Raw genomic sequence first — 175,224 nt, 5'->3', positions numbered from 1 at the left:
AATGGCTTTAGGACACAACTTAAGAAAGAAAATTGCAGCATAAGGGCAATTTTTTTCCTTCCCTTAAAATCAAAACATTAAAAGCCAAAATGGGCAACAAATAAAAAACCGCCTCAAATTTTGTTTTGAGACGGCTTCTTTTTTTTAATTTGAATTAATCAACCTTTACTAAGTAATTATATTCCAAAAAATTAAATCTTGTTTATTAGGCGAGACTAAGTTAGAATAATGCCGCCTAAGATGGAAATTTAGTCGATGAAAGTAAATTTAAATCGGTTAAAGTGCATTAAGTTTAGATTTAGAGCAAAAAAAAGCCCCATTACTGGGACTTTTTAAAATTTATGCTTGTCCTGCCGGACCAAAATTAAGCGGAATTGGTGCTTGTTCAGTGTCCTTGATTTCGCCATGAGCGACTTCAAAACGATGAATATTTTCACCAATTGCTTTTAATAATCTTTTAGCATGTTGTGGTGTCAGGACAATTCTTGACTTTACCTTGGCTTTAGGAATACCTGGCATAATGCTCACAAAATCTAAAACAAACTCTGATGATGAGTGGTTGATAATTGCAAGATTAGAATAAATTCCTTCTGCAATAGTTTCATCCAACTCGATATTAATTTGCTCTTGTTGTTGTTTCGGATTACTCATAGTTTCCTAATTAATAAATATATTCTTCTTTATTAGCCATCATTTCATTGTAATCGTCTTTAGAACCTACGATAGTATTATCGTATTCTCTCATACCAGTTCCCGCAGGAATTCTGTGACCAACAATTACATTTTCTTTTAATCCTTCCAAATCATCTACTTTACCAGCTACTGCAGCTTCGTTAAGTACTTTTGTTGTTTCCTGGAAAGAAGCAGCAGAGATGAATGATTTAGTTTGTAGCGAAGCTCTTGTAATACCTTGTAAAACTGGCGTTGCAGTTGCAGTAATTACATCTCTGGCTACAACTAGATTCTTATCATTTCGTTTCAGCAATGAGTTTTCATCACGTAGATCACGAGGAGAAATAATCTGACCTGGTTTCAATACAGCAGAATCTCCAGCGTCTTCAACTACTTTCATACCGTATAATTTATCGTTTTGAACGATAAAATCTTTAGTGTGAATTAATTGATCTTCTAGGAATAATGTATCTCCTGGATCCTGAACTCTTACTTTACGCATCATTTGACGAATAACTACCTCAAAGTGTTTGTCATTAATTTTTACCCCTTGTAAACGGTATACCTCTTGAATTTCATTTACCAAATACTGTTGAACAGCAGCCGGTCCTTGAATTCTTAAAATATCATCTGGTGTAATTGCACCGTCAGACAATGGCACTCCTGCTCTTACGAAGTCATTTTCTTGTACTAAGATTTGGCTGGAAAGTTTAACTAAATACTTTTTAATCTCACCAAATTTAGATTCGATAACAATTTCACGGTTACCTCTTTTGATTTTTCCAAAAGAAACAACACCGTCAATTTCAGAAACAACTGCTGGGTTTGAAGGGTTACGAGCCTCAAGCAACTCAGTAATTCTTGGTAAACCTCCTGTAATATCTCCTGCTTTAGAAGAACGACGTGGAATTTTAACCAATACTTTACCTGCTTTAATTTTCTCACCGTTCTCAACCATAAGGTGTGCTCCTACTGGTAAGTTATACGAACGAATCAATTCACCTTCTTTACCGTAAACCAATAAAGTTGGAATTAATTTTTTATTTCTGGCTTCAGAAATTACTTTTTCCTGGAATCCTGTTTGCTCATCGATTTCAACCATGAACGATTGTCCTTGCTCTAAATCCTCGTAAGCAATTTTACCAGTAAATTCAGAAACAATTACACCATTATATGGATCCCACTTACAGATCACAGATCCTTTGGTAACTACTTCACCATCCTTAACGAAAATACTAGATCCGTAAGGAATATTGTGTGTATTTAAAACGATTCCAGTTTTCTCATCAACTAATTTTAATTCAGTTGAACGTGATACTACGATATCAGTCGCATTACCTTCACTATCCTCACCTTTAACAGTTTTTAAATCTTCAATCTCAAGTCTACCGTTAAATCTTGTAACAATACTAGATTCTTCAGATATACCTCCAGCAACCCCTCCAACGTGGAACGTACGAAGTGTTAACTGTGTACCTGGTTCTCCAATAGATTGAGCTGCAATAACTCCGACAGCTTCACCTCTTTGTGTCATTTTTCCGGTAGCTAAGTTTCTACCGTAACATTTAGCACAAATACCTTTTAAAGCCTCACAAGTTAATGGAGATCTAACCTCTACTTTTTCAATTGGAGAAGCTTCGATAGTTCTCATAATTGCCTCAGTAATTTGGTGTCCAGATTGAACCATTACTTCGTTAGTAAGTGGATTTATAACATCTTGCAATGCAACACGTCCTAAAATTCTTTCTCCTAACGATTCAACGATTTCCTCATTTTTCTTCAAAGCAGAAACTTCAACACCTCTTAAAGTTCCACAATCTTCGATATTAACAATAACATCTTGCGAAACGTCATGAAGTCTTCTTGTCAAGTATCCGGCATCGGCAGTTTTAAGAGCCGTATCCGCAAGTCCTTTACGAGCACCGTGAGTAGAAATGAAATACTCAAGAATCGAAAGACCTTCCTTAAAGTTAGAAAGAATCGGGTTTTCAATAATCTCACCACCACCAGCAGTAGATTTTTTAGGCTTAGCCATCAAACCACGCATACCAGTTAACTGACGAATCTGTTCTTTAGAACCCCTCGCCCCAGAGTCAAGCATCATATATACAGAGTTGAAACCTTGTTGGTCTTCTCTAATATTTTTCATTGCTAACTCAGTTAATTGAGCATTTGCTGAAGTCCATACGTCAATAACCTGGTTGTAACGCTCGTTATTCGTAATAAGACCCATGTTATAATTCACAGAAATACCTTCAACTTGTTCTCTGGCATCTGCAATTAATTTTGTTTTTTGTTCTGGAATTCTAATATCCCCAAGAGAGAATGATAAACCTCCTCTAAATGCGAATTTATAACCCATATCTTTCATATTATCCAAGAAAGCCGCCGTTGTAGGTACATCAGTCACACTTAAAATGTGTCCGATAATATCTCTAAGGTTTTTCTTAGTCAATACATCATTGATATATCCAGCTTTTTCAGGTACTACTTCGTTAAATAATACACGTCCAGCAGTTGTCTGAATAATTTTGAACACTAATTCTCCAGCTTCATTAAAATCTTTAGCTCTGATTCTTACACGAGCATTCAATTCTAATCTTCCTTCGTTTAATGCAATATTTACTTCTTCAGCAGAATAGAAAGTTAAGTCTTGACCTAAAATTACATGTTCTGGTGTTGAGATACGTTCTTTGGTCATATAATATAGACCCAAGACCATATCCTGAGAAGGTACAGTAATTGGAGCACCATTTGCAGGATTAAGAATATTGTGAGAAGCCAACATTAATAATTGTGCCTCTAAAATAGCCTCTGGTCCTAATGGCAAGTGAACTGCCATCTGATCCCCATCAAAATCGGCGTTGAAAGCCGTACATACTAATGGGTGCAATTGGATCGCTTTTCCTTCAATTAATTTTGGTTGGAAAGCTTGAATACCAAGTCTGTGTAATGTAGGAGCACGGTTAAGTAATACTGGATGTCCTTTAATTACATTTTCAAGGATATCCCAAACTACAGGCTCTTTTTTGTCTATGATTTTCTTAGCAGATTTTACTGTTTTAACAATACCTCTTTCAATCAATTTACGGATTACGAAAGGTTTGTATAATTCAGATGCCATATCTTTTGGCAAACCGCATTCGAATAATTTTAATTCAGGACCAACAACAATTACCGAACGAGCAGAATAATCCACACGTTTTCCAAGTAAGTTTTGACGGAAACGTCCTTGCTTACCTTTTAATGAATCCGATAATGATTTTAATGGTCTGTTAGATTCTGTTTTAACAGCAGAAGCTTTACGAGTGTTATCGAATAATGAATCTACAGATTCCTGCAACATACGTTTTTCGTTTCTTAAGATAACTTCTGGAGCTTTAATCTCCATTAATCTTTTTAAACGGTTGTTACGAATAATTACACGACGGTATAAGTCATTTAAATCTGAAGTTGCAAAACGACCTCCATCAAGTGGCACAAGCGGACGTAATTCTGGTGGGATAACAGGAACCACTTTCATAATCATCCACTCAGGACGATTTTCGCGGTTTAAGTTAGACTCACGGAAAGACTCAACAACTTGTAATCTTTTTAAAGCTTCAGTTTTACGTTGTTTAGATGTCTCGTTGTTAGCGCTGTGTCTTAATTCATAAGATAAAGCATCTAAGTCAATACGAGCCAATAAATCCATAATACACTCTGCTCCCATTTTGGCAACAAATTTATTAGGATCCATATCATCTAAATATTGGTTTTCTTGCGGAAGAGTATCTAAAATATTCAAATATTCTTCTTCAGTTAAGAAATCTAATCTTTGTAATGATTCTCCATCTGCATTTTTAGCAATACCAGCTTGAATTACCACGTATCTTTCGTAGTAAATGATCATATCTAATTTCTTAGATGGAAGACCAAGGATATAACCAATTTTGTTTGGAAGAGAACGGAAATACCAAATGTGAGCAATAGGCACAACAAGATTGATGTGTCCTACTCTGTCACGACGTACTTTTTTCTCAGTAACTTCAACACCACAACGGTCACAGATAATACCTTTGTAACGAATTCTTTTATATTTACCACAAGCACACTCAAAATCCTTAACAGGTCCGAAGATTCTTTCGCAGAAAAGTCCGTCACGTTCTGGTTTGTGAGTTCTGTAGTTGATAGTTTCTGGTTTCAAAACCTCTCCTCTTGATTCTTTCAAGATAGATTCTGGTGAAGCCAATCCAATTGAGATTTTATTAAATCTTTTAACTGGATTTTTATCCTTATTATTATTTCTATTATTCATCATAGTTTTTACTATTGATTTATTTGCAATTAAAAAATTGATTCTTGTTTAAGTCGAAAGTTTGAAAGTCGAAAGTCGAAAGTCGGTTAAGACTTTATAAACTTTAAGACATTTGACTTTTGACTATAACTACCTCGAGTTACTTCTCTAAACTTCAAATCTTTATTATTCTGAAGTGCTAATTATAAAACGCTTAGGGTTTATATAAAAAATCGGAACGGGTTACGGGTATAAATCCTAAAAACTTCTATAAATGAGTAATCAGCCCCGATAAAAATCGGGACTGAAAACTACCTAATACTTATTATTCTTCTAAACGAATGTCAAGTCCAAGACCTTTTAATTCATGCATTAATACATTGAATGATTCAGGTAATCCTGGTTCTGGCATAGATTCTCCCTTAACGATAGCTTCGTAAGTTTTAGCTCTACCAATAACGTCATCCGATTTAACTGTCAAGATTTCACGAAGAGTACTTGATGCTCCATAAGCTTCAAGTGCCCAAACCTCCATCTCTCCAAAACGCTGACCTCCAAATTGAGCTTTACCTCCAAGTGGCTGTTGAGTGATCAACGAGTATGGTCCGATAGAACGTGCGTGCATCTTATCATCAACCATGTGTCCTAATTTAAGCATGTAAATTACACCCACGGTCGCTGCTTGATGGAAACGCTCTCCAGTACCACCATCATAAAGATGTGTATGTCCGAAACGTGGTACTCCAGCTTCATCAGTTAATTCATTAATTTGATCTAAAGTAGCACCATCAAAAATTGGAGTAGCAAATTTTCTACCTAAATTTTGTCCAGCCCATCCAAGAACAGTTTCATAAATCTGACCAATGTTCATACGTGAAGGCACCCCAAGTGGATTCAATACGATATCTACAGGTGTTCCGTCTTCAAGGAAAGGCATATCTTCATGACGAACGATTCTTGCAACAATACCTTTGTTACCGTGACGTCCTGCCATTTTATCCCCTACTTTCAGTTTACGTTTTTTAGCGATATAAATTTTCGCTAATTTCAAGATTCCAGATGGTAATTCATCTCCAACTGTAATAGTGAATTTTTCTCTTCTTAAAGATCCTTGTAAGTCGTTCAGCTTAATTTTATAGTTATGAATTAAATCATTAACCATTTTATTTGTAGCATCATCAGCAACCCATTGACCTTTGCTTAAGTGAGCAAAATCTTCTACTGCGTAAAGCATTTTTTGAGTATATTTTTTACCTTTTGGTAAAACTTCTTCGCCCAAATCATTCATTACACCTTGAGATGTTTTTCCGTTCACGATCAGGAATAATTTCTCAACCAATCTGTCTTTTAATTCAACAAATTTAGTTTCGAATTCCATTTCTAAAGCGCCTAAAGCATCTTTATCCTGAGTACGTTTACGTTTATCTTTTACGGCTCTTGCAAATAATTTTTTGTCAAGAACTACACCATGTAAAGATGGAGACGCTTTTAATGAAGCATCTTTTACATCACCTGCCTTATCCCCGAAGATTGCACGAAGCAATTTCTCCTCTGGAGTAGGATCTGATTCTCCTTTCGGTGTAATTTTTCCGATCAAAATGTCGCCAGGTTTAACCTCTGCTCCAATTCTGATCATACCGTTTTCATCTAAATCTTTAGTAGCTTCTTCAGAAACGTTAGGAATATCGTTTGTTAATTCCTCATTTCCTAACTTAGTATCTCTAACCTCTAATGAATAATCATCAACGTGGATAGAAGTAAAAATATCATCACGAACTACTTTTTCAGAAATTACAATCGCATCCTCAAAGTTGTATCCTTTCCATGGCATGAACGCAACTTTTAAGTTTCTACCTAAAGCTAATTCTCCATTTTGAGTAGCATACCCTTCTGATAATACTTGACCAAGAACAACTCTGTCACCTTTTCTTACGATTGGTTTCAAGTTGATACTTGTACCTTGATTGGTTTTTCTAAATTTAATTAAGTTGTACGTTTTTTCATCAGTATCAAAACTTACCATTCTCTCATCTTCAGTACGGTCGTATTTGATAGTAATGATATTAGCATCAACATATTCTACAGTTCCATCTCCCTCAGCATTAATCAATACTCTGGAATCTGAAGCCACTTGACGCTCTAAACCTGTACCAACAATCGGTGCTTCGGGACGGATCAAAGGAACCGCCTGACGCATCATGTTAGATCCCATCAAGGCTCTATTCGCATCATCATGCTCCAGAAAAGGAATCAATGAAGCCGAAATCGAAGCAATCTGGTTAGGAGCAACGTCTGTATAATGTACTGCTGATGGTTCAACAACCGGGAAGTCACCCTCCTCACGAGCAATAACATTGCTAGCTGTAATTTTACCTGAAGCATCCATTTCAATGTTTGCCTGAGCAATCATTTTTCCTTCTTCTTCTTCAGCACTTAAGTAAATAGGCGTACTTTCTAAATCAACTACACCATTAGTTACTTTACGGTAAGGAGTTTCGATGAAACCCATTCCGTTTACTTTTGCATAAACACCAAGAGAGGATATCAAACCAATGTTTGGTCCCTCAGGAGTTTCAATCGGACATAAACGACCATAGTGTGTATAGTGAACGTCACGAACCTCAAAACCAGCTCTCTCTCTCGAAAGTCCACCAGGTCCAAGTGCAGATAATCTTCTTTTGTGTGTAATCTCAGCTAATGGATTTGTTTGATCCATAAATTGAGATAACTGGTTAGTACCAAAGAAAGAGTTGATAACTGATGATAATGTTTTAGCATTAATCAAATCAATTGGTGTAAACACCTCGTTATCTCTAACGTTCATTCTCTCACGAATAGTTCTGGCCATACGTGCTAAACCAACACCGAATTGTTGAGACAATTGTTCTCCAACTGTTCTTACACGACGGTTTGATAAGTGATCAATATCATCAATCTCAGCTTTAGAGTTGATTAATTCGATCAAATATTTTACAATGGTAATGATATCTTCTTTGGTAAGCACTTGCTTTTCCATTGGGATATCTAAACCAAGTTTTTTGTTCATTCTGTAACGACCAACTTCACCTAGGTTATAACGTTGATCAGAGAAGAACAATTTATCTATAATACCACGAGCAGTTTCCTCATCAGGCGGTTCAGCGTTACGCAACTGACGGTAAATGTGCTCTACAGCTTCTTTTTCAGAGTTTGTTGGATCTTTTTGTAACGTATTGTGGATAATAGCATAATCTGCCTGATTGTTATCCTCTTTGTGTAACAAAATAGATTTAACGTTAGAATCGATGATCTCTTCAACATTATCTTTATCGATAATAGTATCTCTATCAAGGATGATTTCGTTACGTTCGATAGAAACTACCTCTCCGGTATCTTCATCAACGAAATCCTCGTGCCAAGTGTTCAATACACGTGCAGCAAGTCTTCTTCCAATATATTTTTTAATACCTGTTTTAGAAACTTTAATTTCTTCAGCTAAGTCAAAAATTTCAAGGATATCCTTGTCTCTTTCGAATCCAATTGCACGGAATAAAGTTGTAACCGGTAATTTTTTCTTTCTATCGATATACGCATACATAACGCTGTTGATATCTGTAGAAAATTCTATCCAGGAACCTTTAAAAGGAATTACTCTGGCAGAATAAAGTTTTGTTCCATTTGCGTGGAATGATTGACCAAAGAAAACCCCAGGAGAACGGTGTAGTTGAGATACTACTACACGCTCAGCACCATTGATAACAAAAGTACCGCTTGGAGTCATATAAGGTATTGTTCCAAGATAAACATCTTGTACAATAGTTTCAAAATCTTCGTGTTCTGGATCAGTACAATATAGTTTTAACCTGGCTTTTAAAGGCACACTATAAGTAAGACCTCTCTCTATACATTCTTGAATTGTATAACGTGGCGGATCTACAAAGTAATCTAGGAACTCCAATACAAAGTTGTTTCTTGTATCTGTGATTGGAAAATTTTCCATGAAGGTGTTGTACAATCCTTCGTTGCCTCTTTCGTCAGATTTCGTTTCTAATTGAAAGAAATCTTTAAAAGATTTAACCTGAACATCTAGGAAATCCGGATAGTCAGGGATATTTTTTGTAGAGGCAAAATTCAATCTTTCAGTCTGATTTGTTATCATCAATGGACAAAATTTTGATTAAAAAAAAGTAGTTTTTTGTGTAAACACACACTGTTTAATCTATACTTTCTTATTATAATCAATACATCTTTAAAAATAAACCGGTAAAATTCAGTTCAATTTTTTTTCTTCGTATTGATCAAAAACTTTTTCGTATTTTAAACTATTTGATAATAAAATTGGATATATTTTATTATACGAAAAATGGTTTAGGCCATTGAGTGTTCACTCAAGACCTAAACCTAGTTCTTAAAACCGAGTAAACTTATTTAAGTTCAACTACAGCTCCAGCTTCTTCTAATGATTTTTTAAGACCTTCAGCCTCTTCTTTAGAAACACCTTCTTTAACGTTACTTGGAGCACCGTCAACTACATCTTTAGCTTCTTTAAGACCTAAACCTGTAAGTTCTTTAACTAATTTTACAACTGCTAATTTAGAAGCACCAGCTTCTTTCAATACAACTGTAAATTCAGTTTGTGCTTCTTCAGCAGCACCTTCTCCACCACCAGCAGCAACTACTACAGCTGCAGCAGCAGGCTCGATACCATACTCGTCTTTTAATATTGTTGCTAATTCGTTAACTTCTTTAACTGTTAAGTTAACTAATTGTTCTGCGAATTGTTTCAAATCTGCCATTTTTTCTATCGTTTAAAATGATTTGTAAAATATAATTTATTTATTGTGCGCTAATTAAGCTACAAGGAAATAGAATTCCTTGCATGAATTATTATGCTTCAGCTTCTTCTTCGCTACCAGCGAATTTGTTTTGTAAAGCAGAAATAATTCTTTGTGCTGGTGATTGCAATAATCCAATAAGTTCTCCAAGAAGTTCTTCTTTAGATTTAATAGTTGCTAATGCATCTAATTGATCATCTCCAATATAAATTTCAGAATTAATATAAGCCCCTTTTAATACAGGTTTTGCTGATTTTTTTCTGAAATCTTTAATTATTTTTCCAGGTGCATTTGCAACATCTGAAATAAATATAGCGCTGTTACCAGTCAATACTGAAGGTAAGTCACCATAGTCATTAGCAGAAGCTTCCATTGCTTTTGCAAGCAAAGTGTTTTTTACAACCTCTAATTTTATACCTGCTTTAAAGCAAGCTCTTCTCAAGCTTGAAGTAGTTTCTGCATTTAATCCAGAAATATCAGATACATAAATAATATTTGTACCAGCTAACTGTGCAGTTAAATCTTCAATCGCGATTGATTTTTCTTCTCTAGTCATACTAAAAATTATTAACTACCAATTATACTGCTTTAGGGTCCAATGCAATTGCAGGACTCATAGTGCTTGTAAGGTGAATACCTTTAATGTAGGTACCTTTAGCAGCAGTTGGTTTAAGTTTGATTAATGTTTGAATAATTTCGTGTGCATTGTCATAAATTTGCTCAGCTCCAAAAGAAACTTTACCAATTCCTGCATGTACGATACCAGTTTTATCAACTTTAAAATCGATTTTACCAGCTTTAACCTCTGCAACAGCTTTAGCAACATCCATAGTTACTGTACCTGTTTTAGGGTTAGGCATTAAACCTCTAGGTCCTAAAATACGACCTAATGGACCTAATTTACCCATAACAGCTGGCATTGTGATAATTACATCAACATCTGTCCAACCATCTTTAATTTTTTGTAAATAATCATCAAGACCTACATAGTCTGCTCCGGCTTCTTTAGCTTCCGCTTCTTTATCTGGAGTAACCAATGCTAATACTTTAACGTCTTTACCTGTTCCGTGAGGTAATGTAACTACACCTCTAACCATTTGATTCGCTTTTCTTGGATCTACACCCAAACGAACTGCGATATCAACAGACTCATCAAATTTTGCAGAAGCTATAACTTTAATTAATGCAGCTGCATCTTTTAAAGAGTATAGTTTGTTCTTTTCAATTTTTGAAGCAGCCTCTTTTTGCTTTTTTGTTAATTTTGCCATTTCTTTCTCTTAATTAAAAAGGAGCATCTCCTGATACAGTTATACCCATAGATCTAGCAGTTCCAGCGATCATGCTCATTGCAGATTCGATTGTGAATGCATTTAAATCTACCATTTTATCTTCAGCAATTGCTTTGATAACGTCCCAAGTAACACTAGCTACTTTTTTACGATTTGGTTCACCTGATCCAGACTTTAGCTTTGCAGCTTCCAATAATTGGACAGCAGCTGGAGGAGTCTTAACAACAAAATCAAATGATTTGTCTTTATACACAGTAATTTGTACTGGGCATATTTTGCCAGGTTTATCTTGTGTTCTAGCATTGAACTGCTTACAGAACTCCATGATATTAACCCCAGCAGCTCCTAAAGCAGGTCCAACCGGTGGCGACGGATTCGCAGCACCTCCCTTAACTTGTAGTTTAACTACCTTACTAATTTCTTTAGCCATTTTTTAAAAAATTTAACACCACAATTATTGGAAGCAATTGTAGTGGTTATTATAGATGTAACAAAAATTATACTTTTTCAACTTGCATAAAACTCAATTCTAATGGTGTTTTTCTTCCGAAAATCTTAACCATTACTTCAAGTTTACGCTTTTCTTCATTGATTTTTTCAACCGTTCCGTTAAATCCGTTGAAAGGACCATCGATCACTTTAACAGTTTCTCCTAAGTTGAAAGGAATAGCACGAGTATCTGTATTCACAGCTAACTCATCTACTTTACCTAACATTCTATTTACTTCAGAAAGTCTTAAAGGAACAGGTTCCCCTCCTTTAATCTCACCTAAAAATCCAATTACACTTGTAATAGACTTAATAATATGAGGTATCTCACCAACTAAATTGGCTTCGATCATAACATATCCAGGGAAGTAAACTTTATCCTTAGACATTTTCTTTCCTTCTTTTACAGTAACCACTTTTTCAGTAGGCACTAAAACTTGGGAAACATAATCACCCATACCTAGTCTGGCAATCTCAGTTTCGATATAAGCTTTGACTTTGTTTTCTTGTCCGCTTACAGCTCTAACCACATACCATTTTTTCACATTATTATCTGCCATCACAAAAAAATTATCCTTTTAACCAGTTAAAAAATCCAGCCAAAGCTTTTGCAAAAAATTCGTCTACTCCCCAAGTTGCCAAAGCGAATAGAATCGAAAATACAGCCACAACAATTGTCAATTTTTGAACCTCAGCCCAAGCAGGCCAAGTAACATTTGACTTTAACTCCTCGAAAGCCTCTGATAAATAATTCGTAACTTTTGTCATTTGATATATTTTATATTGCACGGGCGGAGGGATTCGAACCCCCATCAACGGTTTTGGAGACCGCTATTCTACCCTTGAACTACGCCCGTAATTAAAAGCCAGTGATTTCAGTTAAGAAAATCAACTGGCTTTTTAAATATTTATAGGATTATCCTACGATTTCAGTCACCTGACCTGCTCCTACTGTTCTACCACCTTCACGGATAGCGAAACGTAAACCTACGCTCATAGCGATTGGGCTTAATAAAGAAACATTGATAGTCAAGTTGTCTCCTGGCATTACCATCTCTACTCCTTCTGGTAAAGTAATAACTCCTGTTACGTCAGTTGTACGTACGTAGAACTGTGGACGGTAGTTATTATGGAATGGAGTATGACGTCCACCTTCTTCTTTTTTCAAGATATAAACCTCAGCTTTGAAAGTAGCGTGTGGTTTTACTGATCCTGGCTTAATGATAACCATTCCTCTTTTGATAGATTCTTTATCAACACCTCTTAACAATAAACCTACGTTATCTCCAGCTTCTCCTCTGTCAAGGATTTTACGGAACATCTCAACTCCTGTAATAGTAGAAGTTAATTTATCAGCTCCCATACCAATGATCTCAACAGCATCTCCTGTATTAGCAATTCCAGTTTCGATACGACCTGTAGCAACAGTTCCACGACCAGTAATTGTAAATACATCCTCAACTGGCATCAAGAATGGTTTTGCAGTATCACGAATTGGCTCTTCGATCCAAGAATCTACAGCTTCCATCAATTCAATAATTTTAGGAACCCAAGCAGGATCATTATTCAATCCTCCTAAAGCAGAACCTTGAACAACAGGACCATTATCTCCATCATATTCGTAGAAAGATAACAAATCTCTGATTTCCATTTCAACAAGCTCTAATAACTCAGCGTCATCAACCATGTCTACTTTGTTCATGAAAACTACCATTCTAGGAATACCAACCTGGCGACCTAAAAGGATGTGCTCACGAGTTTGTGGCATTGGACCATCTGTAGCAGCAACTACTAAGATAGCTCCGTCCATTTGAGCAGCACCAGTAACCATGTTCTTTACGTAATCCGCGTGACCTGGACAGTCAACGTGAGCGTAGTGACGGTTAGCTGTTTCATACTCTACGTGTGATGTATTAATAGTAATACCTCTTTCTTTCTCCTCTGGAGCGTTATCGATTTGATCAAACGATTTTGCTTGACAGTAACCAGCATCAGACAATACTTTTGTAATTGCTGCAGTTAATGTAGTTTTTCCGTGATCCACGTGTCCAATTGTACCTATGTTTAAGTGCGGTTTGGAACGATTAAAATTCTCCTTTGCCATTTTACTTAATTTTTAATCTTAGTTATATATTAATTTTCAATTTCCTACTTACTTGAGCCAATGTCGGGAATTGAACCCGAGACCTCTTCCTTACCAAGGAAGCACTCTACCCCTGAGCTACACCGGCAGAGAGTTCTGATTTTAGATTTTTGAATTTAGATTTCAGATATTCAATCTAAAATCTACAATCCAAAATCTTAACTTCTTTTTTTGTGGGGAGAGCAGGATTCGAACCTGCGAAGTTCACACAGCAGATTTACAGTCTGCCCTCGTTGGCCGCTTGAGTATCTCCCCTTTTTTTATCAACAATTGCATGAACAATTTCAAATCGCATTTGAAATATTTAGAGCCGGCGGAGGGACTCGAACCCACGACCTGCTGATTACAAATCAGCTGCTCTAGCCAACTGAGCTACGCTGGCAATATCAATAAAAAAGTCCGCTATTTCTAACGGACTGCAAATGTAGCTATTTTATCTTTGTATCAAAACATTTTTTGAAAAAATTTTTCAATTATATGTGTGCTCTTATTTTTTCTTTCCTTTTTACCAGTACACGTTCTAAAGATTCTGCCGAAAGTTCGACTGCTTCCTCAAATGTCTTACACTGCTTTTTAACCAAAAAATCATCTCCCGGAACATTAATCTTTATCTCAACAGCTTTATTCTCCTTATCACTTGTTCTTTCAACTTTTAAAAAAACATCAGCCGAGACAACTCGATCGTAATATTTTTCCAACTTATCCATTCTCTCTTGAATAAAATCTACCAATTTTCGGTCAACAGTAAAGTTAACTGCATGAACATCTACCTTCATAATATTAATTTTAGGGTTAAACATTTCAGAAGCATTATTTATTTCTAGGATGAGCATCTCCATATACTTTTTTAAGCTCCGCTAAACTATTATGAGTATAAACTTGCGTAGATGCCAAACTAGAATGTCCTAATAACTCCTTAACTGAATTTAAATCTGCCCCGTTATTCAGTAAATGAGTCGCAAAAGTATGACGAAGCACATGCGGACTCTTTTTTACCTTTTCAGAGACCCTACTAAAGTAAGAATTTATTAATCGATACACAAAAGATTCACTCAATTTTAACCCTTTTTTCGAAATAAAAAAATAATCAGCATCTGTGATATTTTCAACAGAATCACGCTCATCAAGATAAGACTTAAACTGATCAGCAACAATAGGCAAAATCGGAATAATACGTTCCTTATTACGCTTACCCAGAACCTTTATTACATTTGACATCAAATCAACATTATATAGCATCAAATGTATTAATTCCGCACGCCTCATTCCAGTTGTATAAAACATATCCACGATAAGCTTGTCACGAATTTCTTCAAAACCAACAGGACTACCTACCTGATTCATTAAATCAGAAAGTTCTTTTTCAGAAAATGGAATTTGAATAATTTTCGGAGTCTTCAAAGCCTTATGCTTCAACATAGGATTCACCTCTAGCTGTTTTGTTTTCAAAAGAAACTTATAAAAAGCTTTCAATGAGGCCATTTTTCTATTGACAGAAACATTTGAAATATTTTGATCCACTAAAGAAACAATCCAACTTCTAATTTGACCATAATTTACTTTCTCAATATTGTCCTGCTCAAAATGCTCTTTATTAAAAACTTCAAAAAAGACAATATCATTCAAATAAGCATTGACCGTATGTGCTGAATATTTTTTTTCTAACTGAAGATAATCACGAAATGCATCTTTATTTGACTTCATTACAATATTTTTTTACTCCAAGATTATACCTATATATATTATCTCAAAATTAAGCATAAAAAAACCGTTAGTATCAAAATTTTGATAACTAACGGTAATTATTTGCGAAAAGCTAATACTAACTTTCTAAACCATCTCTCATGTTCTGAATGTAAGCCGCTTTTTGAATTTGAGCTCTTTTGATAACAGAAGGCTTAATAAAAGCAGTACGTGCTCTTAGTTGACGAACAGTTCCTGTTTTATCAAATTTTCTTTTATAGCGCTTTAATGCTCTATCGATATTTTCTCCGTCTTTAATTGGTATAATTAACATAATATAGACACCTCCTCTCGTTAAGGCTGCAAAAGTATATATTAATTTTGAATTATGAGTTATGAATTTTGAATTATTTTAAAATTAAGAGAAAAGAGAATAGAAAAAAGAAAATAGACTTTATCAAACTGCATTTATGATGATTAAAATTTCTTTATTCTTTATTCTTTATTCTTTATTCTTTATTCTTTATTCTTTATTCTTTATTCTTTATTCTTTATTCTTTCAACAGATTCCTCGATATAACTAATTTCTGAATTTCTGTCGTTCCTTCTCCAATTGTACATAATTTAGAATCACGGTAGAATTTCTCTACAGGAAAATCTTTTGTATATCCATAACCACCATGGATTTGAACTGCTTCATTAGCAATTTTCACGCAGGCTTCCGACGCGTACATTTTTGCCATTGCACCAAGCGTTGTCACTGGTTTGTGTTGTTGTTTCAAGAAAGCTGCTTTATGAAGCAACAATTCTGAAGCTTCTATTTCTGTTGCCATATCAGCAAGTTTAAAAGATATTCCCTGAAAACTACTAATTGGCTGGCCAAACTGATATCTTTCTTTAGAATATTTTAAAGCCGCTTCATAAGCGCCTTTAGCGATCCCTAAAGACAAAGCTCCGATAGAAATTCGTCCTCCATCTAATATTTTCATGGCCTGAACAAATCCCTGACCGACCTCACCCAATCTATTTGCATCGGGTACTCGGCAATTATCAAAAACCAATTCAGCAGTTTCACTGGCACGCATTCCTAATTTATTCTCTTTTTTCCCTGAAGAAAATCCTGGCATTCCTTTTTCAAAAACAAATGCTGTCATTCCTTTGGAATCTCCTTTCTCTCCTGTACGAACTATAACCACAGCGACATCACCAGAAATTGCATGCGTGATAAAGTTTTTAGCACCATTCACAATCCATGAGTCACCATCTTTAACAGCAGTAGTATTCATACCTCCTGCATCAGAACCTGTATTATGTTCTGTTAATCCCCAGGCACCAATATATTCAGCTGTTGCTAATTTAGGCAACCACTTTTTCTTTTGTTCTTCGTTACCAAAAGTCAGAATATGATTTGTACATAATGAATTATGTGCCGCAACTGACAAACCAATCGAAGGATCCACTTTTGAAATTTCTTCGACAACAGTAATATATTCATGGTATCCTAAACCAGATCCACCGTATTCTTCAGGCACTAAAACTCCCATAAATCCCATTTCTCCCAATTTTTTAAAAAGAGGAATTGGAAAAATCTGCGCTTCATCCCACTCCATTATATTAGGTCTAATGTTTTTCTCTGCAAAATCTTTAATAGATTGCGCGATCATTGACTGCGTTTCGTTATAATCAAAATTCATTGTTGGCTGTTTTTTTTTAGAACTCCAAATATAAACTAATTATTTTTGCTTTTTCAACAGGAAAACCTTTAATTTTTGACAAATCCTCAATATTTTTAAAATTTCCATTCATACTTCTATACGTTACAATTTGTTTAGACAATGCATATCGGAAATATGAAAATTGAGATAATTCCTTTAAAGACGCGTCATTTATTGCTATTTTTTTAAAACTCCCAGACAATATCACTTTAAAATGAGAATTCAATTCTGCAACAACTTCAGGCGAAAGCCCCCAGATCTCATTCATTTGATCCATAGAAACAAAATTTCCCAATATTTCTCTCTGCCTTAATATTCGTAAAGACAAAGCTTCGCCGATACCATATATTTTAATCAAATCCTCATGAGTTGCCTCATTAATATTTAAAACTACAATCTTTTCCTTTTTTAAATCATCTTTGTGAGTAAATTCTTTTTTCTCTGCTTTAAAATTATTCTTTTTTTGAATCCAGTCCGGAAATTTAAAGAAAGGAGAAATAATTTTTAGTAGGGAATCTGAAACTTTCGTGACCTGTTGAAATTCTTCAGCAAAATTTACATATTTATTTTCTTTTCGAAATGCCAGCAATCGATCGATTTCCTGTGTAGACATTCCGAGTTTATATCCTTTATAGTCAGAAATAAAATTTGGATTATAAAGATAAACCTTTCGCTTCTCATTATATTTTATCAATTTCAGAGAATCAATTTCACTCTGCAAAGAGATCCATTCCTCTTTTTCGGGGAAGGCTTTTTCGGGCGGATAAAAATCACTATAAAAATAAACCAATTGCAACACTATAATAATTACAAAAAGTAAAAAAATCCCTGTACGTTGCTGACCTGTAAATTTGAAAAATACTGCAATCTCTTTAAAATTCATTATTCAATACATTTATAATTTTATTTGAAACTATAAAATTAAAAGAAATTATATTAATTTATTAGGAAAAATAATATAATTTTATCAGCCTTACATAATGTCTATTCTATTATTAATTGGAATTATTTTTATGAATAACGGTGCTTTACAGAGGTTTATTGGTGGTTTTAGTAATTATTTAAATATTTTATAACTTAAAAGAAGATAATTGTTTTTATTTTTTACAAAAAACGATACATTTGGAGCTTAATAACAATAAACCAATATAATTATATGTCAATTTGGAAAAGAAAACCATTAGCACAGCTTTTAGCAGAAGCTGCAGATTCTGAAAAAGGATTAAAAAGAACTCTAACCGCTTGGTCGTTAGTAGCTTTAGGTATTGGCGCCATCATTGGTGCAGGATTATTTGTTAGAACTGCTACCGCTGCCGCACAAAATGCTGGTCCATCTGTAACTATAGCTTTTATTATAGCAGCAATTGGCTGCGCATTAGCTGGTTTATGCTATGCAGAGCTTTCATCATCAATTCCAATTTCAGGTAGTGCTTATACTTACACTTATGCTACAATGGGTGAATTTTTAGCATGGATAATTGGCTGGGATTTAATACTAGAATATGCCGTAGGTGCTGCAACAGTAGGAATTGCCTGGAGCGAATACCTCAATAATCTTCTGGTCAATGTCTTTCATATCAGTCCCATTCCATTTGAATATTCGCATTCTCCTTTTCAAAAAATAATTGATCCGGCAACAAATGAAGTAACTCACGGTATTATCAATTTACCGGCATTATTTATTGTTAGTGTTATTAGTTTATTACTGATTAAAGGTATACAAGAATCTGCTTTTGTTAATGGAATTATTGTAATCGTTAAGGTTGCCATTGTAATTTTAATCATTGTAATTGGATGGAACTTTGTAAATCCAGCAAATCATACCCCTTATATCCCGCCATCCTCAATTTTTACAGATGAGCATGGAGTTGGACATAGCTACGGTGGTATTATGGGTATTTTAGGAGCGGCAGGAACTGTTTTCTTTGCTTTTATTGGTTTCGACGCTGTAAGTACAGCTGCTCAGGAAACAAAAAATCCTAAAACAGCAATGCCAATTGGTATCTTAGGTTCATTAGCTGTATGTACCCTTTTATACATTCTTTTTGCACACGTATTAACAGGTGTTGCAACTGTTGAAGATTTTAGAACAGGTGGTAAAGAAGCTTCTGTAGCCTTTGCAATCAATAAGTATATGATAGGGTACGAGTGGCTTGGTCAATTAGTAACTGTTGCTATCCTTGCAGGTTTTTCTTCTGTAATTTTAGTGATGTTATTAGGACAATCCAGAGTGTTTTATGCTATGGGTAAAGATGGTTTGTTACCAAAAGCATTTAGCGATGTTCATCCAAAATACAAAACTCCATATAAAGCAAATCTTGCTATTTTAGTAATTGTGGGTGCATTTGCCGCTTTTATTCCAGGTGACATTGTAGGGGATATGACAAGTATTGGAACATTATTCGCTTTCGTCCTGGTATGTATTTCAGTTATTATTTTAAGAAAAAAAGAACCAAATATGGTTCGCGAATTCAAAACACCATTTGTTCCTTTAGTACCTATCTTAGGAGTTCTTGTTTGTTGCGCTATGATGTACGGTCTGGGCTGGACAAACTGGTTAAGGCTTTTTGCATGGATGGCTTTAGGAATAATTTTCTATTTTACTTACGGTAAGAAAAACAGTAAATTAAACAACCCGGAATAATATTTCCGATTATAATAAACTAAAAAGGATCATAAGTTTAAACTTTATGATCCTTTTTTTTATGCCTAAATTATTTTTACAAATCAAACACTGAAGTACGTTTAGCCCGAATTAAATCTTTTAGACGAATCCAGAATGCTAATGTTAGATAGATTCCAAAACCCAAACCAGCAGTTACAAAGGAAATATAGATAAAAAATAATCGTACACTTGTAACACGCATTCCAAGTTTATCAGCTAATCGCGATGAAACATGAAATCCATATTTTTCAAAGAAAAATTTAAGTTTTAAAATAGCTGACATTTCTTATTTTAGATTTTACCCGATACTTATCGGGATAGATTTTAGGTAAAAATACAAAAATTATCTAATTGCCCCATTTTCTAATTATCTAATTACTCTTAAGTAATTCGACTCCAATCGCACACCTTAAACAGGCCTTGTTATTACAATATTCATTTTTAAGTTCCAGTAAAGTTTGAGTGTCAAAAGCATTCTTTACCAGAATCCCAAAACTCTTAAATTTATCTATTACCGCATTTTTCTCCGGAGGCACTTCATTCATAAATGCAATAAGGTCTTCAGTATTAGATTCTCCTGTTCTATTTGAATACGCAAATTGTAACGGAATAATAGTATTTACGATCAACAGGTCTATGAATGATCTTGATAAAGGTTTTGATTTCTTTGGGCTTTCTTTATCAAACTGATAATGATTTTCCCAATATAAACTTGCCGTAACGTTTAATAGTTCATAAACATCCTTAGTGGACTTTAGCATAATCACTTGAGAAAATAAATTCTGATGCTTATTGTATAAGCTTGCTAATTGAGATAGCCTTATAGTTGGAAAATTATCAGGGCGGTGTTTAAAAAATTGCAATGGATCAGTATAAGCCTTATCTAGTTGATATTTATGCAAAAGATAAAAGTATCTAATTTTCAAACCATTAAAGTACAAATCCTCTTTTACCGCATCTAACAAACCTGAAGTTCCAAAAAGTAATGCTTCAAGATTTTCGATTTCAAAACTTTCTTTTCGAACAATCGAAAAGGGAATAGATTTAGCAATCTGCAAAAAGGTATTTCCATTTGTATTCAATCCAAAATTTTTCGCTAATAAAGAGAATAGAACAAACTCCCAGTCACCATTTGTTTCTTCTAACAAATCATAAATAAATTTTGATTTTCTTTCAAGCCGATCAAAAAACAACCTTTCCTGCCAATTTTTAAAAACAAACTCATCAATTTCAGCAATTTGTTTTTCACATGAGATCCAGGATTTCGGTGACAATAAAGCATTATAATTATTTATTACTTCCAATGGAACATATTCTTTCAAGGCTAAAACAGGAATTTCTACATTATTTTTACTGAAGATCTCTGTATCATGTTCCCAAACTACATGCAAAATTACATTTTCGTAAGCGGGATCTTTTTCATGATGATGAACATACCAATCCGATGACTTTAAATGGATTTCAACATTTCCCGCCCATTTCTGATTTCCAATTTTAATCTGAGCATTGAAAAAATCAGGGCCAGAAAGTTCTAAATAGTCGCCTGTTTTAATAATTACAATTTGATCATTTTGGGTAGTTCGTAAATTCAGAGTTTCAAACTTCTTGAATTTCCAGAGATAATGAAGAAAATCTTCTCTCATTTTTTTAGCTTTTATTTTAAATTACAAAAGCTTAAAAATAACAAAAAGAACTATTAATCTTACAAAATTATTCTACTTTAACATATATAATTTGGCGCATGCACGAGCATCGGATAAGGCTTCATGATGATTTAACTGAATTTTCATTTCACGACAACAATCGCTTAGTTTGGTTGGCTTTAATCCTTTTGCTTTGTAAATTTTAACCGTACATTCCCAACGTGTTGCAATATTTAAATCTTCATATTGCAAACCATAAAGTGCCATTGATTTCATCAACACATTACGGTCAAAACTTTCATTGTGCGCTACAACAACTCTGTTTTTCAATCTTCTTTCAATTTCAGGAAAGACCTGAGCAAACGATTTTGCGTTAACTGTATCACGTGGATAAATACCATGAACCTGAATCGTAAAAGGATTATATATATTATTTGGAGGTTTAATTAAAGAAACAAACTCATCAACAATAATTCCGTTTTGGACAGTAACTATTCCAACAGAGCAAGGATGATATCCTGTTGCGGTTTCAAAATCTATGGCAGTAAAATTCATTTTTAAAATATTTCAGCTAAAAAAATCCATAAATCAAGTATTCAAAACTTCGATTTATGGATTCGTAATGTTATTAAAAAATTATCTTATTTTATAGATCCGATAATATCATACTTGGTAATAATATGATGTTTCCCATTTTCAAGATCCACCAAAACAGCATCATTTTCTTTAGTAAATAACTTAGAAACTTCTTCAATTGTAGTTCCTAATTTTACAATCGGAAAAGGTTTTCCCATTACTTCCTTAATTGGTTTTTCGGCAACATTTTTATCCGCAACATAACTTCTAAACAAATCTGTTTCGTCTACAGAACCCACAAATCCGTTTATATCAACTACCGGAATTTGAGAGATTTTATACTTACGCATACGTTCGATAGCGTGTGACACTAATTCTTCGGTACGAACAACAATCAATTCTTTATCTATATGATCTTTAATTACATCTTCGGCTTTCGTTACATTTTCTTCTAAAAATCCGCGTTCGCGCATCCAGTCATCATTAAACATTTTACCGACATAACGGCTTCCTGAATCATGAAAAAGAACTACAACAACATCTTCAGGTTTGAAATGTTCTTTAAGCTGTAAAAGCCCCTTAATACAAGCACCGGCAGAGTTTCCAACAAAAATTGCTTCTTCCATAGCTATTTTTCTTGTATAAACGGCAGCATCTTTATCTGTTACTTTTGTAAAACCATCGATTAAAGAAAAATCAACATTTTTTGGTAAAATATCTTCTCCAATTCCTTCTGTAATATAAGAATAAATTTCATTTTCATCAAAAACTCCGGTTTCATGGTATTTTTTAAAAACAGAACCGTAAGTATCAATTCCCCAAATTTTAATATTCGGGTTTTTCTCTTTTAAGTATTTTCCAACTCCAGAAATAGTTCCTCCAGTTCCTACACCAACCACAAAGTGTGTAATTTTTCCATCCGTTTGTTTCCAGATTTCTGGTCCGGTTTGCTCATAATGTGCTAATGAATTTGATAAATTATCATATTGGTTTACATACCAGGAATTTGGCGTTTCTTCAGCCAATCGTTTTGAAACTGAATAATAAGAACGTGGATCCGTTGGCTCAACATCAGTTGGGCAAACAACAACTTTGGCACCAACAGCACGCAAAATATCCATTTTTTCTTTAGACTGCTTGTCTGATATTACACAAATCAATTTATATCCTTTGATGATCGCTACAAGTGCTAATCCCATTCCAGTATTTCCGGAAGTTCCTTCAATAATGGTTCCACCCGGTTTCAATCTGCCATCTGCCTCTGCGTCTTCAATCATTTTTACGGCCATTCTGTCTTTTACAGAATTTCCCGGATTAAAAGTTTCGACTTTTGCCAACACTAACGCATCGATTTCAGCAACAATTTTGTTGAGTTTTACTAAAGGTGTATTACCAATTGTTTCTAAAATATTTTTTGAAAAGTCCATTTTATGTTTATTTAATATTTGGTTTTAAAAATCTAAATAGCCCTAATTTTATTGGAAGAAGTTCCAAACTAAACCAAATCGGATAACAAAATCACGATAAGGATTATTAGGTGCTGAATAATAATCGCTTTTTGAAAATAAAGCATTAATATGTTCTGCTTTAAAATAAAATCGAGTCTGGCGAATTCTGGCGTTTACAAAAAGATCGAATAATGGATAACCTCCTATTTTCTTCGCATCCTGAACAAAAAACTCACCAATAACAGGATTATAATCATTTCCATAATACTTGGTAAAATAATTAAATACAACTCCTGTCTGCATATATAATGCTTTTTTGAAAAAGTAACTCGAATAATAAAACGTATTTCTTGTTACAAAATCAGGCACATTTAAAATCAAATCGGACTGATCTACTTTTTGATATAAAAGCGTATTGTCTAAACCAAAAGGACCAAACTTAAACTCCTTATTAGCTTTTATAGACAAATAATTAATTACGTTTCCATATTGTGCAGGTTTGATAATTTGAGTATATACTAAATCATCTGCAGCACTGGAATCATCTTTAAAATACAAATGGTCTTTTAAAACAGAATATTGAACTTCAGCATTTAACCAAGGTGTAAAAATAGTAGCGCCCAGCTGATTTATTTTTTCATTCTTAAAATTATTAGACCAATTATATTCAACGTAACTGCTTTGATATAAATTATAGTTATTATTAGGTAACTTATTTAAATTTCTATATCTAAAATCAAATTGAATTTTCTCATTCAGATTGTATCTCAATTTTGCATCTAAATCTGACAGAGACTGATTTGTAATTGATCTGGTATATAAAAAACGACCAATCCATTTATTTTTCTGATATTCATATTGTCCTCCAACATTATTAATCTGCAAAAATAAATTATCAGGAATAGAAGTACCATCACTATTTATGATAATCCTGTCGTATTTATAATTTGATCTGTAATCATCTACAAAAAAATTAAATTTTCCTAAAAGTGAATTTTCGTATGCAAGCCCAACTTTATTATATAATCTCTCAAAACGAGTCTCATCGTTTATATTACTGGTAACATAAGATTCCCCAAAACGTTCCACCTGCTGACTTGGTCCAGATGTTGGCGTTACAGTCGAAAGAACAGTTGGCTGTTTGTATTGAAAATATTTATACTCATAATTAAATTGATGGGTTACATACAAATTATTATTTCCATCATTTGGATTTATTCTGAATGCATGATCAAAAAAGAAACGTCTTCCTTTTAATAATGATTGCGCGTCAGTCAAAAATACTTGCAATCGTTGACGATTTTTAAAATCCGGATCATCACTTTCGAAATTTTCAGGTGTTGTGATTCCACCATTTTCTTCATTTGTAATATCCTGAAATGTAGCATGAGCGTTTAGAACATATCTTTTATTGGTCGTAAAATAACTTGTCGTAAATCTAAAATTTCCGGCACTTATTAACTGATTTATATAATCTCCTTCAGAACGTAATCCACGATATGCTGCAGAAAAATTTAAATTCTTTGAAGTATTAAGTGTTATAAACGAATCTACATTTTGTCCTTTGTTTATTGTGGTGTTAAAAAACAATTCGGTTAATGGAGTTGCAACAGAATAATAACGAATATCACCAACTTCCATATAATCAAAATGTTTGCCTTTGAAACCAATTTCCGGATAGGGAGAAAAATCAGTTAAACTGTATTGTAACGTATTATATGTTTGCCCTATATTAGAAAATTGCAAAAGTCCAAAATTATCTTTTCTTAAATAGTTTTGTCTGTAGGCACTTTTTAAGGTTAGCGACGTATCGGCATATATTGTGTCGTGCTCTAACGTATAAATCTTATACTGATCGATCTTTGCTACTAAAGCCTTTTTCTTTTTAACCGTATCCGTTATACTAGAATACTTTGTATTCATATCTAAACTGTTTTTAGAACTAGTTTTTTCCTGAGAAAACAATAATGTGGGTACAATTAATAGATATAGAAAAAAGAGTATTCTCATTTGATAGCTTTATATGTAATTATTTCGGCAAAATTTGTCAGGCAAAGGTAAAAGATAAAAACGTATAAAAAAACAAATCATTATGATTGAGAAGTTTTTATATCGAACTAAAATTGAATAAAAAAACCCTCAATCAAAAATGATTGAGGGTTTTGGAAAAATCTAAATATTTATTTTTACCAACCAGGATTATTTTTTCCTTCTAAACCTGGATTAGTGTTTATTTCAGTCTGTGGTATTGGCCACAGGAATTTAAAATCAGCACTTGGAATTGCAGCAACAGGAGTAGTGATAACATAACTATTTCCTAATACATATGCAGCTACAGCAGGAGTAGCATTAGCAACTTTTGCAGGAATTCCATCAATAGGAGCTAAATCATCACCTTGTAATCTGTGAATATCAGCCCATCTACGACCTTCTTGTAAAAATTCAATTCTTCTTTCTTTAAGTATAGCATCAACCATAAGTTTTTGTGTACCAAGACCAGCAATTGTATAAGCCTGAGTTGCTGGACTAGCCAATGATCTATTTCTAACAGAGTTCAACAAGGTTAAAGCAGTTGGCAAATTTGCAACAGATAAACGAGCCTGAGCTTCTGCCATATTCAATACTACTTCAGCATATCTAATAACTGGAGCAGCATCTGTCATATTTGTAACATCTGTATATTTGTTTGTATATTTTATACCAGCTGAAGTATAAATCATTTTACCATCTTCTCTACGTTTGTCATCAGCCAACCATTGTGGATCTCTCCAAAGAATTGGGCTAATTGCAACTAAAGCTCTGTTTTTTAATATACTTGCTAAAGCAGCATTAGTCTGAGGATTCATTGTTGCAGAATGAGCAATAGAGAATATAGATTCTGTATTACTTAAATTATTTGCAAGTATAAAAGGAGTAGCCGGATCAGCTGTTAATGTATAAAGACCATTTAATTTAGTTCCTTCAGCAATTACATTTGCCCAGTCTCTTTTTTGAAGATAAACTCTGGTTTTGAATGCTATTGCAGCAGATTTTGTTGCTTTAGAAACTACTCTACCACCAGCAAAACCATTTGACGTAATCAATTTTTCAGCATCATCTAAATCTGCCAAAACTTTTGCATAACATTCAGCAACAGTATTTCTTGGTTTAACTTGTTCTGATGCTACTTCAGCAGCTGTATTTACACCTACTTCTCTGTATATAATTCCAGGGTGTGTTGCACCAGCTGTAAAATTATACGGTCTTGCAAAATTTGTTAAAATTTCAAAATGAGTAATTGCTCTTAAAAACTTAGCTTGTCCGATATAGTTATCACCAACTGCTTTTGTTATAATACCTTTAGCAACTGCATCAGTAGTTCCCTCAATCATAAGATTACATCTACCGATTAATCTATAACCGTCAACCCAGTAATATACATTATTAGCAGTTGTTGGATCGTAAGTTGCAGTGTAAGTTAATTGGTAAAAAGTAGCCATATTAACAATATCTTCTCCTCTGGCTTCTCCTTGTTCAACAAAAGCAGCTCCCCAGATATAACCTCGACCACCATTTGGGCTGGTTGATGCAGCATTATATTGTCCAATCGCAGCAGCATTATAAACACCATTCATATAAGACTCTATTAATGAAGGAGTTGTAAAAGCGTCTTTATCCGAAATATTGTTTATTGGAGTTAAATCCAATATTTTTTCTTCTGTACATGAGCTCATCCCGAGTACAACTACAGAAAGTAAAATTGTTTTAATTATATTTTTCATATGATTTTTTTATAAACTTACATTTATTCCAACTGATATTACCTTAGAACGTGGCGTACCATTAATGTCTACTCCATTTGTTTCCATTTCAGGGTTAATACCTTTATAGTCTGAAATTAACCAGATGTTTTGTGCCTGAGCAAAAACTCTAAAATTATCAACTCCAATTTTATCCATTAACATCTTAGGCAATGTATAACCTAAACTAATATTATCAAGTGAGATAAAATCACCATCTTCAACGAAACGCGTACTAGCACTTCCTGAAAGGTTTGTAAATGTATTTGAACTTGCGTATAATCTTGGTGTCCATCCGTCTCCAGGATTATCAACACTTTGCCATCTTCCTAAAATCTCTGTTCCGTTGTTGTTAAAGTTTTGATTCATCAACTCTCTTCTTGTAGCGTTAAAAATCTTATTTCCTCCACTAAATCTAATCATGAAACCAAGGTCAAGATTCTTGTATTTCATACTAGATGTAAACGAACCGTAATATGTTGGCAAAGTATTTCCTAAAATAGCTTTATCAGTAGCAGCTAATGTTGCAGCTGCTCCAGTTGTTCCAGGATTAGCAGGATCAAAAACAGTATAAGTAGTAGTCGCCAGGTTTCCTTGTACTAAACTACCATCAGCTTTATAGTAAACCGGGTTACCATTTGCTTTATTTACACCCCAATATTTGAATCCGTATAAAGAGTTAATTGATTCACCCTGTCTAATAATGATATTCGGTGCAATGTTAACTATATCCTGAGATGTACCAAAAGATGAAGAACCTCCTGTTATATCTTGTCCATTAACTAAACCAGTAACTACGTTTTTACTAAGAGTCAAATTAGAAGACACATCCCATGTAAAGTTAGCATTGTTTATTGCTTTGAAACTTACAGCAAATTCATATCCTTGATTATACATTTTACCAACGTTAGAGTTGATAATACTGTTAGGAACACCTAAAGAGCCTGCAACAGGAGCTGCTAATACTAAACCGTCAATATCATTCTTATAATAGTCAAATGCAACAGTCAAACGATTATTGAATAATCCTAAATCTACACCAAAATCAATTTTATTACTAGTTTCCCATTGTAATTGATCATTACCAAATTGATAGTAACCAATCCCATTTAAAGAACCATATGGAGAACCAATCATAAGTCCTTTTGAAGGGTAAGCCATACCACCTAATACATCAACGTTACCAACTTCAGAGTAAGAACCTCTAAATTTCAAATCAGAAACAGTACTACTAATTCCTTCCATGAAACTTTCCTTAGAAACTGTCCAACCTGCAGAAACTCCAGGAAAATTATGGTATCTAACATCTTTCTCAAATTGAGAAATTCCATCACGTCTAAGAGAAGCTTGTACAAAATATTTCTCTTTATAGTTGTATGTTAAACGACCTAAGTACGATATAATTCCTTTTTCAGAAGCACTACCACCAGAATCTTTAGTCGCATAAGTACCTGTTACTAAATTTTGATCGTAAAAATCACTTAAAATATCACTTCCTGAACCCCATAATACTTTAGTACGTGATTTTTGATACTCAGCAACACCTGTTAAACCTAAGTTATGATCTTCAGCAAAAGTATGCTTGTAATTCAAAATATTTTGCCAGTTCCATCTCAATAGATTAGTGTTGTCCTGATACAAAGATCCATTAACTCCACGACCGTCTCCATGTACTGGGTTCCAATATTGGTAACCATCTGTTGAAGCATTATCTCCACTTACCTGTAATTTATAACTTAAGTCAGAAGTAATTTTTGCATTTGCAAATGCACTTACTAAAATTCTTGTAGTTGTAGATTTATATTTATTATGATCAAGAACATAAATAATATTTGTAATGTTATCTCCTGCTGGGTCTGTATTATTCCATTGACCAACGTTATTACCATTTGGTGAAATGTTATAACCAGTAGGGTCAGCTGCATCATAAATTGGCGTATTAGGCAACTGTCTGGTAGCATTAAAAATATTACCTGATAAACCATTTGCGTTAATATTTAACCCATTATACTCTGTTCTACTTACAGCTACATTGGTACCAACACTTAACCATTTATTAATATCCTGATCAATATTAGCTCTAACAGAATATTTTTTCATATCATTAGCTAAATTGATACCATCTAAATCTGTTAATCCTAAAGACAAATAATACTTTGTTTTTTCTGAACCTCCACTAAAATTAAGATTATGTGTAGTTTGAGGTGCATTTCTTAAAACTGCACCTTGCCAGTCTGTATTATATGCGTTACCAATAGCCCATGGAGTTTGTCCTCTGTTTGTTCTTTTTTCATTAGAAATAACTAAGAAATCAGGAGTTTGTAACAAATCATATGTTTTAGCGGCACTAGCAACACCAAAAACACTTGAGTAAGTTACTTTTAAAGTACCTTTTTTTCCACTTTTGGTAGTAATCAAGATTACACCATTAGCCGCTCTGGAACCGTAAATAGCAGTTGCAGCACCATCTTTTAACACATCAAAAGATTCGATATCTTCTGGGTTAATATCCGCTAAACCATTTGTAGCAGAAACACCACCAATATCACCAGAATAAATAGGCACACCATCAACAACAATTAATGGCTCAGTACTTCCAGAAATAGATCCAACACCTCTAATTCTAATTTTTGGAGCACCTCCAATAATACCACTATTAGTTAATACCTGAACCCCTGTCGCTCTACCAGCTAAAACACCCTCGAAAGAAGGAGTAACCAAGTTAGCGATGTCTTTTCCTGCAATTTTAGAAATAGAACCTGTTACTTCTTTTCTTTTCTGAACACCGTAACCAACAACTACAACTTCATTCATAAGTTGTGCTTCTGATTCTAGTTCAACGTTTACTGTGTTTGAAGATCCCACAGTAATTTGTTTGTTATTCATACCTACATATGAAAACACTAATACATCTCCTGTTTTTGCTTTTACAGAATAACTTCCGTCAAAGTCAGTTTGAGTACTTGCTTTACTACCTTTTACAGCAACATTTACTCCTGGAATTACTCCTGTCTTATCTGAAACTTTTCCAGATACAGTTCTCTCTTGAGCAAAAGAAAACTGCATAGACAACGCTATTAAAAGCGTACAAATCCATTGTAATTTTAATTTCATTTTAATTTATTTTGAATTAGTATGGGGCAAACATCTTAATTATTTCTTAAAATAACAAACTATTCAATTTAAATTTTTTCAATATTATTAACAATACCTTAATATTTTCCCGAAAAATATAACTGAATTTGAAAATTAGTAATTTAATTCCTATGAAATTTATTAAAAAACAGCAAATTTGAATCAAAAATTGTTAACATATTTTAACAATTCAAAAATTTAAATATCAAACCCAAAAAAAACATGAATAATTTTTATTAAGATCGTGATTTTTACAACTAATTTTGAGGTTTTGATAATTCCAAGCTTTTTTTACATCATAATGTAATTTATTTAAAAGGATTGTTGTGATTTCTTTCAAAATAATTCAAAAAAAGCAGCATCAGTAAAAAATAATAGGTAAAAATTTAATAAAAAACATAGCAATACTACATATCAGTTACCGATAATAAAGATTAATTAGATGGAAAATCCCAAAACAATTCTCTATTCAAATTTTAGGAGAATTTTTTAGAATCATTTTTTAGAAAAATTTATATTTGCTATTCAAAATAAAAACATGCTTCAACTTAATTATTCAGGACATATATTAGAAACCGGAACGGATGAAGCTGGCCGAGGATGTCTGGCTGGACCGGTTACTGCTGCTGCAGTGATTTTGCCTGTCGATTTTGAAAATCAATTTTTAAACGACAGTAAACAATTGTCTGAAAAAGAGAGATTTGTTTTAAAACCAATTATAGAACAACATGCAGTCTGTTATTCTGTGACACATTTATTTCCGGATGAAATTGATGAAATAAATATTCTAAATGCGTCAATGAAAGGAATGCAGGAATGCATCTTAAAATTAAACCAAAAGCCGGATTTTATTATTGTAGATGGCAATCGGGCCCTGAATGCAAAATTAGGCTTAAGAAATACTTTTGGAAAACAATTTTCTATTGAAGAAATAGAATTACTAAAATCAATTCCGAATCAGAGTATCATAAAAGGTGATGCAAAATTTTTAAGTATTGCTGCGGCATCAATATTGGCTAAAACGTATCGCGACCTATATATGGAGCAAATTCATGAAGAGTTCCCGATGTACAACTGGAAACAAAACAAAGGTTATCCAACCAAAGAACATCGTGACGCCATTCGTGAACATGGTACTACAAAATATCATAGAATGAGTTTCAGACTTTTGCCAGATCAATTAGAATTGGACTTTTTTGAAATATAAAAGGCTTATCACAAATCGATAAACCTTTTTTTATAATTTTAAAATATAATTTACTTTTTACTTCTTAAAAATTCTGCAAATTGTTTGGTATCAAAATAAAAAGACCGGATTGCTGTAATTTTTCCATTCTTCACATCAAAATGTTCTGAAATTGGCATCGAAAGAGTTTTGCCTGATTTTTTTGCTTTGCATTTTATAGTGAAATAAATAATCACTTCATTTTTGGTAGCATCGCTAAAATAAACCGGTTCTTTTTCTATTTCCAGATCAAAAAACTCACTTGATTTTGCATACATTTTTGTCCATTCATTAAAACCTACATAAGTTCCGCCATACGGCAAACCTTCTGCCTGACTATAGATTGCTCCTTCTTCAATTATGGTCGCCATAACGTTAAAGTCTCTTGTTTTAAAAAGACATTCGTAATATTTAGCTACAACTTTAAAATTATCCGTTTCAAGGTTTTTTAGAATTTCAGACTCCGACAAGGTAACTCCCTGATCCCAAAAGCCAATAATTTTGCTTACCTGACCTTTTCCGTTTAATCGGGCAAAATCCCGGCCCGCCATGATCAGCTTATTTTTTGAATCCAGAATTTTCCAATCCCAGGTTACATAATTGTCTTTTACTACTTTTGAACCTGAAGTCAATATAGCATCGGGAAATTTTTTGTAAAATTCATTAATGACATTGTTCAATGCAACTGCGCCTTTTATAGACGCAGAAGGATCTTCAAAAGTACTGTCGTCTAACCAAATTGTTTTTATCAATTTCAGTCGGACATCACTGTTATGTTCCTGCCACACTTTTTCATAAACAGCAATGGGATTTAATTTATCCTTCTTTTGAGCAAAAACATTGTTTAAGAAAAAAAGGAAACAAAGAAAGTAGATTTTTCTCATAAGCTCAAAATTAGATTGGTTAAGATTCTCCCTAAAAAGTATTAATCCAAATTTACCACAAAAACATTAGAAAATCACCTGTACTTTCATAATTTGCGATCCATTCAAAATCCTGGCTTTTACAAATGCATTTTTACATTTTTTGCAATATTCTCTTTTATAATAAATTTCTATTCAAAAGCAACTGGCTCATTACTGGATTTAAAAACAGTTATAATCTCATTTTTCCATTCTAAAATGCTTTCTGCGGAAGCTCTATCCGCTTTATCAAAATAAAAATGTTGCTGAATTTTTAAACCGCAATAATTAAAAATTCCAGTATCAGAAGTTAAGGCTAAAGCTTTATCCAATCCGCTTTCTGCATATTCTGCATTCGATTTCCCATGCGAATTGATAATGATAGTACTTTTGCCTGATAACAATCCTTTTTGAACACCCTGATCGTATCGGTAAGCAAATCCGTAACTGAAAACACGGTCAATATAACCTTTCATAATGGCCGGCATTCCCGTCCACCAAATTGGATAAATAAAAATAATACGATCTGCCCAAGTAATAAAATCCTGTTCTGTTTGGACATCTTCAGTAACTTTTCCCATTCTTTGTCCGTTCATATCTTCTAAAGAGAGAACCGGATTAAAATTGATTTCATTTAAATCACGAAGAATGATTTCTTCCCCGAATTTTTCCAAACTTTCAAGAACAGTTTGTTTGAAGAAATGATTTAAACTAGCTGGATTTGGATGCGTATAAATAATTAAATTTTTCATGTTTTCTATTTTTTAAGATTGAACATGACAAATGTAAAACGCAAGCTTGGGCTACAATTGTAAGAAAACGAAATTGCTTTATTCTATTTTTGAACTGCAGATATCGTTTTGAAATTTTAAATATTTTGTTGGAGAAATATTCATATAAAATTTAAAGTCATGAATGAGCTGACTTTGGTCATAATAACCGCATTCATTAACGATGGTTAACCAATCTGTTTTAGAATGACTTTCAATGTTTTTTTCGATTTCGGTAATCGCTTTTAAAAACCTTTCGTAGCGATTAGCTTCTTTAATGGTGTAGCCAAAAACCTTTTTCTGATTCAGCTGAATGTTTCTTTCTGTCTGATTTACCTGTGTAGCAATTGTTTTTATCGGATTTAGATTTTCTTCTTTAAAATCGGTCAAAAGTGTGGTTATTTTGCTTTGTTCTCTGATATAGGGTTTGCAGAAATCTAAAATATAAGCCACTCTTTGCGTAGGGTCAGGAATACTTTGAAGTTCTTCCCATAATAGGCTGAAACAATTTTCCTGAATTAAAGCATCCGGATGAATTGGCAAAGCATCAAATAGTGCATTTCCGAAGAATCTATAAAAAGCATCTTCTTTAAAATTAGCAACTAAAATTTCTGAATTTGGCTCTAATGTATAATCGAAAGCCTGTTTTATTGGACCTAAAACAATACATTTTTCGACTTCAAGAATAGTATTTTGATTTGATCTTAAAACCGATTTTGTACCGAAATTAAAAACTAAAATGGTTTGAAAACTCGGCAATAAGGTTTTTGTGATGGGAAAATCGGTTTTATTTTCTGCGAAATAAAAATGAGAAAAAACAGTTTTAAATGCTGAAGGAACAGCAATTCTATAATTGTTATTTTCTTCAGCATTTTTCATACTATTTTATATTTTAAAAGCTATTTTCTAAACAAATTCGGCTTCAAACAATTGAGTCAAATGTTTGATTATTTTGGCTTTTACTTCGTCTTCATCTACTTTTTCAACGCCAAGTTCTACTTGTAAGGATGTAACACCTTTTCCACGAATTCCACACGGAATAATATTATCAAAATAACCTAAATCGACATTTACATTTAAAGCAAATCCGTGCATGGTTACCCAGCGTGAGGCACGAACACCAAGCGCACATATTTTGCGCGCAAACGGAGTTCCAACATCTAGCCAAACTCCTGTCTCACCTTCGCTTCTTCCGCATTTTAAACCGTATTCTTCTAAAGTCAGAATAATCGATTCTTCCAGAAAACGTAAATATTTATGGATATCGGTAAAGAAATTTTCTAAATCCAAAATTGGATAGCCTACAATTTGTCCTGGACCATGATAGGTGATATCGCCGCCACGATTGATTTTATAGAAAGTCGCTCCTTTGGCTTCGAGTTGTTTTTCGTTTAATAATAAGTTCTCTAAATCACCGCTTTTACCTAAAGTATAAACGTGTGGATGTTCGACGAAAAGTAAATAGTTGGGTGTCTCTAATTCTAGTTCTTCTCTTCTGTTTTTGATTTTTAAGTCGACTATATCTTTGAAAAGTTCTTCCTGATATTCCCAGGTCGATTTATAATCTTTACTTCCTAAATCTTGAAGTTGGATTTTTTTATTCATTTTTATTATTTTTCAAACTCGACATCAAAGTTGAGTTTGTCAGGATTCTCCATATAATCCGTGAAAGGGTATTGAATTGTAATTGTTTTTCTATCCTCGCTAAACAATGCATTTGCGTTGGACACCTTTTTTACAGGTTTAGGAAAATGATATTTAATAATATAGTTTGACGAAGCAAACATCATTTTAGACATATCTGCTGTAGAATCAGCGACTTTCTCAGTAATTTTTTGCTTGTCTATGATTGCTTCACGCGTAAATTTCTTTCCGTCGTATGTATAGCTCAATTTACTTTTATTATCTCCTAAGCCTCCAAACGGAGTTGAAGGAGCATTTCCGCCTTCCAGTTTTTGAAGAGCGCTCATAGATTGTAATATATCCTGCAATTCATTTACACTTTTAAAATCAGTTGCAATGTTCATTAAAAACTGTTTTTGCTCTCCGTTCATCTTTATATTGAACACAAAATTTTCTAATTTTTTAATTTCCTTTTGAGCTTCAGGTGATAATTTTGAAATACTATCTTGTTTTTCAGCAATTAATTGTTTGAAGGTAAAAGTAGAATCGACATTTTTTTTAGCATCAGCTCCCATTTGATTTCCGAGTTGATCGCCTGCCATTTCCATTAAAGCCGAACCGTCTATGTCTACAGAGAATTTTCCGGCTCCGTTATCATTGATATACATGTTTTCAGTAAAAGTGCAACTTGTTAGTGTTGCCAATAAAAAAGAAAAACTAAGTAATTTATATAATTTCATCATGGTTAATTTTTTATCAAAGATACGAACTCTATTTTATTTTTAAAGGCTCTGAGGTTCTGAGTTTTTATTGAATGACCTTACATCTCTTTTACTATTATTTTTAATTACTACTTGGCTCCAAAATTACTTCTAAATTCGTCATTTCAGGATTTTGCAAACAATCTGAAAGTTGAAATTCTAATATTAATGATTTTTTATCAGGACTAAGAATTGCTTTTTCATTCGAAACTGATTTTATTTTTCCAGGAAAATGATATTTTAAAGTATAGGATTGTACTAGTTTATGTTTAGCGTACGTTTTTTTTCTTTCTTCAAGCATTTTTTTATTGCGATCAAACTCTTCCTGATCAACAATAACTAAATTCCTTTTAAAAGTAAGCCCATCGAAAGTATATTTTATTTTAAAAAATTCCTTTGAAACCGGATAATTCTCTTTTAAAGAATTTGCCAAACTAAGGCTTTCATAAACATTCGGTAATTCTTCTATTTTTTTAAAGTCAGAAGAAATTACATTAAAATTTTCCATTTGAATGGGATCTAGTTTTACATGCATTTTAACGTTGGCATGTGCCCGAAACAGCGCCTGATCCGCTTTATTAAATTTCACAAATGTTGCTGCATATTTTGTGATATAATCCTGAAAAACAAATAGTGTATCTGTAAATTTTTCCGAGCCTGAAAGAGGACGTCCTAATTGTAAATAACTGTTTTCGTCTCGTAATTGAAAAACTTCAATACTTCCGCTTCCATCTGGATTGATGTTTATAGTTTCGGTGATTTGGCAGCTTGAGACCAAGAGTAAGAGTAAAAGGGCTTTTATATAGTTCATTTTTTTGAAGGTTCTGAGGTTCTGAGATGCTAAGATACTGAGGTTTTTTTGTTTGTCATTGCGAGGAACGAAGCAATCTCATTTGATTGTCTATTTCTATTTTATTCTAATTTGATTTAGATCGTGTGATTGCTTCGTTCCTCGCAATGACAAATACTCCAACTAAAACTTCTTTTGAAAACTAAAACTTCTAATCTAGCCCCGATAGAAGCGGTATCCTTTTTTGCTTTTTCTGCAAAAAAGATACAAGCGGATAGCGGGACTGAAGGTGATTGAAATACTATAATTTTCTGCTTCAAAAAATCTAAAAACTGCATTCTGAAATGTACATTCTTTTCTTTATCTTTGCAGACTTAAAAAAAGAGCACAAAATGGCATTATCAGAACAAGAAATCATTAGAAGAGAAAAACTTCAAAACTTACGCAACTTAGGAATCAATCCTTATCCTGCTAATCTTTTTCCAGTAAATCATACTTCAAAGCAAGTGAAGGAGTCTTTTGAAGAAGGTAAGAAGGTGATCGTTGCGGGACGTTTGATGAGTGTTCGTGATCAGGGAAAAGCATGTTTCGCTGAATTGCAGGATAGCGAAGGTCGTTTGCAATTGTACGTGAATCGCGATGTTTTGTGCGTTGGAGAGGATAAAACATTGTACAATACGGTTTTTAAAAAATTAACTGATTTAGGGGATTTTATTGGTATTGAAGGAGAATTGTTTACCACGAAAGTGGGTGCACAATGTATTCGTGTTGACGGATTTACTTTTTTAAGTAAAACACTTCGTCCGCTTCCTTTGCCAAAAACGGATGAAGACGGAAATGTTCACGATGCGTTTAATGATCCTGAATTGCGTTACAGAATGCGTTATGTAGATTTAACTGTGAATCAACACGTTAAAGACACTTTCATCAAACGTACGAAGTTGTTTAGCGCTATGCGTGGTTATTTTAACGATGCTGGGTATCTTGAGGTTGAAACTCCGGTTTTACAGCCTATCCCGGGTGGTGCTGCGGCGCGTCCGTTTACTACGCACCATAATTCGCTTGATATTCCGCTTTACATGCGTATTGCAAATGAATTGTATTTGAAAAGATTAATTGTTGGTGGTTTTGAAGGTGTTTATGAGTTCTCTAAAAACTTTAGAAATGAAGGAATGGACAGAACGCATAATCCTGAATTTACCGCTATGGAAATATATGTAGCCTACAAAGACTACAACTGGATGATGGAATTTGCTGAAGGTTTGCTTGAGCATTGCGCGATTGCCGTAAACGGTACCAGCGAAGTTACTTTTGGCGAGCACAAAATCAATTTTAAAGCGCCTTACGCCCGTGTTACCATGACGGATTCTATCAAACATTTTACTGGTTTTGATATCTCAGGAAAAAGCGAAGACGAATTGTTTGAAGCTGCGAGAGGAATGGGAATTGACGTTGATAAAACAATGGGGAAAGGAAAATTGATTGATGAAATTTTTGGCGCTAAATGTGAAGGAAATTATATTCAGCCAACTTTCATTACGGATTATCCTAAAGAAATGTCGCCTTTATGTAAAGAACACCGAGACAATCCAGAACTTACAGAGCGTTTTGAATTGATGGTTTGTGGTAAGGAAATTGCAAATGCTTATTCTGAACTGAATGACCCAATTGATCAACGTGAGCGTTTTGAAGACCAAATGCGTTTGTCTGAAAAAGGTGATGATGAAGCAAACGGAATTATTGATGAAGACTTTTTAAGAGCTTTAGAATACGGTATGCCTCCAACATCTGGAATGGGAATTGGTATGGATCGTTTGATTATGTATTTAACAAACAATGCATCAATTCAGGAAGTTTTATTGTTTCCGCAAATGCGTCCGGAAAAAAAACAAGCTTCGATTGAATTGTCTGATGAAGAGAAATTTATCGTGGATTTATTGAAAGGAAATGAAAATAAAATGGATCTTCAGCAATTAAAAATTACTGCGAATTTAAGTGGTAAAAAATGGGATGCGTCCATGAAAAATTTATCTAAACATGGCTTGACTAAAGTTGCTATTGAAGGTGAGTTTAAGACAGTTGAATTGGTGGAATAGTTTTTTAATCTTATTTTATCATAATATAGCCCGACAGGTTTTAAAACTTGTCGGGCTTTTTATTAAATTTACATAACTTTTGAACACTCAAAATCGTATAATTATGAGCACTTTAGAAATAAAACTAGAAATATTTGACAGGTTAAAAAACATTGAGGATGTAAGCTTACTTGAAAAAATTAGAAATCTCTTAAAAAATGCAGATACTTCTGAAGTTTATCAATTTGAACAATATGAATTAGATATGCTGAAGGAAAGTGAAGAAGACATTAAATACGGCAGAGTTATTTCTCAGGAAGATTTAGATAAAGAAGATTTAGAATGGCTATCAAAATAATCTGGACTAATACTGCTGTTTTACAAAGAAGAAAAATATTAAGTTACTGGAAAAAAAGAAATAAATCACCTACTTATTCAAAAAAGTTAATTGTTGAAATAATGGAAAGAGTTCGGTTTTTATCTCTTAATCCGGAAATTTATATTAAAACAGATTTTCCTAATATTCGAACTTCTACACTAGGACATTATAATATCTTTTACAAAATAACTACGAATGAATTAATCGTTGTAGCATTTTGGGACAATCGCAGAAATCCTAAAGTACTTTATAAAATATTAAATAAGTAGTCTACATAAAAAATCTGTCGGGTTTTTTATGTTTTATCTAAAACGAATACTTCTCCAATTTCTTAGAATAAATATCCAAAACAACAGGAGATTCCTTAGGAATATCGCCTTTCCATTTTTCCTGAACCGATGGATTTGATGGGTATTTTCTGTTTATCATTTTTAGGTAATGCAATGTATTTCCACTTTTTACAATAAGATCCTTAAATTTTTCGGAAGAAGTATTTGCTACAAAAAAAGGAAAGTCAGTTACTGTAAAAGAATTGATTACACTTCCGTCGTTATTTAAAATATATCCTGAACAGCCTCCGCTTCCGCAGAAATAAGGATTAGAGAAACCAACAAAATATTCGTTTTTCTTATCGTTATTTAAATCGTAAGCTTCATAATAAAAATATCGATCGTCTTTTGTCATAGCCGGTAAATCTTTCTTCAGCAATACTAAAAGCTGTTTTCTGATCGTCTCAACTGCTTTATCATCTCTGGGAGGGGCTTCGCTTAAATCTGCGGTACCGGCCGCTGTTTTCGATAACGTATCTTCTGCAATGGTTTTGATGATATTTTTTGATGTTGGTTTTTCTTTATTCTGACAGGAAATCATCACCATGATTCCCAGGAAAATTAAAAATTTACTTTTCATAATTTCTTTTCTTTAAGATTCTTACTATTACGTTTTGAAACCCGACAGTCCCAAAGCCTCGGGATTAAAAACCTGTCGGGTTTAATAATATGATTTGAATTTAGACCCGTAACGACGCTTTGTTTTCAATATCATTTTCATTGATCAATGCTTTAATATTATTAAAAGTAACCAAAGCAATCTGGGTCAAAGCTTCATTGGTAAAAAATGCCTGATGTGCTGTTACCAAAACATTCGGAAAACTCATTAGACGCTGAATTGCATCATCCTGAATAATATCTGCAGAAAGATCTCTGAAAAACAATTTTTCTTCCTGTTCGTAAACGTCAATTCCCAAATAACCTATTTTACCTTCCTTCAAACCTTCAATAACACAGGCTGTTTCTATTAATCCGCCACGGCTGGTATTGATAATCATAACGCTGTCTTTCATTTCATCAATAGACCTTTTATTGATTACGTGTTTCGTTTGTTCGTTTAATGGGCAATGCAACGAAATAATATCGCTAGTTTTGAAAATGTTTTCTAAAGAGACAAATTCAACTCCGTCTTTTTCCATTTCAGGATTTGTGACGATATCATAAGCCAGAACTTTGCATCCAAAACCTAAAGCTATTTTCGCAAATGCTTTTCCGATGTTTCCGGTTCCGATAATTCCGATTGTTTTTCCGAATAAATCAAAACCCAATAATCCGTTTAGAGAGAAGTTTTGCTCCCGGACTCTATTATAAGCTTTATGTGTTTTTCGGTTTAAAGTCAAAATCATCGCCATAGCGTGTTCTGCAACAGCTTGCGGAGAGTAAGCAGGAACTCGGCATACTTTTAAATTGAATTTTTTGGCAGCTTCTAAATCGACATTATTAAAACCGGCACAGCGTAAGGCAATAATTTTTACATTCTTTTCTGCCAATTGTTTAATCACTGCTTCGTTCACAATATCATTTACAAAAACACAAACGATTGCTGCATTTTCGATTAAAATTACGGTTTGAGGGTTCAATTGTGTTTCAAAGAAATCCAAGTCAAAACCAAAATCTTTATTGTATTTATTAAAGAACGTTTTATCGTAAGGCTGCGTCGAGAAAAACGCAATTTTATTATTGTTTGATGGAGATTCTATATTCATAATAAGTTCTTAGCTTGTTTGTAGCTTAAAAATACGCAATTAAATCTGTAATTTTATCCTTATGAAAGCGTTTTTAATGAATTAATTTCCAATTTGTTAAATAAAATATAATTCTGAGAATCAAATTAAACCTAATGAATTTGCTAAAGTCTAAACGATATAAACAATTAAAAAACTTACATCATGAAAAAATTATTTATCGCAGCTTTGTTATTCGTTGGAGTAGCAAGTTTTGCACAAGACACGGATAATAATCCAACTCAGGATCATAAAGAGCACAAAGAAAGAATGACTCCGGAACAGCGTAATGAGAAACAGTTGAAAAAATTAACAACTGAATTAAATTTAGATGCTAATCAACAAGCGCAGGTAAAACAATTATTAGCCGAAAGAAGTGCAAAAGCTGAAAAATTCAGAGAAGCCCGTCAAGCGAAAAAAGACAGCGATGTAAAACCAACAGCTGAAGAAAGAGACGCTTTCAAAAAAGAAATGATGGCAGAAAAAGACGCTAACGATGCTAAAATGAAAGGTATTCTGACTGCTGACCAATACACAAAATGGAAAACCATTCAGGAGCAAAACAAAGACAAGGCTAGAGAGAAAATGAAAGAATACAAAAAAGAGAAAATCTAACTTTTTGTCCCAAAACAAAAAAAGAGGCTTAATTTAAGCCTCTTTTTTTATTTCTATAAATCTATTTAATCGGATTTAATATCAAATCAATTCTTTTGATGCAATCCTCATAATGGTATTTTGTTTCTGTACTTACGCCCAAAGCTTTTGCTGCTGCAAGTGATTTTTTCAGAACATTTAATTCACCACGAACCAAAGCTCTTAAATCAGACTGAGATACATTGTAATACACCGTTGATCTGTCTGCTGGCTTAATTTCCTCGGTCATTAAATAGGCCATTCTGTCAATATAAGCTCTTTGCAGATTTCTACGGTAAATGGTAACATTAGTTGCTGTACCCGCTTCTTTCCAAATTCCTTTTCGGGTATCTTTAAATAAATCAAGTGCTTTATACGTATCAGCGCCCAGAATTTCATTATCCATTAATCTTCCAATTCGACCAAGACTCAACAAATTATTTAAATGTCTAACCTGTAGATTTCTAAATGTTTCTGTGTAACCTGCAAAATTGGTGTTTTTTAATGTATTGACATTTACAATCCAGGTTGGAGATGCAAAAGCATTTGTCTGTAACCAATTCATCGCTTCAATTTGTTTTGCTTTCGGAACTACTTCATAAACATTTCCTGCCTGATTTGGGTTTTTAGTATTTTCATAAACTCCTCCAACATTGGTTACAACATGACCTACATAACGACTCCAAACATCTAACATTTCTTTGTATAATTCATCTAAATCTCCGTAATCATTGGTTACATTGCTCGTCCATTCGCTTAAATGATTAGCAACATATTCCAGATTTTTCATACCATACGTACTTGCTTTCATCGAATTATTCCCGATATCTTCAGTTTGTGAAGAAGGATCAAATGCACTGCTTTGTTTTCCGAATTTATAAATCGGATTTCCGGCTTTATCTAAAATCCATTTGTCTAAAGTTGCTTTTTCATCCTGAGGAGATTTAGCATTTGGAATCACTCTGTATCCCCAGTTTAAAGCATAATGATCGTACGCTCCCATTTTACGAATAAATCGAATATTTTGATCTCCCGGCTGTGCAATATAATTGTATCGGGCATAATCCATTATACTGGCTGAAATTCCGTTTTCTTGTGTAAAAATTCCGTTTCTGTAACTTTCGCAATCATACGAAGAGCTCGCGCCCATATTGTGAGGAAAACCTAATGCGTGACCCACTTCGTGAGCGATTACCATACGCATCATTTCGCCCATTTCTTCATCACTGGTTTGCAAAGTTCTTGCTTTTGGATTTGCAGCTCCGGTTTCTAACAAATAACGGTTTCTGTACGAACGCAAATGATTGTGATACCAAATAACATCACTTTCGATAATTTCTCCAGTACGTGGATCTGAAACGCTTGGCCCAACTGCATTTCTGGTTGTGCTTGCCACATAACGAATTACAGAATAACGAATATCTTCCGGACTAAAATCAGGATCTTCCTGCTTTGTTGGAGCATCTTTTGCAATAATCGCATTTTTAAATCCGGCCGTTTCAAAAGGTTTTTGCCACTCTTCAATTCCTTGTTTAATATATTTTCTCAATTTTTCAGGAGTCGCAGGATCTAAGTAATAGACAATTGGTTTTATTGGTTCAACCAATTCTCCTCTTGCATAAGCTTCAGGATCTTTCGGTTCTAATCTCCAACGGCGAATATAGGTTTTAAGATCTGACTTTAATTCATTGCTTCCATAATCATATTGACTAACTGTAAACCAACCCACACGCGGATCTGCCAGTCTAGGTTTCATTGGCACTTCCGGCAATAAAACCATCGATTGATTCATTTGAATACTAATCGATTCACTTTCTTCTAACATGGATGGTTTTGAAGCATTATACGTCATATCCTGGATTACTTCGATATTCATCGGAAAACTTTTGATTGTATTGATAAAACTTCTTGAATCATCCAATGCTTTTACTTTATATACTTCTCGCATTTCTGCTGATATTCCGCTGATTGCCTTTACATCTGTGCTGTAAAATTTCGTCACATCAATTACGGTATTTGCCGAATCTTTGCTAAAAGCTACAATGTCAAAAGCAAATAAGGTTGGCTCATAATTATTTGATTTTACCGAAATACTAATCGGCAAAGTATCGTTTGCGACAGCGTTATATGATTTAGATTTGATGAGGATTTTATCCTGAAAACGCTGCCAAACAATTAATTGTTCGTTGGTTTCAGAACCGGCATTTACATATCCTCCACCTAAATTAGAAGGAAGTTTAGACAATCTGCTTACCAACAGCATGTCTTTGTCTAAATATTTATTTGGGATTTCGAAATAGTACTTTTTATCTACTTTATGAACTGTAAAAAGTCCTTCATCAGAAACAGCATCTTTCGTAATTACTTTACTGTATTCTTTAATAGTTGACTCTGATTTTTTTTCTGGCGGAGGAGTTGCAGTTTCTTCCTTTTTGGACTTCTTCTTTTTAGATTGGGCAAATTGGTTAACAGGAAATAGCATCAAAGCTGCTATAGTAGATAAAATGAAAAATTTCTTCATTTATTTTTGGTTTAATGGTTATTTGACAAACAAAAATAATTTTTGATTGCAATAATCCAAGAAAACATCTACTCATTAACTTTTTATTAACTAATAAAAAAGGTTCAACTTTTGAGAAAGCTGAACCTTAAATTTATTTATGTTTTGATTTTAAAACTAAAATGTTTTCGAAACCTTATCAATTGCATTAATAGTAAAATCTAAATCTTCGTATGTTAATGCATCTGTAATAAACCAGGTTTCGTATGCTGATGGCGCAATATAAATGCCCTCGTTTAACAATCCGTGAAAGAATTTCTTAAACGTTTCATTATCTCCTTTGGCAGCCGTTTGAAAATCAACAACCGGGTTTGCATCAAAGTGAACAGAAATCATGGAACCTACTCTATTGATTGTAAAAACAACATTATTTGCTTTTAAAACGCTATCAATTCCTGCTTCTAAATAAGCTGTTTTTTCTTCTAAACGAGTAAAAATAGCACGGTCATTATCCAAAGATTGTAACATTGCTAATCCCGCAGCCATTGCTAACGGATTTCCTGATAAGGTTCCTGCCTGATAAACCGGACCAAGAGGTGCTAAATAATTCATGATTTCAGCACGTGCAGCAAAAGCTCCAACTGGCAAACCTCCTCCAATTACTTTTCCGAAAGTTACAATATCAGCATTGATATTATACAATTCCTGAACTCCTCCACGAGCCAAACGGAAACCTGTCATTACCTCATCAAAAATCAATAAAATTCCGTTGGCTGTACACAAATCTCTCAAACCCTGCAAGAAACCTTCCTGAGGCGGAATACAACCCATATTTCCGGCAACGGGCTCAATAATAATGGCTGCAATTTCATTTTTATTGGCTTCGATTAACGTTTTTACATTCTCTAAATCATTGTATTTTGCCAATAAAGTATCTTTTGCAGTTCCTTCTGTAACACCTGGGCTATTCGGAGATCCAAAAGTTACCGCTCCACTTCCGGCCTGAATCAAAAATGAATCTGAATGTCCGTGGTAACAACCTGCAAATTTTATTATTTTATCTCTTTTTGTAAATCCGCGAGCTAGACGAATGGCACTCATACACGCTTCTGTTCCTGAATTTACAAATCTGATTTTATCAATATTCGGAACCATAGAAACAGCCAAAGCAGCAATTTGAGTTTCCAATTCTGTCGGCATTCCAAATGAAGTTCCTAATTTTGCTTTTTCGATCACAGCATCAACAACAGGCTGATAAGCATGACCTAAAACCATCGGCCCCCATGAATTGATATAATCAATTAATTTATTTCCGTCTTCGTCATACAAATAAGCACCTTTGGCACTTTTTACAAAAATTGGAGTTCCTCCTACTGCTTTAAAAGCACGAACTGGCGAATTTACTCCTCCCGGAATTACTTTTTCTGCTTCAGCAAAAAGCTGACTACTTCTTTTATAGATCATTATTTATTTTAGATTTTAGAGTTCTGATTTTAGATTTATCGGCTTAAGCCTTGATTTCTTACAAACTCATTAAAGTATTTTTGTTCAATTTGATTTTCTTCTGAAAGTTCTTCGATTTTATTATCTGACATTCCTAAAGGAGAATAAAATGTCCATTTCCAACATGGACGATATTTTATAAAAAAATGTTTTTCCGCAAATTCATCATGTATATAAATCCCGCAAAAAAGTCTAATTGTCAAAATAATGGCAAAAATAAAAATTCCAATCGAGATTATCTTTTTCATTAATAATTGATAATTAACAATTGATAATTATTTCACTTTAAGCTTCTGTCCGATGGAAAGCGCATTATCTGAAAGATTGTTTTTCTGTTTTATATCATCAACTAGTATGTTGAATTTTTTTGAAATCGAATATAAAGTATCTCCCTTTTGAACTTCATATAAACTCGGATCATTTGAGTTCATATTTATCTTTGGATCCGAAGCCACATCATATGATGGTTTTCTTGTTGGAGCTGATTTATTAATTGCAACATACGTTTTTCCAGTAATCTGACAATCGTATTGATGTAGGTTATAACGCTCGATATAACTAATTAATTTATCCGGATAATTAGGATCTGTCGCGTAACCACAAGCTCTTAATCCTTTTGCCCAGGCTTTGTAATCGTCTTTTTCGTAAGTGAATAAAGAAGCATACCTATTTTTTCCGACTAAAAACAGAGCATGATCACGATAGGATTCTGAAGCTTCTCTGTATTTTCTGAAACATTCCTGAGCCGAATCATCGTCATGACGAACGCTTTCTCCGAGCCAGTCTTTATGGCATTTTATTCCGAAGTGATTATTGGCTTCAATAGCTAAATCCCCTTTTCCTGCACCCGATTCCAATATTCCCTGCGCCAAAATAATACTGGCAGGAATGCCATATTTCTGCATATTTCCCATTGCAATATCTTTGTATTGCAAAACATAATCGTTGATTGAGCTGCTGGTAACGGTAGTTTTTGAAGTCGACTGAATAACTTCAGTCGTATTATTTGTAGAAGGGTAATTTTTGCCAATTGGCTTAACAGGAGTTTGCTTTTTAGCTGCCACTGTCCGGGGCCTCTGAACTGCTGCCTGTTTTTTGGTCGTCGCGATAGCCGGTTTGCTGGATGAACAGCTTGCCAGAACTGCAACTATAAAGAACAATAGGATCTTTTTAATCATTGTTTTTGAGTATTGGTAATTTTTTCTGCTTCAATTTGATATTCATTCCTTCAATTCCCTGTAATCCGCCGGTGTGAATGAGTAAAATTTTTGAATTAGCAGGAAAATAATTTTTGCTGATTAAATCTATAACGCCAAAAACCATCTTTCCTGTATAAATTGGATCTAAGGGCACTTTATTTGTCTCCAAAAAAGCATTAATAAATTCGATTAATTCTAAATTTACCTTGCCATAACCTCCAAAATGATAGTCAGAAATTAAATTCCAGTTATCTTTTTTTGCAAAAATACGAATTTCATCGTTTAAAAAGTCACCTTTTAGTGCCGGAAACCCTAAAATTTTCTGATTTGGCAATGCACTATTAATCAAACCAGAAATCGTGCCACCCGTTCCAACTGCACAACACACATAATTAAAAACGGAATCCTCTTCTGTCAAAATCTCTTCACAGCCTTTTACTGCGAGTTCATTTGTTCCGCCTTCAGGCACTAAATAAAAGTCTCCAAATTTCTCTTTTAGCTTTTCTAAAAAAGAAATTTCACTTTTAAGACGATATTCTTCTCTTGAAACAAATTCAAATATCATTCCGTTTTCCTGAGCAAATTTTAAGGTTGGATTTTCTTCGACTTTATCAAAAAGTTCATCACCTCTAATAATTCCAATCGTTTTAAAACCCTGTTCTTTTCCTGCATAAGCAACGGCCGCAATATGATTGGAGAAAGCACCGCCAAAAGTTAATAAAGTTGTTTTATTTTCGGCTTTCGCCTGAAGTAAATTGTATTTTAGTTTTCTAAATTTATTTCCGGAAACAAACGGATGAATCAAGTCTTCACGTTTTATTGCCAAAGAAATATTGTTCGGAAAATTGATATGAATTTGTTGGTTCAAAATCGGTTTTATTTTAATGTGATATATTTTAAAAACTGAAAAAAAGATCGATTTTTTAGATAATTATGATCCGCTTCATTTGAATAAGCCTCTCTTTCAAAACTAATATTTCGGTACGCCAAATCTTTGTTTTTATATTGAATCAACCGAATCAAATATTCTAAAAAGTACCAAATAAAAAAAGGCAGAATCAGCATTTCTAACTGCTGTCTTAAATGTATTTTTTCATGGTTGACAAAAGTCCCGTTCGTTTTATCAAAACCATATTTTACCACAACAAAAGGAAATACAGCCATTCCGCGATATCCTTTCGGAATTAAATATTTAGCAACAATCAGAAACATTGGCTGTAAAATTTATAAATTTGTAGACATAAAATTGTTTGATTTCATTAAAATCACAATCAATTATTTATTTTTGATTTTTTAAAGAAATGAAACACGACCGAAAGCAGATTTATGAAAGAGCAAAGTAATGAAAATAAATTAATCGAAGGCGAAGATTTTTACTATACGCCCGAAGGTTATAAATGCTTTACTGAAAAACACCATCTAAAACGTGGTTATTGCTGTAAAAGCGGTTGCCGTCATTGTCCGTATGGGTTTGATAAAAAAACCGGACGAATCAGGAAGTCTAATTAGATAATGTGTCAATTAGATAATTCAATAAATCTGAAATCAACAATCTAAAATCTAAAATTATAAAATGGATATTCGCTCACGAAAATTTAGGATTAAAATCCACAAATCCTATCACAGGTCGGATATTCGTTATCCCTAGCTTTTAATTAGAAAATGTGTCAATTAGAAAATGAGATAATTATTTCAGATCGAATTTTCATTGATAAACATTTCGCTTCTATGAAGCTTTTGTAACGGATCGATTTTATTTTCTATAAACATGGCGCCTTTCCAAGGCTACAGAAAACTCCACAGAAGTTCAATATTTATAGATTTATATTTATTTTCTATAAACACAATACCCTTCCAAGGCTGAAAATAACTCCGTAGGAGTGCAATGTTTATAGCATTACAATTATCAATCAGAATTTTAGCTCCAGTGGAGCGACATAATTAAATACAATAATTTAGATGTTGGATTTTACGTTTTACAAAAATCTAAAATCAACAATCTAAATTCTAAAAATAAAACTAATGACTTTCAAAGAAGAAATACAACAAGGAATTCCCTCCATATTACCTCCAAAAAAACAATACGATTTAGCGATTAATCACGCGCCAAAACGAAAAGAAATTCTTTCGGCTGAAGAAAAAAAACTGGCTTTAAAAAATGCCTTGCGTTATTTTGAGTCTCAACATCACGCCGAGTTAATTCAGGAGTTTTCAGAAGAATTAGAAAAATACGGTCGTATTTATATGTATCGTTTGCGTCCTGATTACAGAATGTACGCCAGACCAATTGATGAATATCCGGGAAAATCTTTGCAGGCAAAAGCGATTATGCATATGATTCAGAACAATCTGGATTATGCTGTGGCACAACATCCACACGAATTGATTACGTATGGCGGTAACGGAGCTGTTTTTCAGAACTGGGCACAGTATTTATTAACGATGCAATATTTGTCTGAAATGACAGACGAGCAGACTTTAACCATGTATTCAGGACATCCGATGGGATTGTTTCCTTCGCATTCTGAAGCGCCGAGAGTTGTCGTTACAAACGGAATGGTTATCCCAAATTATTCTAAACCGGACGATTGGGAAAAAATGAACGCTTTAGGTGTTTCGCAATACGGGCAAATGACAGCTGGAAGTTATATGTATATTGGACCACAGGGAATCGTACACGGAACTACGATTACGGTTTTGAATGGTTTCAGAAAAATAAAATTAAATCCGGAAGGGAATTTATTTGTGACGTCTGGATTGGGCGGAATGTCGGGTGCGCAACCAAAAGCGGGAAATATCGCAGGTTGTATTACGGTCTGCGCCGAAGTAAATCCGAAGATTACGAAAATTCGTCACGAACAGGGCTGGATTAATGAAATTGTAACTTCTACTGAAGAATTGGTGCAGCGCGTAAATTCGGCGAAGGCCAATAAAGAGGTCGTATCGATTGCCTATTTAGGAAATGTGGTTGATGTGTGGGAATGTTTCGACAAGGAAAACATTAAAATTGATCTAGGTTCTGATCAGACTTCGCTTCATAATCCTTGGGCCGGAGGTTATTATCCGGTTGGGATTTCATTTGAAGAAGCCAACGAAATGATGGCTAATAATCCTGAATTATTCAAAGAAAAAGTGCAGGAATCTTTGCGCAGACAAGCAAAAGCAATCAATAAACACACCGCAAAAGGAACTTACTTTTTCGATTATGGAAACGCCTTTTTATTAGAAGCCTCACGCGCGGGAGCTGATGTTATGGCCGAAAATAATATCGATTTCAAATATCCAAGTTATGTTCAGGATATTATGGGACCCATGTGTTTTGATTATGGTTTTGGACCTTTTAGATGGGTTTGCACTTCAGGAAAACCGGAAGATTTACAAAAAACAGATACTATTGCAAGTCAGGTTTTAGAAGAAATGGTGAAAACAGCTCCAAATGAAATTCAGCAACAAATGCAGGATAACATCAAATGGATCAAAGGTGCGCAGGAAAACAAATTGGTTGTAGGTTCTCAGGCCAGAATTCTTTATGCTGATGCAGAAGGAAGAATCAAAATTGCCGAAGCTTTTAACCAGGCAATTGCAAAAGGTGAAATAGGGACTGTAGTTTTAGGGCGCGATCATCATGACGTTTCCGGAACCGATTCTCCTTATCGTGAGACTTCAAATATCTATGACGGATCCCGCTTTACTGCCGATATGGCGATTCAAAATGTCATTGGAGACAGTTTTAGGGGAGCGACCTGGGTATCGATTCATAACGGTGGAGGTGTTGGCTGGGGAGAGGTAATTAATGGTGGCTTTGGTATGGTTCTTGATGGTTCTAAAGAGGCTTCAAAACGTTTAGCATCAATGCTTTTTTGGGATGTTAACAACGGAATTTCAAGACGAAGCTGGGCCCGAAACGACGAAGCTATTTTTGCCATAAAAAGAGCAATGGAAGTTCAGCCTTTACTAAAAGTAACTTTGCCTAATATAGTTGACGAGACTCTATTTTAGTTTAAAGTTTTCTTATTCAATTTAAAATGAAAACATTAAATTTTTAAATATATGAAAACATTCAAATTAGTACCCGTTTTTCTGCTTTTAATATTAGCCTCATGTAGTTCAGTCAATGTTTATTCTGATTATGATAAAAACGTAGATTTTGCACCTTATAAAACCTATGCTTTCTTTAAGCCCGGTATTGATAAAGTCGAAATTTCTGATTTGGATAAAAGAAGAATTTTACACGCGATAGATACCGAAATGCAGGCCAAAGGTTTTACTAAAAGCGAAAATCCTGATTTATTAGTAAATATTTTTACTAAATCAAGAGAACAAGTAAGCGTAAACCAATTTAATGCCGGTTGGGGCTACGGTTGGGGTTGGGGATGGAATCCTTATATGATGTATGGAGGACAAACTACCGTTTCGTCTTCTACAGAAGGGACTTTATTTATCGATTTGATTGATGCCAAAAAGAAAGAGATGATCTGGCAAGGCGAAGGTGTTGCGACCTTAACTAAAAATGTCGATAAAAAAGATGCAAAAGTGGCTGAGATCGTAAACAAAGTTTTAGCGCAATATCCGCCGGTTAAAAAATAGTTTTCAGTGCTCCCGATAGCTATCGGGATCAGTTTTTCAGAAAAAACTAAAAACAGTTATTGAATTCTTCTCAAAATAATTAATACATTTGTTTTTCAAAGAACAAGAAATGACAAACTTAAATAACATTATTATCGTTATCAACATTATTGCAATTCAGCAATAGTGCGAGGTGTTATATAAATTAAGTAATCAAAATAATTTATTAAACCTCCCAAACCGGGAGGTTTTTTATTTAATAACCACAAATTACACAAATTTCCACAAATCATTTTTCAATTTTAGAAAATAAAAATTAGGGCTAATTCGTGCAATTCGTGGCAAAAAACAAAAAACATGAATCTATTTAATGAAGTACTTGCTGCAAAAAAACAGCTTGAAAATGTAGTTGCTGCTACTCCACTGACACAGAATTTAAATCTCTCCGAAGAATTCAAATCAACTATTTTATTAAAAAGAGAAGATTTGCAAATTGTCCGGTCGTATAAAATCAGGGGTGCTTACAACAAAATTTCGTCGTTGAATGAGACTGAAAAAGCAATTGGAATTGTATGCGCCAGTGCCGGAAACCATGCGCAGGGCGTTGCTTATTCTTGTCATCTTCTGCAGATAAAAGGCAAAATTTATATGCCCAAAACAACTCCAAAACAAAAGGTAAAGCAGGTTCAATTATTTGGAAAATCATTTGTAGAAATTGTTCTTACCGGAGATACTTTTGATGATGCCTACGCTTCAGCAACCGCAGATGCCATCAAAAATTATAAAATTTTTATTCATCCATTTGACGATGAAAAAGTGATTGCAGGGCAAGGAACTGTTGGATTAGAAATTCTAGAAAGTTATAAAGAACCAATTGATTATGTTTTTGTTCCGATTGGCGGCGGCGGACTAGCTTCTGGTCTATCTGAAGTTTTTAAACATCTCAGTCCGAATACAAAAATAATTGGTGTTGAGCCAAAAGGAGCCCCTTCGATGAAAACTTCTATAACAGAAAACAAAAACACAGCCTTAAAAACCATTGACAAATTTGTTGACGGTGCCGCTGTAAAACAAGTAGGCGATATGACTTTTGAAATCTGCAAGGAAAATTTAGAAGATATAATTTTGGTTCCGGAAGGAAAAGTCTGCACCACCATTTTGCGTTTGTACAATGAAGAAGCAATGGTTGTCGAACCAGCCGGAGCATTGACTATTGCTGCCTTGGATTTTTACAAAGACAAAATAAAAGGTAAAACTGTTGTTTGTGTTGTCAGCGGAAGCAATAATGATATTGAAAGAACAGCCGAAATAAAAGAGCGTTCTTTATTATATGAAGGTTTGATGCATTATTTTATGATTCAGTTTCCGCAACGTCCGGGCGCTCTGAAAGAATTTGTAAATAATATTTTAGGTCCGGATGATGACATCACTTATTTTCAATTTCACAAAAAAAACAATCGCGAAGTGGGATCTGTAGTGGTTGGATTGGAATTGAAAAACAAAAAAGACATTATGGATATTAAACTCAATATGACTAAAAATGGTTTTGAGTTTCAATATTTAAATGATAATCAAGATTTGTTTACACAATTAATTGGCTAAAAAACAAAAGGCTGTCTAAAATTTTTAGACAGCCTTTTCAAATCAAAATATAAATTACTAATTGAACTCTAAATTGTAGTTATTGTTTCAGCACTTTTTTAGAGTACGATCCTTCACTATCGTTGATCCTTACTACATAAACACCTTTTGGTAATCTTGAAATTTCAATTTCAGATTGGCTTCCTTTTACAAAACTCAGGGTTTTCTTTAAAACACTTTGTCCTGCGATTGAAAATATCTCTACATCTCCGTTTCCTTCATGATTGGTATCAATTTTTAAATAATCATTTGTAGAATTAATGAAAATTGCCATATCATTCGGGCTTTCATTTTCTGTTATTGTCAAAGCTTTTTTGGCTGTAGATTCAACCTGTACTAATTGCCATTGCTGATTTAGTCCGCCGGTATAAGTCCACACCTGAATATTGGCACCATTTGCAGTCGAAACATTTTCAACGTCTAATGATTTTCCACTATTTACATTGATAATTTTATAGTAACCTCCACCAAGAATTGTTACCGTCCATTTAAATTCGTTGGATGCCGAAAATGTCTTTTGCTGCACTTTTAATCCATCAGCTGTTCCGTTGTTTTCTGGGGCAAGGTACATTCCTGTCGATTTTACAATAATGTAGTAATTGCCACTTCCGTCAGAAACAAATTTCCAGCGTTGGTTATTTCCTCCTCCATTTGTAATGTCATATTGCTGAATGCGGCTTCCGTTTGTTGTCGCATTATCCGCTACATCCAAACCTTTATTGCTGTTTCTGGAAATGATATTGTAATATCCCGGAAGATTTGTAGCAGGTGGTGTTCCTGTACCCCAATTAAAAGTAACTGCCGATGAAGCCGGAACCGAATAATTAAATGCTGATGATCCTGAAACAACTTTGATTGTATTGGCTGATCCCGAGTTATACACGACAAGCGCAATTGATCCATCAGGATTTTTAAACCCAGCTGAAAAAATGCTTCCACTAGAACTTGAAGAAGAAATTCTTAAAGCTCCCGGTTTTACAAATTTTGAGATTTGACCAATAATATAATACGCCACATTTTTGGTATAACTCGTACTATTGTTCACCGTAATGGCGCCTAAACAAGTATTACATCCGCCAGGCGTACGTGGCCCTAAGCCTGAATTATTTGCTGCATTCCATTCTAAAACTGTTTTTGACCAGTTATTTGCGCTACCAATAACAACATTTTGCATGTGCCAGCCAAAATCTCCACTGAAGCTACCGCCTGATCCAGTATATTGTTCTGTAAAATAAACGTTTTTATTTGTCGCATTTCGTACTGTTGACATAGCTGAAATATTTCCTAAATACAAATGAAATGCCGCGCCATCAACATAACTGCTATTATTTAAAACATCAATAGGATAAGCTGTATTATCACAATTATGATCAAAAGCTATAATTTTAATTCCACCATATCCGGCAGCTGCCATTTGCGGACCAAGTTGGTTATTAATAAAGTTTTTTTGCTCTGTTGAATTCATTAGCATACTTGGTTCATTGTTCGGATTTTCAGGTTCGTTTTGAGGTGTGATTCCCCAAATAGAAATTCCTTGAGCCGCCATAGCATCAAAATATTTTACAAAATACCTGGCATACGCTGCATAATACTGTGTTTGCAAACTTCCTCCAACCCATGAATTATTAGTTTTCATCCAACGCGGTGCTGACCACGGCGTCGCTAATATCTTAATGTTAGGGTTAATCAGTTTTATCTTTTTGATGATCGGAATCAAATAGGTTAAATCTGGTCCATTAAGACTGAAATTATTCATATTTGTATCTCCGGCAGTTTCATTATAACTATAAGAAGAGCTGCTTAAATCTGAAGCTGCAATACTAATACGAACTACACTGGCATTTAACCCAGTTGTGGGATTATATAAATCATTTAACAATTGGTTTTGCTGAGTTGCGGCCATACCACTGATTACTTCACAGCTTCCTTCGGTTAATGTAAAACCAAATCCATCCATAGTTTGGTAAGTCGTTCCTGCATTAACGGTAACAGTAGAAGGATTAGTTCCTGAATTGGTTCCGAAGCTGACAGTTGATTGTTGCTGCAGTAATTTAGTTTGGTCTCCACTGGTTATCCATGGAGTTACCGTTTGTGCTTTTACCGTTGTAATAAACAGCAACATTATAAGGACTTGCGCCATTATAATTAAATTGGTCTTTTTTGTAGGTTTTTGGGTAGTTTTACGCATAGTTTTTGAGTTTTTAGAAATTGAATTTTTCTTATTTTTTAAGATTAATTTTATTAATACAAAACAATATTATGTTAAATTTAATCAATTTAATAAAACTCCGACTTTACAAATACACATCAAACTAAAAAACCAACTTAACAAAAACTCATCTGCTTATTTTTTAAATTATTGATTTTCAACTATTTAAAAAATAATAAAGAACCAAAATCTCACTTTAAAAATCAAATATTTACAACCAACTAAAAAACAGCAAATTATAAGTTTTTATTTTTGAACCGAAACATTTATTTCCATCCATTTCATATCAAAAATTAGTTGTAAAATGACAAATATCATCGAAGGAGATAAAGTTTAATTGTATTTTTGCACTTCACTTTTTTATATAGAAGACATGGCTGCTCTTAAAGATATTTCAGACGTAGAGGACATAAAATTAATGGTCGATACCTTTTATGATAAGGTTCGAAAGGACGATCTGCTTGGTCCGATTTTTAATGATAAATTGCAGGATCGCTGGCCTATGCATTTACAAAAAATGTATGGATTCTGGCAAACTATTTTATTTGATGTTCGTGCTTATTCCGGAACTCCTTTTCCGCCTCACAAACAATTACCTGTAGATAAAACTCATTTTGACCGCTGGGTTTTTCTTTTCAACTCTTCAATCGACGGGCTTTTTGCCGGGCCTGTTACAGAAGAAGCAAAAATGAGAGCCGAAAATATGGCGTATATGTTCAATCATAAAATTGATTATTTCAGGAATTTAGAGAATCAATAAAAATTAATTCCATTGGTATTTCTAAATAACTAAATTTGGCGGGAACAATTTTTATTAAAACATGAAAAAAGCATTCCTATCTTTTCTATTTTTTCTCTTTATCATTATTTCTTCCAATGCTCAGGCCTCTAAAAGCAATTTATACAAAGGCACAATTGATGGAAAAATAGCCGTTACTTTTTTTATTAAGACAGAAGAAAACCCTTGTACAGCCGATTTACTTTATACTGCCATGTATCGCTACGATAAATCCGGCAGTTGGATTCAATTGGACATTACTCAAAATACCAAAAATGAAAATCAATTTGCATTGGTAGAACATGGCTTTACGGGTCTTATGATTTTGAAAAAAGACGAAACTACTTTTAGCGGCTTATGGATCAGTTCTGACAGCAAAAAACAATTGAAAGTGGAGCTGAAGGAAGCCAAAATGACTAAAAAGGAAACGGAATCGTACGAAGCCAAAATGGAAAAAGTTAATTATGAAAATAACGATTGCTAAAAATTGTTATTTCTATAATTTGAAAATATTCTTTTGAAAACAGATCCCCTAGCCCTGATAGTCCCGAGGCTTCGGGAGAAATCCTTTTTCTTGCTCCTTCAGCAAAGGAAAAGATACAAGCGGATAGCAGGACTAGCTCCTAAAAATCATACTACAACTTCAAAACAAATTTCTATTAAAACCTCAATAAAAAACACTTTCGAACAAAAAAATTGTGATGAATAGCAAAAATTAGCGCCTTAAATTCGTAATTTTACATTCTTAATCTACAACGTTTTCGAAATGAATCCAAATATTGAGACAAACCCGTTATTAGAGCGATTGCCTAAACATTTAAAGCAATTTATTAAACCTCAGGATTATAGCGATTATACGCCGATTAATCAGGCTGTTTGGCGTTATGTGATGCGCAAAAATGTAGATTANTAAACATTTAAAGCAATTTATTAAACCTCAGGATTATAGCGATTATACGCCGATTAATCAGGCTGTTTGGCGTTATGTGATGCGCAAAAATGTAGATTACTTATCAAAGGTTGCCCATCATTCGTATTTGGATGGTTTGAAAAAAACCGGAATCGAAATCGATTCTATTCCGAGTATGTATGGAATGAACCGTATTCTGACCGAAATTGGCTGGGCTGCCGTTGCTGTCGATGGTTTTATTCCGCCGAATGCTTTTATGGAATTTCAGGCTTATAACGTTTTGGTTATAGCTTCAGACATCAGACAATTAGAACATATTGAATATACACCCGCACCAGACATTATTCACGAAGGTGCCGGCCACGCTCCTNTATAACGTTTTGGTTATAGCTTCAGACATCAGACAATTAGAACATATTGAATATACACCCGCACCAGACATTATTCACGAAGGTGCCGGCCACGCTCCTATTATTGCGAATCCTGAATATGCGGAATATTTGCGCCGTTTTGGAGAAATTGGATGCAAAGCGATTTCATCTCACAAAGATTACCAGATGTATGAAGCGATTCGTTTGCTTTCAATTTTGAAAGAAGCCGAAGATACGCCACAAGAAAAAATTGACGAAGCTGAAAAAGCCGTTGCTGATTTACAAAATAATATGGGCGAATTATCTGAAATGGCTCAAATTAGAAACCTGCATTGGTGGACAGTGGAATACGGTTTAATTGGAACTGTTGAAGACCCAAAAATATATGGTGCCGGATTACTTTCTTCGATCGGAGAAAGCTCGTGGTGTATGACAGATAACGTAAAGAAAATCCCTTATGACATTTCGGCTGCGAATCAGAATTTTGATATTACGCAATTACAGCCTCAACTTTATGTAACGCCTAATTTTTCTTATTTAAGTTTGATTTTAGAAGAATTTGCGAATAAAATGGCGTTGAGAACCGGAGGCCTTTCCGGAATTCAGAAACTGATTCATTCGAATGCTTTAGGTACAATTGAATTGAGTACTGGTTTACAAATTTCAGGCGTTTTTACCAATGTTTTGGAAGAGGAAGGAAAACCGGTTTACATTCAGACTACTAGAAAAACAGCTTTATCCTATCGTGAAAAAGAATTAGTCGGCCACGGAACTTTAACGCATCCACATGGATTTGGCAGTCCGATTGGAAAACTAAAAGGTTTCAATCTAGCGATTGAGGATATGAGCCCGAAGGACTTGCAGGCTTACAGTATCGTAGAAAATGAAACCGTTAAATTGGAATTTGAAGGCAATATTATTGTGGAAGGAGAAATCATTACAGGGTCCAGAAACTTACACGGAGAAATCATTTTAATCAGTTTCAGAAATTGTACCGTAACACACGGCGAAACGATTTTGTTTCAGCCTGACTGGGGAAATTACGATATGGCCATTGGTAAAAAAGTAGTTTCTGCTTTTTCCGGTCCAGCTGATGTGAATAGTTTTGATCTGATTAATATTGTTCCGACTTCTCAAACCATTAAAGCAAAACATACAGACAAGCGTGATGATTTGGAAGTTCTTTATCAGACTGTTCGTTCCATAAGAGAAAATAAAGATTCTAATGCTGAACTAAAATCTGTTTTTGAGAAACTAAAAAATGATCATTCTAATGATTGGCTACTTGCTGTTGAAATTGCAGAGCTTTTGAAAGATTCAGATGAAAAACAATTACTACAGGAAGTATTGGTTTATTTGGATCAACTGAAAGAAAAGCGTCCTGAAGTGGCACATTTGATTTCGGGCGGACTGGATTTGATTTTCGACAAGGAAGCCGTATAAATTTAATCTCGCAAAGTCACAAAGTCGCAAAGTTTTAAAAAAAAAGAAGTGATTAAGCGTACTGTTTGTCATTCCGAGGAACGAGGAATGACATAAAATGAGAAAAAATTTTGCAACTCTGCGTCTTTGCGAGATTCTTTTTTCTTTACAACTTTGAATTCAAATCCTGATTAAATTCTTTTTCAGATTCTATTGTTTTTCCGTTGTATTGTAGTTTCCAACCCATTGAATTGGTCAAAATTAAAATCTTTGATAATTCACTTATCAATCTGTTTTGAGCGTTTGTTTTCAGGGATGAATTCTCAATTTTCTTGGCCAGATTTGCCTTAACCGATTTATTGATTTTATTATAATCATCTCCCGTAAACGGGTTCATTTGGCTTTGCTCGATATCATAAAATTTAATATCCGGATTGATTTTAATTTCTTCTTTCGGAATATTTAAAATCGTGATGGTTTTGTTTTTTTCATCGATGTCATATTTCATTTTATGCAAATCGTAGGCAACGGTAACATTTGCATTTACAACAACAAGCGCTTTCTTCTCAAAAGAAACCATATCCAGGAAATATTTCTGCTGATTTTTATATGTGATCACTTCTGAAAAATGTCCTTCGGTCACAACTAATTTTCCAACATTCAGAATTTGTTGTTGAATTAAATTAGTATTGTATTCAATATCTTTATCATCATCCTTTTTGAATTGGCAAAATTTGAAAGCCAAAATTATTAAGAAAACGACTGAAGCTAAAACTAAAATTCTTTTAAGTGTATTTTGCATTACTTTATTTTATTAGACCAATTTACTTCTTTTTTTCAAAAGGGTTATTAAAAGTTTGCCACGAATTTTCACGAATTGGAATGGCATTGAAATGAATTCCACATTTGTGAAATTGACCCAATAAACACAAAGTATGAATTAGTGAAAATTCGTGAAATTTGTGGCAAAAAAATATTCGTAGCAAAAAACATTAAAACGGATATCCAATTGCAATATTCAATATTAGATTTTCTTTTCGCCATGGTCCGCTTCCGAAATCAATATCTTTGATTACCCATCTTTCACCATCAGGTAAATATGGTTTTCTTAGCGGAAATGCCAAATCGGTTCTTAAAATAAAGAAAGAGACATCGAAGCGCAAACCAACTCCGGCACCAACGGCGATTTCTTTCATAAAATCCTTAGAAATTTCGGCTCCAGGTTTATTTGGGTCAGCATTCATAAGCCAAATATTTCCGGCATCGATAAATGCAGCGCCTTTTACAATACTGAAAAGCTTTGCCCTGTATTCGGTACTAAACTCCAATTTTAAATCTCCAGATTGATCTGGCAGATAATTGTTTTCTGTCTCTATATTAAGATAACTTCCCGGCCCAATTGATCTCGCTCTGAAAGCTCGAATACTATTAGTTCCTCCAACCACAAATTGTTTAGATGTTGGTAATGCACTTGAATTTCCGTAAGGAATACCAGCTCCCACAATAATTCTGCTGGCCAACTGACTTTCCTTTCCGAGTTTTAAATAATGCCTGAAGTCGCCTCGCAATTTTACATATTGACTAAAAGGAACATCAAAAATGCTTTTCTGATTACCTTCCTTAACATTTGCTCCGGTCACTAAACCTGTAACATTTCCTGCCAAATCTACTTCTCCACTAAAATAAAACGTATTTTTTTTACGCTTCTGCATTGTATTGGTAAACGTATAGGTATAGGTCGGCCCAAAAATCAATTGTTTTTCGATTACTTTTCCCAATGATTCATCTTGTTCAATATCATCCAAATATTCCTGTGTTACATTATTTGGACTCACATAAGTAATATCCATTATATTCAGTTGATGTTCTTTTCGAACGTTCTCTTTCCACAAATAACCATAAGAGGCTTTGAAGGAATTTAAAGAATACAATTGTGTCCTGTTTTGATATTCATATCTTACAGTTGCTTTGGTTCTGGGCACATATTCGCTTGAGCCTTCAACATGAAAAAACGGAACAATAAATCTCGGCCAGGTTAAACTGGTTTCTGTTCCCACTTTATAAATGTTCTTACCGTTATTGGTTCCGGAAAGCTGAAAATCGGCACCGCCAAAAACAGATACCGTAAGTAATTCGGCTCCTTTAAACAAGTTTCTATTATTCCAATTGACATTCAATTCTGTACCGGTGTAGCTGGCCGAATTGGTTTTTCCCAAAACCTCAACACGAATGAATTTCTTCGGAAGGAGCGTTAAATAATAATACGAATCTAAAGTCTTTGGCAAACTGTCTGAAGGTTTAAATTCATTTTTCACAAAACTAAAAGTTCCGAGATTTACAAAACGGTTCAATGTCAAATTATGATCTTTTCGATTGTACAAATCTCCTTTTTTAAAGTAAATGGTCCTATCAAAAACTCGCGGATTAAAAGTATTGGCTGTGTCGATAATCGTGAAATCTTTATACTGAACAACGTCTTCCGGTTTGTATTTCAGACTGTCTTTTGAAATCGCAAAATTTGGATAAACAATGATTTTATTAATCTTATAAGCAGTAAGCGCTTTTGGCGGTGCATCGGCTTTTATCACCAATTTGATTTTTACTTCATGATCACCTTTACTGCTGTCGACCTGTGCTAAAATATAATCAGGATTAAAATAAAAATAGCCTCGCTCCTTCAACCTTGCATCTATCCTTTCTCTTTCGGCTTTAATGACATCCAAATCATACGGTTTTCCTACTTTCAATAAACTTCTTCGGCTTGATCTTCCAATTATCCTTGACATTGCCAAAGAATCATCTGGAAAAGTCACACTTTTAATGATATATTGTTTTTTAGGCGTAACGGTATATTCCGCTGTGGCTCTTTTATTTTTAGCTGTCGAATCGGCGCTGACACGTGTTTTAAAATAACCTCTATTCTCCGTGAAATTTCGCAAAACAGATGCGTTGTAATCTAAATCAACTTTACTAAAAAGCACTGGCGGTTCCCCTACTTTAGTTCGTAACCAATACCGAATTCCCTTTTCTTTTTTAGGTTCGCCTGCGATGTTATAAATCCATAATTTAGGACGTAATCCTAAAAACTGTTTGTTAGGTTTAGGACGTAACAAATCTTCCAGTTCCTTCTCCAGTTCCTTTCTTTCTTTCTTTTTAATGACAGAATCTTTTACTGTCACAGAACCGCCTGTGTACAATAATTCTCCTTCTGGCAGATATTTTGTATTACTGCATCCAAAAACAAAAAATAAGGACAGCGCAATAAAATATCTGATATATTCCATTCTCCTATTGCTATGTTTTTTGCTCATCTCCTTCTAATTGATTTTCGTCTTTCTCTTTCTCTTCTTTTTCTTTGAGTTTTCTCTTTTCCTTGCGCAGTTTTTCTTCTTTAATCATTTCTTTTTCTGCCAAACTTCTGTGGAAAAGCTCTCTAAATTTATTGTAACTCATCGTAATAATAAAAGCAACTCCCGTTTCAATAACCTGACCTTCAACGGCAACCTGATATTCATTTTTTCGATAAGCACGAAGCATATAACGCCCGTCTTTGGTTAATTGATAATCCAATGCCACATCACCGGCAATATTGGTACTTTCTTCGTTAGCACGTTCCTGGCCTTCAACAGCGAAACTACTTCCAACGGTAACTTTCAAACGATCATCTAAAAGCTTTTTAGAAACCCCAACATTTAAGTCGGTTCTGTTTTCTCTGGTTCCAGTTGTATAATCATCTGTAGATTCCAGATCGAATTCTAATTGAACTCCGGAGATCAACTCTCCAGCCAAATCATTTAATTGTTGAGAAAGAATTTTACTCACACTTTGCCTTGCCAATGATTCTGCGCTGGTTCCACCGCTTTCACTGGCAAACGGATTTTCGCCAATAAATCTGTTCAATAATAAAAGGGCAAAAACCTGTTTGTTTAATTCGGCTGGCTCTTGCCTTAATTGTTCCAGTTTTTGCTGTGTGGTTTCTACAATTGCTGATGACACATCATAATTTCCGTCCGGCAGAACAATATCAAAAGTAATTTCAGGCTTCATTAATTCGCCATTCATTTTCAATAAAGTCTGAAATGGTATTTTTTGTTTATAGGTGTTTTTAATGGTTTGAGAGTCATTTCCTAACTGATTTCCAAGCAAATCGATTGGCGCCGCTTCAACTTTATAAATTGCTGTAATATTTACATTCGCCATCGTTGGTTCACCGTTCCAGATAATATAACTTCCTTTCTGAATATTGAATTTTCTACGGATCATATTGAAATTCATTTCATAAGCACCATCTGAAAATTCATATTTACCAGTTAAAGTTGTTTTTCCCGATGGGTCAATTCCGCCTGTCAATTCCGCTACGCCTTTTAGATTTAAATAATCTCCATTTCCTTTATCAATTACTAATGTAAGATCAGCTTCTTTATCTATTGAAATTGCAACATTAACATCCATACCAAGTAACTCTGACTGATCCAGTTTTTCTTTCATCTCAGCTGTTTGTTTCAGATAGAGATTATCCTCATCTACAAACTCGACAATTCCTTCTCTATCTGCAATTGATGGATCGGACTGAGGCAAAACAACTGAAAATTTTGTTTCGTCTTTGATTTTGATAGTACCTCCCACAATAGGATTTTCAAGTGTTCCTTTGACATTCAGTTTGGCATCTAAAATCAAATCGCCGTAAAATAAATCGTTGTCTTTTTCTTTAGAATGAATGGCTCTAAAATCGTCTGCAACTACAGTCAACCCAAAATCAAAATTGGTATAATCTGCCGATTTAATAGTTCCGTTTATCGTCAGCTTATTATCATTTTCATCATTAAGGGTGAAGCTGTCAAAAGTAATTACGTCATTTTGAAGCGTAATTTTTTCGTTGGCCGTTTTAAAATAAGAATTGAATTTCGTCACTCTGAAACCGGCATCATTAAAATTTAATTCTCCATTCACTTTTGGTGCGCTGGCATTTCCTGTAATTTTAAAATCTCCTGATAAATAACCGCTTCCTTCCTTTATATTGTCCATACTGAAACCCTGAATACTTTTGATATTCAGTTTATTCAAATCAAGATTAAAGTCCAGATTTCCATTGGCGACACTATATGTTCCTGTCAGATTTACGTCGTTATCTTTGCCAGTCAGTGTGACATTGGCATTCAATAAATCATTGGTTTTATTATCTACTTTAACAGCAATATCACCAACTGGTTCACCTTTAAAAGCAAAATCATCAATTTTTATATCTGATGTAAAAGTGGGTTTTGTCATTACATTTTCGGCAACAGCATTTCCGTTGATCAGTCCCTGCATTAACAATTTATCTTTTTTGACCATATTCATAATGGTCTCGATTTTGAAGTTTACAAAATCAACCTGAAGTGGCGCATTATCCTGAGTTCCCTGTGATTGAATTTTAAGCTGGTTACCCGAATTTTCTATGTTGAATTTACTGACATAAAGTCTTTTTCCTCCAAATTCAACCGAGTTTTCAGGATCAATATTCCATTTATCATAATTCAGCACAAAGTTTTCTGCATCTATTATGAAGATGTTTTTAGAATCTTCTGCTTTAAATTCGCCGGCAATAAAATACTGTTGTTTGTCTTTTGCATCTTTTACTTCAAGTGCATAATCCAAAATATTGTTTTCAACTTTTCCCGACAAACTCGTGAACGGAATTTTCAAAGAACCACTTTCAATTGTTGCCACCGAAATTTGATATTCCAATGCATTTTCTTTGGCTTCTATATTTATTTTTCCGTCGGCTATAGTATTATCGGCATAAACAATTCTCGGAATAGTTCCTTTTATTTCTAAAGAATCGGTTACGTTATTGTATTTCCCTTCGATTTTCAGAGGTTCTAAGCCTGTTAATTTCGGAACCAGTTTAAAAAGAATTGGATCGTTATCAATCGTCAATGTGAAAGCCAAACGCTGTTCATCAGATTCTCCGTTTACTTTCGGATTTTTTAAATCAATGTATTTTGAAAGTGATTTTTTTATTGCCGATGCCAGAGTTGGCAATTTGTATTTTCCGTCCACTTCCGCTTTTAAAAACTGAGAGGAGATTTTAATATTATTTCGGCTTTCATCTGAAAAAGCGATTACACGAATCGAATCTAAAACAATTGGTTCCTTATCCTGTAAAACCTGAATGTTCGAAAAAAACACTTTTCCATTTAAAAAATCCGGATTACTATTGGCGATATCGGCATCAACATTTCCACGCAATTTCATTGGTCCGGCGTGAAGATGCAGTTTTTCTAAATCGGCAATATCAAGGTTTAGTTTTAATTGAACAGATGGATATTTATCTTTTGTATTTCCGCTGGCTGTTAAATCAAAATTTAAATTCGGATCTTTCATTCCTGATTTTACAGCGAAAGATCCGTTTTCGATATTTCCTTTTAAAGCTAAATCTCTGTAGGTATATTTATTGAAAACCGCTTTCTGAACCAAACCATCCAGATCTGCCTGCGCCGTTTTTGGATCTAAACCTTTTCCTTTTATTTTCGCTTTAAGCGTAACTTTTCCGATGGAGTCGTTTTTGATTAATCTTCCTAAATCAAAATCTAATAAATAAACAGTTGCATCGTATTTCTCTCTTTTTTTGACACGCTGATCAAATAATGCATCAACTTTTGCATTTCCGAAACTACTGTTTAAAGCCAGATTCGTTTTGAAATTCTGCACAGAACCTTTAAATTTTCCCTGCAAACTCAATTGAGAAGGCAATTGAATGTTTTTCGGAATTGTGCCTACTGGTACAAAACCGTAAATATCTTTTGAAGTGCTTGAAAGCTTCTTAATATCTAAATCGTAATACGCTTTTTGAGCATCTGGAAGTCCTTTGATTTTCCCTGAAAGAGAAACTTTTGTCGTTCCGATTCCGCTCATTTCGAATTGCGGAATATTCAAATCTTTTACCTTCCCGCTCAAGCGAGTATTCAAATATAAAATCGCATTTGGATTACTTTTAAACGGATTTGTTTTTTGTAAATCCGGAGCAAATAATAAAATGTCTCTAAAACCGATTTTAGACTGATTTAAATTAGCATCAAGGCTCAGATTGGCAATATCCTTTTTTAAAGCGTTAAGCGAAGGATAGGCAATTTTAATTTTATTCTGAAGAAGGGTTTGTGGTGTTCTCAAATATAAATTATCCACAGAAGCATTTTTGGGACCGTAAAAGAAATCGGTTTTTAAAGATTGAATCTGCAATCCGCTTTTATCGTTTACAGCAAGAGATTTTATATTTCCTGAAATCGTATCATTTCCATAATATAGTTTCTCGGCTTTAAAATTGAATTTATCCAAATCCATGTGACTGTAATCGATTCCTTTTGAAAGCGGTTTGGATTGCATATCATCAAATTTGAAAGCGATGTTCTCTAAATTAACATCAGCCAGTTTGACTTTCCAGCCTGACTGTTTGATTGAAGTTGTATCTAAACTCGGCGCCTGAATTTGTTTGTCTTTGGCACCCAAGCGTAAATTCCCTTTTAGATTTTTCAATTCGAAAGTATCAAAATCCAAAAGCTGATTGTTCATATCAATTTTATTCACTGATAAGTCTAAATTGCCTAGTTTGATTCCCGAATCTAATTTGGAATCTTTATTATCGTATGCGATATCAATTTTTGATAAACTGATTTTCCCAAGCTTTAAACTGAAATCTTTTCTTTTCGAAATCGTATCAACTGTTTTTACCGAAACTTCAGCAATTTTCTCGACAACATCCTGATTCAAAACGACTTTTAATCCATTTAAAGCAATATTTGGAATATTGAAATTCATTTTATCCAAATCAAATTCTTTGAATTTCGTATCAAAATGGGTCAGTTTTACCCGAACATCATTTTTAGAATAATCATCTTTAAAATTGAATTTGATATTATCGAGATTTACTTTTACAACAGATATTTTAAAAGGTTTACTATCCGGATCTTTTGGTTTTTCAAGCTCTTTTGACTCGAACGCTTTTATAATATAATCGAAATTGAAAACACCCTCTTTATTTCTGGAAATATTGGCCGTAGTGTTTTCTAAAGAAACAGAATTGATCTCCAATTCACTACTAACCAATTTAAACAAATCGACATCTACAACTAAGCGTTTACCGGCCAGCAAAGTATCTTTCTTTTGATCTTCAAAATAAAAACCTTCCAAGACTACATCTTTTGGAAATTTAATCGAAATATGATCTAAGGAAACTTTGGTTTTGATCTTATCGTGCAGATAAGTAATCGCTTTGTCCTTAACTAAATTCTGAACCGATGGAACCTGGATTAAAATAATGACAAGCAATAAAAGTGCGACGATAGAACCCACGCACCATAGGAGTACACGTAGTGTTTTTTTAAGAAAATGAATTGTTTTTGTATTCATACGTCAATAAAACACATTTAGATTAAAGTTGCATTATTATAAAGCTGTATTTCGACAGTTTACAAAATTGAAAAATTTAAACCTTAACAATTTACATAATTATGCTCAAATATTCTAGAATTTTACTGACAAATAATCATTATCCTACTTCTAATATTTTGCCACAAAGGCTCTAAGACACGAAAAATTTGTTTTTAAAATTTAATATTAGGCCATCTTTCTCCCAAAGACTTTATTTTTTGCTGAAGTTTAGCAAGGAATTTTTGATGTTGTTCTGATTCTGGATTGAAGCTTCGATGACGCAGGCTTTTTTGAATTTCATCTACTTCCTGCATTAGAGAAATGCTTTCTTCCGAAATATAATTTTCACTGAATTTATGCCAGATGTAATCTATTGCCACCTGATTTGGGTGCAACATATCTTCTGTATAAAAGCGATAATCTCGCAGTTCATCCATCATTATTTCGTAAGAAGGAAAATAGTTATGAGTTATGAGTTTTGAGTTATGAGTTTTTAGAACCTGATGAACTGCCGTAAATAAGTGCGATTTACTTAGTTGGTTTTCTGCGAAGCCGTCTTTGATGTGGCGGACTGGCGAAATGGTAAAAATGAGGTTTATACCTGGATTTAAAGTCTGAATTAAATCGATTGTATTTTGAATGCTTTTTTGAATGACATCAACCGGCAATAATTCTTTTGAGAATTGTTTTTGTGGTACTTTATGGCAATTGGCTACGATTTCTTCACTTTGTAGATTTCTATAAATCCAGGACGTTCCATAAGTGATAATAATGTGCGTTGCTTCTTTTAATTGCTTGTTGGTTTCAGAAATCGCTTTATTTAAAGTTTCAAGTAGTTCCTGTCGATCTGAATTGCTTAAATCAGAATGCACTTCATAAGAATGCCAGCGTTCGTTATGAAAGAAAACGTCTTTTTCTGTAAACCAGTTTTCATTAACCGTTCTTTCAATTACTTTCTCAATCGAAACCGGATTGAAGATTATCCCAAATGGATTTGTTTCATTCTGAAACTTGAAATAATCGAATTTATCAGCCATGTTTTCTGCAAAACAAGAGCCAAAAGAAAGCACTTTCGAATTATAATCGATCGGATTATTAGATTTTGATAGTGGGATTTGGGTTCTGAATTGCATAATTTTTTATTCAAAAATACAGTTTAAAAACCATTTATAGATTAAAAAATCCCAATCAGCTATTATTGTCGATTGGGATTTTATATTAATTATGAAAAAATTAATAAGTAAATTCAAATTTTTCAGAATTTTTGGCATCTCCAACAAATATTTCAGTAAGAAAATTATTTGCATTGTATTTGTTAGTAGCAGTCAAGGTTTCCGTATGAGTAACTTTTCCAGTGCTATCATAACTTACCGTAGTGGTAGTTAGCTCATTATTTGCAGAATAAAAATCAAAAGTTTCATCTAAATTCAACAAAAGTTTTACTCCGGTTACATTTGTAAAAGGACTTTTTTTATCATCAAATGTACTTGTGATTTTGTCTCTCTCTCCATTTATATATTCAGAAGAAACTATGTTCCCATTTGAAAAAGTATAAAGTGTAGTTGTATCATATTTAATTTCCACCTTATTGCTTATTTCAGACTCGTTTGCGTTAACTGTTCCGTTTGCGTTATAAACGAAAGTCAATTTTTGCTGAGGACTAGTACTAAAGGCTTTAGTAGTAATTTTAGAAACTAATTTTCCGTTTTCATATGCATAAACATCTGTAGAGTATAAAACACTTGATCTATACAACTCAACTTTAGTTATAACATCGCCTGTATAAGTATAAACAGATCTTGAAGCATCAGAAAGCGCAATATCTTTCAACTTATTTCCGTCGTAAGTTATAGTATAAGTAATACTACCTGACTGTCCATTTTCAACAGTTGTTTCAACCATTTTTTTTGGTAATAATGTTTCAGATGCTACATCAGTCGATGAATCATCACTAGAACAAGAAGTCATCAGTGCGATTGATAAAGCACCAAAAAGGCATAAAATTTTTTTCATTTTGATTAGGTTAAATTTGTAATTACTGCAAACGTAATACAACCCAAAATCAAAACCTTACGGAATTCCACAATCAAAACATATAATAATTTAAATACTTCTTAATACATTAAAGCTAAGCAGCATAGGCAAGTTAAGTATTTTAATAAAAAAAATAAATATTCAAACTTAAAGAAAATGCTGGCGGTTCACCATTTAAAAAAATTACATTTATAATAACATAAATCAACTTCACTAACTAAAACTATTCCTTACTTTTGCATCTTCCATAAACTAAAATTCACTTATGAAATTATTATATTCTTATATAATCAAACACAAAATGCTTTTGTTTTTTGCTTTGATTATGGCCTCTATAAATATCTGTTTCAGCTTATCTGACTCTATTATTACCGGTAAATTAATGCAGGATTGCGGTGTTGGATTGCACAAATATGCTGGAAATGAAATCGGTTTTATTAAATCTTTATCATTCTGGCTTGGGCTTTCACTTGGGGCCGCAATGGTTTCCAGAATTACCAAAAATTTTCAGGATTACTTCACCAATGTCGTTATTCAGCGAACGGGAGCGCAAATGTATACAGACGGAATCAAGAAATCCCTTGATTTGCCTTACGCCGAATTCGAAGACCAACGTAGCGGTGAGACTTTGAGTAAACTAACCAAAGTGCGTTCTGATTCTGAGAAATTAATTACGCTTTCTATCTCTTTGATTTTTCAAACCGTAATCGGATTCATATTTGTTATTCTCTACGTTGCCCGAATCGATTATCGAATTTCTCTTATCTTTTTAGTTACTGCTCCAATTATTGCTTTGGTAAGTTCGTATTTGGGAAAAAAGATTAAAATTGTTTCTAAAAAAATCGTAAATCAAACTAATGCTTTAGCGGGTTCAACAACAGAGAGTTTACGAAACATTGAGCTTGTAAAAAGTCTTGGATTAACCTATCAGGAAGAAAAACGTCTGAATTTAAACACTTTTAAAATCCTTCATTTGGAATTGGAGAAAATCCGTTTTATCAGAAGTTTGAGTTTTATTCAGGGAACAACGGTTCATTTTTTAAGAACCTGTGTGGTTTTTACTTTATATTATTTTTTATTTGGAGGAAAAATTATTGTGGGTGATTTACTGACCATGGTATTTTTTACCTTTTTCATTTTTGGACCTTTACAGGAATTGGGGAATTTCATCATCGCTTTGAATGAAACCAAAGTTTCTATGGAAAACTTCAAAACTTTATTGAGTGCACCAAAGGAATTTCGCCCAAAAAACCCAAAACATGTTGGGGCGATTCAGTCATTGCTTTTTTCGAATGTAAGTTTCAAACATAAAACTGCTAAATTCAAAGCGGTTGAAAATATTAATTTTGAAATCAAACAGGGAGAAACCATTGCATTTGTTGGGCCATCAGGCTCCGGAAAAACAACTTTAGTAAAATTATTGGTGGGATTATATACGCCTGCTGAAGGTCAGGTTCTGTATAACGAAATTGATTCAACTGAAATTGATTTATTAGATTTAAGAAAACAATTAGGTTTTGTAACGCAGGATGCACAATTATTTTCAGGAACGATTCGTGAGAATTTATTGTTTGTAAAACCAAATGCAACTGACGACGATCTATATGATGCCCTAAAAAGAGCAAGTTGTGAAAAATTATTAAGACGTGCCGAAGATGGCTTAAACACCACCATCGGTGAAGGCGGAATTAAAGTTTCCGGTGGAGAAAAACAACGTTTATCAATCGCCCGAGCTATTCTACGAAATCCAAATTTATTGATTTTTGATGAAGCAACTTCTGCATTAGATTCTATTACTGAAGAAGAAATTAACGCAACGATTCGAAATATATCAGACAAGAACAGAATTACCGTTTTAATTGCACACCGCTTATCGACAGTAATGCATGCCGATAAAATATTTGTTTTGGAACAAGGTAAAATCATCGAACAAGGAAAACACGAAGATTTAATTCTGGAAAAAGGTTTGTATTATGCTATGTGGCGTCAGCAAATTGGTGAGCGTAAATAATTTTTTTTATTAATCTCGCAAAGACGCAGAGTCGCAAAGTTTTTTTAAGCTTTGCGACTTTTCTTTATCTATAATTTAAGTTTTTAAGTTGAGATGTCTAAAGATTAGAAACTACTCTTTTGATTCCTAATTTGATGATTGGTACATTAAAGTTAATTAGTAGACCTAATTTCATTTTTGTGATTTTAAGATACGTCAAAACTTGTTTTGCGTGGATGTCCGTAATTCGCTCGATTGACTTATCTCTAAAATAACTTTATTTTCAACTATCAAATCGGATCTAAATCCGATATCTAATTGAATTCCATCCCAAAGTACCGGCAATTGTTTATGTCTTTCCACTGACACCCCCCTTTTTGTTAATTCATGATATAATATTGACTCATAAACAGATTCTAATAATCCTGGCCCAAGCTTCACATGTATTTTATAACAAACATCAACTACAATAGCTGAAATCTCATTTTCTGTCATTTTGTTTTTTTACAAAACCAAGAAAAAACCTACAATATAGTTGCATTTAATAAAAAAGTCGCAAAGCTTAAAAAAAAACTTTGCGACCTTGTGTCTTTGCGAGATTAAAAACAGTTGCTACTTCACAAACTCAACTGCCTTACCCAAAGCCTCAGCAATCCCAGCAGCATTTTTACCTTTTCCAGAAGCGAAGAAAGGCTGTCCTCCTCCATTTCCTTCAATATACTTTCCTAATTCTTTGATTACTGCATTTGCATTTAAGTTTTTAGCTGTAACCAATTCTTTAGCGATATAACAATGAATATTTGGTAATCCATCTTCTATAGAAGCTAAAAACACAAATGAATCTGCTTTTGAACTTCCTAAAGCTGATGCCAAATCCTTAGTCGATGCCATGCTTAAATCTACTTGTTTTGCAAGGAAATTTACGCCGTTTATTTGTTGGAAATCTTTTTCTAGTTCTGATTTTAAAGCGCCAATTTTTTCTTTTAATAATTGCTCAATCTGTTTTTTCAGTTTCGCATTATCGTCTTGTAAAGAAGCCACAGATTTTAAAATATCCTGTGGATTTTTAAGTGTTTCTTTTATTTCGGATAAAGTATTTTCCTGATTTTGATAGAAGTCTTTTACTGCATCACCAGTAATCGCTTCAATACGACGGATTCCAGCGGCAACTGCACCTTCAGAAATGATTTTGAAATGCCAGATTTCTGCCGTGTTTTTCACGTGAATTCCACCGCAAAGCTCTTTACTTTCACCAAATTCAATCATACGGACATTATCTCCGTATTTCTCTCCAAATAAAGCCATTGCACCTTTATCTAATGCCTCCTTAATTGGAATATTTCTGTGTTCTACTAATTGTAATTGTGCTTCAATTTGCGCATTTACACTTGCTTCAACCTGACGTAATTCTTCATCTGAAACTTTAGAAAAGTGCGAAAAGTCAAAACGCAAATAATTCGGATTTACCAATGAGCCTTTTTGCTCTACGTGAGTTCCCAGAAGGTTTCTTAAAGCCAAATGCATTAAATGCGTAGCAGAGTGATTTTTAGAAGTTGAACCTCTTAAATCGGTATTTACTTTTGCTACAAAACCAGCTTCAATATTTTCCGGCAATTGTTTTGCAAAATGCAAAATCAAATTGTTTTCTTTTTTAGTATCAATAATTTCAATCGTTTCGTTTGCAGAAACTAAAGTTCCTTTATCTCCAACCTGACCTCCGCCTTCTGGATAAAATGGCGTGTTGTCTAAAACGATTTGATAAAGAATTCCATCTTTTTTAGAATCTACTTTTCTGATTCTGGTGATTTTTACTTCGTTTTCTGTTTTATCATAACCCACAAATGTTTCAACATTTCCGGGAATTAAAACGGACCAATCTTCAGTTGAAACTTCAGATGCAGCGCGTGAACGATTTTTTTGTTCCTGCATTGAGGCATCAAATTCTGTTTCATTGAAAGACATATTTTTCTCTTTCAAAATCAAAGCTGTCAAATCTTTCGGAAAACCAAAAGTATCATACAATTCGAAAGCTTTTGCTCCTGAAACTTCTGAACCTTTTGTTTGTGCAATTACATTATCTAATAATTGTAATCCCTGATCTAAAGTTCGTAAGAAAGAAGCTTCTTCCTCACGAATTACATTGGTAACCAATTGTTGCTGCGATTTGATTTCCGGGAAAAATTCTCCCATTTGATTTGCCAAAACTTCTACCAGTTTATTGATAAAAGGCTCTTTTGTACCTAAAAATGTAAATCCGTAACGAATCGCACGACGTAAAATTCTACGAATTACATAACCAGCTCCCGTGTTTGATGGCAATTGTCCGTCAGCAATTGCAAAGGCAACCGCACGAACGTGATCCACCACAACACGAATGGCAATATTGGTTTTATTTTGTTCCTCTGAGATATTTTTTATTTCATCAGAGGTATATTTTAAACCTGTAATTTGCTCTACTTTTTCGATAAGTGGTGTAAAAACATCAGTATCATAATTGGATGTTTTTCCCTGCAATGCCATACACAAACGCTCAAATCCCATTCCGGTATCAACATGTTGTGCGGGAAGTTTTTCTAAAGAACCGTCAGCTTTACGGTTGAATTCCATAAATACATTATTCCAGATTTCAACTACTTGCGGGTGATCATTGTTTACTAAACTTTTTCCAGAAACTTGTGCTTTTTCTTCTTCAGAACGTAAATCAACGTGAATTTCAGAACAAGGCCCGCATGGTCCCTGATCTCCCATTTCCCAGAAATTATCTTTTTTATTTCCAAGGATAATTCGGTCTTCATCAATTAAAGTTTTCCAGATATCCCACGCTTCCTGATCAAAAGGAACATTATCTTCCTTGCTTCCTTCAAAAACAGAAACATAAAGATTTTCCTTTGGGATTTTATATACTTCTGTCAATAATTGCCAAGCCCAGTTGATCGCTTCTTTTTTGAAATAATCTCCAAAAGACCAGTTACCCAACATCTCAAACATGGTATGATGATAAGTATCAAAACCTACATCTTCAAGATCGTTATGTTTTCCTGAAACACGAAGACATTTTTGTGTATCGGCAATTCTTGGGCTTTTTGGAGTTCCGTTTCCTAAAAAATATTCTTTAAACTGGGCCATTCCCGAGTTATTGAACATTAGTGTTGGATCGTCTTTAAGAACGATAGGAGCCGATGGAACAATTAAGTGTCCATTGCTTTTAAAAAAGTCTAAAAATTGTTTACGTACGTCTTGTGATTTCATATTTTAATTAAGAAATGTGATAATTTGATAATGTGACAAAAAATAAATGTGCCAATTTGATAATGCGGCAATTAGATAATTTAAAACTAAATTGATAGTCGAAAACAATAAATTACCTACTTAATACATTATCTAATTATCTAATTGACTCAATTATCTAATTGTTTTTTTAAACTTGAAAAAAAGAATCGAACAACTGAAACATTTACTAAATTTGTTCGACTAACTTATTTTACAAGCTGCAAAAATAGGGTATTTTAAAATATGGCGAAAGTAAAATATTATTACGACTCAGAAAATCTGGCTTATACAAAAATAAAAACCAGAAAAAGTGCGAAAATTGGCTATGGCTTACTGTTTTTGCTGGCCTCGGCGCTGTTTGGTTTTATGGTTTTTATTCTTTTAATCAACACACCTTATTTTGAAACGCCAAAAGATCGTTTGCAGGCCCGTGAAATTGAAAATTTGAAATTGCAATACGCCATTTTGAATAAAAAAATGGATGAAATTGATGCTGTAACCGAAGCCTTGGAAGACAGGGACAATAATATTTACAGGGTTTATTTCAATAAAACAGAAATTCCGGATTCTATCAGAAAAGCTGGATTTAGAGATCCGAAAAGGTATAAAGATTTAGAAGGTTATAACAATTCACAATTGGTTTTGAATACCACAAAACGAATTGACAAACTTTCGAAAGAACTGGCGATTCAATCGAAATCATTGGATGAAATTTTAAAACTGGCCAGTGTAAAAGGAAATTTATTATTGGCCATTCCGGCAATCCAGCCTGTTCAGAATGAGAATTTAAAACGTGTTGCTTCTGGTTTTGGATACCGAATTGATCCTTTCACGAAAGTGCGAAAAATGCACAATGGAATGGATTTCACCGCCAACACCGGTTCTCCGGTTTATGCCACAGGCGATGGCGTTGTGGCAAGAGCGGATAATTCGGCTTCCGGATTTGGAAATCACGTTGTAATCAGGCATGGTTTTGGTTATGAAAGTTTGTACGCGCATTTAAGCAAATACAACTGCAGGCCCGGGCAAAAAGTAAAAAGAGGCGATGTTATTGGTTATGTGGGAAGTACCGGAAGATCTGAGGGCCCGCATTGCCATTATGAGGTTCATAAAGATGGAAAAGTCGTGAATCCGCTGAATTTTTATTACGGTAATATTTCGGCTGTAGAATATGTGGCTATTTCACAAATGGCGAACCAGGAAAACCAGTCATTAGATTAATACTTTAAAAAGTGTTATTTTTGGAATAAAATAGAAAATTAAAAAACATGCATATTGAGCTTTCAAAGGATAAAAGATATTACAGCATTGGCGAAGTAGCCAAAGCTTTTAATGTCAATGCGTCATTGATACGGTTTTGGGATAGTGAATTTGATATTTTAAAACCAAAAAAGAATGCCAAAGGCAACAGAATGTTTACACCGGAAGATATTACCAACCTGCAATTGATCTATCATTTGGTTAAAGAAAGAGGTTTTACATTAGAAGGTGCAAAAACACATTTAAAAGAAGGACAAAAGAAAACATTAGATAAATTCGAAATAATACGTAAATTAGAGACCATAAAAACACAATTAAACGAAATTAAGAACGAATTATAATAATAAATCAAAAACTAGAAATAAACTTAAATTAAATACACATGAAAAGATTTTTGCCTTGGATTATTGGAGCTGTTGTTATTTTTGTAATCTACAGCTGGGTTAAAGGAATTAACAATACTGCTGTAACATTAAATCAAAGTGTAGAGCAATCTTGGGGAGATGTTCAAACCGCTTACCAAAGACGTAATGACCTTATCGGAAATTTAGTAAATACTGTAAAAGGTGCCGCTGATTTCGAAAAATCAACTTTGACAGCTGTAATCGAAGCTCGTGCAAAAGCAACAAGTGTAACGGTAGATCCATCTAATATTACACCAGAACAACTTGCTGAATTCAACAAAGCGCAAAGTGGTGTGTCTTCTTCTTTATCAAGGTTATTGGTTTCTGTTGAGCAATATCCAACGCTGAAAGCCAATGAAAATTTCCTGAAATTGCAAGACGAATTGGCCAGTACTGAAAATCAAATTTTAACGGCAAGAACACGTTTCAATGAAGCTGTTGCTCCTTATAACAATCACATCAAGACATTCCCAAATAGCTTATTTGCTGGTATGTTTGGTTTCAAAGAAAAAGCATATTTTAATGCGGTTGAAGGTGCAGATAAACCAGTTGAAGTAAAATTCTAAAAAAATAATATTTTTGGTTAATGATTTTAGGTTTCAGGTTTAGTCTGAAATCTATAATCTGAAATCTAAACTCTAAAATAATTTCAATGTCACAAGTAGAAGATTTTTTATCCAAAGAAGAAGAACAGGCAATTGTTGAAGCTATTCGCGTGGCCGAAAAAAACACTTCTGGCGAAATTAGAGTACATATAGAAAAAACAACTTCTAAAGTTCCTTTTGACAGGGCTTTAGAAGTTTTTTATGAATTAAAAATGAATGAAACCCAACAACAAAACGGGGTTTTATTTTACTTTGCCGTTGATGATAAAAGCTTTGCGATTTGCGGAGATAAAGGCATAAACGATGTTGTATCGGATGATTTTTGGGATTGTACCAAAGACAGAATGGTCGAACAATTTAAAGCAGGAAACTTTAAGCAAGGGATTGTTGATGGTATTTTGAATGCCGGAGAACAATTAAAAAAATATTATCCGTGGTCTGAAGAAGACACTAATGAATTATCTAACGAAATCTCAAAAGGATAAATAATGAAAATTTCCAGAAACAAAATATCAAAGTCAAAAGGAATTTTTACATTATCCTTTCTCTTAATAGCCTTTTTTACCACCAATTGCATTTTTGCACAATTTACAATTCCGGAGAAACCAAGTTTACAGACTTCGGTTTATGATTATGCCAATATTTTAAGTTCTACTGAAAAAGCACAACTGGAAGAAAAACTAGTTCGCTATTCAGATTCTACTACCACTCAGATCGTTATTATAACTATTGAAAGTTTAAAAGGAGAAGATGTTAGTCAGTTAGCTACAAAATGGGGACAAACCTGGGGAATTGGTGGAACTGCAAAAGACGATAATGGTGTTGTAATTTTATTGGCAAAAAATGAGAAAAAAATTGCCATTAATCCCGGATATGGAGTTGAAGATCGTTTAACGGCGGGAATTGGCGGAACCATAATTCGAAATATTATTATTCCGGAGTTCAAAGCAGGAAGTTTTTACAACGGACTTGACAAAGGAACGGATGCTATAATTGATGTTTTTAAAGGAAAATTTAAAGGCGAAAGAAAACAAACCAAAGGAAAAAGTTTTCCGATATTACCTTTCATTGTAATTGTTGTAATTGTATTAATTTTACTGTCTCGAAACAAAAGAGGCGGTGGAGGAAATTCTGGCAACAACGGCGGAGGCCCTAGTCTGATGGATGTAATTCTACTGAGTAGTCTTGGCAGAAGCAGCGGAGGCGGATTTGGTGGTTTCGGCGGAGGATCATCAGGAGGTGGTTTTGGCGGCGGAGGCGGTGGCTTCGGTGGAGGATTTGGCGGAGGCGGATTCTCAGGAGGAGGTTCTAGCGGAGGCTGGTAGCTTTTTTTTCAGGTTTTATTTGTTTCAGGTTTCAAGTTAAAATTCATAATTCACAATTTATAATTCATAATTAAAGATAGATGTTATCACATAAAGCAAAATACGCCCTTAAGGCCTTACTTTATTTAGCAGAACAAGACGAAAATCACATTTCACGAACGATAGAAATTGCTGATGGCGCCAACATTCCTAAAAAGTTTTTAGAACAAATTTTATTGGATCTAAAACGAGGACGTTTTGTGAGTAGTAAGCAAGGAAAATTTGGCGGTTATTATCTGATAAAATCCAAAAATGAAATTACTTTGGCCGAAATTCATCGTTTATTTGACGGTGCAATTGCGCTTTTACCTTGTGCTTCTTTAAACTTTTACGAGCCTTGCTCCGATTGCAAAACCGAGTCTGAATGCAGCCTGCGTCACGGTTTACTTCTTATAAGAGACAAAACTTTGAAGGCAATGGAAGGGATTACTATCGCTTCATTAGTAAAGAAATAAAAAAATATTCCCTAAACTCTATAGGTTTAATAGAATTTGTATATATTTGCCAAAAATAATTAACAAATCATTTACAAATTTTTAACCCATGAAAGTACATTCCAGTAAATCAGGTGTATCAAAAAATCTTTTGCAAAACAATTATAGTCAATTCACAACTGTGAAAAACAATTCATTTATGATGTGTCTGTGTTGGTAAAAAAAATTTAATTTAAATTCTACTAATTACATATACTTAATATAAAAATGAAAAATCTATATAAAATATCACTAACAAGTATCTTTTTACTATTAGCCTTTACAACATCTTACGCACAAAATATTGAAGGTGTCGTAACAACTACAGAAAATATTCCATTAGAAGCAGTTAACGTTGTTATCAAAGGAACAACCTTCAGCACTGCTACAGATCCGAGCGGGAAATTCTCAATTGATACCAAAGGAAAACTTCCAGTAACAATTCTAGTTCAATATGTTGGTTACAAAACCACAGAAATAGAACTTAACGCTATTCCGGCAACGCCATTACTAGTAACATTAAAAGAAGAAAATGAACTTGTAGAAGTTGTGGTTTCTTCAAGACGCCGAATCGAAAAAGTTCAGGATGTGCCCATTGCAATTTCTGTTATTACAGGAAAACAGGCGGAACAAACCGGAGCTTTTAATGTGAATCGTATTAAAGAATTAGTGCCTTCTGTTCAGTTATATTCATCAAACCCAAGAAATACCGGAATTAATATTCGTAGCCTTGGTTCTCCATTCGGATTAACAAATGACGGAATCGATCCTGGTGTTGGTTTCTATGTTGATGGTGTTTATTATGCACGTCCGGCTGCAACAACGCTGGATTTTATAGATGTAGAACAAATTGAAGTATTACGTGGGCCACAAGGATCTTTATTTGGTAAAAATACCACTTCAGGAGCTTTTAACATTACCACTCGTAAACCAAGCTTCACCTCAGGAGCTGATTTTGAAGTAAGCTACGGAAACTATAACTTTTTGCAGGCAAAAGCTTCGGTTACTGGAGCTTTAGGCAAAAAAGTGGCGGGGCGTCTGTCCTTTTCAGGAACACAACGTGACGGCTTAATTGATAATGTAGTTACGGGAAGACCAACAAATACTTTAAACAATCAGGGAATCAGAGGTCAATTACTTTGGACGCCAACAGTAAATACAAATATTATTTTAGCAGCAGATATTACAACACAACGTCCAGATGGATATGCGCAGGTTGTAGCAGGAGTTGCTCCTACTCAAAGAGCTGCTTACCGTCAGTTTGATGCCATTATTAAAGATTTAAACTATCAATTGCCAAGTTTAAATGCCTTTGATCGTAAAATTGATCACGATACGCCATGGCGCTCAGGACAAGACATGGGAGGTATCTCACTTAATATTGACACCAAAATTGGAGGTGGAACACTTACCTCTACAACAGCCTGGCGTTTTTGGAACTGGGATCCATCAAATGACAGAGATTTTACAGGATTGCAAGTATTAGCTAAATCACAAAATCCTACCAGACAAACACAAATTACACAAGAAGTACGTTACGCAGGACAGCTTACTGAAAAAATAAGCGGAGTTGCAGGTGTATTCTTCATCGATCAAACGTCTCAAACAGATGGTACAGAAGAATCTGGAAATGCGCAATGGAGATTTGCACAAAGTACAACCAGCAACTTATGGAAAACTCCGGGTCTTTTTGAAGGATACGGAATCAAAACGGATGCGAATATCAGAGCTTCAAGTGCGGCAGTATTTGGTCAATTAGATTGGGCTATTACAGATCGTTTACATATTTTACCAGGTTTAAGATATAACTTCGATAAAAAAGACGCGCATTATGCCCGTACAACATACGGAGGTCTTCAAACAACGGATCCTGCCTTACTGGCTTTGAAAAAATTGGTTTATTCAGATCAGGCATTTGACTCTAGTACTGACAATACCGACTTTTCGGGAAACTTAACCTTAACGTTTAAAGCATCTGACAAAATTAACGCTTATGCAACGTATGCAAAAAGCTACAAGCCAGTTGGTGTAAACGTTGCGGGATTACCAACAAATGCACAAGGACAGCCTTTGCTTGAGCTCGCGGTAATTAAACCGGAAAAAGTAAATCATTACGAAGTGGGAGTAAAAACTTCTCCTTTTAGAAATTCAATATTCAATTTGGCTTTCTTCAATACAGAAATTAAAGATTTCCAAACAAACGTTCAGGCAGCTGAATTAGGCGTAAACCGTGGATATCTTGCCAATGCAGACAAAGTACGTGTAAGAGGTGCTGAATTGGATGCTAGTTTTGTAGTGAATCAACACTTAACAATTAATGGAGCCGCGACTTACACTGAAGGTACTTATGTTAAATTTACAAATGCACCGCTTCCGTTAGAAGAAACAGGAGCTCCGGTAGCCTTTAAAGATGTTTCAGGAACCGATTTACCTGGTGCGTCAAGATGGGCAGGATCTTTAGGCGGAGAACTTTCTGATCAGGCAAAATTCTTTGGAAATGCTGGTAAAATTTTCTTAGGTCTTGATTCTTACGCACGTTCTGAATTCTCATCAAGCCCTTCTGCTTCAAAATATTTAGTAGTTCCGGGTTATGCGATTTTCAATGCTCGTTTAGGTTTCCGCGCCGCTCAGGGATTATCAGTTCACTTCTGGGGACGTAATTTATTAAACAAAGATTACTACGAACAATTATTGCCTGCCGGAGGAAACACTGGACAATACGCTGGTGTAATCGGAGATCAAAGAACGTATGGAGTTACATTGAAATATTCCTTATAAGAAATTAATTAAAGTCAAAATACAAAGCGAGGCAGGTTTAAAAACTTGCCTCGCTTTTTTTATAATCACAAAAAAGCATTTTAAACCCATTTTAATCTTCCTTAAATACATTTTGATTTGTATATATTCGCAGCCTGAATTTATATAAATGAAAATTCTCAGACTATTTTTCTTTCTCGGCCTTTTAAGTCAGCTTGGAATTGCGCAAACCAAACACAATATCGACCAGCAAACCCTGACCTGGATTCGATATTACAATATTTTGCCTTTAACCGAAAGATGGGCCTTACATTCTGAATTTGATAACCGAAGTTTTTTGAATCCTGTTCATGAAAATCTTTTTGTAATAAGAGTTCAGGGAAGATATCGTGCCACTAAACTGGTAGATCTAGGCGGAGGATTTGCTTTTTTTAATACCAATACACAAGATCCACATATTGATCCTGATTTTTCAATTCCCGAATACCGCGCTCAGCAAGACATAACGTTGATTAATGATATTGCGAAAATCACTTTCCACAATCGTTTTCAGTTAGAAGAACGTTTTATACAAAAAGCTACTAAAACGGAATTGCTTGATGATTTTTCTTTTTCTTTCCGATTCCGATATCGGTTACAATCGACTTTTGATCTTTGGAAAAAAGAAAAACGAAGTTTAAAAGGCACTATTTCTGATGAAATTCTACTTAATTTCGGAAAAGATAACAAGCGAAATACTTTCGATCAAAACAGAATTTATGCTGCTTTGCGTTATCATTTCAATCCTAATATTGGCTTAGAAGTGGGTTATTTAAAAAGCTTTCAACGACGTGCAAGTGGTGTTGATTTTTACGATCGTGATATTATCCGTTTCACGCTTTACCATCGAATAAACCGAAAAACAAAAAGCTAATTCCTGTTAAATTTAATAGTTATTGTCTTAGTTTTTTAGATTACAAAAAAGTTTTACTTACATTCGCCATACTTTTCCAAAACATAAACCACTGGCAATGAAAATTATAAAAAAACTCTTCTTTGTAATCCTTTTTCAATTTATTTATATACAATCTTCTCAGGCACAATTTGGTGATCTAAAAGATAAAATATTAGGAGCCGGAACTTCATTAGCCAGCAAAAAACTAGGTCTAGACAAAATTTTGAAACAGCCTGCCGCCATTACAACTTCATTTGAAGATGTAAATCAGGAAGGCTCTAAAATGCCTGATTTTTCAATTACAGAAAAAGCACAACCCTTATATTTATTACCAAAAGCACCCGATGGTGGTTTTGTACTTTGTGCAGGATTGTATGAAATGACAACTAAAAGTTATTGTCTGCATGCAGGAACATTTGCTCCCTCATCAGGAGACGGTTATATGTTTGCTCCTGTTCTTGGGCCTAAAGAAGAAATTGTTACCGCAATTTTAAAAAGTGCCGAAAAACATCCGGAAATTAATCAACATGATATTCAGATTTTATTATGGACCATTATAGCAAGAACAAAATTTGCTGACTATAATGGAACTGTTAAACTGACCGCAATTGCTTTATTAACTCCTATACAGCTTACACAATTAGAAGGAGGAGTATTGGGTATTTTGCCAGGAAATTTAATGGAAAAAGCCAAGGATAAACTGCCTGATGATTTAAAAGCTATTTTTGAAGCAGAAAATAAAATCCGCCAATTGGTAGCATCAGGAAATTATTCTTATGATGAAATGGAAAAATATGCAATACTTGCGGGTATTGCCCCTGCAAGAACTGATATTCCAAGTGGTATCTGGACTTTGCATCCAGATGGCTATTATGTTCGTTATTTTCCTTCAGGTTACTCTAAAACCACAGTTCAGGTGTATGTTCCTAAAGCGTTAATGCTCGCTTCAAACGGTACAAAAATCATTTATGATGCTACTAATGATATTGCTTGTCCGGCCAATGTTGGATCTCAAAGATTAGCTCAAACCAATGAACCTTTAAATCCTGACTATACGATCAAACTAAAAACATTTTGTGTCGGGATAAAATAATTAGTCTTCTCCTCCCTGACGCTCTGCGCCTCTTCTTCTTTGCCCTTTTTCTTTAGCTGAAAAGTTTCCAATTTTATACGCTAGCGAAAACATTACATAGCGTTTTAAAACTGTATTTTCTTCATCACGGATAGAGGTTGCAGAGATTGTTCTGGTAGCGCTTTGGTTTTGATTCAAAACGTCGTAAACTTTTACTTTCGCATAAAGCTTTTTATCAAAAAAACCATAAGACAAACTGGTATTCCACAAATAGAAATCCTTTTTGAAGTCGTCTGAAATATTAGAATTATAACTATAGCTAAAATCATTTCCGAAAATTAGATTTGCCGGCCAATAAGATGTTGTTTGCAAATTAATTCTATGAAGTACATTTGAACTAGCATCTCTGTTGTAATTCTCATATTTTGTTTCATTATAAGACAGACTGTAAGATGGCGAAATGGTAAGCACTTCTCCATATTCATAAGTCATATATACCTTTGGAGTAACAGCCGTAGATTTTGCATTGTACATCACGGCGTTGGTAAATCCTTTATCAAAAGAATAACTACCATTAAGTGCCAGACCATATCTTAGAACATGGGCATCTCGTTTTATAGACTGGCTCCAATTGGCGCCAACCGAAACTGTATAAGTTCCTGATATATTTATGTAAGATGTCGTTCTTTTACCACTGTCATCATACACAGATGTTGCATAAATATCATTGCTGTAATAATCACCTTTTGCCATAAAGCTATAACCTGAACGGGTTCTGAAATCAAAATTTCTGAAATTGAAGTTTACCGTATTTTTCTCCACAGGATCTAAATTCGGATTACCAATAATCGTATTCAATGGATTCGTTAAATTGGCAATTGGCATTAAGTAATTTGCTGCCGGAAGCGTGCTTGAATAATCGTATTTTAAAGTCAGGTTTTTTGATCGGCTGAATTTATATCGAAACTGTGCCGTTGCAAAAGGCAAAGCATATTTCTTATTCAGCTCCGTCTCTTTTCCTAAGTACAACGAATAATTATCAAAGCCAACAATAGACGTTTTAGAATCCAGATTTAAGGTAAATTTATTTTTTTGCAAAGTAACTCCCATCTTTGGACTAATCGAATTTTGTCTGGAAGTTGTGTATGTACTTAACGATTCATTAAGATCAGAATACGATTGTGAAGCAGCATCAAAATCAAATGTCTTTTGATCCTTAACTTCGCTTTTCCAGTCAAAATCAGATCCAAATCTTATGCGTAAAGAATCTGTAATAGGCTCGGTATATTCAATATCTGCCGAATAAGAATCACTTGTATTACTGTTTTTAATATTCTGATTTCTCAAATCATCCGGTTTACTATCCTGATAAAAAATAGTTTGAGATTGATTCCATCCATCCGATTCAGTATTTGAATTATTGTTATCAAAAACAAAACTTAGATTGCGATTTTTTTTCTTAAACACTTTATTAAAATTGATCGTGTTGGCAAAACTCGTGTTCGTGCTCTCATTGTATGATTTAGCACTACTTTCGTTCAGGGCATCACCGTTTTCATCTACTGAAGAAGTAGACGAAGATGAATCACTATTTGATCGTGACTGATTTAATTTTGGGGCCACAACAAGTCTGGTAGTTGGATCTATTTTATATTCTAACTCAAAATTGGCTTTGTTGCCCGTATTTTCATTTCTTGTTTTTGCATCAGATTCGGTGATAATATTTCCTGTTGGCAAAAAACTAAGCTGATTCGATTTACTTTCATTTTTATTGATTGTATTTGCAAAGTTGTAGCTGCCCATTGCTGCCAATTTTTCACTCCAATCATCTGTATAATTAACACCAAACAAATTAGATTGCGTAATTCCTTTTCCGTTGCCTGCAGCACCGCTATTTCTATTGCTATTATTTCTTCCGCCTCCCATATTATCAAAAACTTCATCCTGGGCAAAACCGGTTGAATTGATATTATTGGAAGATCCCAAAACACTTATCTTTCGTTTATTATTGAAGAAGTTCATAATCAGACTACTTTCATACCGATCATCAGAACCATAACCTCCTAATATTTTTCCGAAATACCCTTTATTTTTCTTCTCGTCAATAGTCAGGTTAATTGACGAATAATCAGAAGTAGATTCTTGTTTGGCCAGTTCTTCCTTTTTAGATTTAAAGTCTGAAACCTGAATCTTTTTTATAATTTCTGCAGGTAAGTTTTTCAAAAGTAAAGCGCCATCTTTATCAAAAAATGTTTTCCCGTTGACAAGAAACTGTGTTACTTCCCGCCCATTTACGGTCACTTTTCCGTCATTATCCACATCAACGCCGGGCAACTGTTTTAATAAAGTCTCTACATTAGAATCCGGGCGCACTTTATACGAAGCAGCGTTAAATTCCAAGGTATCTTTTTTCATTGTAATTGGCGGAGCGGCAGTCTTAATTACAACATTATCCAATGCGTTTACATTTTCAAGCACATATAATTTTCCGAAATCTTTGCTTTCTAAAAGTCCTTTTTGCTCTTCAATATAAGGCTGATAGCCCACGTAATTTATTTTTAGCAAAACAGGTTTGTCGTATTTTTTGGTGTTTATTCTAAAAACACCATTTTTGTCTGTAGTAGCGTATTCTATTATAGTAGAATCTTTAACAGTAGTAAAATAAACAGTGGCAAGCTCGAGAGGTAGTTGTGTATTGATATCAACCACAGTTCCTTTAACGATAATATCGTTCTGGGCATTTGCAGCAAAACAAAAAAGAAAAAACAGTAAAAATGAATAAATCCTGGTCATAAAATTGGTTAGTTAGAATAGTAAGACTACAAAAACCAAAAAAGGTTTAATTGTAGTTTTTACATTTATTCAAATAACATGCCAATTAAATGAAAGACAATTTTTGTAAATTTGAAATCAGGCATAAAAAAATCCCCGTTGTAGCGGGGATTTTAGTATTATTTCTCTCTGATATAAATATCGATTGGCACTCCTGAAAAGTCCCAATTTTCTCTAATTTTATTTTCAAGATATCTTTTATAGGGCTCTTTAACATATTGCGGCATGTTGGCAAAAAACACAAACTGAGGTGTTAAGGTTGGTAACTGCATACAGTATTTAATTTTTACATATTTACCTTTTGTCGCTGGCGGTGGATATGCTTCAATAACTTTCAACATAAATTCATTGAATTTAGAAGTAGGAATTCTTTGTTTTCTATTCTCGAAAACCTGAACTGTAGCTTCCAATGCTTTCAATAAACGTTGTTTCGTTAAAGCCGAAACGAACAAAATTGGCACATCAGTAAAAGGCATTAATTCTTCCTTAATTTTTGCTTCGTAATCACGAGTCGACATGGTGTCTTTCTCCACCAAATCCCATTTATTTACTAAGATTACAACACCTTTACGGTTTTTCTCTGCCAACCAGAAAATACTCTGATCCTGCCCTTCAAATCCGCGGGTTGCATCGATAACCAATATACAAATATCTGCATGCTCAATTGCACGAACCGAACGCATTACAGAGTAAAACTCTAAATCTTCCTTCACCTTAGCCTTACGACGGATTCCCGCAGTATCAACTAAGTTGAATTCAAAACCAAAACGGTCAAATTTGGTATCGATTGCATCACGCGTAGTACCTGCAATATCCGTTACCATGAAACGCTCTTTACCAATTAAGGCATTAATAAAACTCGATTTACCGGCATTCGGGCGTCCTACAACAGCAAAACGTGGTAAAACAACCTCTTCCTGAACTGGCTCTGGTTTTACCGGGAAAGACTCAATTAGAGCATCCAATAAATCTCCGGTTCCACTTCCTGAAATACTGGCAAAAGTAAAATACTCTCCCAATCCAAGATTATAAAACTCAAGCGCATCTTTTTCACGCATTGCATTATCAACCTTATTTACAGCCAATAAAACGGGCTTTGTCACTTTACGCAACAGGCGCGCAACAACATCATCCATTGGCGTAATTCCTTCTTCTACATCAACCACAAAAATAATAACATCAGCCTCATCGATAGCAAGCTCTACTTGTTTGCGAATTTCACCTTCAAATACGTCATCAGATCCACGAACATATCCGCCGGTATCAATTACAGAAAACTCTTTTCCGTTCCACTCGCTTTTACCGTAGTTTCTATCTCTGGTAACTCCAGAAACCGAATCTACAATAGCTTCTCTTCTTTGTATCAGCCTATTAAAAAGGGTTGATTTCCCTACATTAGGTCTTCCTACTATCGCAACAATGTTATTCATTTTTTTGAATTTTTGATTTTAGATTTTAAATTTATCGATTTTAGTATCCTATAATCAATTACTTATAAATCCAAAATGCTTTATTTTAATTTTTTGCAAAGGTAGGTAAAAAAGTGGCTAATCTGCCATGTTTCTAAATACCTAAGGTTTTTATTGTTATTCTTGTACTATTAAGGATTGTTTTCGGGAGCTGTTTCCTGCATCCGTTGCAATCTTTTCCTGTCTAAAGAAGCCAGAAAAAGGATTTCCACTTCTATCAGGGCTAGGATTTCGAGCTATTAAGAAATTAAGCCAACATTAAAAATAATAATCTGTTTTGATTACCTCCGGAAAAACTCTCAACTTCTTAATTTTCAGATAAGTGTTTTTTAATTATTTACACTTTTCATAAATATATTGCGGTCTCGCCCCCATTCTGTAAGAACTAAAATCTCCCTTATTTGATAATTTTAAAGTAAACCCATCTTCTTCCTTTACATTAAAAAATGTAATATCCCGAATTTTGATCTTAGCCGAAATAACATTTAAAGGACCTATTTTATAATTACTAAACGGATAAGGTTCATCTCCAAAATCCCAATACACCAACTCTTTTTTATCAAAATCAACATATGCCTTATTCTCTACATCGCAAAACCTTCTGTTTTTTAATAAAAATGCTTCGACTTGCTCTTCTGTATCTATTGGTACAAACTCTTTTTCCGGAGCTGTGTACAAAACATCATCTACAGTATCCTGAGTAATGCCCACCAAATATTTATTATTTTTATAAATACTAAAATACAATGTCAAAACCCTGCTTTTGTCGACAGACATTACATCAGCTCTGTAATTGCACATTTTTTCGAGCTTTCGAAATGGCTTTTTATCTTCATCAGACCGGTTACTGTAAGTATCCTCAAAATCATCCAAACGGAATTTATTTTGGTATTTCACATAATAAAAACCTGTCTTTTTAAATTCGCCATCTCCCAGATATTCAGGAAATTTTCCAAATTCTATATTTTCATAGATTTTAAAATCAAACCATTCGATCCAGTCATCAATTCCATCCGAAAAACTTAAAATGGGATAATATCCATCCTTAACAAAGATTGCCAATCCACTAGTTTTATCTATGAACTTATTAATATTCGAAACCTTATTGGTCTGGAATTGTTTTATGAATTCGCTTAAAAACAATCTCACCTCTTTATCAGAACAATCCGTTGTATCAAAATCTACTGAGTTTTTTTGTACAATAGGTTCCGTTTTTTTGATTACAGGTTTTGATGGAACCGCTTTCTCGTCCGTACCAAAAAAAAGTGCTAAACCCACAATCAATATAAGTCCTAAACATATTGGTATTGAATACTTCGTTGAAACTTGCATAAATTAAGAGCGGTCCATTTAGGAAAAATTATTGATTGTATCCAAAACGTTTCAGCATATTGGCATTACTTCTCCAATTTTTGTTCACTTTAACAACAAGCTCAATATGAATTTGTTTTCCGAAGAACTTTTCTAAATCAGCACGAGCATCTGTTCCTACTTTTTTCAAAGCAGCACCTTTATGTCCGATGATAATTCCTTTTTGGGTTTCGCGCTCTACCATAATTATAGAACGGATTCTGATAATTTTTTCATCTTCAAAAAATTCCTCCGTAACGATTTCAACCGCATACGGAATCTCTTTGCTGTAGTTCAACAAGATTTTCTCACGAATGGTTTCGTTTACGAAAAAACGCTCTGGTTTGTCTGTTAATTGATCTTTTGGATAATACGCTGGAGATTCAGGCAGCAATTCGATAATTCTTCCAAAAACTTCCGGTACGTTAAAATTCTGCAAAGCTGAGATTGGGAAAATTTCAGCGTTTGGTACTTTAGCTGTCCAAAATGCCACTTGTTCTTCTAATTGTTCCTGGTTCGAATTGTCAATTTTATTCAACAATAACAAAACCGGGATTTTAGCATGAATGATTTTATTAAAGAAAGCTTCGTCTTTTAAATCCTGCTCCCCTATTTCGACCATATAAACTAAAATATCAGCATCTTCAAAAGCCGATTTTACGAAGTTCATCATCGACTCCTGCATTTCATAAGCCGGTTTGATGATTCCTGGGGTATCCGATAATATAAGTTGAAAATCTTCGCCATTCACGATTCCAAGAATGCGGTGACGAGTTGTTTGTGCTTTTGATGTAATGATGGATAATCTTTCTCCAACAAAGGCGTTCATCAATGTTGATTTTCCAACGTTTGGATTCCCGATGATGTTTACAAAACCTGCTTTATGTGACATTTGTGTACTATTTATTTTGCAAAGGTAGTCATATCAACTCAATACAGAAAATAAAACATTTTTTAAAGTTTTCGTTGGATTTCCCAAAAACTTTGCACCCGAAACATCGCGGGATAGAGCAGTAGGCAGCTCGTCGGGCTCATAACCCGAAGGTCACAGGTTCGAGTCCTGTTCCCGCTACTAAGACACAAAGCTTCAGAGAAATCTGGAGCTTTTTTGTTATAAGCATTTTTTGATTTTTTCAAGAACACAAATTGCAAATCTGTATAATCAGGATTATTTCTACTTTAATTCTACCATTTCTTTTGTTTTTAAATTTATAAAGTAAAAAAACGTTTTTACTTTAAAATAATATATATCTTTATGATATCAATTTAATATCATTTAAATATTACTCATTATGAAAGCAGAAAAAGTTTTAATACCCTTTAATGGTTATTTGGTTGTTGTCATTGTATTATTATCAATAGCAGCAGCGCTTTATGGTTTTATCTCAAACAACATGATCTTAGCGGTAATTTCACTTCTAATATCTATTCTTCTAACCAAGGGTTTTATTGTAATAGCCCCGAACAGCTCAAAAGTTCTATTATTGTTTGGAGATTATAAGGGCAGTATTAAACAAAGCGGTTTGTTTTGGGTAAACCCTTTTTATAATAAAACGAGTTTGTCTTTGCGTGCAAGAAACTTTGAAAGCGAAAAAATTAAGGTTAATGATAAAATGGGAAACCCTATTTTGATTAGTGTTATATTAGTCTGGAAAGTTAAAGATACATTTAAGTCTACGTTTGAAGTTGATAATTATGAGGGATTCATTAGAATTCAAACAGATTCGGCTGTTAGAAAACTTGCAGGTTCTTTTCCATATGACCATTTTGAAGATGAGAGAGCAACCGTAACATTAAGTACTAATTTTGATGACGTTAACAAAGCACTTGAACACGAAGTTACGCAACGATTAGAAATTGCCGGAATAGAAGTAATAGAGTCAAGAATTGGATATCTAGCCTATGCTCCTGAAATTGCTCATTCGATGTTACGACGACAACAAGCGTCGGCTGTTGTTGCAGCACGTCATAAAATTGTTGAAGGCGCCGTTGGCATGGTTGAAAGTGCTTTAAAACTATTAGCAGATAAAGAAATTATAGAATTCGACGAAGATAGAAAAGCAACAATGGTAAGCAATTTAATGGTAGTACTTTGTGGCGATAGTGAAACTAAACCTGTAATAAATACCGGTACTTTAAATCAATAAAAAGATGTCTGAAAAAAAGTCATTTGCATTAAGAATTGATTCAGAAACGATGAAAGCAATTGAAAAATGGGCTAGTGATGAATTTCGTAGTGTCAATGGTCAAATTGAGTGGATGCTTAACAATAGTCTAAAGAATGCGAAAAGATTAAAGGAAAAAAATGAACAAAAAAAATGAAGTATAAAATGATTATGTAAACTAGAATTGCAGTAAAGTTATTTTCTAATAATCATTTACTAAATATCGCATTTTTTTTAAATCATCAATAAAATGGTTCGAGAATTGTCCCGTCAGGGCTACTAAGGACAAAACACCACTTGAAAAAGTTGGTGTTTTTTCGTTTATAACACCTTTTATTATGGATGATTTCTTGTTTACATTCTATATTCTGAAAAATTCAATAAAAGCTATACTGGCTTTACTTCTAATTTAATAGAAAGATTCATGTATCTAGGATTACCTTTAAACAAATATAAATTAGTAGAAGCTACCCTGCCATTATATAGAGCGTTCTGTATGATCGCACCAATTTATTTTTATGCTTTTATAATTACTGAGATCAAATTATTGATCCCAGTAATTTCATAAATTAACACACACCGTTACATGTACCATTACAACCACTGTTGTGCTGAATAATAGGCGGATCAATCCCTCCTTTTAATGCACGCATTGAGTCAATATTTAGTATCGTGATATCCGACGCTGGTTTTTCTAGTTTAGATTTACCAATTAAACTTTTTAAATTTGAATTTTTCATCTTTCTTAATTTTAAAAATATCCATTAATTATGAAGTTCTTTTAAAGTCATTAACTTTCTGATTGGACTTTGGCTGCGCAGCCTATCTAAAATTCTTGTTTTAAGTATTTGCAACTACAAAATAAAAAGAATGTTAAAATCAATTTACTATTCTGCTCCTTTCATTCTGGTTACCGAAATTTCTTTTTTCCTGATTTATTTTACTACTCCCAAATTTATAAGAGACTGTGAATCTGAAAAGCTGCGAATCATAATATTGTCGAAAAGACTGATTCACATTTTCGGATTGTGAATAAAAGGTATAAAAATTCGTTTTAAAAGGATCATTTACTGCGATAGATAATTGTAATTTCTTATCCAATACTAAATATTTAAGAGCAATATCAAGGTTAGAATAAGCAGAGGTTCTACCTTCTAATGATTTGGTTGGAAAGTTATATGAATAAGTAAATTGACTGGTAAATGTTTTGCTTTTATTTAAATTAAAACTATTTGTTGAGGAAAAATATGCGCCCCAGCCTGAATATTGAGGTTGTAGATATTGTGAATATGTTTTAGTTTCAATATAGTAAGTCCCGATATTATTTGACGAATTCCAGCTATTCCATAAATCAAGCGTTATGGTTTCATCAATACCAATAAACCTGTAATCATAGTAATTGAGTCTCTCAAATTTTTGAATGTTATCAATTTTATCGTGGACTGTGAGCTGCCCGTATCCATTTTCTATTTTGGAGAAAGAAAGGGTAGAGACTAATATCGATTTAAAAGTGTGTGATACATCTACATTATGAGAAAATGAAGGTTGCAAAAACGGGTTACCCTCTTCGTAAGAATTCGAATTAAAATACCACCGAGCAGGATTTAGCTCAGAATAAGACGGTCTGCCTATTCTTCGTGAATAATTTGCTGCCAACGTATTATTATCATTGAGTTTATAAGAGATATAAGCTGTTGGAAATACTTTGTAATATTTTTTTTTATTTGTTGCATAATTTGTTTCTGAGTAACCCGAGTTTTGCGTAAATTCAATTCGAACACCCATTTTTATTTCCCATTGTTTTTTGAATTTCTTATTTCCCGATAAATACAACGACTGCGTATTTTCTTTGTAATTAAAACTGTTTTTTTGGGCAAGGTTTAGTTCATAAACTCCATTTACAACATCAAAAAAATCAGTTTTTAGTTTACTATTGCTTTCTGTAAAACTAATTTTCGCTCCGTAATTTAAGCTTGCCCAGCCGTAAGGCATTTCAAAATCGATACCAGATGAAAAATTAGTTATTCTTTGCAAATTCTCATTATCAGTATGTTGATTAGTAGCAGTGTTATTTACATAATTGTTCTCTTGACTATTAAAAACATTTTCTTTTAAATTTTCGTAAGTCAAATAGTCTAAATCTATTGCATACTGCTTGCCCAACGTGTCTAATTTTGTTGTCAGGTTTAAGTTCGCAGCATGGTTATTGATCCTCTTGTCTGTATATCCTTTTGAAGTAGATTCGCTTTTTAAAAAAGCTGTTTTATCTTCAGAAATTAAAGTGGTATTCTCATCATTAATAAAAGGTTTGCTTAAACTTCCTAAATATTGAAATCCTATTTTGGTTTTATCAGCCACCTGGTAAGTTACTCCAATTAAAGAACTTAAGGTATTCAATTTTGTTTTGTCTAATTTTTTTATTAACCAATTTTCAGTTGGATAGCCATAATTGATGTCATTCGTATAAATAGATTGACCTTTACGTTTAGATAAATCAATTAAAAGTCCAAATTTATCTTTTTGATAAGAAAAATTACCTCCTAACATTGCCCTTGCAGAGGTTGCCTGTTCAAAATTGGATCTAACGATACCACTCCAGCTGTCCTTTTTTGCCTTTTTTAATTTAATATTAATCAATCCACTGTTTCCATCGGCACTATATTTAGCCGGCGGCGCAGTAATGACTTCAATACTTTTTATATTATCCGAAGAAATTGTTTTTAAGAAATTTATTAAATCATCTCCAGACAGTTGTACTATTCGTTCATCTACCATTAAGACCATGTTATTTTTTCCAATCATTCTTACAACATCATTTTGAACCCTAATTCCAGGTGTCAATTTTAATGCATCAACTGCGTCGCCACCTGCCGCCGAAATAGAATTTTCCACATTAAAGACCAACCTATCAACTTTTCGTATTATAATGTTTTTTTGAGTATTTATTACGACTTCGGATAGTTTTTCTTTTTTTTCTATTATTTTAATAGTTCCAAAATCTGTATTTTCATTGATCATTATTTTTTTGTTCCATAATATAATGCCCATTTGTTTTATTTGCAAAAGATAACTATCTGCTTCTGAAGCTATCATGAAATTACCGTCACTATCAGTCATATCACTTCTTAATGCAATTGAATCTTTATTTATTAACAAAACTTCAACTAACTCAATGGGATTATTATCGGCATCGACGACCTTACCCGTTATTTTTATTTGTGCAAATAAAGCAGAGCTGCAAAATAAAAGAGCTACAACAATTATTTTTACCATTTTAAATATTAAATTTTTAATTTTATTATTTTATTATTTTTAATTTTCTGATACCAAAACTAGAATGTTAAACGATGCATAACAAATTACTATTATCGAAATTCCTGAATTCAGACCTAATTCTCTTGAATTCCAGATCTTAATCTAGTTTAAACAACTGATTTTCAACTCTTATTTTTATGATTCTTTTATATAAAATATACTTTATTAAGTGTGTATTATATCAGAAGTACAATAGGCTACCCAGCATAGAACAGCAATCTAATTGCCTAGCTCTAATTGATTTTTCACTAAATTAAAATAATTTGATTTATTAGTGACTAATTCACTATGACTACCTTGCTCCACAATTTCGCCATTTTTTAATACCACTATTTGGTCTGCACTTTTAACAGTCGAAAGACGGTGGGCAATTATCAAAACGGTTTTTCCCTGGAAAAATTCTTGTAAATTGTCGTGGATTACTTTTTCATTTTCGGCATCAAGAGCTGAAGTTGCTTCATCAAATAAAATATATTGAGGATTTTTGTAGACAGCTCTTGCGATCAATATTCTCTGTTTTTGTCCTCCTGAAATCCCATTTCCTACTGCGCCGATTTTTGTATTGTATTTCAAAGGCAATGATTCAATATAATTTTCAATATTAGCAACTCGAGCTGCATTTCGAAGTTTTTCCTTATCAATATTTTCATCTCCCGTAGCAATATTACGCTCTATAGTATCAGAAAAAATGAAACCATCCTGCATAACAACACCACAATCTTGTCTTAATTTTTTTGGTGACAAAGAATCCAAAGAAACTGAATCATAAAACACATCTCCTTGTGTAGGCTTATAAAATTTTAAAAGCAACTTCATCAATGTCGTTTTCCCGCTGCCACTTGATCCAACAATAGCAGTAATTTTACCCTCGGGTATAAACAAATTTATATTTTTTAAGATATAAGGAGATTTGGGACCTTCATATTGAAAACTTACTTTTTTGAATTGTATTCCTTTTTCATCCTTGTTTTCTATTGGTAAATTATTTAAATCTGATTTAAACGTTTCATCTTCTTCAGTTGTATGGTTTTGCACCTCGTTAAGTCTTTCTAAACTTAATCTCGCCTCTTGCAAGGAACGAAGAAAACTGATTAACTGGCTAACCGGTGCATTCATTTGTCCAATAATGTATGAAACGCTTAAAAGCGCACCAAGAGTCATAGTCCCTTTTACTACGTAGGTTGCCGCCAAAAAAGTGACCATTATATTTTTTACCTGATTGATGAATTCAAAGCCCGAAAGCTGTATTTGATCAATTTTTAAAATCCGGCTATTGATTTTGAATAATTTTTGCTGCAATTTTTCCCATTCTTCCCTTTTTATATCTTCGAATTGATTGAGTTTTATTTCGGTAACTCCATTTATAATTTCATAAATGGATTCCTGGTTTTCGCTGCGGAGCTGAAATTTGAAATAATCTAAAATTTTTCGTTTTCTAAGCCAATAGAATGACCAAGCTATTGCAGTTACTGTCAGTAAAAAATAAACCAGCAAAATAGAAAAATCATAGTGCCATAATACCCCAAAAAATACGGAAAAAGTAATAATGGAGAAAAACGTCAATAAACTTTGGGAAGTCAAAAAATGTTCAATCCGCTCATTGTCCTGAATACGCTGATTAAAATCGCCCATCATTTTAGTGTCAAAAAAACGGATGGGTAATAACAATATTTTTTTTAAAAAATCAGAAATTATCGTAATACTTATTTTTGTACCCACATAAAGCATCAGCCAATTGCGAATAACTTCGATCGTCAAAGTGCCGAGAAACAAACCCAATTGCGCCAAGAGAATTATCGAAATAATGTTTAGGTCTTTCATAACCACACCTTTATCTATAAGGCCCTGCGCAAGAAAAGGAAGAACCAGGGTCAGACAGCTGCCCAAAAAAAGTAAAAAGAACGTAGTTATTAATTGTTTTTTATAGGGCAATAAATGACTCAAGATAAACTTTATTGAAAGTTTATCTTCTTTAGGAGGTACCTGCTCATAGAATTTTTCGCCTGGAGAAAGAAATAATGAAATTCCCTGATTATGATCAGAGAGCCAGGCTTTATCGAAATTTTCCTGGTTTAGCCTTACAAGGCCGTGACCAGGATCCGCAATATGAAAAGAATATTTCTTTGTAATGCTATTTTTAGTTATTTTTTTAAGAACTACGAAATGATTTTGATTCCAATGAAGAATTACCGGCAAACTTTTTTTTTGCTCTATTAATTTTCCAAGCGTTAGTTTTGCAGGAACTGTTTCGAAGCCGATTTTATTGGCAGCCTCGGCTATACCTAATAATGAAACACCTTCTTTGGTAATGAATGAATGCTCCCTCAAATGCTGCAAGCCATAATTTTTTCCATAATTACTGGCAATCATAGCTAAACACGCAGGACCACAGTCCATTTGGTCATGTTGGTGGGTAAAAGTGATTGCCATTTATTTTTGAGGAACTAAATTATTTTTCAAGCTTCGTAATAGCGATAAAGTAGGAACTTCATCAGTAAATTTTTTAGAAGAATGTAAGTAGTTATCAATTAAAGATTCAGAAATTGTTTCGTTATTTAATAAGTCATTTTTAATTGCTGCCCAGTGCAATATTCCATTTAAGTCGGTAAAGACAGATTCTTTATCTCTATTCACTAGTATTGTTTTGAAACAGGCATTAAAATGATGTAACTCATTTTCATCCGATTTTTCCAGAAAGCGAATTGTTTCAAAAAACACCTGATACGTCATTAATATCCTTAAATCCAGATTCAAATCCAGATTTTTACTAGTAAACAACTCGTCTTCGAATTTCACGCTGTGATTAAACAGTAAATTTTGAAACATCAAATCTATTGTTTTCGTAAAATTCTGATAGTCGCTGCATTTTAAATAAACTCTACTGATATTTTGCAACTGTTGGATTTTATGAAAATAAATGAAAGGAAATTCACTCTCAAATAAATTATCCAATTCCATTACTTCAAAAGTTTTCTGTATGGAACCAAAAAAATCTTCTTTTTTATAAAGCATATAAGCATCTATAGTAAAACTCTGAAGCTTATAAACATTAATCTCATCTTCGGAAAAAAAAGTAAAATCCACATTTTTACATGCTTTTTCTATGAGCAATGCCGCTGATGTAATATTACCGTTTCTTGCCTCAGCTAATGCTTTTTTATAAAGCGCGATATAATAAGAAAATGCGATTTTATTTTCACAGTACTTTTCTATTATAGTTTTAAAATTTGCTGAAAAAATTTCAGAATCAATATAGAATTTATTGGATTCAATAATAGTATTTATATTTAATTCTAATTTACCTCTAAATGTATTTCTGTTCATAAAATTAATTTATTTTTAAAAAATCAATTCCTTTTTCCGAAATCAAATAGGAAAGTGCCAACTTATCTTCAATATTGAATTTGGAGGGAGGACAGGCTACTATACCTTCTTTCCATGATTTAGGACATTGTCCACCACAAACAGGAAGCATTTTACAAGTGGGACATGGCAACTCTGTTTCCCCTTTAAGAATTGTTTCATTCCAATTTAATAACGGTTTGTTTTCGAATTCGTGGTCGTGTGCAATATTTTTGATATTGCCCAAGACATACTCTGATCCTTCGTACGAAGGCACATACGATATTTCTGTACAATTGAAAATATCTCCATTTGCATCAATTAACTCTGAATTCGGATTTACTATTATACATACCTGTTTATTCCGTGAGGGCATGATCCAGGGATTAAAATCATTTTTATAGAGATCGATCAACCACCCGATTTCCTTATCGGCAAATTCGATTTTCTCCAATGAAACCAAGTGTGCTTCATTACCCCACGAGTGAATTGGAGCAACATAAAAACTTGAAATTTTATCATGGAAATTCTTTGCTCTTAATAATTCTATTAAGGGAGTAACACTTTCATAATTCGTTTTATCGACATTACATCTAATGGAAATCTGAACGCCAAGGTCATTAAAATTTTCGATACCGAAAATATCTGTTAAATTATTCATGATCAAATCAAAGGATTTACTTCCTGATTTTACAAACCTTCTTTTATCATGATATTCCGCAATTCCGTCTAAAGTGACCTCAAAACTTTTTACATTATATTTTGTTACCAACTCCAAAAATAAATTCTTTTTTAGGGCCAGTCCATTCGTAACCATTTTTGCAGAGTAATCAATATTGTATTTTGAACTGAGCTTTTGAAATTTCACAGATAATTCTCTGATACTTTGTATCCCCATTAGCGGCTCGCCCCCAAACCAGCCTATATGCAATTGGGTTAACTGTTTGTTTTGGGACAACTTATAATCCAATCGATTCACGAGAAGTTCATAATTCTCTATTTCCAATTGATTCTTTGTATGTACCTGCCCACAATAACCACAACCTAACTGGCAATTTGCCGAAGGCTGGATAATTTGATATAAAGTGGTATCATCTTTTATATAATCATTGTTCTGCTTTATAATTTCATGTAATTCATCGTCATTAAATGATATTACTATTTCATCATTTATTAATTCTTCTAAAACCGCAGCTGGTAGTTTGTCAAATTCTGCATGATCTAAAAATTCCTGAAATTCTCTCTTTAATATCAGTGTTTTATTGCTCCTGGTGGAATAAACAATAATAACATCTTCAATAGGTGTAATAATAGTGTAATGGGATAGCTTTAATTTCATGATATAAGTTTTTTATGATTACTGAGATCAAATTATTGATCTCAGTAATTTGACCTTAGTAATTTGATCTATTTAACACGCACCATTACAAGTTTTATTGTGTTGAACGATCGGCGGGTCAATTCCTCCTTTTAATGTACTCATTGACTCGATATTCAAGATTGTAATATCTGACGTAGGTTTGTCTAATTTTGATTTAGTAATTAAACTTTTTAAATTTGAATTTTTCATTTTCTTAATTTTAAAAATATTTATTAATTATGAAGCTTCTTTTAATGTCATTTACTTCCTCTTGGACATTGGCAGCGCAGCCTATCTAAAATTCTATCGTCAGTATTTGCAACTACTAATTAAGAATGTTAAAATCGATTTTTAACTTACTCCTCTTCCTAAGTTTCAAAATTTCTTTTTTGCTCCTTATTTGGCATTCAATCTGGCAAGAAGACAAAACCAAATTATCAGTTGAAACTGTGCATCAATAGCATTTTTGCACAAAACTATAGTGGGATTTCTGGTACTATTTTTGCATAAATTAATTACTACTGTATCTCTTTGATCAAAAAAAACATAATTACAAAACAGTAAGAATCGTAATTATCATTCTTAAACATGTAACATTGTATGTTTAATTTTCTGAATCCAAAACTAGAGTAGTAACATAAGTATAACAAACTATTACTATCGAGATTCCTGAATTCAGACATGGTTTTCCTGAATTTCCTCATTTAAAACAAGCTAAAAAACTAAAAATCAACCAGTTGTGGTTTTATAAGAAAAATCACTGTTTTAAATAAAAAGTTACTGTATTTGCTGTATTTTTGTCAAAAGCCGAATCTCAATGACCCACTTAAAATGGAATAAAATTCTTTTTTTACTCCTAACTTCATTTTCATTATTAGGACAATCTCAAAAAAAGAATCTCTCCCAATTTTCTTATGATCAATTACATGATTTGTATTTTGCAAATCCAAACAATCAGGACTTACAATTACAATGTGCGAAAGCATATTTAGCTAAAGCTAACATTGAAAATATAGCTATTAGAAAAGCAAAAGCCAACTACCAGTTTGCACTTTTGTATTACGATAAAAATCATAACAAGGCTATTGCATATTTAGACAGTGTAATAAAATATTCGTTAAACACCAATGATAAATATTTTCCGGCTTCTGCCTATTGTGAGAAAGCCGACTTGCTTAAAAGACAATTTAAATTTAAAGAGGCAATGGCTAATTATAATTTAGCTGAAAAAGTTGCACTTAAAACAAATACCGATTTCTATTATAATGTTTTAAACTTTATTGGTACCACAAAATCAGAAGATTTAGGAGATTATAACGAAGCGCTGATTTTGTATAAAAAATGCTATAATTTTTATAAGACAAAAGACGTAAGATCTTCTCAATACTCTTATTATTATCAGGATATTATCTTTGGCATTGCTGATTGCTATAAATCACTTAAAAACACAGACTCAACGACTTATTATAACAAATTAGGTTATAATGAATCGAAGATTACTAAAAACAAAAAATATCAATATCTTTTTATTCTTAATGAAGGCGCCAATCAATTGCTAAAAAAGAACTACAAAGCTGCAAAAGATAGCATAAATAAAGCATTACCAGAAATAATTACTAGTAATGATACCGGTAACATATTGGCCTCATACTATTATTTAGGAAAAACATACGATGGTTTGAGAGATAAGGAAACAGCTTCAAAAAACTTTATCAAAGTAGATTCAATTTATAAAAAAAACAAAGAAATTAGTACTGAATTTATTGAAGGTTATCCTTATTTAATTAATTTTTACAAAAACAAAGGAGATAAAGAAAATCAGCTAAAATATATAACTGTATATATGGAAATTGATAGCATTCTTCAGAAAAATTATAAAGAATTTAATGCCATAGTCAGAGAAGAATATGATACTCCACACTTGTTTTTAGAAAAAGAAGAGCTTATACGATCCTTGAAAAATGATAAACAAAAATCATATTGGGGTATTTCTACTCTTTTATTAGTTTCTATTTCTATTGGTTGTTTTGGAATTTATCAACAGAAACAAAAAAACAAATACAGATTCAGATTCGAAAAACTTATAAATCAAAAAGAGATTTCAAATAAGATTTCAATAAATAATACACAAAATGAAGTTGAAATTGAAAACGTTAGTAAAACAGAAATTGGTATTGCTGAGGAATTGGTCAAACAAATTTTAGAAAAATTAGATCGCTTCGAATATAAAAAAGAATACCTCCAGGCGAATATAAGTATACAAACACTTTCTGCTACATTTAAAACCAATAGTAAGTATATTTCAAAAATTATAAATACATATAAAGACAAAACATTTATTCAGTACATTAATGATTTACGAATTGAACATGCTATTGAGGTCCTAAAAAAGAATCCAAAACTTCGAAAATATACGATTCACGCTCTTGCTACTGAATTTGGGTTTAATAATGCTGAATCATTTTCGACAGTATTTTTCAAAAAAACAGGTATTAAACCTTCCTATTTTATCAAAGAACTAGAAAAACTAGAAAATAATTAAACTAAATAAAATCAATATTTTACACTCTCTAAAAGAACGGAATTCCCGAATTCCGACAAGTAAAGCCAAGTGTTTTGATTGAATAATTGAAAGAGAATATAAATTTGCGTTTCATATAAACAAATAAATTTTAAAAAAAACTATGAAAAACAAAGAAAAACAGCCAAACAAAAAATTTAATCTGGAAAAATTTGAAGTAGCAAAATTAAAGAACATGCGTATGATAGTTGGAGGTGATGACCCAGTTGATACGAATCATAAAGCTGGAGGCTCTACCGGACAATGCCAGTAAGCATTAAAAAAAATTAAACACCTCTATAAAAGACATCGCATAAATTAATCTTTTATAGGGGTAATTAAATATAAATCCTAAAATGAAAACATTTTATCTTTTCTCTTTTCTAATTATCATTTTTATAGGATGTAAATCCGCCAATCAACCAAATACCGTTTTGGAATCATCTCCTATAACAGAAGCTAATAATGCATGGTATCAAAAGGATTTCCACCAAGATAATGTGCCTGGTATTTCTTTAGACAAGTGGTATTTTCAAAACAAAAAGAAAGCAAAAAATAAAAATATTATTGTTGCCGTAATTGACACACAAATTGATTTAAATCACGAAGATTTACAAGGAATACTGTGGAAAAATCTAAAAGAGATTCCGGATAATGGTATCGATGATGACCATAATGGCTATATAGATGATTGTAACGGCTGGAGTTTTACCGGAACCAAAAGCGGTGCCTATGTGGTATGGAACCGATATGAGTATGTTCGTATCGTACAAGAATGGGGCAAATTATTTAAAGACAAAAATGAGTCTCAAATAGATCCTAAAGATTTATATAAATACAAAGAATATCAAAGAGCATTAAAAACATTCGAACAAAAAAATAAATATTATACTAATTGGCTGAAATCATTGAGACACGCTGTTTCAATTTATCCTGTAGTAAAAGACACTTTAAAATATTTTTTCCCAAAAGAAAATTATACATATAAACAATTAGACAGTATGTATAAAAAATACAAGATTAATGATAAAAAATATCGTCAGATGCGGGATGACAATGATAAAGATCTTGGCGCACTTATATACTATATGATGGTTTGTCTTGAAGTTGATGAAAAAACGTATGACGAGGTAAAAGACAAGGAAACTCAGCTTGATTCTATTGTTAATAAAAATTTGAATGTAAATTACAATGAGCGATTTTCGATAGGTGACAACCCAAGCGTTCTTGAAACAGGATACGGCAATAATAAAGTTTGTAATACCGTAAAAGGTATTAGAACCATTCAGGATCATAATACAATGGTATCTGGTGTTATTGCTGCAAACAGAAATAATAATAAAGGGATAAAAGGTATTGCAGAAAATGTAAAAATTATGCCTTTGAATATTTCTCCTTCCGGTGATGAAAATGACAAGGATATTGCCATGGCAATACGATATGCTGTTGATAATGGAGCGAAAATAATTAATATGTCTTTTGGAAAAGAGTTCTCAATGCATAAAGATTGGGTATCAGATGCGTTTAAATATGCTGAAGACCACAATGTTCTTCTTGTACATAGTGCCGGAAATAGCAGCCAAAATGTAGATGAAAACAAAAGTTTTCCTAATGACCTCAATTATGATGACTCTAAAGAAATATTTGACAACTTCATTAATGTGGGATCTACAACTCAAAAATTAGATAAAACATTTGTGTCTGATTTTTCTAATTACGGTAAACAAAACGTAGATTTATTTGCTCCTGGGGATGAAATTTACACCACAGGTGCGGGTAATATATACAAAACCGAATCCGGCACTTCTTTTTCGGCTCCAATGGTTGTAGGAACCGCTGCACTAATCTGGTCTTATTACCCTAAACTTACCGTAAAAGAGGTTAAACAAATTATTTTGGATTCAGGGACATCATATAATCTGGAAGTTATTATTCCAGGAACGACCGATAAAAAAATTGCATTCTCTGAATTATCTAAATCGGGAAAAGTTTTAAATGTATATAATGCGATGCAGCTCGCAGAGAAAGTAATTAAACTTAAAAAGTAATGGTCAATTATAAAATTGAACCTTTTTCGCAATATATTTTAAGAACACCTTTATTTCCAATAACATTCTATAGCGATCTGATAGACAATTATTCTGAAGAAAAATTGTTGCACCAATTGCAAAATAAATACGTTCGGGAAGCTATTAGCTTAGCTTCTCCGGAATTACTTGCTGCTTTAGATAAATGGAAATTGGATCCGATAAAAATATCTGATAAAAAGAAACACAACTTAGAACTCAGCTTCCTTAAATATTTAGCCCGAATGTCTGCACGTTGCACTCCTTTTGGCCTATTTAGTGGCTGTAGTGTGGGCAAAATAACTTCTCAAACTCATATTGTACTTGAAGATCCGGAAATGTATTCCCGACATACTCAATTTGATATGCAATTTTGGGTCGCTTTGTTACAAGATTTTGCAAACAAAAAAGAGGTTATTCCTTATCTTAAATATTTTCCAAATAATTCAATTTACGCTTTGGGTGATTTTTATAGATATGTTGAATATAAATATGTAAGAACAAAAAGAGAGCATAATTTATCAGCAATTAGAAAGTCTGATTTATTGAATTTGATTTTAACGAAAAGTAAATCAGGATTAACTATTTATGAAATGTCCGTTATGTTGGCTGATGAGGATTCAGAATTAGATGATGCTTTAGAATATATAACTCACCTTATTGATTTTCAGTTTTTAGTAAGTGAACTCGATGCAACGGTAACCGAAAAAAATGAATGGGAAAGAGTTTTTACTATTCTAAATCAAATTCCAGGTTTAACCTCAAGATCTGCACTTTTACAAAAAATAAAAGAACAGCTTTCAGAATTAGATTCTAACCTTACTCCTTCTCTAAAAAAACAGCAACTAATTCGAAAAGAGATTAATAAATTAGAAGTTGAGTATCATGATAAGTATCTTTTTCAAACAGATTTGTACACATTTACAACTGAAAATGAATTAAATAATGTTATATCTAAAAAAGTGCTTCAGGCTATTCGTTTTTTAAATGGCATTCAAAAACCGAATAAACTTGATAATCAGGTTCGTTTTATTAAGGCTTTTAATAAAAGATATGAATTTGAAGAAATGCCGCTAACCACCGTTCTCGATACAGAAACAGGGATTGGCTATCTACAAAATCAGGAAATGAATGATACACACGAACTCTTGGATAAATTTTCTTTTAACAATAAATCTTTGAAAGAAAGCAAACCCAGGACGGAATTTGATTTTATTTTAGAATGTAAACTGAAAGAAGCGATTTTAAATGGCGAAACTGTATTGTTGTTTTTTGATGAAGATTTTCCTGAATTTGATGCTAACTGGAAAAATACTCCTTCGACTTTTTCAGTTATAATAGAATGCATAAAAAAAGATGAAAAAGAAATTATTTCAATTGATCCATCAGGCAATATAAGCGCAGCAAAACTGCTTGGCCGTTTTTGCAATGGAAATACATTAATTCACGATTTAACTAATGAAATTATCGAAAAAGAAAATGAATATTATTCAGATAAAATTCTTGCAGAAATAGTTCATATTCCAGAATCCAGAACCGGAAACATATTAAAAAGACCTGCACTAAGGGATTATGAAATTACTTATTTATCAAATTCCGGAGTAGATAAAGATTTTCAGATTGGTTTGGATGATTTACTGATTTCTATAAAAAACAATACAATTGTTTTACGTTCGAAAAAATTCAAAAAAGAGGTTATTCCTTGTTTGTCTAATGCGCATAATTACTCTCACAAATCATTGCCTATTTATCATTTTTTAGCTGATTTACAATCACAAAATTTAAAACCAATTTATAGCTTTTCTTGGGGAGTTTTAGAAACTCAATATCAATATTTCCCAAGAGTTATATACAAAGATATTATACTTTCGAAAGCAAAATGGCATCTAACAAAAAATGAAATAGAACCTTTTTATCTTATCGACGCCTCTTCTCTATTTGTACTATTTACTGAATGGAGAATAAAGAAAAACATTCCTCGGTTTGCAAACTGGGTTCATTTTGACAATACTCTTTTACTCGATTTTGAACAAGAAATTGGAGTGCAGGTATTTTTAAAATCAGTACATAAATTCAGTAACATTATTTTAGAAGAATTTTTATTTACAGAAGAATCAATTGTTAAAAATAAAAAGGGAGATTACTTCTCAAATCAAATCATAATGTCATTTTACAAAAAACAAGTATAGAATATGGAAAGGAATTTTTTCATAGGAAGTAAATGGCTTTATTATAAAATTTATACTGGAACTAAAACTGCAGACTTAATTTTAGTCGAAAAATTACAACCTATTATTGAGGAATTAAAAGATAATAATTGTATTCAGAAATGGTTTTTTATAAGATATAATGATCCGGATCAACACATTCGAATTCGTTTTTATTGTGACAATCCTGAAAATATATTTATTGTTATTTCAAAATTATTGCCTATTTTAAATTCCCTTCTTCACCAAAATATAATTTGGAAAGTTCAAACAGATACTTACCAAAGAGAATTAGAAAGGTATGGTAATAAAACGATGGAAGAGTCTGAAACCTTATTCTTTAACAATAGTGAAATGATGCTTAATTATTTATTTCTAAAACGAAGTTTTAAAAATAACGAAATGGAATTTCTTTTTAGTTTTATTTTGATTGATAGTTTTTTAAATGCCTTTTCATTAGACAATATCCACAAATTAAAGCTAATGAATAATCTACAAACTTCATTTAAAAAAGATTTTAATACCGATAAAGCTTTTAAAAAAGAAATTGATAACCATTTTAGAGAATCATCTAAAGAAATACATTATTTTATATGTGGAAAAGCTATAAAAGAGTATCCAGAGGTTTACAAAATAATAAATGAAAATCTAAATCAAAACCGTAAAACCATTTTAGCGATAAAAAACAAACTAGAAATTGAATTAGATGATTTTTTAAGTAGCCATATTCATATGATGCTTAACCGCCAATATACTTCTAAACAAAGGATGTACGAATTAATTATTTATGACCATTTATATAAATATTATAAAACTTTAAATTATGAACGTTCTATCAACTAAATTATATTCGATGTACTACTTAGCTTGAATATAATGAAAAATAAAAAACTTAAAATCCAATTAGATATCTATAAAGTAGATTCATTAATTGATAATTGAATTATATTTATTATTTTCAAATCATCTATAAAATGGTTCGAGAATTGTCCCGTTAGGGCACTAAGACAAAAGCTTCAGAAATCTGGGGTTTTATTTTTTTACTATTTGTCTAGGTGCTTAAAAATTAATGACATCTCGCAAAAAGAGACAATATTTTTATAACAGCAAGTACTATAAAAAAGATGGTCTTTCCTGAAAGCCCAGATGAACTATCTGATGAGCCTCTGTCAATACTGTTGGAATAAACAGCTTCTCTATTGCTGACCAAAATATCGGTCAAACTCGGATCGTAAGCAACATAACCCTGCATTGAGGATATACAAGTCATATAAAAATCAGATTGTTTATTGGCATTATAGCGTTCTGAAACAATGTTTACAAGACTTCTGATTTTATTATCCATCTCGATAGAACTGAAATAGGACAGCAAAACATAAAAACTTCTATACTCTACATACGAAATCGCCGGCATGTTTGCCGAATTGTTTTGGCTTAAATTTACAAGAATAGCATCGACTTTACCATTTAGTTTCTTATTCAATTGAAAAAGTGCATCTTCAGGAAAACAATCTTTAAAATCAAAAATATCATTGATGAAATCAAACTTATTCTGAGATAAATGCTGATCAAAAAACAATACTAAATCATCATTGAGAAACTGATTTATAAAGGATTGAATCTTTTCAAAATCATATTCTCTTTGAGGAGAAGGAAAATTATGCCTGGAATAATTTTTTTTCGAAAAAAGATTATACAAAATTCGGTTAGAGACTATAAAATAGAGCTCCTGGCGATACTCTTTTAAAGCCAAAATCAGATTATTGGCTACATTTACGTCTATGTCCTGATTTATTCTTTTCTCAACATTAACCTGCTTTTCTATTCGGATTAAATCTTCTGGAGAAAATAATAGAATATTGTTTTTATCTATCTTTAATTCTTCAAATAATTCTATTATATTCATGCTTAATGCTAATTTTAGAGCACAAACATACTCTTTTTAACTCTTTTGCAAAAGATTGAGCAAAAAATAAATTCTAGTAATATCCAAGTTTGTGAAAAACTATCAAAAGAAAAACAACAACAATTATTATTTTTATACTACTATGCATTTTTTCATTTTCAATTCTAATATAATCCTCAGCACCAAATTCTAAAATCTGATCCCCTTTTATATTTAATAAAGAAAATAATTGAATGATATTCATCGTATTTACAAAATTAATAAGGTATTGAATAAAAAAAAATATTGATCATTAATATCATATTAAATAAATTGTAAATTGCTCATTGATAAAATCCAATTTTAAGAAATGAATGTAATAATAAACCAACTGTTTGAAATTGAAAAAAAAGCGTTAGAACAAAACTTCAACGGTTTTGAGCGCAATCTAAAAAGAATTTATAATGAATTGGAAGAAAAAGGATATAAAATAATAAATCCTTTAGGGACAAATTATGATGAAAGAGACAGCTCTATTGATGCCAATATTCTTAATTCAAATTCGAAGAAGATAACCAAAGTTATTAAACCCACAATTTATAAAACAGAAAACAATACCCTGCAACTGGTTCAAAAAGCAGTAGTTATAGTAGAATAATAGAGTCATTATATGAAGAATATCAATATTGGGATTGATTTAGGAACAACGAATTCAGGAATTGCGAAGTATGAAAATGGAAAAATCAGTATTTATAAAAATCCTGTTGGGTTCAAAGATACTATTCCGTCTGTAGTTTCATTTCGAAAAGGGCGCATTCAAATAGGCGAAAAAGCAAGAGAGCACAGCGCAACAAATGCCGAGAATGTATTTTCCTCTTTTAAACGAAAAATGGGATCTGACGAAGTTTATTTCATCAAAGATCTGGATAAAAATTGCAGTCCGATTGAACTTTCTTCAATGGTTTTGAACGAATTAATTAATTTCGCTCAAGGCGAAAATTTAAAATCTGCTGTTATTACGATTCCGGCTTCTTTCGACACGATCCAGTCTAATGCAACCAAAAAAGCAGGTTATCAGGCAGGTTTTGAAGAAATAGTTTTACTTCAGGAACCAATAGCTGCTTGTTTGGCCTATTCGAATTCCTTAAACATAGAAATTACATCGGATAAAAAATGGCTTGTATATGATTTTGGAGGAGGAACATTTGACATCGCATTAGTAAACATTAATGAGCGAGATCTCAAGGTATTTGATCATAAGGGTAATAATTTTCTGGGAGGTGTCGATTTAGATACATTATTTGTTGAAAAAATAATATGTCCGAAAATCGAAAAGGAAACTCAGCAAAATAATCTTTGGTCAAAACTAATTTCTAAAGAAAACACTATATATAACAAACTCTTTTTTGAACTTCTTTACAAAGCAGAGGAAGCCAAAAAAGAACTTTCGATAAAAGAAACCTCAAGCATTGAAATCGATTTTGAGGAACTTTCAATCTCATTAGACATAGATATCAGTCGAAAAGAATTCGAATTAATCGTTCAGCCTAAATTTGAAGAATCCTTTCATTTGGTCGAAAAATTAATTAAAGAAAATCACTTAGACTTCTCCGATATAGAGCGTATTATACTTGTTGGCGGCACTACTTATATCCCTTACATACGCCAACAATTGCAGGAGCGAACTCAAATTGAAGTAGAAACCAATTTAGATCCCACAACTGCAGTAATGATTGGAGCGGCCTATTATGCCGGTTCAAAACCTTCAGAATTAATTGATGTAGAGATTGCAAATGAGCCTGTATCTGAAGAAAATAGTATTCAGGTTGAAACCATCTATGAACCCCATTCTAAAGATTCTGAAGAATTAATTGTGGTGCTGTTGGAACAATCCTTTGAGGGTTATTACAGAATTATCCGGGCAGATGGTGGTTTTGACACTGGCCTTTTGAAAGCAAATAAAAAAATAGCCGAGTTTGTTCCTTTATTAGAAAAAACGACCAATCAATTCACGCTTTTTTTATTCGATAATCAGCAAAAACAAGTATTTAGTAATGCGAATATTCAAATTACTAATGGATTATACAGCATTCTGGGGCAGCCAATTCCGAACGACATTTGTTTGGAACTAGACGAAGAAACGGGAAAAAGCCATATGGAAATTATCTTTAAGAAAAATGATATTCTGCCCCTGAAGAAAACAATTTACAAAACCTGCTCTAAAAATATATTAAGAAACTCTGACCAAAAACTTATTATAAATGTAGTTGAAGGCAATGCCGGAAGTATGGTGGGGAGCAATCTCTCTATTGGTTATATTGAAATATGCGGAAGTGATTTTGAACAGGATCTGTTAAAAGGAATGGATATTGAGCTTAATTTTAAAGTTTCAGAATCCCGGGATTTGAGTATCGATGTTTATATAGGTGCTCTCGATTTAGAAATAAGCGAAGTCTTTAATCCACATCAGAGAAAAATTTCGATTGAAAAATTATCATTGGAAATTAAGAATGCTTTAGATACGATTTTAGAAGAAATAAGAGGTGAAGAACACAATGAAAACTATGAATATTTAGCCAAATTAAAAAGATCTCAGGAATCGTTAACCGTTCTTTATAACGAGGCATTGGAAAATAAAAATGATGCTGTTACAGATAAAAAATATCAAATTGATGAATTGAAAAAAATCTACATTCAGGAATTTGATGATCTTATCCGACACAAACACATATTATCTGAGCTTGAAGAATACAATAACATAAAAGACAGCCTTTCTTTTTATATCGAAAAAGGTACTCCTCGCCAAAAAGAAGAATATGAAAAGATCATAAAAAACGAAAAGGAAGTTTTACAGTCTAACAATAAATATTTGATTCGCAAAAAAAATAAGGAACTGGAAAATCTATTAGAAAACATCTATCAAAATCAAGACGAAAGCTACATCGATTATTTTTATTATTTTCGATTTGAAGATGCAAGCGCCTTCAAAGACAAATCCAAACATGGCAAATTAATAGAATTAGGAGAAAAAGCGATCGACAATTCCAACTTAATTGAATTAAAATCAATCTGTCATCAACTGCATAATTTATTGATTGTCAAACCCAAAAGAAGAGATGACTTTAATACATTTGACGGTAATCTTGGAATAAAATAGCTTGTCGGGATATTTCGGCATTTAGAACAAAGCTTCAGAGAAATCAGGAGCTTTTTTTATGCAATAAACTTTGTTTTATCTACTTACAAAAGAATATTACAAGTCCCTTTTCCCCAAAATCATCTCTACTTGTCCTCTTTTTCAATACGTTACAAACAACAAACATCATATAGTGTTAACTGTGAAATATTATATTAATAATAAAATAACATGTTTTCTTAATAACTGCGTTTATGTTAGTAAATGTTTTTATAAATTTGCAATCCTGTATTGAAACCTGTTATTTTTAATTCAAAATTATGACTTTCACACAAATACCACTATTACCCTAAAGTCTTTATTCAAAAATAAATAATACCATAACTACAATTAAAATCCAATGCTTCAAAAAAACAAATCCCAAATTTTATTTTTTATTCTTTTAAATTTATTTTTTTCCATTAATTCATTTGCTCAAAAAAATCTTTATGCCGGAATTGAAATCGGGCGCAGAGCTATAAAAGTTTCCGTTCTGGATGTAAATAATATCAGAAAAGCTGATTATGATATTTTGTACTTCGCAACTGAGAGATTTAGTTTTGCCGACCATATTACTGCTAACGGCGAACTTACTCAGGAAGATATTGATAAAGCCAGTATTACAGTTGTTAATCAATTGAAGAAAATAAAAACAGATTTTAAGCTTCTTGAAGGAAACATATTTATAGTAGCCGCACCAGTTTTCGCATCTGCTCGTAACATTGATGTTTTAAAAAACAAAATCACTTCTTTAACCAAGAAAAATCTTGACATCCTGAATGTTAATGAAGAACCTAAAACGCTGGTTAAGGGTGCTATTCCACCGGTAGATTACCCTAACGCTTTTCTGCTCGATATCGGGGCTCAAACTACCAAGGGAGGATACATCGATGAACTTGAAGACGATAAATTAGAGTTCATCCCTTTGGAACTGGATTTTGGCACAATGACACTTACCGATGCTGTACAAAAAACAGTTGCCAATCAAAATCAAGCCAATGATATGTCAGTGTATCAGGAAAAATCTTTTGACTTTAACTCGGTTCTGCGTAAGAAGGTCAAAGATTTGCTTGACAAAAATCCTCTTTTATTGAAAAAAGATAAAATCTATTTATCAGGCGGAGCTGTCTGGGCATTTGCAACCCTGTATTATAATGAAAACATTAAAGAGCATTATGTTTCTTTAAATATGGAAGACGTTCTTAACTACGATGCAATTCTGAAAAATAATTTCACCAAGTTTACCAGCCTTTCTAAAACTAATACCGAAGCAGCCAGAGTTTTGAGCACCTATGACCAGAAATACCTTATTTCTGCAAACAACATACTGGTAAGCTGCCTGGAAAGCATTCCAAATTTAGAGACCAAAAAAATATACTTTGTAAAAGATGGACAAACCATCTGGCTTATTTCGCACATTGCAGATCGTTCTAAAAAAGTTAATACTAATTTTTAAAGCATAGCTTTTACCATTCTTACAATGAAAATTTGAATTTTGCTTACAGAGCCTTACAACTAAAGATTCTGTACTAACTTCTTCAAGTTATCTATAAAATAGCCCTAAATTGTTTGAGGACAAGAGAAGCTTCAGAGAAATCTGGAGCTTTTTTTTATCTTATTATTTGATCCATAATTTCCGCAATATGCTACTCACCGGTGCCACAACAAGCACCAAAAACATTTAAATGAGAAAAAGAATCTTTCAAATTTTTATATTCTCTACCTAATTGCTTTGGAATTCCTCGATCTAATTCTGTGGCCTCATCGTTCTGCATGACTTTTACAAGAAGCATTTGCCCTAATACCTTTTATTCGTTTTACCCATTTTTGGTTTTCATTTTCTTTTAGCTCCTTCATAAAATGAGTTGGATGTGCACAATTGATCATAAAATATAATGGCAATGGTAACACTTTTGTCTACTTTTTCGAATGCGTCTTTCAAACTCATTCCTGTTGGCAATTTACTAGCTGTCTCTACAGTATAAGAAATAACTAGAGACAGATCAAAAGATTCTGCTGCTTTGACTATGCCAATGGCTTGCTCGACATATATTTTTAAAGAAAATCAGGCTGTATAAAGCATACTTGCAGCGCCTAATAAAGCCGCAACTTCATTATCTGTAGAAACCGAAACTGTAATTTCAAGACCAGATTCCTTGATTTTTTTATTGAAACTCTCCAGGAAAAACCTGCTTGCGTTGGCAATTTTACCGCCAATTATAAAGCTATCGGCTTCAAATTTTTTCAACCATGGAATGGTAACTTCTGCCAAATTTTCTCCCATTTCTTCAAATACTTTTATGGCAACTTGATCTTCGGCAACAGCCAGATTAAAAAGCTCTAATCCATTATGAAGATTTTTTCCAGTTATACTTTTATAAGCCGACAAAAGACCTCTTGCTGAAACATAATCTTCAGCAATGCTCTCTTTAAAAGGAATATTATAGATTTCGCCATCTGCCGGAACCAATTCTCCCAAAACAATTGAAATGCCTTTATCAATAAAACAGGCGCCAAGTCCGGTTCCAAGTGTCACGGCCATTACTTTTTTAGAAAGATTTGTCGCATCTTTAAAAACCTCTCCTTTTCCAAAACAAACGGCGTCGTTTTCAAAAAGGATTGGAAATTCACTGGAAAGATTAAGCGAACCCTGAAATAAATAACGAACATTTAGACCATAAAAATGCTCATATTTTGACTGATCCTTTATCCAGCAGAGTCCGTTCGTATAATCAAACGGGCCGGGCATACATACCGCAAGTCCTTTTATCTCTTTTACTTTTGAATTTTCAACTGAAATCCGAATTACTTTTTCCCAAATAGACATGACCTGATTCACTGGCAAATTAGAATCAAAAGATTCTTTATGCAATGAAAAATCAATTAGTTTCATGCTTACAATATCTATAATCGCTGCGGTAATATGTGTTCCTCCAATGTCTATTCCTACGGCATACTCTTTCATCTTATTTTTTTGAATTGGACCATTAGATAATTAAGAACTACTACTTAATCTCCTGATGATGTATTTAATTTTTAATTTTAGATATTCTTATCTTTTAAAATCTGAGGATATTTGATACTCGTATGCACAATCATTTCTCCAAAAAGCGTATTGGCCCAGGCAAACCATTTTCGGGTAAATCTGGTTACATCATCTTTCTGAAATGACTCGTGCATAAAACCAGTATCTGCATTTGTTTTGATCAAATTACTAATACAGGCTTTAATCTCCTTTTCGTCTACACTTGTAATTGCTCTCAAAACAATACTCATTGGCCAAATCGTATCCGCTCCTGTATGCGGCCCACCAATACCCTCTCCGGCTTTTCCTTTATAGAAAAATGGATTATTTTCTGAAAGCACTACTTTTCGGGTATTCAAATAAAGCGGGCTATCCGGCTTAATTGCTCCTAAATAAGGCAATGACAATAAAGAGGGAACATTGGCATCGTCCATCATATGGAAACTACCATATCCATTTACCTCAAAAGCAATGATTTTACCAAATTTTGGATGATCAATAATGGCGTTTTCTTCCAATCCTTTCTGAACCTGTTCCCTTAATTTTTTTGCTTTAGCCACTAAATCTTTGTCTAACATAGCCGGCAACGAGAAGATTTCGATTAAATAACCCAATACCTCAATTGCAAACATATTACTGGGAATCAAATAGCCAAACAAAGTGCTATCATCACTTGGTCTGAAAGTCGAAACGATTAATCCGCAAGGTTTTACAGGATATCCGTAACCGCCTAAAGGTACGCCATCTGTTGCCCAGGCAGTTTCACGCTGAAAAGTATAAGGCCCTTTATCATGCCAACGCTGCTGTTCTTTGAAAGTTTGCAATACCAATAACATCGCTTCTTTCCATTTACTGCCAAATAAACTTAAATCACCCGTTTCCTTCCAATAGCCATGTGCCAATCGAATTGGATAACATAAACTGTCGATTTCCCATTTACGTTCGTGAATACCCGGCTGCATTTTGGTCATGTCATTTTTCCACTCGCTTATTTTGGTGAAATCTTTATAAAAAGCATTCGCATAAGGATCCAGCAAAATACATTTGGTCTGGCGATTGATTACCCCTTTTACCAATTCTGCCAGTTTTTTATCTTCTTTTACAAACGGAATATAAGGCCAGATTTGAGCTGTGCTATCACGAAGCCACATGGCGTCAATATCTCCTGTAATTACATAGGTATCTGGTTTGCCTTCGATGATTTCAAAATCAACTGTAGTGTCCAGGGTGTTTGGAAAACAGTTTTCAAAAAGCCATGCCAATTCCGGATTGGCGATTTGTTTTTTAATTCTGACAATGGCGGCTTCTATCGCCGGACTTGTAAATTTTCTTTCCGCTAATGGAGGTCTTTTACTGATAAAATCTTTAAGAGCAAAATTGAAAACATCCGACTGCATTGCGAAAACATCGGTTTGAATTGCCAATAATCCTGCTGAAAAAATTCCGGTGTTTTTTATAAATTTTCTACGTGATTGCATAGTATTATTTTGAAGTTGAATAAGAATATGGAAAGGTGCTTGCCGATGTTCCTCTTTGTAAATTTGGCTCGCTTGTCATATCAAAATTTAATTCCCCGCCTTTTAAGATGTCAAAATGGTTGATGAAATTTTTACTGTATGCTGCGTTATCCCATTTTAAATCCTGAACATATTTATTGGATTCAGAATTTTTTGGAGCATTTATAACAAGCTGTTTTCCATTTTCTAATTTCAGGGTTAATTTCTTAAACAATGGCGCGCCCAAAACATATTCATCTGTTGCCGGGCAAACCGGGTAAAATCCCATTGCAGAGAAAATATACCAGGCTGAAGTTTGTCCGTTATCTTCATCTCCGCAATAACCATCGGGTGTTGGTTTGTACAAACGGTTCATCACTTCTCTTGACCAATATTGTGTTTTCCAGGGCTCTCCTGCATAATTATAGAGATAAATCATATGCTGAATGGGCTGATTTCCATGTGCATATTGCCCCATATTCATAATCTGCATTTCACGAATTTCGTGAATAACAGATCCGTAATAACTGTCATCAAAAACCGGAGGTGTTGAAAAAACGGCATCTAATTTTGTTGTGAATTTCTTCTGTCCCCCCATTAAGTCAATCAATCCCTGAACGTCATGAAATACGCTCCAGCTGTAATGCCATGCATTTCCTTCGGTAAAAGCATCTCCCCATTTAAAGGGATTAAAATTCGCAGGAAAACTTCCGTCTTTATTGCGACCACTCATTAGCCCTATTTCCGGATTATAAAGATTTTTATAATTCATCATTCGTTTTTCAAAGACACTGATTTCTTTTTTAGGGCGTTTTAAAGCTTTCGCTAATTTCCAAATCGCAAAATCATCATAGGCATATTCAAGCGTTCTGGCTGCATTTTCATTGATTTTTACATCATAGGGAACATATCCTAAAGTATTGTAATAGGAAACGCCTGTTCTTCCTACAGCGTCCAAAGGTCCTTCATTATTGGCTCCATGAACCAAAGCTTCATACAATTTGTTAATGTCATACCCTCGCAATCCTTTAATATAAGCATCTGAAACCACAGAAGCCGAATTATTCCCCACCATTACATTTCGAAAACCAGGACTTGACCATTCCGGCAAAAATCCGCCTTCTTTATAATCATTGATTAAACCTTCCTGCATTTCTTTATTCACAGAAGGGTAAACCAAATTTAGTAGTGGATAAAGGGCGCGAAAAGTATCCCAAAAACCAGTTCCGGCGTACATATATCCCGGTAAAACATTTCCGTTGTACGGACTATAGTGGACCGTTTCTCCTTTTTCATTTATTTCGTATTGCTTTTGAGGAAAACAAGTGGCACGGTACAAGCAAGAATAAAAGGTTTTTAATTGGTCTGCATTTTCACTCTCTACCGCTATTTTATCCAGGACTTTATTCCATTCTTTTTTTGAAGCTGCAACAGTTTCATTAAAAGAAGCATTTCCTAATTCTGATTTTAAATTCAGTTCAGCCTGTTCAGGGCTAATAAAGGACGAAGCCACTTTTACATTTATAATTTCTCCTTTTTTGGTTTTGAAACCAACAACTGCTCCGGTGTGATCGTCTTGCAATTCTAATTTATCTTTTTCTAAACCTTTCTCATTCCAAGTCGAATTTGAGGCAAATGGTTTATCAAAAACCAATACAAAATAGTTTTTGAAATTGGTTGGCACACCTCCACTATTGCGCGTGGTATAGCCGATGATTTTATTTTCTGATGGAATAATTTTGATATAAGATCCTTTATCAAAAGCATCAATTACAATAAATGATTGCTCATTTTCAGGAAACGTAATCTGAAAATATGCTGCTCTTTCAGTAGCTGTAATTTCTGTGGTAACATCATAATCGGCCAAATAAACGCTGTAGTAATACGGTTTTGAAACCTCAGCTTTATGACTGAACCAGCTTGCTCTGTCTGCTTCGGCGAAAGCCAATTTGCCCGTTACTGGCATAATCGAAAACTGACCGTAATCGTTCATCCAGGGCGACGGTTGATGTGTTTGCTTAAAACCCCTAATTTTTTCAGCAGTATAAATATAAACCCAGCCATCTCCCATTTTACCGGTCTGCGGTGTCCAGAAATTCATTCCCCAAGGCCTGCAAATTGCCGGATACGTATTTCCGTTTGAAAGACTGTGCAGAGACTGTGTCCCCATTAACGGATTTACATATTCTGCCGGATCAAGGATTTTGTCCTGCGCATTTGCAAAGACACAAAATTGCGCGACTGCGAAAAAAATTAAATGCTTTATTTTCATAATTATAGGCTTTATACTATAAGCTATACGCTTTTAAACTGTGATCTAGATTCTTATTTACAAGTTTTTTAAACAATTTTAAATCTAAAATCTGAACTCTTAAATCTAAAATTATTTGGGCCTGTCTTCTTTTTTCACTCCAAAAGTTGTTGACGGCTTGCTTCCCATATACAATTTTAATTCGCCGCCTTTTACAATCATATCATGAGTGATATACGATTTTGTATATGGTTTTCCATTGTATTCTGCTTTTTGAATGTACATATTTGCTGCGCTATTGTCAATCGCTTTCACTGTAAATGAAATTCCTTTTTTATGATGAATCGTTGCTTGGTTTACCAATGGACTTCCGAAAACATAAATTCCATTTGCAGGATTAACCGAATAAAATCCCATTGAAGATAAAACGTACCAGGCCGACATTTGCCCTAAATCTTCATTTCCACATAATCCGTCTGGTTTTGTCGAATAGAATTTATCATCAATTTCTCGAATTAATTTGGCTGTTTTCCAAGGTTCTCCAGCGTAGGCATATAAATACGGAATGTGATGATTTGGCTCGTTTCCTTGCGCATACTGACCAATCAGACCGCTGATATCCGGCGAAACTTCTTCTCCTTCTACTTTGTCTGTTATAAGGAAAAGTGAATCTAATTTGGCTAAAAATTTGCTTTCGCTTCCAAACAAATCAATCAAGCCATAAGGATCCTGGGGAACCAGCCAGGTATACTGCCATGCATTTCCTTCTACATAATCGTCTTTACGATGCGCAGATGAAAGCGGATTAAATGGGGTTCTCCAATTTCCATCGGTTAATTTACCACGCATAAAAGTGGTTTCTTTATCGAAATAAAGTTTATACAAATTGGCTCTTTTTGTGAAATAGGTATAATCTTCGGTTTTGTTTAGAGCTTTTGCCATTTGGGCAACGCAATAGTCATCAATAGCGTATTCTAAAGCATTCCCCACTGTTTCGAGCATTTTATCTGCCGGAATATATTCTAATTTTTGCACGTAATCCATTCCGTCACGCGTTTGCATAGCTGTTTTTTTGATCGCTTCATATGCCAATGCCACATCATAATCTCTGTACCCTTTTAAATAACCATCAACAATAACGGCGATGGAATGGTTTCCATTCATGGTATTGGTTTCATTTCCCATTAAATGCCAAACCGGTAATCTTCCCTGTTGCTTGTAAATAGCCAAAAATGATTTTACAATGTCATTAATTTTATCCGGCTGTGTGATGGTGTATAATGGATGTAAACCTCTGTAGGTATCCCAAAGTGAAAAAGTAGTGTAGTTGGTGAAGTTTGCTTTTTCATACACTTTTTTATCAGTTCCTCTGTAATCTCCGTTTGCATCATTAAAAATAGAAGGCGCAAAGGCAGTATGATACAAAGCTGTATAAAAAACCCTCATTGTTTTCTCATTGGCTTTGATTTGGATTTTGCTTAATTCTTTGTTCCATTTTGAAGTGGCCTCTTTTACCGCTTTATCAAAATCCCAATTCGGAATTTCGGCTTTTATATTCGCCGAAGCATTCTCATAACTTACAGGCGAAATTCCTATTTTTACTAAAACCTGTTTGTTTTTTAAAGAAGCAAAATCTATAACCGCTTTCATTTTTAAGCCTTCTCCTTCATTTGCTGAAACGGCTGTTTTATCATCATACAATGCCAAAGCTGAAATTGGTTCAGAAAATTCAATCGCAAAATAAACACGCTGATCCGTTGCCCATCCTTCTGAAAAACGATATCCGACAAGTGTTGTTTCATTTATTTTTTTAATAAATGTTTTTACCGGTTTGTCCCATCCCACTCCATCAGCAAGATCTAATAAAACGTGAGAATCTGATGCCGAATTAAAAGTATATTTATGAAAACCAACTCTTTCGCTGGCTGTTAATTCGGCCTTAATTTTATATTTATCCAATAAAACACTGTAATAGCCTGGTTTGCTTACTTCATTTTCATGCGAAAAATAAGAGCCGTAACCGTTTGCCATATCTTCTTTTGTACCTTTGAAAAGAGGCACTTTTCCAGAAACCGGAAGCAAGAGGATATCATTCAAATCTCCAATTCCCGTACCACTCAAATGGGTATGTGTAAATCCTAAAATGGTATTACTGGCATAATTGTATCCACTGCACCAATCCCAACCTTCAAATATATTTACAGGCCCTAGCTGAACCGCTCCAAAAGGAACATTTGCGCCCACAAAAACGTGACCGTGACCTGCCGTACCAATAAACGGGTTTACATATTGGGTGTAATCTGAATTCGTTTTCGTCTTTTTTTCCTGTGAAATTGAAGCGTTGGCAAAAAATAGACTTAAAGCTAAAATTCTGCTAAACGCTATTTTATTATATTTTGTAAACATATTCTATTTTTTTATTGACTTATGTAATGGAACGCGGACACGGATTAAACGGATTTATGCAGCTATTTCCTTTTTTTTAACTTACTCTCAGAACGTAATCAAATGAAAATCATAAATTTAAAAATAAACCGGGAGGTACAGGTATTCCTACCCGGCTTAATTCAAACTAACTACCAAAAATTATAAATTATTTCTTACTCTAACTATTTGTTGCTATAATTTAATCTCTATTCTTTTTATAATTACCAATTTCAATCTCTTTTTTAAAAGCAATCAAATCTATAAAGTTAATTCTAAACAAGCTAAAACGATTTAGTGAAAGGATTAAAAAAACGAAACGTTTTCTTTATTTTTTTAAATCTTATAACTAGATCAGACAGACTCTCTAATAATCAAATTGCCTTTTTTTAGACGTTTTTCAATTTCAAAAGTTTCAATATCTGTCATTTGACTCATTAATAATTGTATGGCGTTAATCGCAATATCTTCAATTGGTTGTGCAATTACACTAATTGTAGGCGTATGCAATTTAAAACTATCATGATCATCAAAACTAATAACTGATATATCTTCAGGAATTCTAATTCCCATTCCCCTAAAGGCCTGAAGACCCGCCAATCCCATATAATTGGCTAAAAACAGAACGGCGTCTATTTTAGGATTTTTATTGAAAAAATTTACCAGTTCTTCAATTCTTGTTTCTTCATTGCTATGATAATTTACATGAAGAACAAGCGATTCGTTGTACATTCCTGCTTCTTTTAAAGCGTCTCTGTAACCATCTTCTCTTAATGTCATCTGAATCATTTCAGAGGTAATATTAACGACAGCAATATTTTTACAACCTTTGTTTATCAGAAATTTTGTGGCCGAATGAGAGGCTTCATAATTATCCATTACAACATGACTCACGCTCTGTCCGGGAAAATATCTATCGACTAATACGACCGGTTTCTTCAATTTTAAAAGAAGATCAATTTTATCTTCAAGATTCTGTGTCGGAGTAATAATAAAACCATCCACATTTGCCTGCAGAAGGCTATGTATTAATTCTTCAGAACGTTCATCATCATCGCCTGTACTGCAATAAAAAACTCTGTAATTAATATTTTTAGCCTCATCTTCAATAACTCTTGCCAGATCAGCAAAAAACTGATTCGAAATATCCTCCACAATAAGCCCAATTGATCTTGTTTTTCCAGTTCTTAAACTAGTTGCAATCATACTGGGTCTGTAATGAAGTTTAGCAGCAATGTCCTGCACTTTTTTAATGACTGCAGCGCTGATTCCCATTTTCTCTCCTTTACCGTTAATGACAAAAGACACCGTAGATATTGAGACTTCAGCCTTTGTTGCAATATCCTTTATAGTAATCTTTTTCATTGAGAGAATTAGTTTTTGTTAGGCCTTAAATATACACAAATATATAGTAAAATAGAATTACTAAAACGATTTTGTAAATATTTTTTAAACAAATCGCTTTTTTAGAGTTAATATAAAACATTATTATCAGTATTATTAAGTATTTTGTGCTGAATTAAGACTGATTTTACCTTAAAACACTCATTTTTGCAAAATAAGCATTTCAAAAATTGATATTGCTTTAATACTAAAACCAAGTCATAACTTGTATCCCAAATGCAAAATAAATGATATATTAGCTAAAGAATTCATAACACTTAAGTTATTTATAGCAAAACCTTTATGACCAAAAAAACCATAATCCTAATCGCATTCATCCTCTTAAAATTCGTACTACAAATTGTCTTGTTAAGTCCGGAATATGATTTGCAACGTGATGAATATCTGCATCTCGATCAGGCACATCATTTGGCCTGGGGTTATTTATCGGTTCCTCCGGTGACATCCTGGTTTTCTTACTTGATATTTTTACTTGGAAATTCTGTTTTCTGGATTAAATTTTTTCCTGCACTTTTTGGTGTTTTGACTTTAGTAATGGTCTGGAAAACCATCGAAACACTTAAAGGCAATTTATATGCTTTAGTTCTGGGTGCGACCTGTATCGTGTTTTCATGTTTATTGCGACTTAATACGTTATATCAACCAAATTCATTCGATGTTTTATCCTGGACCGTTTTTTACCATGTTGTTATTCAATACATCACAATCAAAGAAAAAAAATGGTTTTATATTGGAGCAGTTGTATTTGCTTTTGGTTTTTTAAACAAATACAATATTCTATTTTTGCTTATTGGTCTTTTGCCCGCTCTTTTACTTTCTAATCAAAGAAAGATCTTAGCAGAGAAAAAACTCTATTTTGCATTGATTTTGGGATTACTAGTGATTCTTCCGAATTTATTATGGCAATACAACAATCAATTTCCGATTGTGCACCATATGAAAGAATTGGCCGAAACACAACTGGTTAACGTCGATCGTGTTGATTTTTTAAAAGAACAATTGTTATTTTTTATTGGTTCTTTTCTCGTTATTCTTTCAGGATTATATGCTTTACTCTTCTATAAACCGTTTGCAAATTATAAGTTCTTTTTTACTTCTATAATTTTTACATTAATCGTATTTATTTATTTCAAAGCAAAAGCATATTATGCAATTGGTCTATACCCTGTTTACATTGCTTTTGGATCTGTTTTTCTTTCGAATATTTTAAACACAGGATGGAAAAGATATTTAAAACCAGTTTTTATTCTGATTCCGTTATTATTATTTATCCCCATGTACAATTTGGCTTTCCCGAATAAAAGTCCTCAATACATTGCGCAACATCCTGAGAAATATAAAAAGTTGGGAATGCTTCGTTGGGAAGACGGAAAAGATCATGCCTTACCACAAGATTTTGCCGATATGTTGGGATGGAAAGAATTGGCCCGAAAAACAGATTCCGTTTATGCTTCCCTTCCAAAGTCAGAGAATACACTTGTACTTTGTGATAATTACGGACAGGCTGGCGCGATTAATTATTACTCTAAAAAAGGAATCAAAGCTGTTTCTTTTAATGCCGATTATATAAATTGGTTTAATCTTGATCTGAAGTATAAAAATCTTATCCGAATTAAAGGATATGAAAAAGATAGTAATGAGCTTGCTGAAACAAGTCCCTACTTTCGCTCTTCCCGAATTGTGGATGAAGTTTCAAATCAATATTCCCGAGAATATGGAACAACTATTTTCCTTTTTACTGATGCAAAAATAGACATCACCAAGAAGTTAGAACAAGAAATTAAAAACGAAAAAGATTACGGCAAGTAAATGACTGACTTTAGTACTATTGAATATTTAAAATTCGGAAATCAAAAACAGATACTGGCTTATGATATCTTAACCCGAAATACTATTTTGTCAAATATTGCTGAATTCGAACCTATTTTAGTCGGTACTATTCCGATAAATATTGACATTGAAAACAGCGATCTAGATATTATTTGTTACTGGGAAAACAAAACTGATTTTAAAACTAAAATTCAATCTGCTTTTGGGAAAGAAAAAGAATTCACGATTCGGGAAACACAAATTGATAACAAGGAAACTGTTGTAGCCAATTTTAAAATTGATCCTTTTGAAATCGAAATCTTCGGGCAAAACATTCCGACGAAAAATCAGAATGGTTATAAACATATGATTATTGAAGACCAGATTTTGACATCCAAAGGCGAAAATTTTCGATTAGAAATCATCAAACTCAAACAAAAAGGGTACAAAACGGAACCTGCGTTTGGTCTTTTACTCGGTTTAAAAAACGATCCTTATCTCGAATTACTGAATTATAAAATTGATTCTTTCATCTAAATCACTTTTCCCGACAACACAAACAACTGTATGTTAATAAGTTATTAAACTTTACAGTATCAAAGAAAATATTTCTGTAATTCCTTGCCACTTTGCACCCGAAACATCGCGGGATAGAGCAGTAGGCAGCTCGTCGGGCTCATAACCCGAAGGTCACAGGTTCGAGTCCTGTTCCCGCTACTAAGACAAAGCTTCAGAGAAATCTGGAGCTTTTTGTTTTATACTATCAAACAGATCCTTAATTCACGGTAATTTTGGGTACGCTTCGGGATACTTGCAAAAAAATCCATCAAAAAAGACTTGAATCTCAATCATTTTTTAAAACGAACTCTCCCTTATAAATTACATTTATAATCTTGAAACTTTCACTAAAAATGACAAAACTAGCCTCACGTCCAACTTGTATTGAACCAAAGCTTTTTTCAATTCCTAATACCCTGGCTGGATACAATGTTGCCATATTGACCGCCTCCGGCAAATCAATACCAACAAATTTCACACAATTACTAATAGCTTTCAGCATTGTCAGTTTGGATCCCGATAAAACTTCGCTTTTACTCAATTGGTCAATTGTAACATATCTGTCGTTACGTTCAATATGTTGATATATCCCAACATCACATGGCGTTGCAGCATCACTAATCAGATATAACGCATCATTAAGATTGCGCTTAGCTAAGGCCACCATTGCAAAATCAACATGAATACCATCAACAACTATACTTGTAAAAGGTTTTTTCTCAAAAATTGCCGCAATCGGACCAGGTGCCCGATGATGTAATGCTGGCATTCCGTTGTATAGATGTGTAACCGCCTTTCTTTTTCCAGATAAAAAAGCACTTGCTTCATGGTATTGAGCTCCCGTGTGCCCCATCGCAACAACAACATCTTTTTTCTCAAGCCAATTCATTACCTCATGGTTTTGCTTCTCTGGTGCCAGGGTCAGCATTTTGATTTCTCCATTCCCCTTCTCAAACCATCTTTCCAATTCTACAACAGATGCTTCTCTGATAAATTCAAAAGGATGGGCTCCCTTATTGTTGGAATTTATAAATGGCCCTTCAAGATGTAAGCCAAAGAAACTACCTCTCGTGTAATTTCTAAAAGTTACTGCACTGTCAAGAGCATTATATACTACATTATCAGCATTGGTCGAAACCGTCGGAAGAAACCCTACTACCCCCTGCTTTAATAATTCGTGTTCCATGACTTTAAGTGATTCTACACTTGGGTTTCCTCCAAATAATGCTCCACCTGCACCCATGACCTGCAAATCGATAAAACCAGGGCAAATATATGCTCCTCCAACATCTATTATGTCCATCCCTGCCAAAGAAGGTTGATCCAATAAGATTGCTTCAATCTTGTCTTCCCAAATTAAAAGCACTGCATTTTCTATGAGTTTGCCATCCGTTATAATTTTTGCATTGACAAAAGCTTTTTTTGAGTTATACATAGAGAGTAAGTAGTAGATTGTAATATAAAATTATACTAGCAAATATAAGGATAATGATAAACTTACCTGTGATGGAACTTTCCCTATTTTTGTTATCAGGTTAACATTAAACAGAGATTGTTTATTTTCCTTCATTAGTATTAAAACTATAAACAGCGGTATAGAAATCAGAAAAAAATGCTATAACAAAAAAGCTCCAGATTTCTCTGAAGCTTTGTCTTAGTAAGTATATATATACTGCTGAAACTAAAATTTAGTGATTTTAAAAAAATTATGGATCCCAGTAGTAACGATTTTGTTTTTGTTTATTGCAAAATTAATTATAATGCCTTTTCATTACTTCAGGATATTTTTTGAAATAGTACTTTGTAATGAGATTTGAAACTAACGGGATAAATGGTGGTATTAAATAAGACCAGCTTATAACATATGAGAATAAAAAAGTCAGGAAAAACACAAAAGGAATTATCAATGCCCTTGCTGAATTATAACTTACAATGACTTTGTCAATATGATGACTTATTTTATTTTTAGGATTTGCAATAACCCTCCATAATCTGAAATTTAAAAAACCCGACAAACAAATAGTTAAAGTATAAATAGCCAAAGGTAATTTTAAGGAACCAATATAATATTCGCTAAAAAAAGCAGTGCTAAATGGCATCACTACAATTGGCAATAAAAACAATAAGTTGTTCCATAAAAGTTTTTGGCTTACTGAAGTTACATATTTGTAAATCCGATGATGCGCAAGCCAATAAAGCCCAACAACAAAAAAACTCACTGTAAATCCTATAAATTTCGGCAAAATATGCACAAGTTCATGCCATAATTCTTTGTCAGAAATAGTAGATGAGTGAATTTCCGGAACTTTGATTTCAATAATTAATAATGTAATTGCTATTGCAAAAACAGCATCACTAAATAATGCAATTCGTTCTAATTGAAATTCTTCTTTAGAATCTTTTTCTTTATAATTGTTCATTCTTTTTATGGTTCAATATTTTATTCTGCTAAATTATCTGTTTCAATCTAATTAATACAGACTAAATTTAATTATATTATATAAATACTAAAAGCATCTAAGAAGCTTAAAATACAGTTTTCAATTCCAGGAATAAAATTAATATATCGATTAATTTCAGCAAGCCCCATCTCGCATAAACAATTTATCAATCAGTGTTTTTTAATTAACTTATTGTCAATGCCGGGTTTACTAAACATAATAAATTGTAAATTCTAATTAAAGATTGAAAAAAGTACGATGGTTAAAGATTCTTACTTCAAAAGTGCGCAAATATACCATAATATCTGAATTGGAAGTGTGTTACTGGAATTATTGTTAATAAACTTTCTATTTCGCAATAAATTATGCAAAAGCTACTTATTTAAATACTCTTGATTTATATTTGAATATGTATCTGCTAAAATTAAGCAGAGTCCTTCTGAAAAAGCAGCAGATTATTCTGGCAGCAACTATTTCATTTCTACAATCATTTCTACCTCGATTGCCATATGCTGCGGAAGCGTAAATACACCCACAGAAGTACGGGCATGCCTGCCTTGTTCACCAAATACTTCAATTAATAAATCCGAAAAACCATTCATTACTTTAGATTGTTCCGTAAAGGAGTCGATAGTATTTACATAACCGTTCACTTTGACTATCCGTTTTATTTTATCCAGACTTCCAAAAGCCTGCTTAAGTACCGCCAGCTGATTTATACCTGATATCCTGGCCGCCTGATACCCTTCTTCTATACTTAAGTCCTGCCCTACTTTGCCGGTACTATATTTTCCATCTGGTTTAAGAGGCCCTCTTCCTGAAAGGAAAACCAAATTTCCAACTCTTACCAGATCCACATAACTGCCTAAAGCTTCGGGTATTTTTGGTAACTGAATTCCTAACTGATTTAATTTTTGCTCCGGGGTCTGCGCGGACAAATTAAAACTCAATAGTACTAATGCAAACATTACTATATTTTTCATTATTTCCTTAATTTATTTTCAAAAAAAGAAAGCTACCTTTTAAAGATAGCTTTACTGATTTCTTTGTTATTTATTTTATGAATTTAATTAACTCGGCATTGAATTTTGGAAGCTCTTCGATAAACAATGCATGACCGCTTTTCTCGAATGGAACCAAAGTTGAATTGGCAATTGATTTGTGCATTTGTTCAGCTAATTCATAAGAACAAATTTTGTCTTGTGTACCATGAAGAATAAGAGTTGGTATTTTGATTTTTTTCAGATCTTCTCTCAAGTCAGTATCACGAAGTGCTTTCAAAGATTCAGCCATTGCATATGGTGATGCCTGTGCCTGAATAGTACCAAGCCATGCACCTTGCCCTGCTGAAACACTTGTTTCATTGGCCGGGAAAATTTTTCCGAAATTCTCAAACAATTGTGGTCTGTTGGTATTGTTAAGGGCAATAAGTCCGTTTACATCTTCTTTTGTCCAAAAACCGTAATTAAAGTCAGCTCTTTTAGTCCATAATGGAGCTGCCGCGCCAAACAAAGCCAGTTTTGAAACGTGGGCTGCATTGTATTTCGCCACATAATGAATCACTGTTGCACCTCCCATAGAGAATCCGCCTATAGTGGCATTTTCAATTTTAAGCTTATCCAGAATTACTTTGATATCATCTGCATAAACATCATAATTATAGGCTCCACCCGGTTTGTCTGAAAGTCCAAAGCCTCTTAAGGTGATCCCGATCACTCTGTAACCTTTTTCAAGAAGTGCTGCATACTGGTATTCGTACATGGCATCACTCAATGGCCATCCGTGAATTAATACTACCGGTTTTCCTTCTCCCAAATCTGTTACATGCAGTTTTACATTTTTTTCTACTTCAATATATTCTTCCCTCCCTAAGCTTGCCGGTTTTCTTTGGCTTTGAGAAAATGCAGTTGATACTGCTAATAAAAAAATGGCGAAGCTTGTCGTTACGATTGTTTGTAAATTGGTTTTCATTTTTTTTACGTTTTAATTGTTATTTAAGTTTTAATTTTATCTCTGTCATTTCTTATTGACAGGACAAAATTGCGTTTTTCTTGATTATAAATCAAATTAATAATTTTTATATATTATTAATTTGATTTATAATTATAGTTTTTTAAAACAATAAAGTTGATGATACATGCATCAAATTGAGCGATAACTTACAATAAAGCAGAACAAGTGGCTTTGAACAAGGAAATACTACTTATTAATACATAAAAAGAAGCATTGATTTTTATAAGAGACATTTGGAGAGCGGCTTTTTATTTGATTTAGATTCTGAGTGCGAAGTCAGCAGACATTCGCACAACTTTATGAGCTACAGAAGACTGGGAGGAATATAATTCTATTCTAATTCTGCAACAATTCCAAAAATCTAAATAATAAATTTATCTTTCTTAAATTTGTTCCAACAACTGTAATATTTAATTTTTTAACTTCTAAAAAAATGGATTTTCAGAATAATGAATTTTCAAAAATAGAATCATTAAAAGCAAATAAAATAACTTTTATAGCAAAGGCGATAGGAGCATTTATTTTTGTGAGTACAATTTTAGGAATAATTAATTTAGAGATAATTATTATTGAATCCCGAAAACTATCTGTTGAATTTAAAATTTCTTCTGTCATACTATCCGTAATTCTTTTATCTTTTTTGGTATATGCCGTATTAAAGGATACAATTATTACCAGGAAAAATAAAATAACGAAAGTTATAGTTGATCAAAATGGTTTGCACCATTATAAAGATGCAACAATTATTGAATCACTAACTTTTGAGTCTTTATATCCAAACCCCGATCTAAAAAATTATGATATAGTTTTATCAGAGGGTGAAGATGTCAGCTATGATATTTGTGTATATTATTTTGATAACTCCAGGAACACAATAATTTATAAAGCCATTATATTCAATACGCCATTTTCAATACGCAATGGAAAAGAATTAAAAAGACATTTCATAAAGGGCGTTTTAAAGTTCCGATCCGATTTGAAAGTTTCACCAAAGGTTTTAGATTTATTAAATTTAAAGAATTCATAAAACATAAAACTAATCCCTAATCAACTCCGAAGAGTACTGAGATTGCAGGTCGTTCCAAAAATGTAAATATTAATTTTTTAAGGTATTTTCTTTACCATAAATGTTCGAAGATTATCCCATTAGGACTACTAAAACAAAAGCTTCAGATTTCTCTGGAGCTTTTGTTTTTTATTTAATTTATATAACCATTGTCATCCACCAACGTATCTTACATTACTTTGCTGTTGATTCTTTAGAAAAATTAAACGTTTCTATTTCAGACAATTCTGCATTAAATTTGACAAAACTGGCAGGAAATCCAGTCTTAATTTTACCAAATTTATTCTCCAGACCAATCGCGTTTGCTACATTTGAAGTAGCCATTTTAATAGCTTCATCGGCTGAAACACCTAAATGATTATAAGCATTTTGTACTGCTTCTGACATCGAAATTGTGGCTCCGGCCAAATTACCTTCATCATTTCTATAAAAACCATCTTCGAGATGCGCATCAAAATTATCCCAATTGAAGTTGGCCACTTTTCGGCCTAAAAATGTAGCATCACTAATCAAAAAGAACTTGTCCTGTTTTAACTTGTACGCCAGTCTTGCTGCCGCATAATCACAATGTGCGCCATCTAAAATAACGGGAGTAAATACATTTTCATTTTCAAGAGAAGCGCCAACTAAACCGGGTTCACGATGCCCGAACTGTGTCATCGCATTAAATAAATGGGTGACGAGTTTTATTCCTTTTGAGAAATAAACCTGTGCTTCTTTATAGGTAATCGTTGAATGGCCGATCGAAATTACAATCCCACTTTCTAATAACATCTCCAATTGTTCCTCAGTAAAACACTCCGGAGCTATTGTAATGACTTTTATAACCTCTTTTCCATATCGGATAATCTCCTCAAGTTCTTTATTTGTTGGTTTTCGAACCTGGTCAATACTATGGGCTCCTCGTCGCAGCGGATTTAAAAAAGGTCCTTCCAAATGCATTCCGATTACGCCATTATTGTATTTTTTTGTGTAATTACGGACCGCTTCAATTCCCTGCAAAATGGTTTCATTAGAGGACGATATTAAACAAGGAAGTACGTGCGTTGTTCCGTATTTAAGACTTGTATCATAAATATCCTGAATGGTTTCTTCCGTTGGAGTCTGACTAAAGTAAAGTCTTTCACCGCCATTTATTTGAATGTCTATAAAACCGGCAGCAATATGTTTTCCTTTCAAGTCAATTGCTTCAATATCATTTGGAATCTCTTTTTGAATAGAAAGAATCGTTCCGTTTTCTATAATAATACTCCCGTTATGGATTATTTCATCACCCGTATGAACCGTTGCATTGACAATGGCTTGTTTCATTTTTTATAATTTTATTTTCCCTTGTAAATTAGGTATTGCTTTCTCATTTTTTTGAAATTCTGCAAACCTTCTTTCCAGCTGTTTCTGATTTCTTCTTCTGATAGTCCGGCTTCAATCTGCTGTTGCAATTTTTCGTTTCCGGCACGGATCGAGAACTTTCTTTTGTCGAAAAATTTTGATTTATCGGCCGTTGTCTCATAGGCTTTAATCAGCCATTTAATTTCAAGTCTATTGATTCTCGGAATTGCCGACAAATCTTCGCCATTACATTCAATTCCATTGTATAAAGGATTTTTGTCTCCAAAATTAGGTTTTGGCGTAAATGCAAAATTACTTTTTGGCAAATAAGGAGAACCATAAATTTGAAATTGTTTTTCGGTTCCGCGACCCATACTGACGTTCGTCCCTTCAAAAAGGCATAAACTGACGTATAAATTGACAGACTGATCGTTTGGCAAATTCGGAGAAGGTCGCACAGGCAAACTATAACTGCTGTTTCTATTGTAATTCAGACAGGGAATAACAGTCAACTTGCACTGAATGCCATCTTTCAGCCATTTCTCGCCATTGATCATTTTAGCTTCTTCTCCCAAAGTCATTCCGTGTAATAAAGGCGTTGGATGCATCCCAATTCCGCTCTTAAAAGCAATATCCAAAACAGGTCCGTCTACAATGGCGATATTCGGATTTGGGCGATCCAAAACAATAAGTGGTACCTTATTTTCAGCACACGATTCCATTATTCGGTGCAGGGTAGAAACATAAGTATACAATCTTGTTCCGACATCCTGCAAATCAAAAACCATGATATCAATCCCTTTCAGTTCTTCTGCCGTTGGCTTGTTGTTTTTTCCGTAAAGAGAAACAATCGAAATTCCGGTTTTTGTATCCACTTCATCAGACACATGTTCACCCGCATCGGCAGTTCCCCTGAAGCCATGTTCGGGAGCAAAGATGCTTTTTATCTTTACTTTTTTCTCCACTAAAAAATCAACCAAATGGATTTTATTGTCAATAATTCCTGTCTGATTGGATACTATACCAATTGTTTTCCCTTTCAGCAAAGGCAAATATGCAGTATAATTCTCCGCGCCCGTTTTTATTTTCTGCGCAAAAGATGCTGTTGTTATCAGTGCGCAAATTAAGATTAGTTTTTTCATAGTGTTTAATTTTTTCTTGCCACAGATTAAAGGATTAAATTGATTTTTTCTTTAGCCGAAAATTGTACAAATTTCCACAAATTTTCTCACGCAGATTTTGCAGATTCAGAAGATTTAATTCGTGTAATTCGTGGCAACCCTTTTTTTCAATGATTAACCTGTCTCCAAATTTTAGCAGTAAAATCATCTTTGTACATCAGTCTGTTGGTTCGGGTTGGATTTACACGATTGGTCAGAATAATTATATACCGATCATTATCCGGATTTAAAAAGAAAAAAGTTCCGGTAAAACCGGTGTGGCCAAAATCATTCTCTTTGAAAAAGGCATCAGGTTTACGTTTATCAAACCCTAATCCGCGGTAAATTCCATTTTTGACAAGGGGCGAGTTAGTAAACTCCTTAATTACTTTTGCCTTCAGAATTTGTTTTCCATGGTACTTGCCATTATTCAACAACATTTGACAAATCACCGAGATGGATTCGGCATTTGCAAATAAGCCTGCGTTTCCGGAAACACCTCCAAAAATTGCCGCAGCTTCATCATGCACATAACCTTTAATGGTATCTTTTCTGAAAAAATTATCGACTTCCGTTGGCATCACATTTTCTTCTGAAGTCCATTTTAAAGGATTGTATCCGATTTTTGAAATTCCTAATTCGGTGTAAATCTCTCTAGCCAATTGATCGAGTTTTAAACCTGTTTTAGCCTCTACCATTTGTTGTACCAAAATCAGATTTAAATCACTGTACAAATATTTTCCACGTTCATTGGTATTCGCATTTTCTATTTTATTATAAACCGTTTTGTAAAATTCAGGATTCAGCCACATGTTTTTATAGATCTGAATATAATGCCCTTTTGGCCTGAAAGAAAGGTAATTAGAATCGTAAACGATATTTTTATTGACGTACATCGTATCAAACAGATTCCGATAAACATCTGATTTTTGATTGCTTAACAAAGGCGATCCGTCCGGTGTTGACAATAAACTTTGATAAAAAGTAATGCTGGGTTTTAGACCTGTAGTATGCGTCAATAATTCAAAAAGCGTTAAATCGGCAATAGCGGTGTTTTTGTACATCGCAACTACATCTCCCAGTTTGTCATCTAATTTTATTTTATTTTCTCCAACAATGCGCATGGTTACCAGGGTTGCCCCTAAAACCTTAGACATAGAAGCCAAATCATAAACATCGTCTGCTTTGACTTTTTGCTTTTTTGAATAATCCTGATACCCATAATTCTTCTCTATAAAAACAGCCTCTTTACTGCCCACAATAATTTGCGCTCCCGGAAAAAAACCTTTTTCGAGTGCATTATTCATCATCGAATCGATATAAACTTCATTTCGTTTTATATCAAAAGACTTCTTTGAATTTTTCTGGCAATAGCCATCCATTCCTAAAAAAATCAGGAAAACAAATACAACTTTAGTCAATATCTTTATCATCTTTTTATGGATTAATTCTTAAATCCTGAGCCGCCATAAGTGGTTCATTATTGGTTCCGGTAATCATTATTCTAACGGCTTTTACAGCTTGTTTTGGATAAATGGATGCATTGCCGTAGTCAAAATTATCTCCTTTTACAAAGTCGACACCATTATATGAATACTCAACATAGCCATTGTTCACAATAAATCTTGGGTGATGCGGAATCCCCGTCGACACATCAATTTTTGAAGAAGTAACCGGATTCGTGAAGGTATACAAAATCCAGTCGCCATTGACACACGGAACATCAGTACGCAAATACGTTTCCACATTATAATCTTCTAATTTCGAAATTGGGAACTTCGGATTCTCCGCCATTGAAGACGTCACTTTTACCTCTGGTTCCTGATACGGGGAACAATTGAAATTTACTTTGGCAGCAGATTCTTTCGCTTCTTTATTTTCAACTGTAAAATCCAGACGATAGGTGTTTTTTTCATTGTAATTTTCAATCACAAATCGTAAACGCGGTTTTAACTTTAAAGCAATTTCTTCAGAATAGGTTTGGATTAATTTATCATTTTCAAAAAGCGAAATCGTTCTGATCACTCCATTATTGCTTTTATCTTCTGTTGGATTAAAAGTCAGGTACCAAATACCATTCTTATCCACTTGCTCAGAGATATTTTCTGAGATATTTAAAATTTCAACTTTTGATGTATTCCAATTGGCAACCGGTAATTTTTCCACTTTTACAGCCGGACTTGCGGTATATTCATTGAAAAACGTGCGGAACAAATACTTCTCATACTCTTTGGTCTGAATTGGTTTTGTATATAAAGGACATTGCATTGTTGGTTCATTTCCTTCTGTATCATAACGTACAACAGCTCCTTCATAAGGCGGAGTTACGGTAATGCTTCCGTTTTTATAAATGGCAGTCGGCGGAAAATCCCTAAAAGCAATTCCCATATTGGCCAGACGCTGCAGATGACTGCGGGTTAATCTTCCGTAAAAATCATCCCAATTTTTATCTTCTTTTCTCGACCACCCAATTTCTGATAAAGCCGAAATTCTCGGGTAGCTCTGGTATTCCATAATTCGTGCGGGGCGATCTAAATATTCACTCCACAAACCGCCCTGAACTCCTTTTATGTTTTTTTGCTGTTCTGGTGTTAAATCATTTTCCGGAATTGGTTCAAAGGAATACGCTCTTTTGGTATCGGTAATAGCAGCCCAGCGATGACCACGCTCGTTTTCTGACTGTGCCATATCAAAATAGGTATATTGCCCCGGCATCATAATAGTGGGGTGTCCTTTTTTGGCAGATTCTATTGCGTAACTGATTCCCTGCCAGGCAAAAATTAGCGTATTGGGACTCATTTCACCTCCTTTAAGAATTTCATTCCAGCCGGCTGTTTTTCTATTGTATTTTTCTACGATTTTTTCGACACGCTTAAAGAAATAATTCTGAAGCTGAAAAGTATCGGTATAGCCTTCCTTTTCCATTAAAGCCCTGCATTTTGGACATTGTTCCCAAGTTGCTCGATTCACCTCATCTCCTGCAACATGAATGTAATCGAAAGGAAACAGTTCTGAAAATTCCCTAATAATAGAATCTAAAATCTGGTAATTTTCTTCACGGCCTACACACCACACATTTTTTACTTCGCCCTGCACACTTTTGGTTTCCTGAGTAGTTACACAACCAACTTCCGGATACGCCGCTGTTACTGCGCGCGAATGTCCCGGAATTTCAATTTCGGGCATAATGGAGATTCCACGATCTAAGCTATAAGCAACTACTTCTTTTATATCGGCCTGCGTATAATAACCGCCGTAACGTTTATCTCCCGAACCATACGATGGCAGCAAAGCTTCGCCAGGTCCTCTCCAGGCTCCTTTTGTTGTTAAATCTGGCATCGATTTAATCTCAACTCTCCAGCCGTTATCATCCGTTAAATGCCAGTGAAAAACATTCATTTTATGTGCAGCCAGCCAGTCAATATAATTCTTAACGGTTTGTTTGTCAAAAAACTGTCTTGAACAATCGAGCATCATGCCACGCCAGTCAAAACGGGGATAATCGTCTATTTTTACAAACGGAATTCTTCCTTTTTGTACTTCCTTCGCTGAGCAAATTTGTAATAAAGTCTGAAAACCATTCAGTACTCCATTTACCGATTTTCCTTTTACAAGAACTCCTTTTTTGGTTACACGCAATTTATAACCATCGTTGGGAAGTTTCATTTTTTCATCAACCAAAAATGCGATTGTATTTTTTTTCTGTTTACTCCCAACAACAACAATCGGGTTGATCCCGGTATTTTTTAAAAAAGAAGCCGTTATAAAAGCGACACTTTTCTGTACTTTTTTGTCTACAATAATTTGTACCGATGCAGGAATTATAAACACGCCTTCTTTCTGTTCTACTTTGACAGGTTTCGGAATAATATCTAGCTGTTGAGCCTGCATAATACTCAGAGAACTCAGGAAAATAGCAATTAGCAAGATACTTTTTCTCATCTTTATTTTGTTATAAGTTGTACCGGACTACTTTCCGTTTGGGTTTGACTTAAAGCGGAAACGGCAAAAATGTAATTTTCAAAATCACTACTTTCAGCTTCAAATTTTGTAGCTGTTGTTACGTAATACATATGCTCAGCATTAGAAAAGTCTGTAATTTTTCCTTTCGGAAATCTATAAATCACGAACTTCTTATCATTCGCTCCGGCTATCCAGGTTAACATTGCTTTACCTCCTTTTTTTGTAATTAAAGCGTTTGTTGGCGGCAGTGGTTTTATTCTTGTAATTCTGTTTGCCTCGGGCGTTAACGCGAGATATTTATATTGTTTTTGAAGGAGTGGTTTTCTGAGTGTATCCCCTTTTTTGAGAAAAGTATTTGCTGTAAAATGCATCGAACCGTCTAACAAAGGCATAGTTCGAATCATTTCTATTTGTTTCACAATTTGATCCGGACTTCTCCATTCCGGTTCTTTCGCGGTGTTCGAAATTTTATAATCACCATGACCGATGTAAACATTTGCCCCATATTTGTGAGCGGCCCACCATTTTGCCAAAACTTCAAAATTAGCTCTGTCAAAACCTATGTGCCAATACAGTTGTGGCGTTACATAATCGATCCAGTTTTCTTTTTGCCATTTTAAAATATTGGCATACAAATCATCATAATTTGTAGCGCCGGCCACTGTATTTGAACCTTCTGAATCTTTGGCTATATTTCTCCATACTCCAAAAGGTGAAATTCCGAATTCGACCTCAGGTTTATTCGCGATTATAGTGTCTCTTATTTGTTTAATGATCAAATCGACATTGTCCCTTCTCCAATCGTCTTTATCTTTAAACTGGCGTGGTTCTTTAGCAAATGCTTTTTGATCCGGAAATTCCTCTCCTGTAATTTTATAAGGATAAAAATAGTCATCCATATGAACGGCCTGAATATCATAATTTCGAACTATTTCACCTACTACCGAAGAAACAAAATCTCTGGTTTCCTGATAACCCGGATTAAAATATCTTGATTTTCCGTAGGTCAGGAACAGCTCTGGTTTTTTAAAGTATAAATGTGTTTTTGCAAGCACTTCTTTAGTGGTATCTTTTTGTACGCGATAGGGATTCAGCCAAACATGAACATTCATTCCTCTTTTTCCGGCTTCGTCAATCATCATCTGTAAGGGGTCAAACCCCGGAGCAACGCCCTGAATTCCTGTTATCCAGTGGGATGCTGGTTCTTTTGTTGATTTGTAATACGCATCAGCCGTGGGGCGGATTTGAAAAATTACAGTATTCAAATTATTAGATCGCAAATTATCCAGAATGGTAATCATTTCAGATTTCATTTGTTTGTCTGATAATCCTGGTTTTGAAGGCCAGTCAATATTGTCTACTGTCGAAATCCAGGCCGCACGCATTTCTCTTTTTGGTGATTCCTGACTGAAAATTTTTGCCTGAAGCAGCAGTATCAAGAGTAAAATTTTTAAGCTTTTCATAAGTACTATTTGGTTAGTTAATTTTAATTGAATTTATCTGTTAAATCTGCTAGAAAAAAATATCTCACGCAGATTTGGCAGATTTTATTTTTTTAATATTTTACGATTAAAAATCTGCGTTACTGTGCGTCTCTACCAAAACCTTTGTCCCTTTGAGCCTCTGCAACTTTGAACCTTCAAAAAAAATCTACTTCAAACAACTCTTCAAAATCGTCACCGGATGCATGGCTTTTCTATTGGTTCCGTCAAAAATCTGATGGCGGCAGCTTGTTCCTGCAGCAGCAATTTCCGTTGTCGATTCAGTTGCGCGAATTTTTGGAAACAAAGTATCTTCACCCATTTGCATACTGATTTCGTAATGCTCTTTTTCATAACCAAACGAACCCGCCATACCGCAACAACCTGAATTATAAATAGTAACTGAACTATTTTTAGGCAGATTCAGCATCGCAAAAGAAGCCTGAACTGTGCTCAATGATTTTTGATGACAGTGTCCGTGAATTTTTATTGTTTTTTCTTCATCTGAAAATTGTTCGGAGTGAATTTTTCCTTTTGTAATTTCTCTTTTAAAAAACTCTTCGATCGTAAAGGTATTTTTTGATACTTTCTCGGCATTGACTTTATCTCCCGCCAATCGAAGGTATTCATCCCTAAACGTTAATATTGCCGACGGTTCAATTCCTATTAACGGTGTTGCTTCAGAAATTAAATCTCTGAAAACATTCACATTTTTATTGGCGATTTCCTGTGCTTCTTCCAGAAAACCTTTCGATATAAAAGCCCTGCCGCTTTCTTCGTGATCTGTAATAACTACTTCGTAACCCAATCCTGTCAATAATTCATAAGCATCGATTCCAACGGAAACATCATAGTAATTGGTAAATTCATCACAAAAAAGATAGACTTTTCCGTTTTTGAAAGAATTGTTTTCTGCGGACTTTTTATTTTTTGCGTACCATTTTCTAAAAGTCATTGAGGCCAATAAAGGAACTTGTCTTTCAGATGCAATTCCCATGCTTTTTTTAACAAAGGATAAATTGGCTATAAAGTTAGTCATTGAAGGTGCGATACTTCCTAACTCATTGAGTTTTGAATTAAAAGCAAATATTTTATTCCGAACAGAAAATCCGTTTGCTTTTTGATAGTGGTATAAAAACTCTGCTTTTAAAGTCGCTACATCCACATTACTTGGGCATTCGCTGGCACAGGCCTTACAGCTTACACACAATTCAAATACTTTATATAATTCGTCGTGGTCGAATTTATTGTCTTTCTCAGAATGCGTTAAATATTCTCTAAGCGCATTTGCTCTGGCACGAGTTGTATCTTTTTCATTTCGGGTGGCACGGTAACTCGGACACAACGTTCCTCCGGCAGATGGCATTTTTCTGCAATCACCAGAACCATTGCATTTCTCGGCGGCACGCAAAATTCCCATACTATCTGAGAAATCCTGAATGGTTTTAATATCCGGTTCGACCCTGCCCGCTTCTACCCTAAGGTTTTCATCCATTTTGAAAGCGTTGACAATTTTCCCAGCGTTCAAGATGGTATCGGGATCAAAAGCCTTTTTAATTCGCTTTAATAATTCGTAATTTTTTTCGCCTATCATAAAAGGCAAAAACTCACCACGAACTATTCCGTCGCCATGTTCACCACTCAGTGAACCTCTATATTTTTTTACCAAAATAGCTACTTCGGTAGCAATGTTTCTAAATTGATGTAATCCTTCTTTTGTTTTTAAATTCAAAACCGGACGCAGGTGAATTTCTCCCGCACCCGCATGTGCATAATAAATAGCACTCTGTCCATGGCGCTGCATCATCGCAGCAAAATCAGCTATATAATTGGGTAAATCACTTAGTTCAACCGCAGTATCCTCAATAGAATCTGCAGCTTTATCATCGCCCACTATACTTCCTAAAAGCCCCAGACCAGCTTTTCGCAAGTCATTTATTTTATCAATATCAGTTCCGTAAATTTTAGGCAAAGCATAACCAAAATTATTATCCTGAAGGTCTTTAATCAAAGCATCTGCCTGTTGTTCTGCATTTTCCATACTATGATGCGAACCAACTTCAAGCATAATGACTGCTTTTGGTTCTCCCACAATAAAAAACCTGTTTTTAGCTTGTTCCCTATTGGTTTTGGTACAATCCAAAATGATGTCATCCATCATTTCGCAGGTATACAAATGATGTTTCATCGCCGTAACTACAGCTTCTAAACTCTCCTGAATCGTATGAAAATGAGCCACTACCATAATCGCATTGGTCGGTGGCAAATCGTCTACTTTTAATGTAATTTCTGTAGTAAAGGCCAAAGTTCCTTCGCTTCCGCAAAGTAGTTTTCCAAGATTTATAGTATTTTCTGTTCCCGAAAAGAGTTCTGATTTTAATAATAAATCAATGGCGTAACCTGTATTTCTCCTGTGGATTTCCGGTTTTGGAAATTCCTTTACAATCTCTTCCTGATTTTCTTTATTGGAAAGTTCTTCATAAATTGTTTTATAGATTTTACTTTCGAGTGAATCGCCTTTTGTTTTGGCTATAAATTCTTCAGAAGACATTTCTTTAAAAGCAACAATACTTCCGTCGCTCAAAACTGCTTTTATCTCAACAATTTTATCACGGGTCACCCCATACCGAATTGATGTGGTTCCGGATGAATTGTTACCGACCATTCCGCCAATCATACATCGATTTGTGGTCGAAGTGTTGGGTCCAAAAAATAAGCCGAATGGTTTTAGATATAAATTCAGCTCATCGCGAATAACCCCCGGTTGCACAGTTATGGTTTTCTCTACGGCATCAAATGATACAATCTTGTTAAAATGTTTAGAAACATCTACTATTATTCCGTTTCCAACTGTTTGTCCCGCTAGTGAAGTTCCTGCTGTTCTGGGTGTTATTGATATTTTATTTTCTGCTGCAAACCGAATAATTTTGACAATATCTTCTTCTGATTTTGGAACCGCAACTGCAACTGGCATAATTCTATAAGCAGAAGCATCAGTAGCATACAATTTTTTATGAAGCTCATCATAAAAAAGAGTTCCTTCTAATGAATTGGATAATTGCTGTAGTTGATGAGGATCGGGCATCTATTGGTTATTTTATCGGTAGTTAATTTGAAACAATTGAATTTCAATTTTTATTATTTAAACCTGACGGGTTTTAAAAACCCGTCAGGTTTCCCAAAAATGTATATGTTTATTAATAATCGAAACGTTTGAAAGCTTCGATTGCTTCGTATTCTGCCAAACCTAATTCATCATAAAGAAGGGCTGTGTTTTTATTACGGTCTTCTGCCCTAACCCAAAATTCTCTTGAATCGTTTCCTTGAAACATAACTCTGTCTTTCTGAGATTGGTGGTATAAAATTGCATGACGTTTCAATAATACTTCTGATGGAGAAAGGGGAACGGCCATGTCAATTTCGTGAATATCCCATTCGTGCCAGGCGCCTCGGTATAACCATAACCAGCAATCGTCCATGTATTTTTCTGGTTTCAGCTCCTTCATCGCAGCAAAAATGGCATTCAGACAAACTTCATGCGTTCCGTGTGGATCGGCAAGATCTCCGGCAGCAAATACCTGATGCGGTTTTATTTTAGAAATAATATCTTTTACAATTGCAATGTCTTCGGGACCTAGCGGATTTTTCTTCACCTGTCCTGTTTCATAAAATGGAAGATCTAAAAAGTGTGTATTTTCATCTTTTAGACCGATGTATCTTGTTGCTGCATAAGATTCTCTTCGTCTGATCAGTCCTTTTAATTTTCGAACTTCTAAGGAATCAACCTGATTTTCTGTCTTATTATTTAGAAAATTGATGACCGATGAAAAATTAACCCCATCTATTTCTTTACCGATAAAATCATTGCATACTTCGGCAAACTTTAAAGCTTCATCATCTGTAACGGCTATATTTCCTGAAGTTTGATACACAACATGAACGTCATGTCCTTGCTTTATTAATTTAGAAAAAGTTCCTCCCATAGAAATCACATCATCATCTGGATGTGGGCTAAAAAGAATTACTCGTTTTTTTGCAGGATTGGCCCTTTCCGGACGATGAGAATCATCTGTATTTGGTTTTCCACCCGGCCATCCCGTAATGGTGTGCTGCAATACGTTGAACATATTAATATTCAAATCATAGGCAGAACCTTCCAGGGCCAGAAGATCTGACATTCCGTTATTATTGTAATCTCTATCGGTAAGTTTTAATATGGCTTGTTTGGTTTCTCTACAAAGCCAGACAATTGCTTTGCGTTTTAATTCTTCTGTCCAGCTACATCCGCCAACCAACCATGGCGTTTCAAATCGGGTTAATTCTGATGCAGAAAATTGGTCTAAAACAAAAGTCGCATTTGAATGATTTTGCAAAAAAGTAGCTGGAACTTCTGAAGAAATTTCTCCCTGAATTGTTCTTTTGATAATGGAAGCTTTATTCTGTCCCCAAGCCATTAAAACAATTCTTTTAGATCTTAGAATTGTTGAAACTCCCATGGTAATTGCTCTTTTCGGAACGTTATCGATACCATTAAAGTCAGAGGAAGCATCGACTCTTGTAATATGGTCTAAGGTTATAATTCTGGTACCGGAATTTATATGGGAGCCCGGTTCGTTAAAACCGACGTGACCTGTACGGCCAATTCCCAATAGCTGAAAATCAAGTCCTCCGGCTTTTTTTATCTTTAATTCGTAATCAACACAATACTGATTTAATTCCTCCAGGGCAACTGTTCCGTCAGGTATATTTACATTTTCCGGTTTGATATCAATATGATTGAACAAGTATTGATGCATGAAGTAATGATAACTCTGACGATTCTCCTTAGTCATAGGATAATATTCGTCGAGATTGAAAGAGATGACATTGTAAAAACTAAGTCCTTCTTCTTTGTGCATGCGCACCAATTCTTCGTATACTTTTATAGGTGATGATCCTGTGGCAAGACCCAGTACGCAAGATTTATTGTTGGCCTGTTTGGAACGTATTAATTCGGCTATTTCGCGAGCAATTATTTTAGAAGCTTCAAGAGAACTCTCAAAAATCACATTATGATTTTTTTCAAAGCGTGTTTCTTCAAATTTTCCTGGTATGTCGTAAGCCAAAGAAGTATTGGTTTTCATAAATATATTCTTTGTTAAAGTTTAGTTTTTAACAAATATAGATACAAAAAATAGAATGATTACATTATTTTGCGTTATTTAACAAATTAAAATTCAAAACACGAAAAAAAACGCATAAAAGTAAATTTCAGGTTCCATCTTATAAAACAAAAACGCCTGATTTTCTATATTCTTCCAGTCTTGTGTCTTCCGGATCAAGATTAGTGACAATAGTGTCTAACTGACTTAGATCGCAAACTACGTGCGGCATTTTAGTATTCAATTTATTAGAAGAAAACATGGAGACTACCCTGTCAGATGACTCTATCATTGCTTTTTTTACTATAGATACTTCATATCCTATTTCCGTCAAGCCTTGCTTCACATTAATACTACTAGCTCCAATAAAGCAAATGTCAGCTTTAATTTTAGACAAAACCTGTATCACATCCATACCAATTGTCACCATTGCGTTTTTTTGCATTTTTCCACCAATAAATATCAAATCAATATTAGGATGTTGAGACAATTGCATTGCTATTGGCAAGCTATACGTGTAAATTGTCGCTTTTAAACCAGAAGGAATTAATTTTGCAAACACCAAATTCGTACTTCCTCCACTCATTATAATAACTTGTCCATCATGTAATAGGGAAAGTGCCTTAGTTACAATTTGTTTCTTTTCGTCTTCAGCACTTATATCAATATTAAAAACATCAACCGATTTCTCTGTAATCTGAATTGCACCGCCATAAACTTTTTTAAGTAATTTCTTATTGTCTAATTCGTTTAAATCCCTTCTAATGGTATCTTCAGACAAATCAAGAGCCAAAGCCAAATCAGTTGTAACAACCTTTTGTTCTTCAGCGAGTTTACTCATTATATATTTATGTCGTTCTGCTTTCAGCATTTTTTTGAAATTAAAAATTCAGGACAAATATATATATTATTTCAATCCGAAAGTAGGAAGAATACACAAAACTGCAATAGTTTGCATGTTTTTACAAAAAACAACGAAACAGCAGGAATTACGGATATAAAAATGCATTGTTTTGCGTTATTTTGGTTAATTTTTGAAAAATAAATACCAAATATTGCATTTGTACGCAATAAATAAATATATTTGCTTAACAACCATTAAAAAAACCAAATAATCATGAAAAAATTATTCCTTATTTCATTATTGGTTTTGTTCATTCAAGCATCATTTGGGCAAACAAAAACAATTACCGGAACTGTAAAAAGCAAAACGGACGGAATTCCAATTCCCGGGGTTAGTATTCTTATTCAGGGAACTTCAAATGGCAGCACCACCGATTTTGACGGAAACTACAGCATTGCTGTTTCAACAGGACAAACCCTTATTTTTAGTTATATGGGGTACGAAACTACAATGATTAAAATTGCGGGACAACAAAAAGTAAATGTTGAACTTTCAGAAAGCACTTCAAAATTAGATGAAGTTGTGGTCGTGGGATTTGCTTCCCAGAAAAAAACCAACTTAACGGGCGCTGTTGCGTCTATCGACGTTGCCAAAACCATAGGCAGCAGACCTTTAACAGATGTTAGTAAAGCCTTACAGGGAACTACTCCAGGTGTTAACGTTAGTTTTAACTCAGGAAACATTAATCGTGCGGCGACTATTAATATTCGTGGAGCAGGAACAATTAATGGATCAGACGCTCCCTTAATATTAGTTGATGGAGTTCCAACGGATTTATCTCTTATCAATCCAAATGATATTGCAACGATGTCTGTTCTTAAAGATGCCGCTTCGGCTTCTATTTATGGAGCTCGTGCTGCTTTTGGTGTTGTTCTTATTACGACTAAAGGCGGAAAAACAGGCGAAGGAAAAGTAAGATTCTCTTACAGTGGAAATACAGCTTTTACTAATCCTATTTCGACTTTAAAATTCTTAGATCCAACAGATGAAATTCCGGGCTTAATTGCAGCAGGAACCCGTACTGATGGCTCCACACCGGAGATTTTTGGTCAAAACTACAGCATCTTACTTGCAGGAATTAAAAACTGGAAAGAAAAATACGCAAATAACCGTACCAGCCATGAGATGGTTTATGGAGAAGATTGGGAAATTAAAAATGGTACGCCTTACTTCTACAGAGTTTGGGATGCAAATAAGGAATTATATGCAAAAGATGCACTTCAAACAACACACAATCTTTCAGCGCAAGGTAACTTAGGTGATAAAAGTTCTTTCTTCGCTTCATTTGCCATTACCAACCAGGAAGGTATGTTAAGAGTAAATCAGGAACAAAGACAAAGAACCAATGTTAACTTGGGATTTACAACAAAACTGGCTGAATGGCTTACCGGAGATTTCAAAGTAATGTCAATCAACAGTTCTTATGATCAACCTTTTAATTATTACGGTGGTTCTGGTACTGATGATACAAGTTATGGAGGTTATTTTGGATATGCACTTCGTTGGGGTCAGTATTTTCCAAACTTTGGAACATATAGAGGATATAATTTCCGTACCGCAGGAGGATATTTAGCAAATGCATCAAGAAATGAAAACACTAACCGTAATACCAGATTAAGTGCCAAATTTACGGCTGACATCACAAAAGCATTCAATGTAATTGCAGAAGTAAGCAACGTAGCTAACTATGCGAACAGAAAACAAAATGGAGGAAAATTCCAGGCTTGGGATAGCTGGTCTGCTATGCCATATGATGCAACAACAATTCAAACAGCAGTACCGGCAACTCTTGAAACAGGAAATGATTTTGTAGCACAATCAAAGTCAGAATCTACTACAAATGTTGTAAATATCTATGCTAATTATAAAAAGCAACTCGATAAGCATAACTTCAAAGTTTTAGGAGGTTTCAACTCTGAGTGGCAGGAATACTCTCGTAATTATGCCAGAAGAAATACCTTGCTAGACAAATCAAAACCAGAATTTAATCTTGCGGTCGGAGAACAATTTACCGGCGGAGCAGCAAACATTTCCCTTAATCCGGCAGAAACAACGTATTCAATTGCAGGTTTCTTTGGACGTATCAATTATGATTATAACGGAATTTATTTATTAGAACTGAATGCCCGTTATGATGGTTCATCAAAATTTCCAACAAGCGAGCAATGGGGATTCTTCCCTTCTGCTTCTGTAGGATACAAAATCGTGAATGAAAAATTCATGGAATCTACACGTACTTGGTTAAATGACCTGAAGTTACGTGCTTCTATCGGATCGATCGGAAATCAAAATGTTGGAAACAATGCATTCTTATCGATATTAAACTCAACAAATCCTTCATGGGTAAACAGTGGTTCTACACTTCCTCCTTCTATGGGCTTACCTACTAATGTTGACCCGGCATTGACCTGGGAGAAAGTATACACAAAAGATATAGGTATTGATATTAAAATATTTGATATGCTTGGTGCTTCGTTTGACTGGTACCAGCGTGATACCAAAGGAATGTTGGCTCCGGGTATAACACTTCCGGGTTCATTTGGTCAAAATTCTGCCCAGACTAACTCAGGAAACATGAGAACAAGAGGCTGGGAATTATCTTTAAACTTTAATAAACAATTAAGCGATAATGCTTCAGTATTTGTTGATGTTGCTTTATCAGATTATCAATCAGTTGTAACGAAATGGAACAACAGTTCTAAATTATTAGCTTTAGTTACACCTACTACATATCCTTATTATGATGGTTTTGAAATAGGACAGATCTGGGGTTTAACCAGTGACAGACTTCTTCAGGCTGACGATGTAATTACCAACAACGGTAAAACAGTAAATGGCGTTGATTACTCTAAAACAATGGGAGGTAATTTCAAATACGGAGCTGGTGATGTGCATTACATTGACACCAATGGTGATGGAGCTATAACTCGCGGTGCTGGAACTGCAGACGACCATGGAGATTTGCAAAAAATTGGTAATTCAACTCCTCGTTACAAATATGGTATCACTTTAGGTGGGAAATATCGTGGATTTGATGTTTCGGCTTTCTTCCAGGGAGTTGGAAAACGTGATTACTGGGCTGCTTCTGATGCTGTTTTACCTTTCTTCCGTGCACCTCAACAGATGTATGAAAACCAGGCAGACTATTGGACACCAGAAAACACAGATGCTTATTGGCCAAACCCATACTATGGGAATGAAGCCAATACTTTTGGTTCAGGTACTTCAGGTCAAAACAACTTTGTCACATCGACAAGATATTTATTAGACATGTCTTATCTACGTCTTAAAAACTTTAGTCTTGGATATTCATTGCCATTAGCAATTGTTAAAAAAGCCGGCTTAGAAAAAGTAAGATTATATACTTCAGGTGAAAACTTAGTAACATGGGCCGACAAACGTCTTCCTGTAGATCCTGAAATTGACGAAACAGAAGTTTTCTGGGGAAGAGCTTATCCGTATACCAAAACATGGTCTTTTGGTGTTGAGCTTTCTTTCTAATACTAACAATTCAAAACTTTTACAATGAAAAATTCAAATATAAAATCAAGATTTCTGCTTCTGTTTGCTGCAGCTTTAGTAGCAACAACCGCAGTTAGTTGTTCAGACTATCTGTCAGATGATCCTGCAGATAAATTTACCAACGATAACTTTTGGCAATCAGAAGACAACGTAAGAACCTTTTCATGGCTTAATTACGATACTTTTTATGGCTATGGAAACGGAACAACAATCGGACTTTCTTTTTTCTATTATCATGGAAGTGATTACAAAGTAGATGATAACTTATCTGCCTTTACCTTTTATCAAATGCCTGTTACGGCGGCTACAACCAATGTTTATTCCTGGAATGAATATTATACTCTTATTCGCCGTTGCAATTTGATGCTTGATAAAGTACCAACTGTTCCTATGCCACAAGATAAAAAGAACCATTACATTGGTGTTGCTAAATTTTTCAGGGCTTATACGTATTTCCGTTTAGTGCAAAAATTTGGCGATGTTCCTTACACGGATCAATTTTTAGCTCAGGGAGATGCTGAAGTTTATGCTCCGGCGATGCCAAGAGCGCAAATTATAGATAAAGTAATTGCAGAGCTGGAAGAAGCTGCTAATTTGATGCTGCCAGTTGATGACAAAAATGCTACTGTTAATAAATATACCGCTTATGCAGCTTTAAGTAACGCTTGTCTATATGAAGGAACTTACAGAAAATATCATTTAAATCAAGATGGAAGTACTTATCTTAATAAAGCAAAAACGGCTTCATTAGCCATAATGAATAATCCGGCTTATAAATTAAACGCAGACTGGAAAGGTCTTTATAATTCAGTTGAATTACTAGGAAACACAGAAGTGATATTGACAAAACGTTATTTAACCAACGTTTTAATGCACTCTCTTCAAAACTATACCAATACTTCAACAATACAATATGGTTTGACAAAATGGGCTGCTGATAGCTATGTAACCATAAACGGATTACCTATTCAACAAGCAGGAAATGCTCAATTTACAGGGGACGATAACGTTACAAAAACATTTGCAAACAGAGATCCGCGTTTTGGTAAAACGGTAAATCCTGCTAATTACGGATACAAAGGAAAACCTTTTGGTACTACAGCATTAGTGTCAATGTCTGGATATGTGTTTGAATTGTACAACAATCCGGCAACTACTGGTCCTGACGTTACAACAGGCGGACGTAATTATACCGATGCCCCATTATTCACCTTAAGTGAAGTATATTTAAATTACGCAGAAGCTTGTGCTGAATTGGGTACTGCAACAAATAATGATCTTGACATTTCAATCAACAAAGTTCGTATTCGTGCAGGAATTGCACCTTTGACTACGGATGGAACTAATGCCTCTGTAGGAGGTGTACAAATTAATGACCCAAGAAGAACAGCTGCTTTAGAGCAAATTTCTGGTGCTGTTAATCCTCTTATTTGGGAAGTGCGTCGTGAGCGTCAAATCGAATTTATGAGCTGGACAACTTTAAGACAGGCAGATATTTACCGTTGGAAAAAAGGAGATTATTTGGATACTTCAAAAAATCCTGATGTAAATCTTGGAGCCAGAATTGGTACTCCTGTAGGATCGCAAACCGTAGTTGACGCTAACGGATATGTAAAAATATATCCCGCAAGCACAAGAACTTTTGAGGCTAAACATTATTTAATGAATATCCCAACAAATGATATTGATTTATATAAAGCTCAGGGTGTTGATTTAAAACAAAATCCAGGTTGGTAATTCGGAATTAAAAAACTGAATGAATAAAATAATAAACTACCTCTGGAGATAATCATTCCAGAGGTAGTATTTTAAAACAGTTTATTTAACCGTTTTAAAATACTAAAATGAAAACCTTTAATCTGAAAAACTCAGATAAACATTCTTCTTAAATTGATTATCTTACAGCAATCAAAAAACATTGACTATCAATCAATAACAATCAAAAATATATTTAATCATTTTCAGCCTCCTAACTATTAAACTGTAACCAAAATGATAAAATTCATCACAAAAAGTACTTTTGTTATAGCATCTCTATTTTTCATTCCCTCCTATTGCAATTCATTTCAAAATGTTGTAAAAAGCAACTCTGAAATCAATACAACTATAATAAAAACAGGAGCTGATAATTATGAAAAATACCTGCCTTTATTAAAAGATAAAAAAGTAGGGATCGCTACAAACCAAACCGGAATTTTATCTAATAAAACACATTTAGTAGATTTTTTATTGGAGAAAAAAATTGCCGTCCAAACCATTTTTGCCCCTGAGCATGGATTTAGAGGAACTGCCGATGCCGGAGAACATATAGTTGACGGTAAAGATCAAAAAACAGGGTTGTCTATTATTTCTCTTTATGGTGATAATAAAAAACCGAAACCAGCGCAATTAGCAAGAATCGATATTATGCTATTTGATTTACAGGATGTTGGTGCACGTTTTTACACTTATATTTCTTCTTTGCATTATGTTATGGAAGCCTGTGCAGAAAATGGGATTCCGCTTATAATCCTTGACAGACCAAATCCGAATGGTCGCATCGTGGACGGACCACTTTTAGAAAAAGAATTTACAAGTTTTGTAGGGATGCACCCTATTCCGTTGCTTCACGGAATGACAATCGGAGAATATGCAAAAATGATTAATGGCGAAAAATGGCTAAAAGGCGGAGTTCGATGTAAATTAACTGTTATTCCTTGTAGCGATTACAAACGAGAAATGGATTATAGTATCCTTGTAAAACCATCCCCAAATTTACCCAACGACCAATCCATAAATCTATATGCAAGTTTGTGTCTTTTTGAAGGCACCAATGTAAGTATGGGCCGTGGAACCGAAAAACAATTCCAGATTTACGGATCACCTTTTTTAACGAAAACTAATTTCAGTTTTATACCAAAACCAAATTTTGGGGCCAAAGATCCTTTATACAACGGAAAAGAATGTTTTGGCGAAGACTTAACAGCTTATCCTAAAGTGAATCGATTAGAACTAAAATGGCTACTTAAAGCCTATGAAAATACAAGTGACAAAACGAAATTCTTCAATGCTTTTTTTACAAAACTTGCCGGAACCAAGAAATTACAACAACAAATTGAAAGCGGAATTTCTGAAGAAAAAATAAGAGAGAGCTGGAAGAATGATCTGGATTCCTTCAAAAAAATGCGCACGAAATACCTGATTTATTAATGCAAAAGAGCGAAACCAATTATTCGAAAACTTTGGTTTCAAAAATCAAAAAAAAAAAAGAAAAATGAAAAATAAAAATCCTGAAACTGAACAAGAATCTTTGTACAAAGACTTGGATCAAATGAGCGTGAAAGAACTTCTTACTAACATCAATACAGAGGACAAAAAAGTGCCTCATATCATCGAAGAACAGATTCCTAAAATTGAAAAACTGGTTAAGGCAATTGTGAAAAAAATGCAATTGGGAGGCCGGTTATTTTATATCGGAGCCGGAACTTCAGGAAGAATTGGGATTTTAGATGCATCAGAATGTCCTCCAACCTTTGGGGTGCCCCATGATATGATTATCGGAATTATTGCCGGTGGAGACACTGCCATTAGAAAAGCAGTTGAGAATGCCGAAGACGATACGGAACAAGCATGGAAAGACTTAGCCAAATTTGAAATTTCAAGCTTAGATTTTATTATCGGAATTGCTGCTTCAGGAAATACCCCTTATGTTTTGGGGGCTTTGAAAAAAGCTAAGGAACACAATGTCAAAACAGCGAGTATCTCCTGCATTAGTAACGGACTTATTGCTCAGGAAGCAGATTATCCGATTGAAGTAATTGTAGGCCCTGAATTCTTAACCGGAAGTACAAGAATGAAAGCGGGAACAGCTCAAAAACTGACCTTAAACATGATCTCTACTTCGGTAATGATTAAACTCGGAAAAGTGAAAGGCAACAAAATGGTTGATATGCAGTTATCTAACGAAAAATTGGTAAAACGCGGGATCAAGATGATTATGGAAGAACTTGGAATTGAATATGATTTAGCCGAAGCATTACTGCAGAAACACAAAAGCGTAAGAGCTGTTTTAATGGCTGAAAATAAAAATCTGGAAATTTAACAACCTAACTAATCTGATCTTTTATAGTTTTATAAAGAATCACAAACCACTAAAAACCAAAAATGACACCAACGACAATCCTAATCCTGATTATCATTTATTTCGGAGCCTTATTTTATATCTCACATCGGGTGAGCAGAAAAGATGACGGAAATGCTGCTTTTTTTACCGCTAATAAAAATTCAAAATGGTATTTAGTTGCTTTTGGAATGATAGGAACTGCTCTTTCAGGGGTGACTTTTATATCGGTTCCCGGAGAAGTTGGTGCTCCAAGTGGTGAACAATTCAAATATTTTCAGTTTGTACTGGGAAATGCAATTGGTTTTATAGTAATCACAAAACTATTACTGCCCTTGTATTACAGAATGAATCTGACATCCATTTATAGCTATATAGAGCAACGGATGGGCTTTTATAGCTATAAAACGGCTGCCTCAATTTTCCTGATCAGCAGAACAGTAAGTTCTGCCTTCAGACTCTATTTAGTGGTTATTGTATTGCAGCGTTTTGTATTTGATTTTTTCCATATTCCTTTTGCGTTTACCGTATTAATTTCTCTGCTTCTTATTTTTTCTTATACGTATAGAGGTGGATTAAAAACGATTATTATAACCGATACTTTACAGACTTTTTTCCTGGTAACTTCTGTTTTCCTTACTATTTATTTTATTTGCGACCGTATGGATTTAAGTGCCATTGGCGCGTTTGAAGAAGTAAAAAACAGCAATTATTCCAAGATATTTTTCTTTGATGATTTTATGGGAAGCAAATTTCATTTCATCAAACAAATTTTAGGCGGAATGTTTGTCACCATCGCCATGACAGGGCTCGATCAGGATTTAATGCAAAAAAACCTAAGCTGTAAAAACATTGGCGAAGCACAAAAAAACATGTTCACTTTTACGGGAATCTTTGTTATCATTAATATTTTCTTTTTGAGTGTGGGTGCTTTACTGTACATCTACGCCAACAAAAACGGAATCTCAATTCCGACTGATCTTATTACCGGTAAACCAAGAACTGATTTACTTTTTCCTGAAATCGCCCTGAATCATTTGGCTACAATTCCGGCTATTGTATTTTTATTGGGAATTATTGCTGCCACTTTTGCTACAACAGATTCTGCTTTAACCGCCCTTACTACCTCTTTTTGTGTCGATTTTTTAGGCATGGATAAAAGCGAAAATACTAAGAAAAATACGGTGCGTACAAGACATTTAGTGCACATCAGTTTTTCGGCATTGATCTTTTTTGTGATTCTTATTTTTAATTCGATCAATGACAGTTCTGTGGTTGGAATGATTTTCAAAGTGGCTTCTTATACCTATGGCCCTTTATTAGGATTATATGCTTTCGGATTGTTTCAAAAATCAAGAAATGTAACCGATAAACTGGTTCCGTTAATCTGTTTGTTATCGCCATTCTTTACCTATCTGATCAATGAAAATTCTAAAATATTATTTTCAGGATATGTATTTGACAATGAATTAATAGTGCTAAACGGTCTAATAACCTATTTGGGATTATTCCTGACAAGTTCCAGAAGCAGTACTAAAATAAGTTTCTAAAAACGCAAACTAATCGACAAATCAATTGAAAACTATGCTATAGTTTAGTTTTCGGTTGCCCAAAAAATATGATATGAAAGAGTACTTCATAAAAATAAGCCTGTATGCTGCATTTTTACTTCTGATAACTAATTGTGCTTCCAAAAAAAATAACACAGTTACAGATTCTAAAAAAGACATCCCATTAAAAGACACGGTTGTTTACAGGGCCAAAAGTAAATCAGAGAAGAAAACATTTTTTAAAGATTCAGATCAGGAAACGAAATGGGTAGACAGTATTTACAGTAAAATGTCGCTTCAGGAAAAAATAGGACAATTGTTCATGGTTTCGGCTTATTCCAACAAAGATTCTGTTCATGTAAATAGTGTCGAAAAATTAATTCAGGATTATAAAGTTGGTGGCGTTATTTTTTTTCAGGGAGGCCCGGTGCGTCAGGCGAAACTAACCAATCAATATCAGTCAAAAACTAAAATTCCTTTATTTGTAGGCATTGATGCAGAATGGGGATTGGGTATGCGATTGGATTCGACTTATATCTATCCGTGGAATATGACTTTAGGGGCCATTCAGGATTTAAGTTTAATTGAAAATGTTGGAAAAAACATGGCCAATGAAAACAAAAGAATTGGCGTTCATTTTAACTTTGCTCCTGTTCTTGACATCAATACAAATCCTAAAAACCCAATTATCGGAAACCGTTCTTTTGGTGAAGATAAAGTCAATGTAACCAACAAAGCTATTGCCTTAATGAAAGGTGTAGAAAGTCAGGGCGTTTTTAGTACCGGAAAACATTTCCCCGGACATGGCGATACTTCAACCGATTCTCATAAAGCATTGCCTTTGGTTGAGTTTTCAAAAGAGCGTCTTGATTTAGTTGAATTGTATCCGTACAAACGAATTTTTGATGAAGGTTTGGTATCTGTAATGGTGGCCCATCTTAATATTCCGAGTCTCGAACCAAGACCCAATAATCCTTCTTCGGCTTCTTATGATATTGTAACCAACGTACTTCAAAAACAATTAGGTTTTGAAGGTTTGATTTTTACAGATGGTTTGGCCATGAGAGGGGCGAGTAATTTCAAACCGCCTGGAGAACTGGAAATAGCCGTAATTCTTGCCGGAAATGATATTTTACTTTGTCCTGAAAATGTTCCTGTAGCTTTTCAGAAACTTGAAGTTGCCTGTACGGACGGCACTATCACCGAAGAACGTTTGGCACATTCTGTAAAAAAGATATTGCATTATAAATACAAGGCCGGATTGCACCAATACAAGCCTGTTGCTATGGTCAATATTTACAATGATCTTAATTCGTCACAAAATGATGCCTTGCATTATAAGTTATATGAAAATGCCATTACCGTTTTGAAAAATGAAAAGGAAATCTTGCCGATCAAAAAATTAGATCAGAAAATTGCCTATGTCAAAATGGGAGAAGATGTGAACAGCACTTTTGTAACTACCTTAAAAAAATATACTGAAATCACAGAAGTAGCTAATACCAATATTGACAGCTTAAATCAGGAATTAAAAAAATACGACACCGTTATTATTGGTTTTCATAAGGTAAATAAAGCATGGGAAAAACAAGATTTTACAGATACCGAATTGCTTTGGCTGCAGGAAATTGCAAAACACAACAAAGTCATTCTGGATATTTTTGCCAAACCTTACTCCTTATTGCCAATTACTAATTTTGATGACATTGAGGGCTTGGTTGTTTCGTATCAAAATTCAGATATAAGTCAGATTGTTTCTGCAGAAGTACTTTTTGGAGCCGTGGGTGCAAAAGGAAAACTACCGGTATCTATCAACACAGCTTTCAAAGTAAACGATGGTTTATCAACCGGAAAAGTAAACCGTCTTGCCTTTACAACTCCTGAAAATGTGGGTATGAATCCGCAGATTTTATCGAAAATTGATGCTATTGCGCAAAAAGCAATCGATGGTAAAATGGCTCCGGGAATGCAGGTTTTGGTAGCACGAAAAGGAAGTGTCATTTTTCAGAAATCGTATGGACATCATACTTATGAAAACACTGTAAAAGTTTCTAATAGCGATTTATATGATGTCGCCTCGATTTCAAAAATGATTTCGACATTGCCCAATGTGATGCAATTGTATGATAAAAACAAAGTGACCCTGGATACCAAATTAAAAGATATGGTGCCGTTTTTTGCCAAAACAAACAAAGAGAATATCATCTTCAAGGATTTATTAACGCATTATGCGGGACTTCAGGCGTGGATTCCTTTTTACAAAGCAACTTTGGACAGTGAAGGAAAACCTTCAAAAAAATACTATCGCAAAATAGCCGAAAATAATTTCACTACAAAAGTGGCCGATAGTCTTTACATCAGAAATGACTATCACGATACTATTATGAAGATTATTGCTGATACGCCCTTGTCTCTTAAAAAAGAATATAAATACAGTGATTTTACCTTCATTATTCTGAAAGAATATTTAGAAAGAAAAACGCGTAAAAAGTTAGAAGAACTGAGCCAACAGAACTTTTACAGCACACTGGGAATGAATAATACGCTTTACAATCCGTTACTGAAATTTGACAAAAATAATATTGCTCCAACCGAAGTAGATACTTATTTCAGGCATCAGGTCATTCAGGGATATGTACATGATATGGCAGCGGCAATGGAAGGCGGAGTTGCGGGTCATGCCGGGATTTTCTCTAACGCTATGGATGTTGCCAAAATGATGCAGCTGTTTTTACAAAAAGGAAATTATGGCAATAAACAATACTTTTCAGCACAAACATTTGATGCTTTCAACACTTGTTATTACGCCGATAAAGGAGTTCAACGAGGTTTGGGATTTGATAAAAGAATTGGTAAAGACGGCCCTACTTGTGCCTGCGTTTCGGTTTCTAGTTTTGGACATACCGGATTTACAGGAAACATAGCCTGGGTTGATCCTGAAACAGAAATTGTGTATGTATTTTTATCCAATAGAACCTATCCGGAAGTTGTTAATGATGAGAATAAACTAGCTAAAGGAAAAATTCGGGAAGATATTCAGAAAATAATTCAGGAAGCCATTATAAAATAATTTCGTTTTTAATAATTAATGAAACCAAAAAAATAAACCAATGATTAAAGAACGTTTAACTTCATTAGATGTATTTCGAGGATTTACAATCTTATTAATGACAATTGTCAACAACCCCGGAAGCTGGGCCGCCATTTACCCACCTTTAGAACATGCAGAATGGCATGGCTGTACGCCAACTGATTTAGTTTTTCCTTTTTTTGTTTTTATAATGGGAACAGCGATTCCTTTTGCAATGCCAACCAAACATTTTGATCTGGCCGTTTTTAATAAAATAATGGTTCGCTCTTTACGAATTTTCTGTTTAGGATTATTTCTAAGTTGTTTCAGCAGAATTCATTTATTTGGTTTAGAAGGAATTCCCTTATTAGCAATTAGACTAATCATAGCTTTTGCGGTTGCTTATGCCCTCTTAGGAAACTTTAGTTTAAAAGTTAAAACCTTTCTCGCTGTCGGAATCTTTGTTATTTTGATTGCTCTGGCCTACAGTGGACTTGAATCTTTTGAAGATACCAGAATTCCAGGAGTTTTACAGCGTATAGGAATCGTTTATTTCTTTGCTTCTATTTTGTATTTGAAAACAAATTTAAAAACACAGCTTATAGTTGCTGCTTCCATTTTAATTGGATATTGGCTTTTAATGGCTTTTGTTCCTGTTCCCGGAGTTGGTCCTGCCAATTTCGAAAAAGGGACTAATCTGGCAGCCTGGTTGGATAATTTACTTTTAAACGGACACTTATGGGGTGTTTCGAAAACCTGGGATCCGGAAGGAATTTTGAGTACTTTACCCGCTATCGGAACAGGAATTCTCGGAATGTTTATTGGACAAATACTGAACTTACAAGTTCCTAAAATTGAAATTGCAAAAAAAACAGCTATTGCAGGGGTCGCGTTGTTAATAGCAGGTTTACTTTGGAATATCATTTTCCCTATCAACAAATCACTTTGGACGAGTTCTTATGTTTTATACACTGCTGGTATTGCAACAATATGTTTAACGATTTTATATTACATTATAGACATTGCAAACTATAAAAAATGGGCTAAACTGTTTTTAATCTGGGGCGTAAATCCAATGATTGTATTTTTCTTTTCTGGGATAATTCCGAGAGTAATGAGTTCTATTAAAGTTCAAAATCCGGAGGTCGCTTCAGAAGAAATTAATGTTCAAAGCCTGATTTATAACCATTGGATAGTGCCGTGTTTTGAAAATCCCCTGAACTCTTCATTGGCTTATGCCATTATATATGCCCTTTTTTGGTCCTTTATTCTTTGGATTTTTTACAAAAACAAATTGGTTTTTAAGGTTTAAAAAAAGTACTGTAGTGATACATACACAAAATTTAAATCTTTTTTGTTAGTTGGTAATTAAAGCTCCCGAGAAATCCGGAGCTTTTCTATGTAATAAACTACTCTCTTCTTATCCTTCTGTAAAGGAAAAATATACACCAAAAACTCCCTTTCACAATTCAAAAAAACAGTATAACTTAACCTTAAAATTCAAACATTTAAAAATAAAAATGGACAATCAATAAAAAACCGCCTCAAATTTTGTTCTGAGACGGCTTCTTTTTCTTTACATTCCTTCTTTTAAGAAAATATACTTCTAAAATCCTGATTTTTTACTATTGTTTCAATTTCAGATTCTAAATATTGATATATTTTACTGTTTAAAAAATTCCCCATACTAATTCGTTGTACTCCTGCATTTTGCAGTGTTTTAAAATCAGGCAGATCAGGCATACACATTACATTTATTGGTAGCTTAGTTGCTTTTGTTAATATTGCAATATCTTCAATTTTTGTAACACAAGGAAAAAATAATCCGTCAACACCGGTGTTTTCATAGAGACTTATTCTCTTCTTTGCTTCAATCAAACTATCGGGCATACCCAACAAGAAAACATCAGAACGAAGATTAATAAATACCTCTATTTTCTCTTTTAAAAGTAGCTCAACAACTGAATTAATTTTTTTAGCAAATATTTCTGCATCTATAATTGTTCTTACTCCACTTTCAACTATAGAATCTTCTATGTTTATTCCCGAAACACCAATTTTGTACAGTTCTTTAATGTTTGCTACAATTTCTTCAGGAGTTTTTCCATAACCTGCTTCCAGATCTACAGACAGTGGTAGGGTTACTGAAGCTGCAATACGTTTTATAATAAATAAATATTCCTCAAAACTCATTTCTTCACCATCGGCATACCCTAGTGTTTCAGCAATTGCATAGCTTGAAGTGCCGATAGTGGTAAAGCCAAGATTTTCCATTTTTTTTGCACTTTGTACATTCCAAACATTGCCAATTAACAGTGGCTCAGATTGATTGTGTAATTCTTTAAACTTTTTAAAATGATTTCCCATATTCTCTAATTTTAAAATTAGGAAGCTATCCTATTTTTTGAACTTATTTAATTAATGTCTGTTTCTTTGATGTCTGAAATTACGATATCATCAGCATCCAGAGCGCTTAAAAAATCTGTTGCATCAAACCCTTCACCTAATGTTGTAACTCCTTGTTTTTTAATTTTACCCGTCAATATTCTTTTTATGGCCTCTACAATTAATGGAGCTGTCACGGCATAAATATCTATTCCTTCAGCAATAATTGATCTTTGCTTATTGTCTTTTGTTGCGACTACTTCCATACAAAAACGCTGAGACGATCTGTTTTTTTCATCCACAGGTTTAGGCTCTGGCGTTTCATCACTTCGTATGTCAGTCAAAGAGTTTTGACTTAGATACGTGTTGATTGTATTCACGTTAATATGTCGTGAAATCGTAATTATTTCTGAAAGTGGTACAGTCACAACTTCCTTTCTTAATATTGGATGCGGAAATTCCCAAATTTTTGATTTAACCTCCAAGACAGGCTGTAAGCGATTTTCGGCAAACATAAATCTTTGATAATGATTTCGCTCTCCGGTTAATCTCGTTCCTTTTGTTGGATGCCAGGAATCTAAACCTATATAAAGTGCTATTTCGTCCACTTTATCCCAGCCCTGAGTAAGTGTTGTGCTTAATAAATCTCCCAGACCACCATAAAATGCAGCAGCAGGAATTATTGTTATATCAGCCTGTTTTGCTTTTTCAGAAAATTGTTCAAAGATGTCCAATACCGCTTTCTGTTCGGCGCTAACATCAACATAGTGTTTTCCCAATCTAATTGCAGACTGAATGATAGGTTCTGCTGTATCTAGAAATGGACCTGCACAATTTACAATGATTTCTGCATCTGCGAAAGCCACATCCAGAGTTTCAGGATGATTAATATCTGCCACTTTTATTACTAAATCCGGATAATCTTTACTTAAGATATTCAACTTATCGGCATCCCGACCAATAAGAATAGGCCTGAATCCTTGTTGATAAAGCTGTGCGACTAAAAATTTTCCTGTGTGTCCGTAAGCGCCATATATTGCAACTTTATTTTCCATAAAATGATTTTAATATTTAAAAGTTTGTTATTGTGCTATTACTTATAATTTGAATAATTAAATCTTTATAATTTTCGGTTACTGCTAAAAGAATCTCTGAACATTTTCCAGCCTTCAGGAGTTTTTTTCCAAAGTACAAGAAACTTACCATTATCAAACAATTCTCCTTTTGCATTAAAAGACTGCCATAAACCTTCTTCTGTTACAAACTCAATACCGTCGCCATATACAGCTGTTGTTATAAATTTGCCATTTCTCATTCCGTAGCTCTCATAAGCTGCTCTAAAAAAATTTGCAGCAGCATCCGGACCACACATTTGTACCGAATTAGGAGCCATGATACAGGCATCTTTAGCATAACGATCAATAAAAATAGAAGAATCGTTTTTTACGAATGATTCAAAATAGACAGCATTACTTTGGGCAATTGCTTTTTTAGCTTCTTCTAAAGCAGTATTTTGAATTTCTTTTTTAGGATCCTTGCAGGATAAAAACATTACAAGAACCATTACGGAGATAAATAACTTGTTGTGCATAATAAATATTGTTATGGTTACAATGCAAAATTCAGTTTATGCACATTAAGAACTAGTGACTTATGTCACTTTTTCAGATAACAAATTATTTTTTCAACCGACTCAGTGTTTCCCTTGAAACTCCCAAATAAGACGCTAATTTCTTTTTTGAAATCCGCTGAATCAGATCCGGATATTCTTTAATCAGGAGATTAAACCGTTCCGTCGCATCATTGGTCATATAAGTAAGTAGTCTCCTTTGTTGTTTTACGAAACTGTCATTGGCCTTTTTACGGAAAAAATGTTCCATTTTAGAAAAGGCAGCACAGAGTTTTTCCCGATCCTCAAATGAAATCGAAATCAATTGGGTCTGTTCAAGGCAAATGATATCAAAAATGGCTACTGTTTGGTTATAAAAACCCTGCTGATCTGTAATCCAGCATCCTTCATTGGCGAATTGAATGATGTGTTCTTTGCCTTCTTTGTCTGTATAATTAGACACCACCAAACCTTTAGAAACCCAATAAGTCTGATTTGCTTTTTCGCCTTGTTTTATTAGATATTCGCCTTTCTTAAAAGTGATTTTTGAAAAATACGGCAAAATATCGTCAAACTCCTCTTCTGTGATAGAAGAGAAATTTGCGATATGCTTGTAAAATATATGAAATTCAGACTCGCTCAACTCTTGGTAATTTATATTAGAAACTTATTATTGAATCAATTTATGATACAAGAAATTTAGTACTAAAATAAACTCATTTTTTAGATTGGCCAAATCCTTTTTCATAGCCTTCGGCAAATACCTGTTTTCTTATCCAAAAACATTTACCCCTTTTCCTGTAGTTATGAGGCTCAATAAACTTTCTTCTATTAGTTTTCCCCAGGCATTTGAGCAGTCTCCATAACATTCAAATTCCCGAACCAAACCCAAATGACTAAAACGAACTTGCGTTTTATTATTTACTTCAGAGATTTCAAATACAATTTTTGTTCCTGTCCATTCTGTTTGGTCTTTCACAAAACTTAATTTACTATCTGTAATAAGCCATTGGATTTTCTCGTTTGGAATAAACTCAATTATTTTTTGTTTTGAAAAATGAATACCAGGCACACTGTAACTAAATTCGTCATTTAGCGCAGCTGTATTTCCTTCTACTTCGCCCTGCCACCAACTGCGAACGTCATTGATAGCATTAAAAACTTCTTCTTTGGAATTATCAACCAATTATTGCTGTACTAAAATTTGATGTTGCCATTTTGTTGTTTTTTTAATTATTTAAGTAATTGCAATTGGCCTAAATGGTATTGCAAATGAGATGTTCTTGTTACAACTATATTCAATTTATTGCGATGTGGCTCTTTTTCAAAATCTTCAGCATTTACGGCTGTATGTTTTTCGAACCATTCTTCCGGTTTCAGTTTGTCAAATTTTTGTTTTATCACTTCAGACTGTTTTACCCAGAAAGTTCTCAATTCTGATACTGTTGGTAATTGTTGTACTGCTTTATCCGGGAATTTTATGAAGGGTTCATTTAATTCAGGATATAGCTTTCCGCCCATATCCAATAGAATTAACAAATCATCGTGGACCGCAATAAGATGTCCTAGCAAATAAATGCCTCGATTTTTCCCGGGAGCGATTTCTTTTTGTAAAGTTTCGTCGGTTAAGGAATTTAATAAGGTATCGCAATTTGCTATAGATGCATACCATCTGTCTAATATCATTTTTACAAATAATTCGGGTGCTGTTGTTGTTGTCATTTTTTTCATTTTAATAGTTATAAAATATTTATGTATCAGGTATTTTTTGAATCGTAAGCATAAATCTGAACTTCGTTGTCGTCTGCAAAAATCCTTCTGTCAACTGCACATTGTTGTCCTATGTCTGACTTAAAAGATTCCATCATTACTTCAAGAGAGTCAAAATACAAATTGGCTACACGATAAACATCATTATGTCCTGTAAGCGAAATAATAGGGCCTTCATTAATTTCATATTTTAGCAATCCAGGCAATTGTTTTGCGAGCGGAATATGTATCTCAAAATAATGTTTTTCAAAAAATTCTTTATCTTTTGGTGTTGTGTAAATCACGGTCATTTTTGCCATAATAGTTTTTCGTTCAGATTGTTAGATAATGCTGCAAAGTTTTATTTTGTAAAATTAACATCTAATAATCAAAACATTAAGGTGTTAATGAGACATTCTAACGGGTGATTTTGGACAAAAACATTTATTATCTTTACTTATAAAATAAAAACAAAAAGCGATGAAACATCTTACCATTATAGTTCCAAATGGAGATAATAATCTTCCGAGCATCACGGGCGCTTACGAAATCTTTTGTAGAGCAAATGCTTATAATAAGACAAATGGCAAAAAAGAGTTGTTTAAAATACAATTAGCCGGAATTTCTGAAGAAATAGATTTTAATGGCGGATTATTTACTGTGAAGCCACATCTTAACATCTCGGCAGTTACCAAAACTGATCTTATCATTATACCGTCATTAAATCATAATTATAATATAGCATTAAAAGATAATGAGCAATTGTTGCCATGGTTAGAAAAGCAATATTATAACGGTGCCGAAATTGCTACCATTTGTACAGGTGCATTTATGCTCGCAGCATCTGGATTGCTAGACGGGAAAAGTTGCTCTACACATTGGTCGGTAACCGAAAATTTTAGGCAAATGTTTCCAAAAGTAAATTTACAAATTGACGAATTAATTACAGATGAGAAAGGAATTTATACAAATGGCGGGGCATATTCATTTCTTAATTTGATGATTTACCTGATTGAGAAATACTACGACAGAAATACTGCTATTTACTGTTCTAAAGTATTTCAGATAGAAATGAACAGGAACATGCAGTCGCAATTTGCAATTTTCACAGGTCAAAAAAAACACGATGATGAATTGATTCAGCAAGTTCAGTTGTACATAGAAAAAAATATCGAAGAAAGAATATCCGTTAACGAGTTATCGACAAAGTTCAATGTTGGAAGAAGAAATTTTGATCGACGATTTATAAAAGCTACCGGAAACACTCCTATTGAATATTCACAAAGAGTTAAAATAGAAGCGGCTAAAAAAGCATTTGAAACAAATCGCAAAACAATTAATGAAATAATGTATGAAGTGGGCTATTCTGATGTAAAAGCATTTCGCGAAGTATTTAGAAAAATTACAGGCATGTCTCCATTGGAATACAAGAAAAAATATCATAAAGACGCTGTTTTTGCAGCATAATAATATATAAACGCCACAAAAAAAAACCGCTCTCCCGAACGGTCTTTGTACTATTTTCAACATTCATCAAAAGCTTAAGCTCTAAACAAAGTATATTTATTGTAGTTGAACAATACCTGATCATACGGCACAAAAAGCGATGTAATTTTCTCTGAAGAAGCATTGAATGTGATTCCGTTATATTTTCTGAACAAATAGATTTCTTTTAAACAATTAGATAAGCTTTGGTGTATCTCTGTTGTAAAAGTTGGCAGCTGCTTATCTCCCACCAATAAATCTATTTGATAATTAGAACTACTTTTAGACAAGTTATTCCCAATAATTCTTATTGTAAAAGTGGTCGCTTTTCCGTGTTGTTCACCCTGATATTGTACTACCATAATTTATATTTTAAAAAGGTTATTTATTTCTATTCAAATATTCAATTTGACGAATTAAAGTTATAAAAAAAATCAAACCTGTAAACAATTGGGTTTAATTTTTTAGTAAACATTTAAGTAAATTTAAACCATAAAAAAAACCGTAATGACTTACGGTTTTTCAGCAATTAACTAAATATATTTAATCAACTTGTTTCAACGAGAGTAATTTTCATTCATAAGCACGATTAATTTTGGGTAACAATTGTAGTTTCTTTTTCAGTGTTAATTTCTAATAAAAATGGGGTTCCATTATCATCCACCATAGTCATATTTAATGGATCTAATAAGGCCAGATTCTTAGAAACGGTTCCTTTAAATTTATTATAAGAAAGATTCATTTCAGATAAATTATGTAATTTTTCAAGTCCTTTCGGTATTTCTCCTTCAAAACTATTATCAAATAAACTCAGGTTTTGTAAGGCATGAAAATTTATTATTTCAGCACTTAAAGTCCCTGACAGCTTATTATTATTTAAAAGCAATATTTTCAAAGTCTGAATCTTATAAATCGAACCAGGTAAATCGCCCCCAATTTCGTTATTAAATAAAGAAAGCACTTCGAGTTGCTTTAATTTTCCAATCTCTGCCGGCAATTTTCCGTGCAGCTTATTTTTATGAAAATCAATAGTTACCAGATTTATCAAATCAAAAAAATCAGCCGGTAACTCTCCTTGCAAATTATTATCTTCTAAATAAAGTCCGATTACTTTTCCATTTTCAGTTTGAACACCGTGCCAGGTTGAGACAGAAAGAGATAAATCCCATTTAATTTTCCAATTTGCTCCATTAGTAGCATGATAAAATTTAATTAGGGCATCTTTTTCTTTATCTGAAACAGTATCTGCATAAATATTCAATGAAAAAATAAAAGCTATAAAAAATGAGGCTAAGCTTTTCATAACAAAATTTGGGGTTTGTTTGTGGTTAAAATTATACATTTTATAGATATAAAGCAGTAAATGTCGATAAAGTGTTAATAAGTTAATAATTAACACTATTTATACTACTTAATAAAATCGTCAAACGGTATTATTTTTTGATTAAATTTGAGCAACTAATCCTAAAAACCTTATATTATGGAAATTAACTTTATTGCATTATTACTTGCGGGAATTGTCACACTTGTTACCGGATTTATTTGGTACAATCCAAAAGTGTTCGGAACCATCTGGATGAAAGAAAATAATCTGACTCAGGAAGAACTTCGAACAGGAAATATGCTTAAAATCTTCGGGTTTACGTATATCTTTTCTTTAATGATCACAGTAGTTTTGATGGGACTAACCATCCATCAATCCGGAGCAGTTGGTATGGTAGGCGGACCACCAATGCTAGAAAGTGCAAAACCTTCATTTGCCGCTTTTATGGCAGATTACGGAACAGCATATCGTACTTTTAAACACGGAGCGCTTCACGGTTTCATATCGGGATTATTTTTTGCATTTCCGGTAATTGGTATCAATGGACTATTCGAAAGAAAATCCTGGAAATATATCTTTATTCATGCAGGATACTGGATGTTAACCCTTACTTTAATGGGAGGAATTATCTGCGCATTTGCATAAATTACACATACAAAACCCGTTTGATATCCAATTTCAAACGGGTTTGTCTTAATAATAACTTAAACCGCACCAGTTATTATAAATATTATCTAATTTTGAAAAAATTAGCTCTCACTTTTGACTACAACTTATTCTTTCGAAATATACAATAGTGCATCTTCACTACCCGTAGAGTGGAATTCACTGACTTCTGACAACATTTTTTTGACCAGAGAATATCTCACAGTTCTTGAAAATTCCTGTCCGGTAAATATGATTTGTCATTTTATTGGAATTTTTGAAGAAACAAAACTTGTTGGAATCGCCATAACCCAATTTTTGTTTGCAGAAAAACTGGAATCTTTTGGCGATCGCGATCAGTGTTTAAAAACTTCCGTTCGTAATTTTGCCTTTAAAAATTTCGCTTCACATGTTTTATTCGTTGGCAATAATATGCTGACGGGTCAGAATGCTTTTGCTTTTGATAAAACCATCCAACAATCAAAAGCTATTAAAACACTCCATAAGGCGATTAATCAGCTTAAAAAAGACCTGAAAGCTAAAGGAAAAAAAGTTCATATTACCAGTATAAAAGATTTTACGAAAACAGAAATTAAACCGCTTCAGGCCGAATTTAAAAACAATTATACGTTTTCTACACAGCCCAATATGATTTTTGAAATCAATGAAAACTGGAAAAGAGAACAAGATTACATTGATGCTTTATCTAAAAAGTATCGCGATCAATACAAGCGTGCCCGCAAAAAAGCTGATGGAATTGTAAAACAGAAAATGTCCTTAACTGATATTTTAAAATATGAAGATATCATTTACGAACTCTATTTTCATGTTGCAAAAAATGCTCCTTTCAACACTTTCTTTTTAGCCAGAAATCATTTTAGTTTTTTTAAAGAAATCATGAAAGATGATTTTTTACTGTACGGTTATTTTTTAGATGGAAAACTAATTGGCTTCAATACTTTAATTAAAAATGGAGCGATAATGGACACTTATTTTCTAGGTTATGACGAAAGTATCCAGCGCGAGAAAATGTTGTATTTAAACATGCTGTATGACATGATTGCTTATTCTATCAATCAGGGTTTTTCAGAAATTGTTTTTGCCAGAACAGCACTTGAAATCAAAAGTTCTGTTGGTGCAAAACCTTTAAAAATGTATGGCTTAATTACGCATAGCAATGCTTTAATCAATCATAATATAGCCCGCTTTTTTAATTACCTGGAACCTAAAACAGAATGGCAGGAACGTAATCCGTTTAAATAACAATTTCAAAGTTTAGAAAACTGAAAGATTTTTAAGGGATAGCTATTTTCATCTGCTTGTGCAGAATATGAATTTCCAGATCAGTTTGTGCACCGCAATATTCACCGTCAATTTGAAAATTCACCGGATAATCTGTTTTTATCGTAGCCTTGTCTGTCGAAATAATTACAATATCATCAGAATCAATTGGCATGTTTCCGGTAATAATTTTTCCTAACAGAAAAATATCAAGACTTTTAAGGATTACTAATTCAAATTTTCCATCATTCATAACCCCATTAGGGTTTATCGTTACACCCGTTCCATATCGCTGCGAATTCGCAATTACAATAATTCTGGCTGTATGTACCACCTCTTGATTATTGGCAGAAATAGTGGCTATAAAAGGTTCGTCTAAATCTTTTATTGTGGAATAGGCCTGCAAAGCATATCCCCAAAACCCTCTTAAATTGCTTTCTTCGTAATTTTTTACCAAATCTGCATTAATTCCGATATCGCTCAAATGAATGCTTTTTTTGCCATTTATACAAATCATATCCATTTCGATATAATGATTCAAAAAAGCAATTTTCAGATTTTCTTCAATGGTCGGAGGCAGATTTAAATCAACTGATAAGCCATTTGCCGAACCAGCCGGAAGGATGCCGATAATTACATCATGTTGTTCCATTGCTTCGGCTACCATCTTTATAGTTCCGTCGCCACCTGCAACAATTATGCGTTCCGGGTTATATTGTTTGTAAAGTGATTGTATTTCTTTGATATCATTTTTTCCAGTGGTTTCATAAACCTCTAAATCAAAATGATTGGTAGTGGCAAACTCCGCAACAGCGTTAACTAAATCTGATTTATCCAAATCGCCAGAAATAGGATTTACAACAAATATGATATTCTTTTTCACAATTTTATATTTAAAAATCCAATTAAAATAATTAATTTACAGCATATATAAATATACGTAATTAATGAAACCTATACTACAATTATATCGCGGTTATGCCAATGAACAGGAATTAATTGTAATGGGTCATGTATTTAAGAGAACATATGAATATGATTTTCAGAAGAAAAATTTTAAAAATGCCACTTCGATTATTAATCAATTTAGAATAAAAACCATTCAGAATTTTGATGTTTACCTTAAAATTGGCGATCAGGAAATTCACACCAAAACCTTAGACGACGGCTATTTTAAGTTTTGTATTCCACTTGAAAAAGAATTTAATTTTGGATGGATGGAGTACGAAGTGAGCATTCGATACAAAACCGAAATTTTAACTTCTAAAGGAAGTTTTATCAGGCCACATCACGGGAATTTGGGAATTATATCTGATATTGATGACACATTTCTGATTTCGCACACACATAATTTCTTCAAAAAGATATACATTTTACTTTTTAAAAGTGTAAATGATCGAAAGGTTTTTAAAGACGTTGTACCACATTATCAAGCTTTAAGTTCGGCCGGACGAAACAATAAAGAGGAAGAAAATGCTTTTTTTTACATCTCCAGCAGTGAATGGAATCTCTACCATTTTATTGTGAAATTCACCAAAATACATGAATTACCAAGAGCTGTAATTTTATTAAAGGACATTAGACGTGGTATTACAGATTTTTTTATGAGTGGAAGAGGCAATCACAATCATAAATTTGACAAGATAAAACATGTGTTGGAGTTTTATCCGAATCTTAAATATGTATTATTGGGAGATGATTCACAGCACGATCCTATTTTATACGAAAACATTTGTAAAATTTTCCCTGTCACTGTAAAGGCAGTATACATAAGGCAAACCGGCAAATTTCAAAAAAAATCTACAAAGGCTATTTTAAAAAATCTAGAAAACTTAGAGGTTTCGGTTTGTTATTTTAAAGATAGCAGCCAGGCGATCATGCACTCCAAATCGATTGGAATTATTAAATAGTTGTTTCAAGTTTCAGGTTTCACGTTACGATAGGAACCTGAAACTTGAAAACTAAAACAAAGAAAACTAAAAATTAAGAATTAAAATTATCAATTTCTTCCTGAACGACTTCCCAATCTAAAAGTAATTGATCCAAATCTGCTTTCTTTTTATTGTATGCTGTAAAAAATGAAGCATCTTCAATGTGTTTATCATAGTTTGAAGCCAGCATTTTATCGTCGTGTTGAATGTCTTTTTCTAATTGTTTAATCTGACTTTCAACTTTACTCAATCGGTTTTGAAGTGACTTTCCTTTTTTCTGATCTTCGTATGAAGCTTTGTTGGTCTCCTTTGGAGCAGCAGCTTTTGCAACATCTTTTTTCTCGACTTCACGCATGTTTTCAAGATTACGCTGTTCTAAGAAATAGTTGATATCACCTAAATATTCTTTTATTTTTTGGTCTTTAAATTCGTAAACGATATTTGACATTCCCTGAAGGAAATCCCTATCGTGAGAAACCAATAATAAAGTTCCGCCAAATTTTTGAAGTGCGGCCTTTAGAACGTTCTTAGATTTGATATCTAAGTGATTGGTAGGCTCATCCATTAACAAGACGTTAATGGGCTGTAATAACAACTTACAAAGCGCCAAACGGTTACGTTCTCCTCCCGAAAGTACTTTTACTTTTTTCTCAACATCATCTCCACGGAACAAAAATGATCCTAACATGTCACGAACTTTAGACCGGTTTGTATCCATTGCAGCATCTTCCATAGTCTGAAGCAGGGTAATTTCACCATCAAGATATTCAGCTTGATTTTGAGCGAAATAACCTAATTGAACATTATGTCCTAATTTGATATTCCCCTGATATTCAAATTCATTTACGATAGCTTTAATAAAAGTTGATTTTCCCTGACCATTTTGACCCACAAAAGCAATTTTGCTTCCGCGTTCTACCAATAAATCAATATCTTTTAAAATAACTTTATCGCCATAAGCCTTTGTTACATGTTCCGCTTCTACTACCACTCTTCCTGGTTCTTTTGAAACCGGAAAAGATATATTCATTACCGAATTGTCGTCTTCATCAACTTCAATTCGTTCTACTTTATCTAATTTTTTAATCAACGATTGCGCCATTGAAGCTTTTGAAGCTTTTGCACGAAATTTCTCGATTAATTTTTCTGTTTCTTCAATTTTCTTCGCCTGATTCTTTTGAGTCGCCAATTGCTTTTCACGAATCTCATGGCGCAACTCTAAATATTGAGAATAGGGTTTATTGAAATCGTATGCTTTTCCTAATGAAATTTCAATCGTACGATTGGTAACATTATCCAAAAACATTTTATCGTGCGATACAATTACGACTACTCCGGGATAATTACGAAGGAAACTTTCTAACCAAATGATACTCTCAATATCTAAGTGGTTGGTGGGCTCATCCAGTAGCAGTACATCATTTGACTGTAGTAATAACTTAGCCAACTCGATACGCATTCTCCAACCTCCTGAAAATGTTTCGGTTTGATTATTAAAAACTTCTCTTTTGAAACCAAGTCCTAAAAGAATTTTTTCTGTATCTCCCACATAATTATAACCTCCAAGAAGATCAAAACGATGTGTATAATCAGATAAATCTTCAATAATCTGACTGTATTCTTCACTTTCATAATCGGTTCTGGTAACCAATTGATGATTGATTTGTTCTAGTTTTTTTTCTACAATCTTAATTTCGGTAAAAGCTTCATAAGCTTCTTCCAAAACCGTTCTTCCTTGCTCAAAATCGATATCCTGACGTAAAAACCCCATACGGATATCTTTCTCCTGAGAAATAACTCCGGAATCAGGAGCAAAATCTCCTGCTAGCATTTTAAGCATTGTCGATTTACCGGCTCCATTTTTACCAACAAGACCAACGCGGTCTCCGGCGCCTAAACGAAAAGTAACTTCTTCAAATAAATAAGTTCCACCAAATGAAACAGAAAGATTGTGTATATTAAGCATAATTTGTGACTATTGTTACGAGCAGTAAAGGTTTAAAAAATGTACCTTTGTTTAAATTTTTTGCAAATGTTAAAAAAAGGATCCAAACTAAATAGTATTTTAACAGGAAGTTGTCCAAAATGTCAAAATGAGAGCATGTATTCGGACAAAAATCCGCTTCATTTGACTAAAGTTCTCAAAATGAACGAAAATTGCAGTCATTGCGGTTTAAAATATCAAATCGAACCTTCCTTTTTTTATGGCGCAATGTATGTAAGTTATGGACTAAATGTGGCGCTCGGAATTGCCGCATTTATTGTTTCGTTTGTTTTCTTTGGAGCTTCTATCGAAGAATCGTTTTTGACGATCGTTATTACTTTGATCGTTTTGTTTCCATTTGTTTTACGACTCTCAAGAAACTTGTACATCAATATGTTTGTTTCTTACGATCCTAAGGCCGGTCAGAAATAAGGGTTTTTAAATATCTCTTATGAAATCGTTGAATATCAATTTCACGATCTAATGGCATATTATTTTCAATATTGTCATATAAAGCTTTTGCCATTGCTGGTCCGAGCATGACTCCCCGAGTCCCTAATCCGTTAAGGATATGAAGCGATTTACGCTCATGATGAGTACCAATTAAAGGCCTCCTGTCTTTTACTGTTGGGCGAACTCCTCCAAAATGTTTTATGATTTCAAAATCACAAGAAATAATCTCCCTTATACGATCAATTAATTCCCGTTTACCCTCTTCAGTAGGTAAATCTGTTTTGTCCTGCCAATTATAAGTTGCCCCTACCTTGAATAAATCATTGCCCATCGGCAAAATAAAAACACTGGTATTTATAATTACATCTAAGTTTAGGTCCGAAGCCTTAATTACAAACAACTCACCCTTTGTGCCATCTAAAGGCAAATAATTAAAAAAAGGATTTTTATGTAGTCCAAAACCTTCGGCAAAAATAATATGGCGGGCCTGAATATTTTTATACTGAATTCCAAAATCAAAAAACTCAATATAAGAGCTATGAAAGGACTCTTGTAAGAGCAGCTTATTCCGTAGCAAGTATTCTTTATAAGTATCTAATAATAAAGCCGTATCGACATAGCCAGTATGCAAAACTTCTCCATAATCATATGGTGAATCAATACCATTATATTTTGTGGAAATTAATTTTGTGGATAAAAATGGAGCCAAGTTCCTTTTATCCGACGTGGCAAACCAATTATTCTGTTCTTCAATAGAAAAAAACTTTCTTAAAATTGGCATTTTAAAGTTAAACTGAGTTTTAAGTTTTGCTTCTATTTCATTATAAAAATCATCCATCAGAACTAATTGTTCCTGTGCTTTCCAAACTTCGCTAAACCGTTTTAAAATAACCGGATTATATAAACCTCCTGCAACTCTCGATGATACTTGAGACTTATCATCTACAACTATAATAGATTTATTGTTTTTAAGGGCAATTTCAGCGAAAGAAATCCCGGCCAATCCAGATCCGACAATTATATAATCTAACATGTAGTATAGGTAAAAAATAAAAAAACTCTTACTACAAAGGTAGTAAGAGTTTTTGTTATAATGTACTATAAGACACTTAGTAGTTCCACATATCTTGCTCAAAATTACGAATCTTCTCTTTTACTCTTTCAGATTCCAACAACTGACTTTGTGCATTATCTTTAATGTAATCTTTAATTTCACGATCACCATAAACATTTTCTTCTTTATAAATAATTGAATTAAAACGTCTCGAATTCAGTATCTGATCAAATGAAATATTAGCTGCCGAATTTTCAATAAAAACTTTTGCTTCGTTTAAAACATCCCGGGCATTTGGAAAGAAAACCCAAAATAATTCGATGTAATCCTTCTCATCACTATTCATTGTATAAACATCAGGAGTAACTGGACAAATTCCAATTAAACGGTATTTCAGTTCACTTTGCCGTTTGTCAAAATACCAATATCCCTTAATTTTGTATTGCTCAACATCAGCAGCAGTAAGATCTTGTTTTAGAATGTATTCAGCAGGAACTGTCCGTGTAGCTCCAACCGTTTCGTCAACATAGGTTACAACTTTCTTTTTACCAGTACCGGTAATTACTTTTTTCTTTACAACATGAGTTTTATAATCATCCGGATATTGATTGATAAGTTCTCTACCGGCATCCGTTGTATCAATACGAGATAGTGATCCTTCAATGTCTTTCATTGTTTTTTTAGTAGTAAAATAACTGTCTGCATACACTTCGGTAATTCTTCCACTTTTAATCGCTTTGGTCAACACATCATAAAGAGAACGCCTGCCCGGACCAATGTTAGTTGTATCAACCGGAAAATATAAGGGGAAATTAATTTTCTCATTCAAATCAATAATCTCCCAGGTAGTTTTTCCCATCAGGACATCTCTGTCATTTACATATCCGTAAGCCAATGGCCTATCATTATCAGATCTCAGCTGGGCAGCCGACTTTTGGCCAATTTGATCAGCTGTTTTAGCATTTAACAAATTAGATTGTGCACTGGCAGTAGCGTATGCCATAAAGAAAATAGCTAATAAAAAACTTTTCACCTTCATCATCATAAAATTATTTATAACTAACTCAACGAAGTTTTTTTTTATTTTATTCTATTTTTCCTACAAAAAATTAGAAATGGAATAATTGCTTTTTAAGAATAGCGTGGTTAAGAAATAATTAATTTTAAACAAATTCAACACTAAATGAACATTCTATTGCCATACAATAGTTCAAAGCGACATAGACTAAATAAAAAAAACTCTTACTACAAAGGTAGTAAGAGTTTTTTTAAAATGTAATATAGATACTTAGTAGTTCCACATATCTTGTTCGAAATTACGAATCTTCTCTTTTACTCTTTCAGATTCTAATAACTGGTTTTGTGCATTATCTTTCATGTATTCTTTAATCTCACGATCTCCGTACAAGTTTTCTTCTTTGTAGATTACTGCATTAAAACGTCTTGAATTTAAGATCTGATCAAATGAAATTGGCAATGCTGAATTATTGTCGTTAAAGGCCTTTGCTTCATGTAATGCTTCTCTCGCATTAGGGAAGAAAACCCAAAATAACTCAATATAATCTTTTTCATCACTGTTCATCGTATAAACATCAGGAGTAACCGGACAAATTCCAAGCAAACGATACTTCAATTCACTTTGACGTTTGTCAAAATACCAGTACCCTTTAATTTTGTATTGTGTAACGTCCTGAGCAGTTAAATCTTGTTTAAGAATGTACTCTGAAGGTACTGTTCTTGTTGCTCCAACTGTTTCATCAACATAAGTTACAACTTTCTTTTTACCTGTACCAGTAACTACTTTTTTCTTCACAACGTGAGTTTTGTAGTCATCCGGATATTGGTTGATAAGTTCTCTACCAGCATCAGTTGTATCAATACGAGATAATGATCCTTCGATGTCTTTCATAGATTTTTTAGTATTGAAGTAACTGTCAGTATAAATCTCAGTTACTTTACCACTTTTGATGGCTTTCGTCAAAACATCATAAAGTGAACGTCTATCTGAACCAATATTAGCTGTATCTACTGGAAAATATAATGGAAAGTTGATTTTTTCATTCAAATCAATGATCTCCCAAGTTGTTTTTCCCATCAAGACATCTCTATCATCTACATAACCATAAGCCAATGGCTTATCGTTGTCCGAGATAAGTTGTGCAGGAGTCTTAAGTCCTATCTGTTCTGGTGTTTTTGCGTTAAGCAAATTCGATTGCGCGTTAGAAGCGAAACCTCCTGCGATAGAAACTATAGCTATTAAAAAATTTCTTACTTTCATCATGATATCATTATAAGATATTGAACGTAGGTTTACCTACTTTATTATTGTATTTCGTAAATTACCGGAGCAGTACGTGGCAATAAATAACTACCAGCTCCAACAAGTTTAGTTTTAATTTCAGAAATAGTAACCTGATCTCCTCTTCCAGCTTTAGAAAGAACTGATTTACATTGTGCATTTAATTTATTACCATTAACAACAACTGTAGGTTGTCCTGCAATTTTTAAGTTAAATCCAACAACATCTAAACCAACTTCAAAATCAAAATCAAGTAATTTAGCACCAATAGTAGCAATCTCTAAGTTAGATTTAGGTCCTTTAACAACACCCATCTCACCTCTAATTGTACCTGTTGGTCCAGGAATACCTTTAATTCTGAATGATTTCTTATCTGTAACTTTGTCACCGTTTGGTAAAGTTCCTGTAACTGAAATTGTAGTCTCAGTACCTGAACCCGGGCTCATGTTATATTTACCAGGTTTTCCAGCAGAAGCCAGACCTGGAGCACTTGCAACAATTTTGTTAGCATCAACACCAGCGAATGAAACAGAGATTGGGTTAACCACACCTCTATAAACAACATTCATTTTATCAGCAGAAATAGTAGCTGAATTAGGTTTTGGTACTACAACATAAGTTCCTTTAAATTTCAAAGGAATGTTTTTTCCATCCTCTAAGAACGTAAATTGTCCATTAATATCCTGTTCTCCAACACCACCAGCAGTTAATGAAATAACAGCTTGTCCGTTAACGATTTTTCCAGGACCCTGGAATGAAGTTGGTTTAGTGTTTTCGTCATAACGACCTAAAACTACCTTACCTGTAACTTTTTCTCCCTGAAAGTAAGCATTTTTATCTAAAACAACGATTGCCTGATAATTGCTATAAGAAGCAGCAGCAACCGCAGCTTTTCCTAAAGCAGCACTGTAAACATCAGATTCTGCTTTTTGAACGTCATTTTGCCAAGCTGAAAGCTTAGCTAATGAAGCAACTGCAGGAAAACCCTTAAAGTGGTATGCTAAATACTTATCTTTTAAACCTTCTTTGTTTTTTACATCAGAAACATCAAATTTCTTTTCAACCTCAGCTAAAATTGCAGCATATTTTTTGTCTGCTAAAGCAGCTTTCATGTCTGCTTTGTATTTTTCAATTTTAGAGATGATTTCATTTCCTTTAGCAGTATATCCTTCACCAGTAAACCAGTTGTCGATATTATCACCTTTGTCCATAGACTCATAAGGTAATTTTCCTGTTTCTTTGTCAGATTCGAAACCTTTTAAAACATCACCTTTTAAAGAACCGATGTATGCGTAAAATTCTTTCGAAGTTGTTTCAACTTTATGAGCTGTAACTGCAGCAATAGCAAATTCTCCTTTTGCCTCAGCCGCTTTTTGGTCTAACG

The 175,224-nt window shown here is 33.7% G+C and carries 135 protein-coding genes, 6 tRNA genes and 2 pseudogenes (1 of these 143 running past the window's edge); 51 read left to right on the top strand and 92 right to left on the bottom strand.

Features of this window, described 5'->3' with window-relative positions; all coding sequences use genetic code 11:
• Positions 1-339 precede the first annotated feature (339 nt).
• From ASC72_RS20250 to ASC72_RS20160, 19 genes are all read right to left on the bottom strand, one after another.
• A complete protein-coding gene (locus tag ASC72_RS20250) occupies positions 340-651 on the bottom strand; it encodes a DUF3467 domain-containing protein (RefSeq protein ID WP_026985797.1) in 312 nt (103 codons plus the stop codon).
• A 10-nt stretch (positions 652-661) separates the two neighbouring features.
• Positions 662-4,972, bottom strand: coding sequence for a DNA-directed RNA polymerase subunit beta' (gene rpoC, locus ASC72_RS20245; RefSeq protein ID WP_056195160.1), 4,311 nt, complete (start codon positions 4,970-4,972; stop codon positions 662-664).
• Between the two features lie 301 nt (positions 4,973-5,273).
• Positions 5,274-9,086: a DNA-directed RNA polymerase subunit beta gene (rpoB, locus tag ASC72_RS20240; RefSeq protein ID WP_056195157.1), complete on the bottom strand. Its 3,813-nt coding sequence runs from the start codon at positions 9,084-9,086 to the stop codon at positions 5,274-5,276.
• Between the two features lie 265 nt (positions 9,087-9,351).
• Positions 9,352-9,723 carry a 50S ribosomal protein L7/L12 gene (gene rplL, locus ASC72_RS20235; protein ID WP_007807437.1) on the bottom strand — a complete coding sequence of 124 codons (372 nt, stop codon included), beginning with the start codon at positions 9,721-9,723 and terminating at the stop codon, positions 9,352-9,354.
• Between the two features lie 91 nt (positions 9,724-9,814).
• Positions 9,815-10,318 (bottom strand): 50S ribosomal protein L10, encoded by a 504-nt coding sequence (gene rplJ, locus ASC72_RS20230; protein WP_056195154.1) that lies wholly within the window; start codon positions 10,316-10,318, stop codon positions 9,815-9,817.
• A 22-nt stretch (positions 10,319-10,340) separates the two neighbouring features.
• Entirely contained in the window at positions 10,341-11,030 is a 690-nt protein-coding gene (gene rplA / locus ASC72_RS20225; RefSeq protein ID WP_007807440.1) for a 50S ribosomal protein L1, read from the bottom strand.
• 13 nt (positions 11,031-11,043) lie between these two features.
• The gene (rplK, locus tag ASC72_RS20220; protein ID WP_007807442.1) at positions 11,044-11,481 is read right to left on the bottom strand and encodes a 50S ribosomal protein L11; all 438 of its coding nucleotides are present in this window, start codon (positions 11,479-11,481) and stop codon (positions 11,044-11,046) included.
• 67 nt (positions 11,482-11,548) lie between these two features.
• Complete coding sequence (gene nusG / locus ASC72_RS20215) at positions 11,549-12,100, bottom strand: transcription termination/antitermination protein NusG (protein ID WP_029273444.1); 552 nt, start codon at positions 12,098-12,100, stop codon at positions 11,549-11,551.
• A 10-nt stretch (positions 12,101-12,110) separates the two neighbouring features.
• On the bottom strand, positions 12,111-12,308 hold the full coding sequence (gene secE / locus ASC72_RS20210) for a preprotein translocase subunit SecE (protein ID WP_008466927.1): 198 nt from the start codon (positions 12,306-12,308) through the stop codon (positions 12,111-12,113).
• A gap of 18 nt (positions 12,309-12,326) precedes the next feature.
• Positions 12,327-12,397 (bottom strand) — tRNA-Trp (locus tag ASC72_RS20205).
• Positions 12,398-12,456: 59 nt separating this feature from the next.
• Positions 12,457-13,644, bottom strand: coding sequence for an elongation factor Tu (gene tuf, locus ASC72_RS20200; protein ID WP_056195151.1), 1,188 nt, complete (start codon positions 13,642-13,644; stop codon positions 12,457-12,459).
• A 55-nt stretch (positions 13,645-13,699) separates the two neighbouring features.
• Positions 13,700-13,771, bottom strand: a tRNA-Thr gene (locus ASC72_RS20195).
• Positions 13,772-13,857: 86 nt separating this feature from the next.
• Positions 13,858-13,938, bottom strand: a tRNA-Tyr gene (locus ASC72_RS20190).
• A gap of 53 nt (positions 13,939-13,991) precedes the next feature.
• Positions 13,992-14,065, bottom strand: a tRNA-Thr gene (locus tag ASC72_RS20185).
• A gap of 91 nt (positions 14,066-14,156) precedes the next feature.
• On the bottom strand, positions 14,157-14,459 hold the full coding sequence (gene hpf / locus ASC72_RS20180) for a ribosome hibernation-promoting factor, HPF/YfiA family (RefSeq protein WP_056195193.1): 303 nt from the start codon (positions 14,457-14,459) through the stop codon (positions 14,157-14,159).
• A gap of 34 nt (positions 14,460-14,493) precedes the next feature.
• Positions 14,494-15,387: a tyrosine-type recombinase/integrase gene (locus tag ASC72_RS20175; RefSeq protein WP_056195148.1), complete on the bottom strand. Its 894-nt coding sequence runs from the start codon at positions 15,385-15,387 to the stop codon at positions 14,494-14,496.
• Between the two features lie 118 nt (positions 15,388-15,505).
• Positions 15,506-15,700 (bottom strand): 30S ribosomal protein S21, encoded by a 195-nt coding sequence (rpsU, locus tag ASC72_RS20170; protein ID WP_026985791.1) that lies wholly within the window; start codon positions 15,698-15,700, stop codon positions 15,506-15,508.
• A 217-nt stretch (positions 15,701-15,917) separates the two neighbouring features.
• Positions 15,918-17,060, bottom strand: coding sequence for an acyl-CoA dehydrogenase family protein (locus tag ASC72_RS20165; protein ID WP_056195145.1), 1,143 nt, complete (start codon positions 17,058-17,060; stop codon positions 15,918-15,920).
• A gap of 16 nt (positions 17,061-17,076) precedes the next feature.
• Positions 17,077-17,964, bottom strand: a complete 888-nt coding sequence (locus ASC72_RS20160) for a helix-hairpin-helix domain-containing protein (RefSeq protein ID WP_056195142.1) — start codon at positions 17,962-17,964, stop codon at positions 17,077-17,079.
• A gap of 273 nt (positions 17,965-18,237) precedes the next feature.
• Between ASC72_RS20160 and ASC72_RS20155 the strand changes: the two genes are divergently transcribed.
• On the top strand, positions 18,238-19,725 hold the full coding sequence (locus ASC72_RS20155) for an amino acid permease (RefSeq protein ID WP_056195139.1): 1,488 nt from the start codon (positions 18,238-18,240) through the stop codon (positions 19,723-19,725).
• Positions 19,726-19,801: 76 nt separating this feature from the next.
• Here ASC72_RS20155 and ASC72_RS20150 read toward each other — a convergent pair whose 3' ends face one another.
• The 7 genes from ASC72_RS20150 to ASC72_RS20120 form a co-directional block, all read right to left on the bottom strand.
• Positions 19,802-20,029, bottom strand: coding sequence for a PspC family transcriptional regulator (locus tag ASC72_RS20150; protein WP_026985787.1), 228 nt, complete (start codon positions 20,027-20,029; stop codon positions 19,802-19,804).
• Between the two features lie 88 nt (positions 20,030-20,117).
• Entirely contained in the window at positions 20,118-21,389 is a 1,272-nt protein-coding gene (locus ASC72_RS20145) for a DUF2851 family protein (RefSeq protein ID WP_056195138.1), read from the bottom strand.
• Positions 21,390-21,461: 72 nt separating this feature from the next.
• Positions 21,462-21,944 carry a 3'-5' exonuclease gene (locus ASC72_RS20140; protein ID WP_056195137.1) on the bottom strand — a complete coding sequence of 161 codons (483 nt, stop codon included), beginning with the start codon at positions 21,942-21,944 and terminating at the stop codon, positions 21,462-21,464.
• 86 nt (positions 21,945-22,030) lie between these two features.
• Positions 22,031-23,392, bottom strand: a complete 1,362-nt coding sequence (locus tag ASC72_RS20135) for a pyridoxal-phosphate dependent enzyme (RefSeq protein WP_056195136.1) — start codon at positions 23,390-23,392, stop codon at positions 22,031-22,033.
• Between the two features lie 48 nt (positions 23,393-23,440).
• Positions 23,441-25,423, bottom strand: a complete 1,983-nt coding sequence (locus tag ASC72_RS20130) for a putative porin (RefSeq protein ID WP_056195135.1) — start codon at positions 25,421-25,423, stop codon at positions 23,441-23,443.
• Between the two features lie 176 nt (positions 25,424-25,599).
• On the bottom strand, positions 25,600-27,174 hold the full coding sequence (locus tag ASC72_RS20125) for a RagB/SusD family nutrient uptake outer membrane protein (RefSeq protein WP_056195132.1): 1,575 nt from the start codon (positions 27,172-27,174) through the stop codon (positions 25,600-25,602).
• Between the two features lie 9 nt (positions 27,175-27,183).
• Positions 27,184-30,306 (bottom strand): TonB-dependent receptor, encoded by a 3,123-nt coding sequence (locus ASC72_RS20120; protein WP_056195129.1) that lies wholly within the window; start codon positions 30,304-30,306, stop codon positions 27,184-27,186.
• Positions 30,307-30,865: 559 nt separating this feature from the next.
• Between ASC72_RS20120 and ASC72_RS20115 the strand changes: the two genes are divergently transcribed.
• Positions 30,866-31,534, top strand: coding sequence for a ribonuclease HII (locus tag ASC72_RS20115; RefSeq protein WP_056195126.1), 669 nt, complete (start codon positions 30,866-30,868; stop codon positions 31,532-31,534).
• A gap of 50 nt (positions 31,535-31,584) precedes the next feature.
• On the opposite strand, the gene ASC72_RS20110 is transcribed toward ASC72_RS20115, so the two are convergent.
• The 6 genes from ASC72_RS20110 to ASC72_RS20085 all read right to left on the bottom strand — a co-directional run bounded on the left by ASC72_RS20110 (position 31,585) and on the right by ASC72_RS20085 (position 36,419).
• Entirely contained in the window at positions 31,585-32,436 is an 852-nt protein-coding gene (locus ASC72_RS20110; RefSeq protein WP_056195123.1) for a nuclear transport factor 2 family protein, read from the bottom strand.
• A 170-nt stretch (positions 32,437-32,606) separates the two neighbouring features.
• Complete coding sequence (locus ASC72_RS20105; RefSeq protein WP_056195120.1) at positions 32,607-33,206, bottom strand: NAD(P)H-dependent oxidoreductase; 600 nt, start codon at positions 33,204-33,206, stop codon at positions 32,607-32,609.
• 78 nt (positions 33,207-33,284) lie between these two features.
• Positions 33,285-34,103: an AraC family transcriptional regulator gene (locus tag ASC72_RS20100; protein WP_056195114.1), complete on the bottom strand. Its 819-nt coding sequence runs from the start codon at positions 34,101-34,103 to the stop codon at positions 33,285-33,287.
• Between the two features lie 27 nt (positions 34,104-34,130).
• A complete protein-coding gene (gene lipB / locus ASC72_RS20095) occupies positions 34,131-34,829 on the bottom strand; it encodes a lipoyl(octanoyl) transferase LipB (RefSeq protein WP_026985780.1) in 699 nt (232 codons plus the stop codon).
• 5 nt (positions 34,830-34,834) lie between these two features.
• Complete coding sequence (locus ASC72_RS20090) at positions 34,835-35,590, bottom strand: hypothetical protein (RefSeq protein ID WP_241775764.1); 756 nt, start codon at positions 35,588-35,590, stop codon at positions 34,835-34,837.
• Between the two features lie 100 nt (positions 35,591-35,690).
• The gene (locus ASC72_RS20085) at positions 35,691-36,419 is read right to left on the bottom strand and encodes a hypothetical protein (protein WP_056195108.1); all 729 of its coding nucleotides are present in this window, start codon (positions 36,417-36,419) and stop codon (positions 35,691-35,693) included.
• A 371-nt stretch (positions 36,420-36,790) separates the two neighbouring features.
• Between ASC72_RS20085 and lysS the strand changes: the two genes are divergently transcribed.
• The 3 genes from lysS (at position 36,791) to ASC72_RS20065 (ending at position 39,121) form a co-directional block, all read left to right on the top strand.
• Positions 36,791-38,494 (top strand): lysine--tRNA ligase, encoded by a 1,704-nt coding sequence (gene lysS / locus ASC72_RS20075; protein ID WP_056195190.1) that lies wholly within the window; start codon positions 36,791-36,793, stop codon positions 38,492-38,494.
• 103 nt (positions 38,495-38,597) lie between these two features.
• Positions 38,598-38,831, top strand: a complete 234-nt coding sequence (locus ASC72_RS20070; RefSeq protein WP_056195099.1) for a hypothetical protein — start codon at positions 38,598-38,600, stop codon at positions 38,829-38,831.
• Complete coding sequence (locus ASC72_RS20065) at positions 38,816-39,121, top strand: type II toxin-antitoxin system RelE/ParE family toxin (RefSeq protein ID WP_056195093.1); 306 nt, start codon at positions 38,816-38,818, stop codon at positions 39,119-39,121. Before ASC72_RS20070 ends, ASC72_RS20065 begins: the two co-directional genes overlap by 16 nt.
• A 37-nt stretch (positions 39,122-39,158) precedes the next feature.
• Here the strand turns inward: ASC72_RS20065 and ASC72_RS20060 are convergent, their stop codons facing one another.
• Positions 39,159-39,761: a hypothetical protein gene (locus ASC72_RS20060; RefSeq protein ID WP_056195090.1), complete on the bottom strand. Its 603-nt coding sequence runs from the start codon at positions 39,759-39,761 to the stop codon at positions 39,159-39,161.
• 100 nt (positions 39,762-39,861) lie between these two features.
• The gene (locus tag ASC72_RS20055) at positions 39,862-40,887 is read right to left on the bottom strand and encodes a 2-hydroxyacid dehydrogenase (protein ID WP_056195087.1); all 1,026 of its coding nucleotides are present in this window, start codon (positions 40,885-40,887) and stop codon (positions 39,862-39,864) included.
• A gap of 183 nt (positions 40,888-41,070) precedes the next feature.
• On the opposite strand from ASC72_RS20055, the gene ASC72_RS20050 reads away from it, so the two are divergent.
• Positions 41,071-41,520: a hypothetical protein gene (locus ASC72_RS20050; RefSeq protein ID WP_056195085.1), complete on the top strand. Its 450-nt coding sequence runs from the start codon at positions 41,071-41,073 to the stop codon at positions 41,518-41,520.
• Positions 41,521-41,581: 61 nt separating this feature from the next.
• Here ASC72_RS20050 and ASC72_RS20045 read toward each other — a convergent pair whose 3' ends face one another.
• The 6 genes from ASC72_RS20045 to ASC72_RS20020 form a co-directional block, all read right to left on the bottom strand.
• Entirely contained in the window at positions 41,582-44,059 is a 2,478-nt protein-coding gene (locus ASC72_RS20045) for a zinc-dependent metalloprotease (RefSeq protein WP_056195081.1), read from the bottom strand.
• 156 nt (positions 44,060-44,215) lie between these two features.
• Positions 44,216-45,502 carry a glutamate-1-semialdehyde 2,1-aminomutase gene (gene hemL / locus ASC72_RS20040; protein WP_056195078.1) on the bottom strand — a complete coding sequence of 429 codons (1,287 nt, stop codon included), beginning with the start codon at positions 45,500-45,502 and terminating at the stop codon, positions 44,216-44,218.
• A gap of 35 nt (positions 45,503-45,537) precedes the next feature.
• Positions 45,538-45,789 carry a hypothetical protein gene (locus ASC72_RS20035; RefSeq protein ID WP_056195075.1) on the bottom strand — a complete coding sequence of 84 codons (252 nt, stop codon included), beginning with the start codon at positions 45,787-45,789 and terminating at the stop codon, positions 45,538-45,540.
• Between the two features lie 27 nt (positions 45,790-45,816).
• Positions 45,817-46,719 (bottom strand): glucosaminidase domain-containing protein, encoded by a 903-nt coding sequence (locus ASC72_RS20030; RefSeq protein WP_056195072.1) that lies wholly within the window; start codon positions 46,717-46,719, stop codon positions 45,817-45,819.
• A complete protein-coding gene (locus ASC72_RS20025) occupies positions 46,712-47,620 on the bottom strand; it encodes a 1-aminocyclopropane-1-carboxylate deaminase/D-cysteine desulfhydrase (protein ID WP_056195069.1) in 909 nt (302 codons plus the stop codon). Before ASC72_RS20025 ends, ASC72_RS20030 begins: the two co-directional genes overlap by 8 nt.
• A complete protein-coding gene (locus ASC72_RS20020; RefSeq protein ID WP_056195066.1) occupies positions 47,617-47,952 on the bottom strand; it encodes a hypothetical protein in 336 nt (111 codons plus the stop codon). The genes ASC72_RS20025 and ASC72_RS20020 overlap by 4 nt, the downstream gene beginning before the upstream one ends.
• A 114-nt stretch (positions 47,953-48,066) precedes the next feature.
• Between ASC72_RS20020 and ASC72_RS20015 the strand changes: the two genes are divergently transcribed.
• From ASC72_RS20015 to ilvA, 4 genes are all read left to right on the top strand, one after another.
• Positions 48,067-48,249, top strand: coding sequence for a DUF5522 domain-containing protein (locus tag ASC72_RS20015; protein ID WP_056195062.1), 183 nt, complete (start codon positions 48,067-48,069; stop codon positions 48,247-48,249).
• A gap of 513 nt (positions 48,250-48,762) precedes the next feature.
• Positions 48,763-50,739, top strand: coding sequence for a urocanate hydratase (locus ASC72_RS20010; RefSeq protein WP_056195059.1), 1,977 nt, complete (start codon positions 48,763-48,765; stop codon positions 50,737-50,739).
• A 51-nt stretch (positions 50,740-50,790) separates the two neighbouring features.
• Positions 50,791-51,327, top strand: coding sequence for a DUF4136 domain-containing protein (locus ASC72_RS20005; RefSeq protein WP_056195056.1), 537 nt, complete (start codon positions 50,791-50,793; stop codon positions 51,325-51,327).
• Positions 51,328-51,663: 336 nt separating this feature from the next.
• Positions 51,664-52,908 carry a threonine ammonia-lyase IlvA gene (gene ilvA / locus ASC72_RS20000; RefSeq protein ID WP_056195053.1) on the top strand — a complete coding sequence of 415 codons (1,245 nt, stop codon included), beginning with the start codon at positions 51,664-51,666 and terminating at the stop codon, positions 52,906-52,908.
• Between the two features lie 79 nt (positions 52,909-52,987).
• On the opposite strand, the gene ASC72_RS19995 is transcribed toward ilvA, so the two are convergent.
• Positions 52,988-55,135: an RICIN domain-containing protein gene (locus ASC72_RS19995; RefSeq protein ID WP_056195050.1), complete on the bottom strand. Its 2,148-nt coding sequence runs from the start codon at positions 55,133-55,135 to the stop codon at positions 52,988-52,990.
• Between the two features lie 394 nt (positions 55,136-55,529).
• Between ASC72_RS19995 and ASC72_RS19990 the strand changes: the two genes are divergently transcribed.
• The 4 genes and pseudogenes from ASC72_RS19990 to ASC72_RS19980 all read left to right on the top strand — a co-directional run.
• Entirely contained in the window at positions 55,530-55,916 is a 387-nt protein-coding gene (locus ASC72_RS19990) for a group III truncated hemoglobin (RefSeq protein WP_056195046.1), read from the top strand.
• Positions 55,917-55,977: 61 nt separating this feature from the next.
• Positions 55,978-56,418, top strand: coding sequence for a hypothetical protein (locus tag ASC72_RS19985; protein WP_056195045.1), 441 nt, complete (start codon positions 55,978-55,980; stop codon positions 56,416-56,418).
• A 426-nt stretch (positions 56,419-56,844) separates the two neighbouring features.
• Positions 56,845-57,214 (top strand): annotated as a pseudogene (locus ASC72_RS24665) (phenylalanine 4-monooxygenase); the annotation flags it as partial.
• Between the two features lies 1 nt (position 57,215).
• A partial coding sequence (locus ASC72_RS19980; protein ID WP_241775762.1) for an aromatic amino acid hydroxylase occupies positions 57,216-58,658 on the top strand: 1,443 nt, incomplete at its 5' end.
• A gap of 145 nt (positions 58,659-58,803) precedes the next feature.
• On the opposite strand, the gene ASC72_RS19975 is transcribed toward ASC72_RS19980, so the two are convergent.
• The 5 genes from ASC72_RS19975 to ASC72_RS19955 all read right to left on the bottom strand — a co-directional run bounded on the left by ASC72_RS19975 (position 58,804) and on the right by ASC72_RS19955 (position 69,059).
• On the bottom strand, positions 58,804-59,439 hold the full coding sequence (locus ASC72_RS19975) for a DUF4230 domain-containing protein (RefSeq protein ID WP_056195042.1): 636 nt from the start codon (positions 59,437-59,439) through the stop codon (positions 58,804-58,806).
• A 190-nt stretch (positions 59,440-59,629) separates the two neighbouring features.
• Positions 59,630-61,948, bottom strand: a complete 2,319-nt coding sequence (locus tag ASC72_RS19970) for a BamA/TamA family outer membrane protein (RefSeq protein WP_056195040.1) — start codon at positions 61,946-61,948, stop codon at positions 59,630-59,632.
• Positions 61,932-67,025: a translocation/assembly module TamB gene (locus tag ASC72_RS19965; protein ID WP_056195037.1), complete on the bottom strand. Its 5,094-nt coding sequence runs from the start codon at positions 67,023-67,025 to the stop codon at positions 61,932-61,934. The genes ASC72_RS19970 and ASC72_RS19965 overlap by 17 nt, the downstream gene beginning before the upstream one ends.
• A 194-nt stretch (positions 67,026-67,219) precedes the next feature.
• Positions 67,220-68,179, bottom strand: a complete 960-nt coding sequence (locus ASC72_RS19960) for a GSCFA domain-containing protein (protein WP_056195034.1) — start codon at positions 68,177-68,179, stop codon at positions 67,220-67,222.
• Positions 68,180-68,279: 100 nt separating this feature from the next.
• Positions 68,280-69,059, bottom strand: coding sequence for a hypothetical protein (locus tag ASC72_RS19955; protein ID WP_056195031.1), 780 nt, complete (start codon positions 69,057-69,059; stop codon positions 68,280-68,282).
• A 286-nt stretch (positions 69,060-69,345) separates the two neighbouring features.
• Between ASC72_RS19955 and ASC72_RS19950 the strand changes: the two genes are divergently transcribed.
• Complete coding sequence (locus ASC72_RS19950; RefSeq protein WP_056195028.1) at positions 69,346-71,091, top strand: ABC transporter ATP-binding protein; 1,746 nt, start codon at positions 69,346-69,348, stop codon at positions 71,089-71,091.
• A 97-nt stretch (positions 71,092-71,188) separates the two neighbouring features.
• On the opposite strand, the pseudogene ASC72_RS19945 reads toward ASC72_RS19950, so the two are convergent.
• Positions 71,189-71,565: pseudogene (locus ASC72_RS19945) on the bottom strand (GxxExxY protein).
• Positions 71,566-71,682: 117 nt separating this feature from the next.
• Positions 71,683-74,319: an alanine--tRNA ligase gene (gene alaS, locus ASC72_RS19940; RefSeq protein ID WP_056195026.1), complete on the bottom strand. Its 2,637-nt coding sequence runs from the start codon at positions 74,317-74,319 to the stop codon at positions 71,683-71,685.
• Between the two features lie 264 nt (positions 74,320-74,583).
• On the opposite strand from alaS, the gene ASC72_RS19935 reads away from it, so the two are divergent.
• The 9 genes from ASC72_RS19935 to ASC72_RS19895 all read left to right on the top strand — a co-directional run bounded on the left by ASC72_RS19935 (position 74,584) and on the right by ASC72_RS19895 (position 83,230).
• On the top strand, positions 74,584-75,561 hold the full coding sequence (locus tag ASC72_RS19935) for a peptidoglycan DD-metalloendopeptidase family protein (RefSeq protein ID WP_056195023.1): 978 nt from the start codon (positions 74,584-74,586) through the stop codon (positions 75,559-75,561).
• A gap of 47 nt (positions 75,562-75,608) precedes the next feature.
• Entirely contained in the window at positions 75,609-75,941 is a 333-nt protein-coding gene (locus tag ASC72_RS19930; RefSeq protein WP_026985753.1) for a MerR family transcriptional regulator, read from the top strand.
• 41 nt (positions 75,942-75,982) lie between these two features.
• Positions 75,983-76,570, top strand: coding sequence for a LemA family protein (locus tag ASC72_RS19925; RefSeq protein WP_056195021.1), 588 nt, complete (start codon positions 75,983-75,985; stop codon positions 76,568-76,570).
• Between the two features lie 86 nt (positions 76,571-76,656).
• A complete protein-coding gene (locus ASC72_RS19920) occupies positions 76,657-77,094 on the top strand; it encodes a TPM domain-containing protein (protein ID WP_056195019.1) in 438 nt (145 codons plus the stop codon).
• Positions 77,095-77,097: 3 nt separating this feature from the next.
• Complete coding sequence (locus ASC72_RS19915; RefSeq protein WP_056195016.1) at positions 77,098-77,934, top strand: YgcG family protein; 837 nt, start codon at positions 77,098-77,100, stop codon at positions 77,932-77,934.
• 80 nt (positions 77,935-78,014) lie between these two features.
• On the top strand, positions 78,015-78,428 hold the full coding sequence (locus ASC72_RS19910; protein ID WP_056195014.1) for an Rrf2 family transcriptional regulator: 414 nt from the start codon (positions 78,015-78,017) through the stop codon (positions 78,426-78,428).
• Between the two features lie 246 nt (positions 78,429-78,674).
• The gene (locus tag ASC72_RS19905; RefSeq protein WP_056195012.1) at positions 78,675-81,224 is read left to right on the top strand and encodes a TonB-dependent receptor; all 2,550 of its coding nucleotides are present in this window, start codon (positions 78,675-78,677) and stop codon (positions 81,222-81,224) included.
• Between the two features lie 148 nt (positions 81,225-81,372).
• Positions 81,373-82,116 carry a DUF2490 domain-containing protein gene (locus ASC72_RS19900; RefSeq protein ID WP_056195010.1) on the top strand — a complete coding sequence of 248 codons (744 nt, stop codon included), beginning with the start codon at positions 81,373-81,375 and terminating at the stop codon, positions 82,114-82,116.
• A 97-nt stretch (positions 82,117-82,213) separates the two neighbouring features.
• Entirely contained in the window at positions 82,214-83,230 is a 1,017-nt protein-coding gene (locus ASC72_RS19895) for a hypothetical protein (RefSeq protein ID WP_056195007.1), read from the top strand.
• Here ASC72_RS19895 and ASC72_RS19890 read toward each other — a convergent pair whose 3' ends face one another.
• From ASC72_RS19890 to era, 4 genes are all read right to left on the bottom strand, one after another.
• Complete coding sequence (locus ASC72_RS19890; RefSeq protein ID WP_056195004.1) at positions 83,231-86,002, bottom strand: outer membrane beta-barrel protein; 2,772 nt, start codon at positions 86,000-86,002, stop codon at positions 83,231-83,233.
• A gap of 158 nt (positions 86,003-86,160) precedes the next feature.
• The gene (der, locus tag ASC72_RS19885; RefSeq protein WP_056195001.1) at positions 86,161-87,471 is read right to left on the bottom strand and encodes a ribosome biogenesis GTPase Der; all 1,311 of its coding nucleotides are present in this window, start codon (positions 87,469-87,471) and stop codon (positions 86,161-86,163) included.
• Positions 87,472-87,843: 372 nt separating this feature from the next.
• Positions 87,844-88,842, bottom strand: coding sequence for a hypothetical protein (locus ASC72_RS19880; RefSeq protein ID WP_056194999.1), 999 nt, complete (start codon positions 88,840-88,842; stop codon positions 87,844-87,846).
• A 28-nt stretch (positions 88,843-88,870) separates the two neighbouring features.
• Positions 88,871-89,752 carry a GTPase Era gene (gene era, locus ASC72_RS19875; protein WP_056194996.1) on the bottom strand — a complete coding sequence of 294 codons (882 nt, stop codon included), beginning with the start codon at positions 89,750-89,752 and terminating at the stop codon, positions 88,871-88,873.
• Between the two features lie 107 nt (positions 89,753-89,859).
• Between era and ASC72_RS19870 the strand changes: the two genes are divergently transcribed.
• From ASC72_RS19870 to ASC72_RS23795, 3 genes are all read left to right on the top strand, one after another.
• Positions 89,860-89,932 (top strand) — tRNA-Met (locus tag ASC72_RS19870).
• Positions 89,933-90,152: 220 nt separating this feature from the next.
• Complete coding sequence (locus ASC72_RS19865; protein ID WP_056194993.1) at positions 90,153-91,007, top strand: SPFH domain-containing protein; 855 nt, start codon at positions 90,153-90,155, stop codon at positions 91,005-91,007.
• 4 nt (positions 91,008-91,011) lie between these two features.
• Positions 91,012-91,182 carry an Arc family DNA binding domain-containing protein gene (locus ASC72_RS23795; RefSeq protein WP_082564369.1) on the top strand — a complete coding sequence of 57 codons (171 nt, stop codon included), beginning with the start codon at positions 91,012-91,014 and terminating at the stop codon, positions 91,180-91,182.
• A gap of 412 nt (positions 91,183-91,594) precedes the next feature.
• Here the strand turns inward: ASC72_RS23795 and ASC72_RS24170 are convergent, their stop codons facing one another.
• From ASC72_RS24170 to ASC72_RS19845, 5 genes are all read right to left on the bottom strand, one after another.
• The gene (locus ASC72_RS24170; RefSeq protein ID WP_157849295.1) at positions 91,595-91,765 is read right to left on the bottom strand and encodes a hypothetical protein; all 171 of its coding nucleotides are present in this window, start codon (positions 91,763-91,765) and stop codon (positions 91,595-91,597) included.
• A gap of 139 nt (positions 91,766-91,904) precedes the next feature.
• Positions 91,905-94,298, bottom strand: a complete 2,394-nt coding sequence (locus ASC72_RS19860; RefSeq protein ID WP_056194991.1) for a TonB-dependent receptor — start codon at positions 94,296-94,298, stop codon at positions 91,905-91,907.
• Positions 94,299-94,559: 261 nt separating this feature from the next.
• Entirely contained in the window at positions 94,560-96,770 is a 2,211-nt protein-coding gene (locus ASC72_RS19855; RefSeq protein WP_056194988.1) for a peptidase domain-containing ABC transporter, read from the bottom strand.
• Entirely contained in the window at positions 96,771-97,664 is an 894-nt protein-coding gene (locus ASC72_RS19850; protein WP_056194985.1) for a hypothetical protein, read from the bottom strand.
• Positions 97,665-97,668: 4 nt separating this feature from the next.
• Entirely contained in the window at positions 97,669-99,021 is a 1,353-nt protein-coding gene (locus ASC72_RS19845) for a radical SAM/SPASM domain-containing protein (protein WP_056194981.1), read from the bottom strand.
• A gap of 838 nt (positions 99,022-99,859) precedes the next feature.
• Between ASC72_RS19845 and ASC72_RS19840 the strand changes: the two genes are divergently transcribed.
• The 5 genes from ASC72_RS19840 (at position 99,860) to ASC72_RS19825 (ending at position 106,718) form a co-directional block, all read left to right on the top strand.
• Positions 99,860-101,584: an AraC family transcriptional regulator gene (locus tag ASC72_RS19840; protein WP_056194978.1), complete on the top strand. Its 1,725-nt coding sequence runs from the start codon at positions 99,860-99,862 to the stop codon at positions 101,582-101,584.
• Between the two features lie 142 nt (positions 101,585-101,726).
• Complete coding sequence (locus tag ASC72_RS24165; protein ID WP_157849294.1) at positions 101,727-101,876, top strand: hypothetical protein; 150 nt, start codon at positions 101,727-101,729, stop codon at positions 101,874-101,876.
• An 82-nt stretch (positions 101,877-101,958) separates the two neighbouring features.
• On the top strand, positions 101,959-103,650 hold the full coding sequence (locus tag ASC72_RS19835) for a S8 family peptidase (protein WP_056194976.1): 1,692 nt from the start codon (positions 101,959-101,961) through the stop codon (positions 103,648-103,650).
• Positions 103,650-105,857: a lantibiotic dehydratase family protein gene (locus ASC72_RS19830; protein ID WP_056194973.1), complete on the top strand. Its 2,208-nt coding sequence runs from the start codon at positions 103,650-103,652 to the stop codon at positions 105,855-105,857. Before ASC72_RS19835 ends, ASC72_RS19830 begins: the two co-directional genes overlap by 1 nt.
• 3 nt (positions 105,858-105,860) lie before the next feature.
• Positions 105,861-106,718, top strand: coding sequence for a thiopeptide-type bacteriocin biosynthesis protein (locus tag ASC72_RS19825; RefSeq protein WP_056194969.1), 858 nt, complete (start codon positions 105,861-105,863; stop codon positions 106,716-106,718).
• A 223-nt stretch (positions 106,719-106,941) separates the two neighbouring features.
• Here ASC72_RS19825 and ASC72_RS19820 read toward each other — a convergent pair whose 3' ends face one another.
• Both ASC72_RS19820 and ASC72_RS24315 read right to left on the bottom strand, forming a co-directional pair.
• A complete protein-coding gene (locus ASC72_RS19820) occupies positions 106,942-107,781 on the bottom strand; it encodes a hypothetical protein (protein WP_056194968.1) in 840 nt (279 codons plus the stop codon).
• A gap of 73 nt (positions 107,782-107,854) precedes the next feature.
• Positions 107,855-108,025, bottom strand: coding sequence for a hypothetical protein (locus ASC72_RS24315; protein ID WP_198528529.1), 171 nt, complete (start codon positions 108,023-108,025; stop codon positions 107,855-107,857).
• A 105-nt stretch (positions 108,026-108,130) separates the two neighbouring features.
• On the opposite strand from ASC72_RS24315, the gene ASC72_RS19815 reads away from it, so the two are divergent.
• The 3 genes from ASC72_RS19815 to ASC72_RS19805 all read left to right on the top strand — a co-directional run bounded on the left by ASC72_RS19815 (position 108,131) and on the right by ASC72_RS19805 (position 112,391).
• Positions 108,131-108,418 carry a hypothetical protein gene (locus tag ASC72_RS19815; protein WP_056194964.1) on the top strand — a complete coding sequence of 96 codons (288 nt, stop codon included), beginning with the start codon at positions 108,131-108,133 and terminating at the stop codon, positions 108,416-108,418.
• Between the two features lie 12 nt (positions 108,419-108,430).
• Positions 108,431-110,917, top strand: coding sequence for an Hsp70 family protein (locus ASC72_RS19810; RefSeq protein ID WP_056194960.1), 2,487 nt, complete (start codon positions 108,431-108,433; stop codon positions 110,915-110,917).
• Positions 110,918-111,296: 379 nt separating this feature from the next.
• Positions 111,297-112,391 (top strand): exopolyphosphatase, encoded by a 1,095-nt coding sequence (locus ASC72_RS19805; protein WP_056194958.1) that lies wholly within the window; start codon positions 111,297-111,299, stop codon positions 112,389-112,391.
• A 190-nt stretch (positions 112,392-112,581) separates the two neighbouring features.
• Here ASC72_RS19805 and ASC72_RS24720 read toward each other — a convergent pair whose 3' ends face one another.
• The 6 genes from ASC72_RS24720 to ASC72_RS19780 all read right to left on the bottom strand — a co-directional run bounded on the left by ASC72_RS24720 (position 112,582) and on the right by ASC72_RS19780 (position 121,496).
• Positions 112,582-112,710: a hypothetical protein gene (locus ASC72_RS24720; RefSeq protein ID WP_256380488.1), complete on the bottom strand. Its 129-nt coding sequence runs from the start codon at positions 112,708-112,710 to the stop codon at positions 112,582-112,584.
• 290 nt (positions 112,711-113,000) lie between these two features.
• A complete protein-coding gene (locus ASC72_RS19800; protein WP_056194956.1) occupies positions 113,001-113,900 on the bottom strand; it encodes an ROK family protein in 900 nt (299 codons plus the stop codon).
• Positions 113,901-113,977: 77 nt separating this feature from the next.
• A complete protein-coding gene (locus ASC72_RS19795; RefSeq protein WP_056194951.1) occupies positions 113,978-115,438 on the bottom strand; it encodes a glycoside hydrolase family 125 protein in 1,461 nt (486 codons plus the stop codon).
• A gap of 4 nt (positions 115,439-115,442) precedes the next feature.
• Entirely contained in the window at positions 115,443-117,728 is a 2,286-nt protein-coding gene (locus ASC72_RS19790; RefSeq protein ID WP_056194949.1) for a GH92 family glycosyl hydrolase, read from the bottom strand.
• A 111-nt stretch (positions 117,729-117,839) separates the two neighbouring features.
• Entirely contained in the window at positions 117,840-120,113 is a 2,274-nt protein-coding gene (locus tag ASC72_RS19785) for a GH92 family glycosyl hydrolase (protein WP_056194946.1), read from the bottom strand.
• Between the two features lie 372 nt (positions 120,114-120,485).
• The gene (locus ASC72_RS19780; RefSeq protein ID WP_056194943.1) at positions 120,486-121,496 is read right to left on the bottom strand and encodes a LacI family DNA-binding transcriptional regulator; all 1,011 of its coding nucleotides are present in this window, start codon (positions 121,494-121,496) and stop codon (positions 120,486-120,488) included.
• A 321-nt stretch (positions 121,497-121,817) separates the two neighbouring features.
• On the opposite strand from ASC72_RS19780, the gene ASC72_RS19775 reads away from it, so the two are divergent.
• The 3 genes from ASC72_RS19775 (at position 121,818) to ASC72_RS19765 (ending at position 124,061) form a co-directional block, all read left to right on the top strand.
• On the top strand, positions 121,818-123,344 hold the full coding sequence (locus tag ASC72_RS19775; RefSeq protein WP_056194941.1) for a glycosyltransferase family 39 protein: 1,527 nt from the start codon (positions 121,818-121,820) through the stop codon (positions 123,342-123,344).
• The gene (locus tag ASC72_RS19770; RefSeq protein WP_056194938.1) at positions 123,345-123,881 is read left to right on the top strand and encodes a DUF4269 domain-containing protein; all 537 of its coding nucleotides are present in this window, start codon (positions 123,345-123,347) and stop codon (positions 123,879-123,881) included.
• A 107-nt stretch (positions 123,882-123,988) separates the two neighbouring features.
• Positions 123,989-124,061: transfer RNA gene (locus ASC72_RS19765), tRNA-Met, on the top strand.
• 127 nt (positions 124,062-124,188) lie between these two features.
• Here the strand turns inward: ASC72_RS19765 and nagA (ASC72_RS19760) are convergent.
• The 4 genes from nagA (ASC72_RS19760) to ASC72_RS19745 form a co-directional block, all read right to left on the bottom strand.
• Positions 124,189-125,337, bottom strand: a complete 1,149-nt coding sequence (gene nagA / locus ASC72_RS19760; protein WP_056194934.1) for an N-acetylglucosamine-6-phosphate deacetylase — start codon at positions 125,335-125,337, stop codon at positions 124,189-124,191.
• Between the two features lie 316 nt (positions 125,338-125,653).
• Positions 125,654-126,322, bottom strand: coding sequence for a TMEM175 family protein (locus ASC72_RS19755; RefSeq protein ID WP_056194931.1), 669 nt, complete (start codon positions 126,320-126,322; stop codon positions 125,654-125,656).
• Positions 126,323-126,813: 491 nt separating this feature from the next.
• On the bottom strand, positions 126,814-127,326 hold the full coding sequence (locus ASC72_RS19750; protein WP_056194927.1) for a RidA family protein: 513 nt from the start codon (positions 127,324-127,326) through the stop codon (positions 126,814-126,816).
• A gap of 70 nt (positions 127,327-127,396) precedes the next feature.
• A complete protein-coding gene (locus tag ASC72_RS19745; protein ID WP_056194924.1) occupies positions 127,397-128,314 on the bottom strand; it encodes an alpha/beta fold hydrolase in 918 nt (305 codons plus the stop codon).
• A 475-nt stretch (positions 128,315-128,789) separates the two neighbouring features.
• Here ASC72_RS19745 and ASC72_RS19740 point away from each other — a divergent pair, with 475 nt between their 5' ends.
• Entirely contained in the window at positions 128,790-129,383 is a 594-nt protein-coding gene (locus ASC72_RS19740; protein ID WP_056194922.1) for a hypothetical protein, read from the top strand.
• Positions 129,384-129,596: 213 nt separating this feature from the next.
• Here the strand turns inward: ASC72_RS19740 and nagA (ASC72_RS19735) are convergent, their stop codons facing one another.
• The 8 genes from nagA (ASC72_RS19735) to ASC72_RS19700 all read right to left on the bottom strand — a co-directional run bounded on the left by nagA (ASC72_RS19735) (position 129,597) and on the right by ASC72_RS19700 (position 143,367).
• Positions 129,597-130,733 (bottom strand): N-acetylglucosamine-6-phosphate deacetylase, encoded by a 1,137-nt coding sequence (gene nagA, locus ASC72_RS19735; RefSeq protein WP_056194919.1) that lies wholly within the window; start codon positions 130,731-130,733, stop codon positions 129,597-129,599.
• A gap of 11 nt (positions 130,734-130,744) precedes the next feature.
• Complete coding sequence (locus ASC72_RS19730; protein ID WP_056194917.1) at positions 130,745-131,893, bottom strand: exo-beta-N-acetylmuramidase NamZ domain-containing protein; 1,149 nt, start codon at positions 131,891-131,893, stop codon at positions 130,745-130,747.
• Between the two features lie 146 nt (positions 131,894-132,039).
• On the bottom strand, positions 132,040-133,344 hold the full coding sequence (locus ASC72_RS19725; protein ID WP_056194915.1) for a serine hydrolase: 1,305 nt from the start codon (positions 133,342-133,344) through the stop codon (positions 132,040-132,042).
• 4 nt (positions 133,345-133,348) lie between these two features.
• Complete coding sequence (locus ASC72_RS19720) at positions 133,349-135,853, bottom strand: beta-N-acetylhexosaminidase (protein ID WP_056194912.1); 2,505 nt, start codon at positions 135,851-135,853, stop codon at positions 133,349-133,351.
• Between the two features lie 2 nt (positions 135,854-135,855).
• On the bottom strand, positions 135,856-137,337 hold the full coding sequence (locus ASC72_RS19715; protein ID WP_056194909.1) for a glycoside hydrolase family 10 protein: 1,482 nt from the start codon (positions 137,335-137,337) through the stop codon (positions 135,856-135,858).
• Between the two features lie 187 nt (positions 137,338-137,524).
• The gene (locus ASC72_RS19710) at positions 137,525-140,440 is read right to left on the bottom strand and encodes an FAD-binding and (Fe-S)-binding domain-containing protein (RefSeq protein ID WP_056194907.1); all 2,916 of its coding nucleotides are present in this window, start codon (positions 140,438-140,440) and stop codon (positions 137,525-137,527) included.
• A gap of 112 nt (positions 140,441-140,552) precedes the next feature.
• The gene (nagB, locus tag ASC72_RS19705) at positions 140,553-142,478 is read right to left on the bottom strand and encodes a glucosamine-6-phosphate deaminase (protein WP_056194904.1); all 1,926 of its coding nucleotides are present in this window, start codon (positions 142,476-142,478) and stop codon (positions 140,553-140,555) included.
• A 139-nt stretch (positions 142,479-142,617) separates the two neighbouring features.
• Complete coding sequence (locus tag ASC72_RS19700) at positions 142,618-143,367, bottom strand: DeoR/GlpR family DNA-binding transcription regulator (RefSeq protein ID WP_056194900.1); 750 nt, start codon at positions 143,365-143,367, stop codon at positions 142,618-142,620.
• Between the two features lie 246 nt (positions 143,368-143,613).
• Here ASC72_RS19700 and ASC72_RS19690 point away from each other — a divergent pair, with 246 nt between their 5' ends.
• The 7 genes from ASC72_RS19690 to ASC72_RS19660 all read left to right on the top strand — a co-directional run bounded on the left by ASC72_RS19690 (position 143,614) and on the right by ASC72_RS19660 (position 156,953).
• Positions 143,614-146,901 (top strand): TonB-dependent receptor, encoded by a 3,288-nt coding sequence (locus ASC72_RS19690; RefSeq protein ID WP_056194893.1) that lies wholly within the window; start codon positions 143,614-143,616, stop codon positions 146,899-146,901.
• A gap of 24 nt (positions 146,902-146,925) precedes the next feature.
• Complete coding sequence (locus tag ASC72_RS19685) at positions 146,926-148,659, top strand: RagB/SusD family nutrient uptake outer membrane protein (protein ID WP_056194890.1); 1,734 nt, start codon at positions 146,926-146,928, stop codon at positions 148,657-148,659.
• A gap of 255 nt (positions 148,660-148,914) precedes the next feature.
• Positions 148,915-150,111, top strand: coding sequence for an exo-beta-N-acetylmuramidase NamZ domain-containing protein (locus tag ASC72_RS19680; protein WP_056194888.1), 1,197 nt, complete (start codon positions 148,915-148,917; stop codon positions 150,109-150,111).
• A 64-nt stretch (positions 150,112-150,175) separates the two neighbouring features.
• Entirely contained in the window at positions 150,176-151,003 is an 828-nt protein-coding gene (gene murQ, locus ASC72_RS19675) for an N-acetylmuramic acid 6-phosphate etherase (protein ID WP_056194884.1), read from the top strand.
• A 62-nt stretch (positions 151,004-151,065) separates the two neighbouring features.
• Positions 151,066-152,571, top strand: a complete 1,506-nt coding sequence (locus ASC72_RS19670; protein ID WP_056194881.1) for a sodium:solute symporter — start codon at positions 151,066-151,068, stop codon at positions 152,569-152,571.
• A 73-nt stretch (positions 152,572-152,644) separates the two neighbouring features.
• On the top strand, positions 152,645-155,641 hold the full coding sequence (locus tag ASC72_RS19665; RefSeq protein ID WP_056194879.1) for a glycoside hydrolase family 3 N-terminal domain-containing protein: 2,997 nt from the start codon (positions 152,645-152,647) through the stop codon (positions 155,639-155,641).
• A 40-nt stretch (positions 155,642-155,681) separates the two neighbouring features.
• Entirely contained in the window at positions 155,682-156,953 is a 1,272-nt protein-coding gene (locus tag ASC72_RS19660) for an acyltransferase family protein (protein WP_056194875.1), read from the top strand.
• Positions 156,954-157,231: 278 nt separating this feature from the next.
• On the opposite strand, the gene ASC72_RS19655 is transcribed toward ASC72_RS19660, so the two are convergent.
• From ASC72_RS19655 to ASC72_RS19625, 7 genes are all read right to left on the bottom strand, one after another.
• Positions 157,232-158,008 carry an isocitrate lyase/phosphoenolpyruvate mutase family protein gene (locus ASC72_RS19655; RefSeq protein ID WP_056194872.1) on the bottom strand — a complete coding sequence of 259 codons (777 nt, stop codon included), beginning with the start codon at positions 158,006-158,008 and terminating at the stop codon, positions 157,232-157,234.
• A gap of 47 nt (positions 158,009-158,055) precedes the next feature.
• A complete protein-coding gene (locus ASC72_RS19650) occupies positions 158,056-159,081 on the bottom strand; it encodes a trans-acting enoyl reductase family protein (protein ID WP_056194868.1) in 1,026 nt (341 codons plus the stop codon).
• A 65-nt stretch (positions 159,082-159,146) separates the two neighbouring features.
• A complete protein-coding gene (locus ASC72_RS19645; RefSeq protein ID WP_117595817.1) occupies positions 159,147-159,617 on the bottom strand; it encodes a DUF4440 domain-containing protein in 471 nt (156 codons plus the stop codon).
• 85 nt (positions 159,618-159,702) lie between these two features.
• A complete protein-coding gene (locus ASC72_RS19640; RefSeq protein WP_056194865.1) occupies positions 159,703-160,278 on the bottom strand; it encodes a Crp/Fnr family transcriptional regulator in 576 nt (191 codons plus the stop codon).
• 129 nt (positions 160,279-160,407) lie between these two features.
• A complete protein-coding gene (locus ASC72_RS19635) occupies positions 160,408-160,821 on the bottom strand; it encodes an SRPBCC domain-containing protein (RefSeq protein WP_241775761.1) in 414 nt (137 codons plus the stop codon).
• A gap of 47 nt (positions 160,822-160,868) precedes the next feature.
• Positions 160,869-161,357 carry a DinB family protein gene (locus ASC72_RS19630; RefSeq protein WP_056195184.1) on the bottom strand — a complete coding sequence of 163 codons (489 nt, stop codon included), beginning with the start codon at positions 161,355-161,357 and terminating at the stop codon, positions 160,869-160,871.
• A gap of 35 nt (positions 161,358-161,392) precedes the next feature.
• Entirely contained in the window at positions 161,393-161,704 is a 312-nt protein-coding gene (locus tag ASC72_RS19625; RefSeq protein WP_056194863.1) for an EthD family reductase, read from the bottom strand.
• Positions 161,705-161,864: 160 nt separating this feature from the next.
• Here ASC72_RS19625 and ASC72_RS19620 point away from each other — a divergent pair, with 160 nt between their 5' ends.
• Positions 161,865-162,851, top strand: coding sequence for a GlxA family transcriptional regulator (locus ASC72_RS19620; RefSeq protein WP_056194860.1), 987 nt, complete (start codon positions 161,865-161,867; stop codon positions 162,849-162,851).
• Positions 162,852-162,925: 74 nt separating this feature from the next.
• On the opposite strand, the gene ASC72_RS19615 is transcribed toward ASC72_RS19620, so the two are convergent.
• Together ASC72_RS19615 and ASC72_RS19610 are read right to left on the bottom strand one after the other, a co-directional pair.
• On the bottom strand, positions 162,926-163,231 hold the full coding sequence (locus ASC72_RS19615; RefSeq protein ID WP_056194857.1) for a hypothetical protein: 306 nt from the start codon (positions 163,229-163,231) through the stop codon (positions 162,926-162,928).
• 227 nt (positions 163,232-163,458) lie between these two features.
• A complete protein-coding gene (locus ASC72_RS19610; protein WP_056195181.1) occupies positions 163,459-164,172 on the bottom strand; it encodes a hypothetical protein in 714 nt (237 codons plus the stop codon).
• A 177-nt stretch (positions 164,173-164,349) separates the two neighbouring features.
• Here ASC72_RS19610 and ASC72_RS19605 point away from each other — a divergent pair, with 177 nt between their 5' ends.
• Both ASC72_RS19605 and ASC72_RS19600 read left to right on the top strand, forming a co-directional pair.
• Positions 164,350-164,838: a DUF1761 domain-containing protein gene (locus ASC72_RS19605; protein ID WP_056194855.1), complete on the top strand. Its 489-nt coding sequence runs from the start codon at positions 164,350-164,352 to the stop codon at positions 164,836-164,838.
• Between the two features lie 117 nt (positions 164,839-164,955).
• Complete coding sequence (locus tag ASC72_RS19600; protein ID WP_056194851.1) at positions 164,956-166,101, top strand: peptidogalycan biosysnthesis protein; 1,146 nt, start codon at positions 164,956-164,958, stop codon at positions 166,099-166,101.
• Between the two features lie 31 nt (positions 166,102-166,132).
• Here ASC72_RS19600 and ASC72_RS19595 read toward each other — a convergent pair whose 3' ends face one another.
• Positions 166,133-167,002, bottom strand: a complete 870-nt coding sequence (locus ASC72_RS19595; protein WP_056194849.1) for a diacylglycerol kinase family protein — start codon at positions 167,000-167,002, stop codon at positions 166,133-166,135.
• A gap of 64 nt (positions 167,003-167,066) precedes the next feature.
• Here ASC72_RS19595 and ASC72_RS19590 point away from each other — a divergent pair, with 64 nt between their 5' ends.
• Positions 167,067-168,029, top strand: a complete 963-nt coding sequence (locus tag ASC72_RS19590; RefSeq protein ID WP_056194846.1) for an App1 family protein — start codon at positions 167,067-167,069, stop codon at positions 168,027-168,029.
• Positions 168,030-168,102: 73 nt separating this feature from the next.
• Here the strand turns inward: ASC72_RS19590 and ASC72_RS19585 are convergent, their stop codons facing one another.
• Positions 168,103-170,016, bottom strand: coding sequence for an ABC-F family ATP-binding cassette domain-containing protein (locus ASC72_RS19585; protein ID WP_056194843.1), 1,914 nt, complete (start codon positions 170,014-170,016; stop codon positions 168,103-168,105).
• Between the two features lie 66 nt (positions 170,017-170,082).
• On the opposite strand from ASC72_RS19585, the gene ASC72_RS19580 reads away from it, so the two are divergent.
• The gene (locus tag ASC72_RS19580; protein WP_056194840.1) at positions 170,083-170,466 is read left to right on the top strand and encodes a DUF983 domain-containing protein; all 384 of its coding nucleotides are present in this window, start codon (positions 170,083-170,085) and stop codon (positions 170,464-170,466) included.
• Here ASC72_RS19580 and ASC72_RS19575 read toward each other — a convergent pair.
• From ASC72_RS19575 to gldM, 4 genes are all read right to left on the bottom strand, one after another.
• The gene (locus tag ASC72_RS19575) at positions 170,447-171,520 is read right to left on the bottom strand and encodes an FAD-binding oxidoreductase (protein ID WP_056194837.1); all 1,074 of its coding nucleotides are present in this window, start codon (positions 171,518-171,520) and stop codon (positions 170,447-170,449) included. The two genes, ASC72_RS19580 and ASC72_RS19575, sit on opposite strands and share 20 nt — an antisense overlap.
• Before the next feature lie 76 nt (positions 171,521-171,596).
• Complete coding sequence (gldN, locus tag ASC72_RS19570) at positions 171,597-172,580, bottom strand: gliding motility protein GldN (protein WP_056194834.1); 984 nt, start codon at positions 172,578-172,580, stop codon at positions 171,597-171,599.
• A 249-nt stretch (positions 172,581-172,829) separates the two neighbouring features.
• Positions 172,830-173,819, bottom strand: coding sequence for a gliding motility protein GldN (gene gldN, locus ASC72_RS19565; protein WP_056194832.1), 990 nt, complete (start codon positions 173,817-173,819; stop codon positions 172,830-172,832).
• Positions 173,820-173,863: 44 nt separating this feature from the next.
• Positions 173,864-175,224, bottom strand: the 3' portion of a protein-coding gene (gene gldM / locus ASC72_RS19560) for a gliding motility protein GldM (RefSeq protein WP_056194828.1). The gene runs 178 nt beyond the window's last position; 1,361 of the gene's 1,539 nt are visible here — the last part of the coding sequence; its start codon lies beyond the right edge, outside the window — the gene reads right to left on this strand; its stop codon occupies positions 173,864-173,866.

This window comes from Flavobacterium sp. Root420, from assembly GCF_001427905.1.
Taxonomy (GTDB): Bacteria; Bacteroidota; Bacteroidia; order Flavobacteriales; family Flavobacteriaceae; genus Flavobacterium.
The sequence above is the reverse complement of the archived record's forward strand: the minus strand, read 5'-3'. Positions and strand labels throughout refer to the sequence as shown.

Bases quoted from the DNA above. Each gene is read 5' to 3' on its own strand.
- ASC72_RS20250 (WP_026985797.1), bottom strand. From the start codon at position 651: ATGAGTAATCCGAAACAACAACAAGAGCAAATTAATATCGAGTTGGAT.
- rpoC (WP_056195160.1), bottom strand. From the start codon at position 4,972: ATGATGAATAATAGAAATAATAATAAGGATAAAAATCCAGTTAAAAGA.
- rpoB (WP_056195157.1), bottom strand. From the start codon at position 9,086: ATGATAACAAATCAGACTGAAAGATTGAATTTTGCCTCTACAAAAAAT.
- rplL (WP_007807437.1), bottom strand. From the start codon at position 9,723: ATGGCAGATTTGAAACAATTCGCAGAACAATTAGTTAACTTAACAGTT.
- rplJ (WP_056195154.1), bottom strand. From the start codon at position 10,318: ATGACTAGAGAAGAAAAATCAATCGCGATTGAAGATTTAACTGCACAG.
- rplA (WP_007807440.1), bottom strand. From the start codon at position 11,030: ATGGCAAAATTAACAAAAAAGCAAAAAGAGGCTGCTTCAAAAATTGAA.
- rplK (WP_007807442.1), bottom strand. From the start codon at position 11,481: ATGGCTAAAGAAATTAGTAAGGTAGTTAAACTACAAGTTAAGGGAGGT.
- nusG (WP_029273444.1), bottom strand. From the start codon at position 12,100: ATGGCAGATAATAATGTGAAAAAATGGTATGTGGTTAGAGCTGTAAGC.
- secE (WP_008466927.1), bottom strand. From the start codon at position 12,308: ATGACAAAAGTTACGAATTATTTATCAGAGGCTTTCGAGGAGTTAAAG.
- tuf (WP_056195151.1), bottom strand. From the start codon at position 13,644: ATGGCAAAGGAGAATTTTAATCGTTCCAAACCGCACTTAAACATAGGT.
- hpf (WP_056195193.1), bottom strand. From the start codon at position 14,459: ATGAAGGTAGATGTTCATGCAGTTAACTTTACTGTTGACCGAAAATTG.
- ASC72_RS20175 (WP_056195148.1), bottom strand. From the start codon at position 15,387: ATGAAGTCAAATAAAGATGCATTTCGTGATTATCTTCAGTTAGAAAAA.
- rpsU (WP_026985791.1), bottom strand. From the start codon at position 15,700: ATGTTAATTATACCAATTAAAGACGGAGAAAATATCGATAGAGCATTA.
- ASC72_RS20165 (WP_056195145.1), bottom strand. From the start codon at position 17,060: ATGAATTTTGATTATAACGAAACGCAGTCAATGATCGCGCAATCTATT.
- ASC72_RS20160 (WP_056195142.1), bottom strand. From the start codon at position 17,964: ATGAATTTTAAAGAGATTGCAGTATTTTTCAAATTTACAGGTCAGCAA.
- ASC72_RS20155 (WP_056195139.1), top strand. From the start codon at position 18,238: ATGTCAATTTGGAAAAGAAAACCATTAGCACAGCTTTTAGCAGAAGCT.
- ASC72_RS20150 (WP_026985787.1), bottom strand. From the start codon at position 20,029: ATGTCAGCTATTTTAAAACTTAAATTTTTCTTTGAAAAATATGGATTT.
- ASC72_RS20145 (WP_056195138.1), bottom strand. From the start codon at position 21,389: ATGAGAGAAGATTTTCTTCATTATCTCTGGAAATTCAAGAAGTTTGAA.
- ASC72_RS20140 (WP_056195137.1), bottom strand. From the start codon at position 21,944: ATGAATTTTACTGCCATAGATTTTGAAACCGCAACAGGATATCATCCT.
- ASC72_RS20135 (WP_056195136.1), bottom strand. From the start codon at position 23,392: ATGGACTTTTCAAAAAATATTTTAGAAACAATTGGTAATACACCTTTA.
- ASC72_RS20130 (WP_056195135.1), bottom strand. From the start codon at position 25,423: ATGAGAATACTCTTTTTTCTATATCTATTAATTGTACCCACATTATTG.
- ASC72_RS20125 (WP_056195132.1), bottom strand. From the start codon at position 27,174: ATGAAAAATATAATTAAAACAATTTTACTTTCTGTAGTTGTACTCGGG.
- ASC72_RS20120 (WP_056195129.1), bottom strand. From the start codon at position 30,306: ATGAAATTAAAATTACAATGGATTTGTACGCTTTTAATAGCGTTGTCT.
- ASC72_RS20115 (WP_056195126.1), top strand. From the start codon at position 30,866: ATGCTTCAACTTAATTATTCAGGACATATATTAGAAACCGGAACGGAT.
- ASC72_RS20110 (WP_056195123.1), bottom strand. From the start codon at position 32,436: ATGAGAAAAATCTACTTTCTTTGTTTCCTTTTTTTCTTAAACAATGTT.
- ASC72_RS20105 (WP_056195120.1), bottom strand. From the start codon at position 33,206: ATGAAAAATTTAATTATTTATACGCATCCAAATCCAGCTAGTTTAAAT.
- ASC72_RS20100 (WP_056195114.1), bottom strand. From the start codon at position 34,103: ATGAAAAATGCTGAAGAAAATAACAATTATAGAATTGCTGTTCCTTCA.
- lipB (WP_026985780.1), bottom strand. From the start codon at position 34,829: ATGAATAAAAAAATCCAACTTCAAGATTTAGGAAGTAAAGATTATAAA.
- ASC72_RS20090 (WP_241775764.1), bottom strand. From the start codon at position 35,590: ATGATGAAATTATATAAATTACTTAGTTTTTCTTTTTTATTGGCAACA.
- ASC72_RS20085 (WP_056195108.1), bottom strand. From the start codon at position 36,419: ATGAACTATATAAAAGCCCTTTTACTCTTACTCTTGGTCTCAAGCTGC.
- lysS (WP_056195190.1), top strand. From the start codon at position 36,791: ATGGCATTATCAGAACAAGAAATCATTAGAAGAGAAAAACTTCAAAAC.
- ASC72_RS20070 (WP_056195099.1), top strand. From the start codon at position 38,598: ATGAGCACTTTAGAAATAAAACTAGAAATATTTGACAGGTTAAAAAAC.
- ASC72_RS20065 (WP_056195093.1), top strand. From the start codon at position 38,816: ATGGCTATCAAAATAATCTGGACTAATACTGCTGTTTTACAAAGAAGA.
- ASC72_RS20060 (WP_056195090.1), bottom strand. From the start codon at position 39,761: ATGAAAAGTAAATTTTTAATTTTCCTGGGAATCATGGTGATGATTTCC.
- ASC72_RS20055 (WP_056195087.1), bottom strand. From the start codon at position 40,887: ATGAATATAGAATCTCCATCAAACAATAATAAAATTGCGTTTTTCTCG.
- ASC72_RS20050 (WP_056195085.1), top strand. From the start codon at position 41,071: ATGAAAAAATTATTTATCGCAGCTTTGTTATTCGTTGGAGTAGCAAGT.
- ASC72_RS20045 (WP_056195081.1), bottom strand. From the start codon at position 44,059: ATGAAGAAATTTTTCATTTTATCTACTATAGCAGCTTTGATGCTATTT.
- hemL (WP_056195078.1), bottom strand. From the start codon at position 45,502: ATGATCTATAAAAGAAGTAGTCAGCTTTTTGCTGAAGCAGAAAAAGTA.
- ASC72_RS20035 (WP_056195075.1), bottom strand. From the start codon at position 45,789: ATGAAAAAGATAATCTCGATTGGAATTTTTATTTTTGCCATTATTTTG.
- ASC72_RS20030 (WP_056195072.1), bottom strand. From the start codon at position 46,719: ATGATTAAAAAGATCCTATTGTTCTTTATAGTTGCAGTTCTGGCAAGC.
- ASC72_RS20020 (WP_056195066.1), bottom strand. From the start codon at position 47,952: ATGTTTCTGATTGTTGCTAAATATTTAATTCCGAAAGGATATCGCGGA.
- ASC72_RS20015 (WP_056195062.1), top strand. From the start codon at position 48,067: ATGAAAGAGCAAAGTAATGAAAATAAATTAATCGAAGGCGAAGATTTT.
- ASC72_RS20010 (WP_056195059.1), top strand. From the start codon at position 48,763: ATGACTTTCAAAGAAGAAATACAACAAGGAATTCCCTCCATATTACCT.
- ASC72_RS20005 (WP_056195056.1), top strand. From the start codon at position 50,791: ATGAAAACATTCAAATTAGTACCCGTTTTTCTGCTTTTAATATTAGCC.
- ilvA (WP_056195053.1), top strand. From the start codon at position 51,664: ATGAATCTATTTAATGAAGTACTTGCTGCAAAAAAACAGCTTGAAAAT.
- ASC72_RS19995 (WP_056195050.1), bottom strand. From the start codon at position 55,135: ATGCGTAAAACTACCCAAAAACCTACAAAAAAGACCAATTTAATTATA.
- ASC72_RS19990 (WP_056195046.1), top strand. From the start codon at position 55,530: ATGGCTGCTCTTAAAGATATTTCAGACGTAGAGGACATAAAATTAATG.
- ASC72_RS19985 (WP_056195045.1), top strand. From the start codon at position 55,978: ATGAAAAAAGCATTCCTATCTTTTCTATTTTTTCTCTTTATCATTATT.
- ASC72_RS19975 (WP_056195042.1), bottom strand. From the start codon at position 59,439: ATGCAAAATACACTTAAAAGAATTTTAGTTTTAGCTTCAGTCGTTTTC.
- ASC72_RS19970 (WP_056195040.1), bottom strand. From the start codon at position 61,948: ATGAGCAAAAAACATAGCAATAGGAGAATGGAATATATCAGATATTTT.
- ASC72_RS19965 (WP_056195037.1), bottom strand. From the start codon at position 67,025: ATGAATACAAAAACAATTCATTTTCTTAAAAAAACACTACGTGTACTC.
- ASC72_RS19960 (WP_056195034.1), bottom strand. From the start codon at position 68,179: ATGCAATTCAGAACCCAAATCCCACTATCAAAATCTAATAATCCGATC.
- ASC72_RS19955 (WP_056195031.1), bottom strand. From the start codon at position 69,059: ATGAAAAAAATTTTATGCCTTTTTGGTGCTTTATCAATCGCACTGATG.
- ASC72_RS19950 (WP_056195028.1), top strand. From the start codon at position 69,346: ATGAAATTATTATATTCTTATATAATCAAACACAAAATGCTTTTGTTT.
- alaS (WP_056195026.1), bottom strand. From the start codon at position 74,319: ATGAAATCACAAGACGTACGTAAACAATTTTTAGACTTTTTTAAAAGC.
- ASC72_RS19935 (WP_056195023.1), top strand. From the start codon at position 74,584: ATGGCGAAAGTAAAATATTATTACGACTCAGAAAATCTGGCTTATACA.
- ASC72_RS19930 (WP_026985753.1), top strand. From the start codon at position 75,609: ATGCATATTGAGCTTTCAAAGGATAAAAGATATTACAGCATTGGCGAA.
- ASC72_RS19925 (WP_056195021.1), top strand. From the start codon at position 75,983: ATGAAAAGATTTTTGCCTTGGATTATTGGAGCTGTTGTTATTTTTGTA.
- ASC72_RS19920 (WP_056195019.1), top strand. From the start codon at position 76,657: ATGTCACAAGTAGAAGATTTTTTATCCAAAGAAGAAGAACAGGCAATT.
- ASC72_RS19915 (WP_056195016.1), top strand. From the start codon at position 77,098: ATGAAAATTTCCAGAAACAAAATATCAAAGTCAAAAGGAATTTTTACA.
- ASC72_RS19910 (WP_056195014.1), top strand. From the start codon at position 78,015: ATGTTATCACATAAAGCAAAATACGCCCTTAAGGCCTTACTTTATTTA.
- ASC72_RS19905 (WP_056195012.1), top strand. From the start codon at position 78,675: ATGAAAAATCTATATAAAATATCACTAACAAGTATCTTTTTACTATTA.
- ASC72_RS19900 (WP_056195010.1), top strand. From the start codon at position 81,373: ATGAAAATTCTCAGACTATTTTTCTTTCTCGGCCTTTTAAGTCAGCTT.
- ASC72_RS19895 (WP_056195007.1), top strand. From the start codon at position 82,214: ATGAAAATTATAAAAAAACTCTTCTTTGTAATCCTTTTTCAATTTATT.
- ASC72_RS19890 (WP_056195004.1), bottom strand. From the start codon at position 86,002: ATGACCAGGATTTATTCATTTTTACTGTTTTTTCTTTTTTGTTTTGCT.
- der (WP_056195001.1), bottom strand. From the start codon at position 87,471: ATGAATAACATTGTTGCGATAGTAGGAAGACCTAATGTAGGGAAATCA.
- ASC72_RS19880 (WP_056194999.1), bottom strand. From the start codon at position 88,842: ATGCAAGTTTCAACGAAGTATTCAATACCAATATGTTTAGGACTTATA.
- era (WP_056194996.1), bottom strand. From the start codon at position 89,752: ATGTCACATAAAGCAGGTTTTGTAAACATCATCGGGAATCCAAACGTT.
- ASC72_RS19865 (WP_056194993.1), top strand. From the start codon at position 90,153: ATGAAAGCAGAAAAAGTTTTAATACCCTTTAATGGTTATTTGGTTGTT.
- ASC72_RS23795 (WP_082564369.1), top strand. From the start codon at position 91,012: ATGTCTGAAAAAAAGTCATTTGCATTAAGAATTGATTCAGAAACGATG.
- ASC72_RS24170 (WP_157849295.1), bottom strand. From the start codon at position 91,765: ATGAAAAATTCAAATTTAAAAAGTTTAATTGGTAAATCTAAACTAGAA.
- ASC72_RS19860 (WP_056194991.1), bottom strand. From the start codon at position 94,298: ATGGTAAAAATAATTGTTGTAGCTCTTTTATTTTGCAGCTCTGCTTTA.
- ASC72_RS19855 (WP_056194988.1), bottom strand. From the start codon at position 96,770: ATGGCAATCACTTTTACCCACCAACATGACCAAATGGACTGTGGTCCT.
- ASC72_RS19850 (WP_056194985.1), bottom strand. From the start codon at position 97,664: ATGAACAGAAATACATTTAGAGGTAAATTAGAATTAAATATAAATACT.
- ASC72_RS19845 (WP_056194981.1), bottom strand. From the start codon at position 99,021: ATGAAATTAAAGCTATCCCATTACACTATTATTACACCTATTGAAGAT.
- ASC72_RS19840 (WP_056194978.1), top strand. From the start codon at position 99,860: ATGACCCACTTAAAATGGAATAAAATTCTTTTTTTACTCCTAACTTCA.
- ASC72_RS24165 (WP_157849294.1), top strand. From the start codon at position 101,727: ATGAAAAACAAAGAAAAACAGCCAAACAAAAAATTTAATCTGGAAAAA.
- ASC72_RS19835 (WP_056194976.1), top strand. From the start codon at position 101,959: ATGAAAACATTTTATCTTTTCTCTTTTCTAATTATCATTTTTATAGGA.
- ASC72_RS19830 (WP_056194973.1), top strand. From the start codon at position 103,650: ATGGTCAATTATAAAATTGAACCTTTTTCGCAATATATTTTAAGAACA.
- ASC72_RS19825 (WP_056194969.1), top strand. From the start codon at position 105,861: ATGGAAAGGAATTTTTTCATAGGAAGTAAATGGCTTTATTATAAAATT.
- ASC72_RS19820 (WP_056194968.1), bottom strand. From the start codon at position 107,781: ATGAATATAATAGAATTATTTGAAGAATTAAAGATAGATAAAAACAAT.
- ASC72_RS24315 (WP_198528529.1), bottom strand. From the start codon at position 108,025: ATGAATATCATTCAATTATTTTCTTTATTAAATATAAAAGGGGATCAG.
- ASC72_RS19815 (WP_056194964.1), top strand. From the start codon at position 108,131: ATGAATGTAATAATAAACCAACTGTTTGAAATTGAAAAAAAAGCGTTA.
- ASC72_RS19810 (WP_056194960.1), top strand. From the start codon at position 108,431: ATGAAGAATATCAATATTGGGATTGATTTAGGAACAACGAATTCAGGA.
- ASC72_RS19805 (WP_056194958.1), top strand. From the start codon at position 111,297: ATGCTTCAAAAAAACAAATCCCAAATTTTATTTTTTATTCTTTTAAAT.
- ASC72_RS24720 (WP_256380488.1), bottom strand. From the start codon at position 112,710: ATGCAGAACGATGAGGCCACAGAATTAGATCGAGGAATTCCAAAGCAA.
- ASC72_RS19800 (WP_056194956.1), bottom strand. From the start codon at position 113,900: ATGAAAGAGTATGCCGTAGGAATAGACATTGGAGGAACACATATTACC.
- ASC72_RS19795 (WP_056194951.1), bottom strand. From the start codon at position 115,438: ATGCAATCACGTAGAAAATTTATAAAAAACACCGGAATTTTTTCAGCA.
- ASC72_RS19790 (WP_056194949.1), bottom strand. From the start codon at position 117,728: ATGAAAATAAAGCATTTAATTTTTTTCGCAGTCGCGCAATTTTGTGTC.
- ASC72_RS19785 (WP_056194946.1), bottom strand. From the start codon at position 120,113: ATGTTTACAAAATATAATAAAATAGCGTTTAGCAGAATTTTAGCTTTA.
- ASC72_RS19780 (WP_056194943.1), bottom strand. From the start codon at position 121,496: ATGAAAAAGATTACTATAAAGGATATTGCAACAAAGGCTGAAGTCTCA.
- ASC72_RS19775 (WP_056194941.1), top strand. From the start codon at position 121,818: ATGACCAAAAAAACCATAATCCTAATCGCATTCATCCTCTTAAAATTC.
- ASC72_RS19770 (WP_056194938.1), top strand. From the start codon at position 123,345: ATGACTGACTTTAGTACTATTGAATATTTAAAATTCGGAAATCAAAAA.
- nagA (WP_056194934.1), bottom strand. From the start codon at position 125,337: ATGTATAACTCAAAAAAAGCTTTTGTCAATGCAAAAATTATAACGGAT.
- ASC72_RS19755 (WP_056194931.1), bottom strand. From the start codon at position 126,322: ATGAACAATTATAAAGAAAAAGATTCTAAAGAAGAATTTCAATTAGAA.
- ASC72_RS19750 (WP_056194927.1), bottom strand. From the start codon at position 127,326: ATGAAAAATATAGTAATGTTTGCATTAGTACTATTGAGTTTTAATTTG.
- ASC72_RS19745 (WP_056194924.1), bottom strand. From the start codon at position 128,314: ATGAAAACCAATTTACAAACAATCGTAACGACAAGCTTCGCCATTTTT.
- ASC72_RS19740 (WP_056194922.1), top strand. From the start codon at position 128,790: ATGGATTTTCAGAATAATGAATTTTCAAAAATAGAATCATTAAAAGCA.
- nagA (WP_056194919.1), bottom strand. From the start codon at position 130,733: ATGAAACAAGCCATTGTCAATGCAACGGTTCATACGGGTGATGAAATA.
- ASC72_RS19730 (WP_056194917.1), bottom strand. From the start codon at position 131,893: ATGAAAAAACTAATCTTAATTTGCGCACTGATAACAACAGCATCTTTT.
- ASC72_RS19725 (WP_056194915.1), bottom strand. From the start codon at position 133,344: ATGATAAAGATATTGACTAAAGTTGTATTTGTTTTCCTGATTTTTTTA.
- ASC72_RS19720 (WP_056194912.1), bottom strand. From the start codon at position 135,853: ATGAGAAAAAGTATCTTGCTAATTGCTATTTTCCTGAGTTCTCTGAGT.
- ASC72_RS19715 (WP_056194909.1), bottom strand. From the start codon at position 137,337: ATGAAAAGCTTAAAAATTTTACTCTTGATACTGCTGCTTCAGGCAAAA.
- ASC72_RS19710 (WP_056194907.1), bottom strand. From the start codon at position 140,440: ATGCCCGATCCTCATCAACTACAGCAATTATCCAATTCATTAGAAGGA.
- nagB (WP_056194904.1), bottom strand. From the start codon at position 142,478: ATGAAAACCAATACTTCTTTGGCTTACGACATACCAGGAAAATTTGAA.
- ASC72_RS19700 (WP_056194900.1), bottom strand. From the start codon at position 143,367: ATGCTGAAAGCAGAACGACATAAATATATAATGAGTAAACTCGCTGAA.
- ASC72_RS19690 (WP_056194893.1), top strand. From the start codon at position 143,614: ATGAAAAAATTATTCCTTATTTCATTATTGGTTTTGTTCATTCAAGCA.
- ASC72_RS19685 (WP_056194890.1), top strand. From the start codon at position 146,926: ATGAAAAATTCAAATATAAAATCAAGATTTCTGCTTCTGTTTGCTGCA.
- ASC72_RS19680 (WP_056194888.1), top strand. From the start codon at position 148,915: ATGATAAAATTCATCACAAAAAGTACTTTTGTTATAGCATCTCTATTT.
- murQ (WP_056194884.1), top strand. From the start codon at position 150,176: ATGAAAAATAAAAATCCTGAAACTGAACAAGAATCTTTGTACAAAGAC.
- ASC72_RS19670 (WP_056194881.1), top strand. From the start codon at position 151,066: ATGACACCAACGACAATCCTAATCCTGATTATCATTTATTTCGGAGCC.
- ASC72_RS19665 (WP_056194879.1), top strand. From the start codon at position 152,645: ATGAAAGAGTACTTCATAAAAATAAGCCTGTATGCTGCATTTTTACTT.
- ASC72_RS19660 (WP_056194875.1), top strand. From the start codon at position 155,682: ATGATTAAAGAACGTTTAACTTCATTAGATGTATTTCGAGGATTTACA.
- ASC72_RS19655 (WP_056194872.1), bottom strand. From the start codon at position 158,008: ATGGGAAATCATTTTAAAAAGTTTAAAGAATTACACAATCAATCTGAG.
- ASC72_RS19650 (WP_056194868.1), bottom strand. From the start codon at position 159,081: ATGGAAAATAAAGTTGCAATATATGGCGCTTACGGACACACAGGAAAA.
- ASC72_RS19645 (WP_117595817.1), bottom strand. From the start codon at position 159,617: ATGCACAACAAGTTATTTATCTCCGTAATGGTTCTTGTAATGTTTTTA.
- ASC72_RS19630 (WP_056195184.1), bottom strand. From the start codon at position 161,357: ATGACAACAACAACAGCACCCGAATTATTTGTAAAAATGATATTAGAC.
- ASC72_RS19625 (WP_056194863.1), bottom strand. From the start codon at position 161,704: ATGGCAAAAATGACCGTGATTTACACAACACCAAAAGATAAAGAATTT.
- ASC72_RS19620 (WP_056194860.1), top strand. From the start codon at position 161,865: ATGAAACATCTTACCATTATAGTTCCAAATGGAGATAATAATCTTCCG.
- ASC72_RS19615 (WP_056194857.1), bottom strand. From the start codon at position 163,231: ATGGTAGTACAATATCAGGGTGAACAACACGGAAAAGCGACCACTTTT.
- ASC72_RS19610 (WP_056195181.1), bottom strand. From the start codon at position 164,172: ATGAAAAGCTTAGCCTCATTTTTTATAGCTTTTATTTTTTCATTGAAT.
- ASC72_RS19605 (WP_056194855.1), top strand. From the start codon at position 164,350: ATGGAAATTAACTTTATTGCATTATTACTTGCGGGAATTGTCACACTT.
- ASC72_RS19590 (WP_056194846.1), top strand. From the start codon at position 167,067: ATGAAACCTATACTACAATTATATCGCGGTTATGCCAATGAACAGGAA.
- ASC72_RS19585 (WP_056194843.1), bottom strand. From the start codon at position 170,016: ATGCTTAATATACACAATCTTTCTGTTTCATTTGGTGGAACTTATTTA.
- ASC72_RS19580 (WP_056194840.1), top strand. From the start codon at position 170,083: ATGTTAAAAAAAGGATCCAAACTAAATAGTATTTTAACAGGAAGTTGT.
- ASC72_RS19575 (WP_056194837.1), bottom strand. From the start codon at position 171,520: ATGTTAGATTATATAATTGTCGGATCTGGATTGGCCGGGATTTCTTTC.
- gldN (WP_056194834.1), bottom strand. From the start codon at position 172,580: ATGAAGGTGAAAAGTTTTTTATTAGCTATTTTCTTTATGGCATACGCT.
- gldN (WP_056194832.1), bottom strand. From the start codon at position 173,819: ATGAAAGTAAGAAATTTTTTAATAGCTATAGTTTCTATCGCAGGAGGT.